Raw genomic sequence first — 230,686 nt, 5'->3', positions numbered from 1 at the left:
ATCACGCCATGCCAGCCTCGGTATCCTTCTTTTGGTGCTGCGAACGTAACGGGAACGTTTTGACCATTGAGAGATGATACCGCAGGTGAAAACATACTTTCGATATTCACGCGACCAGTGCGCATAAAGTCCACTGATTCGGGGACTGAATTCCAAAAGCCACCAAAATGCTGTTGGTGTTTTAAATCTATTAGCAAATCAAACAAACGATCGAGTTCATTGGTTGTTATATTGCCTATATCGGCAAACTTGAGCATGCCGCTAGCGTCTGCTGCGAGGGCTAAATCAAATAATCCAATAGTTGGGTCGTTAATAATACCGACTTTTCCGCGGTATTTTCTGTCTAGTAGCCAGCCCCAGCTCTCTGTTTTGTATGCTATACCTTTGTCAATTTCATTGGTGTTATAACCGAACGAATCCACGTTGTGAACATAGGGAAGAAAGCTAACTTGACCGGTTTGCTCACTGCCAAGCGTGCCGTCTTTTTGAATATTTACAATTTTAAAGGGGGCATCGCCTGCACCATACTTTGCTGATGGCGTGACCTTGCCAGTTTTACACAAGGAATTAATTTCATCCCACTGCGCGATACGTTTTGTTTCAATGGGTTGAATTGAGCCGTTTCGCCAAAGCGGGCGAATGCTATTAGACCATTGCTCATAAATATCAAAGCTTTCAGGTGCCAAAAGCCCGCGCTGAAGCACCCCAGGACTGCCTTTAGGCTCGAATTTAATATCGATACCAAGATCGCTCATGGCGCGTTGGCGCAACGGTTCTTGTAACGTGACGTGGGTGCCTAAAACACGTAAAGTCAGTTTATTGCGAGCAAAAACGTAGGGTGCATGCAGGATAGAGGTGCCTAGCGCTACACCTTTAGCAATGGTTGTTATTGTGTTCCGTTTTGATTTATCGACCGGTAACGTGTCTACTGGTGATTCCATTTTACACTGCTTATGCATGTTAGCCTCCGATTGGAGATTAAACAGTAAGTGAGAACGACAAATGACGCAATGTTATCTAGGCATAACTTTGGTCTAAATTTTTCCTATTCAGCGTAAAATTTATGTTGAAACTTAAGGACTTGCTGGTCTGTTCCGTCATTTATGTTGACGGTAATGCGGAAGGTTTCCTGATCACTAAAAGGCAATACCGCTATGTAATAAATGGCATCTCCTTCACTGACCTCTTTGAACGTTAGACTTTTGCTAACGCCAAGTAAGTTGCGTGCAGTACCTGTTAATACAGCGGATTGGGCTTTTTGATCCGCTTTGTTCAGCACTGAGATGTTAATTACGCCATTATATTTGCTGCGCACTATTGAGTAATGTTTAGCAATATCAGGGGTAATAAAAGTGCTATTAAAGGCGATATAATGCACATCCCACTTACCCAACGTTTCTTTTTGCTCTGCCACAGCCATTGCCGAGAAGAGTAGGTTGGCAAGCAGCATTAAGCTGCCAGCCATTAACGAGCGTTTAGAAATAACCAAAGACATCACCCAATAGCTTTTGTAAAAAGATGATCACTAAAATAACCACCATAACGGATAAATCTAAACCGCCTAGACTAGGCAGACGCCGTCTTATAGGGGCGAGCAGTGGTTCAGTCAATTGTCCTAATACCATATCCATTGGGTTGTAGCCTTGGCTTACCCAGCTCATGATGGCGCGAATAATCAACACCCACATCATCAGCGAAAGCGCTTCTTTGACCACTAAATAAAATGAACCAATTACTAGCCCTAAAGGATTAAAACTTGTGTTACTTATCAGTAGGTTTAATGCGACTATTTTTAAACCGGCCACTAATAGCGCTAACACTAAGGTTGCGGTGTCTATCCTACCGATGGAAGGAAGTACCCTACGCAGTGGCCCAACAATGGGATGAGTGGCCTTGACCACAAACTGGCTAAATGGGTTATAGAAATCCGCTCTGGCTAATTGTAACCAAAAGCGCAGCAGCACTACCATTAAGTACAATTCGAACAGGGTACTGACTAAAAACTGTATCGCGCTCATAGATATAAGTCTTCCTAAAAACTAATTAAAACAATTTGGCCATTTCTTCGGCTCGGGTAACGGCCGCTTGCATAGCGCCAGATACCAATGTATCGATACCTTGATCTTGAAAATGCTCCACGGCTTTCGCAGTGGTACCACCTTTTGAAGTAACTTGGGCACGCAATTCACTTATTTCAAGTTGCGGATTGTGACAAACCATTTCTGCAGCACCTAGCATAGCTTGCTGAACAAGTAAGCGTGCGGTTTGGTGATCAAACCCTTGGCTTTCAGCTTCTTTTTGCATCGCTTCTAAAAAGGTATAAAAATAGGCTGGGCTGCTACCTGCGGCGGCAATAACGCCGTTGATCAGTGATTCTTTATCAACCCAGGCAATTTCGCCTACTTGAGCCATCAAATCACCTGCATAGTCTCTATCTTGCTGGCTAACATGTTCAGTGGCATATAGGCCTGTCATGCCTTTTCCCAGAGAGCTCGGGGTGTTGGGCATAGTACGCACTATGTTTGCTTGGCCGCCTAGCATTTCGCCTAAGCGAGAAGTTTCAATGCCCGCTGCGATGGAAATAAATAACTTGCCATCTAAAGAAACGGTGTCTTTTAAATTGGCACACATCTCTTCCATTAGTTGAGGTTTAACGGCCAGTACAATCACTTCGGCGCTTTCTACAGCGTGTTTATTTTGCTGAGTAATCTGAATAGAAAAATCACTTTCAAGGGCTGTTAACTTAGGCATAGATGGATTACTGGCGATGATTTTATCGGCTGGGTAGCCACTGTTACACATGCCACTGATGATGCTTCTGCTCATGTTTCCTGCGCCGATAAAGGCGATATGTCTATGTTGCATAATTATCCTATGTTGTGGTTTTCAAAGAATGAAAATCGACATTGATTGTATAAAATTAAGCTCGATTTTACTGACGGGAACCGAAAATTGCGCTGCCGATCCTAACCATGGTTGAACCGCATTCGATAGCCAATTGCATATCGTTTGACATTCCCATACTTAGGGTATCAATTTGCGGGTATTTTGTCTGTAGTTGTACAAATAGCGCATTCATAGCGGATAAGCTTTTGCGTTGCATTTCTGCATTTTGTTGCGCTTTTGGTATGGTCATCAGGCCACGTAAGGTCAAATTCGGCATGTTACTTATTTGCTCAGCCAGCAAGTTTACATCTTCTGGGGGCACGCCTGCTTTACTGGCTTCGTTGTCGATATTAACTTGAATACATACGTTTAGCTTTTTGTGCGCACTGCGCTGGTCGTTTAAGCGTTGCGCTATTTTGAGGCGGTCTATACTGTGAACCCAGTCAAAGTTTTCCGCCACAGGTCGGGTCTTGTTTGATTGTAAAGGGCCGATGAAATGCCATTCAATATCGTCTAATTCGCTAAGTTGGTGAATCTTGTCTACACCTTCCTGGACATAATTTTCACCGAATAAACGGTGTCCAGCTTCATACGCTTGCACGATATCTGATACGGGTTTGGTTTTGGTTACTGCTAGTAATTTGACTGAATTTGCTGGACGATTAGCTTCACAAACACTCTGGGTGATTGTTTTCAGTGCGATTTTAAGTCGTTCTGCTATTGTTCCCATATTGCAACTTGTTAACGGAGAATAGGCTTTGGATATTACCGAACTTTTAGCCTTTAGTGTCAAAAATAACGCATCTGATTTACACCTATCAGCTGGGCTACCGCCGATTATTCGGGTTGATGGTGAAATGCGCCGATTGAATGTTCCTGCCTTAGATCACAAGCAAGTGCATGGACTAATATACGAAATCATGAATGATAATCAGCGCAAAGAATACGAGGAAAACCTCGAGACTGACTTTTCATTTGAAGTAAAAGACTTATCTCGTTTCCGGGTAAATGCCTTTGTACAAAATCGCGGTGCTGCAGCAGTGCTAAGAACCATTCCCAGTAAAATACTGAGTTTGGATGATTTAGGTGCACCGCAGATTTTCAAGGATATTATCAATCAGCCTACCGGGATTGTATTGGTCACTGGCGCAACAGGCTCAGGTAAAAGCACCACATTGGCAGCCATGGTCGATCATATTAATCGCCACAAGCGCGAGCATATATTGACTATTGAGGATCCGATCGAATTTGTGCACGAAAACAAACTATGTGTCATGAATCAACGTGAGGTGCATCGTGATACCCACAGTTTTAGCAATGCGCTGCGTTCAGCTTTGCGCGAAGACCCCGACGTTATTTTAGTGGGGGAATTGCGAGATCTGGAAACAATCCGCTTAGCGATCTCAGCGGCAGAAACGGGGCATTTGGTTTTTGGCACTTTGCACACCAACTCGGCTCCTAAAACCATCGACCGATTGATTGATGTCTTCCCCGCAGAAGAGAAATCTATGGTGCGTTCGATGTTATCTGAGTCTTTACGGGCGGTTATTTCACAAACATTGCTTAAAAAAGTTGGCGGCGGGCGTGTGGCGGCACACGAAATCATGCTTGGTATCCCCGCGATTCGAAACCTTATCCGTGAAGACAAAGTGCCTCAAATGTATTCTGTCATGCAAACCAGTCAAGCTCATGGTATGCAAACTATGGATCAGTGTTTGCAGAAAATGGTCGCTCAGGGGTTGATTACCAATGAGGATGCAGCTTCGTTATCAATTGATAAAAAGCCTGGTATGAATTTTTAGCCCCATTTGGATAAACCAATAAGTCGAGAGAATTATGGATCTAACCCCTTACTTGCAAGAAATGACAGATTTAGATGCCTCTGATTTGTTTATCACCGTAGGCATGCCCATTAGTGCGAAAATTAACGGTCAACTTACCCCAGTTGGAGGCAGTAAATTAGACGAAGAGAGCGCTTGGGGGTTAGTGCAAGACGCCATGACAGACGCCCAAAAAGAGCAATTTGTACAAACCAAAGAATGTAATTTTGCTATTGCTCGGGAGGGGATAGGGCGGTTTCGATGCAGTGCCTTTTGGCAACGAGATATGCCGGGTATGGTAGTGAGGCGCATTGTGACTGAAATACCCAAGGCTGATGATTTGGGCCTTCCGCCTGTGCTCAAAGACATCATCATGAGCAAACGCGGTTTAGTATTATTTGTTGGTGCAACGGGTACGGGTAAATCGACTTCGCTGGCAGCGCTTATTGGTCATCGTAATAAACACTCCAAGGGGCATATTCTCACGATAGAAGATCCCATTGAATTTGTGCATGAGCACCAAAGCAGTGTGGTCACGCAGCGAGAAGTGGGTATTGACACCAAATCGTTTGACGATGCATTAAAAAGCTCTCTGCGCCAAGCACCAGATGTGATTTTGATTGGTGAAATTCGTTCTATGGAAACCATGGAGTATGCCATGTCGTTTGCTGATACTGGCCATTTGTGCGTAGCGACACTGCATGCTAATAATGCCAATCAGGCGATTGAGCGTATTATGCACCTCGCCCCGCCAGAACAGCATGAAAAACTGCGTTTTGATTTAAGTTTAAACATGCGCGCTGTAATTGCACAGCAGTTAGTGCCCACCGTTGACGGCAAAGGGCGGGTCGCGGCTATTGAAATCTTGTTAAATTCTCCGTTGGTAACGGATTTGATTCAGCGCAACGAAATCGGCAGCTTGAAAGATGCAATGCGTAAAGGCAAAGAGCTGGGAATGCAGAGTTTTGATATGGCGTTATATACCCTGTATCAAGAACAAAAAATCAGTTTAGAACAAGCGATACATCATGCAGACTCACCAAATGATCTGCGCCTGATGATTAAGCTAGATTCAGATCAAGGCAACGCTCTTGGTTCGTTGTCCAATGTATCCATTGACATGGATTAACATGATTTACTTTACTCACGCAGTTTATGAGACATGATGAAACTTTATACCAATAACGACCGCTTTATGGTGTGGCAAGTTAAGCAGCTTCTTGATGAACATAACATTCCATGTTTTATCAAAAATGAATTTGCCAGCGGTGCCATGGGCGAGTTGTCACCTTTAGATTGCCAACCAGAAGTGTGGTTGAACGATGCCAGTTGGCAGCAAAGAGCCGAACTGCTCATTGACCAAATGGAAACCCAGACGTCGATTGAGTGGCAATGCTCAGGCTGCGGTGAAACCAATGGCGGTAATTTTGAGGTGTGCTGGCAATGTGGGCAGGAAACGCACGTTGACCAGTAAGCCTGATAATCACGCTGTAATAGAGCAATTCTTAGACACGATATGGTTAGAAAAAGGCTTAAGCGAAAACACCCTTGAAGCCTATCGTAGCGATTTGACTAAATTCAGCGATTATCTGAATAAACAGCTACCTCATACTCACTTGCTTGATATTCAAACCGAAGATATTAATCAGTACATGGCTCATCGTTATGACAGCGGGTTAACTGAGCGTAGTAGCGCCCGTTGCTTAAGCAGTTTACGCCGTTTTTCTGGTTATATGCTTGCTCACGGCCTGCGTGAAGATGATCCTGTAAGCCGAATGCAAAACCCGAAACTCAGTAAGCCGTTACCTAAAACGCTTTCTGAGCAACAAGTAGATGACTTACTCAATGCGCCGCAAACGGACGACCCGATTCACTTGCGCGATAAGGCAATGCTGGAAGTCTTGTATGCCACTGGATTAAGGGTCACAGAGTTGGTGACTTTACGCGTTGGGCAACTGAGTGTCTCGCAAGGGGTTGTTCGGGTTACTGGTAAAGGGAATAAGGAACGTTTGGTGCCCCTAGGTGAAGAAGCACTAGACTGGTTAAGTAAGTACCTCAAAGAGGCAAGGGGCGCATTGCTGAGAAATGAAAGTGATGTGCTCTTTCCTAGCAATCGCGGCACGATTATGACTCGGCAAACGTTCTGGCACCGAATTAAATTTCACGCCGCACAAGCTAACATTACCAGTGACTTGTCTCCTCATACTTTGCGCCATGCTTTTGCAACGCATTTGTTGAATCACGGTGCTGATCTGCGTGTCGTGCAAATGTTGTTAGGGCACAGTGATTTGTCGACTACGCAAATATACACCCACGTTGCCACGGCTCGTTTGCAAGAGTTAGTAGCAAACCATCATCCTAGAGGGTGATGAGCAAAGGCTAGATTGCGGGTCAATAGTGTGAGTAATTGTGTCGTGCTCTTGGTATCGCTACCATTAGCAGTTAACATTGAGCCACAAAAATGAAATTATTTTTCCCAGTTAGGGTCTTATCTTTATCCGTTCAAATTGGAATTTATATGAAATATCGTGCGTTATTACTGGCTGCGTTCACCTTCTTATCAGTTAGCTCTGGCATGAGCATGGCAGCTGACAACAAGCAAAATCTTGATAGTGTTAAACAAAAAATTCAAATGTCGTTAGGGATGCAAGTAACGTCAATTGGTGATGCGCCTGTCCCTGGGCTATTGCAAGTACAAACCGACAAGGGGCTTTTTTACACCAGCGATGACGGCAAGTACTTTTTGCAGGCTCGTATCTTCAACTTAGATGAAGGTATGCGCAATGAAACTGAAACAACATTAACCAAAATGCGCATTGATGGCATTGAACATTTCAAAGACTCAGTTATTGAATACAAAGCTGACAAGGAAAAATATGTGGTGAATGTGTTTACCGATATTACCTGTGGGTATTGCCGTAAACTGCATAACCAAATGGAAGAGTACAATGATTTGGGGATTACAGTACGCTACTTAGCGTTCCCTCGCGCGGGGATCAACAGCAAGCCCTATCAAGACATGGTGTCAGTTTGGTGCGCTGCCAACCCGCAAAAAGCCTTAGATGAAGCCAAAGGCGGTGAAAACGTAGCCAAAGCAAGTTGTTCAAATCAAGTCGCAGAGCAATATAATTTTGGTCAGAGTGTGGGCGTAAACGGTACGCCAAATATTGTCTTACCTGATGGTAGCGTTGTGCCTGGCTATCAACCCCCAGAAAAATTACTGCAAGCAATACAACACGCATCATAAGATTATAAGCAGGAGCAATGCTCCTGCTTTTCCGCGTTTTTAGTGTAATCAACCTAGAGTAAGTTAGTGCAAATACGCCGCCGTTCCCCCGTTTCTGTTGAGCATTTACCCGACTCAATCAATCCGATCTTAAAGCAAATTTACGCCACCCGCGGTATCACCTCTGAACAACAGTTAGAGCGAAGTGCTAAAGCGCTTTTGCACTACAAAGACATGTCAGGTGTGGTCGATGCCGTGAGGATATTGGCCGATGCGTTAGCGCAGAGTAAAAGGATTATTATTGTAGGAGACTTCGACGCCGATGGCGCGACAAGTACGGCGTTAAGTATGCTCGCACTAGGGATGATGGGCTGTAAAAACCATGACTACTTGGTACCAAATCGCTTTAACTTTGGTTACGGCCTTAGCCCACAAATTGTTGATGTTGCCCATGAGCAAGGTGCTCAGGTGATAATGACCGTAGATAATGGCATTGCCTGCTTTGCTGGTGTTGAGCGAGCAAAAGAGTTAGGGATAACAGTGCTGATTACAGATCACCATTTGGCCGCAGAAACCTTGCCCATCGCCGATGCAATCGTAAACCCAAATCAACCAAACTGTTCATTCATGTCAAAGAATTTGGCAGGGGTAGGCGTAGCGTTTTATTTAATGCTCGCACTCAGAGCACATTTGCGCGGTGTCGATTGGTTCGCCCAGAATGATATTGATGTTCCAAATTTAGCTGACCTGCTCGATATTGTCGCCTTAGGGACCGTAGCTGACGTGGTGCCCCTGGATGAAAACAACCGTATTTTAGTCCATCAAGGATTACTGCGTATTCGCAGCGATAAATGTCGCCCAGGTATTCAAGCGTTAATTGAAGTCGCTGGGCGCGATAAACGTAAAATGGTCGCTTCTGATTTAGGCTTTGTGATTGGCCCAAGGTTAAACGCCGCTGGGCGGTTAGACGATATGTCTATGGGTATTGAGTGCTTACTAACAGACTCAGATTACAAAGCAAAACAAATTGCGGTTGAATTAGACAGCCTAAATCGTGAACGCCGCGAAATCGAGCAATCCATGCAGCAAGAGGCGGTTACTGCTCTTGATAATTTGCAGCTGTCAGAGCAAGACATGCCCCATGGCTTGGTATTGTATCAAGCTGATTTCCATCAAGGCGTGATAGGTATATTAGCGGGGCGAATTAAAGAAAAGTATTTTAGACCGACGATTGCCTTTGCCCATCAAGACGATGAGATTATCAAAGGATCAGCTCGCTCAATACCCGGTGTACATATTCGTGATTTGTTGGAAGAACTCAGTACGCGATACCCAGGCCTTATCATTAAATTTGGTGGCCATGCGATGGCGGCGGGTTTAAGTATTGAAATGGCCAAGCTAGAAGAATTCAAAAAGCGTTTTACCCAGCTTGCACAAGAGCATTTAGCGGGCAAACCCCTCGCAGGTGAGCTTATTTCAGACGGTGAATTACCCGCACAGGCGTTAACGTTAGAGTTCAGCCAGTTACTCAAAGATGCGGGGCCTTGGGGGCAAGGCTTTCCAGAGCCTCTTTTCGATGGTCAATTCGAATTGGTCGAGCAACGGATTGTAGGCCACAAACACCTAAAAATGATGCTGCGCATGCCGAACGGAAAGCTAGTCGATGCTATCGCATTCAATGTTGATACACAGGTGTGGCCAAATGAGCAGTGCAAGCATGTTGAATTAGCTTACAAACTAGATATAAATGAATTTCGTGGCCGCACATCGTTACAGTTTTTGGTTGAGGGACTAAATCCGCTGTGACGTCACTGTACGAGGCATTGTGAGCCGCAAGAGGCTGGTTATCGTTTTGTCTTCGCTGTGGTGCTATTATATCCGCTCTTAGGCAAACAGGGCGCAATAATGGCAAAAAAATCGGAAATCGATAAGCTGCTGAGTAAACATGATAAGTTGACCCATTCTGAAGACATGACGGTAGAATCTCATGTACAACGAAATGAAGATCAATGGTTTGTAAATACCTTGATGATCAAAGGCTATGAGGTGCCGTTTCGTTTTCGCCGCAAGAAACAATATAAGAATCTTGCAGGTGCTCGGGTTAATTTAACCTATTACCCAATAACTGAAGAAGTGGCCGGATTTCCTTTTGAAGCTATGAAAGTCGTTAGGATCAAGGTTTCTTAACACTCTGTTATTTTCTCTGCAATTAAAGAGCATTTTGTGGCAACTGAACAACTAAACGGTTTTGTATTGCACAGGCGCGCTTATCGCGAAACGAGCTTTCTGATTAATTTTTTCACCATGGAAAATGGTAAGGTATCCGCCATAGTCAAGGGCGCTCGAGGGGCAAAGAGCGACAAGAAAAGTCTGCTTCAACCTTTTCAACCACTACTCGTTGCGGTTTCCGGTCGTTTCGAACTGAAAAATTTACAGCAAGTGGAGTCCACTGGAGCGATGTTAAGGTTGTCGGGACAGGCCTTATATTGCGCTTTGTATTTAAATGAAGTGTTAAATCGTGTGTTAGCAGATGATATTCCCCATCCTGAAATATTCGTTTTGTATCAGCAAAGCTTACACGCCCTAGTTGACACTACTCATTTTGAACCCATCTTGCGTAGTTTTGAATTAGGCTTACTTGATGCGTTAGGTTATGGCATCGATCTTACCCACGAGGCAGATACCGGGCAGCCACTTGCTGAATCGGGATATTACCGAATACAAGCTGAGTTGGGTTGTGTATATCAAGGGGATATTCGTTTATCAGGCTGCCACTTAGGAAGTAGCTTATTAAAAGTGGCTGGTGAACATTGGGATGCAGAGAGTCTACAAGTCGCCAAAGCCGTCACCCGTAAAGCGCTCGGTGAACTGTTAGGCAGCAAACCATTGATGAGCAGAGAGTTATTTAAACAAACCCATTTTAGATCCAAAGGGAGAGAGCTTTGAGAGACATTCTTTTAGGGGTCAATATCGACCATATCGCCACATTAAGAAACGCCCGAGGTACCCAGTATCCTGATCCTGTGCATGCCGCTGATATTGCTGAGCGTGCAGGGGCAGATGGGATCACAGTGCACTTGCGTGAAGACAGGCGTCATATTGTTGATAGAGACGTCGCCTTGTTACGTCAAACGATTAACACTCGGCTAAATTTAGAAATGGCTGTGACCGATGAAATGCTCGACATTGCACTGAAAACTAAACCAGAATTTTGTTGTTTAGTGCCTGAAAAGCGAGAAGAGTTGACCACTGAAGGTGGCTTGGATGTAGTGGGTAACCAGCAGAAAATTGCTCAGGCGTGCAAACAACTTGCTGAGGCCGGTATTTTGGTGTCCTTGTTTATAGATGCCGATTTTGCTCAAATTGATGCGGCTGTAGCCTGTAATGCACCCTACATTGAAATTCACACGGGCCAATATGCTGAAGCAAAAAATGAGCTTGAACAGGAAGCTGAGCTCGCAAAACTAGTCGCTGGCATTGAGTATGCTGATGCCAAGGGATTGAAAGTGAATGCGGGGCACGGTTTGCATTATCATAATGTAAAACCGATTGCGGCAATTGAGCAGATTATCGAGCTTAATATTGGCCATGCCATCATTGCTCGTGCTGCGTTTGACGGTTTAGACAAAGCAGTAGCAGACATGCGCCGTTTAATGCTAGAAGCGCGTTCAGGACGCTGAATGGGAGAGTGACAATGGCAGTAATGGGATTAGGCACAGATGTCATTGAAATATCGCGCATCGAAAAACAATTACAACGGTCAAATCGGTTAGCACAGCGAATATTGACGGCTACAGAATTGGCGATATTTGATGAGCACTCGTTTCCTGCACGTTATCTGGCAAAGCGTTTTGCTGCAAAAGAAGCGGCGGTAAAAGCGTTAGGAATAGGGATCGGAAACGGGATTAGTTTCCAAGACGTAGAGGTACATAACTTACCTTCAGGTCAGCCGTTTTTACGCTTCTACGCAAAGTTTGCGCAAATTTGTGAACAGCGCAATATTACATCTAGTCATATTTCTATTTCTGATGAACAACAATATGCTGTGGCGACGGTTATTTTAGAATCACCGTAATGATTATGCGATTTTTTGGTGCGCCTAGGGAATAAGGCGCACCAAAACAGCAGTATTTAGATTAATGAGTGAATATTTTTGCTAGTATTATTGTTCATTATTGGTAAATTTCGATTGTATATTGATACAACGCTAGCGAATGTAACTAGTTTATTGCAGATCTTTTAGAACTAAGCCTTTCCGACAAAATTGGCGCATTTACTGTATGTAATTATCATTTTTCAGCCTAGGCAAATGCGTGGGTTTTAACGCTATTGAGTACAAGGATACGTTATGGTTGCTATCCGCAAAGTCCATGAATCCAAACGGCCTCCTTTTGACGAGTGGTTAGATTCTCTATCCCTTTCTGATGAGTGCAAGCATAAACTCAGAGAAGTCTCCGACACGCCGGAAATCCTCTTGGTAGGGCAGGAGATGGTGGAAATTCTGCACGAATTACATATGGATGATGAAACGCTTCAGGCCTCACTTGTCTATCCTTACTGTCAAACCCATGAATTAACCGAAACCCAAATAGAAGAGCGTTTTGGCACGGGAATTCAAAAGCTCATCACCGGCGTTAGGCGCATGGATGCAATTAAATCTTTGCACACCAGAGCAAACAGCACCCGTAAAAATGACGAAGAACAAATAGATAATGTACGGCGCATGTTACTTGCCATGGTGGAAGACGTGCGCGCCGTAGTCATCAAACTCGCGGAGAGAATTTGCGCTCTGCAGCAAGTCAAAACCCAAGATGAAGAAACCCGTGTGTTAGTAGCGCGTGAGTGTTCAAACATATATGCCCCCCTTGCGAACCGGTTGGGCATAGGCCAGCTGAAATGGGAACTGGAAGACTTGTCGTTTCGTTATTTGCGCCCAGAAACCTATATGCAAATTGCCAATTTATTGGATGAACGGCGAACTGATCGCCAGCAGTACATTGAAGATTTTGTGCAAGAGCTTCAGGCGGCGCTAGACGCACAAAACATTAAAGCTAAGGTGTATGGTCGACCCAAGCATATTTATAGCATCTGGAAGAAGATGCAGAAAAAGCACCTTAGTTTTGAACAGTTATTTGATATTCGTGCTGTGCGGGTGATCGCTGATCGTTTGCAAGATTGCTACGGTGCATTAGGTGTAGTGCATTCTAATTGGCAGCACATTCCTCGAGAGTTTGATGATTATATTGCAACTCCCAAACCGAACGGTTATCAATCTATCCATACGGTAGCCCTTGGAAAAGAAGAAAAGACCGTAGAGATTCAAATTCGCACCGCCCAAATGCACCAAGATGCTGAACTAGGTGTTGCTGCCCATTGGCGTTACAAAGAAGGCACTAGCAGCAGCCGTTCAGGCTACGAGGAGCGTATTAATTGGTTGCGTAAAATTCTGTTATGGCAAGAAGAAGTGGCTGAGTCAGGGGATTTGGTCGAAGAGCTGCGCAGCCAAGTGTTTGATGATCGCGTGTATGTCTTTACACCAAAAGGGGACGTGGTTGATTTACCTCTTGGGTCTACACCGTTAGATTTTGCCTATTATATTCATAGTAACGTGGGCCACAGATGCATTGGTGCCAAGGTGGGTGGGCGTATCGTTCCATTCACTTACGAGCTACGAACCGGTGATCAGGTTGACATTTTAACCGGAAAAGAGCTTAACCCCAGTCGCGACTGGATGCATCCTGGTCTTGGCTATGTTCACTCGTCACGAGCGCGGGCGAAAATTCATACCTACTTTAAAAAACAAGACAAAGACAAGAATCTTGCGGCTGGTAAGGAAATATTTGAGCGGGAATTACAAAAAGCCGGCATCGATAGCAAAGATATCGCTCAAGCTTGCACGCGGTATAACATGAACACCGCAGATGATTTGTATGCCGCCATAGGCGCAGGTGATATTCGCTTAATGCAAGTGGTGCACTATCTACAACAACTGCATGTGCCTCCCACCGAAATTGACCCAAGGATCAAGCCCAAAAAACCGCAATCGAGCAAATTTAAGAAAGATACGGTTGTGGTTGAAGGGGTCGGTAATTTGATGACCCAAATTGCTGGTTGTTGCCAGCCTTTGCCAGGTGAGTCGATACAAGGATACATAACGCAAGGACGTGGGGTTAGTGTACACAGAGAAGACTGCGACCAGCTAAGCCACTTACTTGAACAGCACCCAGAACGTGAAATAGATGTGGATTGGGCGAGTAACATCAACGCGTCATTTCAAACTTATGTGCAGGTATTTTGCAGCGACAGAGACGGCTTATTACGAGATATCACTACGGTGTTAGCTAATGAAAAAGTAGGGCTGTTAGGGGTGAATAGTGCCAGTGACGTCAAATTTGGTATGGCCCGTATTTCCTTGCGCTTAGAGCTAAAAGATTTAAAAAGCCTGTCACGCGTGATGAGTCGAATCGAAGGCATTAAAGGTGTCTCTATGGTTCAGCGTACGGATAATTAATGACCTCTTTTTCGCCACAAGATACAAATGATAAAGTCGGCAGCTCTAGTGAAAGTGCATTAAGCGAGTTGCTTAGCATTATGCGTACCTTACGTGATCCTAAGCATGGTTGTGACTGGGATAAACAGCAAACGTTTGCCAGCATAGTGCCCTATACGATTGAAGAGGCCTATGAGGTTGCTGACGCCATCGATAAAGGCGATATGACAGACATTCGAGATGAACTAGGAGATTTACTCTTTCAAGTTGTCTTTTATGCACAAATGGCACAAGAGCAAGAAGCCTTTGCGTTTGATGATGTGGTAAAAGGGATTTGTGCTAAGTTACGCCGCCGGCATCCACATATTTTCGCTGATGAAAGTGGTAGTGTCGCGTCGGTTGAAAAGGGGCAATGGGAGAAGATCAAAGCGCAAGAACGCATGGCCGCCGGTAAGTCCACAGACAACAGTATTTTAGCCCACGTGCCTAAAGGCATGTCCCCTCTGCTTCGAGCACAAAAACTCCAGCAAAAGTGCGCAAAATCGGGTTTCGACTGGCCAGAGTTACAGCCAGTATTGGACAAGCTACAAGAAGAAATTGAAGAGGTGATGGCTGAAGTCGATGCCCCTAACCCAGAGCAAGCTGCGATTGAGGATGAAATCGGAGATGTGCTTTTTTCTGTTGTGAATTTAGCTCGTCACGTCAATGTGGATGCACAAACTGCTTTGCGCAGAGCATCGAATAAATTCGAGCAACGCTTTAGGCAGGTTGAACTTATTGCCCAACAAAAAGGGCAAGCGGTTCATGAAACAAGCCTAGATGAGTTAGAAACCTTTTGGCAGCAAGCGAAAGGACTTTCCAAGTGACTTATGGCCTAAAGATCAGCATCGAGGGTGATTCGCTTTGTTGCTCCTTGTTACAAACTTTGATTTCACTTTTTAGCCACTCGGTGTAGATTTAAGTTGAGTGTACAAACTAATTAATATTTAAGCTTGTGAGGTGTTGCGTTTAATTAATCGCGTTAGATTATGAATAAGTTTCTTGTCCTGTTATTACCTTTATTGTTCTCGTTACTCAGCGTTGAGGGACGAGCGGCGAGCAGTGGCAATGTAAATATCGAACGCAGTGCGTTGTTATCAGACGCATTTGAGTCTCAATCATTGCAATTATCCCAAGAAGCTGATGATCGCGATGAGCACTTCTATATTGGCTTTACGCTTCCTGAGTTGCCCAATAAAGCCAAACAAACTGGCTACATTAACTCTGGCCAGCCTTCATTTCGTTCCACTTACGACGCTAGCAGTATTAGAGCGCCTCCTTCCGCTGGTTAATTTATCCATCATTCGGTTCACGCATTGCTCTTCGCAATGGTGTAAATAAATTAATTAAAAAAATCTTAATGTGGGTTAGACCGGCATTAAGGTTTAGGAAGAAGATCATGAAAAATATAGCCCTTTACGAACTAAACCAATTAGATGAATTAGCATGGCCTGAAACGTTTCAAGGCATTAACTTAGAATCGCCAGCGACCTCCGTATTTACTGATTTCAAAAAAACGAAACCGATAGTTATTCAAGCCGATACGCCTATTTCTGAAGTGGAACAGCGTATGATTGAAGAGAAAGTGCGTCTTAAAATTGTTTTAGACACTAGCAATAAATTTATCGGTGTTATCAGCCTGGATGATTTAAACGATCAGGAGAAAATAAAGCGTATTGCCTCAGGTATCGAAAGACCTGATCTCTGCGTGCGTCACTTTATGCGCGGTAAAGAAGATTTAAAAGTCATCTTATATCGAGAATTACAACGTTCGAGTGTTGGTGACGTAGTAGGAATGCTTAAAACCAACGGCTTGCAACACTGCTTGGTGGTTGATAGTGAGGAGCATCAGATACGGGGCATTGTTTCAGCCAGTGATTTGGCCAAAGGCTTAGGAATTGCGATGAATTTGAGCGTCAGCCCAAGCTTTTTCGACATATTCAACGAAGTGTATAGTGAAGCCCCTTTATTTAAAGCGTACGGATAGCATAAATTCGCTATGAACCTTGTGCCTTTACAGAGGATTTGTGCCGAGGCAAATCCCCTGTAATGCCCGCTGCTCATAGCAAGTTGTGATTATTTTTCTTGTTAATTCCTAATAAAAATGCGCAATTTCTGCTCGCGTTTAATGAAAACATCTGTATAATTCGCGCCCTGCCCAGTTACACCCACTTTGGGAAAGTGGAAGAATCATACGACTCGAAGGGGTCATGGTATTGATTTTAGCGGTTTCTGTGGTTGCAAACCTCGGTTTGAAATAACAGAAACAACGTAACATTTAGACATATATTTTTTGGGTAATATTAGATGAAAACTTTTGTTGCAAAACCTGAAACGGTAAAACGTGAATGGTATGTGGTAGACGCCGCAGACAAAACACTAGGTCGCTTAGCGACTGAAATTGCTAGCCGTTTACGCGGAAAGCATAAGCCTGAGTACACACCTCATGTGGACACAGGGGATTACATTGTTGTGATCAACGCAGAGAAAGTAGTTGTTACTGGCAACAAAGCCAAAGGTAAAATGTACTACTCTCACACTGGTTACCCAGGCGGTCTTAAAGAGACTAACTTTGAGAAGTTACAAGCCTTCAAGCCAGAGATGATCATTGAAAAAGCGGTTAAAGGTATGTTGCCAAAAGGTCCTCTTGGACGCGATATGTTCCGCAAAATGAAAGTCTTCGCTGGTCCTGAGCATAAACACGCTGCTCAACAGCCTCAAGTCTTAGACATTTAAGGAGCATAGAAAATGGCAGATACTCAATACTACGGCACTGGTCGCCGCAAAAGCTCTACCGCTCGTGTTTTCCTTCGTGCAGGTAGTGGTAACATCATCGTTAACAAACGTCCTCTAGATGAATTCTTCGGTCGTGAAACAGCACGAATGATTGTTCGTCAACCACTTGAATTGGTTGAGATGACTGAAAAATTCGATCTTTACGTCACAGTAGCTGGCGGCGGAATCAGTGGCCAAGCTGGCGCTATCCGTCACGGTATCACTCGTGCGTTGATGGAATTTGATGAGACACTTCGTCCTTCTCTACGCAAAGCTGGTTTCGTAACCCGTGATGCACGTAAAGTTGAGCGTAAGAAAGTGGGTCTACATAAAGCGCGTAAGCGTCCACAGTTCTCAAAACGTTAATCGTTTTTACGAATTCGAAACCCGGCGATTGCCGGGTTTTTTTTGGCCGTTATTCGGCTAAAACGCCGTCTTGTACAAATTTCCCTCTTAAGTCTCGGTATTTCTTTGTTTTATTGACGAATTCCTTGTATTTATTGTGGGTTTTCTTTTATCATTTTCGGTTAATGACAAAACTATAACTTCTTTTAGTACGTAAGCTATTTAAAGCTTTTGACAAAGAAGTATGAGCAAATTCAACCCTCGGAGATTATTGGATGAGCAATGTATCATTAGATGCGAATGATTCGTCTGTTACCGAAAACCAACCGCAAGACAATAACCGACGTCGCTTTTTGACTGTCGCTACGTCTGTTGTCGGTGGTGTCGGTGTCGCAGGTGCTGCTATACCTTTCATCGGGTCATGGAACCCAAGCGTGAAAGCACGAGCAGCAGGTGCTGATGTAGAAGCAGATATAAGTAAAATCGAGCCTGGGCAGCTTATTCGCGTGATTTGGCGCAGTAAGCCAGTTTGGATCACCAGACGTACACCCGAATTACTTGACTCATTGACCCAAATTGATGATTTGTTGAAAGATCCTAACTCTGAACAAGATCAGCAGCCTGAGTTTGCTCGAAATTCATATCGTTCGATTAAACCAGAATACTCAGTGCTAGTGGGTATCTGTACTCACCTGGGTTGTTCACCTCAGCATCTAAAAGATGGTGCATTTGAAGAATACGTTGAAGGTGTTCCTGAGGGCTTCCATTGTCCATGTCATGGTTCAAAATTTGATATGGCTGGCCGTGTATTTAATAATGTTCCTGCACCTCTTAACTTGGTTGTTCCACCGTATATGTATATAGATGACAACACCATCTTGATTGGTTCCGAAGAAGGGGCGGCATAACATGTTCAAAAATTTAATGGATTGGATTGAATATCGCTTACCCATTATGCGTGTGGCTAACATGCATGCGATTCAATACCCCGCACCGCGCAACATGAACTTTTGGTACGTGTTTGGCTTTTTAGCCACCATCGTACTAGTAAATCAGTTGGTGACCGGTATTTGGTTAACCATGAGTTTTGAGCCTTCAGCTGAGCGCGCATTCGCTTCGGTTGAATACATCATGCGTGATGTTGAATACGGTTGGATATTACGTTACATGCACAGTACAGGCGCTTCAGCGTTCTTTATTGTGGTTTATCTGCACATGTTCCGTGGCATGATTTACGGTTCTTACCAGAAACCACGTGAGCTACTGTGGTTGTTTGGTATGTTCATTTACTTGGCACTAATGGCTGAAGCATTCATGGGGTATGTATTACCTTGGGGTCAAATGTCATATTGGGGCGCACAAGTAATCGTATCTTTGTTCAGTGCTATTCCTGTTATTGGTCCAGACTTAGTTATTTGGATTCAAGGTGACTACGTTATCTCTGGGGCAACATTAAATCGATTCTTCGCTTTGCATGTTATTGCGCTACCTCTCGTTATCGTTATTCTGGTGTTTTTGCATATAGTGGCACTTCATGAAGTGGGCTCAAATAACCCTGACGGCACCGATGTTAAGCGTAAGAAGGGCTCGCTAACAGAAGAAGAAAAAACCAAGTTTAAGATGCATGAGTACTACACAAGTAAGTACGATATTGTCGATGACATTGTGCCTTTCTTCCCGCACATTGTGTTAAAAGATCTGGTTGCGTTTAGCTTGTTCTTGATTGCGTTCTGTTACGTTATGTTCTTTAACCCAGGAATGGGGGGCTACTTCTTAGAGCATCCTAACTTTGAGATTGCTAACCCGCTTAAAACACCTGAGCACATTTTCCCTGTTTGGTACTTCACGCCTTTCTATGCGATTTTGAAAGCGGTGCCTCATAAACTTGGTGGTGTAATTTGTATGTTTGCGGCGATTGTTGCGCTTGCATTGCTTCCTTGGATTGACCGAGGACGTGTTAAGTCTTGGCGCTACCGTTGCGGCTTACACCGTTGGAACCTGATCGTATTTGCCGGCGTGTTTATCTTCCTTGGGTATTTAGGTGGCACACCACAAGAAGCTTGGAAAATTATTGCTTCGCAAATTTTGACCATAATGTACTTCGGTTTCTTCTTCTTACTGTGGATTTACAGCAAGAATGAAAAAACTAAGCCAGTTCCAGCGAGGATTACAGGATGAAGAAGTTAATACTCGTTTTAGCATTTTTATTGCCAAATGCAGTGTTTGCAGCAGGTGGTGGTGTACATTTAGACACCGCTAACTATGATTTAACCGACAAAGCATCGTTGCAAAACGGTGCCAAACTCTTCCAAAATTACTGTTTAGGTTGTCACCAAATGCAGTACCAACGCTATCAGCGTGCGTTTGCCGATTTAGGTATTCCCGTTGAGCTTGGTCAAGAAAACTTGCAATTCACTGGCGAAAAACCAGGCGAGTTTATCAAAAATGGTATGCCTTCTGAGTCGGCTGCTAAGTGGTTTGGTGCTCCACCTCCAGACTTAACCTTAGTTGCACGTGTACGTGGTGCTGATTGGTTGTATACCTACTTACGCACTTTCTACGTTGACGAAAGCCGCCCATTCGGTGTGAACAACTTAGTGTTCCCAGAAGTGGGGATGCCTCATGTGTTGCAAGAGCTACAAGGTCTGCCGCGCAAAACAACTGAGCAGCATATGGTCGACGGCGAAATGGTTGATCGTTATGTGGGTATCAAGTCTGATGGTACTGGGGAGTTAAGCCCAGAAGAATATGACAGCGCTGTTTTAGACTTAGTGAATTACCTGGTTTATACCGGTGAGCCATCACGTTTAGAGTCTGAAAGTATCGGCCGTTGGGTATTGGTCTTCTTATTGGTATTCTTTGTACTTATTTACTTGCTCAAGAAAGATTATTGGAGAGATGTGCATTAATTCAACAAAAGTTAATGTATAATCCGCAAAATTTTAAGGGGCTCAGCGCCCCTTTCTTATCACTGGTAGATTAATTTACCGTTTTGCTATTAATATGACCTTACTTAAGGCGTTAAAATAGTAATAATTGGGTTTTCCAGATGTTTTTTAATGAAATAAAGACAGCAGAAAATCTGAATTTAGGAGGAAGCTTAATGGCTGTAGCCACAAATAAACGTTCTATCATGACGTTGTTCTCAGACACCATTGATATTTATAGTCATCAAGTGCGAATTGTACTTGCTGAGAAAGGTGTGGGAGTTGAAATCAGCTATATTGAGAAGAACAATCTGTCTGAAGATTTAATTGATTTGAATCCATATGGCACAGTTCCCACCTTGGTAGATAGAGAGCTAGTGCTTTATAATTCTCATATCATCATGGAATACTTGGATGAACGTTTTCCTCACCCTCCATTGATGCCTGTATACCCTGTATCTCGTGGCCAAAGCCGTTTGACTATGCATCGTATTCAGAATGACTGGTACGTGCTTGCAGAGCAAATTCTAGCGGGTAAAGGCGATGTAGCAACTGCGCGTAATGAGTTACGCGAAGCCTTGTTAAGCTTAGCGCCATTATTTGCAGAAACACCTTTCTTCATGAGTGAAGAATTCAGTTTGGTTGATTGCTACCTAGCACCGCTATTATGGCGTTTACCTTCGCTTGGTATTGAATTGACTGGAAATGGTGCGAAAGATGTACGTACTTACATGAATCGTATTTTTGAAAGAAGTTCGTTCAAAGCCTCTTTGACCGACCAAGAACGCGAAATTCATAACCCTCTTTAGTGGGAAGTGACAATATGACATCAAATCAACCTTATTTACTCCGTGCATTCTATGAATGGATTGTGGATAACAATTTGACGCCCTACATTGTGGTTGATGCGCATGTATCAGGTACTTTGGTGCCTCAAGAACATGTACGCGATGGTCAGATAGTGCTTAACGTGTCTCCTGCATCTTGTGGCAAGTTATTACTGGGTAATGAGGAAATAACCTTCGATGCTCGCTTTGGCGGTGTACCACGTAATATCGTTGTACCTTGTAAGGCTGTGTTGGCCATATATGCTAAAGAAAATGGTGCAGGCACGGTGTTTACACCGGAAGATGATTTTGAAGGTGATGGTAGTGATTTAATGCCGACGCCGGTTCAATCCTCAGATACACCTGATCCCAAGTCAGCACCGAGTAAAGGCAAGAAGGGCAAACCCAATTTAACGATTGTTAAGTAAGTTAGCCGATACTAAGTCAAAAAAAGGTGCCAAATGGCACCTTTTTTATTTTCGGATTATAAATACTCAAACGCTTTAATGACTTGTTTTACCCCGTCAATATTGCGCGCTATGGTCGCCGCGATTTCTGCTTCCTTAGTACTAACTAAACCCATCAAAAAGACTTCTGAATTTTCTACAGCAACGTGAATATGAAAACCGTCAATACGTTTGTCGGCCACTAAGTTCGCTTTAATTTTTGATGTTAACCACACGTCGTGTGTTGTGGTGCTTGCCGATACCGGAGATCCCAAACGAATTTGGTTATGCAGTTTTTCAATGTTTTTGACCGATGTTGCCGCGACTTGTGCTTGATTGATTAGCGTTTCACTGGGCGCTTGACCGACTAACAGTACAGAGCCATTGAAAACATGAACGTGGATATTAGCTTGCTCGTCAATCGCTTTATTATCAGATAAGGCAATAGATATGCGGCTCGATACTGTCTTATCGTCTAGTTGAGTCCCCAAAGAGCGACGATCGTGGGCGGCCGAAGCAGCTCCCACACCGGCGCCTACCACTAAGGCTGCGCAGCCTTGCAAAAGAGTAAGCGTTAACAAAGCGCCAATGAGTAATTTTGAATGGTAATTTAACACGTCATTATTCCTGTGAGGTTTCTGGAAATAGGCAATCGTCTATTCCTTCGCATAAGTTATGAATAACCAAAAGATGTACTTCATGAATACGCACAGCTCTACTTGACGGAACTCTGATTTCAACATCGTTAGGGCCAAGTAAGCCGGCCATTTCTCCGCCGTCTTGGCCGGTTAATGCAACAATTGTCATATCTCGGCTCAAAGCTGCTTCCATGGCACTAATAACATTTCTTGAGGCACCATTAGGCGATATGGCGAGTAAGATATCTCCAGCTTGTCCTAGGGCGCGTACTTGTTTGGAGAACACCTCATCGTAACTTTCGTCATTTGCAATCGAGGTAATAGTGGATGTATCTGTACTTAGGGCAATAGCGGGTAGGCTCGGCCTTTCTCGCTCATATCGGTTTAGCATTTGGGATGAAAAGCTTTGTGCATGCGCCCCAGAGCCGCCATTACCACAGGTGAGTATTTTATTCCCGTTGATGAGGGCATTGACCATCATTTGTGTTGCAAGGGCAATTGGCTCAGGTAATTCCTCTAATGAGGCAATCATGGTTTGAATGCTCTCAGTAAAATTCGCTTTAACGCTTTCTAACATTCATGCTCCGGTGCATTTTATTGTGGCTATACATACTTTAACCAACTGATTTTATCATGATTGTTACTCAATACATCTATGCCGACTATATCAATTCTATGCGCGATTAACGAAGGGTTAAGCTGATTGTCGAGCATGTAGTGCTGAATCGCTGATTCAAACTTTCTTCTTTTATGTGGATGAAAGAATTCTACTGCACTGCCAAATTGCTGGCCGCTGCGAAATTTTACTTCTACAAAAACCAGTTCTTGACCATCGCGCATAATAATATCAATTTCGCCGCTTCGGCATCGGTAATTTTGTGTAACTAGAGCTAACCCTTGCTGCTGTAAATAGGTTAGTGCGCGAGCTTCACCCTGCGCACCCTTGCTCAATGAGCGTAAAGGGTTAGTCCATGGCAAGTGGAGTGATCCTATCTTGTGCAACCTTAGCCCAGGGTAATACGCGATGAATTTCGCCGTCAGCGCTAATACTTAAATCACCACTTAGCCCTTGAACAGATGCAATGGGTAAAAGTTTTAAGTGGCGTAATTTAGGCACTAAATTGTAGGCGTCATAGCCTAAAGCGAATAAGCGTAATAGGTTATCCTGGCTTTGTGGCCACAGTGCTCGTACGTCTTTCGCGAGCGCAGGCCAAGGGTTATTTGGCATCATCCACGGCATATCAATAAACGTGAGGTTGCGTAAATCTCGTATACTGTTTTTAGTTAGCTCAAGGGTATAGCTTCTTGAAGAGGCGAAAACAGAGATTTCACGGGCAGCAAAAGGGCTCAGACTTGACTCAATAATAGGATTAAGCAGTTCAGTTTGTTCAGGATTTGCGAATAGAATAATGGCGTCCACATCGCGCCGGTTTCGCTCCACGGCATACACTTCGGTGGTGGTAAGTAACTCAATCTGCCTCACTCTTTGGCGACTTTGCGCGACATCCAACAATTCAGATACGAGCTTACGCATATTTTTACTGTCGGTGAAGGTACCAGTCGCAGGCGCCACGTAGTCTTGCTGCTGTGCGTTGTGTTGCCATTGCTTAACAAACGCGTCAGACATACGCTGAGTGGTACTGGTGTCCGCAGCCAACACGATGGGGTGGCGAAAGCCTAACGTATGTATATGTTTTGCCAGTTGAATCGCTTCATCTTCTGGGGCGAGGGAAAAGTAGTACACCTCAGGCGCCTTGTTTTGTGGCATAGCATCGCTGAGGTCTGCGTCTTGCTGTGATTGCACCTGTAGGGGCAATGGCTCGCTCGCTGCCGTGTTTTCAGCTGAATCCGCTAGGCTTAGATTAGAATCCACTAGGTGTGAAGCAGGCATATTGCTGACTATTGAGTCGATGCGGTTTAACGCTAAAACAGACTTATCTTCGGGCAGTAAAGTAATGAGCTTAGCAATTTTTTCCTTTAATAAGGGGCCTATAATCACATCAAAATCAGCTACGAGCGCTTTTAACTCTTCAGGTGTTTTTAAGGCTGAATCGAAAAACTGTAGCTCTACATTGGTAAGAGTGGACTCGTTACTGAATCCGGCGGGTTCATTTAATTGCGCTAAATAAGCAGCGACGACGCCATCCTTAATCGCATTTCCTTGACTTGCTAAGCGTCCAGTAAGTGGAAGTAGTACCGCTAAACGTTTGGGTGAAATCGCTTTTTGCGCCATGGCGCTTAGTAATGTGTCAGGCAATAAATTCGCCAACGGATGAGAAGCATGCTTGGCTTGCCACTGATTTACCTGTGTTTTAAGTTTCTCAGGATGTGTCCCTTGCTGCTGAACAATCGCCTTGAGTTCGATCCATGATTTTAGCCTAGGTTCATTGATAACAGCTTGCTTGTCTTGCTTGCTCGTTAGGTTACCGATTGCGTGCCACAAGCGTAAGCTATGCTCTTGGTCTAGATTACCTGCTGCTATTAAGTTTTCACTGGCTGCCAGCCAAGCGTGCTGATACTCATCAATACGTGCCTGTAAGGCACTGATTTGAGCTGGGTCTTGCTGGCTTTTAGATAACCTAGTTATTAGTTTCTGTGCTTGTGCTACTGCAGGGGTGGGTAGCTGCATATAGCACTGCGCAAGGAGCAACTGGGCTTGAGGCTGATGATCTGGATGGATAAGTTCAGGCGTTAAAATATTCAGTAGCTTGATACTGGCATTACAGTTTTTTTCGTGCTGAAGCGAAGCAGCAGCCTGTAATAATAAGCTGTTACGTTGGGTGATGTCCCCGCTGGCGTCATACTGACGTTGCGCTTGGTTTAGGTAATATTGACTGTTAAGCTCTTGGTCAGGTTGCACTACCTTAGTATCTGGGCGTTTTACCGTGTGTTTTTTGTTTGGCGTATCTGCGCACGAGGCCATAAAAACGACTAGGCTAACAACCACTACCGACCTGATTAATTTCATTAAAAGTGCACTCATCTAACATCTTGATAATTCGCCCGTTAGTTTATACCAACGCTGACAAATATCTACCTGCACAGGGCGTAGGGAAACGGGAAGTTACAAGGTAAAATGGCGACAACATTGTTAAAAGGCATACAAAGTGGCAGATTTCGGAAGTTTGTTTATTGTTCCAACGCCGATTGGAAATTTAGAAGATATTACTTTACGCGCAATTCGAACCTTAAAAGAAGTGGATTTGATTGCCGCTGAAGATACGCGTCATAGCCAAAAACTCTTACAGCATTTTGATATTTCCACACGCTTAATTTCTTTGCATGACCATAATGAAAGCCAGCGGGCAACGCAGCTCATTGAAAAGATGCAGCAAGGGATGAACATCGCGCTAATTTCAGACGCTGGAACCCCGCTGATAAGTGACCCAGGGTACGGTTTAGTGAATCAGTGCCGAGCGAATAACCTAGAGGTTATTCCATTGCCAGGCGCATGTGCTGCGATAACGGCATTAAGCGGGGCGGGATTGGCGACAGATAGATTTCGCTTTGAAGGCTTTTTACCTGCTAAACAACAAGCCAAGGCTCAAGCACTTGAATCTATCGAACGTGAAACGGCAACTAGCGTATTTTATGAATCACCGCGAAGAATTGCAGATACCTTGCAAGCTATCGTTGATGTACTAGGCTGTGAACGCCGCGTTGTGCTAGCTAAAGAGTTGAGTAAAGCGTTTGAAACCTTTTACTCGGGCAGCGCAGGTGAGGCACTTGACTGGCTTCATGCCGATTCGAATCATCAGCGCGGAGAGTTTGTGTTAATGGTTGCTGGGCATAAAATGGATGTTAATGACATTCCAGAAGAGGCATTGAAGTTGCTTAAATTATTGATGGCCGAACTGCCTCCTAAGAAAGCCGCTGCAGTTGTCGCCCAGCAATATGGCCTGAAAAAGAATACGCTTTATCAAGTGGGTTTAGCGTTTGATCAGTAATATCGAGTTCATAGAAATGAATTTAAAGACATAGCGTAACGAAAATCGTTGGAGCAATTGGAGTTTAATTTTAGTGCGTAGTAGCGTGAATTCACCTATTATCCTCGATATCGAGGCCAGTGGGTTTGGAGCAACCAGTTACCCTATTGAGGTAGGTGTGGCGATGGACAATGACACGCGCTTTTGTCGTCTTATTCGCCCGCAGACTGATTGGCAACATTGGAGCGAAGAAGCACAAGGTCTGCATGGGATCAGTCGCAGTATGTTGCTTGAAAAAGGTGCACCAGTGCAACAAGTGTGTATTGAACTCAATCAACTCTTATCTGGAAGAACTGCATATTCCGACGGCTGGGTGGTGGACAGCCCATGGTTATCACGCCTATATGAAAGTGCAGGTATGCGCATGGCTTTTGAGTTGAGCCAGTTAGACATAATTTTGAATGAACGACAGATGGATAACTGGCACGAAACAAAATCGCGTATTTTGTCTCAAACCAAAGCGAAACGTCATCGTGCAAGTCATGATGCTGCGATTATTTTACAAACTTATCTAGCGACACGAAACTTATAAACTTACATGCCAATGATTGGCATCTCTCTCAGTACTTAACCCCATGGCCGCTGCGCCACTTCATTAGGATTCCATACTAGATGCAAACACACGATGCAGGCTGCTTAGATGAGCAGGTGATCGCGCATATTTGTGAACAACTCACGATCACTGGTTATTGTGTCGTTCAAGATTTTTTACCGCAATTAGTGATAAATGCCTTATATCTTGAGGCATGCAGTGACCAGCGTCTCAATTTCAAACAAGCCGCTATAGGGAGAGAGCAACTGCAGCAAGTCAATACCAATGTGCGCAGTGACAGCATCGCATGGATAACGGGTCAAAGTGAATCTCAAGGCTTGTTTTTGAAACTTATGGAAAATTTGCGCATAGAAATTAATCGTCGATTATTTCTCGGCCTATTCGATTACGAAAGTCATTACGCACATTATGGCCCCGGGGATTTTTACAAACGTCACGTGGATGCCTTTAAAGGAAGCAGCAATCGCTTACTCAGTAGTGTTGTCTATTTAAATGCGGATTGGACCGAAGCTGATCAAGGTGAGTTACTCATGTTTCATGATGAAGAAGTATCACCATTTTTGATAGTAGAGCCTGTTTTCAACCAATGTGTTATTTTCTTGAGTGAACAATTTCCCCATGAAGTCCGCGCGGCTAAAAGGGATCGCTACAGTATCGCTGGTTGGTTTCGAACGAATAACAGTATTGGTGGGCAAATCGATCCCCCGCGTTAGTGCCCGCTGTCGACTTATTGATGATTGCATTAAATCATACAAATAATATAACTTCGGGTGATGTGAACCAAATGTTGTTAATTAGGACAAGAGACTCCATGAAAATGAACATCAACAGTAAAACACTCATTGCATTCATCAGCGTCGCAATGAGTATTACTGCAAGTGCTACCGCCGCGCCAACCCCAGAACAGTTATACACCAAACAACTACCCATTACCCCAGAGTTAGCATTGCCAGGGCAGTACACAGTTGGTGTGAAAACCCTTGAAGTTGTGCATGAAAAACAACTTAATACTCAAGATTTCACCTCACAGGTTGACCGCCCTTTAACATTAGAAGTGTGGTATCCGGCACAATCTCAAGTGGCTACAACACAACAGGCTAGCTATGAAAATGTGACTAGGCTACACAAGCCTTTTAGTCTGAAGGGAACGGCGCATAGAGATGCCCAACCGAAAAGTGACGGGGCGTATCCGCTTGTGGTGTTATCTCATGGTTATACGGGCTATCGTACGATTATGTACTATCTTGGTGAACACTTAGCCAGCCATGGTTATGTGGTTGTTGGCATTGATCATACTGACTCAACAACCGAAGATGTTGATTTCATTAAGGCTGGCTTTTCTGGGTTTCCGAGTACGCTAATTAATCGTGCACGGGATCAGCAATTCGTGCTCGACTATTTTAGCCAAGATAATTCCGATATTGCTCACATTACCAATACTAATGATGCCGCCGTGATTGGATATTCTATGGGTGGCTTTGGCGCAATAAACACCATTGGTGCCTGTTATGACTTTCACCAACAGGGCTTGCAGCGTTTAGGTTTTCCTGAAGACGCAGCCAAACAATTGATGCCTGTGTTTAATAGCTGTGCCGCTGGCAGAGAGTCTGTTGATCCTCGTTGGAAAGCCATGATTGCCTATGCTCCTTGGGGCGGCGAAACTTCAGTGCACAATGCGAAATCGATGAATGAAATCACGGTTCCTAGCTTGTATGTAGCAGGGGAGCAAGATGATGTGTCTGGTTATGAAAAAGGCGTTAAAAAGCTGTTTGAACAAACCGGCAGCGAAAATAAATATTTAATGGTCTATGAAAATGCGCGTCATAATATTGCACCGCACCCTGCGCCAAAAGTGGCTTACGAAACCGACGCTGATTTGGGCCATTACATCGAACCGAGCTGGAACAATGAGCAGCTTAATCGGATAAATGAGCACATGAGTTTGGCGTTTTTAGATTGCTTCGTGAAAAAAGATGACGGCAAATGTGCTTATCTACCTCAGCGTGACAATGCCACTCAGGTAAAAGATGCTAACGGTAAGCTAACGAAAGCATGGCCAGGGTTTGCAGACCGGTGGGCTACAGGTATTCGTTTTTATCGTGGCGAGAACGCCAAGTAGTAACCAGAATAGCTTATCTAGTGTACGAGTGTATAAGGTAGCCCGTTTACGTAACGGTAAACGGGCTTTTTTAGTGATTGACTAAACGTTAATGCTTCGCGGCGTAGTCTTCAACGGCTTGCCAAACACGTAAAAAGTTACCACTTAATATTTTTTTAATGTCAGCTTCTGAATAATCACGATCCATCAAACCTTGCACTAAATTAGGGTAGGTTGAGACATCCTTTAAGCCTTCTGGCAAGGAGTCACCCACACCGTCGTAATCGGAACCAATACCCACGTGATCTATACCAATCAGTTCGACTACATGGTCGATATGATCAAGCACGGTATCTACGTTGGCAAACGGAAACGGATTTTTCGCAATGTACTGTTCATCAAACGCGACAACAAGGGGGCTGTCCTTGCCTTCTTTTTCTACCAATGCTTTACTTTTTGCAGTCATTTGATTGCGCCAGTTTTGCGAAATCTTACTGACGAAGGTAGAGCCAAAATTAATTTGTATCACACCGCCGTTTTCACCTAACGCTTTGATCATGTCATCATCCATGTTGCGCTCAAAGCCCGGTGTGAACTTACGTAATGAGGAATGCGAGGCTATAACGGGCACCTTACTCACTTCGATAGCTTGATAGAATGCTTTATCTGATACGTGAGAAATATCTACCATGATGCCTATGTTGTTCATTTCGGTGACAAGCGTTTTACCGAACGGACTTAAACCTTTCCATTTCCGGCGTATATCGTAAGAGGAATCAGCGATATGGTTGCTTTGCGAATGAGCGAGCGTAATGTATCGAATGCCCCGTTCGTAGAATGTTTTTAGATTATCTACGCTACCTTGGACAGGAGAGCCATTTTCCATGCCCATAGGTAGTGAAATCAAACCTTGTTCAAATTGTTCCCTTACATCCGCAACGCTTTTCGCAATCGCAAACTTATCCGGTGCGCGTCCTACAATCGCTTCAACATAATCAATTAATTTGTGGGCCAAGGCCGTGGACTCATCTGAATCATCTAAGCTTGCCGGCACATAAATAGACATAAAAGGTGCATTTAAGCCACCTGCCTTTGCCCGCGGGTAGTCAAAATCACCGTCTTCGGTGGCTTTCGTGACGTCTACCCATTTCTCATTTACGCGATAAGGTACATCAATGTGTGAATCGATGAGTATCGTGTCTTGAGTTAGCTGAGTTGCTTCCTCAGAGGCTTGATAAGCGGCGCTCACCGAGCTTGAAAAAGCCAGTGTGCAGGCAATGAATAATGCAGTTTTGTGTAAGGTTTTCATGTCGTTCCTTTGATTATACTTTTTATAATATGACTGTTTGAGGGCAAATCGTCTTGTACACACGGAGGAAAGTGGTGTGTATATGGATGGTATAGAAGAAGGATACGTAAAGTAAAGAGTAGGCAAAGAACGCCAGAAAAAAGCCGCGCTTGCTAAGCAAGCGCGGCCAAGTGTTTGCAGGCTAGACCTTCGTTAGGTGAAATAGCAAGCTGCTTTGCGGAGTCAATAGCGGCATTTGCATGCCCAATTGCATCAGTAATTCACCGCTAAATACGTGGCCGTCAACAGCCCCTAGATGATTAGCGAAACCAAATAAACCGGATTTAGGCCATTTGTCAGTGTTCTTTATCGGCCAAATAATATCAAGCTTGTACTGGCTGTTTTTCTCTAAGCCTGCAAATTTGTATTGGTCCGGTAAGGTTGCTGAACTACAAGCAATTAGGCTATATGAAAACAACGCCTGAGACTTATCTTTAGCAACAATACCCAGCCCATTCATATAAGCGGGAAGTTCCAAGCGGAATAGATCACCACTGTGTACCAGAGCGCGATGTTGCTTGTATAAGTCGGTCATGGCTTTGAGCTCAACTTTTTCGGCGTCGGTTAGCTCTCGTAAATCCATCTCCATGCCCATGTGACCAAATAACGTCACTGAAGCGCGCATTTCCATGGACACAGTACGATGGGTAATGTGACACTCTCTTGGGCCAACATGTGAGCCCATCAGCTCTGAAGGCAAGAAATACGAGAAACCGTTTTGAATTTTGAGACGCTCAAGTGCATCGTTAGAATCTGAAGTCCATACGCGGTCAGTTCGCGCCAGTACGCCATAGTCAGCACGACCGCCGCCAGATGCACAGCTTTCAACTTCCACTTGGGGATGGGTTTCACGAATTTTATCCAGTAAACGATACACAGCATGTATTTGATTGTGCCCACCGGGCTTACCGCTATGGTTACCTTGATGGTTTAAATCGCGGTTCATGTCCCATTTTACGTAGCTAATATCATACTCTGTAAGTAGCGAGTCTAAGCGTTCAAACAGGTAGTCGAACACCTCTGGACGAGACAAATCGAGGACTAATTGATTACGGCAATCTATCTGTTTGCTGACTTCATTACCTAATACCCACTCAGGGTGCTGACGATAAAGCTCGCTGTCAGGGTTAACCATTTCAGGCTCAAACCACAAACCAAACTCTAGGCCTTGGGCTTTTACGTGATCAATGACTGGGGTTAGGCCCTGTGGATAAAAGGCTTTGTCGACATACCAGTCACCTAAACCTGCGGTGTCATCGTTGCGGCCAATAAACCAACCGTCGTCTAAAACAAAGCGTTCGGCGCCCATTTCAGCAGCTCTTTCGGCTAGGTCTTTCAGCGTGTCAACGTCGTGGTTGAAGTATATGCCTTCCCAGGTGTTGTAGTGCACTGGGCGAGGCTTATCGTGCACGCTTTGACGAATAATGTGGGTTCGTACGTACTGATGAAACTGCTGAGACAGCACAGACAAGCCTTGGTCAGTGTAGCTAGCGAACAAGGTCGGTGTTTGGTAGCTCTGATCTTTTTCTAGCACAATTTCACCAGGGAAAAGCAACTCGCCCATTTGTACATAAGAGCGCCCGTCAGCCATTTTCTCAGCGACGATCTTGTGATTACCGCTCCAGCCTAAATGAAATCCGTAGGCTTCACCCTGAGCTTGATTGGTGGTTTTTGGGTGAAGTAATAGCGCGGGGTAACTGTCATGTGAGGTTTTACCTCGACGATTTTCGCGCACGTATGAACCAAAAAATTGATCCAAGCTATGTTGCTGAAACTCTCCAGCCCAATGGCCTTCGAAGCCAATAATTTGATCGAAGTCGGCAGGGGTTGGAACGGTAGCCGCTGCGCACCAGTCTAGCGTAATTGATTGTTCTGTGATGTTGTTTAACACCGTATCAAAGGTCAGAACATCCGTTTCTGCGTCTAGCTTAATCGTCACTACGACTTCGACACCACGGGCAGCATCAACACTGGTTAGGGTGACGCTGTGCTCATTACTCTGAGTCACTGTCTTTAACTTAGGATTCGCAGCCCACTGATCTGTGTCACCGTGCAAACTAAGCCCAGGTAAGCCTGTGAACCCTTGGCCCGATGTTGGCGTAATGCACAGGTCAAGTTCAACAATAGGTGACACCGGCGCTTCTTGACGCAGGCGCAATGCACGCATCATCTCACCAGTCGATTGTTCTGATAGCTTAGTGCGCCAATAAATGATCTGTGGGGTATTGTACCCGACGTCTAAAATTAGACTGCTTTTTTGCCCATGAAGTGCAATGAATTGTGCGGCATGTTGCGTCATATAGAGACCCTAAATTAAGTAACTTTGTTCAGAATGAAATGAATAGGTTATTTTACTCGTTTTTTAAAGCATATAAATAGTATTATTTAACTTCTAGTAACATATTGTGTCGCCCAGCAGCTGTTTTTGATCTGCTTAATGCATGCTACAGCGTACTGAAATTAAGGATAAAGCAAATTTTACCTTTAATTAACCACTGACAAAAGCACACTCACAATAACCGACTATGCTGTTAAAGGTTGTTTCTTATTTACGTCGTTAATCTCGTCGTTTTTAGCAGGCAACCTAATGAAAAATAACGGGTTTAATGGTTTTTGTTGGCTGTTTCGCTTAGCTAAGATAAATACTATTTTAGACCTTAGTCATGTTGCGCATATGTTGACAAATTGTATTAATACTATTTAACATACATATCAATAGGTGAGCTGAGTGGCATGATCCTATAGTTATGCGAGTAGTTTGAGTGGAACGGTAAGCTTGCAAAACGCCAGAAAAACAAAGAACACATCATATTAACAGGACACAAACGGGGCACATCCCATGAAAAAATCATACCTTTGGTCGGCTGTAAAAACCGCCCTATTAGTACCCACTGTTGCTGGTTTATCTATGCAAGCAACAGCACAAGAAGCAAGCGACGACAGCAACCTAGAAGTCATTCAGGTTCGCGGTATTGTAAGCAGTTTAAAACGCGCCATGTCTGACAAAAAAGAAGCACTTATTGTTTCTGATGGCATCGCCGCAGAAGATTTAGGTAAATTCCCTGACTTGAACGTTGCTGAGTCTTTGCAACGTATCACAGGTGTTTCAATCGACCGTAGTGGTGGTGAAGGGCAAGCGGTTACCGTTCGTGGTTTCGGTCCCCAGTTTAACACTGTACTTGTCAACGGACGTCAGCTAGCGACAGATAGTGGCGGTCGTGAATTCAACTTTGACGTACTTGCTGCCGATCAAATTACAGGTGCTGACGTTTACAAAAGTACCCGTGCTAACCTGCAGGAAGGTGGCATAGGTGCAACCATTAATGTTTCTACTGCACGCCCGTTTGACTATGAAGGTTTCCAGCTCATTGGCTCAGTTAAAGGTATGTACGAGACGCTTTCTGAAGAAACATCTCCGTCTGCTTCATTCCTTGTTAGTAATACATTTAACGACGACAAAATGGGCGTGTTATTAGCCGTTTCTCGTCAAGAGCGTGATATTCAAATTAACCAGGTGGGTACTGCTGGATGGCGTCCTGGTCAAACAATCTCTAACCGTGATGATGGTGTATTGTTCACCAACGCTTATATTCCACGTAACTGGGATCAGGTTATTGATCAGCAAGAGCGTACACGTACTAACGCAAGTTTGGTTTTCCAATTTGCTCCTTCAGATGAAGTGAACATTACCCTTGACGGTTTTGTGTCTAAATTCGAAGTAGATTCGCAAGTGACTGACTTAGCCGCATGGTTCGAGCCAGATCGCGTTGCCAACGCAACAATCGACCAAGAAACCGGCACTTTGCTAACGTTTGATCAGCAAATTGGTATTCACGGTGGTAGTGGTGACCCAGCATCTGATTTCGTATCTCATACGCGTAATTCACGTGACTCTCAAAGCGATGGTTTCGGCTTAAACGTTGAGTGGGATATCACCCCTCAGCTTAAAGGTACTTTCGATGTATCAACTTCATCTGCTGAGAATGACCGTGCCGGTAAAGACCGTTTTAACGTAGTGGGTATTATTAACAACTACGCGTTTGACGGTACAAGCGGTGTGCCTGTTGTATCTCACGAAGGTTTCGGCGGCGATACGTTACCTGACGCTAGTCGCGCTCGTTTGCACTACAACGAAAAGGGGTTGACCTTTACTGACGAAGACGAAATTAATGAATTTAAAGCTGATTTTGTTTACTTAGCGGATTCAGACGTTTTCCAGAAAGCGCAATTCGGTATTTATCGTCAAGAGCGTGAAAAATCAGCATTTCAAATTTACGGTAGTCAGTGTGCATTCTGTGGTTACGGTACAGAAGCGCCAATTGACACTATCGGGTTTGAACCTTTCACCGCGAAGAACTTCTTCTCTGGTTACCCTGAAACCTTCTATAGCTACGACGGTGATGCATACGTAGACTTCCTTGCTGACTCGGGTAACCCAATTGTACCTACGTTGCAAAATAACCGTTATACCATCAACGAAGACATTACTAGCTTATACCTAGACTTCACCTTCTTGTATGACATTGGTGATATGCCGCTAGCAGTTAATGTTGGCGCGCGTTACGCTGAAACTGATATCAGCGTTGCCGCGGTACAAAGCTTTATTAAAGACGTCGTGCCAACTACCGATTTAACTTTGTTCTCGAATGAGTTTGGTCCAGCGACTAACATCGAACAAGGCGACAGCTACGCAAACTTATTACCAAGCGTGAACGTGAAGTTAGATCTTACCGATGAAATGGTTCTACGTTTCTCTGTATATGATTCAATGACGCGCCCAACTATGTCTCAGTTGTCACCAGCGACAACCTTCAATGAGCCTCGTCGTCAGAACTTAACGGCAAGTGGTGGTAACCCGTCGCTTAAGCCGTTTACCTCTGAGAACTGGGATTTATCATTCGAGTGGTATTACGCCGATGCTAGTTACTTCACTTTCGCTGTATTTAGCAAAGAAGTTGAAGACTTTATCGTGACCTTGACAGGTGAAGAGACATTTACTTTCTCTGATCGTACTGCAGCTGACGGATTTAGATGTAACAACGACACAGGCGATAACTTGTGTGCAGTTGGTTTGTCTCTTGATGATACGCGTCCTGATTTTGATGTAGTGGCAAACACTGAAGAGTTGAATGGTGCAAGCGAGGTTTACACTGTAAGCCGTCCGCAGAACACTGAAACGACCAAGGTAACCGGCTACGAAGTCGCATTGACTCACGTATTTGAAAATGGCTTCGGTGTTATGGCGAATGCCACAGTAGTTAACGCTGATACAGACTTCTTGGAAGGCTTAGGCGATTCACAAAACTTAGTGGTTTTCTACGAGCAAGACAACTGGCAAGCACGTATCGCATTTAACAACCGCGAAGCATTCTTACGTAACGTTGACAACGGGTTTAATGGCGAGCCTATTAACACCCAAACATTTGGTCAATGGGACGTCAGTGCAAGTTATGACATCAACGAAAACTTCACAGTCTTCGTTGAAGGCATTAACGTAACGGAAGAAGAGCTAGTGCAAACTGGCCGTTTCGACAATCAAGTTTACTCGATTGAAGACAACGGTGCTCGCTATGCAGTGGGCGTTCGCGCTAAGTTCTAAGCTTGTTACAAATAAGCGCAGTGTGTGTCTACATACTGCGCATATCTGATTGCTACATCATGGCTCGCAAGTATTAAGCGGGCCATTTTTCCTATAAAATAACAGGTTGAATAGAGTACCCCATAAAGGATGTCAGGCTTTATTGGGTAGGTTATTTAACGGTAATTTAAGTGTTTACCTCTCCACTTAAATTAGAAAGATAATAGTGTGCAAGCTATCGTACTCACACTTGTTACTACGCGGACTAAACCATTCATGTCAAAAGCGGTAAATAAAATAGTCATAGTCGGTGGCGGCACTGCAGGCTGGTTAACAGCCGCTATTATTGCAGCCCAGCATAAGACGGACGACAACCAGGGGTTGCAGATCCTATTGGTTGAATCTTCTGACATTCCCACAGTGGGGGTCGGCGAGGGCACATGGCCGACCATGAAGAACACCCTGCAACAAATTGGTTTAAAAGAGAGTGATGTCTTTGCGCGTTGTCACGCTGGATTCAAGCAAGGGGGCAAGTTTGTCGATTGGGTGCATGGCAACGGCGACTTTTACTATCACCCTTTTACTGTTCCTCTTGGGTACGGTCGAATAGATCTTGCACCCTATGTAGATAATATCGAGAATTACGCTGTAGAGTCTAACTTTCAACATCATGTTTGTGAGGCTGGTTTAGCCCCGCGTTCAATGGCTGAGGCCGAATACAAAGGCCAGTGCAATTACGCTTATCATCTTGATGCAGGGGAGTTTGCTGAAGTTCTAAAAGAACACTGTAAAAATACCCTTAATGTCAGTCAGATTATCGGCACGGTAGCGTCTGTCAATTTAACCCCTGAAGGCGCCATTGGTTCTATTTTGCTGAGTAATCAGCAACAAATCGATGGTGATCTATTCGTTGATTGCACTGGGTTTTCTTCTTTATTGCTAGGGCAGGCATTAGAGGTTCCTTTTATTTCTGCTGACAAGGTCTTGTTTAATGATTCAGCCTTGGCCTTACATATGCCCTATGAGAGTGGCACAAGCCCTATTGCCAGCCATACGATAGCAACAGGGCAAAATGCCGGTTGGATATGGGATATCGGTTTAACCCATAGACGTGGCGTAGGTCATGTGTATTCCAGCCAGTATTTGTCGGATGATGAAGCAGAAGCGAACTTGCGCCGCTATTTAGGCCCCACATCAGACGATATTCCAGTGCGTAAGATTAGTTTTAAATCAGGTCATCGAGCACAAGTTTGGAAGCAAAACTGCGTAGCAGTCGGCATGTCTGCTGGTTTTGTTGAGCCTTTAGAAGCCACCGCTATTATGTTGGTTGAAATTTCAGCCCGCTTTATTGCGGATAACATTCCGCCGGATGCGAGCTTAACGCCGATCATCGCTAAACGTTTTAATCAGCAAATGGCTTATCGCTGGTCGCGGATTATCGACTTTCTTAAATTACACTACATGTTGACCAAACGCCCTGAACCTTACTGGCAGGCGCATACCGACCCTGACTCAATTCCTGATTCACTAAAAGAAGATTTAGCATTGTGGAAGTTCCGCGGGCCGATCAGCGCGGATTTTGATGCCGCGATAGAGCTATTCCCTGCGGCGAGTTATCAGTATGTGTTGTATGGAATGGGGTTTAAGCCCGATTTTAGCCGGCAAGCACATTTATACAATCAGCAGCAAAACGCACAGAAAGTAATGCTTCGTAATCAACAGCTTACCCAGCAGTTGCTAGAAACCCTTCCTCCTCACAGAGAATATATAGAGCGGTGGTTAAGCACCCAGAGTATGAGATAACCATGAGCACACTTGTTGAATTAAGTAATACCGTACATAAAGATTTAAAGCTTCGCGAAAGTTGCCTGGCTGAGTTTGCTGCTAGCCAACAACTTATGCGCCTTCGCGTACCAGAGGTAGGAAAAGCAGCAACCAATTTCCCGCTCTTTTTCTCACGTAATCAGCAAGACGGCAGTTGGGTGTTATCCGCACTGGGTAGCTTTGAGCCGATGCAAAATGTGTTTGTGGAACAAGGGCGCTGGAATGCGATTTATCAACCCGTCAGTTTACAAACGTATCCGTTTTATTTGATGCAATCCCCGAAGCTCGAAAATAGTTACACTATAGGCATTTTAGAAACCAGCGAGGCTTTTTCCAAAGATAGCGGCGAAGCTATTTTTGATAGTGCCGGTAGAGCTTCAATGCATTTGAGCAAAGCGAAAAATTTGCTTGAGGCAAGTATCAAACAAGACATAGACACTTATCGTTTTATGAAAGAAACAGAGTCACTAGGTCTGATTAAACCTATCGACTTGCAATTAGTATTCGAAGATGGAAACACCCAGAATATTGCTGGCCTGTGCACCATTGACGAAGACAAATTGCAAAGTTTAACCGCTGAAAAGATGTCAGCGTTAAATGATAGTGGCTATTTGATCGCTATACACGCCATGTTGCTCTCAATTTACCAGCTCAACTTGTTACTTAGAAAGCACAATGAACGCAATACCCATAATAAGATCACTCAACTTAAAATCGAAGTAGCGAAAGACAGAGTGGCGTCTTAACCCTTTACACTTGTTTTGTTTTTGCCACATATCAGGGTGGCAAAAGTCTAGATTATTAAGCACATAAATAGCAATCATGGTACAAATCACATGATTGCCGAGGAAATATCAGATGTCAGAAAATATGGTTCAAGCGGCGGTATTCGCCTTGGTTACGGGCATTATTGGCTTGCTGACTTATTTGAAATGCCGTGGTCATGGACACAACCAGCAAAGCCAAAATAAGGAATACTTCTTAGCCGGTGGTGGCTTAACCTGGATGTTCGTTGCAGGCTCTATTACCTTAACTAACTTGAGCACAGACCAATTAGTCGGAATGAACGGCAATCAAATGGCGCTCCTTGCTTGGTGGGAGTTCGCGGCGGTGATTGGTCTGATTATACTGGCTAAAGTATTTATCCCTATTTACTACAAGTACAACTGTACGACGACCACTGAGTTATTAGAAAAACGTTATAAAAACAAACATATACGTGCAGTTATCGGCATGTTGTTTTTCTTAGGTAATGCGCTGATATACATGCCTGCTGTTATTTACTCAGGCTCATTGTTCATGCAAACCATGTTTAACGTTGACATCCCATTGATGTACATTGCGATTGCGTTTGCTGCACTAGGTGCGGTTTACGCTATTTTTGGTGGGTTGCGCGCGGTAGCGGTATCTGACACCTATTCGGGCGTATTACTCTTAAGCATGGCGGTACTGGTGGTGTTCTTATCACTGGCTGCTATCGACTTCGATTTTAGCGGTATTCCTGCTGACCGTTTAACCTTAGTGGGTGGCCCTGACTCACCGCTACCTTGGCCTACATTGCTAACTGGCATGATCTTTATTCAAATGTATTATTGGGGTACGAACCAAACCATCACCCAACGCGCCATGGCCGCGCCAAATGTGAAAGAAGCGCAAAAAGGGGTATTTGCAGCAGCAGGTATTCGTATTCTTATCGTACCTGCCATCATTGTTTTACCTGGTATTGTGTCGTTTAAGTTGTACGGTGATATTGGAGATGCAGCCTATGGGCGTATTGTCGGAGATGTAATGCCATTGTGGCTAACGGGCGTATTCGCTGCTGCTATGGCTGCAGCGGTATTGTCTACCTATAACAGCTTATTGAATTCAGCGACTGCGTTATATGTGTGTGATATTCATGAGGCTTACGTTAACGACAATCCAAATGTCGCACGCTTGAGTGGTTGGGTAACTGCTATGTTGACAATATTGTCGCTGGTATTGGTACCGATTTATCAGCAAGCCGACAGCATCATTAACTTGTTGCAACAGTTAAATGGTTTATTAAGTATGCCAATATTGTCAATATTCGTTGTGGGGCTGGTGTTCAAGGATGTTGATGCAAGAGCGGGCATTGCAGCTGTTATTTTCGGCGTATTGCTATATGGCTCACTGACTTTCGATTTCTCGCCTGTGTATACGACGTTGCATTACATCCATCTTATGCCAATCACTTTAGTGTCATGCATCAGCTTCGCATTGTTCATCAATCGTTTTGTGTTGGGGCAAAGAGCAAAGTTAGCGTGGGGCAGTAACGACGGCCTTGAAGCAGAAAGCAAAATTTAAAAATTTAATTATCGGAAGAGACATGAACAACCTGAGAAAGAGTAACATCCGTAAATTGCCTAAAGGTACGTTTGATACGCTGATCATTGGTGGTGGTATCAATGGTGCCGTCGCCGCTGCAGCTTTGGCGGCTAAGGGTGTAAAAGTAGCCTTAATTGATAAAGGTGATTTTGCCGGTTTTACCAGTTCTAACTCTTCAAATTTAGCCTGGGGCGGGATCAAATATCTTGAGAGTTACGAATATGGTTTGGTAAACAAGCTGTGTAAAAGTAGGAATCACTTGATGCGTAGCTACCCATCAACGGTGAAAGAGATCCGCTTCTTAACCAGTATTCAAAAGGGCTTTCGCTTTCCTCCTGCGTTCATTTACATGGGAACCTTGCTGTACTGGTTCATGGGACGACTGTTCACCAGGATGCCTAACTACCTCACCGGCGGTAAGATCAAATCACTAGAGAAGGTGATTAATACCCAAAACGTCAGCGGTGGGTTTGAATATTCAGATGCCTATTTGCAAGATAACGATGCGCGTTTTGTATTTAACTTCATTCGCTCGAGTATGAGCTACGGGTGTATTGCCGCCAACTATGTTGAGTCGCTTGGCTCTACTCGTAAAGATGATGTGTGGGTCACAAAAGCCAAAGACGGCTTAACTGGCGAAGAATTTGAGATTTCTTCGAAAGTGTTGATAAACGCTGCTGGTCCTTTCGTAGACCCACTAAATGAATTGAATGAGGAAAAAACAGATCACCATCATGTGTTTTCAAAAGGTATTCATTTAATCGTTGATCGCGTGACAGACAGCAACAAAGTACTGACTTTCTTCGCTGATGATGGGCGCTTATTCTTCGTTATCCCTATGGGGCCAAAGACCTGCATCGGAACAACGGATACTCAAGTGGATAACCCCTACGCACATGTGACTGAGGCAGATCGCCAATTTGTACTCGACAATGTTAATAAGCTTCTTGCCCTTGATAAACCACTGACCAAAGAAGATGTCATTGCTGAACGCTGTGGGGTTCGCCCATTAGCGATAAAAGGTACTGGCGGGAAGGCCGATTGGGTACAACTTTCGCGTAAGCACGCTATTGATCAAAATGCCCAACATAAATATATGTCTATTTTCGGCGGTAAGCTGACAGATTGTATTAATGTTGGCGATGAAGTGGCGGGTATCGTAAAAGAGTTTGGTATTGAGTTACCGTACGCCGATTTCAAATGGTACGGAGAACCTGACGATAGCGTACGGGATGAGTTTTTCCACCGAGCCAAGTTGATGAACTTTGACGCGTTAACGCCGGCGACGTCTTCTGAGCCGTTGACATCACGTTTTTGGCGGCGCTATGGTCGAAACGCGATTAACATGCTCGAAGCCATTCGTGAAAACCCAGAAAAGGCAGAATTGCTCATTGAAAACTCTGAGTATTTACGCGTAGAAATTGAGCACGCAGCACAACGAGAAATGGTCACTAAATTAGAAGACTTCTTGCGTCGACGTTCGAAAATATCGCTAGTGGTACGTCAAGAAGATATTCTAGCTGCACCAGGGTTACGCGAGGCATGTGAAATATTGTTCGGTGATGAAGCTGAAGCTAAGTTACAGGAATATATCACCAGTGTAGGTAAAGATGTTAGTCCCCGTGAAGATGTGGTAGCTTAACCTTGTTCGAGGCGGTGCGACCTTAGTACCGCCTTGGATACAGCAAGAATAAAGAGTGATGTGTTAGATTTTGAACTAGATTTTTCACTTGAATGAACAAGTGGCAACTATTTCATTAACATTCGTGACAATACTCAATAAATAAAAGATACTTGCTGTTGTGGAATTAGCATTTAGGGACCGCATATTTAATGGCCTTGAGGCCATTTTTTTATATCTGTTCATCAGACGGTGACGCATATGACGGTTTGCTAATTAGCGTTAACAAATAACCAGATTTGAACATTAAAGTAAGAGATATCCTCTATGACAATCAGCTATATCCCTCTTGATAAAGAGAAACATAAAGATTTAAAAATCAATTTACAGCACGACTTTGGCTACGCAAAAGAAGCCCACATAGCTGCTGCTTCTATTCGCGAGTACGCGCAGTTAGCCAGTGTTATGCCTGTTGTTTTCGTTAAAGATCCAAATTCTGAAAATTTCCATTCAGTGACCATGTTAGGCACGGAAAAAGGCAGCAATTTATTCGTTCATGAAGGCAAGTGGCAAGTACATTGTTTGCCTATGAATATTCAACGTTATCCTTTTGATGTTCGCCCTGATGGCGAGAAGCTTGGTGTATTCTTTGATGAAAACAGCGCGCTAATTACTGATGACGGCGAACCTGTATTTACTGCAGAAGGCGAGCCTAGTCCATTTTTAGAGAACCGTCAGCAATTGCTTTCTGAACTTGCTAACAGCGAAATGGCCACCCAGCGCTTCATTAAGAAATTAGTTGAGCTAGAGTTGCTTGACCCAATTGAATTGTTAGTGAACTACGCTAATGGCGAAAAGCGCAACATCACAGGCATGTTCAGTGTGAGCGAAAAGCGTCTTCAAGACTTAGGCGAAGAGCAAGTGGTTGAGCTACACAAAAGTGGTTTCCTAGGCGCTGCTTATGCAGTGTTAATGTCACTAGGTCAGCTTAATCGTTTGGTTCACTTGTCGAATAATACCGACAAGCCGATTCAAAACTTACAATTGCGTGTTGGTGATGCTATCAGCAAAGAGCAACCTGCAGCAGAGCAGCCAGCTAACAGCTAATGTAAAAGAACGATGTGAAAGCCCGCTAAAAGCGGGCTTTTTTTATGTCTGCTCATTTAATAGGGATATAACTCGTTACACATTTGTGTCCCTCTTGGTACAAAAATCAATTACGCTATCCCTTGCTTTTACATGGTCAGCCCCAACCTAACATTAACACTTATCAAAATAGCCGAGGAAATGTGAACTATGTCCGACCCGACTTATACCCCACCAAAAATCTGGTCTTTTGATGCTGCAAATGGAGGCAAGTTTGCCAACATTAACCGTCCAACTGCGGGCGCTCGATTTGAAAAAACGCTTCCTCGTGGTGAACATGCTTTGCAGTTGCACTCAATGGCGACGCCAAATGGTGTAAAGGTTACTGTGATGCTTGAAGAGTTACTTGAAGCCGGTTACAGCGGGGCGCAGTACGACGCATATCCAATTAATATTGGCGACGGTGATCAATTTGGCAGCGGTTTTGTGGATATCAATCCAAACTCAAAAATTCCTGCTTTGATAGATACGTCCAACTCCCCAGAAACTAGAATATTTGAGTCTGGCTCTATTTTGCTTTATTTGGCCGAAAAATTTGAAGCTTTTATTCCAAAAGATCTTGCTGGTCGTACTGAGTGTATGAACTGGCTATTTTGGCAAATGGGTAGCGCGCCTTTCTTAGGCGGCGGCTTTGGTCACTTTTATGCCTATGCGCCAGAGAAGTACCAATACCCCATTGATCGCTATGCGATGGAAGTAAAGCGTCAGCTAGATGTACTTGATAAACAACTGGCAAAAAATAAATTTATCGCGGGTGACCAGTACACGATTGCCGACATGGCAATATGGCCTTGGTACGGCTCGCTGGTGCGTAATGTTGTTTATGAAGCCGCTGAGTTTTTACAAACACACGAATATACGCATCTTGTTCGCTGGGCTAATGACATTGCCCAAAGGCCCGCAGTTAAGCGTGGCGTGAAGGTTAATCGCACATGGGGAGAACCCGAAGACCAAGTGCCTGAACGTCATTCAGCAGCGGATTTTGCAGGCAAAGTTTAAGCTTTAGTTCGCTGGCATTTACTCGATGAAAGCCACTTTTTAGTGGCTTTTTCTATGTCGCCTGATAATTCGACCACAATTCAATTCATTCCAGTTTATCTTGACCGCTTTTAGTCTTGATTAACTTATCTTTAGATGTAGCTACTTGAACTACACTTAGTAGACAAAAACCACAGTGTCATAATCTAGCTATAAAGTTTCACGGAAGACCGCAGGACCACGTTATTAATATTCACTATCAAACAGGTAATCATCATGATTGAGTTTTCATTGAACGGGAAAAAAATCACTTCAGATGCTGAGGCTGATACGCCTTTGCTTTGGGTAATACGAGACGAATTTGGTCTTAAAGGCACCAAGTTTGGCTGCGGGATTGCCATGTGCGGTGCTTGTACTGTGCATTTCAATGGTTCCCCCGTGCGTTCCTGTTCACTGCCGATTAGTGCTATTGCTAACGCAGAGATCCGCACAATAGAAGGATTAGACAATCAGCATCCGCTGCAAAAAGCGTGGGTGGAACATCAAGTGCCTCAGTGTGGTTATTGTCAGTCTGGGCAAATTATGCAGGCGGCTGGGCTACTGGCAACCAATGCAGATCCAAGCGAAGAGGAAATTGAAGCCTACATGAGCGGTAACCTATGTCGTTGTATGACATACGCTCGCATCAAAGAAGCCATTCAAGATGTTGCGGGGCAATCCGAGTCGGTTGTGCAGATATATAATCCTAAGCGCGACGCACAGGGAGTAAGTTAATATGACTCGTTTACGTAAAGATAAGATTGAACATAGCCGTCGTCGTTTTTTGATCGGCTCAGTCGGTAGTGGTTTGTTAATGGCTTTTGCGCCAAGTATCAATGCCCTTGAGGTAGTAACTGGCGGCGCGTCTGAGCAATTAGCGGCTAAATCTTTTAGCCCTACTGTGTGGTTCGAGATTGATACCCAAGGGAAAATTTTGGTAAATATCGCCCGGGCAGAAATGGGCCAACACGTAGGAACGGCAATTGCCCGTATCGTCGCTGACGAGTTAGGGGCTGATTGGAACAATGTCGAAATTAAGCACGTGGACACTGACCCTAAATGGGGCTACATGGTAACGGGCGGCTCTTGGTCTGTGTTTCAAACTTATGTTCCTATGTCACAAGCAGGGGCTGCAGGGCGTACGGTGCTTATTGAAGCGGGGGCGAAATTATTGGGAGTAAACCCTAAAGATTGCTCGACACACAACAGTCATGTTGTAGCGGGCGATAAGTCGATAAGCTTTGCCGAAATAGTCAAAAACGGCAAAATCGAACGTACCTTTAGCCCTGAGGAATTGGCAAAGTTCGAACCTAAAAGCCCTGCTAGTCGCCAGTTAATTGCAAAGCCAAGTCAAGCGCTAGATATTCCAGCGAAGACCAATGGTACAGCGCAATATGGTATTGATATTGAACTTGAAGGCATGGTGTTTGCCCGCCCCGTTATTCCCCCAACGCGCCATGGTAGTAAAGTGACGAGCGTCGACGATAGCGCAGCTAAGTCGATAAAAGGCTATCAAGGCTATGAAATACTCACAGATCCCAGTGACACCGTTCAAGGCTGGGTGACGGTACTCGCAGATACTTATTATGCCGCGGTCAAAGCGGGAAATGCGATTGAGGTAAAGTATGATCTTGGCGAGACTGCAAACGTCAGCGAGCAAGACATCATTAGCCAAGGAGAAACCCTAGCTAAAGACAAGACTTCTGGCACATTAGTGGTTGAAAAAGGAGACATCGCTAAAGCGGCGCAAAATGCGAAAACCTCTCTTGAGTCAGTGTATAAAACGTCCTCTGTGCTGCACTTCACTATGGAGCCTGTTAATGCAGCTGTTGAGTTTAAGGACGGGGTTTGTCATGTGCACTGCGGTAATCAATGGCAATCGTTATTCTTACCTGTTGTGGCTAAAGCGGTAGGTATGAGTGACGACAAGGTTATTATTCATCAGTACTACTTAGGTGGTGGCTTCGGACGTCGCCTAGCAGGTGATTATATGATTCCTGCTGCACTAACGGCACAAGCCATAGGTAAGCCAGTTAAACTGGTTTTTACCCGCGAAGATGATACACGCTTCGACTGTGTGCGCTCGCCTTCGGTTCAGCAAATGAATGCCTATTGGGATGGCGACGATAAGTTATTAGGCATCGAGCATGGCGCTGCTGCGGGGTGGCCGACTATGGCCATGGCTCCAGCCTTTATGCCAGAAGGTGTAGACAAAAAAGGTAAATTTGACCCGTTTTCAATTGCCGGCGCTGATCACTGGTATACCTTGAAAAATCATCGCGTAAGGGCGATCAATAATCCTCTTGCGCAAAAAACCTTTGTGCCAGGTTGGTTACGTGCTGTTGGGCCTGGCTGGACAGGTTGGGCAGTTGAATCGTTCATGGACGAGATAGCTCACAAGCAATATATGGATCCTATTGATTTTCGTTTGTCTATGCTCGATGCCAGCGGCAAGAATGCGGGTGAAGCGCCTGTATCAGTCGGCGGCGCTAAACGTCTAGCCAAGGTACTAACGGATATTCGCAGCCAAACGAACTGGGGGCAGACTTTGCCTAAAAACCAAGGAATGGGGATCGCAATTTCCTCTGGGCAAGAGCGGGATATGCCTACTTGGGGGGCATGTGTAGCGCATGTCGAGGTCGATGTTGAATCGGGCAAAGTGAAAGTGCACAAGCTAACGGGAGTATTAGATTGTGGAACCGTGGTTCATCCGGACGGTGCTTTGGCCCAAACCCAAGGCTCAATGTTATGGGGGTTGAGTTTGGCGCTGTTTGAAGGGACTGAGTTTACGAAGGGGCAGGTTAAGGATACTAACCTAGATACGTATACTCCGCTGCGAATGAACAACCTACCTGATTTGGATATCAGTTTTGTACAAAACACAGAGTTTCCTACCGGCTTAGGGGAGCCCGGCTTAATCGCTGTCGCCCCAGCGATTGCAAATGCTATTTTTAATGCTGTTGGTGCTCGCGTAAGGGATTTGCCGATAACCCCTGAAGCGGTATTAGCAGCCATGCCGAGCTAATTGTAAGAAAAACAACAGGAAGTGGGGAGCCGATAGGGTACCCGCTTCCTCTGTGCGTTTTTGTAGTAAAAAATACCACTGTTTGTCTCGTTAAAAGTTTCGGTAAATTAATTACTTAACCTATAAATTAGGGCTATTTACATTCTTGCAATATCTCGCTAGCTTTAGTAGTTTGCTGTCCTCGCAGTAACAATAATAATAATTAGAGAAAGCAATATGTCAGTTGAAACCATTTATAAAGTTATTCTTTACCCCTTTATTAATGAATCACTTGCTAGTTTAAAAGCCATGACCAATTTAACCGGATCAGCGGGTGAAGCGTTCATGGATAACGTACAAGATTTCCGATTTAAAGGTTATGCAGTGTGCTCTGAAGTCACAGGTAATCTTGATGGGGTGATTATGATGCATCATTACCCCGAAACCGCAGTATCAATTGGTAACTCTGTATGCCAAAGCATGTTTGGTGAAGCGTATGAACATACCGAGATGACTGACGATTTGCGCAATGCACTGGCCGAATGGGGTAACACAATTGTTGGCCGTTCAACTGATTTGCACCGCCGTTACAGCTTAGATTACGGTTTTTCTAGCCCGTATTTTGTCGAAGATTTGTCGCAAATGGACCAATATCTTGATGGCGTACAAGAAGTGGTGACAGTGCCTATTACTATTGATGGGGTAGGTCGTTACTATTTCAATTTATTAGTGCGCAGCGTTGATTACCAAGAGGGCGGAATAAAACGCGAAGAAAGCGTCGCTATTGAAAATTCACATACTAAAGTGCTTGCTAAAGACAGTCGCATTTTATTGGTTGATGACAGCGCTATGATCCGCAAAGCCCTCACTCGGTTTTTGCATTCGCTCGGATACAGCAATATCGAGGAAGCCGATGATGGTTCCGGCGCCGTGGAGTTAGTGAAAAGTAATCCGCCCGATTTTATTTTTATGGATGTCGTGATGGATAAACTAAACGGTGATAAAGCACTAGCACAAATCCGCGGTTTAGGATCCAATGTACCTATCGTTATGCTGTCTTCAGTGACAGACCAATTATTGGTAAATTCCTGTAAGGCCCAGGGGATATCGGGCTTTATTTTTAAACCTATTCAAGCCAGTAATGGTACTGAAATTATTGAGCGTTATCTTAAAGTCGCCGATTAAGCGCAAACCCTTGAACCCAATCAATCACGCCATAGGAATGGAGCAATACGTATCGACTTTGCTCCAGTTTTTATTGGCGCTTCGGCTAAGAGCAATTAATTTTCGGACGATTAGTTTTGCCGATAGCTAGATTTAAATCTACCTCTCAGGTTTCCATCAGGTCGAAAATAGTGCTAAAGAGCCTGATATTCTTATTGGTGTGTGCCGTCATCGGCGGCTTAATCAGTTCCTTGCCTGTATTTGATTCATTCGATGAGCATTGGATAGACACTCGTATCCGCCAAAATGGCGTATTAGGGGTGGGATATTTTTTGTTATTTAGCACAGGTGCGATGGCCATAGGTTGCCCGCGTCAAGTTATGGCATTTCTAGGCGGTTATGCCTTCGGCTTTTTACAAGGCGCGCTATTGTCTGTCAGCGGAGCCATATGTGGTTGTATGGTAAGCTTTTTCGTTGCTAGATTTTTGCTTAAACCTGTTGTGAGGCGTCGCTATGCGTCGCGTATTCACAGTATTAACCGTTTTGTTGAAGACAGTCCTGTTACTAAAACCATCATTATTCGCTTGCTTCCTTTAGGAAGTAACTTTCTTACCAATTTAATGGCGGGCGTGACAAACGTAAAAGCGCGACATTTTATATTGGGTTCAGGAATCGGGTACATCCCGCAGATGGCGTTGTTTGCCTTAATGGGCAAAGGCATAGTGGTAATGTCTATCTGGAAAGTCGCTTTAAGTGTGGTAATGCTGGGTATTTGTGTGGGATTAAGCATTCTTTTATATAAAAAGTATAAGCACGCTCTGGAAGAGTCATCCCCCTGCAAGCCATCGAAAACTGCTGATTTGTCTACTCTTTAAGATAGTTCTATTCATAGATCAGTGTTGTGCTGACATTTCGCTGGGAGACTGGTTGAAGTGGCGTTTAAACTCACGACTAAACTGCGACGCGCTGGTATAGCCTACTTTAAACGCAGCCTCATTGGCGCGGCTTCCACTAGTAGCAATTAAATCTCTTGCTTTAACCAGGCGGACTTTTTTTAAATATTGCAATGGTGACTCAAAAGTGACTTGCCTAAATGCCCTGTGAAAAGCGGATACGCTCATATTTACATCTTCGGCTAATGCTTCGACCGTGATGGGGCTAGCATAATTTGCGTGCATGGTGTTTAAGGCTCTAGCCACTCTTGCATAGTGTCCGTCGTGTTGCGCTAAGCCAAATAATATGTGGCCTTGTGGGCCGCTTAGCACGCGATAAATAAGTTCTTTGATTATGTCTTGGCCAAAAATTTCAGCTTCGATTGGATCTGCCAGAGCAGATGTTAGTCGCTGTAACGTTAGCTCAAGCGCAGCACCTAATTTGGCTGATTGTATGCAGCTTTTATCCTGACATACGTCGCTTTGAGTATACTTGTGGTGCAGCTGCATTTGGCTAACTAATTTGTGTAGTAACGCTGGGTTCACATCAATTGATAAGCCCATTATGGGTAGCCCATGATCTGAAAACGCCTCACATTCTAGGGGCATTGGCATTCCTAGTACGAGATAATCCCCAGCGCCGTATTGAATTTGCCGTTCTGGAAAGTGAATGATTTTGTGGCCTTGGGCGACGATAATAATACCAGACTGATAAACGAGAGGTTGGCGCGGACTGCTCTTACTTGTACGAAAAAAGCGTACTCCGGGCACTGATGTCTTAATGTTCCCTTCAAGTTCAAGCAAGTTAGTATTTTCGGCAAATTTTTGTAGCGCAGTCGCTAAGTTAGTCATGGTGTGCTCTCAATCTTAATTTAGAGCAACTTACCTTGATTGATAGTTTTAGGCAAGCTTTTGGCGCATATGATGCTTTTAATGTGGAATTCTAGCCACTATTATACATCTCAATGATGTGATGAATTGTTCCAAACACCGACAAATCTATTTAGTTCAGTGTTTGTGAACCGACTAGGAGAAAAATATGAAATTTAGCTATGTAAACCCAACAAAAATTCAATTCGGACAAGGCCAAATTGCCTCTCTTAGTGCGCTGATCCCAGCGGACCAAACGGTGCTGGTGGTATATGGTGGTGGGTCAATTAAGAAAAATGGTGTGTATGACCAAGTGGTGACAGCACTAGCTGACCACAATTGGATTGAGTTTTCAGGTGTGGGAGCTAACCCGACCATCGAAGTGCTCGATAAAGCAGTGGCGGTAGCAAAAGAACAGTCGGTAGACTTTATTCTAGGTGTGGGCGGAGGTTCAGTGATTGATGGCGTTAAATATATCGCTGCTGCTGCCACATATGAAGGTGAAGGGTGGGATATTCCCCAGGGTAAGCATAAAGTGCAAACGGCTTTACCGCTGGGCGCGGTGTTGACATTGCCCGCGACCGGCTCAGAGTCAAATGCTGGTTCGGTTGTTAGTAAAGCTGCCACGCAGGAAAAGCTGGCCTTTATGGCACCAGCAGTACAACCTAAGTTTGCAATAATGGACCCAGATGTAATGAAAACCTTACCACAGCGTCAATTAGTGAACGGCCTAGTGGATGCTTGGGTACATACATGTGAACAATATTTGACCTTTGATGCTGGGGCGTTGGTTCAAGATGGTTATGCAGAAGCATTGCTTAAGGCATTGAAAACCCTGGGTGATAACTTTGCCAACCAAGATGATGCGTGGCGCGCCAACCTAATGTGGTCTGCAAACCAAGCACTAAACGGATTGATTGGTGCAGGTGTGGCTCAAGATTGGGCGACTCATATGATTGGTCACGAATTGACGGCCTTATATGGCGTAGATCACGCACGTTCATTAGCCATCGTGCAGCCTTCCTTGTTGCGCAATCAACTTGACGTTAAAAAAGCAAAACTAGAGAAAATGGGGAAAAACGTGTTTGGCTTAGCTGAATCGGATGACCTAGCTGAACGCACTATTGCGGCGATCGAAGCCTTTTATCATAGCTTAGATGTGGCAACCCAATTAACTGAGCATGATGGTGATAAAGCCAAGGCTGTGGACACAGTAGTGGCACAGCTCGAAGCACATGGCATGAAAGTTTTGGGTGAGAATCAAGCGATTACGTTAACAAAAAGCCGTGAAATTCTAGAGCAAGCTGTCGCTTAGTCTATACCCACGGAGGTCGTTTCGCCGCTGCACCAGTATCTGGGGCAGCGGCGGTTTCTTACTTAATCAGGAATGATATGCACATCGCGTTGTGGGAACGGAATAGTCAAGCCAGCTTCTTCTACCGCAGATTTAAGCATGGGGCGTATATCAAAAAACAATGACCAATAATCATCTGTTTTAACAAACGCGCGCACTAAAAAGTCCACTGAGCTCGAACCTAAATCAACCACCGCAACAACGTTTCCTTCTTCCTTGAGCACGCGCGAGTCGTTTTGAATCGCCTGCTCCATTGCTGCTTTTCCTTTAGCAATATCGTCTGAATACGCGATGCCGATAGATACTTCCACCGCTCTGATACTGCTTGCGGTGTAGTTGGTTATATTACCATTGGCCAGTGGGCCGTTCGGCACAATGATGATGCGTTTATCAAACGTTTCAAAGGTCGTGACAAAAATACCTATATCTAAAATAACGCCCTCTACATCTTGAGCGCCAACATAATCCGCTACTTTGAAGGGGCGGAATATTAGTATCATGACGCCGCCGGCAAAGTTAGATAAGCTGCCCTGTAATGCAAAACCGACCGCTAGCCCAGCTGCCCCCAAAATCGCCACAAACGAGGTTGTTTCAATTCCCACCATAGAAGCAACGCTAATGACCAGCAGTACTTTGAGTATGATTTCAAATATATTGGTGAGGAATTGTGCCAGTGTTTCATCTGGTAAGCCTTTGACTGCGTGGTGTCTAACCGCATTACTTACTTTCCCTATTACCCACAAGCCAACCACTAAAACAACGATGGCCAGTATTAGTTGTCCGCCGTATTCGGTGCCAAGCGTGATCGCTTTGTCGTAAAAAGTGTGTAACTGTTTTTCGAATGAGTCCATGGAACGTCCTTTTTTAGCGCTAAATTTAGCGAACAACATTATGTATCCGCTGAGGGCATGTGTTGGCATACAAAAACACTAGCCAACTTAACTGACGTGTTTATCTATTCAGTTAACAAAAATATTATGAGAGCAGAGGGCAGAATCGCTATTAGACAATAGTTTATTCAATCAAAAGGAAATATGCGGTGATAGACGTTCACCGCAACAGCCATAATAAAATAGAAGGAGCACTTCAAGCGCTGCATAGGGGGCTACTATTTTAAAGTTTAGGGGATTATTACTTTAGTAGGACTCGGTCATCAACACCAAGTCGTTAATTCAATGTGCCTGCTGTTCAGTGAACTGGGAGAATAACATCTCTATTTGACGCTCCACTGCGTCACTATCTCCTGTGGCTTTTAAATAGGAGCGCCAGCCGATGATATTAACTTGCAACACTTTTGCGGCTTCAAGCCCATCTAATTGTGCTGGCACTGTGTGTTGTAATTTTGCTTGATTAAAGACTTCAGCAAACATGCTCTCAACGTCTTCAAGTAAAGAGCGGGCTAACGTTAATATGTCACTGTGGCTTTCGTCTAACTCTGACAACGTTTTGGCCAACATACAGATTTCACTCGGTCGCCTCTGGTTAGGGCTTAATACCAGATCATGTATTTGCGCTTTGAAGGCGCCGAGCACATCTGCTTTATTAAAAACATGAGTTTGCATTTGCTTAGCCAGCGCATCAGCATAATGCTTCAATACGGTGATGAATAAGTCTGATTTACTACCAAAGGCAGCGTAAATACTACCAGGGCGCATATCAATGGCGCTTTGTAATTCCCGAGTTGATGTGCCTAAATAGCCTTTTTCCCAAAACAAGTTTTTAGCTTTCTCGAGCACTTCTTCCCGATCGAATTTTGAAATATTCGCCATGGTCGCCTCTATATTAATCTTAACGAACTTCTTATTTAGCGATAATACTATATTGCTAGGCCAACAGAAGTGTATAGTTGTTGAACGAACGTTCATAAATTATTTTACAGCGCACTGAAAATGAAGTCAATTCGGTTCCAGTAGCATCAATTGAACATGAGGTAGGCGTAATCAACGGCCAAATAGAGCAGTCGTAGCTGGTGTGAAATGACACGCCCATATGCCATTTAACCTATTTAGAACCGCTAACTTTCTATCAACACCTAGCGAAAAAAACCGTTTATTTTCATTCTGTTGAAACATATCACTGTAATACTAATATATTACTCGTCAGTATTTTCATCACTTAATGTCAATCAAACTTTAGTATATAGTGTGTGGCTTATTGCCTTAAAGCGTGTTGTTCGTTTAGCAACTACAATGAGTGCTGAATTAAAACAAAACAAGATGAACGAGGAGAACCCGTTATATCCCAGGCCATACCCGATTTGGGTCAAGCGCTCACCAACCTCAACAAAGCAAAAATATTAATTGTTGATGATGAAGCGATAAATATTCATATTTTGTCTAATACGTTGACCGAAATATACGACATTTTTGCAGTTACATCGGGTAAAGAAACGATTGAGTTTTGCTTACGTACGCCACCAGATCTTGTCTTGATGGACATGGATATGCCGGGGGTAGATGGTTTGGCTGCGTGTCGCGCTTTAAAAGAATTCAGCGAAACACGAGATATTCCGGTTATGTTTATAACGGCTCACCTAGACTCGGATGCTGAAGATCAATGCTGGGATGCTGGGGGCGTTGATTTTTTAGTTAAACCGGTCAACACAAATACCTTAAAACACCGTATAAAGTCTCATTTAGCCTTAAAGCAAGTGACAGATGAATTGCGCAAGATGGCCTACCAAGACGGTTTAACGCAGGTAAGCAATAGGCGTTATTTTAATGAGTATTTAGCACGTCAAAATAAACTAAAACAGCGCTCAGGTTTGCCATTGGGGTTGATGATGTTTGATATCGACTTTTTTAAATCGTTTAACGACCTTTACGGACATTTAGCAGGCGATGATTGTTTAAGGCTTGTGGCAAAAGCCTTGTCAGCCTCCGTGGTACGCCCTGGTGATTTTGTCGCTCGCTTTGGCGGCGAGGAGTTCGCCATTGTACTACCTGATACTGATATTGAAGGTGTGATTTTAGTGGCACAAAAAGTACAAGCACAGGTCGAAGCTTTAGAAATAAATCACGAAGGCTCACCGTTAGGCAGAGTCTCGGGTAGTATCGGCATTGCAGTGAGTGATGGGAAAGCGCCTGAACAGGGAAAGCTGATCGAAAGAGCAGATAAGCATTTATACCAAGCCAAGGCTACGGGAAGAAATAAGTTTGTTTTTGAGTAGAGTTTAATAGACAAGCGCCGACTTAGAAGGTTTTCGCGTAGGCGATATTTAAGAAGTTCATGCCAGGGTTATTACTGCCTAAGCCACCGTTTGAATAGTGCATATAACGTAAGGCTAATGATGAGTCATTATTCTCACCAAATTCAACTTTTACCCCCAATCTGTCTTCGAATTGATAATGGGAGCCAATGTTTTTCCCAGCAAACTCTCTGTCTTTTACTAGACTAACCCCAATACCAGCCTCCCATTTCACCGGATATTTATCCCACAAGGTCGCAAACTGCTTGGAGATGACCGGTGATACAGAAATGGCATAATTGGTTTGATGGTTGTTCTGAGCTCCGTATTCCCAGAAATTAACGCTCAATTCCCAGTACATATCAACCTTACCCAACACGGGAATTTCTGCTACTTGATTCACATACGGCCTGTAGGCGAGACGAACTCCCTGCGTGCTGCTTTCTCCGTTTAAAAAGTCAATTGCGTAACCTTGTTGTCTTGCATTGGCGGCACCTGAAAAAAGTGACAATGCAATCAACATGCAAAAATAAAAACGATAGCCCATAAGGCCTCCTACTGCTGTGAATTTAAAACTTTAAATTCGAGCAGAAAGAATGCCAAAAGCGAACTCGCAACAATATATAAATAAATAAAAACGATGTAAATCAGTCTGTTATCGTGGATCTGCTGACACTATTGGAGGGTGAAAATGGTCGTGCTTTTTAGAATAAATAGTCGCTGGGATGAAAATTTTATGCACCGAATGGCGATATTTTCACAATAAATATCGCCCTTCGCTACTGGGTTTTTACAGTGCTATTAATTTACCAAACCCGCACTTAATTCATACTCTAGGGCGGGGTCGACCAAAAATTTGCCAGCTAAGGCTTCGCGTCCAAGCAGCATCAAATAGGTCATTTCAGAGCGGTCAGTCAAGGTGAGCTGAATATCCCAATTTAACTCCGCCATTTGAATTTCGGTTTTGATGGTGTAGCGCTTTTCCATCGTCGCGGTTGAGCTTTTAACTCGCTTTATCGCTTCCACTTTTGCTTCACGGCGAACGATCTCAGCGACATTATGAATATTAGGGTGAATGTCAAAACTGACCCAGAGTTTGCCCGCGCGTTCAAACTCTTCAATATTATCTACGTGCAGTGAAGAGGTCGTCGCGCCGGTATCCACTCTGACATTTAATGATCTTATGCTGAGCTGGGGAAGATCACACAGTTCAAGCGTGCCAACAATGGGTTTGTCTAAGTATCGATTCATCGTTATTTCTCTTTTAAAGTCGATATATCAGCTATTTAGCTTGAGCATACCGCTATTGCGTAAGGATTTAACCTTTGCCGCGGGTCTTGGTGTTATTAGGCTTGGCGTTTTTTACAATAAATTCGACTATCATACTAGCCACATCTTTACCGGTAGCAGCTTCAATACCTTCTAACCCAGGGGATGAATTGACTTCCATCACAACCGGACCACGGTTTGAGCGCAGAATATCAACACCACACATATTTAAGCCCATCGTTTTGGCCGCATCAATTGCCGTCTTACGCTCAGCTGGGGATAAGCGCACCAAACTAGCTTGCCCACCACGGTGCAAATTAGAGCGAAATTCGCCTGCGGCAGCCTGACGTTTCATTGCAGCCACTACTTTACCACCGACGACTAAGCAACGAATATCAGCTCCGCCTGCTTCTTTGATGTATTCCTGAACCAGAATGTTGGCGTTTAATCCCATAAACGCTTCGATAATTGATTCGGCAGCTTTTTGAGTATCAGCTAATACAACACCTATGCCTTGGGTGCCTTCTAGTAGTTTAATGACAACAGGAGCGCCACCGACGTTTTTTATCAGATCGTCAATACGATCCGGCTGGCGAGCAAACCCTGTACGCGGCATGCCAATACCTTTGCGTGACAACAACTGCATTGAGCGTAACTTGTCACGAGAACGACTAATAGCAACTGACTCATTTACGCTAAAGGTCCCCATCATTTCAAATTGACGCACTACGGCGGTACCGTAAAAAGTCACCGAGGCACCGATTCGCGGAATGATCGCGTCGTAGTAGGGCAGGGCCTTACCTTTAAAGCGAACGGCCGGGCGACTGCTACTTATATCCATATAGCAGTGCAGTGTATCTATGATGTCTACCTCATGACCTAATTTTTCGCCTGCTTCTTTGAGGCGTCTGGTGGAATATAGGTTTTCGTTACGGGATAAAATAGCTATTTTCATTTGGATCTCTGAAAAATCAATGAGTGAAAACTGGGCCTTAACCTACGATAGGTCGAGTAGAATAAAGATTTATTTACTAAATGTATTTACAGGCGCTAAATGTATTTGAGTGCAGCGAAGTGCTTATTCGTAACACGATACCCAGCAACAGATTACCCATAGTGTACCCTTTTTGTGAGTATTTAAACCCTAGCCATATGAAAAACGAGTATTCATCTGTAAAAAGGTGCTTTATATTCGCCACACTAATTGTTCTGCGGGAGTAACAGTAATGCAGCAGCATCAAGAACTGTCCTTTAATCAACGTGATAGCTTTTTATGGGCATACCATTTTTCTGCCGGAATTGGAAAACCAATTGATCCAAAAGCGTTAAAGAACCAGGATGGCGCGCCTGGTTTTTTCTGGATTCATCTGCAATCTGATTCAAGCGATGCTGAGCAAACCATGGAAGAGTTAGGCTTGTCAAAATCGGTGGCAGATTCGCTGCTCGCTCTAGAAACGCGTCCGAAAACATTGCCACTCGAGGGCGGGTTAGTTGTTTATCTACGTGGTATTAATACCAACCCAGAGGCCGACCCTGAGGATATGGTGTCACTACGATTATGGCTTACAGATTCGGGGATCGTTTCTACTCGGCGCAGAGATAGAAAACTATACTCAGTGCAAGACGTAAAAAACGACATCGATCAGGGGACCAAGGTCGCAAGTATCGGGGACTTACTACTAGAAATCATTGAGCGGGTGGTCGATCGCATCAGTGAAATGGTTGATATTTTGGACGAGGAACTGGTAGATTTTGAAACGTCTGAAGCGATGGATGTTAAGGCGCGTCAACGTTTGTCTGTCGTGCGCAGGCAAGCAGCATCAATTCGCCGCTATCTTGCCCCACAGCGCGATGCATTAGATGCACTTTATCGTAGCAATAAATATTTATCTCAAGATCAGGCATTTACTCTCAGAGAACAAATAGACAGAACGATACGCTACGTAGAAGACCTCGATCTGGCGAGAGAGCGGGCCATTGTGTTACAAGACGAAGTTCGCAACCGTATTGCTGACCGTCAAGGCATGGTGATGTATGTACTTTCCCTAGTGACCGCTATTTTCTTACCACTTTCGTTTCTTACTGGAGTGTTTGGGATGAATGTTGGTGGTCTACCCGGTATAGACAACCCCGAAGCGTTTAATCTATTAACTCTCGCTATGTTAGGGGTAGCCGTATTGTTAGGTGGGTTTATGCTGTGGAAAAGGTGGTTTTAGAGCATGAAATACTTTAAGTCTCCGTATTTAGCGCTTAACAGATAAGTGAACTGAACGTGTCGAAGAGTAAATAAGGCCGATGTCGAGAAAGATAATTATTGCTGGTGGTGGAATTGGTGGACTCAGCGCTGCGCTGGCACTGAATTTACACGGTTTTGAGGTGCATGTACTTGAGCAAAGTGATGCATTGGCGGAAGTGGGAGCGGGTATTCAGTTAAGCCCTAACGCGATGCACGTTTTGCAAATGCTTGGTGTAAGCGGTGATGTTTTATCACATGGTTTTTTACCCACCAACGCTACGATGCGCCATTTTCAAACAGCAAAAGAATATTTACGTATGCCATTGGGCGATGCTATCGAGAAAAAATTTGGCGCCCCTTATGTGCACATTCATCGTGCTGACTTACATCGAGTTTTACACCACGCAGCTTTATCAAGGGGGGTCCACATTAGTGTCAATGCCCGGGTGAAGCGTTACCAAAACCTAGCGATACAAGGCGTTAATCAGGTTCAAGTTTATCTAGATGATGGCCGTGAAATGTTAGCCGATGCTTTGATTGGAGCTGATGGAATTCGTTCTGCAGTGAAAAAGCAGATGTTGCCACTCGCTAGTGTGGAGTTTACAGGGCAAGTAGCATGGCGCGGCACGATAGATGCGCGAAAGGTGCCCCGTAACTTGGTCAAGCCCGAGGCTAATTTATGGATAGGGCCAGGTGCTCACCTGGTCAGTTACTATGTTCGAGGAGGCAAAGAAATTAATGTCATCGCAGTCCAAGAACAAAAACAATGGACAGATACACGCTGGAGCGTTCCGGGAGATGTCAAAACACTGTGTGCCGCGTTTGTTAACTGGCACTCAGATGTGACGCAACTACTGAGCAAGGTTGAAGAGTGTTTTTTATGGGGATTATTCGCAAGCCGGCCATTAGATACTTGGGTTGATGGGCACGTTGCCTTGCTCGGCGATGCTTGCCACCCTATGCTGCCCTTTGTTGCCCAAGGGGCGGCAATGGCCATTGAAGATAGCGCATGCTTAGCACAGGCGTTGTCTGCTCATGAAAAGATTAATAGTGGATTATCAGCTTACCAATCAAGACGTTATGCAAGAGTGACCAAAGTACAAAGAATGGCCGCTAAAAACGCCAGCCTATATCATATGCAAGGCGCTAGCTCCCATGCCAAATTGCTGGCTTTGAAGGCTGCTAACACCCTATCTTCAGACATTTCAGCTTTACCTATGTCATATGTGTATGGTTACAGAGTGTAATTGCCGTTGTTTGAAAAGGTCAGGTGAATTGGTTAAATACATTATGTAAACAAGCTTGGCTTCTTATAAATTTTTATCTTTACCAGCCATCATCAATCGTGAACAATATCATTGTGAAGAAAAGCGCGTTGACACTAATGATAAATGTCATTGTGTTAATGTTTTTTAACAAAATACCGCAAAATATCAATTGGTAAAGCCAAATGTAAATAATTGGTTGACAATGGGTGCGTTGTTTAGTTAATTTAGGCAGGTAGACTTGGATTGGTATTATACTTCGACGGGCTGTGCGGTGCTCCTTGGGGAAACTGATTGAAAGTTTATTTGTATGCTAATTTGAATATCCAGTGGAGAAGATTATGACAATGAAAGGCAAAGTAGCCATAGTGGCAGGCGGTGGACGTGATATTGGTCGCGCTTGTGCATTAGAATTGGCCGGCCGTGGCGCAGATGTAGTGATTACTTATCTTGCCAGTGAAGCTACCGCACAAAGTGCAGTTGAAGAAATCCAAAAACTTGGTGTACGTGCAGTTGCAGTGAAGGCTGACTTAACACAACAACAAGATGTAGATGCATGTGTGCAAAGTACGGTAGAGCAGTTTGGTAAGGTCGATTGTTTAGTACATGTATCTGGCGGTTTAGTTGAGCGTGTGAAAGTAGCAGATATGAGTTTAAGCCATTTCCATAAAGTAATGGATTTAAACCTAACATCGTTATTCATGATGACTCACGCATGTATACCACATATGCCAAAAGGCAGCAGCATTGTGACGCTTGCATCTCAAGCCGGTCGTGATGGCGGTGGCGGTGGAGCGGCGATTTATGCCACTTCAAAAGGTGCAGTTATGACCTTTGCTCGCGGGCTTGCTAAAGAACTTGGTCCTGATATTCGCGTTAACGGTGTATGCCCAGGCATGATCAGCACTGGTTTTCACGATACATTTACCCCTGATGCGGTTCGTGAAAAAGTAGCTGGTTCTACTGCACTTCAACGCGAAGGTAGTTCAGAAGAAGTGGCTAAATTAGTGGCGTTCTTAGCGTCTGATGAAGCGTCGTACATGACAGGTACTAACGTTGATATCAACGGCGGTATGTTATTCTCATAAGCATACGTTTGCTTATGTGAAAAAAAAGCCAACTGATGTTGGCTTTTTTATTGGGTGTAATTTATGTAATACCAATCCCAATCCCAATCCGCATTCTGAGGGGGGGCACTTAATACAGTGCAGTGGTACAAGAAGTAGGTACTTCAGCGCCTAAAGGGTATTAGACCTCACGAATGACATGAGATAACGAATATAAACCTCGAGTTTCGATCGTTTGACGGCGAACCTCCTCTAAGGCTTGTGCTTCTTTTGCTTCGAACAGAGCGTTAATCAAGCGATTAAAGTGTTGATGCATCGCAGCGCGAGCAGCCTGAGTATCACGCTTCTTCAACGCTTGGTATATAACAGTATGCTCATGTAAACGCTTAGAGCTACTTTGACTACAAACGCCTTTATAAGCAGTTTTGACTTCAATATTGGTATCTCGAACTTGCCATAGGTTTTCCACGGCTAGCAATATCGCGTTATTACGTGTTGCGCGAGAAATAATCATATGGAAGTCACGATCAGCGTGTTCGGGATTCTCTTCTTGCTCCATCGCATCAAGGGTACTTTTTAAATCACGTAACTCCTCGTCAGTGATAGTCGTTGCAGCAAGTGCAGCAGCTTCGCCTTCTACTAACGCGCGCGCTTGAGTCAGTTCAAATGCACTAATGCTATGTAATTGCTTAGGTGCATTTTTATTTTCTAATACGTATACGCCTGAGCCTGTTTTTACTTCCACTCTCTCTCTTACTTCCAGAGCAATAATCGCTTCGCGAATAGTGGGGCGGCTCACGTCGAACGTTTCAGCTAGTTCGCGTTCTGGAGGTAAGCGACTACCGGGCTGGTACAGCCCAGATTCAATAAGTTGCTCAATTTTTTCGACTATATTCCAGAATAATCGACGACTCTTCATTTTAACTTCCCACTTTATATTGCATAACGATCTACTACTTGCAGGCATTCTACCACAAATGCAGATTATGCAAGTGCTTTAGAAATAGGTATAGCATATTTTAACAAGTATGTAGCATATAATTAACTGAGATTATTACCAATGATTATTTTATTGGTAATAACATATTTGTTAAATTGGTTAATATTAGTTTGACATTTAATTCGACTATTGGTTACATTGGATAGACGGTTCACGGAAAACCCAGCCAAACAGCGATAAATTATGTTTGGATTAGATAATAAAAAGTCGTGAACAGTTTAAGAACAGGTTACATCGCCAATTTACGCAAACCCTTTGTACCCTACACCTATGTGTATTTTGGCGATTCTTTTTGACCTGTTGTCATTTTCAAAGGGTGCTTTATACCCGCACGTGTAAAGCGCACTTATTATTTAACTGCATTGCAGTAAACGGCTTACAGTCAATTTCTTTTGCGAATGATTGTCCGTCGTTTCAAAAACGAGATTAGGCACTTACTTATGCGCGCGAATTTTCAATTATCTTCTTTGGCTCGTCCGGTCTATTTATCACTTGCGCTTCTTGCTTATGGCAATGCGTATGCAGCTGACTTGCTTGTTAAGACACCAGAAGCCTACGACCAGGCGCTAAAAAAAGCAAAACCGGGCGACGACATCATCTTAGCTAATGGTACGTGGCGCGATTTCGAAGTTTTGTTCGAGGCAAAAGGAAACGAGAACAAACCAATTACCCTGCGCGGTCAAACACCGGGTAAAGTCTTTCTTACGGGACAATCGAATCTGCGCTTAGCGGGTGAACATCTCATCGTTAGCGGTTTGGTGTTTAAAGATGGTTACACCCCCACAGGGGAAGTGATTGCATTTCGTCGGAATAAAGATGTGCTGGCAAGTCACAGTCGAGTGACGCAAGTGGTGATTGATAATTTCAGTAACCCAGAAAAATTTGAGCAAGACAGTTGGGTCATGGTGTATGGACGGCACAATCGTTTTGATCATAATCACTTGGTTGGTAAGCGTAACAAAGGCGTGACGATGGCTGTGCGCTTGACAACAGAATCTAGCCAGCAGAATCATCATCGAATCGATCACAATTATTTTGGACCGAGACCCATTTTAGGCTCCAATGGTGGCGAGACACTGCGTATAGGCACCAGTCATCATTCTCTCACAGACTCTTTTACCTTGGTCGAGAATAACTACTTTGACCGTTGTAACGGCGAAGTAGAGATTATTTCTAATAAATCCGGCAAAAACAGTATCCGCAATAATGTGTTCTTTGAATCACGCGGCACCCTCACCCTAAGACACGGCAACGGCAATATCGTTGAAAATAATGTCTTCTTCGGCAATGGCGTTGATCACACCGGCGGGATTCGAGTGATTAATCGAGATCAAATTATTCGTAATAACTACCTAGAAGGTTTGACCGGTTATCGTTTTGGCAGTGGGCTAACCGTAATGAACGGCGTGCCTAACTCAAAAATTAACCGTTATCATCAAGTAGATAATGCACTAATTGAAAACAATACCTTGGTGAATGTAGAGCATATACAGTTTGCAGCTGGCAGTGATAAAGAGCGCTCTGCTGCGCCGATTAACTCTAACATGAACAACAACTTGATCGTGAATGACCAGGGCACAGATGGAATAACCGCTTTTGATGATATCAGCGGAATAAAATTTAAGGACAACTTACTAAATCAAGACGCTAAGCCGAGCATCAACAAAGGCTTCGAGCAAGCGGATATTACAATGCAGCGTCATGACAATGGTTTGTTATACCCCGAAGCTAAGACACAGCAAAAGTACGGTGTCAGCACACAGCTCGAGCCTATTGGTAAGGATGAAGTCGGCGTTAGCTGGTACCCGAAAGTTGAGCCTGATGTGGCCTTTGGCTCAGGTAAGCATATCGCTGTATCGCCCGGCGACAACACCTTGTTTGACGCTATTGCTTCAGCTGAAACGGGCGATGTTTTGGTATTACAAGCAGGTGAATACTGGGTTTCAAAAATTCTGAGCTTAGATAAAACCTTAACTATCCGCGCGCAAGAAAAAGGCTCGGCTGTGATTTTCCCTCAGCGCTCTACCTTGATTGAAATTAACAACAAAGGCAATTTGACTTTAGATGGGGTCTACGTTGATGCCACCAATGCACCTGATGCTGCAGGCAACACACTCATTCGTACCACGCGTTTGCCGATGCAGCGCAATTATCGATTAGCGATTAAAAACAGCACGTTTGAGAACTTAGATATTAATCACTCTTACCACTTTTTCGATGCAGGCAATCGCAGTTTTGCCGACTATATTGAGGTGCAAGACAGCCAGTTTAAACACATAACGGGTGACTTGTTTCGCTTGAATAAAGAAACTGACGACTTGGGGATTTATAACGTGGAATACCTGACGATTGAAAACTCGAACGTTAGCGATCTTCAAGGTGCGATCGCTAAAGTATACCGAGGCGGTACAGATGAAAGCACTTTTGGGCCTCATGTTGTAATGAACAACAATATCTTCAACGAGGTTGGCAAAGGTAAACGGAATAAAAGCGCTGCGAGTTTAATTTTACATGGCACTCAGGTGAATAAAATGACGACGAATGAATTTAACAATTCAGCGCCTATCATTTTTGAACTCACCGTAGGTGAGCCTAAAACTTGGGTGACCGGTAATGTGTTTGAGGGAACGCCGGAACCTGTTGTTAGAGATTTATTTCCACTTAGTGGGGCAACGACAACAATAAGCGGCAATACAGTCCTTTAATCACTAAATGCGTTTTTTGGTCTAATAATGACGTTAGACAAACAAGAGTATAAAAATATGAAAATGAAAAATTTACGTTGGTGGGTTATTGCTTTAATCGCATTGGCAACAGTGATTAATTACATTGACCGTCAAGCACTTAGTGTTCTATGGCCTTATATGGGTAGTGAAATTTATCCAGAGAAAAACGCCGATGAACTTAAACAGGTTTTAGGGACAGTAAGCGTAGTATTTTTATTCTCTTATGCAATAGGTCAGGCCGTTTTCGGTAAAATATTTGACTGGATTGGTACCCGATTAGGGTTTGTTTTGTCTATTGGGGTCTGGTCTTTGGCCACTGCATTACATGCTTTTGCTCAAGGAGTTTTAACGTTTAGTTTTTTCCGTTCAATTCTCGGTATAGCGGAAGCTGGAAATTGGCCTGGAGCTGCAAAAGCTAATGCCGAATGGTTTCCAAGTAAAGAGCGTGCGCTAGCACAAGGTATTTTCAACTCGGGGGCAGCAATCGGCGGTATTATTTCTGTTCCATTAATTGCTTACTTAGCATTATTCTTCAGTTGGAAGGTTATTTTTGTACTCATAGGTTTAATCGGACTTTTATGGTTAATTCCATGGTTAGTACTAGTCAAAGCACCACCTATAAAGCATCCTTGGATAACTGACGAGGAGCGGGACTATATCTTGTCAGGCCAAAAATCTGTTAGTAACGAGACCGGCGAAGTAGATGAATATGTACCAAGCTATGGTGAAATGTTAGGTCGAAAAGAAAGCTGGGGCGTAATTATTGCGACTGCCGCAATTGACCCAATTTGGTGGTTGTTTATTGTTTGGATACCGACCTACTTAGTAGAAGTTTATAATATGGATGTTAAAGGCTTAGCAATCATAGGGTGGGTTCCTTATGTAGGCGCTATGTTCGGGGCTTGGTTTGGCGGTTTACTATCTCAAAACAGAATTAAAGCCGGTTGGAGTGTGAATAAAACACGTAAAACCGTAATCGTGCTTGGGTGTCTTATAATGCTGCCAGCATTATTGATGCTAGCTAACCCAGGTAGTGCCAACTCTGCGGTTCTTATTATGGCCGCTATATTATTTGGTTTCCAAACTTCAATTGGTAGCATCCAGACATTACCAAGCGATATGTTAGGTAAAGGTAGCGTTGGCTCGTTAGCTGGTTTCTCGGGTATGGCAGCTAAGTTTTCAGCAGCAGGTTTAACAGCGATAGTTCCAATTCTGACTGCTGGTGCAAACTACCATAATGTATTCATTCTTGGCGCTGCTCTGGCCACTATTGTAATGCTAAGTATCTTATTCCTTTGCCCTAAAATAGAGCCGCTAAAAAGTAAAAAATAAGTTATTCAATTTATATTAGTTAAAGCATCGAGTGCTTTATTAATCTCTTATATCCAGGGTGTTTTATGCAAAAAGTAGTGTTGATTGGTGAGTGCATGTTGGAATTGCGCGAAGGAAAAAATGGGGTAATGCATCAATCATTTGCTGGTGATGCCTACAATACTGCTGTTTATCAAAAGCGCGCCTTTCCTGAGCAAGATGTGAGCTTTATGAGCGCTCTTGGTAGTGACGTAGTGAGTGATAAATTGTTCAAGCATTGCGAGCAGGCCTCATTAAATAATCAGTACCTAACGCGTAAAAGTGAGCAAAACCCTGGGGTTTACTTAGTTCAAACCGACGAGCATGGAGAACGCTCCTTCCTTTATTGGCGTGAAAACTCTGCCGCTAGGCAAATCATGCGTTATATCGACAACGACATGATAGAAACCATGCTCGACAGTGACCTAGTGTTCTTCTCAGGCATTTCATTGGCTGTTATTCACTCAGATGACCGCCCCGCGTTTTGGGCTATGCTCAAGCGCTTGAAAGAAAGTGGGGTGAAACTGGCGTTTGATCCTAACTATCGCCCTCGTTTATGGGCGTCACCAGAAGAAGCTCAACAGCAATTTCACTATGCTTACCAGCTCACTGACATCTTACTTCCAGGTATCGATGATTTCGCGCAACTTTATGACCTAACACAGCTCAGCGAGATCCTAGAATTTTGCCAACCTTATGATATTCATGAATTAGTCATAAAAAATGGTGCTAACAGCGTCTATTGCCAGCTAGGCAGTAACCTTATTCACTTGCCCATAGCGTCGGTGAAAAATGTGGTAGATACCACCTCCGCAGGGGACTCATTCAACGGTGTTTACCTAGGAGCAAGGTTGGCCGGAAAAGAGATAGAGCACGCTGTGAGTCTAGCCTCAAAAGCAGCGGCTATTGTGATTCAGTATCCTGGGGCGATCACCCCTGAGTCAGATTTTATTGAGCGACTTAATCAACCATAGTTGACATTCATCACTGCAATTAATGTAAGTCTACGTTTTTATAACGATTTTTACATATTCTATATAACTAAACTGAATTATTAACTTGCACTCTAGCAGTGCATAGTTTGTGCACTGTTGTGAGTCAAATTGTAACAAAACTTTGGAGGGGCCTATGCCTACTATTGCATTTCCGGCTGAAATGAAAGCGGGCGAAAAGCGTTGTTCGCTTTTACCCGTTAACGTAAAGGCATACAAATTATTGGGTGCAGATGTACTGATTGAATCTGGCTTGGGTCAGCACATTCATGTAACGGACGAAGAATACATCGAGGCGGGAGCCAGCGTTTCATCAACGCGTGACGAGCTTCTTGCCCAAGGCGATATCGTTTTAAGTTTGCATAAATTAAGTGAAGACGATGTTGCTCATGTCAAACAAGATGCTTTAGTGGTTAGTTACCTTGACCCATTTAATGAGCCTAATTTTGTCGACACGCTTTGTAGTAAAGGCTTGACCAGCATCAGCATGGAGATGATCCCTAGAATCAGCCGTTGCCAGAAAATGGATGCCCTTAGTTCTCAGGCAAGTTTGGCCGGATATGTCATGGTAATGCAGGCTGTGAATACGCTGGCCAATGTACTCCCTATGATGATGACGCCCGCGGGTACATTGAAGCCAGCGAAAGTATTTATCATTGGTGCTGGGGTGGCTGGTTTACAAGCCATCGCTACTGCTAAGCGCTTAGGCGCGAGTGTTACCGCGTTTGATACACGTACCGTGGTTGCTGAGCAAGTACGTTCTTTAGGTGCGAAGTTTTTAGACATTGATTTGGGCGAAACAGGTGAAACAGGCCAAGGTTATGCTCAAGCACTGACACCAGAACAAATGCAAATACAGCAGCGTGAACAAGCCAAATGTATTGCGGATTCAGATATTGTAATTACAACCGCTCAGCTATTTGGTCGTAAACCGCCCGTGCTTATCAAGCAAGATACAATAGCGTCAATGCGTCCTGGCAGCGTTATTGTCGATATGGCGGCAGAAACAGGTGGTAACGTTGAAGGCAGTGTATCGGGAGAAACAGTTACTATTCATGGCGTGAATGTGATCGGTACAGGTGCATGGGCAAACGGGGTGGCAAAACACGCTACCCAGATGTATGCCAGCAACTTATACAATTTGATTAGCGAATTTTGGTCAAAAGACGATAACCGCTTCGCTTTGGATATCGAAGATGAGGTGCAATCAGGTTGTATTATTACCTATCAAGGAAAGGTCGTTAACAAGATGATTAGCGATTTTTATGCCGCACAAAAACAAACTACAAACGACGGGGTAGCGTGATGGAAGCCATATACTTGCTGTTTATTTTATTGTTGTCGATTTTTGTCGGCTTCGAATTAATTCAAAAAGTGCCTGCTACTTTGCATACACCGTTAATGTCAGGGGCGAACGCAATTTCTGGGATAACAGTGGTCGGTGCATTGGCCTTAGCGGGTGATGAGACGCTGGGTGAATATGCTATGTACTTAGGTGCATTTGCCGTGTTTCTAGCGACGATTAACGTTGTGGGTGGCTATTTGGTAACCGACAGAATGTTAGCCATGTTCAAGAAAAAGAAGTAGGCGGGACGAGATATGACATCAAATATAGATTTAGTGATTAATTTCACCTACGTAATTTCCGCGGCTTTATTTATTTTTGGCTTAAAGTTACTGGGGCATCCCTCTAGCGCACGTAAAGGCAACTTGGTCTCAGCTGTGGCGATGCTACTAGCGATTGTTGTCACCCTGCTAGATAACAACATTGTTAACTTCCAGTGGATTGCCATCGCTATGTTGGCGGGGGCCGTTGTCGGCTTTTTCGCTGCTCGCTTGGTCGCAATGACAGATATGCCTGAAATGGTTTCTCTGCTTAACGGCGTAGGGGGTTTAGCCAGTGTTTTCGTTGCTTGGGCTACTATACAAAGTGGTGCTGGGTTAACAGCGTTTATCTTGGTGGTAACCTTCCTTGCACTATTGATTGGTGGTGTGACTTTCTCGGGAAGTATCGTTGCATGGGCCAAACTAAGTGAGCGCATCACTGGGCGTGCTGTGACCTTTAGTGGGCAAGCCATCGTTAATGTGATTATTGTGTTAGCTATCATCGCCACAGGGTACGCCTTTGTTGCGCAGCCGGAGATTGCGCTTACTTCAGCACAAGTGCTGTATGTTGCTTTAGCGTTATCCTTACTGTTCGGTATTATGTTAGTTCTACCCATTGGTGGTGCTGATATGCCAGTGGTTATTTCGTTGCTTAACAGTTACTCAGGTTTAGCGGCTTGTGCTGCTGGTTTCGCATTACAGAATAATATTCTTATTGTGGCCGGTTCGCTGGTGGGCGCGAGCGGCATCATCCTGACTAACATCATGTGTAAAGCCATGAACCGGTCGTTAAGCAATGTTCTGTTCTCAGGGTTTATGCCAGTGCATAAGTCTGACATGGTCATTGAAGGCGAAGTGAAACCTCTGTCTGCAGATGATGCTTTTTATGTGTTAGAAGCAGCGCAGTCTGTAGTGGTTATCCCTGGTTACGGTATGGCGGTTGCTCAAGCACAGCACGTAATGAAGGAGTTACAACTGCAACTTGAAGATAACGGCTGCGAAGTGGCTTACGCGATTCATCCTGTAGCGGGGCGTATGCCAGGCCACATGAATGTATTGTTGGCTGAGGCAGATGTTTCGTACGAGCATTTATTTGAAATGGATGATATCAATAAGCGTATCGAAAACTTTGATGTGGCTATGGTTATTGGCGCTAACGACGTGGTTAACCCTGCGGCCCGTGAAATGAAAGGCAGCCCAATTTACGGCATGCCAGTAATTAACGCTGATTTAGCTAAAAACGTGTTTGTACTTAAGCGTGGTATGGCGTCAGGCTTTGCGGGTATCGATAACCCACTGTTCTTTAAACCGAACACGCGAATGATCTTTGGTGATGCAAAAGAAACCCTAGGTAATATCGTTAAGCAGTTTAACGACTAAGCACATCGCGGAAGTTTATTCTTTGCTGAAAGCCCCTGTTTAAAGGGGCTTTTTTATTTCACAGAGGGAGCTGTTGAGATAAACACTGCCTGATTCTTACCTTTTCGTTTGGCACAATACAGCCGTTCATCAGCCTGTTTTAAGTGCTGGGAGAGAGGCGTGCCGTCTTGTACTTCTGATACCCCGATACTAATCGTGATATTGATAGTGAGGGTGTCGTTACCAAATTGTGTGTGCTGTATGGTGTGACCCAAGCTTTCAATGATGCTTACAAGACTATCCATGGTGCAGTCTTTGAATAACACGACGAACTCTTCTCCGCCTATACGGTATACCTGATCATCACCAACAGTTTTACGGACGAGTTTGCTTAGTTGCAATAAAACACAGTCGCCGACATCGTGGCCAAATCTGTCGTTAATTTGCTTAAAGTCGTCGATATCAAGCAGCGCTACGCTTATATCGTCTTTATCTAGGTATTGGCTAAAGTGTTCCTGCAAGGCTAGGCGATTATAAGTTTGGGTGAGCGCGTCTCTGAGGGCTAAATTGACAAGCTTCTTTTCATTACTTTTGCGGCTCATTTCGTAACTATGTGAAATAACCCAGATAACGATGTAAGCCAAGACGAAATTAATTAGTATCGATATAACAGCATCTGTGTTTTCAATTTGTGTATTGAAGTACAAAATATTGACTTCGATAAGCAGTAAGGCAGCGCTGCCAACTAAGCCCACGCGCTTTCCAAATAGTAGGTATAGCAGAATAGGAAATGTGAGTAACCAAAATGGTAACCCGGATAATAAGCCTCCAAACATGCTGACGACACTATTTGCGAGAATATACAAAAACATGACAGCGTAACTGTGCCATTGCTGATAATGGCCCTTATGATGGTGCCAAGCAATAACAGTGCAAAATAGACATAACATTAGGTCTAGTGTTGCCAGCAGCCAGTAACCTTTAAGCACATTTGCCAGCGTGACAAGGGCTGCTGCAAAGGCGATGATCAGCGTCAGACCACGTAAGATACGTCTGCGCAATATTTCAGTCGTATCCTTTCCTGTCATACCCATACTTCAAGTATCCAGCCACTATTCACTGCGTTTTTAACCCACTAGAATTTACTTTGACGATGTAAGATTAGCTCACCAGATACAATTTGCGAGGATAATCAGTTTGATTTCAAAGTGCCAAATTCAGGTTCTAAATTTAAGCGCTAAAGTCACGGATGCCTTGCTTAAAGATTGGTGAGTACATCCGTATGTTTTCAGCAGAGGGTTCGTTGCGCCATCATTGGTGAATGGGGCAGGGCGAGCTGTGAAGATCACTGTTTTATATTGGCAGCCAATTTTTCTCTGTAGGGCGTGCAACCTTTGTATGCTTCTTTGTAACGCCAGCGTTTAATTGTTTTGTGGGTGTCTGTGAACACCGTTAACTCACACTCAACATTGACCTGAGTAGGTTGCATCATGGTCTTTGCTATAAGAGGGTCTTGTCCCTCAAGCCCAGTGGCTCGTTCCGTTTCTGTTACTAAATCAGTATGATTTTTAGTAATTTGATAGCGATATGTAATTTCGTTATCAATCAATTCAATATCGTCTGGAAAACCAATAACGCTGAAAAGGTGATTAATAGGTTCACCTTTAAACGGGGTTAAACCGTCTTCTAGTGGCATTAAACTGGCACAACCGGTTAACAGTGCTGGGATGAGTGTTAGGAAAGACGTTATTTTCATTAAGTCGCTTTTTTGGGATGTAAGGTTAAAGCAGAGACAATTCCTGCTGATTCAAGTTCAATTGCTATGTGACTTGTTGCATCAACACTACCTTGTAAGTCTGCCTAAGAAAATTCGAATATGAAAAAATTCAAAGAGTGGCGTTGCAAGCAATCAAAGGTATTTTACTATATGTTAGACATAATTATACATGCAGTATTGAGATAACAGACAGCATCATGAGCCTAAAAAGTGAAAGCACACAAAGTGATAACCAAGCCAATGTTACCCCCTCTTCGGTGAAGAGTCAGCGCGAACATAGCCATGGTCACTCACATCATGGCCACCACCATCATATCGACCCCTCATCATCGCGGATTGGGTGGGCTTTTTTGCTTAATGTAACCTTCACTATCATTGAGTTTATTGGAGGTTGGCTAACAAATAGCACGGCCATTATGGCTGATGCGGTTCATGATTTAGGAGATAGTTTATCCATAGGAACCGCTTGGTTGCTCAATCGCGCCGGCAATAAAAAAGCCACAGAACGATTTACCTACGGCTTTAAACGCTTATCGCTGTTAGCGGCCATGCTCAACGGTATTGTGCTTGTCTGTGGCTCTGTGTGGGTGCTGATAATCAGTGTACCGCGCTTATTTGCGCCAGAAATGCCGCATACCGAGGGTATGTTTTTACTTGCTTTGATGGGCGTGGCGGTTAATGGGGTTGCAGCGTATAAACTCAGTGCGGGTAAGAGCCTTAATGAGCGCGTTTTGAATTGGCATTTAATTGAAGATGTACTGGGGTGGGTAGCGGTATTGATTGTGTCAGTGGTGCTAATGTTCGTTAATATGCCTATTTTAGACCCATTGCTATCCATAGGGTTTACCTTATTTATTTTGTACAACGTAGTGCGCAATATACAAACCACGTTAACCCTTTTCTTACAAGGTGTGCCAGATGAAGCCCTGCATGATGATATCAGGCAAAAGCTCATCAATATTGAGTATGTGGGGGCGATACACCACCTGCATTTTTGGTCGTTAGATGGCGAACAGCATGTATTAACCGCACATTTAGTCCTTAAGAAAGTGTTGCAGCCTGACCACTTGGTGAAGATAAAATGTGAAGTCGCTGAGTGCCTTAGCGAATATGCCTTGGCGCATACAACCATCGAGTTTGAGTTTCCTGATGAAGCATGCCGCGATGATTAACCCGCTTGTTATTACGCAGGAAATTAACAAAAAAGGCTGATTGACGCATACTGTCAAGCAGCCTTTTTTATTCACGTATTAGGTGTTGGCTTTCGTGGCCTTATAACGCATCGGCATACAGGTAGGGGCCGGTCCAGCGGTAAACCTTACCGTTCATTTTCAGCTTATGCTTGGTATTTTGCGCGGCATCTGTATTCGATAAAATAAAGATACTTTTCTGCCCTTTAACGTTATCAATAGAAACAGCTGTATATTTGTCGTCATCGTGAATTACGGTCAATTGGGCGATGCTGCTATCAGAGTTAACCGATAACTCCGACACTGGGCTGTAACTACCATGGGGCTCGATAACAGAAGCAAAAGTGGTACTGGCCGTGTCTTTTCGGCGGATCATTAAAGCTGCGTCTCTACGCAAGTTGAAATCAGGATCATTGGCCCCTAAACGGGTGAGCAGCAGCTCATCTGCCGTTTCAGTCGCTGACGTTAACGTATAGTATTTGCCATTGCCTAGCCAAGAAAACTGCGTATTGCTCTGGGTGGGTTTACCTTTACCTTCTAAATAAAGATGTTGATAACCATTGTCGTCTCCTAATGGTTTAAGGACGGCAGGAGATTCGTACTCGAAGCTATCACTCAGCACTTGGCCCATATAGTAAAATGGTAAATCATACTGATTTTTCCGCTCTGACTTAACCTTCATAATATCCAGTAGAAATGGCTTTTCAAAACCGTCACTTTTTATCACGGCCATTGTTCTGTGCATCTGAGTATCAGGATAAGCGTTGCTCTCAATTGCGCTAACCACCTGCACATTTTTATTAGCGTCATCATAAAAGTACAAATCTGAGTGATGCTCACTGGCAATCTCATATTTCCCAGAGAAGTGCATTTGTTCATTTATCGACAAAGTATTATGTGCAATGGTGGTTTTAGCCCAAGTTTTGTTCTCTTTTAGATAGTTACCACCACCTTTTTGGCCGATATTTACGAAGCGAGCAAGGCCGTAATCCTGCAATACTTCATCGCCTTTTTCGTACAAAGAGAATGAAAGTTTGTCGTAGTGCCCGTGACTTAACCCCTGTGCGGCATATTTGAATACTAAGGTTAAGTCTTCATTGCCATAACGCAGAACGCCCACGCCACCTTGGTCACCTGCTTGACCGTCGCGCAAATTGATAGAGTTTTTAACGAAAGGTTTCGCCTTGCCGTCTCGCAGACCAATGGCAACAGCTAATCCGGATTGATCAAGAAGTACTTGGTTTTGCTTCTCAGCAATACTCAGCAACTGTGGGTTTTGATCACCGTATTGATAGGCAATATCGACCGCAGTGACTAACGCAGGAGTGTAGTATGACATGCCTTTTTGGCCGTCATTTAAAGGGAAAAACTCACCATCAGCATCGGTTAAGTTAAGCAGTGCGTCGACACCTTTAAGCAGTACATTGTCTTTATGTGAAAACACCTCCATTTCGGGTTTAACATGTTTCATCGCCAAACCAAAAATTAGAAATGGATACATGGCATAACGCTGGTAATAAGGGCCTTCGGTATAATAGCCATCTGGCGAGAACGGGTCGTCCAAGTTCGCTAAAAAGCCAGCTTTTTGACCCGCAACTTTGATAAAACCACCGTCGTTATCACGACCACCTAGTTCCAGTCCATCATCTTCAATACCGTATAAGGCTCTATCGAGTAACTCTTTGTCGTCCATGACTAGCGCAATCATTCCTACAGCGGCGTTACCCCAAGTACTGTGATTATGAACTCGGTTGTAAAACTGAGGGTTTTCAATTGAGATAAAATCAGCGAAAGGGCGAAATAGGTTGTTTTCTAACTTGTCACGTTCTTTAACCGTTAAAGTATCGTAAATGGCATCATAGGCCTGCGCCATATACACCAGCCAGTTACTGTCATTTAAGCACTGCCAAAACAGTTTGCCGCGAGCGTAGGAACGCTCTTGTGGATGCACAGGTAAGTCTTTATACATAGCTTCGTATTGAAAAAGCATGTCGCGAATATATTTTGCGTATTTGTCGTCTTGGAGTATTTGATAAAGTGCACCAGCTTTTTGTGCGGTGAGAAAATTAAGTTTGTGTCTTTGATGGGTGTACCCACCGGAAAAGTCTTTTGGGATTGGGGTGTCTATGCCTAACGCTATTTCAGCATCCACTTCATCTTTTATATTTTGCACAGACGCATCGAATAAAGGAACTTGTCCTAGATTATTTCTAATTTTCTCTACACCGGCTTTGGTCATAATCAGGTTCGGATGCTCCTGAGACTGCACAGCCAAGGGCGTATTGAGTGCAGCTGCCACTAACAGCAAGGCAGTGATTTTCATTTTTTTCATCGCTATTGTCTCCGGTTAAGCGCATGTTTTAGGGGAGTCATAGTTTAATTCAGCGGATGCCTGTCCGAGCAGTGTCGTGCTTGGAAGTCGGTAGGTATTTATGTACTTTCTTCACAACAGCATGTTTTATTGTCTAACTACAAGATCTAAAAAAACTCTTCAAATAGTTGAGTAGTAAATAACGGCTAACCCCAGCAGTGCGCTGGGGTTAGCTTTTTATTTGCTTTTCATTGTTCTTGCTTGAACTCTCGTTCTAACAATTTAGAAGCGATAACTGGCGCCAAAGGTAATACGACGGTCTGTTATACCCTGAGCACACAGTAAAGCATCTTCGTTCACACAAGACTGAGTAATGTCAGACTCGGTTAGGTTAACGGCTTCAACCCCCAAGTTTAATTGGTCGTTCACATCATAACTGATGCTGGCATTAAGCTGCCCTCTATCATGTGTTACAACTGGGAAGCCTAACGTTGAGTTTAAGCTTGCGCCCGCTGCGGTATCTTCAGTGCGGAACGCTTCACGCCATGTGTAGCGCACGCGAGCTGATAAACCATACTTTTCATAATATAAAGTAAAGTTGTAGGCATTCTCGGAAAAGTCGAGTAAGCCTCGCTCGGACGTTACTTGTACAAATTGACTGTCATCGTAAATACCGTTTATTGCATTGAATACATCGGTGCCGCGGGTGGCTGAAGTGTAGAAAGCTGAACCGCCGTCAAATTCTTGCACAGTGTAGTTAGCTAAAATACCGAAACCTGACGCCCAACCTAGATCATCCTCAAAGCTTGAAAGGTCATACTGAAATGCCATTTCTACACCTGACTGAGTGGTGGTAGCTGAGTCATTAAAGAATGTTTCAACGTCAACACATAGGCCTGTTGTGTTCGGATCACCTAATACGTTTGGCTGAACAGCTGGATTATAGATACCGCCACCTGAACAAGCAGGGTTACTATCACGTAGCCCGTTAGCATCAAGGGTTGCACTTTCTAAGTTAGTGACAAATAGGTTGGTACGATCTTTCTTGAAATAACCGATACTGACAACAGCAGCTTCAGCAAAATACCATTCAGCTGACAAGTCAAAAGAGGTTACTTCTTCGGGTTCAAGCCCAGCATTACCAATTTCAACAGATTGGTTTTCATTAGTGCCAAAGGATACAGATGTGTTCAAGTCACCGAAGTTAGGGCGCAAAATATCTTTGCCCCAACCCAGACGCAACACGACATCTTCGGCTACATCTGCGACAAGGTTCAAACGAGGAAGTGTATAACTATAATCGCCTTTGTTTGTTACGGCAGATACAACACCGTTTATTTCGGTATTACCTATAGACTCTATATCTGTTTCTATATGGCGAACGCCGATATTACCGCGGAGCATTTCGTACTCGAAGTTAGCTTGTGCATACAAAGCGTGGGTTTTCTCTTCTATGTTAAAAATCTCTGTAGAGTCAGGTACTAAGTTTGCTAAATCTTGATTACCGCCGTGGGCAATAATAGCCGACTCAAGTATCTCTAAGGTTCCATCTCGATCACTGAAAGCACGGTCCGGGTCGACTATCAAGAAATTACGAAAAGCTAATTCTCTGCCATCGGCATCACCAAAATGATCCGGGCCTTCAACTAATAACTCTGAGAACAATGAACCATTAGGGCTATCGACCAACTTACTGAATCCACCAATACGGTCTGAAATGCTGACCGCGCTGTGCTCAGTTTTATTGTAGCGATAACCAAAATCGACAGAGGTAACAATGGAATCATCTATGTAGTAAGTAAAATCAGTGCGAAAGGCATCTTCTGAGTTTTCAGTTGTGCTACGTGTTATATCGACCTGATCAAGCACGACATTGTTAGGGTCTAACAAATCGGCAACTGTGGGGGCGAATGGTGAGGCGAAATCTATACCAAACGCCAATGAATCACCGGTTAGGTCATAAATAAATGGCACACTGTTGTCATTGCTGGTGTCATCGGTTGGATTACCGTTTTCATCGAGATTGTCCAGCGGTGTAAGCGGATTGGGGTTAATGAAGTTCAATTGGGTATTAAGTGAAGGGGTTTCGGTATCAGAGCTTGCGCTTGAAAATTCAAAACTAGCGAACAAGTTTTCACCTTGCCACTCACCGCCTAATCTAAATATTTCAGTATCTGTGATCCGCGCACCAGTATCACTGTTAAAGCGCAGGTTTGGATCATCGTCATCAACACCCAAATTAGGCTGAATCGTGCCTCTTACTGCGGCTTGTATGCTGCCTAAATTCACGCCATCAAGAGAGCCAAAATTAACGGTTTCAAATTCAGTTGGTAAGCTGTGGTTTAGTACACTGCTAACACCAGATGCTTGTACTCGAGTGCTATCTTGACGGCGCTCTTGGTCAGTAATAACCGCATCGAAGAAAAATTTCATGTTGTCGTTTGGCGCAAATTCAAACGTTGTCGCGATGTTGGTCGTTTCATATTCGAAGTTTTCTAATTCTTGGTTCAAGAATTGAATACCAAGAAAATCGAACGATTGGGCTACAGGTCTGTCTGTTGCCTGGTCTTCTAGTTCCCCACTTCGAATAACATCTGCGTTAACATTCTCAACTAAGCTGCCATCACGATCTAAGCGTGGGCGAAACGAGGTGGCTTCTTGTTTGGTATAGCTACCGCTGATAACAAAACCGAATCTACCGGAGTCAAGTTCCCAGTTATCGCCGTATGCACCTGAAACCCTTGGCTGCACACCGTCAGTTGTTAAGCTGCTGTCTTCGCCTTGCAAGCGAATAGAACCCAAAGTCTCTGTTAGTTCAAGGGGGCGTATAGTCCGTAGATTAATCGTGCCGCCTATCGAACCTTCGGTGGTTTTTGCTTCTGGTGCTTTGGTTATTTCAACTCCCGCAATAATAGCTGCAGACAAATCTTCAAAATTCATTCCGCTACGTCCAGCACCTGAACCTACTGTTGAGGCACCGTTAATTTCGACTCGGTTAGCATTGCTGCCTCGAATTTGTACGCCAGTCCCGATACCTGCTGTTCTGGTAATTTGAATACCTGTTACGTTTTCCAGCACCTCAGCCAAGTTTTGGTCTGGTAACTTGCCGATGTCTACAGCTTCAATGACTTCGATCAGGTTATTTGTTTCACGCTTTTCTAGAAGAGCACTCGTAAGTGAACTACGTATTCCTGATACAGCGATGACTTCGACGTCTCCCTCTTCAACTGGCTGAGCTTCTTGAGCAAGAGCGGATGAAGCAAAACTTAACGAAGTAGCTGATAACACCGCTAAGGTAATTTTAGATAGTTTGTGTCCCATTTGTGTCTCCTAGTGCAGCGAATAAAGGGCTGAGTGGACCCCTTTCACACCACATTGTTAATTTTTAGTTATTGCACCTTGCAACATTGAAATTACATAAGGTCTGCAAAACGCTAACAAGGTTGTTACAAAAGTATTCCAAAAAAACAAATTGGTCAACCTTTAATCTGATTTAAAAGCTTCGGGTGTGCTTGTTTTGGTAATGCCAATATTATTGCCTGTATATTACCAGAGAGGGGAGGTGTGGGGTTTGTTCTTATAAACCCTATTTATAACAATGTGTTATGGTATTTTCATTTAATGGTCTATCTATTCATAATGACTCTATTCTAGTGTCAAATAGAGCATGTTAGTTTTTGGTTATAAGCTATTAGTTGTTTAACAAAGTTGAAATGGTCATGATTATTTTATTAACATGCCTAGAGGGGAATATGGTATTGGTAATACATTGGTAGAATTTTAGTCTATAAAAGAATTAATTTCCTATTTCGCTTTATCGCTAAGTTGGTCAGTTAACAATATTAAAAATCTAATCTGTATAGCGGAAGCACCGCGCAAGCTTAAAGGTGAAACTGAATGAAATTAGAACGCTTAAAAGTCACCTCGCTAAGTAAGATTAACTCGGTGGTTCGCACGCCAGGGTATGACGCTTGTGATTTGACGCCGGGTATAGTGCATTTCGGCACGGGCAATTTTCATCGTGCCCATCAGGCGGTCTATTGCGATACGTTATTGAATCAGGGGGATACTCAGTGGGGAATAACCGGAGTTTCGCTTCGCTCGTCAACTATGCGCGATAAACTTGCCCCACAGGATCATTTATACACATTAGCCGTCTTAGGTGAACAAGAAACGGATTATCGCATTATCGGTTCGATGCTAACCCTATTGGTCGGCCCAGAAGATCCTGAAGCTGTGATTGAGATTTTAGCAAAACAGCAAACGCAACTCGTTACAACGACGATCACTGAGAAAGGTTACTACCTTAAAAATGGGGTAATTGACATTGAATGTGCTGATATCGCTCACGATCTTGAGTCAATCATGCTGCCGAAAACCACCTATGGCTATCTTGCTGCAGGGCTAATAAAAAGAAGCTTACTTGGTGGCTTACCCATCACAGTCTTGTGCTGTGACAACATGAACGGCGGGGGAGAGTGTTTAAAAGAAGGGGTGCGATTGCTTTTGGCCAAGCACAGCCCTGAAACGTTGCCATGGTTTGACGCGAATGTGGCATTTAGCGCATCTATGGTTGACAGAGTGACCCCGGCAACTGATAACACGTTGAAAGATAAAGTCGCTCAAGCTTTAGGCGTTGCAGATGTTGCTCCGGTGGCTACCGAGCCATTTAGTCAGTGGATTATTGAAGATAAATTTGCAGGTACACGCCCAGCATTTGATAAGGCCGGAGCGCTATTTGTTGAAGACATTGCACCTTTTGAGCGCGTGAAATTACGTTTTCTAAATGCTGGGCATTCTATGCTCGCAGCCCTTGGTTATTTAGCGGGGGATCGCTTCATTCATGAATCGCTGCAACGTTCTTCATTGGCGCGTTTTACTGAACAGGCACTCAAAAAAGATGTGATGCCGGTCACTTTAGTCCCCGAGGTAATAAACGCCGAAACCTATATCGCTCAAGTCCTTACGCGGTTTCGAAATGCTAACTTGCCCTATGCCGCGCTGCAGGTGGGTACGGATAGCTCACAAAAAATTCAGCAACGTTGGTTCCCAAGTATTGACGATGCGCTTGAACAAGGCAGAGATGCTCGTTATTTGGCCTTCGCACTGGCGGCATGGGGGCATTTTATCCACAAGGCGTTAGTGAATGACGATCTTAACGACCCATTAAAGGCGGATTTTGCTCGCTGTGCCTCATCGGGTCAATCGTCTGATCTGAAGGTGTTTTTGACCTTGGCTGGCGCAAACAAATTCCGCTTTTTTGCGCATCAAGAATTTATGGCGTCAGTACATCGATATCACTGTGTCATTAGTGACATGGGTGTTGAGCTAGCAATTGAGCACAATTTTTAATGATCTATTTTAATCACAAGACTGAGAAATACCATGCGTGAATCCTGGAGATGGTTTGGGCCTAATGATCCTGTAACCATAGATGAAATAAGACAAACGGGTGCCACTGATGTGGTCAGTGCACTGCATACCATTGCTACTGGTGAGGTTTGGGAAATTGACGCTATTCGCCAGCATAAGGCGTTGATTGAAGAATGCGAGCCGGGGTTAGCACCGTTAACCTGGAGTGTGGTTGAAAGTATTCCTGTGCACGAGGACATCAAATTAGCGCGTCCAGGACATGAAAAATATGTGCAGAATTGGATAACTTCAATGGAAAACCTCGCCAAGTGCGGGATCAAAACCATCTGTTATAACTTCATGCCAGTCATTGATTGGACGCGTACAGACTTAAACTTCAAGTTGCCTAGTGGTGCCTATGCGCTGCGGTTTGATCAGAAGAAGTTTGCCGCTTTCGACTTGTTTATTTTACAACGTGAAAACGCTGAAGCTGAATATACGGCTGATGAAATAGACGAAGCGAAAGCTATTTTTGCGGATATGTCAGAAGAAGAAAAAACCAAACTGACGAACAATATTATTGCCGGTTTACCGGGCAAAATGACCGATAGTTACGGGTTAGATGATTTTCGCAATATGTTAGCGAACTATAAAGATGTGAGCAGTGATGTATTACGCAAGAATCTGTTCGCGTTTTTATCTAGCGTTTTACCCCAAGCAGAGGCGCTGGGCGTAAAGCTCGCGATCCACCCGGATGATCCCCCGCGTGACATGTTGGGGCTGCCAAGAATTATCTGTACTGCCGATGATTTAAACATTCTATTCGATGCGCTGCCAAGCCCGTCGAACGGCATTACTTTGTGTGTGGGGACTTATAGTAGCCGACCCGACAATGACTTGCCTGCTATGGCTAAGCAATTTGGGCCGCGTATTCATTTTTCGCATTTGCGTGGTGTTAGCCGAGATCCGAGCGAGCAACGTTCGTTTTTTGAGGCCAGTCATCTCGATAGCGATATTGACATGATCCAAGTGGTTAAAGCTTTACTCGATGAAGAAACACGCCGCAGCGCGTCAAGCCCCAACGAGCAGGGAATTTTTATTCGCCCTGATCATGGCCATCAGATGATGGGCGATATCGGCAAAGCGGTTAATCCGGGCTATTCGGGAATTGGTCGTATGAAGGGCTTAGCAGAAGTGCGCGGTGTTATTCGCGCTTTATCGGCACTTAAATAACGACATTCATTAACTCACAGGTGTTTCGGGGGCGTTGTACTCGCGCCTCTCCCCTGTGTTTTAGACCTATGTATGCGTACGAATGGTATCGGTTAGGGTAAAGATTCAATTCGTCATTCACAGTCATTGTTCTAATAAAAATAATATGTGGTACTTATGAATAATCTAAAGACGTTTTTTGCATCATTACTACCCGGTATCTTTCTGTTTGGGTTTACCGTTGGCACAGGTAGCGTAACCGCCATGGCAAAAGCCGGGGCCGACTATGGCATGTCATTGCTGTGGACCATTTTTATCTCCTGCGCGATCACTTATTTTCTCATTCAATTGTTTGGTAAGTTTACCTTAGTCACCGGCCTTACCGCTCTGCAGTCTTTCCGACAACACATACACCCTGGCGTGAGTATCTTCTTCATTGTTGCTCTAACAACGCAAATTTGCGGCAGTGTCATTGGCGTGATGGGGATATTGGCTGATGTATGTTACGAATGGTCGAAAACGTTTATAGAGGGCGGCATTTCTCAGCTGTATTTTGCGCTGTTTTTTATCATATTTGTGTACGTTATTTTTCTGATCGGAAAAACCGAAGTATTTGAAAAAGTTCTGGCGGCTTTTGTGGCCATCATGGCGCTGTGTTTTTTAATTAATTTCGCCATTTTAATGCCTCCCGCCATAGAGATTCTCAAGGGTATGGTGCCTAATGTGCCAGAAACAGGCCCAGGCAAAAACTCATTTTTGGTCATTGCGTCTATGGTGGGCACAACGGTTTTCTCTGGGTTATTTATTCTACGGACCATATTGGTAAAAGAAGCTGGCTGGACAATGGCCGACTTAAAAACACAAAACAGGGACGCCTTATTCTCGGCGTTTCTGATGTTTATTGTGAGCACATCCATCATGGCTGCAGCTGCAGGCTCGCTTTATGTGCAGGGGATCACTTTGGTCCATGTCACGCAGATGATAAATCTTTTAGAGCCTTTAGCGGGCGCAGCCGCGGTAGCCATTTTCACTATAGGGTTGATTGCAGCGGGTGTGTCATCTCAATTCCCCAACGTGGCTTTATTGCCTTGGCTGTTGGATGACTTTCACCAGCGTCAAACTGATCTGAAACGGCCAAGTTATCGGATCATGGCGCTAGTGATTTCTTGCTTAGGGTTAATTGTACCGATTTTTAATGCCAAGCCTATCGCTGTCATGGTCAGCTCCCAAGCGTTCGGTGCACTGGTTTTACCTGCCACCGTAGGGTGTATTTTCTATATTGGAAATAAAAAGAGCCTGATGGGGGAGCATCAATTTACTAGGGTGACCAATGTACTTTTGATACTGATTTTCGCCTTCGCGTTGATCATGAGTTACATGAGTCTCACTGGTATTCTGTCTACGTTACAGGCGGCGTAATAAGGGGCGCCAATGCGAAAAATTGTCAATGTGATAGGCGATAGGTTTACCGTTTTTATCTGTAGAACCGTCTTTTAACGCTGCGATAACAGCAATGGAAATATACAACAATGAAACACATTATTAAGTTTACCGCTAACCGAGTGTGGCGAACCTATCAGGGAGGAAAACTCCTCGATACGATTGAAAAAAAGAGCAACCCTGAAGATTCAAGCTTTCCAGAAGATTGGATTGGCTCCACGGTCGAGGCGCGTAATGTGGGCCGCGAGCATATCAGTGAAGGCTTAGCTATGGTGCCCACAGAAGATGGCCAGCCTGTCGCATTTCGTGATTTGCTTAAGCAAAACCAAGGCTATTTCTTAGGCCAAGAGGGCGACAAAGCACGCACTTTGGACGACATACCTTTGGTTAAATACCTTGATAGCGCGACCCGTCTGCATTTTCAGGCGCACCCCACGCGGGAGTTTGCCCAACAGCGACTCGGTTTACCTCGGGGGAAAACCGAAGCCTACGTAATTTTAGAAACCCGAGAAGAGGTAAGCGAACCCTATATTTATGCAGGCTTTCAGCGGCCGCCAAGTCGCGAGCAATTAAAAGAGTGGATTGAAACCCAAGATATTTCATCCATTGAGGCTTGTTTCGATCGTATTGCAGTTAAGCCCGGTGATGTGTTTCTTATTCCAGGTGGTCGTCCTCATGCACTGGGCGAGGGTATATTGATGCTAGAAATCATGGAGCCCTCTGATCTTGCTGTTAGGTTTGAGTTCGAGCGTTGTGGGTATGTTATTCCTGAGCAAGCACGATTTATGAACCAAGGAATAGAAACCGCATTAGATGTGTTTGATTTTAGCCCCGTCCCCCCAGAGCAGGTTGATGCTGAGTTTCGCTGTCATCCCCAGGTACTTAACACTGATGCCCAAGGTAATACACTAGAGGAGCTTATTGGAGCACAGGACACCTCTTGCTTTACCATCAGGCGAGCCAGCGTAAGCGGCAAATTTAGTCGCGAAGAGGAAGCGTTTTTCTTTGGGGTGGTCACACAAGGTTCGGGTACGTTACGTATCGGTGATGAGGTGACGGAGCTTAAGCAATGGGAGCGCTTCTTTTGCCCTGCTGGGGTCAGAGAATTTGAGTATGAATCAACATCAGGCATGTCGATATTAGAGTGTTATCCAGGCAATACCTAAAGTCACCTTTTAAAGGAATTGGTATTACTGCTATTTATTCAAGGAACGAAAAGTATTTAAGGCATGAAGCACATTAAAAGCCATCAAATTTGAGCGTATTACACTTTGATTTGATGGCCTTTAATATAGGGTTATTTTTGCGGGGCTTTAGCCGGGCCTGTCACCAAACGTGAAAAGGTCACTTGGGCGTAATCTCCGTTTTCTTTGTCTGTTTTCCAGTCGCCTGTTCCCAAACATGCTGGGTACCACATACCCGGATCATCTTTAATGCTGCACTGATCGTAGGCACCAGCTTTAAAGAAGTTAGCATCACCGGTATAACCATTTGGGTGGTCTAGTTTATCAACTTGACCGTTAGCATCGACGTTGTTCGCTAAATTTATCTCGAAGTGTTTAGTACCTAGGCGTTCACTGGTGAAGGTTAGATACATGGTGTTTTGATACACGTTCACTTCATAGCTAAAGGGTTCATCAAGTGCGATACCTTGCTCGCCAGGCGCGGTGGTTTCATCCCAAGGCGTGCCCCACACCGAGTAGCTGACATCTTGCCTGTTTGGATCTTCTTTAGCTAAATTACGCTCGTAATTCCAAAAGACAGAACCGTATTGATGCTCAGGCCATTTTTTATAGTAGATTTTTAACGGCTCGTTTCCATAACCATAGCCATCTCCTTGCGCCACGCGCGTTTTGTCTTTGGTGGCATGAATTTGCCCAACCACTACCGAGAACGCAGGGGGCTTATTCGGATATTTTGCGCGTTTGGCGACGTGGTTGACAGCAAGGGTTGCTTGCAGATTGCCACCTATTTGTCCGTATTGCTCAGCGTCTTTGTTGGCTTGTAATGCAAAGTTGTTAGCAAAGCCGTCTTTTTTACTGTTCATGCCGCCGACCACGTGATGTAACTCGCTGCGGGTATTGCTCGAATTAGGCGTGGTAAAGGCTTTATTTGGAGTGGCAAACACCATGTTGCCTTCGCCATTTAGGTAAAAGAAATCAGGGTGTGCAAAGGTTTGTATTTCTTTAGCGCTGATACCATCGACTTTGCCATCATTGTTGTTATCCGTAGGGATGGTGATTTTCCAATGGGTTAAATCGAATTTATCAGCAGGGACTAACTGGCTTTTTTCATTGCCGCTATGAGTTGCATTGCAACCAGCAAGTGTTAGGAAGCTGATGGCCATAAAGCCTATTTTTCTGGTTTTCACTTTCGGTACTCCTTTTTAAAAACCCCTAAACTGTTAAGCAGAGGATTCAAGCGATTTCTAAGCGCGCGATGATGGATTTAACAATAACGTTCGGTGGTGACTGAATGTCTACCACATGGGCATCAACAGGTAGCTCCAGTGTATTTAGTTGCGAGTCGAGTAGTTTTGGCTCGAAAAAATGCCCTTTACGCGCGGCCAAACGCTCACTAAGTAAAGCTTTTGAGCCATGAAGAATAATCCACTCAATCTTGTTGTGGCATTGAGTGGCTAAGGTTTCCCGGTACGCTGCCTTTAGGGCTGAGCACGCCAGTACAGCACCGCCTTGTTTTTCCCATGTGCGTAACTCGCTGGCTAAGGTTTCTAGCCAGGGTTGACGGTCTTGGTCATTCAGGGGCTGACCATTTTGCATTTTTTGTACATTGGACTCAGGATGAAAGTCATCTGCGTCATAAAATGGCAAGTCGAGTGTTTCAGCAAGCATTTTGCCTATGGTTGACTTGCCGGTTCCTGAAACCCCACCAACGATTAGAATCATGTTTTACCCTTTACCCTTATTACTCAAGAAGGCCTAGAATACCGTTAAATGAAATCAAAATTGAAAACATAAACGCTAAACCTAATACGATATTCAGTAGATAGCCCGCCGTATGCTCGTGCATCAGCTTCTTTTTATTAATCATTAATATAATGCCGAGTATGACCAAAGGAAGCACGAATACGTTAAATACTTGGCTTAATATCTGCCCTTGAATAGGGTTAAAACCAAAGACTGGGATCGTCAACGCGAATAATGCAGCTATGCCCGTAATGACACGAAATTGCGTTGATTTAGTGTCTAATTTACCCGAACGGTAGTCTTCTATCAGTAAGGGGGCGATTAGCATACAAGGAAATACTGACGATAAGCCCGCGGCTAATGTACCGAAAAAGAACACGGTGAGTGCCCCTTTACCTGCTATGGGCTCAAGTGCATTCACCATATCTAATACGTCAGTAATTTTTTTGCCTTCGTGATACAAAGATCCTGCGGCTACGGCCATAGCGGTGTCAATACGCACTAGCGAACTAGATTGAACAAGAGAATGAAGCTCACTACATACGTAGCGAGCTATGTTGCACTGCGTTTTCTTCAGTGGTGATTAAAATGCTAACTGATATCCCAAAGTAAGCATGTTATCCATATCCATCTGAACCGCGTTTACATGGTAGTTAATTGGTGTTTGGTACTCTAAGCCAATTCGATGTTTGTTCATTAAAACCGTGTTTACACCTATGGCGGCTTGTAGATTGTGTCCACCGTAATTAGCTGGGTTGGCCGTGGTGACAGGCGCTGTTATTTGGCTATCTTGGCCCTTGATATCTTCGCTGTGATTATAAATTAGGCGCAGTGATAGACTGGTTGATTGTGGCAACTGATACGCTAACCAGCTCGTTATCGAGTATTTGTCACCTACTGTATAACCTTCATCATTACGTTCAAGCGGTGTGGTTGTTAATACTTGCCCGCCCCAACTAAATTGTTGGTTTTTCCCTGTGTAGGTCAAGCCGAATTCCGCTTGATCGCTCCCTGAGCCTAGTTGCATAGAGTAGGGTAGACGCATCGTCATACGCATGTTCATAGGCGTGAGTACGTCGTCGGTTTCATTATTTGAACCACTGTCGATTACCCAAGACAAGTTAAAATGCAGATGATGATTTGCTGAATCGTACAAACGATAAAGCAAGCCTATTTTGCTGTCTGCTAGACCAGAGACTTCTGTTGAAAACTGGCCCAATACCGTGTCTCCCATCATGCCTTCAAACGTGGTTAAATCCATGTCACGTTCTAGGTAATTGAGCATTGCCATCAAAGTAATGTCATCGTTAGGTGCATACATAAAGCCCAGCATATGCATGTTGGTCGTCATTTCTTTTGGTACTACGCGCACCGTTGCAGGCGGAGCAAAAGGGTTGGCGATAGTGGTGGCGATATCGTTGGCTGAGATATCGCTACTTCCTTGCAGCATATCGGACATATTCATGCGCATATACCGATAGGAAAACATAAACTCCCCAGCAGCATGCATGTGGTCACCCATCACGCCGATAGGGGCGTGGTCATCAGGTCGTAAATCAGTGTGAGCCGTTCCCGCGTCGGCTAAAGCAAACGGGGCAGTAAAAGGGGCAGCAAGCGCTGCGCAATAAGCACTTAAAATGATCGTTTTGTTCATGTGTTTTCTCCTGTTCGTCATTAACACTTGCCGTGAACGACAAATGCTATTTTTAGTATTAAAAAATCAGATCAGGACAACACAGGGGGGGGCACGGGCAATCGCAAGGGAATATTGATGGGTTTTTACATACGAATCATAGGGTAATAGAGGTGGAAGTTTAGGCAGCGGTGGCGTTATGGAATGAACGATTGCCACTAGCGTTTTGTCACTGTGGCTGTCTGCTAAATACGCAAAAGTGCACTTTATGCCGTGAGCATTTACAGGGGCGTCATCTGGGGGCGAAATAAATTCAAGGGCGCCTGTTTGCTCAAAAGCGCTTAGAGAAATCCATTTGTACTCATGACCTGTACATATCAGTATTGCGTCGTCGTTAGCAAAGGCTTGTGCTTTATTGACGATGTTATTCGCCGCGAGCAAGGCACCAGTGGCATTAAATAATAACGCGCACAGCAGTAATATTTGGGGTAATTGTTTGGACCATCCAGCCCGCTTGTAATATTTGAGTTTGCTAATCAAATGACTATCGCAAATTTGCTTCCTTTACAGTAAGTCTACAGTTTTATAAGCAATAAAAAAGGGCCATAAGGCCCCTTTTTCAACAGCTGGTGTGATTACATTTCGAATTCTTTCTTGAAACGTAGACCAAACTCACGTCTGTCGTTACTGCGGACAATACCTACAAAGCCATTTTGCTGTAAGCGACCTTGGTCGTATATTTCATCCGTTACGTTTTCGCCATACAGGCTTAACGACCAATCGCCATTGACTGAGGTGTAATTCACATCAAAGCCAAGAATACTGCGCGAGTCGATCGTTTCGTTGGGGTTGTATACCGACTGGCCCTGCATCTCATCACGGAATGAATAATCAGCTTTGAATGCCAATGTGGCTCCGCTGTCTAAATCCACGTAGTAAGAAGGCGCTATCATTAACGTCCACTCAGGTGTTAGGGCGGGTGAGTCACCCACGCCAACACCGTTTACGTTTTCGTCAACTTGGGTAATCTCAGCATCCAAGAAGCCCACTGCAGCGCGTAACGAGAAGTTATCTGTCACGTCAACTGTGGCTTCAAGTTCGATACCTTTTGCTTCTGATTTACCTGCATTTTCAGTGATGGTCACAAAACCGCCACCAGCAGTAGGATCAGAAAACGGTAAGGCTAGGTCGTCGTATTTAGTAATAAACACAGCAGCAAGTAATGATACGTTTTCAGCGATTTTACCCTTCAAGCCAGTTTCGTAGTTAATCGACGTGGTCTCGTCAAACTGCACGAACTGAGCAGCGCCACCAAATGGGCGCGGAGGGAAACCACCCGTTTGATAGCCTTTTTGCACCTGAGCATACACGTTCAAACCATTGTCTAACTGATATGCTGCGTTTACATCCCAGGTGACTTCGCTAAATTCAGCACTTCGGTATGCACGCTCAGCAAAGCTAGGGAACAAGGCATCTGCGTCTTTTTTGTCTTTCGAGTAACGCAGACCACCGCCAACTGTGAGTTTTTCAGACAGATCGTATGATGCATTGGCATAAATTGCGAAAGCGTCGGTTTCTTGATGTAAATCGAAGAAGCCATAATCACCGCCGAATCCGGTTGGCGTACCATCATTGTTTAGTGCACCCGGGGTGTTGAATGGGCTAAATACCCAAGGGCCTGACTCGGTGGAACCTTCTTCGTTGAAGAAGTACACACCTGACACAAAGTCGTAGTTATCAAAGGTACCATTGACTTGTAGTTCAACTGAATATTGGTCTGCTTCGCCAGTTTCCGGGAATTCTGATAAATTCAGCGGTGATGCATCATCATCCAAGCCGCCTTCGTAATCAGAGCTGCGGAAGCTGGTGATAAGTTTGGTGGCGTAGTTTTCATTGATGTCCCAGTTGGCGGTAATTGACGCACCCCAACCAGCAGAAGCTGTGGATTCAAGCCCTGGCACTGTAGTCCCTAAATCATCAGGATCAGCGGGGATCAAATCAGGCGTTAATAGTGGGAAATCACCGTTGAATATATCCGTCGGATCTGGACTTGGGTCCGTGAATTCTATGGTGTAAGGCGACTGACCACTTTCGTTATCGTAACCATCTACCGCAAATAAAAGTGAGAAGTTATTGCTGACACGCCAGTTGGCAGATAAACGGCCACTGAACTCTTGCTCTTCACCAATTTCTTTTTCAGGGTTTGCTAGGTTAACGGCTTCACCTACACCGTCACGCTTTTTGAATGAACCACTAGCAGCAATGCTTACATCATCGTTAATGTCACCATTGATGTATAGATCTGCGGCCACACGGCCTAGGGTTCCCACCTTAGCGGCTACACTCGCCATGGACTCATCGCCTGGCTTTTTAGTGATGATATTAACAGCGCCACCTAGCGTATTACGGCCGTACAACGTACCTTGCGGGCCGCGTAATACTTCAACGCTGGCAATATTAGGTAGACTTAGGTTGGCACCCATTTGGCGACCAAGATAAACGCCGTCAACATAAACGCCCACGCCAGGATCGGTCGTGATGATGTGGTCTTGTAAGCCAATTCCGCGAATAAAGATTGATGCGTGTGCTGAGTTACCAGCGCCGTAACGACTAACGTTTAGGTTAGGTACGTATTTGCCCACATCATCTAGATTGCTGATGTTGGCGTCGTCCATAAAGCTATCGCTTAGTGAGGTGATAGCAGTAGGAGATTCAAACAAGCTTTCAGTACGCTTACGCGCAGTGACGGTAATGTTCTCAAAGTCATCACTTGATGCTTGTTCGGTTTCAGCTGTTTGCGCGCTGACGGTACCTGCTAAGGCTAACGACACTGCTGCGCCAAGTAGGGTGAGTTTACGTGAAAATGTATGTGTGTGTGCTGTCGGGCCCAAGGGTGCTCTCCAAGTTGTTTTGACGCGCAATATTGCAATAGCTAATCGTTAACTACTGGTCAATGGTTGCATCATTATCATTATGGTTCTTTTTTACTCAGCATTGTGACAATGACAGTCACAAGTAATACATGAATAAAAAGAGTATCGAGAGGGGTCTCTTAGGCGGGCAGTATAAACTAATGTGCTATTTATGTTTACGTTTTATTACACTTTTTATTCTGCACAATATAGTGATATCGCAGCGCGCTTTTCGTTTTAGACTGTTTTTTGCCCCTACGTTGGTTTTATTTTTTGAAGGGCGCTCGGCGGCATACCTTTGCTCATTCGGTTAACGTACAATGGCGCTTTTGAAAATGCAAAAGAGCAGGGTTATATGTCGATTCATTGGTATCCAGGGCACATGCACAAAGCCCAGAAGGAAATAAAAGAGTTATTGCCACAAGTAGATTTGTTAATCGAGGTGCTTGATGCGCGTATTCCTTATTCCAGTGAAAATCCAGCGATAGCGGCTATTCGTGGAGACACCCCTTGCATTAAGGTGTTAAGCAAATCTGATTTGGCCGATCCTGAAGTAACCGCTATGTGGCAAGCGCACTTGGAACAAGAACGCGGAGTGAAAACGTTCACTAGCACCACAGAGCAACCGCAAAAAATGAAACAAATCATCGATTTGTGCAGAAAAATGTTGCCTGAAAAAGACGCCAGTATCAAAACAATCAATACCATGATCTGCGGAATTCCTAATGTGGGTAAATCCACCCTTATCAATATTTTAGCTGAGCGCATTATTGCCAAAACAGGCAATGAACCTGCTGTTACCAAAGCACAGCAACGTATCAATTTAGGCAGTGGCATTATTTTGTTCGATACGCCTGGTATTTTGTGGCCAAAAGTTGAAAACCCACAAAGTAGCTACCGTTTGGCGACCACAGGGGCCATAAAAGACACTGCTATGGAATACGACGACGTTGGCTTTTTTGCGGCTGATTACTTTATAAAGGCGTATCCAGATTTACTCAAAGAGCGTTATAAATTAGACCATATACCTGACACGGAAATAGCGTTTTTAGAAATGGCAGCAGCTCAGCGTGGTGCGTTGCGAGCGGGTGGTCGAGTGAACTTACATAAAATATGTGAGGTGCTGGTCAACGAATTCCGTTCAGGCAAGTTAGGACGTATCAGTCTTGAAACCCCTGAAATGGTGCTCAAAGAAGAAGCTGAAATGGCCGAGGCTGAATTGAAAAAAGCCGAAGAAAAGGCACTTCGCAAAGAGCGCTTTAAAACGGGCTCTGCTACCCGTGATAAAAAAGCCCAGAAAGAGCACCGCATAGAACGGGTGCAGCGACGCAGTAAAGAAAAGCAAGCGCGCAAAAAGTAATCCCAACTTTCGCCAGTAATTAACCACTGGGCGAAAATTTAAAATCCGCCGAATGCTTCTAAGTAGGCATTCGTTTATTGGCATTGGCTTTAGCGTTAACGCAGGCCAATTTTGCACAAAATATCATGCATTTGCTGTTGCAAGAGTAGGCTAGTCGATAGGGGCATAAGCCTCGCCTCTTTTTCGCCATCGAGTATGCACTGACTGGCCGCGTCTATTTGAAACTCAAAGCCAGAACCCCGTCTTTTTTCTACGAACTCTTCGACTTTTTCATCTAGCTGAAACAGGCTGCAACGATCTGCTCGCCAAAAGTTAGGTATGTCGATGTACCCATTTTCACCGATGATATAAGCCGAGTTCTGAAATTTCGCCCTAAATGAGCATGCCAAAGTGGCGGTTGCATCTGGATACTGAGCGATCAAAGTCAGGTCATCTTCGACACCGGTTTTCGCTAGTTTATGACTGACTAAACTAAGATCGGGCAGCTGATTTATAAAGTATTGGGCGATGGCTAAGGTATAGATCCCCATATCCAATAAACAACCTCCTGCGAGCGCTGGGTTATACATGCGATCTCCCTCAACGAATGTTACCGGGTAACCAAAGTCGGCTTTAACCTGATGTATTTTGCCTATGCGACCACTGTTTACCCATTCTTTTGCTTTGAGGATCGTAGGCAAAAAGTAGCTCCACATACCTTCCATTAGAAAGCGATTGTTTTCACCAGCGAGCTGAATTAATTGTTCACATTGTTCTGGAGATACGGTTATCGGTTTTTCACATAACGCATGCTTGCCGGCCTTTAGCGCAGCAGCTGCTTGCTCAAAATGAAAGTTATGTGGGGTGGCTATGTAGATGGCGTCTACGTTTGGGTGTAGATAAAGCGCTTGGTACCCCTCAAGTATCTCTGGTGTTTTATAGATATCAGCAAATTGCTGTGCAGCTGATTTGGTTCGTGACGCAACCGCGGTCAGCTCGGCAAATTGGCTGTGTTGTATATCTTTACAGAACGTGTGGGCAATACGTCCGGCGCCTAAGACGCCCCAGCGCACTTTTTTTTCGACAGTCATACTTGGCTCATTCTTAAGATTAGTTACTTCGTATACTTCGCAAACACTAAGCATTGTTGAGCGAATATGCATTTGTTTTTTTTGCGAAAACACTCATCGAATCAATCAAAAAGCGAAATTTAACCTATTTAAGGTATTAAGCGACATACCTTAGTATCGCCTTATAGATTTTACCGCTGACGTGATTGGGGTTTAATTGCCTCAACGAAACGGAATACCTAAACAAATTACTCGAGGAATTGACCATGTTGAAAATAGTTAAAACTTCTATCGCTATCGCCGCCACTTCATTATTTATGTCGGGCGCAGCACAAGCTGACGTAGCAGAAGCATTACAGAATATTTGTACCATAGTAAAAGCAGACGACAAGGGCGAACTACGTAAAAAAATGAAGCGTGTTCAGTCTGATTATCGATTGAAATTACAAGACTACTACTCAGGCATTTCATGTGGTGGTAACAGTCTAATCCGCACCGCGATGTTAAGCGATGCAGTTGAAGCCGGTACATTGTTGGTTAAGAAAATGCCTAAAAGCGATTTATCGACACCTGAGCAAGACGGCAAGACTGTTATTGCTTGGGCAACTGAAAACGGTTTGAATGCATCACCTATCATGAATGTGCTTAACGACCGTATATAAATAAACACTGCTAACATTCAACGAATGTAACGCACAAAAGTTTCAACATGGTAAGCAGGTAGCGCTACTTGCTCCTTAGAAAATGGCCCCTTTTGGGGCTATTTTTTTTGCCTGTTTTATAAGCGCACTATATAACAGCCAATTTAGTCTTAATTTTTCATGTGTTTTCTCACATGTGCGGTGAACCGCCATCCATTAAGTCATCTTTTTGCGTGTTTATAAGCATAAGTTTGACGTTGACATAAGTTAGTCACTAATAGCGATTCCGTGCTATTTTGATGTATTCAAACTGAATTATTGGGCAGCAAGGAAACAGCATTGGTGAAATGTGTCTGGGTATGTATTCTGTTACTCGTTGAAGCTATGCCTAGTGCGATTGCCGCAGAGGCTGTTTTATTTGAGTTTTCGAAACAGTACGAAGCTCTAACGCTACAATTGAATTCAGAGCCCCAGCAAGTGTTGGCCGAGTTATTAGCTAATCCCCCTTCGGCAGATACCAGCGATGCGCAAAAAGCAGAATACTACGCAATCTTAAGCGATACGTATTACGCATTAACTTACCCACAAAAAGCCATCGAAAGCGCCCGTCAAGGGTTGGCTTACATAAACAAACAGCGTGAACCTTGGTTGTATCACAACCTTAGGTTGATTGAAGCCAGCGCGCTAGAAATGGCAGGAAAACCTTTCGAAGCGCTGAATAAAGTTGATGCTGCAATCGGCTGGGCGCAAGAAAATGAAGACGAAAAAACCTATTTGCTTGGCTTATATGTACGTGGTTCGTTGTTTTCGTCACTAAATGAATATAACGCGGCTGCTGAGAGTTATTTAGAGGCCTACAACCAAACAACCTATTACACAGGGAAGACTTCAAAGGCAAACATTGCCGGCATGATAGGCGTGATGTACGAAAACCGAGGAGACTACGCCCTAGCCATTCCTTATTTCGCTGAAGCCGTTGCGCACGCGCGTAAAAATGATGAATCATTGAATTTAAGTATTGTCTTGTACGGTTTAGGTTCAGCAAATTTTCGGGTAGGAAATATTGAGATAGGTGAAGCACAGATCCTCGAATCTGCAGATATTGCCAAATCACTAGGAGATACCCAGGGCGTTGGTTATGCACTTAAATTGCTCGCTGAAATTAGTATTGAAAAGCAAGATTATGCGCTTGCAGAGCAGCGCTTGCATGAAGCGGCAGAGATATTTGCCAATAGTGAAAATAAACCAATAGATTTTCAAATTGCGAAAAGTCTGTTTGTTGTGGCGTTAGCTCAACATAATTACCAAAAGGCGCTGAGGTATTCGCGCATTGCTAAAGCTAACTTAGACCCAAATCTGATGCCCACCGAAGCCATACAATTGACGTCTTTGGAAGGCAAACTCGCCGCGGCCCAAGGCGACTATCAAGCAGCCTATGCGCACAGCTCTCGGGCGCTTACCTTGAGTGAAAAATATCACGAAAGCCGCAGCGCTGAGCAAATTCATACAGTGCGTGCTATTTACAAGGTACGCGCCTCTGAACAAGCCAATCAATTATTGGAACACCAGAACCGTCTACAGCGCTTTGCTCTAAATGCGCAAGAGCAACGAAATATGTACTTGTGGTCATTTATAGCGGTTGTGCTGCTGGTTTGCTGCTTACTCGCTGTGATGGTCTACCGGGTAAAGTCACAAAGCCGAGCGCTAGTTAAGTTAGCAACCACAGATGATCTCACAGGGTTATATAATCGCCGGTATATTATCGAGCAGCTTGATAGGCAAGTTATTGCGGCTAACCGTTACGGTTATGATTTGTGTGTCGCCATCATCGATTTAGATTTCTTTAAAAAGATAAACGACAGCTATGGCCATGCAGTGGGAGATCAGGTGTTGCTTGAGTTTAGCAGTGTGTGCAGCGAAAACTTGCGAAGAACAGATTTACTTGGGCGCATTGGAGGGGAAGAATTCTTAGTACTTTTACCGCACACAACGTTGCAAGACGGGTATAATGCCCTCGATAGTTTGCGCTGCAAAGTGTCACAAATGAGTGATGTGGTGGGGATTGAAGGCTTATCGATCAGCGCTTCGGTAGGGTTAACTTTCAATGCACCGAATCTTGATGGGATGCAGCTTATGGCCAACGCCGATATCGCGCTGTACCAGGCAAAAACAGGTGGGCGCGACCAAGTCATCATTCATCCGACGAGTTCTACGTCCGCTTCATAATTAGGTTTGCCTACACACTATGGGAAATTCAAATCGAGGATTCATTCTTACCTCAGATCTGCGTGAAATATCAGGCCAAACGTGCCTAGAATTTTGGTTGTCTAGTGCCGACGGGCCCATCAAGGTAACAACCACGCCACAACAAGGTGTATTTTTTATTAGCCAGCAGGATGCGGCACAGGCAAAAGACATCCTAGCTACCAGCCAAATTTCCTGTCAAATTAACGCACTGGCGTTAAAGCGTTTTGATCAGCAACCGGTGAGTGCGCTGTATTTCTCGCGTGCGAAGCAGGTTTATGCAGCTAAAGAGCGCTTACGGGTCCATGGCATTACCTGTTACGAAGCAGATATACGTTTAGCTGATCGCTATCTTATGGAGCGTTTTATCTACGCCAGTGTCGATTTTCGAGGGACTAGGCAAAGCACTGCTAAATACCCTAATTACACACAAAGTCAGCTCAAACCCGGCCAATATACACCGTCATTTTCGGTACTTTCTATTGATATTGAATGCAGTGAAAAGGGCGAGCTGTACTCTATTGGGTTCGCTAGCAGCACATACCAAGCTGTGTTTATGATTGGCGATAACCAACAGGGCCCCGATTTTATTCAATGGGTGGCCGATGAGAAAGCATTGCTGCAGTGCTTTATCGCTGCAATACAAACCCAAGATCCCGATATTATTATTGGCTGGAACGTGGTTAATTTCGATTTTCGCCTGCTGATTGAGAGCGCTCAACTGTATAACCTAAAGCTTACCTTAGGCCGTGGCGGTGAAGCGGTATATTGGCGAGATGCGCCAAACGAAGTCAATCAAGGTTACATTAGCATGCCCGGGCGTGTAGTAATCGACGGTATCGATGCTCTAAAAACAGCGACTTATCAGTTCGCTAGTTTCAGTTTAGAGTTTGTCGCCCAAGCGCTTTTAGGCAAAGGCAAACTTAGCGATGATGTGGATGACCGCCTAGCGAAAATTAAACACGACTTTGTGCATAACAAGGTGAAACTGGCGCAATACAACCTACAAGATTGCCAGCTTGTGCTGGAGATATTTGAGCACACCAAAATGTTGGACTTTCTAACCTTACGCAGTCAATTGACTGGGCTTGAGTTAAACAGAGTCGGTGGGTCAGTGGCGGCGTTTGTTAACCTTTATTTACCTAAACTGCACAGAGCTGGGTATATTTCCCCTAATCGGCCCGTTGATGGTGGTCTAGCAAGCCCTGGTGGATACGTGATGACCTCAGCTCCCGGGTTATATCGCAACGTTTTGGTACTTGATTTTAAGAGTCTTTACCCCTCAATTATTCGCACATTTAAAATTGACCCACTGGGGTTGGTCGAGGGGCTACGTGCACCAAACGACGGCATTCAAGGCTTCAAAGGTGCTGTGTTTAGCCGTGAGCAGCATTTTTTGCCTGACATAATTACCTCGTTGTGGCAGCAAAGAGACACGGCTAAACGCGATAAAGATGCGGCTCGCTCGCAGGCTATCAAAATACTGATGAATTCATTTTATGGGGTACTTGGTTCCGGTGGTTGTCCTTTTTATGATACGCGCTTGGCCAGTTCAATCACCCTGCGTGGCCATGAAATTATGCAAACTACAGCCACCTGGGTCGAAAGCATGGGTTACAAAGTCATTTACGGCGACACTGATTCTATTTTTGTGTGGTTAGGGGACGAAATGCAAGCCCAGCAGGGTTTTGAGGTGGGGCTGCAATTGCAACAATCGATCAACCAGCGCTGGCATGAACAAATCGCCGAACAGCACCAAGTTGAGAACTTTTTAGAGATTGAATTTGAAACTCAGTTTAATCGTTTTCTAATGCCAACAATCCGAGGTTCAGAACTAGGAAGTAAAAAGCGCTACGCTGGTTTAAAACGACGCCAAGGTGAGGAAGACGAATTAGTGTTTAAAGGGTTAGAGTCGGTACGCTCTGACTGGACACCTATGGCGAAAACGTTTCAGTTAGCCTTATACCAGAAGGTCTTTACTGGGCAAGAAGTCAGCGCCTACATTCAGCAGTTTGTTGCACAAATACGCACTGGTGAGCTGGATGAGCATCTGGTGTATCGTAAACGTATCAGGCGTCCGTTAGCGCAATATGTTAAAAATATTCCGCCTCATGTAAAGGCTGCTCGTTTGGCTGATGAGCAAAATGAACAGCTCGGTAAACCCTTGCGTTATCAGCACAAAGGGCAAATTGCTTATGTTATAACCTTAAATGGTGCACAACCTATTGAATATCAAAGCTGCTCGTTAGATTATGAACATTATATTGAAAAACAAATAAAACCCATCGCAGAAAGTATTCTGCCCTTCATCGGGGTGTCATTCACTGACATAACCAGTGCTCAGTTGGGTTTATTTTAGTAAGATATTGCGCACTGCTATAGATAAGCACTGTGGTTTTAAGGAGAGAATTTTGCACGATGTAAATGTAATGATAGTAGACGATGATGATATTACATTGACGTTGTTGGAGCATATTGTAGAAGAGCTAGTGAGCGGTGAAATATTGGCTTTTTCGAGCAGTATTAAAGCGAACAAATTTTTATTAAGTGAAGATGCCCAGCGTATAAATTTGGTGATTTGTGATTGGCAAATGCCCAGTGTTAGCGGATTGCAAATATTGGAAACGTTGCGTATCAAAGCCAAAGATTGCCCTTTCTTTATGATTACTGCTAATCCGACCAAAGAATTAGTCATTAGTGCTAAGCGCCTTGGCGTGACAGATTTTGTCGCCAAGCCGTTTAGTGCTGACGATTTAACCCAAAAACTTTCCGTGCTTCTTGAGAAAATTAGCCAAACGTAAACCTAGAGACTTTTTTAATGATTCAGTTTGACAAAATTATTGATAGAACCCCTTCGAATGCCTACAAATGGGAACGCTATAAAGGCCGCGAAATCCTGCCAATGTGGATAGCCGATACTGAGTTTCGCTGTGCGCAACCGATACTAGATGCGCTAAAAGACAGAGCTGAACATGGTTTATTGGGCTATACCCTGCCTAGTCACGCCACTGGCGCTATTCAAGCGGTGGTTGATTGGATGGCAAAACAGTATGACTGGCAGATAAAGCCTGAATGGTTGGTATGGACACCTGGCGTGGTACCAGGGTTTAACATGGCCTGCCAAGCCTTTTGCCAACCTGGGGATAAAGTGATTGTACAAACGCCAAATTATCCTCCTATGTTGGCGGCACCAAAATTAAACGGCTTAGCCCGTGCTGATGTACCGACAGTAGAAGTAGATGGCAAGTGGATGCTTGATTTCGATGTGCTAGAACAGCACGCCAAAGATCCAAAATGCACATTGTTTATTTTATGTAACCCGATGAACCCAGTGGGCAGTGTGTTAGATGAGGCGCAGTTAACGCGTATCGCTGACATATGCGCAGCCAATAACGTGATGTTATGTTCTGATGAAATTCACTGTGATCTGATTCTCGATAAAGACGCAAAGCATATTCCAGCGGGTAAGCTTAGCAGTGCGCAGAATAATTCAGTGACCCTGATGGCCGCCAGTAAAACCTTTAATGTGGCTGGTTTGGGTACCTCTTTTGCGATCATTCCTGATGCCAAAGTACGTCAGCGCTTTAATCAAGCAGGCCAAGGTTTGGTGCCTTGGGTAAATGTTATGGGCCTAGCAGCAACCGAGGCGGCTTTTACTCAATGTGATGATTGGTTGGCTGAGCAATTAGACTATTTACGTGCTAATCGCGACTATTTAGTCGAGCAAATTAACCAAATTGACGGGTTAAAAGTGATTGCACCACAAGCGACATTTCTCGCATGGATTGACGCGAGTGGCTTAGGCGTAGAAAACCCGCAAACCTATTTTGAAGAGAAAGGGGTCGGTCCTTCGCCGGGTATCGATTTTGGTGACAAACAGTTTGTGCGAATTAACTTTGGTTGCCCACGCTCACAACTAGAGCAAGCGATTAAGTGTCTTAAGAGTTAGTGAATTGCTGGTTTAATCAAAAAAGGCGCTAAACCGTTTCGGTTTAGCGCCTTTTTAATGCGTAGCAAAACAATTAAAAGTTAACTCTTGCACCTAATACGAATGAGCGTCCTGGCAATGGTGCGACATCTTTTAAGAACGAGGAATGTACGCGGGCAACGCGATCTGTCAGGTTGTTTCCTTTCAAAAACACAGTGACATCTGAATCAGCCACAGTGGTGTAGTAATTCATCGCCGCAGAAACCAAGGTATATCCATCTGTTTGCGTTTCATACGAAGCAAATTTATCTTGCTTAGCATAATGCGTAGCGCCTAGCTCGGCATGCCAGTCATCTGTTTCCCAATGAAATTGCATACCCAAACGCATGGCTGGAATACGTGGCACATTACGGTTACCGTCTTCACTGGCCGCTTCGTCTAATTTTGCACGAGTGTAATCGGCAAAGCTTTCGACGCGTAAATTATCACTTAAATGCCAGTCAAGCTGGGCTTCGAAACCATATAAAACGGCATCTTGCTGACGGAAGATAAACACAGGTGTTACCTCTTCTTCATGATCGTGCTCGTCTTCTAATTCTTCTTCCTCGTGGCCATGCAGTTGTTCACTATCAAGGCCGGTGTCCTGCTCATATAAGTAATTAGCAATGTCGTTATAGAAAATACTGACATCAGCGGTTATGGTGTCGCCTTGGTAGCGATAGCTTAAATCAAGGTTATTTGACACTTCGTTTTCAACGCTGCGACTCGACTGCACTAATTCGTAACCATCGTCGTCCAATTCAATATCAAACCCAGCGCCTACTTCAAAGGTTCCAGTACTGATATGTAACCCATTTGAGAAAATCTCAGAAGCAGATGGAGCGCGTTCAGAACGAGCATAATTGAAGGCTAAGGAGCTTTTCTCATTTAAGGTGTAAACCACGCCTGCAGAGAAACTGCTGGCGTTAAAAGACTCGTCAGCGAAATGAATTTCTTCGTGCTCTTCATCAGCATCGTCATCGTCGTGCTCATCTTCGCTGAAAAAGCTGTTGTCAGGTTGATGTTTTGTATACTCAAAACGCGCCCCTAGTTGCCATAAAAAAACGCCAGTTTGTTTTTCTTCAAGCACAAAAAGTGCGGTTGACCTAGTCTCGGTGCTGGGGGTGAATGCTTCTTCACCAAGCGCAGAGAAATCAGACGACGTGAAGTGCACACCCACCACGCCTTCCCAGCCACTAAGAGGAGCATGCTTGGCCCACAAGCGTGACTCTTTGGCTTCATTGCTAAAGGTGGTACCGATAGCGCCGTCTTCGATTTCACTGTGCTCATAATCTGTGTACGCATTAAGCCAATGGATTTGGGTGAATGGTCCATCGATGTTTTGCCAATCAATGCGAGATTGGTAACGATTTTGTTTTAAACGCGCAAATACGCTTTCTTCTTCGTGTTCAGCGTCGTGATCTTCTTCATCATGCTCTTCTTCGTCATGGTCTTCATCCTCGTGCGCATGTTCATGACCGGGGATACCATATTCGTTATCTAAGCGCGCATAGGAAAAGGCTACATTTACATCATCGCCAATCCAGCCAATGCCGACGGTTCCACCACTGGCATCAATGGCGGAGTTTTCTAATTTACCCACGCTATCTGAATCTGCATCACTCGCTTCATCAGGGATCTCATAGTCGTCGCTATCACGGGTAAAGCCATCTGCATGAAAGGCAAAGTTGCCAGTGCCACCGTTGATATCACCTGACAGCATTTTCTCATTTGAAACACTGTCGTACGAAGTGGCCACTTCGCCGTTTATGTCGTCTTGGCGTTCCCGAGGAAGGCGGTTATCTACCACGTTAACCACGCCACCAATAGCACCGCTGCCGTACAATAGGGTTGCAGGGCCGCGAAGCACTTCAATTTGCGTTGCGGTTGATGCTTCTACGGTGGTGACATGATCAGGGCCAACACGTGAGGCATCTGAGGTGTCTAGGCCATTTTGTAGAATTTTAACCCGAGGTCCGTCTAAGCCGCGGATAATAGGACTACTAGCAACAGGACCAAAATATGTGCTGTTTACACCTGGTACGCCTTTAAGCGTTTCACCTAAGGTGGCCGCTTGGGAGTTATCGAGTGCTTCACCGCCTAAAATGGTCACTGGAGTGGCAGACTCTAAAACAGACCGGCCGATAGGATTGGCAGTAATGACTAAGGTCTCAATACTCTGTTCATCTTTTTGAATTGGTTTTTCTACGGCATAAATGCCGGTGCTAATAAGCGCACTGCATAGCGCGGATAGTTTGAACATTGTCATGTGTGACCTTACTGCTTTTATTAATGTTTATAGGTAATGTTATAATATAACACCAAAAAAAGTATTTTTAGTCAATTAATTATTAAACTTTTATGTAATACAAACTCACTGGCGCAGTTAAGGCCATATGAATACGGTTTTATGGGCCGGTTCTGAACTCGCTCAAACGCGACTCTCCAAGGTATAAGCTTTATGTAAAACACTCTCTTATAAATGTTTCAAATTATTAGTTAGCTTGCTAAGTAAATTAATGCCCTTATAATTGTTAGCATGCTAAGTAAATTCATATCTTTCGATAAAGATATAAGTAATGTGAGGTCGAAATGGCTGGTAAAAATAGTCAACCCAGAAAGCTAAACAACCCCGCTATGGGCTGGTTGTTAGGGCGTGTGTTTCGTTTATGGCGAAGCGCTATTTCGCAGTCTGTTAAACCGATGGGCATGACCGAAGCTCGTTGGTCAGTAATGATGAAATTAAGAACCCTAGGCGAGGGTGTATCACAACATACACTAGCAAGTGAGCTTGGAATTGAATTACCTTCGCTAAATCGCACGGTGAATCAGCTGGTTGAACTTAATTTGGTGGAGCGACGTGAGCATCCCAGTGACAAGCGCTGCAAGTGTTTATGGTTCACCCCAGCAGGCAACCAGCAATTACAAACGCTGGAAACGTTTGTCGGTACTGTGCGTACTGAGTTAACGCAAGGAATCACCGACGAAGAACTTGATGGCATGTTTAACGTATTGAAAAAAATCGAAAGCAACGCTTGTGCCTTGCTGGACAAGCCAACTGAGGGAGGACTTTAATCATGGCACCTGATCAAGTGTTTAAACGCTGGGTACATATTGCCCTTGCTGTGTTTGCTTTATCGTTTGCATACTTTTTGGTCGCAGACTTGTGGATGCCGGTGAGTACTCAGTCTCGAGTGTTGCATCCTGTGGTGAATATTTCGTCTAAGGTCAGCGGACAAGTACAGACAGTGTATGTAAAAAACAATCAGAACGTTGAGGCTGAGCAGGTGCTTTTTAGCCTAGATAAGCGCCCTTACGAAATAGCGGTCGATAAGGCCAAGTTAGCCGTTGAAAGTGCATCTCAAACGAACCTGCAATTAGATGCGTCGATCGCGGCCGCGAAAGCGCAAGTACTGGCGTCAAAAGCAGATGTAGATGAGTTGAAATTAGAAGTTGAGCGAGTAGAAAGCTTGATTAAATCAAACACGGTCTCGCGGCAGTTGTACGACCAAACCAAGGCGAATTATCGAGCTGCGCAAGCACAAGTAGAAGCGGCCCAAGCGGATGTCGTTAAGTATCAAGCCCAACGTGGTAAAGATGGTGCAAATAATTTGCTTCTTCGCCAAGCCCAAAACGCGTTGCAAGACGCGCAACTGCAGCTGGATTACACAGACGTACGCTCGCAAGTAAAAGGCCAGGTTACTAACTTACAGCTTCAGCCGGGTAACTATGCACAAGCGGGTTCAGCTGTGGCGGCTGTGGTGGTTGAAAAGGGCGATATTGTGGCGGATTTTAGAGAAAAGTCGTTAAGTCATGTGCAAGTAAATGACACCGCTTCTATCGTATTTGATGCCCGTCCGGGGGAAGTGTTTAATGGCAAAGTCGTGGCGATTGATGCTGGTGTGAAAGACGGTCAACTCAATGCTGATGGGTCACTGGCGAACCCAGAAAATTCTGACCGCTGGGTGCGTGATGCTCAATATATGCGAACGCATATTGTATTAACTGACAATCAGCAATTACTTGAAACCTTACCCTCAGGAGCAAGAGCAACCGTTCAGCTTCATCCTGTAGGTGGTATAGCCAGTTGGTTGGGCTCTGTGCAGGCCCATGTGATCAGCATTATTCACTACGTCTATTAGGTTGTAGCTGATGTTAAAACCACAATTAAAGTTGCCGTTTATACGCAAAGGCAGTGTGAGTAAGCCTGCCCATAGAGGGTTGACGGCGAATGAAGTGCGTCAATGCTTGCGCGTTGCTTTTGGCGCGGCACTTGGCTTTACCATCAGTAAAGTCATGGGCTGGAACTACGGTACGTTCTTTACGGTATATCCGATGCTTTTGTTGGGCTTAGTGCCGGTTTTAAACAGTCATATTATTCGTCAATTTCTGGCTAACGCTGCGCTGGTTACGGCGTTTGTATTCGTGGTGCAAGGTATGTTTGGCGATCAACCTATTCCTATGACGATCGCGGTTATCATGATCTTCGCCTTTATGTTTTCGTGTATGTCGAAGGGCGCTAATTTTTTGTTCGGTGCTGTGGGCATGGTGGGCTTGTCGATGCAGTTGCACTTTGCAAGTTACAGCAGTGCGTCGGTCAGCGATCTTGTGATGTCAAATGTGGCTGCAAGCTTGCTCACCATCTTGCTTGCGATGTTAATGCATTTCATTTTCCCCGATGTTGAGGCGCGCGCCAAACCTCCGGTGATAACCAAACCCGATAGTAATCGCCGCCATGAAGTGATATTGGCGACCACAGTCGCGACCTTGTCATTTATCGTGTTTCAGGTGTTGGATTTACAAGACTCATTGTCAGCTCAAGTCTCGTCGGTGCTGATATTATTTCCGTTAAATTGGTACGGGGCTGGGCGTTCAGCGCTCAATCGTGCCATTGGCACACTGATCGGGTGTAATATTGGTTTGGCTTGGCAGTTTATATTACTCGATCACAGCGGGATCTTATGGTTTGTGAGTATCGCGTTGTGGATAAGTGTAATGTTGTTTGCTCGTTACCATATGTTAGAAGGGGGCGGTTCAGGTGCTGGTTTTGGTGCAATGACTACAATGGGGATCTTGTTTGGTCAGTATTTAACGCCGCAACAAGACTTGGTATACAACGCTCTCTATCGTTTTACATCGGTTACTGTATCTGTGGTTTTAACGCTTATGGCTGTGTACGGTATGCACAGATTACTGAATAAGTTTGCCAATACGCGCTTTATTATTCCCACTCCAGTAAATAATAAATAATAAATAACTAACCACTTAGCAATTATTTAATGTAATTGGTATTAAAGAATACCAATAAAAAAGAGACCCGAAGGTCTCTTTTCGTTTATTAGCACGGGCTAATTAACTGTTAGCTTGTCTAAAGCGTGCAATCAACGCGTTGGTTGAGCCGTCAAAAGCGAGAGGCGCATCCGTGTTAACGATTTTATCTAACACTTGATTTCCTAGCTCTTTGCCTAACTCTACACCCCATTGATCGAATGAGTTAACGCCCCAAATTGCGCCTTGCACGAATACTTTATGTTCATACATAGCCACAAGAGAACCCAAGGTTTTTGGATCCATTTTCTCAAACAACAAGGTATTGCTTGGCTTGTTACCGGGCATGGTTTTGTGCGTTGCTAACTTAGCGCGTTCGGCTTCATCTAGCCCTTTCCCTTCAAGGTCAGCATAACATTCATCAAAGGTTTTCCCTTGCATCAAGGCTTGGGTTTGACCGAAACAGTTCGACGCGAGCATGGCATGATGAGTGTCATCTTGATTTGGTACATTAAGAGGTAGCATAAAGTCAGCAGGGATTAACAAGGTCCCTTGGTGAATAAGCTGGTGGAATGAATGCTGACCATTTGTGCCTTCACTACCCCAAATAATTGGGCCTGTAGCATAGTCGACTTGGGTGGTGTCTCCGCTGATATTCTTGCCGTTACTTTCCATATCCAGTTGCTGAACATACGCAGGGAAGCCACGTAAATAATGGTAGTAAGGCAGAAGCACATGACTTTGGGCACCAAAGAAATTGATATACCACACACCTAACAGGGCAGTTAGTATGGGTAGGTTCTGCTCGGGTGGTGCGGTTTGGAAATGTTGATCCATTTCAAAGGCGCCTTCGAGTAGCTGGCGGTAATTGTCGTAACCTAGGGTTAACGCAATTGGCAAACCGATAGCTGACCAAAGCGAGTAACGCCCGCCAACCCAATCCCACATAGGGAAAATGTTATCTTCGGCCATACCAAAATCAGTGGCGGCCTTGATATTAGAAGACACAGCGATAAAGTGCTTGGCGATGTCTTGTTGTGTACCGCCGGCTTTTAAAAACCACTCTTTTGCGGTTAGGGTATTTTGCAACGTTTCTTGGGTGCTGAATGATTTAGACGACATCACCACTAAGGTTTCTTCGTGATCTAGGTTGCTAAGCACATCATGGATATGGCAACCATCAACGTTGGCTACAAAATGCACTTTAACACCGTCAAACCAATAGGGCTTAAGGGCTTCAGACATGATCTTAGGGCCTAAGAACGAACCTCCAATACCTATGCTTACGATTTGTTTTAGTGCCTTACCTGTGTAACCTTTGCGTTCACCGCTGTGAATGCTGGCAACAAAATCTTTCATTTTATCTTGGCAAGCGAGTACCTCGGGCATCACGTCTTGACCATTCACATATACAGGCTCACCGGAAAAGTTACGCAAGGCGGTGTGCAATACGGCGCGCTGTTCTGTGTGATTAATGATATCGCCTTTAAACATGGCGGCACGCTTTTGTGTTACTTGGCTTTCATCTGCCAAGGTAAATAACGCTTTTAGCACGTCGTCAGTGATTAGGTTTTTAGAATAATCTAACTCTATCCCGCAGGCCGTTTGCTGGTATTTGCTCGCACGAGAGGTATCGCTAGCGAACCAGTCGCGCATGTGTTGCTGTTTAACATCGTCAGCTAATGAGGCAAGCGTTTGCCAAGTAGGGGTGTCAGTCAGCGCAGTCATGCAAGACTCCTTAGTCATTGTTTTCAATTTTATACAGTAAAAAAAAGCGCCTAAACAGACGCTCTTTTAATTGTGCTTTTATTACAGATAGCTTTTAAGCAAGGTTTCAAGCTTCACTTGGTCTGCGGCAAAGTTACGAATACCTTCTGACAACTTCTCGGTTGCCATCGGATCTTGGTTCAGTTCCCAGCGGAATGCGGCTTCATCTAGCGGCTTGCCTGGTGCCGATGTAGCGCCAGTGTCTTTCAATTTAACGTCAAGCGGGGCGTCGGTATTTGACAATTCTTCTAGCAAGCCAGGGCTGATAGTTAAGCGGTCACAACCTGCAAGCTCGGTGATTTCACCAATATTACGGAAGCTTGCACCCATAACTACCGTTTTGTAGCCGTGCTCTTTGTAATAGTTGTAGATCTTGGTCACTGATAGCACACCTGGATCTTCATTCGCTGCGTACTCAGACTTACCTGTTTTCGCTTTGTACCAGTCAAGAATACGACCAACAAAAGGTGAAATTAGGTAAGCGCCAGCTTCAGCACATGCTTGGGCTTGGGCAAAGCTGAACAATAAGGTTAGGTTACAGTTGATACCTTCTTTCTCAAGGTGTTCAGCAGCTTTAATGCCTTCCCACGTTGAAGCAAGCTTAATCAAGATGCGGCTTTTATCTATACCAGCTTCTTTATATAGGGCAATAAGCTTATGAGCTTTTTCAATGCTGCCTTGGGTATCGAATGACAAACGTGCATCTACTTCAGTAGAGATACGACCCGGAACGATATTCACAATATCGGTTCCTATGGTTACAGCGAGTTTATCGCCAGCGTCAATGATTTGCTGATCAGCGTCATCTGATTGCTCTTTGGCCCAAGCAACAGCATTTTCAAGATGTGAGCGATATTGCTCCATCTCAGCAGCTTTAAGTAACAAAGAAGGATTCGTTGTTGCATCAACAGGTTGATACTTTTTAATCGCTTCGATGTCGCCTGTATCGGCAACAACTGTGGTGATATCGCGTAGTGCTTGTAATTGATTGGACATGCTAACCTCGAATTCATTATGTTGTAAAGTTACAACATTTTAATCAACAAATGTATATGTTCTCAAATTTCCTAGGTTTATAGTGGGGCGTGATCACGCCACTATCAATACTGAAAACGAATTAAATCTTTATGACAGTATGCGAATAATAACCAAGATCAGCTGAAAACAAACAGGTAGCATAGAATATAACCCTTAGCCTGTAGACGCGAGCAAAACACCGACAATGACAGCAAAAATAACCCTATTACAAGAAGACATAAATCAACTCGCTGTGGATGCTTTAGTACGCTGCCAATATTCGTCGGTGAGTAAGCTTACCGAAATTACCTTGGCTAACATTTCTCGCTCGCCAGATGCTGCGTGGCAAGCACAGAATGCGTTGCAATTAGACGTTCCTTTGAATGCTCAATCGCACGTAAGCAAAGACACGCTTATCGCTCAGGCATATCGACAGGCGTTTGAATTCGCTGATGGCGCTGATATCCGCAGTATTGCGTTGAATGTTTTAGGACCAGAGAATTGCAACGAGGTAACGTCTGCCTCGATTGAACATTGTGGGTTGGCAATTCGTTGTGTCAGTGAAGCATCAATTAGGTATAACAATCTGCGTAAAATTATTCTGTGCGCTCGCGATGAACAAGAATATCAATATTTGGTAAGCGCATTGCAGAGTGTGCAATTGCACTAATACCAACTCTCTCGCAATAAATTAGGCGTTAACAGTACTTCAAGGCTGTAAGAGAAACCACGCTAATGATAGAATTTTACAATTAAACTCATCTATTTTAATCGTTTGTTCCCAGCGTAGCTGTTGGTATCATAAGCCCATCTGAATAAGTGTAAGGAATTTTCATGTTACTTGTTGTATCACCAGCTAAAAATCTCGATTTTGAAAAGCAAGACATTGCTCCCGCTTCAACGCAACCTGAGCTATTAGAGCACAGTCAGCAGCTAATTGATCGCAGCCGCAAGTTAAGCCCCGCACAAATTGGTTCATTAATGAAAATAAGCGATAAGTTAGCGGGCTTAAACGCTGATCGTTTCGCAGCGTGGCACACACCTTTTACCGATGAGAATGCTAAGCAGGCTGTGTTAGCTTTTAACGGGGATGTATATGGAGGCTTAGACGCAGGCAGTTTTAGTGAAGAAGACTTTTCATATGCACAAAAACATATGCGAATATTGTCTGGTCTATATGGTTTATTAAAACCGCTAGATTTAATGCAGGCATACCGCTTGGAAATGGGCACCAAGCTTGATACTGAGCGCGGCACCAACTTATATCAGTTCTGGGGCAATATTATTACTGAAAAGCTTAATCAAGCATTGGCCGAACAGGGTGACAACGTATTAGTTAATTTGGCATCTACTGAGTATTTCAGTGCGGTCAAACCTAAAGCCTTAGAAGGCGAGATTATTGAGCCGGTATTTAAAGATTTTAAAAATGGCCAATATAAAATTATTAGCTTTTACGCCAAAAAAGCCCGTGGCTTGATGGCACGCTATATTATTCAGCACAAGGTGAGTGAAGTGGCTCAGCTTAAACAGTTTGACACCGCGGGTTATCGCTTTAGTGAAGAACAAAGCGCAGGTAATAAGCTGGTATTCTTGCGGGACGAGCAGTAACGCGCAACATCAGCAGTAAGAAGTGCTTCTTCTTGCTGCATTCCTTTCTGCTGGCTGGCAACAGCAAACTGCTTCAAAGGTAATACCTGAATTTAAGCGCTGAAGCGGGGATTAGCCGCAGTCTGCCTTGTCGCACTGATAATTGCTCGACGACGCTTGTCTCAATGCACCTCATTGCACCTCATTGCGACGCAGGTTTTCAAATAAAGAAGGCTCCCAGGGGCGCATAGCCATCAATATCCCGAAGTGCTGGCGTTTACTTAACGGTAGATTTGCATCCTCTTGATTTAATACCGCTGCCTCTTTCGTTAACTGATTAAGCTTGCGCTGAATAATATCCACTGAGGTTTGTGAATAGCGCCCTCGCAAGTAAAAGCGAAAGGTCCATGGTTCTTCCTTCTTTGGCGCCATAAACTTAACCATCACTTCTCGTTCCATGAAACGCTCGAGAGGCCCGCCGGGAATCCACCTAAAATCTTGCGCAATCAATGATTTGTAGTGGTTGTTGGGCAGTAAATCGATAATTTTAATTCGATCAAGCTTTGCCAATAACTGAACACATTCATGACTATCAATATCGTAGTGCTCAATGATCTCATCGAACGTCCAGGCGTCGCGTACACAAACAGCCACAAGCAACAACTTAGTGTTGGCGAGCAATTCGTTTTCTTGCTCTTCGGTGAGCTGAGTCAGTTGCTGAGTTTGTTTCTGGGCGATAATGAAAAGGTCGGAAAGGCTCATTTGTAAAATTTCACAAATTTGCTCTAAGCGATCTAATGCGAAGCTATTTGTGGAGAAGATACGCTTCACGTTGGCCTCGCTCATGTCTAATTGGTTAGCGATGTCTTTGTAGGTGATTTGGTGTTGGCGCAGTAACTGTTTCAAGGTGCTGCTGATCTGACTTATTTGACTCATAAATCCCTTTAAGTAGCGTTTTAATATACTTTTAGTTGCAACTGAGTATACATAAATGGTCATTGTTTACACAGGTAATACTCACGCTTAATCTGTGTCTCGTCTCTTGGCAGCGCCATCAGGCGACAAATAATATCTACTGATAACAATGAAAAAGGATTACCGATGAAACTTATCAATACGCTACTTACCGCGACATTTATACTTGGTACCACTGTTATTGGCGCTACGCAGGCCAATGCTGCGGGCTCAGTGCAGCATAGCGCTCAAGCGAGCAAGCATTCTGCGTTAGCGTTAACTGAAGGAGTAGCGTCCACGGCAAAAGTGGCCAGTGTTGCTGTGGCTGCACCGTTAATCGTAACCGGCGGTGTAAGTTTAGTCACCGGCAGCGTTATTGTCGAAGCCGCTGATAGCATCAAAAGTAGTCATAGCAGCCACAGCCATGCTCATAAAAATACGCAGGTTGCGCCATTAGTTATTAGTGACGCAACTGTCACCGTAGACCCTGCGCCAAATCAGGTCATCATTATTCAAAACAATAACACGCAAGGTCAATAATGATGACTATATCTTCTAAACAATGGCTTATAGCGTTAGTCCTTACATTAACTTTTTCTTTCACGGCGTTAGCGGGCAGCCAAGCAAATCAAGCAAGTACACATGAACCAGAGCAAATCGTCAGTTTTGCTAAAAACGTTGAAAAGTATGCCGCAGGGCAGGGCGCACGAGCATTTATTATCGCTAGAGTGGGCCGCCCGCAAAAAGATCTACCCAAAGGGATACGCTTCACCCATACGGCGGTGGCTCTATACTCAGATATCACCCTAGATGACGGTGAAATGGTCAAGGGCTACGCGATTTATAACCTGTATCAAAAAAGCGGAGAGTTAGACAAAAGCCAGTTGGTCACCGATTACCCAGTAGATTTTTTTTGGGGCGCTGATCAGCTAAGCGCGGGAGTGATTATTCCCACGCCTGATATGCAAACGCGTTTAATTGACATCATTACTACAGGCAAAAATGCGCAGCTGCATAATGAAAATTACTCGGTGATTGCAAACCCAATGAACGGGCAGTTGCAGAATTGCACTGAGCACACCCTAGACATGCTCAATGCAGCCATTTATCAAACCACGGATGTGGCTAAATTGAAGGCCAATACACGTGCGTATTTTACCCCCAGCGTGTGTACACCAGCCGCTTTAAGCTGCTGTTTGGTTCAATGTTGCAAGATGACGTCACGACCAAAGATCATGAGGGTAAAGTCGCTACTACAACCTTTACCTCAATCGCTCAATATTTAACGAAATATGACTTAGCCAGTCAGAGCGTTATTTTAGGCAGTGACGGACAAGTAGTAGAAGTCCTGTCTGGTTCGAAATTTGTGACGAGTGCAGCGAATTCATCAATATAAATCACAGCGGGGCGCAGACTGTCCGGCAAATGAAGTTAAGAGCAATGAAACAAAAGCACTAATACCAATCCGCATTAATAAGTGCCCCCTCAGAATGCGTCCAGCGGTTTTTGATTAAGGCGTCGCTATGAAGTAATGGTTGTTCCCTTTCGAATAGTGAGAACGCAGAGCAAAAGCTGCTGGGGCATTCCTTTCAGGCGAGTTTTAAAAGGGCTTACACTGCTTTGCATGACTTCGAAAGAGAACAACTATTCATTCAGTCATGCGCCTTGTTTAAGCCCTTTTAAACTCTCGCTGAGTGATCACTTATTAAAGTGGAATGGTATAAGGTATCGAAATAATAGACTTTTAGTGTATCTATACTCAACAAATAGCAAGAGGGTTTATTTAACCTAATCCAAGGAGCATAGTAGTTTAACCCCAGCAAGACGCGGGTTTAATTAACCATTATCAAAGAGGGACAAACAAATGACAATTCAAGCACCTACAAAATCATATACATTGGCGTCGGTAGCAGCGTTACTTATTGGAGCGGTTGCTTATGGTATCGGCTTGTTCAATGCACAGATGGCACTAAACGAAAAAGGCTACTACTTGATCATTATGCTCTACGGTTTGTTCTCAATGGTCTCGTTACAAAAAACAATTCGCGATAAGGCCGAAGGCATCAAAACCTCAAGCATGTACCAAACCTTATCATGGGCCTCATCTGGCTTTGCTATCGCATTGTTAGCGATAGGCTTATACAACGCTGAGCTAGCGTTAAGTGAAAAAGGTTTTTATGCTATGGCATATGTTTTAAGTTTGTTTGCAGCCGTTACCGTTCAAAAGAACGTACGTGATAAAGACGCTCTTGCCACGCAACAAGATGAAATACCACAGGCAGAATAATATATAACAACGAGCAGCGCATAATAAAAAGCCGCGGGGTCATTTGCAGTTGAAGCGAATCGACCCCGCGGCTTTTTTGGTGTTTATGTGCCTGTAACTCGCTTACTAGCACTGAGTTAGTAACACAGAAATTGCTTTATATTCGGGCGTTATTCTGAGGTTTGTTCGCGGCCTAATAATGCCAAAGCAGCTTCTTTTGCCGGTTTACCCTCATACAACACTTGGTAAATTTGCTCGCAAATAGGCATTTCAACATTGTGCCGTGCCGCGAGCTGGTGTACTTCTTTGGTGTTACGGTAGCCTTCAACCACTTGGCCGATTTCTGCAATGGCATCATCAATGCTTTTGCCAGCACCTAATGCCAAACCAAAGCGGCGGTTGCGCGATTGATTATCAGTGCAAGTCAGCACCAAGTCACCCAAACCAGCCATTCCCATGAAGGTTTCAGGTTGTGCACCTAGTGTGCTTCCTAAGCGACTCAGTTCTGCTAAACCACGAGTAATCAATGCCGTTCTGGCATTTGAACCGAAGCCTAAGCCGTCAGCTAAGCCAGCCCCAATTGCGATAACATTTTTAACTGCGCCGCCAAGTTGCACACCGACAAAATCATTGTTTTTGTACACTCTAAACGAGCGCGAGCAATGCAGCATGTTAGCAAAATCAGTTGCTAACTGGGCGTCAGTAGACGATACCGAAATGGCAGTGGGCAGCCCAGCGACCATTTCTTTGGCGAATGTAGGGCCTGAAACGACCGCCAAAGGTATAGTGTCACCGAGTATCTCACGGGCGACATCTTGCAATAGTCTGCCATTCTCTGGATCAAGACCTTTGGTCGCCCAAATAATTCTATGCGCGGGTGTCAGCATGGGTTTAATTTGGCGTAGCAAAGCCGAAAAGCCGTGACTTGGGGTTACGATAAGTAAATCATTATTCTGGCTGACCGCTTTGTGTAGGTCTGCTTCAATCGCTAGTGGCTCAGGAAATGTTGCGCCGGGTAAGTATTTTTCATTGCATCTGGCAGAAGCCATGTGCTGCATTTGCTTTGGGTCTCGCCCCCATAGGGTGGTGGCAACGCCATTTCTGGCCAGACAAAAAGCAAGGGCGGTGCCATACGACCCCGCCCCTAACACTGAAACTGTTTGTTTCATTGGCTAAGTACTTACGCGTCTAACTGCGTAGGTGCTTGCTCTTGAGCTTGTTGAGCCGCACGTTTTTGCATGTAAGCTGCAAAAATAGCGTCAAAGTTAACAGGCGCAAGGTTAAGTGGAGGGAAAGTACCACGATTTACTAAGTTAGAAATCGTTTCACGAGCATAAGGGAAAAGCGTATTTGGGCAGAAAGACCCCAACATGTGCGCTTTGTTTTGCTCAGGCATTTCGCCTATTGCGAAAATACCCGCTTGCTGTACTTCACACAAAAAGGCTGTTTCTTCACCTAACATTGCCGTTACGGTTACAGCCAAAACGATCTCGTAGACATTTTCTTCAATCAACGCGCTACGTGTGTCCAAATCCAATTGAACTTCAGGTTTCCACTCTTTTTGAAAAATCGCCGGAGAATTTGGCGTTTCAAAAGAAATGTCTTTGGTGTAAATGCGTTGAATTGAGAATTGAGGTCCCTGAGCGGCTTGTGCTGCTTCTGCTGGGGTTGCTTGGTTTTCTTCAGCCATTATGCTTCCTTAAATTTTCTGCTTATGCAGAAAGTAATGTATCTAATTTATTTTGTGATTCTAACGCGAACAAGTCATCACAGCCACCTACGTGTTGCTCACCGATGAATATTTGTGGCACGGTTGAGCCACCGTTAGCGCGGGTGATCATCTCTGGACGAAGTTCAGGTTGAACATCCACTTTAAACTCTGTGTACGTCACGCCTTTTTGCTCCAATAGGTCTTTGGCGCGGTGGCAGTAAGGACAATGTCCTTTGGTGTAAATTTCTACTGTATTCATGATAAATATACCTCTTTGTTTATTTGCTAATAGGAAGACTTGCGCCTTGCCAGGCGTTCATCCCACCTTTAAGAACGGATACCTGCTCAAAACCTTCCTTAAGCATTTGGTTTGCGGTACGTTTACATGTCATTCCCATTGCACACACAACAATAATGGGTTTGTCTTTTTGTTTTTCAAGGCCAGTAAAATCGCCCTTTGTTACCTGTTCGGCTTTAATTTGTTTCGCGCCTAAGATATGGCCTTTTTTAAATTCAGCAACCGGACGAATATCTAACACCACGGCATCTTCTTTATTCATTAAAAGTGTTGCTTCATGGGTGCTAAGCTCTTTTAGTTTTGAAAATGAACCGGCCACTGTGGAGTAAAGTAAAGCTACTAACAAAGCGACGAATAAACCCGCTAAAATGTAGTGATTTGTCGCAAATTCAATCACTTGTTCCATAATTATTGCGCCTCATAGATGCAGTCAAGGTAAAAAAATGAGTGCAAAGTATATAGAAATTATTGTCTAAAACCAGAGGCAGAGCGCAGGCTAGCCATAACTTATAAAATAAGGTTTTGTAATCGCGCGAGTTTTTCCTGTAATTGGCCGTGACGCGCCGCCGCACACAGGATAATATGACGTCTGCGATGGTAAAGTGTTTACTTTCACTTTGTATTCTACCCATCTGCCCCCAAGTTTACTTTTTACAATCTTTTTAGCGGAGACAAACATGAGCCAAGGCAAAAAAACGTTAGCCCTTATTATTATGGATGGATGGGGTCACAGAGAAGACACCACCAATAATGCTATTGCCAGCGCAAATACACCCGTGCTTGACCGCTTGACCAAAGAAACCACTAACACCCTTATTTCAGCGTCCGGTATGGATGTTGGTTTGCCTGGCGGGCAAATGGGTAACTCAGAAGTGGGGCACGTGAACTTAGGTGCTGGGCGTGTGGTATATCAAGATTTCACTCGCGTGACAAAAGCTATTGAAGACGGCGACTTTTTCGAAAACGAAGTGCTGGTTAACAATGTAGACAAAGCCATAAAGCAAGATAAAGCCGTTCACATCATGGGACTGCTTTCACCAGGTGGCGTGCATAGCCATCAAGAACATCTTTTCGCGATGATTAAATTAGCCGCTAAGCGCGGGGCAAAAAAAATCTACTTACACGCTTTCTTAGATGGCCGAGACACGCCACCGCGCAGTGCTAAAGACCCTCTTGAAGCCGCAGACAAACTATTTGCAGAGCTAGGCGTGGGTAAAACCGCCACATTAGTAGGGCGTTATTACGCAATGGACCGTGACTCCCGTTGGGATCGTGTTGAAAAAGCCTATAACGTTATCGCCAAAGGTGAGGGAGCATTCAATGTCGAAAGCGCTGTTGAAGGCTTAGAAAACTCTTACAGCCGCGAAGAAAACGATGAATTTATGCAACCTACTGTTATCGGTGATGCTGCACCGGTTGAAGCGGGTGATGCCTTAGTCTTTATGAATTTCAGAGCTGACCGCGCCCGTGAAATAAGCCGCCCATTTGTTGAGTTAGATTTTAGTGACTTCGACAAAGGTGAGCATATCGATTTAAGTGCCTTTGTGATGCTAACTCAATATGCCGAGAGTATTGATGCACCTGCGGCTTATCCCCCAGTTGCCTTGGTAAATGTAATGGGCGAGTGGTTAGCCGACCATGGTAAAACTCAATTGCGCATCTCTGAAACAGAAAAATTTGCTCACGTAACGTTTTTCTACAGTGGTGGTAAAGAAGACTTATACGAAGGCGAAGAGCGCATTTTGATCCCTTCACCTAAAGTCGCCACTTATGATTTGCAGCCAGAAATGAACTCAACCGAGTTAACAGATAAGTTGGTTGCAGCGATTGAGTCAGGCAAGTTTGATGCGATTATTTGTAATTACCCTAACGGCGATATGGTTGGCCACACAGGTAACTTTGACGCCGCAGTAAAAGCCTGTGAAGCCGTTGATACTTGTATTGGTCGCGTAGTGGCGGCGATTGAAAAAATTGGCGGTGATTGTTTAATTACAGCCGACCATGGTAACGCTGAGAAGATGGCTGATGAAGCGACCGGCCAAGCTCACACCGCACATACCAGTGAGCTTGTACCGTTTTGGCATGTTGGCCAGAAAACCACAGCGCGTGAAGGCGGCACATTGAGCGATGTTGCCCCTACCATGTTGCATTTAATGGGAATGGAGCAACCCGAAGAGATGACGGGCAAGCCTATCGTTACTTTGGTTAAGTAACTCCTTTGCTGCCATTGTTGTTATGGTTGAAAAACAAAAAAGCACCATGCTTATGGTGCTTTTTGTTTGTCTGTTTGTTGCCAAGCCAAACGTTTGCGCAATCTAAAGACGAGCTACAAGCATTACAAGAGCAGATAAAACGAAAGCAACAACAGGTGGCTAAGCAACTCGCCAAAGCGAAAAGCCTGCAAGCAGAGTTAAGGCAAAGTGAATTAAAAATTGCCAAAGCAGCCACTGCACTCAATACAACAGAGAAAGAGCTTAAAGCTAATCAGCAAGAACAACGCGCGTTGAAGAAGCGCCAGAGCGAAATCAAACAAAAACTTGCTCAGCAGCAAGATATACTTGCCAAGCAAATACGCAGTGCATTTATGACAGGCAATCATGACTACGCCAAAATGCTACTCAACCAAGAAAACCCGGCAAAATTCGAACGTACCATCACCTATTATCAATACTTGAACAAAGCTAGACGTGAGCTAATTGACGAATTTCGGCAATTAGGGGACGAGCTTACTCAGGTCAATCTGACCCTGATTGAAAAGCAAGATCGTTTGCAAAACCTACTTGATCGTCAACAAGCACAGCAAGCCACGCTTACCCAAGAACAAGCCAGTCGAAAACAGACATTAAGCAAAGTGCAGTCAGCAATAGAGAGTGACGCGGCTAAAATAGAAGAGTTACAAGCAAACGAACAGAATTTACGCAAAGCAATTGCTGAAGCTGAGCGCCTTGCAGCCCAAAAACCAACAAGCTTTGACGGTTTGGCAAAATTAAAAGGCAAACTTTTAAAACCCGCCGACGGTCGAGTGCGCAAGTTATTTGGCACCAAGCGGCAAGGACAAGTGCGCTGGAAGGGGGTCATTGTTGAAGGTAACGAAGGTAGTAATGTTATCGCTATCCATCATGGTAAAGTCTTGTATGCTAATTGGTTGCGCGGTTTTGGTTTAGTGATTGTGCTTGACCATGGTAATGGTTACATGAGTTTGTATGGTCATAATCAAGCGTTATTGCATCAAGCAGGGGATACGGTTACTGCGGGTGAGCCTATTGCTCTGGTAGGTCAAAGTGGCGGCCAATCTTCACCTAATTTGTATTTTGAAATTCGCTACAAGGGCGATCCCGTCAACCCTACGCAGTGGATAAAGCACTAAAGGATAGTATTTAGCATGCCAATTTTTTCAAGCCGAGCTATGTGTATTGCGGCGTTGTTAACTCTGATACCTGCCATGCCAGCCTTTAGTGCCCAAATTAGCGCCCAAACTAGTGGCCAAATTAGTGCCCAAATCGCGATTATCATTGATGATGTAGGGAATAACCATCATCGAGATGCGGCAGCCTTAACGCTACCGGTAAACGTTGCGATATCGATTTTACCCCACAAGCATTTTAGTCAAAAATATGCCTTGTTAGCTCATGAGCAACGCAGAGAATATTTGCTGCACATGCCAATGGAATCCATGGCGGGGCTCAAGCAAGAAGCCAATGTGCTACTGGCCAGCATGAATGACAAAACAATAGTGCAAACACTACATGCTGCTTTTGCTAGCGTGCCTAATGCGCTGGGTATGAACAACCATATGGGCAGTCGCCTAACCCAATTAGAAACACCCATGCGTACCACCATGGATTATCTGCATCGCCACGGACTCATTTTTGTTGACAGTCGAACAAGCGCGCAAACCCAAGCAGAAGCCATTGCCAAACAACAGAACGTACCAGCACTGCGCAGGCATGTATTTCTGGATAACGTTTTAGCGGAAGACAAAATAGCCCTGCAATTTAATTTGCTGGTCAGAAAAGCGCGCAAATATGGGCGCTCAATAGCGATTGGTCATCCTCATAAGCAAACCATTGCATATTTGCAAAAAAGACTACCAACCCTAGCACAAGAAAATGTACAGCTAGTCCCTCTCAGTGCTATGTTAGCGCCTCAGCTTAACAACGCTAACCCCAACATATTGGCCAGTAGCGTAAATAATTTACGTTAACCCACTTTTGAAATTTTCTCGCTTTAGGAGCTAAGCATGGCAGCTGCAAATTTACTGGCATTAATTGATGACATCGCCACTATTTTGGATGACGTGGCAGTACTGTCCAAAGTAGCAGCCAAGAAAACGGCAGGGGTGTTAGGAGATGACTTGGCACTAAATGCCGAGCAAGTGTCGGGCGTGAAAGCAGAACGGGAACTGCCAGTTGTGTGGGCCGTGGCCAAAGGCTCTTTTCTAAATAAGCTGATTTTGGTGCCCTCAGCATTACTCATTAGTGCGTTTATTCCTTGGCTTATTATTGTACTGCTGGTCATTGGTGGCTTGTATTTGTGTTTTGAAGGATTTGAAAAAGTGGCCCACAAGTGGCTGCACAGCAAAGAAGAGCGTGAAGCCGAACACCAAGCAAAACTCAATGCCATCGCAGATCCGAAAGTGGATTTAGTCGCCCTAGAAAAAAACAAAATTAAAGGTGCTATTCGAACTGACTTTATCTTATCTGCTGAAATCGTCGTGATTGTATTAGGGACGGTTCAGGCTGAACCTCTAAGTACCCAAATTGCCGTGGTATCGGCACTTGCCATTGCCATAACCATTGGGGTTTACGGACTTGTAGCAGGGATTGTGAAACTCGATGACGCCGGTTTATACATGCTGCGTAAATCCGTGTCTGGTTCATTTAACGCAATTCAGCGTTTTATTGGACGAAGCTTATTGATCATTGCGCCGTTACTGATGAAGTCTCTAGCCATTATTGGTACAGCCGCTATGTTTCTTGTGGGTGGTGGCATTGTTGTACACAGTATCCCTGCTATTCATCATGTGGTGGAAGGCATTATTCACCCACTTACGGAACAAGGCGGGGTAGTAGCGGCCGTGTTGCCTGTGGTGGCTGAAGGTATCGTTGGCATTATTGCCGGTGGCTTAGTCTTGTTAGCTGTGTCGGTTGTAGGCAAAATAATCAAGGCTATTCGCGGCAAATAGGCCTGTGTAAACATTGCAGCTTCGTTGTGTTTTTTACCCATAGTTCGGGGCTGAAGTGAAGTAAATCCCCATTTAGCCAAGCAGCTGATTGCCACAGATTATCACTCGACTCAGCTACGGGTGAGCGCTGTGACTGCTTGTCAAATAGCACATCATTTTAGGAATCTTTCTTGCTTCTCTATGGTTTTGAATAGACTTTTCACAGGTCTAAACACCGCAAGGAGGACTATCCTATGCCATATGACAACCATAAAGACTTACCTGAAAGTGTACAAAATGCCTTGCCACCTGAGGCCCAAAGTATTTATCTAGCGGCATTTAACAATGCGTGGGACGAATATAAAGACGCTGATGACAGACGCGGCAATCAAAGCCGAGAAGAGGTTTCCCACAAGGTAGCATGGTCAGCGGTGAAGCAGAAATACCACAAAAACGACAATGATATGTGGGTCAAATCGTCTTAGCGATAACAAGCACTGAGGGCTCTAAATTGGTGTTTAGCGCGTTATATCCAAACGTGATGTTAAGGTATTGTTAAATTTGATGATTTGTCACATTAGTATGATATACCCTGTTTAGCTGAATAAACAAACCATGGGGCAATCATGAATAAAACCAACCAATTGCTGTTAGCCTGCGCCGCGAGTGCCTTACTCGCCCAAAGCGCCCTAGCTGACATACGCACCACTAACCCTAAAAAAGTGGGTATGTCAAAAGCGCGCTTAGAGCGCATTGAGCCTGCTATGCAAGCCTTTGTGGATGAGCAGAAACTGGCGGGTACATTAACGCTAGTCGCTCGCAAAGGTAAAGTGGTGCACGTTGAAGGTGTAGGCTATCGTGATCGCGAAGCCAAAGCGCCGATGTCAGAAGATACCATCTTTCGTATTTATTCAATGACAAAGCCAATTACGGCGGTTGCCGCATTAACCTTGTGGGAACAAGGCAAGTTTCAGATGAACGACCCTGTCAGTAAATATTTACCAGAACTGGCAAACCTAAAGGTTTACGCAGGTATGGACGGTGAAAACATGGTCCTTGAAGACACAAGCAAGGTCATGACCATCAAGCAATTGTTTACCCATACTGCGGGGTTTAGCTATGGCTTTACACAAAGCCCAGTGGACAAACTGTATCAACAGTCTGCGCTTTTTTCAGGTCAAATTAAACGTCAAGATTTGCTCAAAGAGGTAGCGAAACTGCCTCTTAATCATCAGCCCGGCAGCAAATGGAATTACAGCATAGGAACCGACATTATTGGTATCTTGGTTGAGCGTTTATCTGGGCAAACCTTAGGTGCGTATTTTGAACAACACATTTTTGAGCCATTAGAAATGGACGACACCGGCTTTTATGTGCCAGAAGACAAACAAAATCGTTTAGCGCAAATCTATGTGATAAATCAACAGGGCCAGACCGTGCCTATGGAAAATGAACCGCTAGGGGATTACTTGTCTGCACCTGAAATTGAATCGGGTGGCGGCGGCTTAGTGTCGACCATAGAAGACTATTATACCTTTACCCAAATGTTGCTAAATGGTGGTGAGTACCAAGGAAAACGTATTCTGGGACGTAAAACGGTGGAATACATGCGAACCAACCATTTGCCGACTAGCCTAATCCCATTTGAGCCGTCCTCTACGGGAGAAGGCTATGGCTTAGCCATGTCGGTTACGGTTGATGAACAAGGCGCGAATACCATGGGATCTGCGGGAGATTATGGTTGGGCGGGTGCGGCATCTACTTACTTTCGAATTGATCCTAAAGAGCAGATGATCGTGATCTCAATGACCCAAGTCATGCCATCTAGTTATTTCTCGTACAATAAAGATTTCAAAAATATAGCGTATCAAGCTTTGATAGACTAACAAGGCGAAGCCTGCGACAAAATATCAAGCCACTGTTTTTAGCAGTGGCTTTTTTATATGCGTTTATGAGTGATTTTTTCCGTTACCTAGCCCATTTTTACCCTATAGCGACTTAATATCGTCAGGCTGTTCACCATGGATAAATTGGAAATGTGCATATTGATAAAATGCCCATTCGCCCGCATGACCTAATAGATAACCAACTCAAGAGCACAACATTATTCGCTTTTGATGACAATTTTAATCAGGCGTAATAATTGCAGACGTCCTAAGTTAATAAAGCAAATACAAAGCGAACACCAAGAGTAAGCAACGAAAGGCGGCAATATGAAAAATGAAATGGACAGTAAGTTTATCCTATCGATATTTGAAAAAATTCGCGAAAACGGTGAAAAAAAAGGGGAAGGTTACTTTCTGGGGGGCATAACCGCCTTTAGTGATTATGACGGCTACACCATTTTCATGGAAGACCAGTTAGTAAAACTGCGCTTTGGTTTTCATAACCAATATCATTTTGATTATGAAAAAGATGAACACATGGAGCAGTTTGAAAAGAAACTCAACGCGATTAACACTGACTATTAACCTATGTAGGCTTGCAGGTTAGAAGGCTTGCGCTTGTGCGCCTTTATTTAAGCCACTTTTGCAATTCGGTTTTTAGCTCAGCCAAAATAATAGGTTTTGACAGATAGGCGTTCATGCCTGCGCTTAAGCAGGCTTCTCTATCGCCTTTCATGGCATTTGCCGTTAATGCAATGATGGGCAGCGTTGAGGCGTAGTTACTATGTAGATTGTTGCGGATTTTGCGGCTGGCTTCATAGCCATCCATTATCGGCATTTGGCAATCCATTAGGATAAGATCAAACCCTTTGTCTGCATCCTCTAACGTGTGAATGGCTTCTTGGCCATTTTCAGCGACTTGAACACTACAGTGTAGCTTCTTCAACATTTCAATCACGACTTGTTGATTAATAAAGTTATCTTCAACCAATAAAATATTCGGGGTTTGAAAGTACTTATTGAGCAGCTTTACATCAGGCTCTTCTTGAACTGCCTTTGCCGGAGAGCTGCTTGACAGCGCACCTGAAAATGCAGCCCCTAATGAAGCGGGTTTTACGGGCTTAGCAATATAACTGACTGGGCCTGAAAGTTGACTTGCTGTACCGGTTTCTAACCAGTCGTGGGGTGTCATTAAAATAACATGCAGCTTGGCGAATTGATCATTGCTACGAATAGCTTTGGTCAGTTCAATACCGTTGATGCCGGGTAGGCTGGTGTCGATTAATGCGACATCAATTTTAGCGCTACTCAATTGCTGCTCGCGTAAACGTTTTAAGGCGAGTGAGGCATTTTGTGCGTGATAAACTTGAATATTCTGTGTCGTTAACCACTGACCCAAAATGGCACTGAGGGTAGGGTTATCGTCTACCACTAACACCTGCAGCGACCTATCCAGTTCAGGAAACCACGGTGTACTTGTGCCATGCCCGCGGGAAAAGGCTTCTAAAGCAATTGTAAACCAAAACGTAGAGCCTTGTTGCCATCGGCTGCTTACACCAACGGTACCACCAAGTAACTCGCTGAGTTGTTTACTAATGGCGAGCCCTAAGCCTGTGCCGCCGAAATTGCGAGTGGTGGACGAATCAACCTGCATAAATTTTGAAAATAAGGCTGCTTGATTATCTTCATGTATACCTATGCCGGTATCGATAATACAAAACTTCAGCTGTTTTTCGCCATCAAGCGTAATGCGTAAAATAATCTCCCCGTGATGGGTGAATTTAATCGCATTGCCCAGTAGGTTGTTCAGTACCTGCCTGATACGCCCCGGATCGCTTGCTATCCATTGGGGCACATCTGGGTGTAAATCAAAAATCAGCTCAAGACCTTTTTGTTGAGCGCGACTCGCAAAGGTATCGATAATATTGCCAAGCAATAAATGCAAATCAAAATCGATAGACTCAATGCTTAATTTACCCGCCTCAATTTTAGAAAAATCCAATATATCGTTGATCAGCAACAGCAGTGATTCACTGCTACTGTGGACTAGTTCAGCAAAGTGTCGCTGTTTTTTGGTTAACTCGGTGGCTAACAGTAAATCGTTCATGCCCACAATGCCATTGATCGGCGTGCGGATCTCATGGCTCATATTGGCTAAAAATTCGCTTTTGGTGCGACTGGCTTCTTTAGCTTGCTCTTCAGCCTTTTTCATCTCGGTGATATCTTGAAAAGCGCCGCGCAGAATAACAGGCTCATCATTTTGATATTCGGCATAGCCCACCGCTCGCACCCAAATGTGCTTTCCTTTGGCGGTGATAAAGGGGACTTGTAAATCCCATCTATTGCCGTTGGCAATTGAGCTATTAATCGCCTCTTCTACCACAGGGCGAGCTTCTTCAGGGTAATATTCCATGGCTTTTTCTAAATCAACTTCAGAGCCAATAGGTAATTCATGGATGTGATAAACCTGATCTGACCAAGTCACCTTATTGCTGTTCAGGTCTAGCTCCCAGCCTCCTAGTTTCGCCATTTCTCCTGTGGTTTCTAATAGATCTTGTTGGCGCTGACGCTCTTTTTTGAAGCGTTTTATTTGGCTAATATCTCGAGCAACTAACAGGTAGCCTTCTAATGTGTTCTCTGGAGAAAATATTCCAGTAACTGCCACTTCCATAGGGATTTGATAATCGTTTTTAGTGACAAATGTCCATTCGTTCTCATCCACTTCACCCTGTGATGCAAGGTAGAAAAACGCCTCAAGAGGGTGTTGAGCGTGTTGACTGGATTGGCTGGCAAACTTGAGCAGCTCTGAGCGCAGCATAAATTGTTGAATATTCGCGTCTTGTTTTAATTCGTTTTGCCCATAGCCCAACACGGTTAAGGTGGTTTGATTACAGGTTAAAATTCGCCCGTCGGCGTCGCACGACACCATGAGCAAGTGTGCGCTATCAAGAATGGCTTTTTGGATTCGGTTGGCTTTAAGCAAGGCGAGCTCGGCATTTTTTTGCTCGGTAATGTCACTTTGAATGGCAATAAAGCCGCTGAATGCACCATTTTGAAATGTGGGATGACTGTTGATTTTAAGCCACAACGGCGAGCCGTCTTTGCAGTAATTTAAAATTTCTACGTTAAAGCGTTCTCGCTGGGCAACCGCTTGGCGCATTTGAGCAATACTCTCAGGGCTACTTTGTAGCCCCTGTAATATATGGCCTGGATTCTTGCCTTGTACCTCCTCAAGGTAGTAGCCGGTAATGCGAGTAAAGCCTGGATTAGTCCATTTTATATTTACGTTTTCATCTGTGATCACAACGGCGTTATCAGTTTCTCGTAACACCTTAATCAGTAGTTCGTTACTGTGTAAGCCGTTTTCTAACCATTTTTGTTGTTGCTGCTGTGCGCTAATGTCGTAATTAACCCCAATGATTTTCGATACTTCCCCATTGGGGCTGCGAACGGGCCTCGCAAAAGCACGAATATGCCGTGTGTCTCCCAAAGGGGTAACGATACGAAATGCGATATCAAGTTTTTCAATATTGGTTAACGACTGAGTGAGACTTTGTAATGCATCTTCTTTATCTTCTGGGTGTAGCAAGTCGCTCCAATCGTTCAAGCTGCCACTAAATCCGCTTGGGTCGCTGCCGTGCAGGATAAACATTTGCTCATCCCAAATGAGCTTCTGTTGTTCTAAGTTAAACTCCCAAACGCCGATTTCAGCAACGGTGGTGGCAACGTTGATACGATGAATAATGTCGTATACTTCGTTACTTGTAGGCGGGCGAATATTACTTGGGTTTATAGTTAAAACGTATGATGGGTCGGTATCAAGCCATGCAACAGGTTTAACGCTCACCTCAGCAATAAGATGCTCGTTGTTTAAAATCATACACTTGAATATGTCATTCAGCGGTGCGCTGTCTTTGGCTTCTGCGTAAAACAAATGCTCATCGAAAGGCTGATGCTTATCAGAATAAAAATTTTCTAATAGCTGACTGACCAACATGGTTGTGATGGTTTGAGCGTCGTACCCAAATAGCGTACAGGCAGCGCTGTTCGCAAACTGTATATGTTGGTCTTTGCTGATATGTAACGAGGCGCTGTTTACGGCTTCAAGACCACAATAGTAAGCGTCGAGTACGTTAGGTTGCGGCATTTAATTTCCGGTTATTCAAAATGTTTTAGCGTTATCAGCAATACTGAATGTCATCAATTTACGTCACTTTCAGTATATATAGATTAATGTAAATGAAAATATATACTCAGTTAATTAGCAATCAGCCTTTAGTCGATTACAATACCGTCCTTTTTGTCCACCGGAGCCACCTTTGAGCCCATCTGTTGTTGAAGCCCCTAAATTTTCTGTTAGCTTTTTTCATCCAAGATTCTGGTTAACTTGGCTCAGTATTATACTGCTCTACACCATTTCATGGCTGCCTTATGGCGTGCAAAGGTACATCGGAAAAGGCATAGGTAAGTTATTATCTGTGCTGGCAAAAAAACGGGTGCAAATTGCTAAACGTAACTTAGCCCTGTGCTTTCCTGAATATACGCCTGAACAACGCGAGAAAATGCTTAAGGCCAATATAGACAATGCCGGTATGGCGGTTTTAGAAGCGAGCATGGGGTGGTGGTGGCCCACGTGGCGTATCAAGCGAATGAGCGAGTTTGAAGGGTACGAGCATATTGAGGCTATTTTAGCCAAAGGAAAAGGCGTATTGGCTTATGCTATTCACAACATGAACCTAGAGTTTGCAGTACGTGTGGCTGGGCTGCGAAACCCTTCGGTGGCGTTTTATCGCAAGCATAACAACCCCTTAATGGAATACATGCAATATCACGGTCGCAACCGCTCAAATAAATACATGGTGCACAAGCGTGATGTACGCGGGTTGATTCAGGCGCTAAATGAAAAAGAGGTGTGTTTCTATTTACCTGATCAAGATTATGGTCGAGTCAAATGTGAGTTTGCGCCCTTTTTTGCAGTGGACAAAGCCGCGACGACAACCGGCTCTTTGTTGTTCGCCAAAGAAGCAAATTGCGAGACGGTCTTTCTTGCATCCATTAGAACCGCAACCGGTTATAAAATTAAAGTGCTACCAGGACTGGAGAATTTCCCCTCTGGTGACGATAAACTAGATGTAGCACGGATGAATAAAATGGTAGAAACGCTGGTTTTAGAAGCACCAGAGCAATATTTATGGATGCATAAACGCTTTAAAACGCGGCCCAGTAAAGATGAGCCATCACTTTATGATTAGTCACATAAGACGATTAACCCACCGTAAACAAAACGGTTAATTTAGGTAATAAGCAAGTAATGAAACACAATCCCAGTGAATCGACATCGTTTGCTTGGTGGCGACACGCGCTATTAGCGCTGGCGCTGATTGTGATTGCGATCTTCGTTATTGTGTTGCAGCAAATAAACATTAATGCACCTATCCCTGAAGGCGGAGAAGGGCCAAAGTCTGTGTCACAGAATATGACTGATTTTTACGCCGAGTATCGCCTGTCTTCTCGCCATCCACGAGAAGAAAATATTGGTGACTTTGTCAATGTGGTCAATATGTCAGACAAGCCCTTAGGCGAACGGTTGCGCAAAATGGAAAGCCTGCAAAAGCCACTACCGGCTAACTGGGTCGGTGAGTACAAGCACCGCTCCTTTAAGGCTGGTTCCACCTTGAGAGACAGTATTATCACGTACGCCCAATCTGAAGGCATGCAGGTGATCTGGGAGCTTAATCGTGACTTTATTATTAAGCACCCATTTCAAATTGATAATTCCATCGTCGGTAGCTTAGATGAAATAGCCAGAGCGATTGATAGCAACTTTGACGGTACCGTCAAAGCCTATGTATGTCCTAAGCAGCGCTCACTGGTGATCACCGCGGTTAACAGTGAATACTTACAAGATAACTGTAAAGTCGTTCGCTAATCTTAACGTTAGCCGCAACCAAAGCCTTATAAGGTTACTCCGCAAATATCTGCTGCCATATACGCACTACGCCTTCGCGCAAAGCGCTAAACTCACCGCCATCTGGGGCTTGTTCTACTTGCTGAAGCACTAATCTGTGATTGGTGTTGCGATAGGTTAAGTAAGCCTCGGCTAGTAGTTCGGTGTCTTGTGAACTGAGAAGCTCGCTGGCTTTTAATTGGTGTAAAATTCGCACATTATCAGGCCACTTGGTCAGCGCGGGAAACTCCCACGCGTAAGCCAATACATAATATTGAACGATAAATTCGATATCTGCTATTCCACCACTGTCTTGTTTCAAATCGAATCCAGTTTTTGAGGAAGAGCCTAAATGCTTGCGCATTTTTTCTCGCATTTGCGTGACGCTTTCCTGCAGTGGTTTAAGGTCACGTTTTTGCGCAAGTATTTGGTGACGCACCACTGAAAATGCTTGAGCAAGGTTCGGGCTACCTACAATAAAGCGCGCCCGTGTTAGTGCTTGATGCTCCCAAGTCCAGGCGGTTTGGGTTTGATATTCACTAAAGCCATCGATATGACAAACAAGTAACCCAGCGCTACCCGATGGGCGCAAGCGCATATCGACTTCGTACAGATTGCCTGATGCGGTTTTGGTATTAAATAGGTGTAAAATACGTTGTGCGAGTTTGAGATAAAATAAACCAGATTCAATAGACTTAGGGCCGTTTGTTGCTGCTCTACTGGTACAATTGTGCAGAAATACAAGATCAAGATCTGATCCGTAACCCAGTTCATAACCGCCCAGTTTTCCGTAGCCAATGACCGCAAAACCTCGGCTGAGCATATCGTGTTGTTCAGTTGGGTCTTGTGGATAGTCTGGCTCACCGTATTTTTCGGTCATTTGCTGCCACGCCAAGTTCACCACTTGGCGAATAATACTTTGGGCAAGAAAGGTCAGATGATCGCTGACTTTCATCACAGGTAACACACCAGTGGTATCTGCAGCGGCAATTTTAAGTTGTTGGCAAAGCTTAAACTGCCGTAGGGCTTCCATTTGCTGTTCTAAGTCGGTCTCGTCTACGCGCAACATTGCCAATCTGAGTTCAGCGTCATACTCAGTTAATTCTGTGGGGTTAACCAGTTGCGCTGGGTTTAGCAATTCATCAAGCAACAGAGGAAAACGGCTTATTTGGTCAGTCACCCACGGGCTGGAAGAACACAAGCTGACTAATTGCTTCAATGCTCCCTGATTTTCAAACAACAAATCCAAATACGCTGTACGACCATAAATAGCGCGAAACACTTGTAAGCAGCGGTTCAGGCTTTGACTCGCCGTATCAGGAGATTGCTGCAAAATGATCAACAGCAACTGTGGAATGAGCTTATTCAGAATGTTCTCGCCCCGCTGTCCAATTCGACTAGCGCTTAAGCTGTCAGCAAACTCCCCTAAGGCATGGCTAAAGGGTTGAGCCTGTTCTTGGTTAAGCCACTGTCCGAGCAGCTCTTCACGCTCCTCAGTGGACAACGGCAATAACCATAAGTCTTCTAATGGCGAAAGCGCATCGTCGTCTTTATCCAATTCAGGTGCGGCTTCTTCGCCAATAAGCAGTAAAAACTGTTCGTGAATAACACCGGTATGTTCTGCCAGTTGAGCACTAAATTCTTGGTAATCCTTTAAACCTAATATGGTACACAGGCGCCGTTTATCTATGTCGTTATCGGGCAGTACCTGGGTTTGTTTATCATCGAATTGCTGCAAGCAATGCTCTACCTTACGCAGCCACAAGTAGCTTTGCTTTAAGGCTGTGGCGTCTTTGCTTGGTAAGATCTCCATGTCGATCAGTAGCTGTAAATTGTGCAGTAAGCCTTGCTCTTGCAGTGCAGGTTCGCGCCCACCACGGATAAGTTGCAAACTTTGAACGATAAACTCAGCTTCTCGAATGCCCCCTTGGCCAAGTTTGATATTGTTACTTAGTTGGCGTCTACGTACTTCTTTTTTTATCATCGCTTTCATCTTACGTAGCGAGTCAAGCGCGCTGTAATCTAAATAACGGCGGTAAATAAACGGCCTAAGTATGTCAGCAATTTCTGGATAGTAAGTGTCATCAGGGTTGAGCACACGGCCTTTAACCATGGCGTAGCGTTCCCACTCTCGGCCTTGCTCTTGGTAGTAATCTTCCATGGCGGCAAAATGCATGACTAAGGGGCCACTTTCTCCAAAGGGGCGCAGGCGCATATCGACTCGATACACTTGGCCGTCTACAGTAATTTGATGCAGCGCGGTGATGAGCTTTTGCGCCAATTTGGTAAAGAACTGCTGGTGTTCAATAGACTTTCGCCCACCTTGAGTCATGCCTTGCTCTGGATAAGTAAAAATCAAATCAATATCAGAAGAAAAGTTTAGCTCTCGCCCGCCTAGCTTACCCATGCCTATGATGTACATGTGCTGTTCCCCTAGCTCCCCCATTGGCAAGCCAAAGCGCGCAGATAACTGAGTGCGCAGCCACAAACTGGCTTGCACAATAAGCGCTTGCGATAAAGCCGATACACGATACAAAGAATCTTCAATGGTTTGCGTATTGGTCACATCGGCTAGGGTAATACGGGCCATGTGCAGATGACGAAATAAGCGCAGGGTTTTGTGTAACTGATCTTCGTCGGTTACATCGCTTAAGGCAGATTTGAGCAACTCGGTGTAATCGGGCTCACTTGGCTGCTGGCTAAAAGGGGTCAGTAACTCATCGATAAATTGTGGGTGCTGAATACACTGGCGAGCGACAAAATCACTCAATGCAAACACCTGACAAATTTGCGCTTTGTGTACCTGCCATTGAGGGTTAAACGAGTGGTGCTCAGTCAGAGCTTGCCAATGGCGCTCGCCAATAGCCAGTAATTCAGGTGATACATTCTCGGTGACAGGAAACGTGTGCATAAACAGACCTATTAACGGGTTGATTAAGATGTGCCCAGTGCGTTACTCACTTAAGTTGCAACACATGTGCACAGCTTAGAAAATGCCAAACATATTCGAGTCAAAGGGTCACAAGTGACGCCAGCTTAACATCGAAAGGGCAGGCTAACTTACCACTGATTAATTGTATTTTTTTGGCTTTAGTGAGCTTTTTTACCCAGAGCTCCATTTTTAAAGCATCGGAGTGATCGACTAATGAAACCGCGTAGATCATCTTTAACGGGCCTTTGCCGCGCAACGCTTTCGCACATAAGGGACCACTGCTTTGATGTTGAGCAAAACGTTTGCTCAAGTCTTTACAAATCCCAGTGTAATAATGCTGATATTTGTTTTCAATAATGTACAAAAACCAAGGTTGCACGTCGCGTATAACATCCTATATGTGAAAATATTAAAGTTTCACATATAAACTCCAACCATAAAACAAAAACAAACCGTGTGGCACAAAGAATGAAGCACAAGCACATTGCCCAGGGCAAAGTAAATCAATGTAAAGTGTCACACGCTGGCTGAATATATAACCTCGCTCTAACCTATGACTAATAAATGTGATTGCTTTACAACCGAGTGAAAACAAACCACACTGGTTAGCCTTTGTTAGTGCCAGAGTTTGAACATGTTAGATACACTTGGATTTGCCCAGAAACAACGTCTCGCTTACATCGATTTTTGCTTGCTGTTCAAAGGGGCGATATATCGACAAGATTTAATCAATCGTTTTGAAGTGGGTTTATCAGCCAGCTCAAAAGATTTTAGCCTTTATAAAACCCTAGCCCCAAATAACCTTCGTTATCACACTGCTGAAAAGCGCTACTTTCAAACTGAACAGTTTCAACCGGTGTTTGAACATGATGCTACTCGTACCTTAGTTAAACTGGCGAATGATATTTCTGACGGCTTTGATGCCATTGGCGATGTAGATTACCCAGTTGAGTCACCGTCGAACCTAAACGTACCGAACATTTTTATTGTTGCGCGCTTGGTGCAAGCTATTTTGAATAAGAAAGCAGTCAGCGTGATTTATACCTCGCTGTCAAGCGGTTCAGGGGCCAGAGAGCTAGTACCGCACTCTATTGTGGACAACGGCTTGCGTTGGCATGTGCGTGCTTTTGATCGCAAAAGCCAAAGCTTTCGCGATTTCGTTTTAACGCGAATAAGCAAAGTGACGTTAAAAGAGTCAGGGAAAGAGAGCGAGCAAGCACCCGCAGATCAAGAGTGGCAGCGCCGTATCCCTTTACAACTCGTGCCTCATCCCAAAAATGTCAAACATGCCACAGCGATCGAAATGGATTACGGCATGGAAAATAGCCAACTGTTAATCAATGTTAGGGCCGCAATGGCTGGATATCTGCTAAGGCGTTGGAATGTTGATTGCACCGAACGAGGGGTACTTGAAGGGGCTGAATATCAATTATGGCTGCAAAATCGTTTTACGTTAAACAAGGTGGATAATTTGGCAATAGCATGTGAAATTTTAGCAGAATGAACTTTTGATTTCAGATTAATCTAGTAAAAACAATAAGTTATAGAAGTCGTCCAAATAAGAAATGTCAACTTCTCCGAATTTAAGTGAATTTTTGTAAAAAAATCCTACTATCAATGACCTTTTATAATAAGTAAAATCAATGGTTTGCAGTTAAATATTGAGTCCTAAACTATAGGCGAAAAAAAAGCTGCTTGATAGCAGCTTTTTAGCATTGAAGGTAATTTATGCAGATTGTTTTTTGGTATGTTTTCGATACTCGGTGTTAGCAGAGTCATTCCCAAATATCTCATCGAGTGACGATGTGCAAAAATGAAAATCGTCAAACAAGTGATCGTGATGGTCAGGCGCATAAATTGGCAATTTGCCTGACCATACATGTTCTACTAAATCATGTGTTTTGAGTTTGTATTTTGACAATGCTTTGTCATCGCCCCAAGCTATCAAAGCATTGTGACACTCTTCATCATTCGATGCATTCATCGGCAAGGACTGCTGTTTGATATCTCGAAATAACTCAATAACATCATCTACTCGGCTTGGCGAAACTTTGCTTGGTGAATTCACGTGCATTCGCCCCGGTATATTGCCTTCTCTGATAAGCGACTTTATTCGAGGCTCAGTTATTTTGAGTAGACTTGTGAGTTGGGGCCAAGTTAACTCAAGACACGCTTTATCTGGACTAGCGTTCAGGCGACGGTGCGAAGTTAGAACGAGATGGCTAGACTCCTTAGGTTCAACGCATTGAGCAATCTGGCTTTTTGACTGAGGATCAAAACAATCAAATACGTCGTCATTTGCAGCTTCAATTTTATTGAATAGTGCAGTTTGTGGCTCCCCTCCTACTTTTGACTGCCAGTGCGTAAGTCTGTCAATTTTTAGTTTCGCAATAGCCTCCTTTGAGTGCACTAACTGGTATGCATGCTCAATGTGGGATTCCAAATCAGGGACGTAGGTCTCAATATTTTGAAGCTTCTGAAAAGAAGCATCGAATGGTCGTAAGCCAACGTTTAGCTTTAGAATTATCCTCTTTATCAACTCCAATTTTTTTGAACCTTTCAGACTTGCCAAAGCAACTTGTGATTGTGGTAATTCAGCTTTAATTGGTGAAACGTCTTTCCACTTTAAGTCACAAGAAGTACAACCTTGATACAACCTAGCACTCCACGTAAAACTCTTCCCACAATTCGGACAGCTATTCCAAAGCTTACTCTCATGCTCATGGCAATGGGTCGCGTAATATAAATGCCAATCCGCTTTAAGATATCCATATTTCTTGACACATTTGGGGCAGATATTGGGGCGATTTACCAGAATGTGTCGAGAAGAAAGCCAATCAAGCATTTGAATCTCGTTTTCCTGATTAAAGTATTCAGCGAGCACCTCCGAGTCCATTCCCATTGAGGCTGATAAGACATGCAAAAACTTATTGTGCTCAGGTGTACCGACGACATAAATCCTTTTTGCGGATGCTGCAATTTCAAAAGCATTTACAAAATCCTTTAGCTGATCCCGCCCGTTACGAGATGCTAAACGAATGATGTAACCCTTAAATAACTCTCCGTGATAAGGCAAAGGTCGAAAAGGCATGCGTTTATTAAGCTGCTTCATTGATGTCTCCTTGTGTTGCTGACGCATTACCAATATAGGCATTGATCGTCTTACTCTTAACTGTGAATGGATTGAAATCGATATAGTTGTTCATCGATTCTAATCCAGCATATATGCGAGCAAGTGAATCTAAGCTTGGAGAAAAATCTGAGTCGTCTTCCATCTCAATATTTATTTCTAAAAAGAGATCTCTCAACCCCCGTGGTAGACCATTAGTTGCGACATATAGGCGGTCTAACAATTTAGTGTTGTTGAACTTAACACCACATTCGTTAAACATAACGAAGTTGAGACTTCTATTTTGTTGAGGCAAATATTCAGCGAAAGCAGTGGCCATCTCAGCGAAATCTTTCTTACTAAAATCATCGACACCATAGGGTAGCTTTGAGAACGTATATGAATAACGCAGGCGACTGCCTAATTCGTCGCTCATTGTGCTCAACATACTTGCTTTCTCTGTTCCCATGAACAATATAGGAATTAATGCTTCATCCATTAAAAGTTTTAGGAATGATAAAGCTGCCGAGTTTTTAGAATTTCCCTTTTTGGGTAAGTAGTCGTGAATTTCATCCACGATAATCAACTCTACTTTTAGCTCATTTAGCAAACGGAACAGACGATTTAACTTGTCGTTGTGCTTTCCCTGATTAGGTTTGATATCGCCTAATTCGTACAAAAGCTTTTGTATCATATCTGGTACTTTTGATTGTTGAGGAGCCGAAATCATCAAAACAGGCATTGTATCGTGATCGGCAATAGTGACTGATCGTGCCGTAAGCTCTTCTTTGAGCTTTTTGGCGAAGTGGGTTTTCCCCGTCCCTGCATCCCCCTTAATTATCATGCCTGTAGACTTGATCCCGTGATAACGCAGACCGCGTTTAATCATGCGCTCTGCGCCTACCAATTGCTCATTCCAGATTGCGAGAGATGCGAGTTGTTCTGCGCCGTTAAGCTCAGCGGTTGTATTGGCTACTGACATAGTAGACTCCTTATGTTGTGGGTTGTTTTGTGTATTAGAAATAGCTAATGACATATTGATGACCTCTTGTGGTTGATTTACCGTCTTACGGACTGTGTTGATAGATGTATTTGGCTGACTCATAATTGTCCTCTTATCTGCGCGGTGACGCTTGCATGCTGGTGGTTGTGGCTGATGGGGCCGCCGTAGGCATCGTTCCTTTCGTCACTTTTTTGTGGCTATGGCTCTCTGCGTGTTTACCGATGGCATCGTTGAACATCTGAATAGTTTCACTCTGAGCAGCATCGATAGACGTGGCTTGCGCGGTGGGTTTAGTACCCTTTTTCTTGGACGTTTCTCGACCTTTTGTTGCCCCCATAGCATGCGTGTTTTTGTTTTTGCCTCTAGCGGCATTTTTAAAGGCTTTAAACTCTTCAAGCGTTGTGCCTTGGGCAACATACTTTGAAATAGATGGGACACAGATCAGTTCGTCATTATCGAGAGGATTGATGACAGTGACCTCTGATATATCGGATGTGCTATACATCAGGTTGATTTTGCGTGCACCGGGCCTGTTCTTATTTCTGCGAGCCAATGCATGGCCTAAGTTTTGAAGCTCTGGGCAATTGTATTTCACTCCATTGAGTGAGAAGCCGAGTGCTGGCGAAATGGTGCGCTCAGCACGCAACCCGTGAAATTGGTCGAGGTTGCTAAAATCACACAGGATTGGAGGTGGACAGCTATCTTTGATCGCTTCCCACGTCTCAATCGGTGACCAGTCATCCAAACCTTTATGCGGGTTATGGTGATAGATGCTCAGAATGTAGGTTTCTAGCTTGGTTTCAAATTCATCCTTGCTCAGTTGAGCAAGCTCTTCTAGTGTATTATCTAGCTCTACACCGCGAACGCGGGGGGCAACATACCCCGGAAGTGTATGCATACATTGCATCTTTAGCGTGCTAAAAAAGCGCTCAACAAACGGTTTTTTCCATGGAGACGCCTTCTGTGTCACATGATGCTTAATAGTGTGTGTGCCCATCATCATTTGCACTGTCATGGCGTTAAATGCGGCACCAGAATCAGATACAATACTTTCCGGCTTACCGCCTAAAGGGAAGTGTATACCCGTATGCTTCCCCGATTTGAACGGGTCGCAAATCTGCTTGATAAGCTGACAAACAGCATTGGCGGTTTCTCCCGGTTTGCCTTCGGAGTAATCCACGACATACCCAACAACCAGTCTTGTATGGACATCCAACGCTACATACACAATAGGTCGTTCATACGTGATGGTGCCATCATCATGCTTGACCTCAAGACAGATATTCGGGTGCACAGCATCGACTTCAACGCGCTCTAATGGTCGGTTGGTGACAATCTTGCTGTTAACAGAACGATGCTTCTTTCTGGCGGTCTTTACACCAAGGCGTGCCTTGTCAACTTCGTAGGCGTCGTACTTGTCTACATAGGCATAAAATGTTGAGCGACTCATGGGCTTTATCGTCGATATGACATCGCCTGTTTGGGCATTATCTTTCCTATTAGCACGCTCCCAATCAGGTTGATGCACTTTAAATGCATCCAAGAATAGCTGGTAAGTGTGTGCAACCGAGCAGCCATGTAGTTGTAGATAATTTTCTGCAATGACTTCATCTGCTAATGCTTCACATTCCCGCGTGAACTGGCTGCGGCGGCGCTCTTTACTCTTGTTTAATACATAGGAGACGCTATTGCCGTTATCTGCCCATTTTTTGTACCATCGCTTTGCAGCAGACGCACTTGGCTTTACTCCTTCAAGAAGACCATGCTTTGACACTGCGTGCTCAATGGCCTGTGCAGCAATACGTGCAGACATTGGAATACCAGACTCATGCATAAACGTGAGGGTGGTTTGGATAAAATGGTATTTATCGCTCATCACTGTATCCAAGATGTTTTTAACAACATTCACCGACTTGGCTTGCAGAATTTTAAACTCACCTTCCGCATAGGCATCATGCAACTGATGTGGCGCAAACATCTTCAAACCACCCTCATCAAAATCCATCACGACATAGCGTTCATTCACTTCATCAATGACCCCGGTGAGGCCACGAAACTCACATGTAGATTTTTTAGGAATAACTAACATACTCATATTTACTTGCTCCAACTGATGATGGTGTGTGAAGAAATCGCTGGGTTGCCGCCAAACGATATGGATGAATAGTGTTGTGCTAAAAAAGCCCACACGATGGTCTTATCTGCGCCTTTTTGGATAAAGCGAGTTTCTAGTGCGTGGATAGACATATCTGATTTATACAGAGCGCGAATAGCCATTTTCTTTAGCGCATCACTAACCTTGATACTCATGTATTTGTAGAGGATGTGACGAGTTTCATGAGCAGGATCACTATGGATATCGTCGGATGTAACAAGCGTCAAACTTGAGTTTTGATGTGTCTGCAATAAGTGCGACAGATGCGAAATCTTATCGCGCAACGCTGGAGAGCCGGCATATTTTGCATCTTTTACTTCGATATGCTCTATCTTGCCATCCTGACGTATCAAGGCGATATCAGAGGTGTAGCGGCGCTTTTTGCCTTTGTACTCATAGGTGAAACTGATTGGCTGGGTAGCGTATTGTTTAACTGAACTATCAAACTCTAAGTCAATGAGGAGATCACATTCCCAGCGGCTATCGCATTCAAACGTCGCGAGGTTCTTGATTGATGTAAAACGAATTCTTGGATTGAAAAGCGTCGCGCCTTTAATACATCGTTGCTTCATCGTATTCACCTCTATGGTTGTTGTTTTTCTGTGACTAACTCTTCACTTTTTAACTCTTTGGACGATCAAATGTTGTTCAAAATCCAAACTTGTCAAATGTAAGTAAGCCACTTTTTATTTTTTAAATACTTGATATATATACTTATTTATTCAAAGTATTAGTTCACTCATACCTATGTATTTGAATCAAAACCTAAAATGCAGTCGTTTTAATACATAATCTAAATTAAGTGCGTAAAAGTCATAATCTGCATGTTTTTTAGACTATTTTGTCACATGCCTAATTTGGGCTTTTTCTTACTCTATTAACAACGAGTGTTTGGGAGTTAAAAAGCGAACAAGGTAGTGAAAATATTTTTTCTAGCTAAACCGTTCGTAAACATTGCTTCTTTGCTCTTAGTAACGAGTGTTTAGGAGTTAAAAAGCGAACAAGGTAGTGAAAATATTTTTCTAGCTAAACCGTTCGTAAACATTGCTTCTTTGCTCTTAATAACGAGTGTTTGATAGTTAAAAAGCGAACGACAGGTAGAAAATAACTTTGGAGTGAGAGCTAATGATGGATTGTTCAGACCTTTAAATATCTATGCATCAGCGGCGTAAGGGAACATGAAAAATAACATATTAGGAAAGAATAATAATGAAACCAACAACAGTTGAAGATGCGGCAGCGTTGATATCGATAAATGAGGGGTTTATTAAAAAGACTGAAGCGTTAGTAAGAAATAATCTTGGCTCACACATCAAAAACTCAAATGTGTATTTTGAAATTGCGTCTGAGGCGAGAGCTGATGCTGTTGAGAAGTTGTTGAAGATAATTAAACGTAAAGGAAAAAGTTGGCCACTATACGAACAGGCTCTTTCTTCATATGGTGAGGAAGATTGCTTGACGACAAAATATCTCTATACATCGGTTCGTCGATACACAACTACAAGGCAATACTTTTGGGGAAAAGATAAAGAGACAGGTATCCCTCGTTATAAAGCGAGGCTTACTGGGCCAAGCTCGATTGATGAGAGCGAAGGACAAAGCCACGATGATTGGCTTGAAACACTTCTGGAAGCAAATAATTCGAACCAAAAGGCGTTAGACAAACAACTATCGGACGTACTTGAGGTGCTCAATAAAAGTGATATCCCCAGTGAGCTTTTGGAAATTGTAAAAATGCGAGGTGAAGGGAAGACCTATCCTGAAATTGCCGAAAAACTAAATATGTCCAAAGACGCTGTCAGGATGAAGTTCAATAGGGCGAAAAGCACTTTGTTGGAAACGTCGGAGTTATAAGGCGTTGATGTTAGGTGAATGGCCCATGAGCTATAACGACAAGTCGGTGGGGGGCGAGAAAACTGAAGCTTTATCCTGTGAATAACAAATTCAAAGCAGATGTTTTGTGTTTGGATTTTACTTGGTGTCGCGGTGGTTTTATTTTTTACATTGAAAAATTTTTGGTGGGTTTTTTAATAGCTGCTAACAGCGGTATTAAATGCATAGGAGGCTTTATGGAAAATCGATGTGCCATGACAGGACGGGTGGTTGAAGGTTCTTCTGATGCCATCTGGGATGATGGCGAGTGGATCAGTTGGGAGTGGATGAATGAGCAACTCCATGAGCAAGAACTACGAACGAGATATCCAAATGCAGATACACAATTGGTCGAAATATTTGAAGCGCTTGTACACGACGCTGTTTGTTATAAGCAACATACAGGGAGATATCTCCCTATTTTCGGAGAGCTTGGTGAAATATTTGCAGAAATAACATTCGGAATCAAGCGGCATAAGCCACGAACCCAAGGTTCTGATGGTCGTTTAGGAAACGATTACATTGAAATAAAAACGATTACGCCAGAAAAGAAAAAAGAAGTCGTTAGCGTAAAACGCCAAGGTAATTTTAATAAGTTGTTAGCTGTAAAAATTAGTGAAACCTTTGATTTCGAAGCAAGAATTGTCGACCGGAAAAATATGTCAAAAGGTGATGGAAAAGTAGCCAAAGTGTCTTGGTCTTCAATGAAAGTTAAGAATATTTTAAATAATATTCCTGCGGATTCATAAAAGTCTGGTCGGTTTGACTTAGCTGCAAGTTAACATTCAAAATTGAGCCTTTATTGGATTAGTTTTGCACCTAATGTTGCCCGCAGCATTTAACGAAATAACATTTATTTGCCAAATTAGTTCGGTCAATTTATGTGTTAAAATGTGGAAAAAAATAGTATAAATTTACTTTACTACACGAACAATAATCAGCTTTCAAAAATATAAGGAAAAGAATATGGCTAATTCAACTGAGCAATATTTCTGTGATTGCTTTGGATGTGAGCGCCCAATCAACACTGGTGAGAATGTACATAGCATTAGTTACACGTATGAAAAAATCGAATCAAATTTTATTGTGCCCGAATTTGGGGAAGCATTAGGTACTTGGTGTAATGATTGTTTTGTTAAAATGAAGGCGAAGGGAGAATGCAAATTATCACTAGATCATTTCTAGATGGCAAAATCTAATAGCTGCTTTTCCCTCAGTGTTGTAGACACTTAGCTAGCCATGCTGAAGTAGTGGCAGCTAAGCTACGCAAACAGAAAAGTTTAACTAGCAGTATGACACTATTTGCAACCAGCTCACCGCACGACACTGAAGGCTATTTCAGGAAGTCCCACTTTCATCACTTTGCTGTACCTACTAATGACACGATGAATATTCTAAAGGTTGTTGAGCATGCGATGTCACAGTTATATAAGCCTGACGTGCGATATTATAGGTGCGGGGTGGGTTCGATGGGTTACACAATGAAGCGCTGTTTCAATACGATTTGTTTACCCCCCCAAATGACAACAATAAACTCATGTCTTGCATGGACAGAATCAATGCGAAATATGGCCGCTCAACGGTGCACATCGCAGCTAAAGGGTTTGAGCAAAAGTTTGCCATGCGGCGATCTTTCTTATCGCCACAATACACAACAAAGTGGAGCGATATACCAAAGATAATTTGTTAGCAATTGAGCATACATTTTTCTACTGTCGCATAAATGGTGACCGTCCGTTTTGAGCGATAAGCGGTCATTCAGCATAGTTCGTTTGACGGTCTGCTGAAGACAAGGAGCGGACGTTCAGGCCACACGGTTCTTGATTCCGGTATGTGCCAATGTGCAGATCATCATTCGACCTTGATTGAATTGGTGTTAATTTTAGTATTCCGGTGAATAAGCTTCTTATTGGTGAATATACAGTTCAGTAATCATTTTCAATTGTTTTGAATTTCCAGACGAAGAGCACCGTACCTTTTGCAATACGGTGCCTAACCATCATACTTTGATTAGTTTCGAATGCATGATCCGATATAAAACCGGTAATATGATCAACGTTAAAATAGTGGACGAGATGATCCCGCCAATCACCACCGTTGCAAGCGGTCTTTGCACTTCAGCCCCCGTTCCGACATTAAGTGCCATGGGAATAAAGCCTAAACTTGCTACCAGTGCTGTCATCAAAACCGGACGCAATCTTGTGATAGCTCCGTCAACGATTGAGTTAATTAAGTCACCTGTTTCTAGTACTCGCTGTTTAATAAATGACAACATCACTAAGCCGTTTAGTACCGCAATACCAGAGAGCGCAATAAACCCAACTCCGGCAGATATAGACAGTGGCATGTCACGCATCCAGAGCGCGAAAACACCACCCGTTAAGGCTAAAGGCACGCCAGTGAAGATGATCAAGGCATCACGAAATGAGCCAAACACCACCACTAGTAACACAAGTATTAGAAAAAGCGTGGCAGGCACCACGATAGACAGTCGCTGACTGGCACTTTCAAGCTGCTCAAACGTGCCACCATAATCCAGCCAATAGCCTGCGGGCAGTGCAACCTGTTCGGTTATTTTTATTTTTGCTTCGTCAACAAAACTCCCTAAGTCGCGTTCTCTGACATTGGCGGTAACCACGACTCTACGCTTACCGTTTTCTCGACTAATTTGATTGGGAACAGACGAGTAACCCAGTGTAGCGACTTCTGATAACGGTACAAATTCCCCATCGGATGTAATAATAGGAGTGCTGCCAATGGCATCTAAATCTGTGCGCATACCTTCATCAAATCGCACAAGCAACTCGAATCGTCTATCTCCCTCAAAAATTAAGCCAGCGGTATTACCCCCGATAGCTGACGCCAACCACTCCTGCAAATCGGCGACGTCCAATCCATAACGTGCCAACTCGACTGGCTTAGGGTTGATAGTGAAGATAGGAATATCATCGACCTGCTCAAGTCGTGCATCCGCCACGCCGTCTATTGATTGCAAAACCGTTAAGATGTCGTTTGCAGAGGCAACAAGCGTGGTTAAATCATCTCCAAAGACTTTTATACCAAGGTCAGCCCTTACTCCACTTATCAACTCGTTAAAGCGCATTTGGATAGGTTGGGTAAACTCATAGTTATTGCCTGTCACCGCTTGTAAGTCTCGCTCAAGGGTTTCTACGAAATCCGCTTTTGACAAAGTTGGATCTGGCCATTGCGCTCGTGGTTTTAGCATCACAAAGGTATCGGTTACGTTGGGCGGCATCGCATCGGTAGCTACTTCTGCGGTACCGGTTTTCGCAAAAACTGTAAGTACCTGTTCGTATTCCATCAGGGTAGATTCAAGTGTTTTTTGCATTTCGACGGCTTGCTCAATACCTGTGCCCGGTATTCGCATGGCGTGGAGTGCGATGTCTCCTTCGTCAAGCTGGGGAACAAACTCAGAGCCTAGTCGCGCTGCCAGCAATAAGCTGCCTACTACTAGCACGACTGAGCCGACAAGCACTATCCAGCGTAATTTCAGTGCAAGGTGAATGATGGGGCGATAGGCGGATTTGCCTGCAACAATAATAAAGCTTTCTTTTTCACTGACTTTTCCGCCCATAAACATCGCGACTGCCGCTGGTACAATGGTAATAGAGAACAGCATCGCTGCTATCAGCGCCATGATGACCGTTGCCGCCATTGGCTGAAACATCTTGCCCTCAACGCCTGTCAATGAGAACAGCGGGATATACACCACAGTAATAATCAATATACCGAACAAGCTAGGACGAATGACTTCGTTGGTCGCTTGAAAAACCAGTTCTAGCCGCTCTTTTAGTGGCAAGACTCCACCTGTGCGCTTCTGAGACTCGGATAACCGCCTGATACAGTTCTCTACGATGATCACCGCACCATCGACAATTAATCCAAAATCCAAAGCCCCAAGGCTCATCAGATTGGCAGACACACCGGTATTAACCATCCCTGTGATGGTCGCCAACATCGCTAGCGGAATAACTGCCGCAGTGATGAGCGCGGCGCGAATATTGCCAAGCAATATGAACAAGATCACTATGACTAATAACGCCCCTTCTACTAAATTCTTCTGAACCGTCTCGATAGCTTTATCGACCAGTAGGGTGCGGTCGTAGACTGGCTCAATGACAATTCCATCAGGTAAGCTGGATTGAATGTCCTTCACCTTTTTGGCAACGGATTGGGCAACGGCTCGTGAGTTTTCGCCGACTAGCATCATTGCTGTACCTAAAACGGTCTCTTCACCCTCCTGCGTTGCCGCACCCGTTCTCAGCTCCTTACCAATAACTACACTGCCAATGTCTTTCACCGCAACGGGGACAGTATTAATGCGTTTTATTACCACATTTTCTATATCGCTAAGTGTCTGAAGTTGACCTTGTGAGCGCACCAGTATTTGTCGCCCATTTCGCTCAACAAACCCCGCCCCCTGATTCGTGTTGTTTCGCTCCAGCGCACGATGGATATCACTTAGACCAATGTCAAAATTCAGCATTTTCTGTGGTTCAGGATTCACATGATATTGTTTTACGTAACCACCAATGGCGTTGACTTCAGTGATCCCCTTAACCAGTGCGAGCTGCGGTTTTACGATCCAGTCGTGTATCTCGCGAAGCGCCATGGCATTGTACGGTTCACCGTTTTTTTGCATGGCATTTTGCTTGGCTCGCAAGGTGTACATGTAGATTTCGCCTAACCCAGTAGCGATAGGTCCCATTTCAGGCGCTAACCCTTCAGGTAGCTGACTTTTGATTGCACCTAATCGGGTATTGATGAGATTACGCGCAAAATACAGATCAGTGCCTTCATCAAATACCGCTGTTACCTGAGATAGCCCGTAGCGAGATAAAGAGCGGGTGTAGGACAGGTCAGGTAATCCCGCCAGTGCTGTTTCTACTACGAATGTGATCCGCTGCTCGGTTTCCAAAGGCGAATAACCCGGTGCTTGTGTATTGATTTGCACTTGCACGTTGGTGATATCGGGTACCGCATCGATAGGTAATTTTTGATAACTGAATATCCCCATGCCCAGCACAAGGAAGATCAACATTAGCATTATCCCTCGTCGCTCTATGGACAAACGTAAAATGGATTCAATCATGTGTTCGCCCCCCAATAACAGAGACGCCTGACCAAATAGATAGCATTGAGTTATTAATGATCATGACCTGCCTCCGACTTTTCTAAATCGGCTTTAAACAGGTAGCTGTTCTGGCTGACAATCACATCTGCAATGTGCAGACCTGATAACACTTCAATATTGTGGTTATCTTGTTGACCTAAGGTAACGGGCACGGGACGGTATTCGTCACCTTCTTTGACAAACACGACAGAAGCATCCTCAAACTCTTGAATCGACGCTTTAGGCACCATCATTGCGACATCAACGGTGTTGATAGTGACAAGGCCTTTGATAGCTGCGCCAACCGGCCATTGACCTGAGGTATTGGATATTTTGGCATACGCCAAGACATAAGGCTTTTCATCGGGTGAGGGTAAGATATGTTGGATAGTGGTGTCTAACGCTGCCCCTGACAGGCTAAGCTGAACGGGTTGCTGCTCTGCTATATCTGATAGCTGTTGTGGGAAGACTTTAAGCTGTGCCCACACGTCATCATAGTTTGCGATTGAAAATAGCACTTGGCCATTTGATAACTCGCCTTCATTGGCATGTCTGGCAATCACGGTGCCTGAAAACGGCGCGGTAACGGGATAGCTTTTCAGGCTTTCGTTGGATTCAACTACCGCCAGTGTCTCGCCTTTTTTAACGTTGTTACCTAAATTTGCATTGACCTTGGTCACCATACCGTCGAATCGTGCACGCACATGACTCAGTGAAGCAGGGTCGGTCACAATATTTCCGTAGACAGTGGTGGTAATATTGAGATTACCCGTTTGCACACTTTGCGTCATTACGCCCATTTTTTGCGCCAAGCTATCTGACATGAATACGCGTTCATCCTTATGGGCTTCCTCTTTACCATGCTCGCCTTCTGCTGCTTGTATTGTGGTGCTTGAAAAAAATCCCAAGGCACTGCAAACAATGAAAACTAACAGCGTGTTTTGCTTCTTAATTAATATATTTTTGTTCATTTTGCTTTTCTCGAAAAAGAGGTGTTGATCGTATCCACAAGAGGCTGTGCAGTCAGTGATTCGATATCTGCACCACGCTGATGAGCTTGCTTCGCTGATTGAATTAAGGCTTGTTTGGCATTGAGTAGTTCTTGACGTGTACTCACCCATTCAAGGTAGCTGAATCGTCCGTTTATATAGGCTTGCTCTACTAATTCCAGCGCTTGAACTAAGGGTGGGATAATAGAGTTTTGCAGTGTCTGTACATTGAGCAGCGCATTGTTTCTGATCATCAAGGCCATATTTAGCTGATGGTATAGGCTTTGCGTCGCTGACTCTTTTTGTTGTTCTAGCTGTGCCTGAATTGCTCGCTGCTTTTCGTACTCGCCAAGATTTCGGTCACCGGCAAACAGAGGCATACTCACGCCTGCTACAAAGGCTGTTTCATCTATGCCATTCATGCGCCTAATACCAGCCGTCCAGCTTAAATCCGATTGATTAGCTGCTTGAGTAAGACGGACTTGAGAAGCCTGCAATCTCGATTCTTGCGTATAGACCTCAAGATTGGGACTGTCCAATAAGGTGGTGAAAAGCGCGGTTAACGAAGGAGACGATTGCAGCGCAAATAAGTCTCCCTCCACATCAGTAAAAGTGGGATCTTTTTCCCCCCACATAATAGCCAGACTATTTATCATGGCTTGCTTAGTTTGCTGTGCGGTCACCACATCCAATCTGGATCTTGCTAAAGCTGCTTCAGCGCGTTTCTGTTCAAATGCAGGGGAAGCACCTGCATCCACGCGTTTTGTGACAGCTTGATAGGTATATCGAGCAAGTGTTTCTGCATCTTTTTGCGCGTCAATTAACGCTTGTTGCGCCAGTACATCGATGTAGCGACGTGTCACTTCAGCCAGTACATCCAAGGTGTGCACTTGTTTTTGCGCTTCGACTAAGGTGGATTGCGCCTTAGCAAACGCCTTACGCGAGTTGAGTTTATTGCCCAATTCAATGACCGACGACAATGTGAGAGTCAGCTCGGTGTCCTTAATGCCAGAGACCTCGCCTGTTCCTAAGAAGTTTTCCACTTCAATGCCTACGTTGAGGGCTGGTTTAAGAGACGCAGTTTTGATTTCTCCCTCAATTGCTTGTTGCCTATATGTGAACTCATGCAATTCGGGCGAATTCGCTAATGTTCGCTGTATGACGCTTTGCAAGGTCATTTTGCGATTGGTGATACTGTTTGTTTGTGCTACTACCACGGTGTGTGTTGTCAGAAGAACAAGCATCGTGAAAATCACCCAAGCGTGCACACGCACAGGGCGGCTCAATGAAATATGCATCATTGTTTTATTCCTAAATTATCAAAAATATATATCGCCAAGCTGTTGGCGAACGGTGTTTGATTAGTTCAGGGGTTATGCTTTAGGTGGGCGTAGTAATTGCGTGACCGGTGCATCTACTACTTTTGATAAGTAATAGAAACCGTGATGGGTGGCAACCGAAGCAAGTTCAATTGCGGTGTTATTTCCAAGCCATTGGGCATGGGTTCCATGACAGTGACCACAATGGTGGCAATCAGCAGGATTGTGAGAAATATCTACGGGGGCGTTATCAGTATCAAGTTGTTCGTTAGATTGCAGTTGAGCATGCGTCTTCACAGAAGCGGTGTTATCTCCCGCCTGATGTTCATGTAATTCGCTTAGATGTTGCGAATCAATAGCATGAAAATCCAAGGACTTGGCGACAGCAGAAAACGACTGAAACAAAATCAGCGAAATCAACAGGTAGCTTGTCACCCTTACACTAAACATATCTATCTACTCTCATCTTTTTCATATTAACAGGTATTCGAACTAAGACCAATCGACCAACTGATACAAAGTGTTTCTATCATTGGATTACACATCACGGCAATCTTCATCGGCAAATTCGATTTCTATCGTAGTGTGCACAAAATCGAACCCAGCTAGGCCGTGACGAAGTTGTTCCTTGAGTTTCTTAAGTTGAGATACAGAAATATCATCATTCAGCTCCACATGGACAGTCATAACGCTGTGCTCTCCATCCAAAGACCAAATGTGAAAATGATGGATATCCATCACATCATCGCTAGACATAAGCACTTTATGAACCTCTTCCATTTGCTGTGCGTCAGGTGTCGCTTGTAAAAATAGCAGTAAGGTTTCTTTTAGATTTCTAATGACATTAAATAAAATGAATAATGTGAAGCCAATAGATAAAATGGGATCTAAAATCGCCCAAGGCTTGAACATCAGCACAATCGACACGATCAGTACTGCGACCCATCCCAGAACATCTTCGAGCAAATGCCAGTTTAATACTCGTTCATTTAAGGAGTTTCCTTCCCTGAGTTTATACGCTGCAAAGCCATTGACTGCTATCCCGAATATAGACAACCCTAACATGCCTTCCACTTGGGGCATTTCAGGGGCCAGTAATCGTGGAATAGCTTCGAACAAAATCCAAATCGAACCAGCCGTTAGTACAACTCCATTAATTAACGCCCCAAGGAGTGAAAAACGCTTGTAGCCGTAGGAAAAAGTAGCATTTGCTTCTTTATCACTGAGTTTATTTAAGCCCCAAGCAGTACCAATGGATAAACTATCGCCCAAATCATGCACTGCGTCGGCCATTATAGCCGTGCTGTTTGTCAGCCATCCGCCGATAAATTCAATGATAGTGAATACGACATTCAAGAAAAATGCCCAGCCAATACGTTTTGATGCGCTGTTATCACTTTGACTGTGGTTATGATTGTGCATGGTTGATTTTGTCCAATATCGCTTGATTTTCAGCGTTGATTGGCAGTCGCTTAAAAGGGCTGATGTCAGTGCCGCCTGTATTCCCTTTAGGTACAAGGCCGATAGCTGTTTTGGTTGCAGCACCAACTATTCTTATTACTTGTCCAAAAACGGCTCTCCAATCTTTGTTTAGAAGGCCATGTCGCAGCATTTTATAATGAATTAAACAATGGTAATAAGTAGAGTGCTGACCAATTACATGCGCATCCTCCAGCGCTGCAAATGCCTGCCTCTCATTATTGTTAGACATTGCATCTGAGTAATCTGTCAATTTGGAATCGATATGCGGCTTAACGGCTTTATTGTATGTCATAGTGGTTCACCCACTTTACCTTTCTGTACTTCGTTATTAAGTACTTCCTGCTTGGCGTCTTTCAGGATCATCCACGCTCCGCGCAGCACGACAACCGACACGATACAGCCGATAACCAGATCCGGTACTCTGCTATCAAGCCATACCACTAAAACTCCGGCTATGATGACACCCATGTTGGCAATGACATCGTTAGCTGAAAAAATCCAGCTAGCTCGCATATGTACTTCGTCATTTTTATGGTTTCGAATAATCATCAAGCAAGCGACATTTGCAATTAGGGCAATGAAACCCATTCCTATCATTAATGATGAGATAGGCTCACTGCCCAAGAATAATCTTCTGGTAATATCAATGAGAATGATCACGCCCAGCAATAACTGAAAGTAACCACTGATTTGCGCAGCTTTGGCTTTGTGAAGTATAGATTTACCCACAGCATAAATACCTATGCCGTAAACAACCGCATCCGCTAGCATGTCCATAGAGTCTGCTATCAAAGCAGTAGAGTCAGCCAAAATACCCACGGTCATCTCAACGAAAAACATCGTCGCATTGATACCTAGCAGCCAATACAGAACCCGTTTTTGTGAGGCATCTTTGATTTCCACTTCACAGCCGCATCCACTCATTGTTCAACTCCTATTCCCAAAACTATAGCTACAGTGTAAAGTCTATACCTAGTATAGGGTCAACAGCACAAAGGCACGTTTATGAAAATAGGTGAGCTATCAAAAAAAAGTGGGTGTTCTATTCAAACGATCCGTTTTTATGAAAAACAGGGGTTGTTTGAAGCTTGCAATCGCAGTGAAGGTAACTACAGAATTTACGACGCCTCATCGTTGAGGGCACTGCGATTTATTAAACAATGTCGCTCATTAGATTTGACCATAATAGAAATTAAACAGCTGTTGGATACAAAAAATAATCCCAATAAAAGTTGTACTAGTGTGAACAATTTGATCCATCAACATATGGTTGACGTCACGCATCGCATTGCAGAGCTTGAGGAGCTAAAGCTTACCCTATCTGAGATGGCCTCGGCATGCACAGATAATAGAAAAGTTAAAGAATGTGGGGTATTGCAGTTGCTTGAAGAGTGATACTGATATCTATAAGTCTTATCGTTTTACCTTTGCCTACGGTTTCATAAGGTTACAGGTTCGACGAATTGAAATTCGATAAAGTAACCAATATACAATAAATAGCTACGTCCGCAATTTTGGGCTAAGCAGTCGTTCGACTGAGGTAGGTCGAACGACTGGTGATCGCTCTTTGTCGCTGCTCTATTGTCAATGTGCCAATGACCGCTTAACGTACACAACTGCCGTTCAAATTTCAAAACTTGAACGGCAGAAAATAGCACTCAGACGACTTCAAGTCGTCCACCATACGTTCCAAAATGGAACGTATGGTGAACTAATGTTTGTATTGTTGATAGTTTTAGCCTTGTTAATATTCGCTGTCCGGGCCACCCAAAGCCCCGTGTAACTTTCTTTTTTTGCACCAAGCAATCGCTAGGCTATCGAACACTTTTGCATCGATGGCTATCTGGACTTGATGAAATTGTTCACTTTTAAATACTTGATATTCCTCTGGATTATCAATCTGAATCAGAACCGGGTTTTGATTCTCATCATCGAAACTCATCTCCTGATAGCCACCCACGCTAGATTCGGTTGGACAATAAAACCATTCTTTAGTACTCATAATTTTCCTTTGCTATTTATTAACGAGTCTCCATCACTTACAGATACATCAAACACTGCGTTGTCTAGTAAAAATTTAGCGGCTACTTCCAAGAAATATTAAACGTAATAGACTCTTCTCCAGTCTCTCCCTCATCAAACACGTCACAAATATCTGAATGACGCTCCGCGAATTTGATGACTCGATGATTGAATCTCCCGACATCTTTTGCATATCGACAAAATAATCGTATAGATAGATTTTTGGTATCCGTTATCGCCCGCACATTGTTCATAGAATTATCAATATTGAAGTGATTGGGATTATCGAGTGGATAAGCGTCACGAGCGTTAAACTGTTCTTTTGATAGCAACTGAACAGTGCTGAACAGATGTTCAGAGCCATTTGCTTTTAGATATTGGTGGCAGTAAGGCATAGTAGTTAAATTTAGTAATCTATTTGTCAGATTCACGTTCGGGCTTGATTTCTGCCACGATAAATTTGCCATCTTGCCAGTAGCCAAGTTCAATATTTCCTGATGGTAAATGTCGTCTCAATCCCCTTGGGAATTTTGGGTCGGGTTCGTATAGTGTGTGCCCCTGTTGAAGGAGGGTACGAGCTAAATCCCCACTCTGAGAATCGCGTTCAATAACATAAGAAAGTTCTAAAATATCGATGGGTGTATCTACGTTTTTTTTCATAATTTTAGCTCCATAAGCTTGTCCAGCCAAAGACCTTTAGGTCTTCTATGACAACCTGACAACGCTTCGATATTTTGAAAGTCTAAGCTGTATACCTTCTTGTGTTGATACCAAATATCTACCATGTAAGCTTTTTGGCCGGGAAGGATTTCAGCGCCTGAGAATGGCGTTGTGTATACGATACTTAGTTCATCTTTATCGAACGCTTGGGCAAAACCGTTTAGATTTTTGTCCTTCAACGGATAACCTTTATTCGTGGTCAACTCGATGACTTTTTGAACAATTTTTAGGTTTATGTTTTTGCTCTTGGTTGTCGTCGTATTTTCTGCGTTCATAGGTGATTCCGTCATTATCTGAATCGAATAATTTACTCAAAGCAAGGTAATAGGTTTAGCTTGGTACTGTACAGAGAGATGTAAGGTGCTTGATTAAAAAATAGGCGAAGTACACAGGTTTTTCAAGGGTGAAAAATCAATAACTATCTGTTTAATAACAAAAAAAGTATAAGTAATCAATAGGTCGAAGAGGCAAGTGAAAATTACAATAGGTGCTAAGTAGTTATAAAGTAATTGTTTTAATGGTACTTAGTTATGAAGTTATCGTGGGATGAAATTAGCCATAGATCAATAGAGTAAATGTTAGGTTTTTTCTTTGTTTATTGCTGCCCAGACGTCATGAGAAACGATTTTTATTCCGAGTTGCTCGTAAGTGTTGCTTGGTCTCCAGCTACGATGCATTTTATTTAGCTGACTATCTTCTTCTTGAGTGATCCACACAACGCGATAAAAACTAACTAAAAGGTGATAATAAGTGGACTTATCTATTGGCTCATGTGAGTGAAAAACGTCTCTGAAAAAAGATATTGGTGTCCAGTGTTCGTATCGAAGGCTTTTGAACGCTTCCCTCGTATTTTTGTCTTTAACTTCGAAGGGTAATTTGCCTGAAATGTCTTTGTAGTTCTCACTTTGTTCTAGTAATTCAAGCGCTTTCTCTGAGATAAAAGGAAAATCTTTCCATGGCCACTCCCTAACAACTTCATTGCCAACAAATGCGAGAAATTTATCACCATAAAGCTCAGTGTTCTCAAAGTATATTTTATGGAGAAGCGCGAGAACTTCCGCTAGATGAGACATTCTTTTTTGTATATTTTGGGCTAATTCAAAATCAGACTTTAGAACCCCATCAGACAAATCACACGAGGGGCGTTTACTCATTTTAAGTTGCTTGGTGCCATTTTCTTCCCAGTGCTTTCTTATCTCTAATGCTTTTGCTTTTGACACAGTTTAACCTTAATTGATTATGATACTTAGTGTGTGGAGGGTTAGAATTTACGTGGAAGACAGGGTTAAACATTTTTATCAAGCCATATCTGAACATCATCTCCGTTACGTACCTGCAACTTGAAATGTTGGTTCAGCCAATCACAAGTTATTTTGTATATAAGGATTAATCTAATAGGTTGGCTAAGTGATAATGCAAGAATGAAATTCTTGTTTCGTTCTAACATTTGAAGCTTATAAGTTTTATTTTGAACGCCAGCGGAGTAATTAGCATGGTAGAAGTCTAATTGAAATATACGACCTCCTTTTGGCGTCACTGCAATTATTTTAATTGGGGAGTAAGACCTGAGATCATCACCAAACTCTTCTGCAATGAATTCTGCTGCATACCAGTGCATCGGCTCTAGTGATATTCGACTCAAAAATAACTCCTTATTCTCTGTCATTCCCGCTAAATCGGATGACTCATCGGAATAATTCCACATTACTTAAAACTTAACAAACATTATGGATGATCAATTTTCGGTTTTTAAATCCTGCATTTAGACCACCATCTATATACAAATAACGATCATTTATCGACTGAGCTGGTTTTACGCTACATTGTTCGTTTAAAAACGCGGAAAGCACCTCTAAAACTGGTGAAGGAGCATTAATTTTTCGTCACGCTAAATGGTTAGAACGAAGATAACTTAAAATTAAGTTATTATGACTACTTTACAACCGTATTAAAATAAACCACACTGGTGTCATCATACGCTTAAATAATTTAAAAATGCTTGAGAAACTTGGGTTTGCACAAAAACAGCGTCTTGCATATATAGACTTCTCCCTCATGTTTAAGGGCGCAATCTTTAGACAAGATTTAATCAATCGCTTCGAAGTAGGGCTGTCAGCTGCATCTCGTGATTTGACGATATATAAAGATCTAGCGCCCAACAATCTACACTACGACACTAAACAAAAACGCTATTTTCTAACTGAGCAATTTAAACCAGTATTTGAACACGACGCTCAACGTACCTTAGTAAAATTAGCCAATGATATTTCTGATGGTTTTGATGCAATTGGTGACCTTCACTTTCCAGTTGAAGCTCCATCAAGCTTGAATGTGCCTGATATTTTTATCGTAGCTAGATTGGTACAGGCCATCTTAAATAATAAAGCGGTAAGTGTTATTTATACTTCGTTATCGAGTGGCTCTGGCTCACGAGAGTTAGTGCCGCATTCTATCGTTGATAATGGATTACGTTGGCATGTACGAGCGTTTGATCGCAAAAGCCAAAGCTTTCGCGATTTTGTGTTAACGCGCATTAGTAAAGTGACGTTAAAAGAAGCAGGGAAAGAGAGCGAGCAAGCACCAGCAGATGACGCATGGCAGCGCCTAATCCCTCTGCAACTCGTGCCGCATCCCAAAAATGTAAAACATGCTACCGCCATTGAAATGGATTACGGCATGGAAAATAGCCAACTTTTGATCAATGTTAGGGCGGCAATGGCAGGATATCTACTAAGGCGTTGGAATGTTGATTGCACCGAACGAGGCATACTTGAAGGGGCTGAATATCAGTTATGGCTACAGAACCGTTTTACTCTCAATAAAGTCGATAATTTGGCAATAGCGCCGGGTTATAATTAAAGGACTAATATAGACAATGAGTGCAATAGTTAATCTAGCATTACTTGAGTCGTTAAAAGCTCATGATTTTAAAGATGAAATTGATCTCTACATACCATTTCTAGCAAATACGATTCTACAGATTGATGAAATTCCGTTTAACGCTGCTGCACTTGCCAAACAGTTCAAGCAAAAATTTGGTTTTAAACCTCCTGAAGCGGTTATAAAAGTACTTCTTGTTAGAGCAAAAAAGAAAGGGCTAGTCCGGTTAGAAAATCATCTATATGTACCTCTGCCTAAAGCCTTAGCTCCGTACCGAGAAATATATGATAGCAACAGGGAAAAGCTACAAGTAGCGATCGATTCTGTTATTGCAGATCTCGTAGGCTATGCAAAAGAACAATTTGACAAGCAGATTAGCCCAGAACGAGCTGAAGGGTTATTGCTCAATTTCATTGAGAAAAATGTATCTTCATTAATAACTCATAAGTCACCAAAGCAGCGTAAAGAGCACGCAATTAAAAATGAGGCTTATGTAATTGCTAGCTATATAGCATCCGTTTCAAAATCTAACTCACGCAACTGGGAAGGGATACAAACACTGCTAAAGGGAGTAGTGTTAGCAAACTACCTTTTTTTTGCAGACAAAACAGCAGAAAGTTTAGCGAAGCGTAAATACTCTAATTTATCCGTATATTTAGACACACCATTAATCATCGCTTATTTAGGGTTTAGCGGGAATCTTTCACAGACAGTTGTGAAAGAACTGATTAGTTTACTGTCTAAGCTTGAGGTTAAGATATTTATTTTTGATCGAACATTGAGAGAGATTGAGAGTCTGTTTGACGCGTGGATAAGAGACTTTCGTAAAGGTAACACTGATAACTTTAACCCTTCTACTTTACACCTTTTAATCAGCAAAGGGCATGACGCCGCAAGTTTAGAGACAAAGCAGGCACTGATTGAGACAGAGCTGAAAGAAAACGGTATTCAAGTTAAATACGGAGCTAATCTAGATCACAATTATGTCTGTGATGAAAATGGTTTAGAAGAGCACCTGAAAAAAAATAAAGCTGTAAGCCAAGCAAAAAATGGAATAGAGCATGACGTTATTTGTATTTCGAGGGTTCATAATTACAGAAAAGGCAAGGCAGTAAGATCCTTAAGTGATACATTTTCGGTTTTTGTTACACCTAATACGTCATTAATCAAGTACGCAAACAGCTATTTATCTCACGACATTGGAACTGGTATACCCGTGGTAATATCCGAAACTTGGTTGACCACTATATTTTGGTTAAAACATCAGGACGCTTACGGTGACTTACCAACTCAGTCGCTAGTTTCGCATGCATATTCAACTTTAAATAAAGCTGATTCCGTATGGGAAAACTTTTTATTTCGTTTTAAGAAACTTAGTACTGAGGGAATTATTAGTGATGAAACGGTTCAACAAGTCCGTTATCACAAAAACTTACTGAAAGAGGTTAACGATTATTCCGTTGAGATCGGAGATGACTTTTCTGATGAGAATGTATTAGAAATCGTTAATCGCGTTAACGAAAAAAATGCTCAGGTTAAACAAGAAGCAGTGAGCAAAGCAGTAAAAATCGTTGAAGACAAACACAAGCGTTCCGAAGCACAACTAAAACTAGTTGCGTCAAAAGTATCTCGTATTGAAAGTGGTATCGAAAAAGTCGCATCATGGATAGCTGCACTTTTTACGATAGTATTAATTAGTTTCTTTGGGCTAGGCGCTTATTACTCGTTGATTGGAGTATCTTTGATTGGCGGCAATAGTAGTATTGCTTTACTAATAGCCTCTTTGATAACTATTTCAATGCACTTCTTAGGGGCAATTTGGGGTGTTACATTTACCTCAATTTTCAAGAAGTTATCCAAGTTAATTTCTGAAAAACTGACATCAATGATTCTCGAAGAGATACCATCAGATAAAGAACGCCTAGAGCCAGTCATAAAACCGACTGGTAGTGAATAAAATTAAAGTCATTAGACGTGAAGATTAAATCCAGCAAAAAGGACTAAGAATAAGAATGGTAGAGCAACACAAAAAAGCATTGGAAAAACAACTTTGGAATATTGCCAATGCGCTGCGCGGTAACATGAGTGCCGACGAGTTTAGGGATTACATATTAGGTTTTGTGTTTTACAAATACTTGTCTGAGCGTATGGATTTATACGCTGATGAAGTGCTAAAAGAAGATGGTATTAAATTCGATGCGATTGACGAAAACAGCGAGAAAGGTAAAGATTACCTTGATGCCATCAAAGAAGAGGCCATCGACCACTTAGGTTACTTTTTAAAGCCCAGCGAATTATTCCATGTACTGGCCAAAAAAGGTGAGAGTGGCGAATTTGTATTGGAAGCGTTAACCGAGGTGCTAAATCACATTGAACAAAGCACCATGGGTACGGCGGCAGAGGACGACTTCAATGGCCTATTCGACGACTTAGACTTAACCTCAAACAAGCTAGGTAAAACCGAAAAAGCTAAAAACGAACTGATTTCTAAAATATTGATCCATCTCGACGATATTGACTTTTTGCACGACGAAACCGAAATTGATGTACTAGGCGATGCCTATGAATATTTGATTGGGCAGTTTGCTTCAGGCGCAGGTAAAAAAGCAGGCGAGTTTTACACGCCACCAATGGTATCAAAGCTTTTAGCGAAGCTAGTGACCATAGGTAAGGATAAGTTGAAAAGTGTGTACGACCCTACCTGCGGTTCGGGTTCGTTGTTATTGCGCGTAGCAAAAGAAGTAAAAGACGTTGGCGGTTTTTATGGTCAAGAGTCTAACCCCAGCACTTACAACTTAGCGCGTATGAACATGATTTTACACGGTGTGCATTACCGCCGTTTTAACATTCAGCAAGACGACACTCTAGAGCAGCCACATCATTTAGATGAGCGTTTTGAAGCATTAGTAGCCAATCCGCCATTTTCAGCTAAGTGGAGTGCAGCCCATGGTTTTTTAACTGATGAACGTTTTCAGGATTATGGCAAGCTAGCACCAGCCTCAAAGGCCGACTTTGCCTTTGTGCAACACATGCTGCACCAGCTTGACGATAATGGCACTATGGCTGTGGTCTTGCCGCACGGCGTACTATTTAGAGGTGCAGCGGAAGGTCATATTCGTAAACACCTCATTCAAGAGAAGAACTGCTTAGATGCAGTGATAGGGCTGCCTGCTAATATTTTTTATGGAACGTCTATTCCTACTTGTATTTTGGTGTTGAAGAAAAATCGTCAGCAAAAAGACAATGTATTGTTCATCGATGCTAGCCAAAGCTTTGGTAAAGCGACTAACCAAAACTATCTACGTGATGAAGACTTAGCAGCCATTTTAGAGGCTGTGGAAAAGCGCGACCAACTTGAGACTGAAAAAGCCGATAAGTTTGCTTATGTTGCGCCGATTCAAGAAATTGCCGAAGAAAACGAATTTAACCTAAATATTCCAAGATACGTAGATACTTTTGAGGCAGAAAAGCTAGTCGTTCTAGAAGATATCGCGTGTGGGATTAAAAAGGTTAACGAAAGCATTATCGTTGTAGATAATAAAATATCTAAGTTTTGTGAAGAACTAGGTATACAGGCGGTTGTGTAATGAACCTAATTACCTCAAATTTGAGATTTAAAGATTTTTCGGATTCATGGTTGAAAGTAAAATTCCAATCTCTATGTATGAAGATCTCCTCAGGAAGAAGTAAAATTAAAGAAGTGGGCCAATTCCCTGTTTACGGTTCAACAGGAAAGCTTGGTTATACAAACGAATTTACGCATGACGGCAAATTTATTTTAGTCGCTAGAGTTGGCGCAAATGCAGGTCAATTAAACTGTGTGAACTGCAAATTTGGAGTGACAGATAATACGTTAGTAATTGAGTTAAATAACGAGGACGAGTTTCACTTTTATTTCTATCTACTGCAAAGTGTTAATCTGAATAGATTTATCTTCGGATCAGGGCAGCCTTTGATCACAGGTGGGATGTTAAAGAGTTTAAATATAATTCAGCCAAGCGTGATTGCTGAGAGAAAGAAAATCGCAGACTTCCTCTCTTCTGTAGACAAAAAAATCAGCCTACTAAAAGAAAAACATGCCTTGTTACAGCAGTACAAAAAAGGCGTTATGCAAAAGCTTTTCAAGCAAGAAATCCGCTTTAAAAATGACAACGGTAATGCATTTCCTGATTGGCTGGAAAAGTCTATGGGTCAAGTTTTGACACCTGAAATAAGAGAAATCCCAAAGCCAAATGAAAAATATTTAGCTCTAGGTATTCGGAGTCACATGAAAGGTACTTTTCAGAAGCCGGATTCTGATCCAAATAACATTGCAATGGAAAAGCTATATGTTGTTAGGCCTAATGATTTAGTATTGAATATTACATTTGCTTGGGAAGGTGCAATAGCGATTGCTTGTCAAGAAGATGATGGTGGGCTTGTCTCTCACAGATTTCCAACGTATTTATTCAAAAAAGACCAAGCAACTCATAGATATTTTAAACACATTATTCAACTAAAGAGGTTTAAATATCTGCTAGATCTAATTTCGCCCGGAGGCGCAGGTCGCAATAGAGTGCTTAGTAAATCTGAGTTTTTGAAGCTAAAGTGGGAATTACCTTCAATAGAAGAGCAAGAGAAAATAGCAGACTTCTTGGATGCACTGGATACCAAAATTGATGCTGTGAGTAAAAAAATCGAGCTAACCCAAACCTTCAAAAAAGGTCTGCTTCAGCAGATGTTTGTTTAACGCATAGCCAAACAGGGAGTGAATGTGGCCTATCAGTCGGAACAAGAATTAGAAAATAATCTGGTAAAGCAGCTCAGTAATGGCGCTAATGGCATGAGCGGGTTTGAAGTTGTTACTATTACTGACGTAAATGCCCTTAGAGCCAATCTTAAGCAGCAGCTTAGTAAGTTAAATGGATTTGACATCAGTGACAGCGAGCTAAAGCAAATACGCAATGCGCTGAGCAAAGGAAACGTATTTGATAAAGCCAAAATATTACGTGACCGACTGCAAATTAATAAAAATGATGGCACAACAGGTTATATTCGCTTTTTAGACGATGATTTTAATAAAAACCACTTTCAGGTAACCCAACAGGTAACCGTTGAAGGGCGTTATAAAAACCGATACGACGTGACCATTTTGGTAAATGGCCTACCGCTGGTACAAATAGAACTTAAACGCCGTGGTCTTGAGTTAAAAGAAGCCTTTAACCAAGTTAACCGTTATCAGCGCCACTCATACTGGGCTGAAGATGGCTTGTTTCAATACGTGCAAATGTTTGTGATTTCTAATGGTGTAAACACTAAATATTACGCCAACAACCGCAAACAAAGTTTTAAACAAACCTTTTATTGGGCTGATACACATAACGAACGTTTTACCGAATTAACTCAGTTTGCTGCGCAGTTTTTAACGCCGCAGCATTTAACCGAGATGATCACCAAGTATGTGGTGTTAAACGAAACCGACCGCGTGTTGATGGTGATGCGTCCTTATCAAATTTACGCCACCGAGGCGATCATCGCGCGAGTAGCAGAGCGAAACGCGTTAAAAGCAAAAGAGCAGTCGATTGACAAGCTTAATGGTTATATTTGGCATACAACTGGGTCGGGTAAAACCCTTACATCTTTTAAAACTGCGCAGCTATTAACAGGCGATAACCAAATTCACAAAGTGGTGTTTGTGGTTGACCGCAAAGACCTAGATTATCAAACCAGTAAAGAGTTTAACGGCTTTGCCAAAGGTTGTGTTGATAGCACAGACAACACCAAGCTGTTAGTTGATCAGTTTACTGATGCCCCCATCCCAGCTGACAAAATTAATGAAAGACGCAACACTAAGCTAATTGTTACGACCATTCAAAAGCTTAACAATGCGATTAGCCACAAACGATTTGCAAGACGCATGGAGCCAGCCAAAGACAAAAATGTGATATTTATTTTTGATGAGTGCCATCGCAGTCAGTTTGGTGATACCCACCAAAAAATCAGTGCATTTTTTACCAGCCACCAAATGTTTGGTTTTACCGGAACCCCCATATTTGTAGAAAACGCAGTAAGTAAATTTTCGCGTAAGTTCACTACCAGTGACTTATTCCATAAGCCTTTGCACAAATACACCATTGTGGATGCGATAAAAGATGAAAACGTACTCAAGTTCAACGTTGAGTATGTAGGGTGCTACAAAAAGAAAGACTCAGCCAATGAAATAGATATTGATGTAGAGGGTATTGATACCAAAGAGTTGATGGAATCCGAGGGACGGTTAAATAAGATTACCGACTACATTATTGCCCAGCATAATCGCAAAACTCACAGCCGTGAGTTTACTGGGATGTTTTGTGTATCCAGCGTGCCAGCGTTGATTAAATATTATGAGTTGTTTGCCAAGAAAAAAGCAGAAGGTAAACACAATTTACGCATAGCCACTATATTTTCGTACGCTGCCAATGAGGAAGACCCCGATGCCGATGGCTTAGGCGAAGTCGAGCTGGGTAAAGTAGCTGAAGCAAGTGCCGTATATAGCCATAGTCGCGACAAATTAGAGCAATCTATTGGTGACTACAACAAAATGTTTGGTTGCAGTTACACCACAAAAGACAGCGAGTCGTATTATAACTACTACAACGACATATCTAAGAAAGTGCGCGAACGTAAAATTGATATCCTGTTAGTAGTGAATATGTTTTTAACCGGGTTTGACAGTAAAACTCTGAATACCTTGTACGTAGACAAAAATCTTAAATATCATGGTTTGATTCAGGCGTATTCGCGCACAAATCGTATTCTTAACGAACAAAAGTCACAAGGTAATATCTTATGCTTTCGTAACCTTAAAAAGCGCACAGATGAAGCCTTAGCTCTGTTTTCGAATAAGGATGCGAAAGATACGGTGATCATGCCACCCTATGAGGACTTTATTAAATTGTTTAATAAAGCATTCGGCGCTTTGTTGATGATTGCTTCTGATCCTGACGAAGTGGATCAGTTAATCGATGAAGAACAAGAACTTGAGTTTATTAAAGCTTTTAGAGAATTAATGCGGCTCAAAAATATACTCAGTACTTTTGCTGATTTTTCTTTTCAAGATGTACGAATTGATGAGCAAGAGTTCGAAGACTTTAAAAGCAAATATCTCGATTTATATGACAAGGTAAAATCCAACAATGCTAAAGAAAAGGTCACGATTCTCGAAGAGGTCGATTTTGAGCTTGAGCTATTGGCAATGGATGAAGTTAATGTCACCTACATCCTGAAGTTAATTAGCAACCTGAAAAAAGCCGACAACGAAGAAGAGTATCAGTATCAGTACAAAGCGTTAATGCAGACCGTTGGTGGTGATCCAAACCTACGTAGTAAGCAAGAGCTGATAGATAAGTTTATTAAAGAAAACTTGCCCAATGTTAAATCTGCCGAAGAGGTAGACGACGCCTTTGAAGCATATTGGGAAGTTGAAAAAGAAAACGCGACTAAACAAATAGCTGATGAAGAAAACCTTGTACCAGACAGGCTCAAAGAAGTCGTCGAGCGCATGATATACAACAACCAAGATCCGCTGCGTGAAGATATTGTCAGCACTATGGAAAAGCCACCAAGTGTGTTGCAGCGTAAACAAGTTATCCCCAGACTAACTGAAAAGTTCAAGGATTTTGTGAATACCTTTTATGGGGGAATTTAGCCAATAAGTCTTAATAAGAGCATTAACAGGGACTTAATTTTCCAAGGACAGTCATGACAAAATCACTAATCGATACCATAGTAAGGCGTATATTAGACCAAGATGCTTCCGCTTGTTTGTGCTTGTCAGAAAAGCGTGAAGAGTTAGATAAAGAAACTTTGATAACGCGTTTCATGGAGCAAGATGAAGCCGAAAGACTATCGCTCTTAAAAACAAACCTTCGCCCGATTATCACTCAATACCCAGCTAGTTTACTTTACAGTATTTGGTGGAATTCGCCTCTAGGTATTGATGACGTATCATCGCGATTAGACTTAGTGGCAGAATGTGAATTGCCAGTTATGGAAATTGATGACTTTCTTACTGATTGCACCTTCAATATAGAATCAGAGACCGTTAATGTTGTAGCTGACGCTATGATTTCAAAAATTGAAGATGAGTACCTTATATATGAACAACAAAACTCAAGTTTTGTACATATAAAGCATGAAGAACTAAAGGAAACATTTGACTCTTTAATCAACCTCACCGCCACCTATAAAGGCTCCAAGCGATTTTTAAAATTTCTTAATTTTACTACCAAAATCAAAAATTACTCTGCTTTTAACGTTGCTCTAATTCATGCGCAAAACCCAAATGCAGAATATATCGCAACGCATACCGACTGGGCTAAAAAACACAATAGAAAAGTAAAGCCTAATGCTAGACCAATGATAATTCTGGCACCATTTCACCCAATATTAATGGTGTTTGACATAAACGACACGCAAGGTGAGCCTCTACCAAATCGATGCTTTTCAGCTTTCTGGGCTGAAGGATATCAACCTTATGAAGAGCTTGAAAAATTGGCAGTGTATTTGGTTAAATTAGGTGTCGAAGTCAGCTACGAAGACTTAAATAAGAACCTAGCTGGCTCTATTTCAAGACGAAAAGATAAACAGTCAGAGTACCGGATAGTAATAAATAAAAATCATGATATAGCTGTAAAGTTTGCAACGGTTATACATGAACTTGGACATTGGTTATGTGGTCACTTGGGACAGTGCAAGGGCGTACCAGACAGAAACTTTTTAGGCATCGACCAAAGAGAGTTTGAGGCCGAGTCTGTCTCATTTGTAGTTTGTAAGCGATTCGGAATCAGGAGCAATTCAGAAGAATATCTAGCTGAATATGTTGGTAAGTATTCTCTGATACCTTCTGAAGTTTCAATTGATTTAATTTTAAAAGCAGCTTCAAAAATAGAAACGATAATTAAGTCTGGTAATTACAATTCCACACTTGAAAATCTGCATAAAGACACTGGCCAGCAAGCAACACAATTAGGCTTTAAATTATAATCTGAGTAAGACAATGAAAAGAACACTTTCCTATTTGTTTGCAATACCTATACAAATTGGGGATTAAGGGTAGAGCCGTATTTATTGGAGGAGATAAGGCTTCTCGCCGTAAATAATAAAATTTCTCTATCCCCAGAGCCGCTTACTTAGTAAAGCAGCTTTACATATTATCTGAATTTAATTAGATACCTTACTATAAATTAAGGCTCTAGGAGAGCGTTAAGGATCGATTACCTTCACTCATGCAAAAAACGACAAATCTTTCCTGTAGGCCCTAATTTTAAAGAGGTTCACGCATTTGGACGAAAGGTCAGTGAACCTAAATTTCACAAGCACCGGGATATTTGAACTAAAAGAGACTAATAGACTCTTCAGTGTACAACTGTTCGCTGAAATACTACTATCGTCTGGTCATTTAACGCTTAGGTTCTCATATGCAGCAACAAGTACCACCCACAATTCATTTAAAGCCCTACACAATAGTTGAAGAATGGCTCAATGCACTTAGTCATGGGATAGGCTGTGTCGCGTCGATTGTCGGTTTAGTGTTCTTACTTTCCCGCGCAGCAGATACCTTAGCGCAAGTGGCGTCGATTATTTACGGCGCTTCTATGATCGCCATGTTTCTTTCGTCGACGCTTTACCACGCCTTTTCTGCACCAAAAGTGAAGGCTGTTCTTAAGATTATCGATCACAGTGCTATTTACTTATTAATCGCTGGCACCTACACACCTTTTATGTTGCTAGCCGTGGGCGGCTGGGTAGGGGTAATTGGTATTTCACTGATTTGGGGCTTGGCGGTAATTGGGGTCGGCTTTAAATGTTTAGCGTCTGGGCGGTTTCCGAAAATATCCGTGGCAACCTATTTATTGATGGGCTGGCTGGCGGTGTTTTTCATTTATCCTTTGTATATGTCACTGCCCAGTGAAGGGCTCTGGTTACTGATTGCGGGCGGCTTGTGCTACAGCGTAGGTGTAATCTTTTATGTGGCGAAGAAAATTCGTTACACCCATCCGATTTGGCATGTATTTGTGACCGCTGGGTGTATTTGCCACTTTTTCTCGATTTATTATTATGTGGTGTAGCTTATTGCCGCGCTGGGTCGCTTATTAATATTGAGCAGCAGTGCTCGGTCGGCGATTGAATGAGTTTGCTGATAAAGAGCAAAGCCCAGCATGAGGCAATGCTTTAAATGATTTAGGTTAACTTTCTAAGCCTTTATCTGCATAGACGTTGCTAAGACTTACCCTGATAGCTTAAGCTAGAGCCAAATTTGCTTGAGCAATTCGCCCAACGGACCCAACGCTTTTATGTACGAAAATTATTACGGACTTAACTCTAAACCTTTTCAACTGACACCAGATCCGAGCTTTTTCTTTGCCAGTAAATGGCACAAGCGAGCCATGTCTTACTTACAATACGGGCTGTCTCAGGCTGAAGGGTTTATTGTTATCACAGGTGATATTGGCACGGGTAAAACCACCATTGCCAATAGTTTACTGGATGCCATGGAAGCCGGCATCGTTGCGGCGCAAATTGTTACGCCAAAACTTACCCCTGATGAGCTGGTGAAAATGGTCGCCAGTAAGTTTGAAATTCCGGTGAAAGGCAGTACCAAATCAGATATTCTCGGCGATTTAGAGCTATTTCTTACACAGTTGCACCAACAGGGTAAACGCGCCTTATTGCTGGTGGACGAAGCACAGAACTTACCTCTAGAAACCATTGAAGAATTGCGCATGCTGTCGAATTATCAAAAAAACGGCAAGCCATTACTACAAAGCTTTTTACTCGGCCAAGAAGAGCTGCAACCTATATTACGGGCACCGAATATGGAGCAGTTTCGGCAGCGTATCGTGGCCTCTTGTCATTTGTCACCGCTAACTGAGGACGAATGCCAAGCGTATATAGAGTATCGAATGCAACATGCGGGTTACGAAGGTAATACGCTTTTCTCAAGCGATGCGTACGACAAGATATTCGTTTTTACCCGCGGCGTACCGCGCAAAATCAACACCCTAATGGACCGTATTTTACTGTATGGATTTCTCGAAGAGCTTGAAAGTTTTGATGAAACCGCTGTTGAAGCCGTTGTCAAAGAAGTGGCCGACGAGATGTTTTTACCTGATAACAAGGTAGCAGATGACCAAGAAACACAAGCCTCGGGAGATGTACAACCAGCCGCAGCGACGAACGCTACAGGAGAGGCTGCGCCTAACGTTTTAAAAGATGTGACCTATTACAAAGCAATGTTAACTGAGCTCACGGACGCCCTCGACGATGCCATTAGCCACAAAATAAAATTAACCCGCTACATCGATAAATTGCTAAAGAAAAAATACAAAACCTATGTGCGTTTAAAATCCGACGACTAGCTTTCGCTAAACGGTGAGTAAAATAACCGCTGCTTAGAACAACTCTGAACTATTCATGACGTTAAGTTGTTAATATTTCGTAAAAAAAGAGGAAATTGAACTAAAAGGGTATTATATTATCCAATATGTTGACGGGGTTTGCTTTACACCGCGAGTGCGTTGAATTTTTTGACCGCCTTGCCGATAAGGTAATACAGCAGAGGGTAATATGATGAAGCACGGTATGTACAACAGAAAATCAGAGCAAGATGAATCAGGCGTATATCAAGCACTAAAAGATCGCCGCAAAGCCTATTATCACGGTAAATATAACCGAGAAGTTTTTTCAGTAGTATTGCTGGTAGCCTGTGTCGGAATGTTCTTATTGCGTTCAGGAGTTTAGCGTTTTTAGTGTCACTAAACCTACAACTCCTGAGACCGCTTAAGGCAGTAAAAACCGCATTAAATTAAAGCAGCAAAAACCGCAACCATACGGGCATCTTTTGTATTCAATCACAGAGTCTTACTAAGCCTTTAATTTTCCAATTTTCCACTTTCCTATCCTTGCTTGTTACATCTCTCCCAAACGCGACTTAATAAATTCCGCTAATTTTTCACTTGCTTGCCAATAGCGCTGTGCTTGGTTAAATAACGCAATTCGAATTTTGCCTAAATCGGGCAGTATTTCATGGCGAATAATCATCAAATCTTTTGGCACACTGCTTCTGGCCAATGCCGTTATACCCAACCCTTGATTGATGGCAGCGGTAATCCCCGCCAGATCGGCATTGGTATACGTAATGCGCCACTGAGTTGTTTGTTGTTTTAAGGCTTGGATCACGCGACTGCGATACATGCAGCCATCGGGTGCCAATACCAAGCTTAAGGTGTTATTGGCAAAGTTTTGATTTCTGTTGCCGACCCAAACGAGATCATCATCAAGCAATAATTCGCCATCAATGGTTTGGTTATGCGGTAGCAAGGCCATGATCAAATCAAAATCTTGGCGTTGGTTTTCATTCAATAAAGACTTACTCAGGGCCGAGGTCACTTCTAAAGATACATCAGGGTATAGCTTACTAAATTCACCCACTATGCTGGGCAACAGCGTGGTGGCAAACTCGCTGGGTATCCCTAAGCGCAGCCGCCCGCGAATTGACGCAGGCTCAAACTGACGAAAAATATCATCGTTAATCGCCAGCATGGCTTTTGCTTGATGATACACGCTCAGGCCGTCGTGATTCACTTCGTGACGCTGACCCGCTTTACTGAACAGGCGTTTATTGAGCTGTGATTCTAAGCGCTTTATTTGCAAACTAATGGCCGGTTGAGAGCGCCCAAGGTATTCCCCTGCTTTAGCGTAACCGCCCAAATCAATCACAGTCACAAACGTGCGTAAGTTATCCAAAGAAAGTTGCTTCATTTTTCGCCATATAGATTAGCTAACCTGATGAAACTGATTCTATACATAAGTAATGTTAATGTAAGCATTAATATTTTCAATTTGTTGTGACAAGTTTCGCTACCTATACTGGCAATCACGTTAATCAAAACAGATAAGTCACATGCCAAATAAAACGGTTTTGCACAGTAAGCACCTTGAATCAGGCGCTAAGATGGTTGATTTTCACGGCTGGGAAATGCCAATCAATTACGGCTCACAAATAGAAGAGCATCACGCTGTGCGCCGCACTGCTGGTATGTTTGACGTATCTCATATGACCATAGTAGATGTTGTTGGCGAGCAAGCCCAAGACTACCTTCGTCATTTGTTAGCTAACGACGTAGCTAAACTAAAAGAGCGCGGTAAAGCACTTTACAGCGGCATGCTGAACGAAGAAGGCGGCGTGGTTGATGACTTGATTGTGTATCATTTTGAAACCACCAATTATCGCTTAGTGGTTAATTCTGCCACACGCCAAAAAGACATGGATTGGCTAAATGGCCAGGCTGAAGGCTTTGACGTGACCATTACTGAGCGCCCTGAATTCGCTATGATCGCCGTTCAAGGCCCACAAGCCAAAGAAAAGGCCGCGTCCTTATTCTCATCAGCGCAAAATGAAGCCGTCGTCGGTATGAAACCATTTTTTGGTGTACAAGCTGAAGATTTGTTCATTGCGACCACAGGTTACACAGGTGAAGCGGGCTACGAAATCATGGTGCCTAACGAGCAAGCAGCAGACTTTTGGCAGAAGCTATTAGACGCTGGCGTTGTTCCTTGCGGGTTGGGCGCACGCGATACTCTGCGCTTGGAAGCAGGCATGAACTTATACGGCCAAGACATGGACGAAACCATTTCGCCACTTGCTGCCAATATGGGCTGGACCATCACCTGGGAGCCAGCAGAGCGCAATTTCGTTGGTCGCAAAGCACTAGAAGCACAAAAAGCTGCCGGTACAGACAAGCTAGTAGGCTTGGTTCTTACCGAGAAAGGTGTACTTCGTCACGGTCAAGCCGTTAAAGTTGAAGGCGGCGAGGGCGTTATCACCTCTGGTACGTTTTCCCCAACACTTGGTCACAGTATTGCTATGGCGCGAGTACCTGCGTCTGTCGGTGAAACTGCACAGGTGGAAATGCGTAAAAAGTGGGTTACAGTAAATGTGGTTAAACCCAGCTTTGTGCGAAATGGCAAAAGCGTTTTATAAAAAATCAACTGGCGCGGCAGTGCTTTGTTGCTGTCGAGCTTGAGCTAACGACTTCAAAATTTAGGAACAACTATGAGCAATATCCCTTCAGATCTACGTTACGCCACCACTCATGAATGGGTTCGCCCTGAAGGCGACGGTACTTTTACTGTCGGTATCAGCGAGCATGCCCAAGAGCTTTTGGGTGATATGGTTTTTGTTGAATTACCAGACGTTGGCGCCACGGTCAGCGCAGGTGACGACATCGCGGTTGCTGAATCAGTCAAAGCAGCATCAGATGTTTACGCGCCAATTGGCGGTGAAATTGTTAGCGTTAATGAAGAGCTAGAAGATAGCCCTGAACTTGTTAACTCTGACCCATTCGGCGACGGTTGGTTGTTCCGTATCAAAGCAGACGATGCACAAGAAGTTGAAGGCCTGCTTGACGCTGAAGGTTACGAAAACAGCATCGAAGAAGAGTAAATATTCGTTAAAACAAAGAGCAACCTTGGGTTGCTCTTTGTTGTTTTAATAACGGTTGTTCTTCATGTTTCTAAGCAGTGTTGGTGCCTTGCCAACGGCAACATAGGCTAGCACTGCCCCTTGTACCACCAAATATATTATTTAAATCAAGACGTTGTTCTTTGATTTAGGTCACTCACGTTTTAAGGAATCGGTAAGCCAGTTATGCCACATGCTAATTTTTCCCTTTCGCAGTTAGAGCAAACTCAAGATTTTATTCGTCGCCATATTGGCCCAAGTGAAGCTGAAATGGCTGACATGTTGGAATGTGTTGGTGCCGAATCATTGGACGATTTAATGCAGCAAACCGTGCCTGAAGGGATCCGTTTGCCAGAAAGCCTAAACGTGGGTGAAAGCCAAACCGAAGCGCAAGCCTTGGCCTATTTAAAAACGGTTGCCAGCAAGAATCAGGTGAACCGCTCGTACATCGGTATGGGGTACAGCGATACCCTTACACCTAACGTTATTTTGCGTAACGTGCTTGAAAACCCAGGTTGGTACACAGCGTACACGCCATATCAGCCAGAGATTGCCCAAGGTCGCCTACAAGCGCTGCTTAATTTCCAGCAAGTGACCATTGATTTAACCGGTATGGAGCTCGCTTCTGCTTCATTGCTTGATGAAGCCACCGCAGCAGCCGAGGCTATGGGCCTTGCCAAGCGTGTATCGAAAAATAAAAATTCTAATTTGTTTTTTGTGGCTGACGATGTGCACCCACAAACGTTTGATGTTATTCAAACCCGTGCTGATATGTTCGGTTTTGACGTTGTTGTGGGCAAAGCGGCAGATGCTGCCAGCCACGACGTGTTCGGGGCATTACTACAATACCCAGGCACCACAGGTGCAGTAAATGACCTAACCGACATCATCGCCGAAGTACAAGCAAACAAAGGCATAGTGGCGGTGTCGGCTGATATTATGAGCTTGGTATTACTTAAAGCGCCAAGTGAAATGGGCGCAGACGTTGTGCTTGGCTCTGCTCAGCGCTTTGGTGTACCTATGGGCTATGGCGGCCCACACGCGGCCTTTTTCGCGACGCGTGATGCTTATAAACGCTCACTTCCTGGGCGTATTATTGGTGTGTCAAAAGACACCCGTGGTCGCCCAGCCCTGCGCATGGCGCTACAAACTCGCGAGCAACACATTCGCCGTGAAAAGGCCAACTCAAACATTTGTACCGCTCAGGTGTTACTAGCGAATATGGCATCGTTCTACGCTGTGTACCACGGTCCTGACGGCCTAAAAACAATTGCTTCACGCATTCATCGCTTTGCTGACATTCTTGCTGCCGGTATTTCGCAGCATGCCGACAAAGGCCTGAGCCTAGCGAATAACACTTGGTTCGATACCATTACTGTTAACGTGGGCGATAAAAAAGACGCGATTGTGGCAGCGGCTCATAGCGCGAAAATGAATTTACGTACCGACATCGAAGGTGCTGTGGGTGTCAGCCTAGATGAAACCACCACCCGTGATGACATACAAAGCTTGTTTAACGTGTTGCTAGGCGATGACCACGGTATCGACATTAACTTACTTGACCAGCAAATAGTGGCTAAGGGCAGTCAATCTATTCCTGCTGAGCTAGTGCGTACCAGCGATATTTTGACTCACGAGGTGTTCAACAGCTATCAGTCAGAAACTGAAATGCTGCGTTATATAAAATCACTAGAAGACAAAGATTTAGCGCTTAATCACTCGATGATAAGCCTTGGCTCATGCACCATGAAGCTTAATGCCACCGCTGAGATGATCCCGGTTACTTGGCCTGAATTCGGTAAATTACACCCATTTGCGCCAGTTGAACAAGCACAAGGCTACAGCCAAATGCTCAGCGAATTAAGCGAATGGTTGCTAGACATCACAGGCTACGATGCGCTTTCAATGCAGCCTAACTCAGGGGCACAAGGCGAATACGCAGGCCTTATCGCTATTCAGCGTTATCACGAAAGCCGCAACGAAGGGCACCGTAATATTTGCCTTATCCCAAGCTCAGCACACGGTACGAACCCAGCGTCTGCGCAAATGGTCAGCTTAAAAGTAGTGGTCGTGAAGTGTGATAATAACGGTAACGTCGATTTAGCCGATTTACGTAAAAAAGCCGAAGAAGTTGCCGACAACTTGTCTTGCGCCATGATCACCTATCCATCAACCCACGGCGTATACGAAGAAACCATCAAAGAAATGTGCGACATAGTGCACGAATTTGGTGGGCAGGTTTACCTAGATGGCGCGAATATGAATGCACAGGTGGGTATTACGTCACCAGGGCATATCGGCTCTGACGTATCTCATTTGAACTTGCACAAAACGTTTTGTATTCCACACGGTGGCGGCGGCCCAGGTATGGGGCCAATCGGGGTTAAATCACATTTAGCGCCGTTCTTACCGAACCACAAAGTCATCGACACAGGCAACACCAGTGCCGGTAACGGTGCGGTATCTGCCGCGCCATGGGGCAGTGCGTCTATTTTACCTATCAGCTACATGTACATCAAAATGATGGGCAGCGCTGGGCTGAAAAAGGCGACCGAAGTAGCAATTTTAAACGCCAACTACATCGCCAATAAGCTAGACGGCCACTACAACGTATTGTATCGCGGGCGAAATGGCCGCGTAGCACACGAATGTATTATCGATTTGCGCCCCATTAAAGAAGCATCAGGCGTAACAGAAGTCGATATCGCCAAACGCCTAAACGACTATGGCTTTCATGCACCGACTATGAGCTTCCCAGTAGCGGGCACGCTGATGATCGAGCCAACAGAGTCAGAAGCTAAAGTCGAACTAGACCGTTTCATCGAAGCCATGGTGTGCATACGCGCAGAAGCAGCAAAAGTAGAGTCAGGTGAGTGGAGCGCAACAGACAACCCATTACACAACGCACCGCACACCCTAGACGATATCTGCGACGCCAACTGGGATCGCAGCTACGATCGCCACACAGCGGCCTACCCAGTCGCCAGCGTAGCGAAAAACAAATTCTGGCCTTCGGTTAACCGCATCGATGATGTGTTCGGGGACCGTAATTTGATCTGCTCTTGCCCTAGTATTGAGAGTTATATAGAAGAGTAGGGGTGCTACGCTTAAAAGCATGCGCTTCGCTTACCGCCATCCATGGCTTTTTCTCCCAGCATCCATGCTGGGAGACATACTTTTCTTCTACAGCTAAGAAAAGTAGGCAAAAGAAGCCGCGCTCCAGCCAATTCTCGATTCATATTTAAAATAGACTTAAATGCCAGAGCGGCGAAAGGTAACATCCATGTAAAGCGGTTCGCCTTGCCCTGACGTCCATGTCAGGCCATCTGACAAGTCTATTTAAAATCTGGAAATTGGAGTCGCTGTAAATCAAAAGCATGGTTTTGCCATACAAGACGGTGTTTCTTTCTCTTAAGTTGAGATTTTTAGGATTTATTTGAAGAGCTACAGAGGCTTGTGTGACAAGTTTGGGGGCAGTATTTTAAAATGACTCTGACCCCTTTTATTTTCTGACCCCTTTTATTTTTAATCGCTGTCTAATTTCTTTATTCATAGAGCCGTATTATATTGAAACGATCTATATGAATCACACATCGCAATATAACTCAAAACTAACGGACAAATTGCAATGGCGGAGTAAACTACGCACGCCATCTATTTACACCGTTTTGTATGAGATTGCTCTGGTCACTCATATAAACTGACTTTTTAAAAATCATCACGTAAGTACCTCTCGGCAACCCTCTGAGCAGTTTGCTCAGAAAGCTGTGGTGGATTCCGATGCTTAGTTTTACGCACAGAACTGATTTCGATAAGCGTTGTAGGTACTAGCTCCAGCGTTTTGGATTTATTAGCAACACATATTCTTCCAGCGTCAACGGTGTTCCTTTCGGGAGCCCAAAGTTATCTCGCCAATTGTCAAGAGCTACTCGAGTGGCCAAAGACATGGTACCGGTAACCTCTTCACTACCCAGCCCCAAAATCTCCTGCACTTCGGTTAACCTTGTTGCATCTAACAATTCCTCAAATGAAGCACTCGAAACACCTACACTTTGGGCACCCGCAACATTTGGCCTATTAATATTCATGCTCTCACTCGCGGAGCTCCCAGTACTGGTGTCATTGGGCCGAATTGATGAGCGAACTGAAATCATAAGACGAAGAAAATTCAACCAATAACTTGTACCCAAAGACACTGCCACGCCGGTAATTAGACAGCCCATTAGCCACAGCAATGTGCTGTCTTTTTCATCAACACCTTGAGTGGTATCAGTGTCTTTTTCTGCATGCTGGGTGGATACTCTTTCCAGCAACTCGGCCAAATTGTTATTCAAGTCGCGCAAGGCCACGTTGCTACCAAAATTAGCCATATCATTATTGAACGCTCGGATACTTTTAGAAACATCCACCAAATATTCTTTTGTATTATCCGGCGCTTCACTTTTATGAGAAGAGGCCTGATTTATGGCTTCCGCAACTAAAGCATTACGTAAAACTCCATCGCTTTCGAGCCGACTGGTATATTCAATCGTGCTTACATCCATACTCACGGCCAAAACAGTGCCAATGATGAGCAAAGGCAACTGAGTACGACGTTTGAATGAACCAGACGCTCTTTCCATCCCATCGGCATACCAAGCAGCGATGTGCTGCCTGAATTCACCGATAGAATCGCTTTTATCTAACAATACCGCTAACACCGATCTGATGGACTCTTGTTGTGGTATTAGCCTTATCATCTCGGCATAGCCCACTACTGATGCTTGGTGGGGATACCTTTCACCTAAAACCGCAAGTAACGCGTCGGCAAAATCTTGCGGTTTTAAGTATGCCGGCCCCGACGCGGCAATTTTAAACCTTGCAGCACTATCTATCCGAACAGATTTTTTTGCAATTATTGGATGGGCAAATAGTTCTTTAGTTAACTCCCCAATAATTATCCGCCCGTTATTTCTTTGGTCAATTAATTGAGCTACCGCTCTTTTAAGAAACCTTGCGCGCTCGCGTGTGACGCTGTAAAGCGACTCCAACAAATAGCTTGCGATTACACTTAGACTAAAAAAGATAAACGCAAGTCCGATAATGACATCTATGATGCCAACACCAAAAGCAACTTGAGTATCCCCGCTCATCGGTCATCTCCCGATGGCTCCAGTGCAAATAGAGTAGGAGTGAGTTCAATCAGGTCATATAGGCCACTTTTTGTTGTTAGTTTTCCTTTCAGAACGGTATATGAGGTTTTATCGAGCGCTTGGGTATCTGCATCTGTCCAAGGCGTACTCGCGTCAAATGATGCCTCATTAAGCTTTTCTGCGAGATACTTTTTAAAAGTCTTGAAATATAGTCTCTTTAACATGACACGAAAGTCTTGAGGCTTGCTTACAGTAGTAACAGTTCCTTCAACTTCCTTATTGAGAAAATCAACCTCAGATTGACCGAGCGGATCGCGGCTCACTTGATCGATCGGCTTGCTTTCTCTCATAATTCTGGTGTGCAGCAATAACAAACCAGACTCATTGAGAGCCCCCATTGGGATAAAAGGGAAAAGGGAGTTGATATTGTTTAAATGCTCCTTAATCGTCGTTTCGTTACATCCTAACGTTGGCAGAGCGTCACTGGGTTTCAGCAATAAAAGAAGTTTGCGAAGCCCATTTAGAGTATCTTCACCGCACTGCCCATCGAGGTTTTTTGCATCCGGTTCACCAAACAAATTGAAACGTTGCAGCGACAACTGAACATTGCACACCGAATTTTCTTCGTTTTCAGGTTTCTCACAAAATTGTTTCTCATCATCAGGTCCAAGAGGATTAGGGCCTTGAGCCTGCTGAGGTTGCTCAATCACCTTAACCGTAACATACTGTTTTTGATCTGTGTCATCCGATACGGAAATAGAGTAATTACCTAATTTTAGCTCACTGCCCACCGCTTTAACTGTTACGCGGGCACCGAAATGTTCAGACTGTTCTATTGAAACCCCCGGAATAGCTTGGTCAGCTTTCGCAGAATACTTTTTGCTTCCACCACCTATGGTAAATGTCTCAACAAAATCTATCCCTTTGACAAACACAATCTCTGGCCTTGAGACACTGAGAGGTCTTACTACATCGACCCCACATCCCTTTAATTTTTCATCTGAATATGTATTGGTAACGCTACCAATCATAGATTCTAATTCAAAAGCTGCAATATCCAGTGCAGCTAGCGCTACTTTTAAGTGAGTTAGAGCTTCTATAGCTTCCTTTGAGCTTGTTTGGCCCTGATCGCCGTCTCGGTCGAATAGTTCATTTGAGACTTCCCCCCCAATCGCATCAATCGAAGTAAACAAAGATTGCCCTGGAATTTCGATAAAACCGCCGGCTTGAACGACTAAGCCTTTAATCGTCTCACGCAATGTAGCTATATCTCGCTGCCCTTCAATGAGCCCAGCTAAAACTTTATTGTTAATATCATCAACGGTTACTTGTAGGTTGCTGCCCGCTGATTGCACTTTTCTTTGTAAAATATCGCCGTTTTTATAGATATTTTGTGCAGTCGCAATCTGCCCCTTGGCATCTGCTAGGTTTTTCTCAATCACCAAGTTTAGTGGTGAGTTGAGGTTGCTTTGTTGGAATAAAATGACCGTCGAGTATAAAGCCTGTACGTTACGAAGCTCTGCAAACAATGCTGCTTTTTTGTTTGAAACATCACTTATTTGAATTCCTTGAAGTGGCACGACAGCTTCCACGGCACAGGTAAGTGCTCTTGCGCCCAGTGCATAGAGTTTGGTTCGGTCACCATCAGAAAGCCATTGGGCTGCACTCAAGCCTGTCGCACCAGCGATAGTGCCTATGGTGAGTAAATCATCAGACCTATCGATGATGGTGTCGGCACCAATAGCTCCCGCCAAAATCATAGTCGCAATGCCCAGCTCACCTAAATCTTTATTCTCAGCTTGAATTTTTTTAATGTAATCCATTCTGACTGCTCGGGCATAACCTACTGCCTGCGGCAAAGTTATTGAATCAGTCGGTAAGGTTGAGTAGTCATCATAGTACTTGGTTAGCGGCTCGTACGGATCCAGCATGGCGCAACTCCACAGCGCCGAGCAGACTATACAAATGATTACTTTTTGATACGTTCTCATTCTTAAATTCCTTGTCATAATGATAATTCGTAAGCTTTTTCTATGATTGTATTTGGGTACGCATAATTTCCGTTTTCAAAAGCCACAATTGCCTTAACCATTGCAGTTTGAACGGCTATGTCTTGAACATTAAGAATGTCTGACGTTTTAATTCTCAGCCGGACTGCACAAAAGTTTGCGTATCCATATGTATGATTACCATCAGAGGCCGGAGCCCAACGAGAAATGTAATCAAATAGGGTTTTACAGCCTTTAGTTTGGTAGTTTCGTAATAAAATAAAAATTGCTCTTAGCCCCCATTCGGGTGCAATAAACACACAAAATCGACGCTCTTTTTTTTGCTCTTCGTTCATGTGAGCCACTTCTGCTAGCCCTTTCCATCTGTCGCCGGTAACCACTATATTGCCGGGATTGTGGTTTCTAATACCTCTAAATATTGGCTGTATTCGTTGATCATCGTCATAAAGAGACTCAGAGTCACACTGTTCCGTGTCTTCTCCGTGCCCCCAGTACCTCATGATGTTTTTGCCATACGCCTCAATTTCAAAACTTACACCGGCTTCTGGCCGCTTATGCCACCCATCTTTGTGATCGCCCCAATGCACTATCTCATGCAAAATAGTAGACTCCACGAGAAGTTGAGCATCAGAAAGGGCATAATCTGCTTCGAATCGCTGCGCTATTTCACGCTCTAAATATATGTGGTTTGGTTTTGAACGACTAAAACGTCCGTTAATTCCTACTCCGAGCGATTCAACAAGCAAAAGTGGACTGTCTAATTCCCAACCAACAGCCACGAGTGCTTCTAGCGTTGAAAAATCACCAAACTTGCGAAAGGCAGACCATTTTTTGTTATTATTCGAGAGACGATTACGTAGGTGCTGTCGCACAAAAAACGCCAGCCTTGGGAAAGAAAAGATATCTTGAGTTAGCATCCTTGGCATAAACTCGCCCCGCAAAAAACACTGTAAATTACCAATCCATTAGAAAAATGCCATTGCTAACTACGAAGGGCTAGAACCCTAATTAAATTCAAAGAATTTAGATTTGTCAAATTTTTAAAGTTTTAACAGCCTTTCCTTAACAATCGGAGTATAAGAAAAATTAACGCTATGTACTACTACCCACTGTGTCAGCTGTATTTAAAGCTAGTTGCACATGTGTCAAATGGATAGTTTTCAAAAGTCAGTGAAGTAGTTGTCGTCAATATAGGCAATTGAACTGGTCTTTGGTACTGAAATACGTAATGAGAGATGTGAAAGCCCTGACCTTAACATTTTGCATATTCAAGTGGTGGTATGTTTTTGCGCTTCATGCGCCATAATAGAAGTCGCGTTGAATGGTATAGTCGCTGAATGCCTCAATGCCTGTTGGTGTTCGAAGTGAAGGTGAAAATCAAAGGGGGGCAGAGACGATGGTATTCAAGTTTAATCATCTACACTTAGGATATTTTTTATTTTAGGGTACGAAGATGGCGAGATTACCTAGATTGAATCTACCGAATATACCTCAACATGTTGTTTAGCGTGGCAATAATCGTCAGGTTTGTTTTTTTCTGAACAAGATTACACGGTTTATCTCGATAAACTCAAAGACTACGCAAAAAAGTGCCATGTGAATGTACATGCCTTCGTTTTGATGACCAACCATGTGCATCTTCTCATGACACCCGAAACAGAAAAAGGTGTCAGTCAGCTTATGCAGTCTCTGGGACGGTATTATGTTATGTACATTAATAATACCTATCAACGTACAGGGACGTTATGGGAAGGGCGATATAAATCTACCTTAGTCGATAGTGAGAAAATATTTTTTGTTAGTGAGTCGTTATATTGAGCTTAATCCTGTAAGGGCTAATATGGTGGAGCATCCAGCGGAATACCCTTGGTCAAGTTACCACGGAAATACACTGAATAAAGACGTGGCGTTATTGTCACCTCATCACTGTTATCTATCACTTGGCGCGAATCAAGAAGCACGTAAATAGGCTTATAAATATCTGTTTAAACAGCAAATACCTGAACTGGCATTGCAGGAAATACGGGATGCAACATATAAAGCGTTGGTGTTAGGTGAAAATCGATTCAAACAGCAGATTGAGCAGCAAACGGGTAGAAGAGTAGTGCCATTAGCTAGAGGTGGTGATAGGAAATCCAAGAGTTTTAAACGCATAATATAAATCAAGGTCTCTGACCCTATCGATTCGATATAAAGTGATGCAAGTCATCCAGACTGAAAAAATGGTTTTGTTACTGAATATACTTATCACTGGGCGCTCATTGATCACTTAAGGCCCGCATTAAGCGGACTAAAATTGTGGGTTATACTAACAAGCGAAGCGACTGAGCCTGCGTGTTATTGTCCCAGCGAGCTAATTGAATGAAATGGGATCTTATTGAGTAGCCGCCCGATGAGAATCAGCAAATTCAAGAAACGATTCTCTTTTTAACGGCTTACTATAATAGTAGCCTTGGGCGTGATCGCAGCCCAGTGACTTAAGTAGCTGCCCGGTCTGGGCGTCCTCAACCCCTTCAGCAACAGTGCTACAGCTCAATTGTTTCGCTAAATAAATGGTTGATTTAACGATTGCCAAATCATCTTCACTTTTGAGGATGTTACTCACAAAAGAGCGGTCGATTTTTATCTGGTTCACGGGTAAGTCGCGCAATAGCGCTAACGAAGAATAGCCTGTACCAAAGTCGTCAATACTGAAGGCCAACCCTGTGTTTGCAATCTCCGCCATGGTCGTTTTGACCCTCGCTACATCTGTCATCATCGCGCTTTCTGTGACTTCTAACATCAGGGCATGTTTAGTCCAATCGCATTGACTGAATACCCCGTTAATATTATCCACCAAGTAAGAACTTTGCAGGTCTTTAACCGACAAGTTAAGATGCACGCATAAGCTCAAGTTTGTTTGATTGAATAAATGAATATCCTCTTTGACTATATTCATCACCCATTGGGTTATTTGGGTTATTAACAGGCTTTGTTCTGCGATTTTAATGAATTTATCCGGGGCGATATAACTTCCATCTGATTGGGGCCAGCGAATCAACGCCTCAGCCCCTTTCACGCTACCATCGGATAAGTCGATGATAGGTTGATACCAAAGTTCAAACTCTTCCAACGCAATAGCTTGCTTTAAGCGGGTCGCAATATCTAAGTTATCAGCTGCACTTGTTTCAAGTGCTGGCGAATAATGGGTAAAAGGGCTAGTGCTTTTCTTACTTTCATACAAAGCCAAATTCGCTTGGCCAAGCAGTATATCCGCAGAACGACCAAGCTTAGGGAAATCGGTTCCCCCTATACACGCGCTAACGCTAAGCTCGTGGTTTTCAATCTCGAAATTTTTGTCAATCGTGCTGTGAATCAACTGTGCGATATTGTCGATTTGGCTTGTGTTTTCACTTGTCGTCGTAGCCGATACTATGGCAAATTCATCACTGCCTAAACGATACAAGGTACACGTATTTGGCAGGTCTTGACTGATTTTTCGTCCTACCTGACAAAGCAGTACATCACCGAAATAATGGCCTAACCCATCATTAATTTGCTTGAAGTGATTTAAGTCGAGGATCAATAAGCCAAATGGCTCTTCGTTGGCAATATGTGCCTGCATGGTTTGCATCAAATACGCTCGGTTAGCCAAACCCGTTAAAGGATCATGTAACAAATTACTGCGTTCTTGGGCTGCAAGTTGGTTCAGTTTCACCATGCTTTTTAAGCTAAGCCTTGTCACTAAAAAGACAAAAAAGCCACCCGCCATCATGATTGCCGAAACAATCACATCCGCAGTATTAATCGTCATTTTTTGCACGAAATAATAGAAAACTCCACAGTATCCGAATACAAAAAATACGACTAGGCTGCTTAATACTAGCCATCCTAAATTGCTATCCGTTTTGTAGATATGATTAACAGGGCGAACACTGATCAGCAGAAAGACGCAGCCGCAAGTAATCATTAATACGGTGAAAAGATACAACACGACTGGTTCCTAGTAGCAAAATGGTATTGAGACAAGATGACGATAACATTCGCCAAACAACATGCTCAAAAGTGAGGCTTATATCTGAGTAATGTAGCCGATATTTAAGTAAAAAATTATAAATAAATTCAAAAATTAGAATAGTTAATTTGTCTCAAGCACTAAGTTAGGCCATTTTCCGACCATGTCACCCAATCCGTCGCTTAGTCTTCAACACTCACTTTCCACTAAAAACTTTCAATCATTAAGATCAAAAGTATCAATACTCTTCGTGACGTAGATGCGTTTTGCAAAGATTAAACATCCAAGGTGCATTTACTGCTAATATGCTTATAAAATGGTGGTGTGCGCAGTCTGTTACTATCTCACCTGTGGCGAAGAAAATACTTTGGCGCAAGGGTATATAATTCAACGGAGTTGAGGGGATGATAAAGTAGTATGGTTCAAGTATTTTCTATCCCCTTATTTATTACTGCCAGTATCTGCTTACTTCTAAGCTTCTTCTTTTTAATTTTATATTATCGGTTAACCTCTCGTCATGAAGAGTTGGTGCAGTACTACTTGATTTTCGCTCTTTCAGCTTTGACGAGTGGTATTTTTTTCAGTGCTTTTGCGGTACTCGTCAACTCAAGCGATAGCCTTACCTATCTGAGTATATCTAATCGAACGACCGTTATCGCGGCAATGTTCACCATAGTGTTGAGCCTGCATTTCTATGTTGCGTTTTTTCAATACAAAGCGCCCACGTTTTTGAAGTGGTGCTATGTAATCTGTGGTGCATTTTCCCTGTTGGCCGTGGTACCTAATCAATATTTTCTCCGTAATGCTTTTTACTCAACATCTCAATACTACACTGGCTTAAAATATGGGCCGCTATTCCAACTGTGGGGCGCGTGGATACTAGTGCTCGCCGCCTATTGTATTTTTATACTCGTGCGGGTGTTTAATCGCCAGCGCGTTAGAAAAGAAAATAGCAATACGAACACCGTTTTATTGTTGCTGATGGCAAATATAGTGTGGGTGATTACGGGTCTTTGCGATACATTCACAGGTATCCAAGTTATTGATTTACCGCCGCTGAGTTGGATAGGCTCGTTTTTAGTGACCTCCTGTATTGCGTGGGTTTTAGTCTTGCATATTGATAAGCTTTATGAGGACAGGCGCGTATTAAGTAACCGCCTCATGTATGACCATTTAACCCAAGCGTTCTCTCGTAGTTATTTGGAAATTCGTTTAACCGAAGCGGTCAACTTAATGTCACGAAGTGAGTTGAGTAGGTTATCGGTTTGCGTATTTGATATAGATGATTTTAAAAAAATAAACGATCAATACGGTCACGCTAGTGGGGATGCGCTCCTAACGCAAATAACTAAAATTACAAAAGAAAATATCCGTCAGTCTGACTGTATTGCCCGGTTGGGAGGGGATGAATTTGTGATCTTATTTTCCGATAAACAAGATGAAAACTTTGCCCCGGCCATTGTTGAACGTATTCGCAAAAACATTGCAAAAACACGTTTTGGCAAAGGTAACTCTTCATTTAATGCATCCTGTTCGTTTGGGATAGTCAGTGTTACACCAGCTCAATTGCCCTTAGCCGATTTACCAAATCAAATGTTATCCAGTGCTGATGAGGCGCTATACAGTGCTAAGCACAGAGGGAAAAATACCATAGGCATTGCTACTTTTAGTGTTTCGTCCTAATTGTACGTCGCTCTTAGTCATAACAATCAGTCGACACCGTCTGGTAATAACACCAGTCGATAAAGAAATGATAAAGACATATATGGTCACTCCCGTTTGCGCAACAGGTTTTCATTTTTCTTTCACAAACGTTTAAGTGTTACGTTGCCATAATCGGCGTTTTCCAAATAGCTTTTGCATCAATAAACTGACAAAGACAGCCATAACTAAAATTTCGTAATAATGATCTTCCCCTAACTTTGTAGACACTTTTTACTTAGAAACCGAAGTTTCAAACTCTTTCCTAACACCCCGAATATTACCATCCATCACAAGCGTCTTATCCGGCCCGTTTTCATCATCGCTTTCAAAATGAACACTACTACCATTCTTAGCAAAAAATCGTCCTTCACCTTCATGAAAATACCTTTCATTTTCGATATAAGGTAAAGCATTCAGCACAAAGCCATTTTTTGCTTCCCGCAGTACAATTTCGACATTAACGGGGTTAGTTACCACATAGGTTCCAATGTATTTATCTAGTTCCTTTTGGCTAATGGGCACTAATGTTTTAACCTCAGCTTCCGAGTAGCCCACGTCTAACGCTTCTTTTAAACGTATCTCTAGCTCTCTTATCAACTGCGTACCATTGTTACCGTTAGTCATAATGGCGTAGCCATTGCCGGTATCTAGCTCAACATATAGCTGAGACATAAACCCTGCATCTGCGCCACCATGGCCAAAGCCCAGAATTTCACCTTCTTCATCCATATTGATAAAAAAGCCTATGCCTACATTAGGCGCGTTATTGGTTGGCGTATTGTTGGTTAACATTTCTTGCGCAGTGGCTTGCGATATCCAATCTATTTTTTGCCCTAAGTACGCGCTACGCACGCTGCTTGCCATTTTCAGCATGTCTGATGGTGTACTCCACATGCCAGCTGCTGCAAGTGTGGCGTAAGTATGCGCGCCACCCTCTATTGGCACTCCGTCACCGTCATACGGCGTAGCCATATTGTTTGATAAATCAGATGATATGGGCTGTTCGAAGCCAGAGCGCGTCATGCCTAAAGGTTTAAATAAAAGCCGCTGTGACATAGTTGGCAAGGACTCGTTAGCTACATCTTGCAAGGTAAGTTGAGCGAGCGTAGTGCCGCCTCCTGAATAACGCATCTGCGTGCCGGGTTGAATATCAACAACAACGGCGTCGGTATTGGCAGGGGCTTTACCTTCTAACACTTGCTGCAAAGTAGGAGCCGGTTCACCGGCCGCGTAACCAGGAAAGCCATGCACTGTGGTGCCAGCGGTATGACTCAACAGCCTGCGTAATGAAACCACCTCTTGGGCAGTCCATTCATGTTCTGGAAGTTGCCAGCTGGTGAGTAAGTTGTTTACGTCTGTATCTAAATCTAGCGGGTTATCTTGGCGATATTTCATTAATACAGCGGCAAAGGCGGGTTTTGAAATACTCCCGGCTTGAAACACCGTGCCTTCATCAATAACCAACTTCGTCGTTAAGTCTTTAACGCCGCTTTGCATAGTCCAAGCTAATTGCCCATTTTTCATCAATGCGACAGACACCCCTGGCACATTATAATGCGCCTGTCTTTGTTCCAAAGATTGAAAATCAACCTCTTGCCCTTCAATACGAATACGTTCTGCTAGCCCAGTTTTCAAAAGGTTGGCTTCTTGTGATTCTTTAGCAGGAGAGGGGGAGAGCGGTAGGGTTTCAGGCTCTGCGCAGCCTAATAATGAAGCTAAGCAAAGTGAGAGTGTTAAAGAGGCGAGTTTCGTGGTTGATTTCATCTGAGTATTCCATTACGTAAGAGATCTCAGAGTACGTTTCTAACATTATTCCGTCAATTCCAACAATTTTATAAATCAGGTATTAAACAGCTACTCGTCTTCATCTTCTTTAATCTTCTTTCGCAAACTAGCCCGCCGCGTTTTATAAGCAACCTTTCTCAACATTTTCCTCGTAGCACGTTGTCAGTGTTTTCTCTCTCATTTCAAGCGCCATAGGTAAATCGCCAATTGTTTGGTTAAGTAAACATGAAAGCGCGTAATGTCAAAGCGATAAAGTGCACACCCATGCGCGTATATTGCCATGCACTCCCGACAGTTTGAAAATTAAGCTATCGGCACTGAAAGGCCAAACTTTTATAGATAGCAAAAAAACTTACAAAGACAGCCATAATTAAAACTTCGTAATAATTCACTCCTACTTCAAGGTGGAATTTCGGTTTAAGAAGAGTTGACGTCTTTAAGTTAGGCCGATTGAGGATTTTTACTGGAATCTTGAGCGTTGAGAAAGGAAGTGGCGTTTAAGGTCAACTTTTACGTAAGGGAGTAGGCTACAAGATATGCTTGGAGTGTGTTCGTTAAGGTTTTTTCAGGCGCGCTTTACTAACGCTTTCGCTTTGGTCATTCCCCGCAGCCACTGAGCTGAGTCTAACCCTAGTCTTTCTAGGATAGGGCTTTGAGTGTTATCGATACGATCGGCCTTATCGTCAGGAATACAGCGGCCTGTGGTATCGACCAGCTCACAATCGTTTTTTAGCGAACTTGGCTTTTTTGAGGTTGAGACACAATCCTCTTAACTGTCTCAAGTGAAACACAAATTAAGTGAAGTTCAGCCCTGAAAATTGACAGTTTTTATCTTGGGTGTTTTATATCGTCTTTCATCTGATCAAATAAACATGCCGGTCTTGATTAGATGCCTTTTGTAAACGCTTAAACTCTCAAACGCTATCAATTTAAAACGTTATTTCGACTGGCGTTTGTCAATGACATATTGAACGGCCATTCTAGCAATACCGGCACCAATGCCTGACACGACTGCCCAGGTTACAGCCTCTTTAAGGTCAGTGTTTTCACTTCCCTTGTCTTTTGGGGCGGGTTCGTTAGTCACCTTTTCCCACGATTTTTGTAGCGTTTTTCTTGCTAGCATGCCTGCCGATGCGGCGGCAAGTCCTATACCTACATTGGTAATGAGTTGTTTATTGCTCATAATATACCCCTTCAGATTGTGCGTTAATAACTTAGTGCAAACCATAGACCTACTCTGTCTATTTCTTACGTTATTCTTCGAGTTGCAGTTGTAATGCAGCTTGTAGGCTGATTACAACGAAAAAGAGGAGTGTGTTTTTGCGCAGTAACAATCGCAGTAGCAAAATTCGCTAACTATCTTACGGGTAAAATTGTAATTATTTCTCAAATAAGGGGCTTTCTTCTTTTGATGACCGGTTAATCTCTTTGTGTTATTCACTTTCTTATCTTCTGTGAAAGCATTTTGCGCATAACCATAAAGTCAGGTAGCGGTTTCTAACCTTATACTTGACCATTTTTATACAAAGCAGCTTCGAGTGTTTTGTCGTGCCTCACAGACGTTGATGATGGGTATGGCGCTTGAATGGATTTATCATCTGCGCTGTACTCACATCATTTGCTCCCCATCCTCATCATCTGCGCTGCTGCGTAGCAGAAATGTTTTTCGAGCTCCGCGGTTGATGTTAGCCATTGAGCAGAATCTAAGTCTGTCTGCTTTTGCTCAAAGTGGTTTTCGATTGTTTTTTGTTCGACGACAGTTTTGTTCTCAATAGTTGCCCATAGGTCTAAACATGAAGCAACCAATACTGAGGAGCATTTATCCAATGAAAATATTCCAAAGCACGTATTTAAGTCATGCAAGATAATGAATCTTCGCGTCCTTTTAATGAGCCCCATAAGCACCCTAAAGATAGTCTTAAGGTTAGCAATACTGAGAGAGTACTTGTTTGTAACGCGGGGAGTGGCTCCCTAGAACTACAGGTGTGGGAAGGGGAGCGTTGTGTTGATCAGCAGTCGCTAGAGGGGGAGGCAGATCAACTCTTTAATCACTTCGCCTCGTACCTAAGTGACGCGGCGCCTTGCAGCGTAATTTTACATCGGGTAGTTCACATTGGCAGGGTGAAGCGAAATCCGCGAAAGGTGGATGAGGATTGCCTGAACGACATTAAGCACTGGCTACCTTTAGCGCCTCTTCATAACCAAATTGCGCTTAAATTAATTGAACACGGGCTTAATGAGTGGCCTGACGCTAATCACTTTGTTTTTTCTGACTCTGCGCTTTTTAATACCCTTCCAGACTACGCGCGATCCTATCCCCTTCCTGACGGGCTATCTGATCGATGGCCAATTATGAAGTATGGCTTTCACGGGCTTGCGCACCAATCTCAGTGGAACTTACTTCAAAAGCAAAAGCAATATGATCGCGTTATTACCATTCACTTAGGGGGCGGAAGTTCGTTAGCTGCTTGGCAGGATGGAAAAGTAGTAGATACGACAATGGGATTTACCCCGACTGACGGGCTCCCCATGACAACGCGCAGTGGCGGCATCGACCCAAACATCGTTCTGCATTTGCTAGAGCGTGAAAACTACACGTTAGAAAGCCTATCTAAGCTGCTTAATCGTGAATCAGGGCTGGCCGGTTTGAGTGGTATTTCGGGCGATTACCGCACGCTTAAAAAAAGCCAAAATAGCGATGCTTATGTCGCTCGCGACGCATATTCCTATGCGCTTATCAAAGCCATTGGATCGTTTATTGCTGTGTTGGGTGGCGTAGATGCAATTACCTTTGGTGGTGGGCTTGGCGAACATCAACCTGATGTTCGTGAGTCTGCTTTGTCACGTTTTACAGGCATGGGCATTTCTATCTCTAAAGAGAAGAACAAGCATGCGAAGGGAGTTTGTGCCATTCACGGCGCAAATTCCCAAACAGAGATTTGGCTTACCCCTAGTGACGAATGTGAGGTGATGTTTAATCAATATAAAACGTATACGAAGGAGAAGGAATAATGCCGACAAGTTTCAACGCAGTGGTTACCGACGCTTTTGATGAGTGGTCGCAGGGGTACGGAAAAATCCAACACACTACTGAGACGATCAGTATTGTCGAAAAGTATTTATCATCACTTTGTGACGCTGCTGATGATGAACAATCCGCAGTATTAAATGCACTAAAGTTACTAAAAGCAGCCGATAGAATTTGCAGTGCTAGCATGTGGCTTGTGGCCCATATGACTTACGCAAAACGCGTATCTATGGCTGGAAACACGCTTAATATTGATGACTTTAAAGAGAAAGCACAGGGGCATACTGGGGGCGCACTAAATATGACGCCCGCCTATACCGGTTATCTGCTGGCGAATGCTTTAAACGGGAAAACCCGCTCGTGGATAATGGGGCAAGGGCACTGTGTTGCCGCAATAGAAGCGGTGAACGCGATTACCGGTAATCAGTATGAAGAAAAAGCGTCGCTTTATTCGTGTGATGATGAAGGGCTGAGTCACCTGTGCAATGACTATTACCGTTATGATCTTAACGCCGATGGGCAGTTAGAATCTCATGTGGGTAGCCACGTAAATATTCACACAGCAGGCGGAATTTCTGAAGGTGGATATTTAGGCTTCACGTCGCTTCAGTATGTTCATATGCCGCTGCCGGGCCAAGAGTTAGTCACTTTTTTAAGCGATGGCGCGTTTGAAGAACAAAGGGGAAGTGATTGGGCTCCGCGATGGTGGCGTGCCTCAGACACAGGATTAGTCGCGCCTGTAATGATTGATAACGGTCGCAGAATTGACCAACGTACTTTGATGGTACAAGAAGGGGGAACCAGTTACTTTAAACAACATTTGGCGTTACATGATTTTGACCCCGTTACCATAGATGGAAGTGACCCGGCTGCGTACGCGATTGCCATTATCAATGCGATGGAACTTCTATCAAAACGCGGCCAAGAAGCAGAATCTGGTCTTAGTTCGTACCCGGTTAAAATCCCTTATATTATTGCTGAAGTAGCCAAAGGCTATGGTCTGCCAGCAGCCGGAACGAACGCCGCTCATAGTCTTCCGCTAGGCGATAGTTTAGTAGAGGATGAAAAAGCCAGAGCAGACTTTAATGAGGCAACCGCTAAGCTTCACGTCTCGGTACAAGAGCTTGCAGACAGTGTTAAAATGCTGAATAACCACACAAATTCGGGCCGTGTACGTGAAAAAGATCACCCATTAAGGGTACTGAAGCACGTTAACTTAACCCTCCCTGATGATAATTATTCAGAAGTCGGCAAATCCGTTTCTTGCCTTGCACAGATTGATCATTGGTTTAACGATTTGATTCTGTGCAATAAGGCACTGCGCTTTCGATTAGGCAACCCAGATGAAATACAAAGTAATCGGATGAAGGCGACGGTTCGCTCCCTTAAGCACCGTGTCACCTCACCAGAAGACCAAGCGTTAGAATCGTTAAAAGGCGGTGTGATTACCGCGTTAAATGAAGAAGCTGTCGCGTCAGCAGTATTGGCTAATAAGCAAGGTATCGGGTTAGTTGTAAGCTATGAAGCCTTTGCTATGAAAATGCTGGGTGCTATGCGCCAAGAGGCCATTTTCTCGCGTAATTTACAAACAGCAAATCGCTCTGTAGGGTGGATCAGTATCCCCTTTATCGCGACTTCGCATACTTGGGAAAATGGAAAAAATGAACAGTCTCATCAAGATCCTAAGTTTGCTGAAAACTGGATTTGCGAGATGTCTGACGTAGCTCCCGTATATTTTCCTATCGATGCCAATACCGCACAAACTGTGCTTAAAAGCGTATACCGTACGCACGGAAAAATTGCCGCGCTGGTAACGGCAAAAAAAGCACTACCGGTAGTCACCACTGAAGATGAGGCCAAGCAGGCAGCAAATGAAGGGCTATTTATTGCGGTTGAAGAGTCAAACCCAGACATACAGCTTATCGCCATTGGCGGTTATCAGCTGCAAGCTTGCCTCAGTGCAGCCAAAGCGTTGCAAGCAGGATCAATAAAATGCTCGGTTGTTGCTCTGCTTGAGCCGGGCCGATTTAGAGTGCCTCGTGATAAAACAGAAGCTGCATATTGCCACGACTCTGCCACCATAAAACGCATTATTCCTGAGTCACCTCTACGTATTTTTGTTACCCACACCGGAGCAGAAATAATGGCAGGGGTGTTAAGGCTGTTAGATTTAGGCCCACACAAAACAACCTTTTTGGGCTACAACAACCAAGGAGGAACCTTAAGTTTAGAGGGTATGCTCAACGTTAACGGGCAGTCTGCACAAGATATTGAAAACGTAGCCAAAGTAATGATCAAGGCTGAAGATAATAGTTGATGGTAGGGGGGGAATGTTTGAGGCAGAGTAGGTTACCAAAAACTGAACGTACTCTGCCTTTGTGTTATACCTTTTGGACTATGCTGCCATAGAACGACAAGCCTTGGCGCACTCGCTACAGGCTTGAGCGCATGCTTGGCAATGCTGAGAGTCATATTGGCTGCACTCTTTTGCGCAGGCTTCACATATTTCAGCGCATAGCTGACATATTCTATCGGCGAAATCGCTGCCTCTTGCCATTGCAGCGGCTGCAAATCGGCACATGGCCGCGCAATCCATATCTAAGCGTATACAATTTTGCATTTGTGCAACGTTATCTTCCTTTAGGCAGGCGGTAGAGCAGTGATCGCACGCGTTCGCGCAACGATTACAGGCATCAATACATTCACGGTATTTTTCATGAGACATAATATTCTCCTAGTTTATTTCTCTTAAGTTAAATGGCTACTTGTCTAACGTTGCCATAGCGATAAATGTGCTAAAGCTATAAAAGAGCATGGCTAAAAGCCTTACGGCATTAATAACGCTTAATCTTTGATTTGCTGGATCCATGCCAAGGCTTATATTGTTTTTACCGCGCCTTGCTTACAAAGTAGTGTCTTAAGTCTATGTGCAAGTTATAGCGTCATATTGGTAATAAAGGTGAGATTTCATCGGGGAAAATAACCTTGAATGCCGAGTATAATCTTTACTGGTACGGTGTATTTTCTACACGCTTTTTAAACGCGTATTGTCTTTATATTTACACGATTTAACAGCGGGGTAGTCCTTTTTAGTCAGTTTTGGGAAGTGGTAAATCACTTGCATGGTCAAGGGCGCTTGGAATTTTCCAAGCGTTAACCAAAAGGAGAAAGTTGAATGTATATACATGAAGTTATGACTAAAAATACTGAAATTTTACCTTCTAGCGCAACTGTAAAAGAAACCGCAAATAAAATGGCCCAGATGAAAGCTGGCCTTATGCCTGTTTATGACAATGATAAATTGGTAGGCATTGTGACTGATAGAGATTTGGTGATAAATGCGGTAGCCAAAGGGATAAGTTTAGATGACAGCATTTCCCCTATTCTAAGTGAGCCGGTCCTTTATTGTTTCAAGGACGACGACACCGACACGGTGTTAGCCAATATGAGCAAAAATGAAGTTCAACGTCTTGTTGTATTAGATAACGAAGAAAGCAAGCAGTTAGCAGGGGTTGTGTCCGTAGGTGATATCGCCAGCAAGTGTGAGAATAGCGATACTGCAAAATCTATAGTGGATTGTTGTAAACACTACCACTAATCAGACGGATGTCTTTTAAGGGGAGTTGAGGCGACTCTCCTTTCTCTATTGTACTTTCTTATGCCTAGATGCCGCTATGCCTCACTTTCATCTTGACCTTCATCTACCTTCGCCCACAACCGTGCCAGAGGGGCTGCTGTCATTCCATGAATGATAAGAGAAGAGGTAATAACGAGGCTGCCGACGGTCCATGCAATGTTGTTTCCGGTCTTATCCAGAATAACCATGGCGTAAAACAGGGCGGAAATGCCGATAGGACCAAAATGCCCCGCCATTAAGGCCAATTTCCAATTGTTCCAAATGGGCAGAAAAGGGGAAAGCGCCAAGATAACTGGAATACGCCTAATAGCGAGTATGCCTATGGTGAACCAGATTCCCTCCCAGCCAAGCTCAAACCAACTATCAACTGGCAGCATCAAGCCCAAGAATATGAAGATAGGTAAGGTGAAAAATAGATTTACTGTTTCTTGGATCTTATTTTCTTTTGCCCGATCTGAGCCGCCCACCATCTGACTGAAAACCATGCCTGCTACGAACACCGCGAGTACACTATCGGTAGCTAAAAATTTGCCTACCCCCAATGTTAGTAGTGTTAAGGCTAAGGTGGTGGCGAGAAATGCTGAATGGTCGAGCGATTTCTTGTGTTCAGCGACTAGCAAGGCCTTGCCAACAAACCAGCCTAATAATGCGCCTAGCGCCACGGCTCCACCAATTTCCCATAATATGACCCGCAAGCCCCAAGTTAACCAAGGACTGCTTTCGTTAGGCAGTAATAAAAGTACCGGCAAGAGCACTAAGGGATAAGCCAAACCATCATTAATGGCTGATTCAGTAGACAGTCCATAACGAAAACGGTCAGGCAAGTGTTGGCGCGCTAGCCCGCCAGTGACGATGGAACTGGCGACTACCGGGTCAGTTGGGCAAATTGCTCCGCCAATTAACAATGCCATTAGCACAGGTAAACCTAAGATCCAGTGGGCCATTAGGCTGCTCATTAAAAACATCGCAAGCATGCCCACCCCAAGCAAGAGAATAAATGATCGCCTGTGATCAAATAGGTAGTGTTTAGGAATTCGCAGCGCTATCGCCATCAGGCTGATCCCGATGGTCACTCGAGCACATTCTTCCAGCAGTTTATAACTATCGCCCCATGAATCCGGTGTTAGTAAACCTGAGCCGATTGGGCCAAGCACAACACCTACAATAAAGGCGAGCAAAGGCATGGTAAGGTAAGAACGGTCAATAATACGCGAAAGCATACCCAACACTAAAACAACCGCACCGATGGTTATCAAGGCAAGATTTAACTGATTCACGTTCTTCACTCCTTGCTGCTTTTGACATGCAAATTTAGCGACTAGCGCAATATATAATACCCAAGCAAGAATATTAAATAAGCAGAAGAATAGTAACCGGAAGCGGAAATATTTTACCTGAAGGAAAAGCAGAACAAGAAAAGAAAGGCGGGGCAAAGAAAAACAATAACGATTTGATAGTTTGACCAAGCTAAATAAGGTTTAGTCTATAGCGAATGCCAATCTGCATTAATAAGTGCCCCATCACAATTCGTTCAGCGCTTTCCTTAGGTTTGAGTGACATTGGATAGGGCTGATTAAAGCCATGTTCAAGTTGTGTTACTCATACTTACAGACGAGTTAATATAAAGCAGATAAAACAAAAGGTTTGCTATGACACAAGCACTAGCTTTCAATCGCATTTAAGCCAAGGGTTGCCTGAAAGGCGAAAACTGTTCTGTGTTCATCTGAACTTACGGTTAGGCTTCCATCATGGGCTGAGGTGATTTGCGAAGCAATGAACAAGCCTAGCCCTAAGCCGCCGGTTTGCTTGTCGCTTTCATTGCGCCAAAAAGGTTGAAACAGTTTATCAATCACGGCTGGCCTTATTGGCTCGCCACCATTGCTAACGCTAAGTGAGAATAGGCCGTTTTCTATCGTTGCTGTTACCTCAATTGCTTGCTGAGGGTCGCCATGCACAATGGCATTTATCAACAGGTTCGACAGCAATTGGGCAATGCGCTCAGGATCACAAGAAAGTGTCCCTTTGACATCGATATTGGTTTGAATTGCGCGCTGGGGATGCAGCCCTGATAGTTCATCAACCGTATGAGTTAACATATCTTGCAGATTGTTGACTGTCTTAACGTTTAACTCCATGCCATTACCCATTTTACCACGGGTTAAATCCATAACGTCACTGATCAAACGCTTCATTCTCGTTGCGCTGTTGTCCATGCGGGCAAGTATTTTTTGAGAGGTGGCATCTGTTACGTGATCTTTTAAAAAGTCTACGCCCATAGTTAAAGCGGATAATGGCGTTCTTAAATCGTGACCTAGAATGGCAATGTACTGATCGCGTAATTTAGCTGCTACTTTTTCATCGAATAAATCAGATTCGGCACTGATTAACTTTTCGTCAGCTTCAATCTGCCTTGAAATCAACTCAGCGAATGACTTGATTTGCTGTTGAATTTCGATTGTTTCTAACTTCGCCGGCAGCGGATCTAACCCGCATAGCGTACCGAAAAAATGCCCGTCTTTGGTGTAAATGGGAAAGGAAAAGTAGCTTTCAAACCCATACATAATTGGAATTTCGCTTTTGCGATAGTGGTCATCTTTTGAAGCGTGCTGGATAACGATCGGCTGGGTCGAGCGTTTCACCTGAATGCAAAAAGTAGTGGATATATCAAGCTCATCCCCAGGATGAAGGTCGAAGTTAACGCCGTCGAGCACAGCGCAGGTTGTCCATTTTTCATCAGTCACGCGCGCCACACAGATGAACCGCAAACCTGTGGTATCTGACAACATCTTCATAATATGCGGGACAGCTTCAATAGACTGAATAGTCTGGATATCTTTCTCAATTAACGCGTTCATTGATGACTCTTTCCGTTGCGCTCTTGTGGCTTATAATTGTTCAGGGCTTATGTGTTGTGACATTCATTTGTCGCTAGAGCATTTTCAATTTTTTGCAATGAAATCAGAAAAAAATAATCACTATAATAATTTAGCGGAAATACCTAAGGCTATCTACTGACTTTTTACAGAAAAAAGCAATGACTTTGCCTTCAACCCTAATCAATCAATCAGTATTGAGCGAATGTTTGCACTATTTAGTGCATGCCCTGAAGGGAATATGTGAAAGGGAATGCGTGAAATGGAGTAGGTGGGGGCGGCGTTTTTGGGCGCGAATGGCGCGGCGCCCAGCCCGTGACAAACAAACGTTATGCAGGGGATCAGTTACTTTCAGGTGTGCGTTCTGCAGATAAATACTTTACGAAGGCTTTTACCACTTTGCTGGAAGCGAGTTCTGCTCGAACGGCCAATTGCATAGCGACTGTGCGCATATGACCATTATCAAGTTTGAGCTGCATAATATCTGCTTTGTTTTGTTGTTGTATAAACCATAACGGTAGCCACGCGAAGCCAGCCTTGTGTTGAATACCCTGTAAAGCTTGTTCAAAATTGCTCACCGTTAAGCGACTATTGGAGCCTAACCAACCTGAGTTGACATTGCCCCGTAAACCCGCATCACGAATAACAAGTTGACGATATTGTTCAAGCTCACTCAAGGCGTGTTTTTTGTCAGACGCTAATGGATGATTTTTGTGTGCCACAGCACAAAGGTCGACTGTTGTAGCAAGTTGTGTGACATATCCTTTGGGAATAGCACTGGCAATGCCGACATCAACCGTGCCATCATCAAGTAGCTCGCCACATCGTGATAGCACTGTTTCATACAGCTGAATGTTGAGCTCGGGAAATTCGGTGGCAAGCTGCGCCAGTGCATACCAAAGCCGCTCATTAGGAAATAAGATATCGACCGCGAGGGTAAACGTTGTGCGAATTTCGCTTTGTTGCGAGATTGCATCATGCTCAAGAGCGTCTGCGTGGCTTACTAGCGTGCGTGCTGCTGTTAACAAACTTTCTCCATATCCTGTCAGTACGGCTTTTCGCCCGACGACTTCGAAGAGTTGTTTACCTACTGTGCTTTCGAGCTTTTTGATGCTGTGACTAATAGTAGATTGGGTTTTATAAAGGGCATCTCCCGCTTGGGCGAAACCACCATTATCAACGACTGCAACAAACATACGCCATTGTTCTAAGGATATCCGGTGCATTATTTTCTCCAGAGCGTTATGCTGCCGACTTCTTGAAAGCCTAATCGTCTATATAAACTAAGGCCCATCTCGGATGCTTGTAAAGTGATTAATTCTACCTCGTGTTCTTGCGCCCAAAGTATGCAGTGACGCATTACTTCGCTGGCGTAACCTTTACCTCTGTGAATGTTGGGTACCGCTACTTGGTATACACCTAAGGTTGAACCTTGCTGAAAAAGAAGCACAGTAGCTACGCGTTCGCCTGAACTACGTAAAAAACCTAATTTCCCACCTGCTTTTTCGGCACATCGCTGTAAGGGGGCAATATCCATTGGGTAACCAAAGCCCTCGCTACACATTTCCACAAAAGCTTGTATCCCAAGCTCGTCATCTCTTGCAAGCCACTCAAGATCACTGCCCGGTCTTAAAGACTGACAAGACTCTGATACCAACAAATGCATAAGCGTTAAACTGACATCAGCCTTTAGTCCTTCTGGCAGTTGGTCACGTTGCCCATTGCAAGAGTCGAGCATCACTAATTGTTGTTTTGGGTTTAGCTGGCTTTTCTGTAGGCCATGTAAGGTCACTGTTTTTGCCAATGAATCGCGCCAAACACGATGCGGCCAATCTGTTGAAAACCATAAGTCATTTTCTTTTTTGGCGCCATAACAATGCCAAAGCGCCGTTAAGTTCATGCAATTTTTCGTAATAAAAGGGTTCATATTACTACCTATTCAAAAGTACCAAACCAAGAACCATCGCACTTAAGCCCAGCAACTTCATATGGCTTAATTGAGCTTGTGGTAAACCAAACCACGCAAAATGACTCGCTACCACAGCAAGCAATAACTGCCCCGTGAGCGCAAAGGACATCATGGCACCCACGCCCATTTTGGGGATCAGGAAATAAAACAGCCCGACCCCAATCGCACTGACCACGCCGCCGAACCACAAATACCATGGTACTGCGCGCATTTCGCCCAAATTTGGCCACTGCTTTGTAAAGCTGATGAATGCCATTGCGCTGACTAAAGCGCTTAATGCAAATGCAACGACGGTGGCCATAAGGGAGTTTTTCAAAAGTACTCCTAACTGGCTATTCATACCCGCTTGTACTGCAATGAGGGCGCCAGCGAAGAGCGCCATTAGCACGAGCATGAGCTAAATCTCTATACAGAAATCGTTAATTGGTAGTCGAACTTTTCGGTCATCAGCGCTTGTGTCAGTAGGGGCTCGTTCACCTAAAGCGCAAATTACCGTACTTCTGAGTTCGAGCTGTGCTAACCCTAAGACGTTGTCAAAGCCGTGGTTTTCAAACCCCGCCATGGGACACGCATCAACCTTTTTCAATGCTGATGCCGTTAGCACGTTGCCCAGTGCAATATGCACTTGGTTTTCAGCCCAATGCTGTAATTGTAGTGAAGACATTGACAGCATTGCTTCTTTCACATGCTGGGTAAACCCAGTCAGTGCGCCTATTTCTAGTTCACGTTCATGCTCTACTCGCGCAAAGTGTTGCTCAATAAATTGTGCATCGATAGTGGTACTGGTCGCAAAAATGAATAGATGCGAACAGTCTCGGATCTTCGTTTGGCCCATGGCGTATGGAAGCAGTTTCTCTTTCATCTGTGGTGAGCTAATAACTAAAAGTCGATAGGGTTGCAGACCATAGGCAGAAGGACTTAACCGAGCAGCCTCAATTAGCTCTGTCACAACGTCCTCTGATAATTGGGTATCACTAAATTCCCGTACGGCATAACGCCAGTTTAGTGCTTCTAAAATAGCCATAACTTACTCCTCTTGCGGTTTTTTTTTAGCTGTTTTTAATGGAAAGGCGATTGGGCGCAGTGGTGCTGCATCAGCACCACGCAATTTCAACGAACCACCGATAAACGCAAACTCATATACTTGGGCTTCAGCCAGTTCTTCTAAGTTAACCAGTTCCATGATGGGAACGCCCATTTGCGTTAATAAGTAGGTGTGAACAGGTACGTAGTTACCCTCAACTTCCGAAGGGAAGGCTTCGAAGCTTAGGTTATCTGCGCCGACAACCATAGCCTCTGCTTCTTTTGCTAAGTAAGTCGCTGCAGCTATGCCTAGTCCAGGAGAGTTAGCCATATACTTGGCTGACTGTGCGTAATTTTGCATGCGTCCTGTGCGCAATAGAACAATATCTCCCGGCTGCAACGTGACGTGCTGTTGCACTAATGCTTGTTTAATATCCGCCTCGGTCACTCGGTAGTTGTCAGGCAACATGCTGAGACCTTTTGCCTTGGGCAAATCAATGAGTACACCTCGCGCAATTAGTGGCGGAATAGTCTCGGCACCACTTCGATTCCAGCCCTTGTCACCTAAGTTTTCATCTGCGCTAAAATGGTTGTAAATTTCGCCATCAAGACCAAAATGACTCAAGGTGTCAATGTGCGTACCAGTGTGGGTATACATTGAAAACGCACTGCCAGAATAGCTTACATGGCGATTTACCTTTTCTCCCATATCAAGCACGTTGTCGATAACCGCGCCCCTAGGAGTGTGCGTCATCCAAAACTGATAGTGTGGGTCTCCTGCGGCTTGCCAACTTGGCATACCAACAAAGTACTCGACCGATAAGTCAAATATGCGGTGCGCATCAATTTGCGACATCACCTGCGCCTGGCGTTGCGGCGTCATCATATTCAAACGCCCGAGTTCATCATGTTTACCCCATGGGCTTGTGCCCACAAATTGCTCGGCATTGGCTGTTTGCAATGAAACAGCGAGCAGAGCGCTCAGTAGCAGCTTCATATTTCCTCCTCCTCTTTTTGATTGGCAATCTGAGTACAAATGAGCTGTTCGAGTTGTTCCTGTGACAGCGTCTGTGAGATGACATTTTTTCCATTTATCACTAACGAGGGAATGGTCTGAATACCAAAGTTAGCAGCGCGAAATTTGTCATTAATGATCGCTTGTTTAACCTCAGGCGAGTACAAAGTAGCGATAAGATCTAAGTGACTGACCCCTTGTGCTTTTGCGATTTGATTCAACACTTGGGCATCTGAAATATTTTGCGCTTCATACAAATGTGCCCGTTGTACGGCATCAAAAAAGTCCCAGTGCGCTTGTTGCCCACGAAGTTGCTCAAGGGCTTTTGCGTAGAGCGCCGCTAGATAACCCGATGGATATTCAAATTTTGCCTCTTGCATTCGCTCAATATTGATAAGCTCAGGTTGCTCTGCGTAACGTTGACATTGTGCCCAATGCTGAAGAATTTCTTTTTTGGCTTGAGACAATGAACCAAAGCGTTCAATCATTTCACGCCGGTTTCGCTGCAACACAAATGTGCGATGCACAACTTTTACTGGATACTTAGCCGCAATGTTACGTAAGCGGGGAGATAGCAAATAACACCATCCGCAGACTGCATCGTGGAAAAACTCTATCGTTGTCACAATTAACCTCGGTACTGACTTCTGATAGCGATTAGGTTAGCGGCCTATTTAGCATTCAAAAAATGATTAAAAACCATCCTAAAACGTGAAAAAATTCATGATAGAAGACGTACATGTTGCTGTGCGGTATATGAAGCGCGATAGGAGCGTGAGATAGGAAAGCTCGACGAGAAAGCGCAGTGAGGGATAAATGCGTGCCTGTCGTTAAGGGCCTCTCTAGCTAAGTACTTTTAAAACGATGAAGTGGTAAAAGGCGTGACATGCCTATAAAGCCAATAGGGTAGGCCTAATGGGTATTATGTTTCATTTTTTGATTTCACCAGCCATAGAGATGACGCAGTGTAGTGCCTCTACCACTTCTTGGTCGCTCCATTCGTTCAAAGCGTTGCCTACCTGAATCTCTACTCGGCTGGTGCGCTTTGGTCCATCAAGTATCTTATCGAACAGCCAAGTTTTGTGTTTGTCTGCATAACGTAAAACCGCTCTGTCGAGGAAAAATTTTTCAATCGGCAACTGAAGAACAAAGCCATTTGTTTGAACCTCGAAGGGGACTGCTTGCTGGCCGAATACTTCTGTTAAAAGCTGTGACAATTGTTTGGCTCTAAGGCAATAGTCGGGGATGTGCGGTAAGTAGTTCTCAATTCCCCACAAAGCACTTAAAACGTAAGGGAAAACTGTGTTTACGTCTCCTCCAAAGCGACTTTTCCAAGGTGATAGGCTTTCAATAAAGTGTTCATCACCGGCAATTATACCGCCTGCCATAGCACCGAGAGATTTGTAGAGAGAAACGTACACGCTGTCTGCTAAATGAGTAATAGCTTGGTAGGATTTATTCCAATAAGGTGCAGATTCAAATAATCTCGCACCGTCAAAATGCAATGCATAACCGTTTTGTTTGCTATGCCTGTTGAGCGTCTCTAAGTCCTGCCATTGAGGTAATTGAAACCCTGCATGACGAGTAGGGAGCTCAAGGCAAACAGCGGCAAGGTTTGAGGGTAATTGATGAATATCACCCAAGGTAAAAGGCTTGTTCAACGTGCCGAAGAAATGGGCGTTGAGACGTAAAAGTTCATGATAAGCCTGTAACTCATCTACTTGAATATGGGATTGAGGGTGAATGGCAATTGTATTACAACCACTTGTATCTGCGTGATATTTTAAGGCACACAACTGACCAATCATTCCTTTGTGAAGGAACAGAGCACGAGGTTTGCCCAAGAGTTTCGCCATCTTCGATTCGAGCAACTCCAAAGCCGGGCCTGTGCCAAAACTATCAATTTCTAAGTCAACATCAGGCATAATAAGCAATTCTTGCAGCCATTGCCTTTGAGTTTTTGGTTTGTGGCGGATTAAAAATTTGTCGCATGCAAAGCGCAGTGGGTGATTTATGTATACGTTACTGTTCATGGGATCTAAACTTGTGTTCGATACTCTCTACTTTGGAATAATGTGCTTTCAAAGGTGAAGTATAAAAGACGAAATCTCATCAAGAAAACCGTTCACAAAGTGCTTTTCCAATGTGCCGTATTCATTACTCAGCCCTGTTTTTGAGGGTTGAAAAAAGTGATTAGCTTCTTCAAACACTTTAATTCGATAGGGGCTACCACTCTTAAGTAGAGCTGTCTCTAGACGATCTTTGTTTGGTTCAATCGTGACTTGTCTGTCGTTTCCTCCATGAAGACTGAGCACGGGGATTCGTAATTCGGTTAGGTCATTAAGTGGATCGTAATAGGCGAAAGACGTTAGCGCCGGTAGCCCGTAATTGATTTTCATTTCATTTGCGGTGTTATTAATCCGGTTCTCTAAATCACTATCAGTGGAAGTGTTAGACAATTGACTGGGTTTCAGGAGCTGAGCATAGCTTTCTTTCAAACGCAGGAAGGCCACATCTGTATTCTGATGACTGTACGCAGCAAACAGCAATTCGTTATTGGCAGACACGACATTTTCAACATCAGCCACTGGGTGATTATTGAGTGAATATTCCAAACGTATTTGCGCAAGTACCAGCTGTGAAATGGTCACCCCCGGTGATGCCGCTAGTACAACTGCTTTTACATTTTGATTGTTCTTTGCAGCCTTGCTAACAACGATACCGCCCTGACTATGCCCAAGCAGCACGAAGTGCCGATAATGGTGGGCTTTGTTAGTGGCAAAAAAAGTCATTATTCTATCTAAATCAGAGCTTAAATCATCTAATGTGCTGTTGACAAAATCGCCAGTACTCGTGCCAACACCCCTGTCATCGTAACGAAAACTAGCGATACCCGCCTGAGCTAGATGTTGAGCAATAACCTTAAACATAGGGAAGTCAAACAGGGTGCTGTCGCGGTCTTGCCAACTGCTTCCTGAAGTAAAAATGACAAGCAGGTCACGTTTAGCGGTTTGCGGGACAAGTAGTGTTCCACCTATATCTATCTCTGGCGCTTTTATCAGTAAATCTACCTCTTTTTTAGAAGTGGTTCGCTCAAATGCGCTGCAGCATTGTGGCACCGCAAGCAGCAGAAATACCGTTAAAATAACCACACTGAGCTTAATAATGGATAGATGAAACATAGTTAATTACCTAATGGCGTATTTTGTGATGACGAGAAAGGTTGTAAATAATCAATAGCAACGTTCATTTCATGGAGAATGCGCGTTTGTTTCACATCGAGACAGGCCTGCATTGTCTGCCTGTGCTTTTCGTACTCTTCAGACATAAAGATTTTTTTTGCTGCCTGAAAAGTGTATTCGTCAGGCCACTGCGCATAGGCGATAAATGAACCGGCTTTATCGCGATGTAAACGAGAACCTAAACCTCCTTTATGCAGGGCGATGCCTTTCGTCGTATTTAACCATGCTTTAACAAATTGGCTTTCATGTTCGGGCTTGACAGCAAATTGATAAACAACAACGAACATAATCTTTTCCTCCAATACCAGTAGCCACAGACAAGTCATTGCGCAGCCGCTCTTAAGTTGTTTTGCGTTGAGATGCTCAAGTCTATGTTGTCAAAAGACAGCCTACCAATTGAGTTATTTCATGTGTGAACCCAATTTATTTCATTCTTTGTAGCGCAAAATAGGGATTGAAGAGGGCGATTAGCGCTTTTGGCCACTAAGTACTTGTTTGCTCATCTCATGTAGCTATTGAGCCAACGGAAATGCGAGGATAAATTCTACAAGTCAGGGGATTTAAGGAGGGGTTGTACCTTGTATAAAATAAAAACGGTCTAAATCTGGGTGTAATATTACCCATTTTGGCCTGGGTTTCTGGTTTGGTTTTGGTGTAACTTTCTTTAAGTGGCTGATTTATATTGAGTTAGTTTTAGTGGTGCTTATTCTTTTAATACCTACTAACGGATAAAAAATATAAAAACAAGACGTCTAGACGGTTGACATATAGACGTCTATACGGCAAATTGAACTCCATGAACGTAGATTCGAAAATAATAACAAGCACCACCGGCATGATTATGATTATTACCTCTTTGAGGTGATTGCTGGCTTGTGCACATAAAACAGACATAAAGCCCGCAAATATAGCGGGCTTTTTTGTTATTTAGCGCAGCAAAAAGTTAATTAATGGTTGTTTCGACGCGGTGAAAGCCCTGCGTAAACAACCAACAGAGGAGCAAAATAAATGAAGGTGTTGAAGTTTGGCGGTTCGTCTTTAGCTGATGCAGAGCGTTATTTACGGGTAAAAGATATCTGTTTGGATACCCATGCAACCAATGGCGCGGCTGTTGTGTTATCAGCCCCTAAAGGCGTGACCAATGCATTATCTCTGTTATGTGAAGAAGCGGGAAATGGTAAAGATTACGGTGAGTTGTTTGCTAAGCTGAACATGGTGCTTTTCGGTATTTTAGATGATTTGAAAAATACCCTACCTGAATTCGATGACAGCAAGCTTGCCCCTTACATTAAGAATGTATTGAATGAGTTAAATCAACACCTTGAAGGTTTTGCGTTATTGCGCTGCGCACCTGAATCTGTAGTCGCTAAAATTTTAAGTATTGGCGAGTACATGAGCGTGAACATTTTCAGTCAAATATTGACTACGCTTGGTACTAAAAACCAAATTATTGACCCTGCTGAACTGATTCTTGCCGAAGGCGATTACCTTGATAGCATCGCTGATGTAGCCGTGAGTAAAGCGCGTTTCAGTGACGTAGATAGCTCTGGCGACGTGGTATTGATTATGCCAGGTTTCGTAGCGGTTAACGCCGAAGGTGAAAAGGTCACGTTGGGGCGCAATGGCTCTGACTATTCAGCCGCTATTTTAGCCGCATGTATCGATGCCCAGTGCTGTGAAATTTGGACTGATGTAGACGGTGTTTATAATGCCGATCCTAACCAGGTTGATGGCGCAGTGTTGCTTGATAAATTAACCTATCAAGAAGCTATGGAGCTGTCCTATTTCGGGGCCAAAGTACTTCACCCGAAAACCATTGGGCCAATTGCTCAGCATCACATACCTTGCCTTATTCGTAATACCTTAAACCCAGCTGCCCCAGGCACGCTTATCAGCAATGAAAAAAGCACCAAGTGGACCAGTGTTAAAGGCATCTCGCATCTTGATGATATGACCATGTTTAATGTGGCAGGCCCAGGCATGAAGGGGATGGTCGGTATGGCCAGTCGTGTATTTGAAGTTATGTCGAATGCCAACATCTCTATTAGCTTAATTACGCAGTCATCTTCTGAATACAGCATTAGCTTTTGTATTCACAGCAAAGACGCCACGCGTGCGCAAGATTTGCTAGAAGACTCGTTCGCCCTTGAGTTGGCCAATAACCTGCTTGACCCTATCGAAGTACGTCATGACCTAGCAATTGTAACTTTGGTTGGCGACGGTATGCGCCACTCACAAGGCTTGGCAGCTAAGTTCTTTAGTTCATTAGCCCAAGCGCGCGTCAACAATGTAGCGATTGCTCAAGGGTCATCTGAGCGTTCAATTTCAACGGTTATTGAAAGCAGCAAGGCGAGAAAAGCAGTGAAAGTGGTTCATCAAAATTTCTTTTCCAATTTACATGCTATCGATGTGTTCTTGGTAGGGTGTGGCACCGTGGGTAAAGAGCTGCTCGGGCAAATTGCTCGCCAGCAAGCAGTATTACTTGAACGTGGTATCAGTTTGAAAATTTACGGTATCGCCAATAGCCGTAAACTTTTACTTGAAGCCAGCGGTGTTGATTTGAACGCTGACTGGGCAGGCCAGTTGAATAACAGTGAGCAGTCACTATCAGTTGATGCCTTGCAAGACTTTGTAATGCGTAACAGTTTGGTTAACCCTGTAGTGATAGATTGCACCAGCAGTACTGCGATTGCAGAGCTTTATGTTGAGCTAATGAATAGTGGTTTTCACGTTGTTACGCCAAACAAAAAAGCCAATACCGCTTCATACGCTTATTACCAGCAACTGCGTGATACCGCACAAAATACTAACCGTCAGTTCTTGTATGAAACCACAGTGGGCGCAGGCTTGCCGGTTATCGATAACTTGCAAAAACTGATTTACGCAGGGGATGAGCTTCAGCGTTTTGAAGGGATTTTATCTGGTTCGTTGTCATTCGTATTCGGCAAACTAGATGAAGGCTTAACCTTGTCTCAGGCAACCGAAATTGCTAAGAAAAACGGTTTTACTGAGCCAGACCCTCGTGATGATTTAAGCGGTACTGATGTTGCTCGTAAGCTATTAATTATGGCCCGAGAAGCGGACTTACAGCTTGAACTTGATGATATTCAAATTGAGCCCGTATTGCCGTCACACTTTGACGACAGCGGTAGTATTGAAGAGTTTATGGCTAAGTTGCCAGAACTTGACGATTTGTACGCTGAGAAAGTCAACGCGGCGAAAGAAGAAGGCAAAGTACTACGTTATGTCGGCTCTATCAGCAAAGGTAAGTGTGTGGTATCGATTCAAGCGGTTGGTGAAGATCACCCACTGTTTGTGATTAAAGAAGGTGAAAATGCCTTGGCTATCCACAGTAACTATTATCAGCCTATTCCTTACGTTATACGTGGCTATGGTGCTGGCGCGGCAGTTACAGCTGCAGGTGTGTTTGCTGATGTACTTAGAACCATGCCATGGAAGCAAGACGTGTAATGAGTGAATTTAATGACATGGCGGGTAAAATGCTGCGCGCTTTTGCCCCAGCTTCAACAGGTAATGTTAGCTTAGGTTTTGATTTACTCGGTGCCGCGTTAAAGCCGATCGATGGCACAGTGCTTGGTGATGAAGTAGACCTTGCATTAGCGGATGAATTCAGTCTTGAAGTCAAAGGCGCTTTTGCTCATAAATTACCAGCTGATCACGATACCAACATAGTGACGCGCTGTTACCAGCACTTTGTAAAAGTGATGCGTGAAAAGGGCGTAGAACTGCCGGCGGTACGAATGATCCTGCACAAGCATTTGCCAATAGGCAGTGGTTTAGGTTCAAGTGCTGCATCAGTGGTGGCTGCGCTGCATGGTTTGAATGAATTTTACGGCCAGTTATTAGGAAACGTGCCTTTTAACCAACACGAACTGTTGTTGATTATGGGTGAGTTAGAAGGTCAGATCAGTGGCAGCGTACATTATGATAATGTCGCACCTTGTTATTTAGGTGGGTTAACGCTAATGGCGGAACAGGCCGACACTCTGGCTCTACAACTGCCTACATTCAAGCATTGGTATTGGGTGGCATGCTATTCAGGTATCACTGTATCAACCGCTGCCGCAAGAGATATTCTGCCTAAGCAAGTGTCGATGCCAAATACCTTGAAATTTGGTCGTCAATTGGCGGTCTTTATTGATGCCTTGTATCGCCAAGATGAAAAACTAGCGGTGAGCATGATGACAGATGTAATCGCAGAACCTTATCGAAAATCATTGCTACCCTACTTTGATGAATCTCGTGAGTTTGCGATGCAAAATGGCGCGATGGCATTCGGTATTTCAGGCTCGGGCCCAACGGTCTTCGCCGTGTGCGATAACCTTGAACAGGCGCAAACCATCAGCACCTGGTTAGAAGAGAATTACATTCAAAACGACACCGGCTTTAGCCATGTATGTCAGCTTGATGAACAAGGTGCTGTGGCAAAAGATATCAGCGCCTAGCATACTATTAAAAATACGCTTTATTGAAAAAGCACATAAGGTAAGAAACGTGGAACTAGTTAATTTAAAAGACCCCTCAGACAAAGTCAGCTTTGCAGAAGCGGTTAAAAAAGGGTTAGGCAAAAACCAAGGGTTATATTTCCCAACTAGTTTGCCAACATTTGATGACATCGACGCCATTCTTGATATGCCGTTCGTTGAGCGCTCGGTTGAAATTCTGAGTCAATTAATTGGTGACGAGATCCCGCGGGACCGTTTGCAAGGTATTGTTGAGCGTGCCTTCGCCTTTGAAGCGCCTTTGGCGAAAGTGGCTGACAACGTTTACAGCCTTGAGTTGTTCCACGGGCCAACCCTCGCGTTTAAAGACTTTGGCGGCCGTTTTATGGCCCAGTGTTTAACTGAAATTGCCGCGGGCGAGAAAATCACCATTCTAACCGCCACTTCTGGCGATACGGGTGCTGCGGTTGCTCACGCGTTCCACGGGTTAGATAACATCAATGTGGTTATCTTGTTCCCGAAAGGCAAAATTAGCCCGCTACAAGAAAAACTGTTTACTACCTTAGGTGACAACATTCATACGGTATCGATTGAAGATGATTTCGATGCATGTCAACAAATGGTAAAAAGCGCCTTTGATGATGTAGACGTGCGTGAAGGGTTACACCTTAACTCTGCGAACTCTATCAACATCAGCCGTTTGGTTGCTCAGGTGTGTTACTACTTTGAAGCGATTTCACAGCTAAGCAAAGAGCAACGTGAAAACGCAGTTATCTCTGTGCCTAGCGGTAATTTTGGTAATTTAACCGCGGGTATGATTGCTAAAACCATGGGCTTGCCGGTTAAGCACTTCGTTGCGGCAACTAACTTAAACGATACCGTTCCACGTTATTTAAAAACGGGCGAATGGGATCCAAAAGACACAGTTGCGACCATGTCTAACGCAATGGATGTAAGCCAACCAAACAATTGGCCACGTATCGAAGCAATCATTGAGCAGGGTTACTTACCCCGTGAAGTGCTTTCAGGTGATACCGTTGATGAAGATTACACTCAGGTGGCTATGCGCCAACTTGCGCAAATCGGCTACGTTAGTGAGCCCCATGCCGCAGTTGCATACAAAGCATTGGTTCGCCATATGGAAGAAGGCGATACCGGTATATTCCTAGGTACAGCGCACCCAGCTAAGTTCCGTGAAACGGTAGAGAACGTACTCGGTCAGCCGATTAGTTTGCCTCAGCCTTTGGTTGACTGTTCTACCAAAGAAAGCCTAGCGGTAGACTTACCAAGCGATTATGAAACGCTTAAAAAGCACTTGTTTAGCTTATTAGGCTAAGTGTTGCGTTGATTTTACAAGGGCGGGATAAATGACCCAAGCCGCTACATGGCAAGATGTACTCGGTGAAGAAAAGCGGCAAGCTTACTTCACCGATATTTTGCATTTTATCGCCAGCGAGCGCGCTCAAGGTAAAGTGATATACCCGCCTGACAAAGATATATTTAACGCGTTTGCCAATACCGAGCTTAACCAAGTGAAAGTGGTTATTCTTGGTCAAGACCCATACCACGGGCCAGAACAGGCCCATGGTTTGAGTTTTTCAGTACAAAAAGGCATTAAACCGCCTCCTTCGCTAAAAAACATGTACAAAGCTCTGCAACACGATTTCCCTGACTTTATTGTACCTGATCACGGCTGTTTGCAGTCTTGGGCGCTTCAAGGTGTGTTCTTACTCAATACTGTGCTCACTGTTGAGCAAGCTAAGGCGCATTCTCATGCCAAAATTGGCTGGGAAAGGTTTACTGATAACGTGATTACTCAGCTCAATGAGCATGCCAGTGGTGTCGTATTTTTACTGTGGGGCAGCCATGCACAGAAAAAGGCAGCGTTAATTGATGCATCTAAACATCATGTATTAACCGCTGCGCACCCGTCGCCTTTGTCAGCTTATAGAGGGTTCTTTGAGTGTGGGCATTTCGCACAAACCAATCAGATATTAAAAGACAGCGGTCGCAGGCCGATAGACTGGCAAATTTAAACGAGATTTCCCCCAGCTGGTGTCTTGTTTTTGGCACTAAGTTCTTTTGCATCTAGGCTTTGGGCATTAACTATCGTATTGCGCCCTTGTTGCTTTGCCTTATACAGGGCTTTGTCAGCGGCATTAAATAATTCGGTAAAATTCTGATCTTGGCTTAATTGAGCGACGCCAAAACTACAGTGAATCGGTTGTCCTGGGGCGACTTCTGCTTTGTTGACACTGGTTAAAATACGCTGTGCAATTTGCTGGGCTTCCACGTTAGTCGAGTCAGGCAGTAAAGCGACAAATTCATCCCCACCGAAACGCCCAAGTAAATCAGTAGGGCGCAAGGAAAGCTGCGCCACTTGGCAAACACTCTGCAATGCTTTGTCGCCAGCGCTATGACCGAATGTATCATTCACTTTTTTAAAGTTGTCCATGTCGAACATAATAAGAGACAGTGGCATTTCATCGTTCAGGCTACGATTAACTGCACGTTCGGCTTGTTGCATAAAATGTTGTCGTGAGGCTGCTTGAGTGAGGGCATCGGTGGTAATAATTGCTTGTAATTTTTCGTTGTCTGCCACTAACGCAGGCACGGCGATGCCAAATAAAGCGTTTGCCGCAACAATGATAATGGCAAATTGATAGATCAATACATATTCATTAAGGCCAAATAGGTTCACAAATATCGCAATAAGCAGGCAACTGTAGGTCAGGCTAAGCATGTTGAACAGCGCACTTTCGGTGCAAGCAATCCACATATGCGGTAGCACCAGCAAGAAGATTACAAAGGCACTCTCTTGCTGTTGAGTATATTGGTTCAATAGCATGATGAAGCTAACAAGCAGGGTCACAAGCATCATCTTACAAAAATAAAAGGGACTTGCTTTGGTTTGATTAGGACTAAGATACTTTTTCAGCACGAAACGTGTTTTCTCAAAATGCTCGCTCAGTAAAGCACTAAACAAAGGAGCTAAAATAAGCACGCCTGCATAATCTCCAATCCAAAACGCAAGCCACGTTTGGCTGATGTCACTTGCTGGCATCATATTGCTAAATACGAGGCTGTATATCACCAGCACAGTTGTACACAGAGACGCTACCCCAGAGTGAATAATATAAAGAATAATCATACCAGGTGTGCTTAGGCGATCTAATTTAGCTATCCACACAAATAGCTGTGCACTTAGCCAATAGGGAATAATATGCGCCCCGGCGAATAGCAGGCCTGCTTGTATCGCTTGGGGTAAGTTTAATGGCAAAGCGTATTGTATGCATGTGAGCAAAGTGACGATGACAGCACAAAACGTTAATGGTAATACGGCAGATGAGCCAATGATCAGCAAAGCGGCGTAGGTTAATCCTGATGCGGGGAACCACACACTGGCGTGGGCGGTATATTCCATGAGTTGTGCAACAGCCCATACTGTTAGCCATAACACCATAAAGGTAATACCGCGCAGCCATTTGAAGACGCCTGCTGTAGACTGGATATTGTCTTGCATAGTTACCTCACCCCTGAACAATAGAGGCCGAGAACTACGACACCAAAGTCGTGGACAGGGTGAACGTCGTCCTAGGTCGATACTTGGGTTTTATACATTGATATTTACCCAGTATGAGCGTCAAATCTTGCACTCGATGTCTCGGTAAATATTCGCAAGTAGTAACATACTGACACAAAACATGCTCAAGTCACGACATATCAAATCTATTTTTAACCGAGTAAAGCCAGTGGTGACGCGGTTTTGGTAGGTTTTTGTACCGAGCTTAGCCACTTAAATTACCCCACAAAAAAGCCCCATTTGAAATGCTCAAATGGGGCTTTAATAGGTTGCTTAGTGAAACCTCGCTTTAACTAAGTAAGCTGATAAACGTTACTTAGCTACTCAGCCAATTACAACGTGTTACTTTTGCTTAGACAACCACACAATCAAATTCACGATATCGTCGTTGGTCATATCACGAGTAAACTTAGCCTGATACTTACCGTTGACAATAAAGTTAGGCACACCGCGCAAGTGGTTACGGTACTCTTGAACTAACTTGTTGTTCTTTTTCAGCATGCTATTTACGCCAAAGCTGCTGACCAGCTTGTCGAAATCTGCTTCTGCTACACCATTAACCATAAAGATATTCTTCAAATCTTTGATGTTAGTGATTGGTGATTTTTGTACGTGTATGTAACGAAAGATAGCGGTGCTTAGGGCATCTTCTTTCTTCAGCGCACGGGCTACCATAAGGGCACGACTTGCATCGTCTTGGGTTTCAGCACTGGTAAAGCCCATGAAGTTTACATGTACTTTTTCAAACTTTACGTCGTCGCCCATTTTCTCTTGAATTTTTTTAGCGATAGGTTCGAACTGAAAACAGTGCGGGCACCAATAAGAGAAGAACTCATTTATGACAGGTTTGTCGGTGGCGGTTTCGTTAATGATGGTGTAATGCTCACCTTCTTTCCATGTTTCTTGAGCGCATGCTTGAAGCGGAACTAAAACCGCAAAAACAAAAGCAAGTATGATTTTTTTCATTGTTAATTCATCTCTTTAGTAAAAATAACTCGGAGCAGATTAGCATAGCTAAAATAAAATGCCGACTGCACTTTGTAACCAGTTATAAGAAAATATATCTTATGGGGCGTGCATTAACGCAGTCTGAATAAGGTCAAATACGAAGTTCAGTTTCGTGTAACGCTGAAAACTGCTCTTTGAGCGCCAGAATTTGCTGCTCCCAATATTTAGGCTCAGCAAACCAAGCAAAGGCCTGAGGAAACGCAGGATCTTGCCAGCGCCTATGCAACCAAGCCATGTAATGAACCATACGCATAGCGCGAAGTGGCTCAATCAGGCTTAACTGCGTAGGGTTAAATTCACAGAATTCATCATAAGCTTCAACGATCGTACTTAACTGCAATGACTGCGACTGACGATCGCCAGATAACATCATCCATAAATCTTGTACGGCTGGGCCGTTGCGGCAATCATCTAAATCGACAAAAGTAGGGCCATCACGCCACAAGATGTTGCCTGGGTGACAATCACCATGCAATCGGATGATATCCGTGGTGTGATAACGCTCGCTCGTTAATTTGACCACCTGCTCTAAAATGGTGAAAAAAGCCTCGTGCAAGCTCTGTGGTATAAGCTGGCTATTTTGTAATTCAGCCACAGACTTAACCAAGTAATCTTCAATCCCAATGGTGGGCCTGTGGGAAAACAATCGCGTTTTAGCCACCTGATGTATACGCCCGATAAAGCGTCCCATCCATTCCAGCTGATCTAGGTTGTCGACTTCGAATTGGCGGCCCCCTACAGAAGGGAAAAGCGCAAATTGATAGCCTTGATACTGGTGCAAACTTTTGCCATTAATCACCATAGGCGCAACCACAGGAACCTCATGTTCCGCTAGCTCTAATGAAAAGCTATGTTCTTCATTTAACTGGGCTTCGCTCCAGCGTTGGGGGCGATAGAACTTTGCGACATAACGTTTATTATCTTGGCCGATAAATTGATAGACACGATTTTCATAGCTGTTTAAGGCTAACAGGCCGGATTCCACCAAGACGCCCTCTGATTCGATGGCGTCAAGAATAAGGTCCGGTGTGAGTTCACTAAAATTAAAGGTGCTCATTAGCGATACAAGAACTTAGAGGGCTGTTTGATAATGGCATCCTCGTCTTCTTGGGAGCGAATAGTGAAGCTAAATTCAGTCACGGGCTCATCCAATTGGTAAGGGTCGATAGCGATACTGATTGGCAAGTTAAATACCTCACCACCCATCACAGTGACACTCTCATCACCTATGAATCTGTGGCCTTCTAGGCCATTCACACTAATATCAAAATGCTGAGTATGTTGTGATTTATTCAGTATCTTGAGTGTATAAACGTTCTCGATTAGGCCGTCATTAGTTTCACGATATAGGGCGTTACGATCTCGAATGATATCGACCTCTAACGGCACGCGGCTTAATAATTCAAACACCAATAGTGCACTCATCAATACCAAAACAACCGCATAACCGATAAGTTTAGGGCGGAATATTTTAGTCTGGCCCCCAGCTAATTGTGTTTCAGAGGTAAAGCTTATGAGCCCTTTTGGGTAATTCATTTTATCCATTACGCCGTTACAGGCATCAACACAGGCACCGCAATTGATGCACTCGTACTGCAGACCATTTCGAATATCGATACCTGTTGGGCATACCTGTACGCACAAGTTGCAATCAATACAATCGCCCAAGCCTTTGGCGGCATTTTGCTCTCGAGTCGCCTTGCGTGGACGAGGGCCGCGCTGTTCACCACGTGCGGCATCATAGGCTACTGTAAAGGTGTCTTTGTCAAACATGGCACTTTGGAAACGCGCATACGGGCATATGTGGGTGCACATAATTTCGCGCATATAGGCTGCATTACCATATGTACACACGGCAAAAAACAGCACGCATACTGTCGCCCAAAAGCTAGATGAAAAAGTAAAAAAGTCGATGAACAGTGCGTCAATCGGTGTGAAGTAACCCACAAAAGTCAGCGATGTGAGTAGGGCAACACTGACCCAAGCAACATGCTTTAAGGTTTTGCGCACGAATTTGTCGGTGTCCATTTTGCGTTCATCTAACTTGATGCGCTTATTGCGGCTACCTTCAATCTTTTCTTCAAACCAAATATAGATAAAAGTCCATGTGGTTTGGGGGCACATAAAACCGCACCATACTCGTCCTGCAAAGGTGGTAACAAAGAACAAAGCGAATGCAGCAACGATAAAAATCCATGCTAGTAAGGTAAGATCTTGTGGCCATAAGGTTAGGCCAAATATTTGAAAGCGCTGTGCACCTATATCCAGCAAGATGGCTTGGCTGCCTTCAAATTGTAGCCAAGGAAGAATGGCAAAAAGTGATAAAAACACCAAACCAAAGAAGCGTCTGAAGTTCTCTAATGCCCCTTTTACTGCTCGCACATAAATGCGACTGCGAGGGGTATAGTGATCATTGTGTTTGCTTTTGTCAGGGCGATGAACCTGAACCGGAGAGATATCTTTAACGGGAATGCGGTCACTCATTGCTGCTCCTAGACTGAACCGAGATACTTAAGGCACATAAACGCGGCGCATTATAGCAGTTCGTAGTTCAAAATACGTCAACTTGCTTTGTTCATCGCTCTAAAGATTGATAGAGATCAGCCTAAAGAAGCATCCACAGGGCGTGAATAAACCCAATCAGTTAATGCGTTAAGTGTTGCGCCTAGGGTAGCGCAATATGAATTTTGCCCCGCCTAGGCGAGAGTCCTGAACCTGACAATCGCCTTCATGCCATTGCTGAATACGCCGCACAATAGCTAAACCTAAGCCGGCTCCCCCTGATGCACGAGTGCGTGCTTCATCAGGCCGATAAAATGCGTCAAATATTTTCTCTTGCACTGCTTTATCTATGCCGGGGCCGTCATCTTCAACACTCACAACAACGTCCTGTTGTGCATGATAAATCGTGACACAAATACAGGTTTTGGCGTATCGACTGGCGTTAATCAATAGATTTTCTAGCGCCCGTTGCACAAAATGATCGTCGGCCAACAAAATAAGAGCTTCACCTTCAATTGAAATATCAAGTTGTGCCAAATAAGGTTCCCGTAATTGTTGTACCACTTGGGTGGTTAATGCCTTTAGCGGGATTTCAGCTAAATTCAACTCAGGGGAAAGTACATCACTGCCTGAGTAATCAAGCATTTCTTGCACCAAGCGCTCTAATTCTTCTACATCTAGCGTCATGGCGTGCCATTGAGGCGAGCCAGCGCTGGGGCGCGCTTCAAGAGCAAACTTTAATCTAGCTAAGGGCGTACGAAACTCATGGGCAACGGCGCCTGACAATTCTCGTTGAGACTGCAGTAAGCTCTTCACTTTCACACTCATATCGTTTAACGCTTGCGCGATAGGAGCAACAAGGGACGTCTGCGAAATGTGGTTATCAGCCAGGCTGCCATCATCCTGAACGTGGCTAACGCTGCGCTTCAGTTCACTTAAGTCGCGCCACAATGGCCAAATCCAAAGGGCGATAAGGCCGCCAAGTAAGAGAAAGAATATACCGCTGTACAGGGCGAGTGTTCGGCCATTGTTTTGCGCTCTGGTGATATCTAGCTCTAGTAAATCGGTATTGCTCAACGGGATATATAGCTGTTCGCCTATGGCTTCATCAAAAAGTAAGACACTCTTGTTTTCTTTGAGCTGCGCAGCACTTTGCTCACTCCAACCGATACTGGCGTATGGTACGATCCGATAGGGAAGTTGAGTGTTTTTTGCAAGCTGTAGTGGGTCACTATGGGTGTTAATGGCGGTATCGAAAAGCGTCATAATTGTTTTTACATGGCCGGTGGGGCCTTGCGGCTCTGGGCTAAAAGCACGCTCGAGCCCAGCGCTTAAACCAATCATGGCCAACACAATAAACAAGTACAAGCTAATAAATAGACGCGCCATATAGACTGCTTATCCCCACGCGTCAGCTACAAAATAAAATCCCTTTCCCCATATGGTTTTTATTCGATATGGTTGGCGAGGATCGTCTTTAAGTTTTTTGCGTAGCCGCGAAATTCGCACATCGGCTGAGCGATCTAAGCCGTCGTATTCACGGCCAATTAATTCCCGATACAAGGTATTGCGATCGACCAGTTGTGACGCGTTTGATGCGAGTTTCCATAACATATCAAACTCATGGCTGGTTAATGGTACATCCTGGCCGTGTAAAACGACTTTACGCGCTAAGTAATCGAGTTGCAGTTGACCAAAACATAATTGCTTTGCCTGTTCGCTTTGGGATTGTGGCAATGCACTTCTGCGCAGCAAAGCTTGAATACGGGCTAACAACACTCTAGGTTCCACAGGCTTAACAATATAGTCGTCAGCACCTATTTCTAGGCCAAGTACGTGATCAAAATCATTATCTTTGGCGGTCATAAATAGTAGTGGCCCTTGATAGTGAGGGCGAATTTTCTTGCATAAAGTAAAGCCGTTTTCTCCTGGAAGCATCACGTCTAGTACAAGCACATCCGGTTTAATTTGCTTGAGCGTTTCTAATAAAGCGGTACCGTCAGGTAAGGCTGTAACTTTAAAATCGTGCTGGGTTAAGTATTCACAGACGAGCTGGCTCAATCGTTTGTCGTCTTCGACAAGCAGAATGTGTGACATTAAAATAAGCTCCATGGGCTGTTTACCCGAAATCGGGTGCGGCGTTGGGTCGATTTCACGCGTAGCGTTTGTTCGCTTACCGTTACACCCAGTGAATTTTTAAGCAATAAACTGGCTTTGTTATCGATCGTTAACGATAGCTTTCGCTGAAGCTGGCGCTGGGTAGAGCAAAACAAACGCTGTTCGGAAAGTTGCGATAAATAAACACAATATGTTTGCTGTTTATTGTTATGTATTTCAACTGAGAGAGTAAAGGTGCATGGCTCGTTCGCCCGCTCTGCAACGCAGACATTCGGCTGAATTAGCCAACTTAAATGATGTTCTTCAGCTTTAATGACGCTGGGCAATACACAGCCCACTATGCCCAAACAGGTTAACAGCACTCTCAAACTAGCAATGCTCCAACGATATAATGATGACTAGGCTAGTCATTCGAATACATATCCAACACCGATAAATACAGCACGGGTGAATGACTGATCTACTAGTGGGCTGTTCGTCATGCCGCTGTTAAACCAGGTATAACTTGCCCGCGCTAGCCACTGCCAATCTTGGTTGATTGCCTTACTCGCCCCTATCGCCATAGTGGGTTGCCAGCCCGACGCGCCTTGATAGTAAAACGTGCTGTCGAGGTTATCTTGTGGGTATATCCCATAATAGTAATCAATTAATTGACTGCTCTTCCAAGTTATTCCCGGTGCGATACTGACTTGCCAATCTTGCCATTTCCAATGATAGCGATAGCCGACTTCAAATTGATGGCCATTGTGTACGCCTGTGGCATCGGTTTTTGCCGTGAAACGCCATTGTGAGTTGCCGCTTCGGATATGCCAACGTATGCCAGCGTCGATAGCCCACTTTCTACTTTGAACATCATCAATTGATACGCGACGTGTATCATAAGGGGACTCATTTGAAGGCCCAACCGCTTGGTTAAACGCGTTGTTGGCAGGAAGCAATAGATTACTTGGGTGCCAAAAGGTAAAGAAGGCTTTTTCGCTGTTAATACTGACGAATGTATCCACTGCGGATGTGTCACTTTGCAGCCACTGGTATCCCAACTCTGTGTTATCGAGATAGAGGTTGTCACCGTAATAGGCGATGTCAGGTAGCACCAACAATGGGATCGCGTCACCATCGACAAGGGGATTGCTTTTTGCGCCAACCCCCAAGGCTAACCCGAATCGCCACTGACCTGACTCTATACATTGCTGCCCTGTGCAGTCTGCGAGGGCAGTATGAGGTAGGGCAAAAAAACATAGCACGAGCAAGCTTATGCTAAGGCTTTTTGTATTAAATCTGCCCATTAAATTTTCGCATTAAATTCACCTATATCACGAAAAATTGCATTTGAAATGTAGTAAGCCAACGAGTCTGTGCTCAGTTAGTTCCTATCATGGCATGCTATCAAACCCCCAAGCAAAGCTCATCTGAGGGTTACAATTATTCACAAATCCTCGCAATTATGATCGAGACTCACCGCGCCATGTCATTAGGATGATAAGCCTACTCGTCGTGATCGAAACGATGCAATTTAACAACAAGGGAATACACCATGGTACGTTTTATATTCAGGGGCTTATTACTGGCAATGTTAGGCATGCAGATTAGCGCATGTGGCGGTTCGGATGACAATGAAAAGAGCGAAAAATACGATAAGCCCTATTTGCAATTCTACAATGGCTCAGCCGACAGCGGTGCGGTGTACGTTACGGTTGATGAGGCGAACAATATTGGATCTGCCGTGTATGGTGATGCAACAAGTGTTGTCTCTCTTGAACAAAGTGATGTTCAACTGTCGTTTAGTCAACAAGATAGCGATGGTAGCAGCGAAGTTTTGGGGGAGCTCTCTGCGAACATTGCCACAGGGAAAAAGTTACTTGTGGTGCTAAGTGGTGATACCTCTGCTGCGAATTTTAGTGCTTATCCTATTGAACGCACCGAGTTAGTTAGTCGCTTTCGATTATTCGCCACCTCGGTGCTCAGCACAGGCCAAGACTATGATTTATATTTAGCACAAAGTGGTGACACTTTTGCTGATGCACATTTGCTTTCCAGCGTTTCTGAGGGGGCCTTAACCCAGTTTGAATCATGGCAGGCTGAAGACAGTCAGTCGTTTAGTCAAGGTGATTACCATGTTTACTTGACCCTACCCGGTGAAGATACACCCGTGTTTGAAAGTACTGACATTAGCTTTCAGTACGCCACCGAATATACCTTTATTATTCGTTCAAGTGCGGGGGCGATTAAAAACAATTTAGAACTGGATCTGGTGATTAACTCTTCATCGGTGAATACCTACGCTGCAATAGATCAAGCCGCACAATTTCGAATTTATAACAGTCTAGATGATAAAGAGGTGTCGGTAGACATTGTGGGTGCCCAAGATGAACAGCGCGCATTAACCATAGCAGCGAATGGTCTAAGTGAGTTTGATGCTATCGCCCATGGAGATTATCAGCTATCAGGCAAAGCCTCAGATGACGAAAGCTTCGCATTTTCCAATCAACTGCTCAGCTTAACCCAAGGTCGAAGCAAAGCGGTTGTGTTGTATGAAAATGCTGAGCAAACATTAGATGCGCTGACGTTTGAAGAAAGCCACTTACCGCAAAACGTGGAGCATGATGTGCAAGTAGTCAACGTGACCCCTGATTACGCCGCGCTTGACGTATTTTTTGTGCGACAAAATGAAACAATCGCCACCGCTAAGTATCGTGCGCAAAACCTAGCGTTTGAGCATTCAGCACGGTTGACCGTGAAAAGCGGCCAGTATGAAATTGTGATTGTGCATAACCAAGAGGACGATACACAATTGTTGCTCACACGCAGCCCGATGCTCAACATTGACCAAAATGAGAATTACATTGTGAGTGTTGAAACATCAACGAGTTCTCCTAGCGGGTATGAAGTGGTGTTATTACACTAGGCCCGCAGGACTGTTCCGCGATTAAAACGCTTCTATTTAGACCAAAATTCGTTCAGCAAAGATCAACACGCCCTAAATAAAGGTGCGAATTTATTCGTCTTACGTCGGTCTATTAAGTATAAGTACTAAATAGCTAAACGTTGTGGTGGCTATCTTGAATGATTTGCTTGAGTAACATGAAAGTAACCGAGATTCAGGTTGTATTCAGCACGCTCGTGTAAGCTATGTCATCATACGTATAGCATCTTTTACTCAATCATATATGAGAGGTGGAAGGATATGAAAAAATTAGCCGTAGTTTTGTTGTCCGGAGTCTCCTTAATGCTATCAGCACAAGCGTATAGCCAAGGAAAAGTTGAGGTGACGTGGGAGAACACAGACAAATACACTGATGTGCGCCCGTCAAATGAATCGCGTAAGCGTTTTAAAGAGCGCACGTTTAAACAGCTAGATGAGTATTTAGTTGAGTTGGCAGAAGCCTTGCCAGAAGGACAAACGCTGAATATGACGGTCACTAACCTTGATTTAGCAGGCCAGGTTTGGCCGGCTTCGTTTGTCGGGATTGGCAATGGGGCGAACGATGTGCGCTTGATTAAGAGCATTGATATTCCGCGTATTGCCTTTAGTTTTGAGTTGCTAGGGGCTGACGGTACGGTTTTGCAAGAAGGTGAGCAGAACTTGAAAGACATGTCGTTTCAAGATCGTCACAACCCGTTTTTCTCCTCTGAAAACTTACGCTATGAAAAGAACATGTTGCGTATGTGGTTTGAAGAACAGTTTGAGCAAAACCTAGCGAAAAGCTAGATAGAAAAAAACACCGTCATTACGGTGTTTTTTATGCTTGACTAATTATATCAAGATAGTGAATAGCTTGATCTCGACCGTTTTGCTTCGCAGCATACAGAGCGTGATCTGCAAGTCGTTGAAGATAGTCAGCGTCTTTTGCTTCACCTGGTAGGCTGGTCGCTATGCCCACGCTGATTGTGATGTGATCTGTATTTGGGTTGTATTTATGCTCTAAATTGGCATTGCGCACACTGTTTAGTAAGGTACTTGCGACACTTCTCGCGCCGGTTTGATCTGTATTTGGCAGGATAAACACAAATTCTTCACCGCCATACCTAGCGGCGAAATCACCGCTGCGCTTAGCGACACTTTCAAGGATTTGCGCAATTGACACCAGAGCTTCATCCCCAGCCACGTGCCCATAGTTGTCGTTAAAGGGTTTAAAGAAATCAACATCAACCATTAATAGTGACAGTGGCCATTTCTCACGTGTTGCCAGTTTCAATTCATGCGCTAGGCGCTCATCAAGAGCTCGTCTGTTAGGGATACCGGTTAGTCCATCAAGTAAGGATAATTGCTGTAAGGTGATCTTTTGCTGCTCAATCGTAGCGGCAAAATAATCAATGGTGTCAGCAATATCAGATATTTCATCATTACCGGATATATGGGTCGAATTACTGAAGCCATTTGCTCTGTCTTGAACGACTGCGTTTAACCTAACGAGGCGACGAACCACGCGATTTTGAATGAAAAATACGATAATTAGCAGCAGGAGTAGGGCACTGAGTACATACATACCCACATTCTGAATTTGTTCACTGATGCGAACGGACGTTCGGCGAGTTTGCGTGATCAGTGAATCACTCAGTTGATACGATTTAAAGTTAAGCAAGCGAGAGTAATCAGCAATGAGACTATGCACAAAATTGCCGCCACCCGTAACACGACCTGATAATCGTAATAGGTTTATTTGTAGTGGAAAAATGCCATTTTCACTGAGGGCTATTTGATTGAACTCTGCGACTATGGCCTGCATTTTTGGCTTTTGTGCCGCAGGAAATTGCTGAATATTGCTGTAAAGCTCATCAATGATTTCAGTGACTTTAAACGAAGATTGACGAATGGTTTGTAAACGAGACAAGTTGACGGCGTTACTGGCCAATGCAACCGCCTCAAAAATAGCAGCCCGCCAGCGTTGTAGCATTTGAATATCTTGTTTAGATAAGCTGGTATCTGTGGTGAGTTTTACGACTCTGTCGTTCAATGCGTACAAGGCTTGTTCTTGAGTTGAAAGTAAACTCGCCATCTTGATACGGTGCAGAGCAAGGGTTTTCAACTCGAGAATTTCGCTCTCAATCGCAGTTAAGTGAAAGTCTAAATATTGGGTGCCTTCACGACGCTCCGCTAAGCTACGAATTTCGTCAATTTTTTGATGAACATTGCGCTCTGCTATACGCAGTGCGGGTTCAGAAGACGCAAAACTCAAGCCGTCACTAATCGCAGATAAAGTGGCAATGTGGTTATTCACTTGCTCAGAGAAAACCACTTGGGGCAAAGAGTCATTAGCGATGCTATCAAGAATATTTCTGAAATCGACCAATTTTGAATAGGCTAAAAGAGTCACGCTAATGAATATGACGAACACGCTGATAAACGAGAGTGCAAATACCGAGCTTAAAGATATTCGCGCTTTCGATTTGTTCGAGGCAGCGACAGTGGCAGAGGTGCTCGTTTCAGTCATCAGATTGCACCAGTCTTTGGCTTAGGGTCGGGCCAAGTGTTTCCTGTTGACGGATACTGTCAATGAGTACATCAACGACCATTGGTGGATCCATGTAGCCCAACGCAATTTTGGGGCATTCGTTTAACACCTGATAACCATCTCCGCCATTGGCAAGATAATCTGTCGTTGCGAGCTTATAAGAACGCGTAGGGTTGATGTTTTCTCCATCAATTTTAATAGATGTGATCCTTTCGCCCACGTTATTTTTTGGTTGATAAGTGACTTCTATCCCCGAAATTTGCGGGAATCTTCCACGCACTTGCTCAATGGTACTCAAGCCATTTTCAAGTGCTTGTTTGAGTTGTTGGCCTGTGATGGTGAGCACAGCTAACTTACTGCGAAAGGGGAGCTCTTGGGCGATATCTCTTCGGGTGAGTCTTTGGCCTTCAACATAGCTCTGGTTACCACGAATAATACCGCCATTGATAAGGGCCATATCAGCATTAGCAAATTTTCGAACCGTATCAGCCACCAAATTGGCAAAGGCATTCTCTTGTGTTCTAACGCTGGTTCTTAGCGTTTGAAAGTCTCTGATGACGGTGGCTATCGGTTGGTTTAACAATCGATTTAATCGAGAGGTATAACCTTTAACTTGCCCTGCTAAAATTGGGTCGCTGGGAAAGCCAGATAATTCTTTTTCCTGCCAAGTTAGATTGGAGATATCGCCGCTTTCTTTGTCTAATGTCAGTTTGAGTTCAGCTAAATAATTAAGTTTACTCAGTACCACTGCATTAGGGTGCTTAGGCATAATTTCATTGGGCAGATTGGTGAACTCTGGGCTAGTTGTAATAGTGATATCAACCGTGTCCTTCGACAACAACTGGTCAATAAAAGGAAAGTTATAGGAGTACATAAGCACGACAAGTTCTGCGCCTTGTTCTCGTAATTCATAGGCCGAGTCTGAAATCACTTTTTGCGGGTCAAGGATCACGACTTGCTTGAGCAAGTAATCTGAAATTGCACTCTCATCTAAAATTGAAATGATGCCTATCTTAACGCCGCGTTGCTCCACAATAACATTGTCTAATAACCCGTCTACGTTAGCTTGGCTGCGTTTATCAAAGACATTGCTAGCAACAATGGGAAAAGCAGCTTCGTAGGCCCGTAAAGACAGTTCATCTTCATAATAACTGAATTCACGCTTAGTAACAGACATCGCATCAGGCTCAAGGCTATTGAGAATGTCGATGATATGCGTACCGCGATCTAAGGATGCAAGCGGACTTGGCGCTAGGCTGTTGCCACCGAACAAAAAGAAAGTGTTAGTATTTTTTTGATTTCGATAACTTTGTAGGGCGCTTGCAAGTTCAGGGTACCCACCGACCTTTTTTAGCCCAATGACGGGCATGTCAGAGGCATAAATAATGGATATGTTCTGTTTATTAGGCGCAGAAGTGGTAGACGTAGGCGTTTGTGCACAGGTAAAGAAGGTGAAAAATACACCCGTCAGTAACAGTAGTATTTGTGTTCTGTTCATGACATTACCTAAATCACCTTAAAAGCTTAACTATTTGATACGTTTAATATAAATATCACATATATGATGAAATCGGTAATCAGCTTTTAGTCTAAGCTGATAAAGAGCAAAGTCACATTTTGCGGTAAAGGCAACCGAACTAACAAAGGTAAGTTCGGTTGCCTTCATCAATGACTATAGATTTTCGATAGTCTCTTTTTGCTCTTTTAACTTCTTTATTTGCATGGAGAAGTCTTCAAGCTTGGCTTTTTCTTTATCAATAACCGCTGGTGGCGCATTACTAACGAATTTTTCGTTATTCAATTTACCTTGTGTGCGGCCAAAGTCAGCTTCAATTTTTGCAAGAGCTCTGTTGATACGGGCTAGCTCGGCGTCTTTATCAATCAAACCGGCCATTGGAATAAGAATTTCCATTTCGCCCACAAGTGCTGTGGCACTGGCTGGTGCTTCTTCTTCAGGCTGCAACAATTCAACGCTTTCAAGTTTTGCTAACGCCCCTAAAAACTCGCGGCTACTTTGCAGGCGTTGCCAATCTTGGGCACTGGCATTTCTTAGTAATACATTTAGTGGCTTGTTCGGAGAGATATCCATTTCGCCGCGTATATTACGAATGCCTACGATCACGCTTTTGATCCATTCCATTTCAGCTAGGGTGTCTTCGTCACGCAAAGCTTCGTTTTGTACAGGGAATGGCTGAGTCATGATGCTATTGGCTTGAATGCCACATAACGGCGCTACGCGCTGCCAAATTTCTTCTGTGATGAAAGGCATTATCGGATGCGCTAGGCGCAGAATACTTTCAAGTACGTTAACCAATGTATGGCGAGTACCGCGTTTTTGCGCTTCTGTGCTCACTTCTGAATTTAGCACTGGTTTTGATAGCTCTAAGTACCAGTCACAGAATTGATTCCAGGTAAACTCGTATACTAAATTCGCAGCGATATCAAAACGATAACCGCTCAAGGCATCTTCAAAGTCTTTTAGCGTTTGCTGGAAGCGAGCCAATATCCACTTGTCTGCCAGGCTAAGCTCCATGTCGCCGCCATTGGCACCTGTGTCTTGATCTTCGGCGTTCATCAACACAAAGCGTGACGCGTTCCACAGCTTGTTGCAGAAGTTGCGGTAGCCTTCAACACGCTTTACATCAAAGCTGATGTCGCGGCTGGTGGACGCCATTGCGGCAAACGTAAAGCGCAGCGCGTCAGTACCGTAGGCTGCGAAGCCTTCTGGGTAGCTTTTACGCGTGTTCTTCTCAATTTTGGCCGCTAATTTGGGCTGCATCATGCCTGAGGTGCGTTTCGCCACTAAGTCATCAATGCTGATCCCATCAATCAAATCTATTGGGTCAATTACATTGCCTTTCGATTTCGACATTTTATCGCCTTGCTCATCGCGAATAAGGCCGGTGATGTAAATCTCTTTGAAAGGAATTTGCCCAGTGAATTTTTTGGTCATCATGATCATTCTGGCTACCCAGAAAAAGATGATGTCAAAACCTGTGACCAATACCGCGCTTGGTACGAAGGTATCTAGCTCAGGCGTTTTCTTAGGCCAGCCCATAGTGGCAAACGGCCAAAGGGCAGATGAGAACCAGGTGTCTAGTACGTCTTCGTCTTGACGCAAGGAAACGCTCGCATCAAGGGCGTTCTTTTCACGAACTTCGGCTTCAGTGCGACCGACGTAAATTTTGCCGTTCTCGTCGTACCAAGCAGGAATACGGTGTCCCCACCAAAGTTGACGTGAAATACACCAGTCTTGAATGTTGTTCATCCACTGGTAGTAGGTTTTGTCCCAGTTTTCAGGGACGAACTTAATCTCGCCACTTTTCACCGCATCAATCGCAGGTTTGGCGAGTTCTTCAACTGCTACGTACCATTGGTCTGTTAGGTAGGGTTCGATAACCGAGCCAGAACGATCGCCACGGGGCACTTTTAGTTTATGATCTTCAATTTTAACCAAAATGCCAGCAGCTTCTAGATCCGCGACGATTTGCTTACGCGCATCGAAGCGGTCAAGGCCGCGGTATTGCTCTGGAGCGATTTCGTTAATTTTTGCGTCATCGGTGAGAATGTTGATCATCTCAAGGTTGTGACGTTTACCCATGTCGTAATCGTTGAAATCATGGGCTGGGGTAATTTTTACGCAGCCAGTGCCAAAGTCTTGCTCAACATAGTCATCCGCAATGATCGGAATAAGGCGGCCGGTGATCGGCAATTTGATTTGCTTGCCAATAAGCGCTTGGTAACGCTCGTCATCAGGGTGAACAGCCACGGCGGTATCACCAAGCATGGTTTCTGGACGTGTGGTGGCAACAATCAGCTCGCCTGTGCCATCAGCAAGAGGGTAGCGCATGTGCCACATGAAGCCGTTTTCTTCTTCGCTAAGCACTTCTAAATCAGATACGGCTGTATGTAATACAGGATCCCAGTTTACTAGACGCTTACCACGATAAATTAGGCCTTCTTCGTGCAAGCGCACAAAGACTTCATTAACGGCTTCAGAAAGGTCATCGTCCATGGTGAACACTTCACGATCCCAGTCAGGAGAGGTGCCTAAACGACGCATTTGCTGGGTGATATTTCCGCCGGACTCTTTTTTCCAGTCCCAGATTTTATCTACGAAAGCATCTCGGCCTAGGTCATGACGGGTTTTACCTTGCGCGTTCAATTGACGCTCGACCACCATTTGCGTGGCGATACCAGCATGGTCGGTACCACATTGCCACAAGGTGTTATCACCTTTCATTCGGTGGTAGCGAGTCAGGGTATCCATGATGGTTTGTTGAAAACCGTGACCCATGTGCAAGCTACCGGTGACATTGGGGGGCGGTAATAAAATGCAGTAAGGTTGGCCTTCGCCGCTGGCTTTGAAATAGCCATTATTTTCCCACGCTTGGTAGCATTGCTGTTCAATATTTTGTGGGCTAAATGTTTTATCCATTGTATTTGGTCTCGTTATTGCGATGACTAATGACCAGCGAGTGAGTTGAGTAACTCTTTGCCGGGTAACGTATCTAATTGATGGCCTGCGGCGCGGTAATGCTTATAGCGCTCGCGGGCCTGCTGCTTGAGTGTTTCAGCGGCAGGTACAAAATCAAATATGCGACTAAATTTGCCATGAAAATCAGGCATGTTGTCGGCGAGGTTGATCAGTACGGGTTTGTTGAACTGGCTTGGGCGTTGCCAGCAAATTTCAACCGGTGTGCCTGCTTGGGGCCCTTCACCTGTTAAGTTGTGAGGAACGAAACGATCGTTTGGTAGTTGCCACAGCAATTCATCGAATTGCTCAGCTTGTGCCTGACTTTGACACATCACCACGCAGCGCTGCTTATTGCTAAAACACTGGGCCGCCAATTGACAAGCCAGCGCTAGGTGCGCTGGCTGTTGACTTGTTGCTTCTGCTTCTTGTTCGAGCAGGTAAAACGTGACCTTAGACATTAGGTTATCCGTTCGTTGTGATTGGCTAATCTTCTGACTCGATGCCCGCTCGGTTCATTAAAAACTGAGATAGCATAGGGACAGGACGACCAGTAGAACCTTTTTCTTTACCGCCAACCCAAGCTGTACCTGCTATGTCCATATGAGCCCAGTTATATTTACGGGTAAAGCGAGACAAGAAACACGCTGCGGTAATTGAGCCAGCTGGGCGACCACCTAGGTTGGTCATGTCAGCAAATGGGCTTTCCAGTTGGTCTTGGTATTCATCCCACAATGGCATGCGCCATGCCTTGTCACCGCTTTGCTCTGATGCATTTACTAATTCGTGAGCAAGAGGGTTATGGTTACTGAATACGCCCGTTGCGTGATGACCAAGAGCGATAACACAAGCACCAGTTAAGGTTGCCACATCGATGACCAATTCTGGATCAAAACGCTCTACATAGGTTAGTGCGTCACATAACACTAAGCGGCCTTCTGCATCAGTGTTTAACACTTCAACAGTTTGACCTGACATGGTGGTGAGAATATCACCTGGACGGTAGGCGTTAGCATCGGGCATGTTTTCACAACCGGCTAATATACCCACTACGTTAATCGGCAAGTTTAGCGCGCTGATGGTGTGCATTGCACCAAGTACACCTGCTGCGCCGCCCATGTCGTATTTCATTTCATCCATGGCTTCGCCCGGCTTAATCGAAATACCGCCTGAGTCGAACGTTAAGCCTTTACCGACAAGTACGATAGGGGCTTGATCCGCTGGGCCACCTTTGTGTTCCATGATGGTCATAATCGACTCGTTAACAGAGCCACGACCGACTGCCAAGTAAGAATGCATGCCTAGGTCGTCCATTTGCTTTTCGTTGACTGAATCAACATGCAAATTTTCATATTCGGTTTCAAGGGCTTTGGCTTGTTCGAACAGGTACTTAGGGTTACAAATATTAGGCGGCATATTGGCTACGTCACGCGTAGTCTTGCTACCTAGTGAAACCGCAAGACCGTGCTCAACTGCGCGCTCTCCAATCGTTAACTCGCGACGTGTTGGCACATTAAACACCATTTTACGCAGTGGTCTGCGAGGCTCGCCTTTTTTGGTTTTCAATTGCAAGAAGGTATACAAAGAGTCTTGGGTGGCTTCTACCGCTTGGCGCACGCGCCAGTATGTGTCACGGCCTTTTACATGTAACTCAGATAAGAAACAGACTGCTTCCATTGAGCCGGTTTCGTTCAAGGTTTTAATGGTTTTTGAGATGATTTGCTTGTACTGGCGCTCGTCTAGTTCACGCTCTTTACCACAACCAACAAGTAATACGCGCTCGCTTAATACATTTGGTACATGGTGTAGCAATAGCATTTGGCCGGGTTTACCTTCAAGATCGCCGCGGCGTAATAGGTTGCTTAGATAGCCACCACTGATTTCGTCTAATTGTTCGGCCACTGAGGTTAAGCGGCGTGGTTCAAATACACCGACTACGATACAGGCACTGCGTTGTTTTTCTGGGCTTCCACTTTTTACACTAAATTCCACGGGGCATCCTCGTCACGAAACTGTTAATCTGTCATTACATACTGGTTGTAACACTGAGCTTTTTGAATTTGTTGTTGTGATGTTATGCAAAGCGTTACGGCTTATCTTCGTAAACAGCGTTTCATTGCAATTGCAAGAAGAGCTCAAGCCAGACATAATCTGTAAATTACGTGCGGGCAAGCGCTTTAAAATGGCACACATTGCAAATGAAACGTGTGAAAACGTTAAGTTTACTTAAAATTTTGTAGCTTGCCACTAAAATTACCACTTTTGTGTTGGATATTGCGTGCTGATATTTCGTTATTTAGTCAAAGAAACCGTCAAATCCCAAACAGCCGTTTTTCTGGTTTTGATGGCCATTTTTATTACCAATAAATTTGTTAGGGTGCTCTCTGAAGCGTCCAACGGAGACATTCCTGCCAGTTTGGTTCTAGGCTTTTTAGCCTTGAGTATGCCGGTATTGGCGTCTCTTATTTTACCTTTAAGTTTGTTTTTGGGGATCATGCTTGCCCACGGCCGATTGTACGTAGACAGCGAAATGACTGTGATGCGCGCCTGTGGTATCAGTGAATGGTATGTGACGCGCGTAATGCTTGTGCTTGCTGTGATCATGGCATTGATTACAGGCGCCATGACATTGTGGATTGCCCCTATGTCGGTTGAGCGTGAATACCAGTTAGAAGAACAAGCGGGCGCTGATACTGGATTAACCACGTTAATCCCTGGGCGTTTTCAACAAACTGCCAATGAAAAAGCGGTTATTTTCGTGCATGAAATTGGCAATGACAATGAACCGTTAAAACGGGTATTTATGGCCCAGCATGACACCACTACTGACAGTGAAAATGTACACCTAGTTTACGCCAAACAAGGTGGGCTGAGAGAGCTGCCAGATGGCTCAGAAACCTTAGTATTGGGAGATGGTATCCAGTACGAAGGTACGCTGGGTGAAAAGGACTATCGTGTGGTCGAATTTGGTGAATATCAAATTCAAATTGCCGAACAAGAAGCTGAACAAAAACGTCGCAAATTGTCAGCCTACACCACAGCACAGCTATTTAACGATCCATCCATTGATGCTATCGCGGAATTGCAGTGGCGTTTTGCTATTCCATTATCCTTGTTTTTCTTAGTGATTATCGCTGTGCCACTTAGTGCTGCTGACCCTAGGCAAGGCCGGTTTGGTAAAATGTTCCCTGCGCTTATGCTGTATCTAGGGTATTTCTTGCTATTACTTGCGGGGCGTAAAGTGCTTGAAGACGGTAAAATTCCGCCAATGCTCGGGCTGTGGTGGGTACATGCTGTAATAGGCGTAATTGGTTTGGCGCTGATCTTTAAGGGGCGTCCGGTGGGCGTGCGAATACGGGCACGTTTGCGCGGGAGCAAAGCATGATTAAAATTCTTGATTGGTACATTGCTCGCACTTTACTAAGCACCACTGCTATGAGTTTAGGGGTGCTAGTTGGCCTTAGCGCATTAATTAAATTCATTGAACAAATGAAAAGCGTTGGCCGCGGTAGCTACGACATGACGGTAGCGGCTGTGTATGTCTTTTTAAGTTTACCCCGTGAGTTAGAGCAATTCTTCCCTATGGCGACGTTGATAGGCGGCTTAATCGGCATGGGCATTCTTGCCAGTAATAGCGAATTGGTGGTGATGCAATCCGCGGGGCAAAGCCGCTGGAATATTATTATTTCCGCGATGAAATCCGCTATTTTGATGGTGCTTTTTGTGATGGTCATTGGCGAGTGGGTCGCACCGATCAGTGAGACAAAAGCCAAGGAAATTCGCACTCAAGCTATATCTGGGGGGAGTTTGTTCTCGTCAGACAGATTAGTGTGGGCGAAAGACGGTGATAATTTTGTCAGTATTGGTGAAGTTGTGGATAAAAATAACTTACGAGATGTAAGCATTTACGAATTCGATAATGACCTGTATTTACGCAAAATCACCACCGCAGAGGCGGCGAATTATCAAAGTGACTCATGGGAGTTAAGCCATGTGCAATCTACCGAGTTCTCTGATAATCGCATTCAGGTAGAAGACGCCGCAGATGGCGCATGGTCCTCATCGTTAACACCCGATAAATTAGGGGTGGTCACGGTGAAGCCTGAAGCTCTGTCGATCCGCGGATTAATCGATTACGTTAATTATTTAGAGAATAACAGCCAAAACTCAGAGCGTTATCGGTTGGCGCTATGGCGCAAAGTACTGCAACCTATTTCGGTGGGGGTCATGCTATTGATGGCATTGTCGTTTATTTTCGGGCCATTACGCAGTGTGACTATGGGGGCACGAGTGATAATGGGCGTGCTCACAGGTTTTGGCTTTTTTGTCAGTAATGAAGTGTTTGGCTCGTTAAGTACGGTTTATCACATACCGCCTTTTATCGGTGCAATCTTACCGAGCATTGTATTCACTGGAATATCAATACATTTATTGCGCCGCTAAGAGCGCAATAAATCTTGTTAGTCACACTTAATTCAAATTACGCCAACTGCGATGGTGGTTGGCCTCTTTGCTTAAACAAATCACCTCAGTACCCGTTATTCGGTCTTGCAGTGACTGCTTGTGTTTGTAATCAAGCAGCACAAGTAAAGTGCCTAAACCTAAAAACGACGTAAGCATACGAACAAAAGCGCGAGTGTACGTCAGTGGATTTTCATTGGTGCTAACAATACGTAAGCGCCAAGCGCGCATACCAATAGTTTGCCCACCGTTACGCCAAAACCATAAAAAGAAGGCGATAACCCAAGCAGCCACCCAACCTTGCAAAATGTACTGATAGACTGGCGCATGCTGAATTAAGTCACTGAAATGCTCGTAACCATGATTATTCAGCACATTGTTTTCTACTAATAACAACATAGCCACAAGCATCACCATGGCGGCGCACATACCCACAGCAACAGCGACCAAAATATCGTAAATAATCGCGGCTAAGCGACGGAAAAAACCAGCACGGTGGTAATGCTCAGAAGTCAAAAGGTGTTCTCTCAAGATAATCAAAATTCAGCATACGAAAATGCATGCACATAATGACAATAGTTTCGCACAGTTCCTGAGGGATAGGGTAGGGGCGATAGCGAAATTGACAAAGTTGATGATATGTTGAGCAATTAAACCTACAACGCAAAAAATCGCTTGCGCGTGTCATGTAAATCGCTATAATGCGGCGCTCTTAAAGGTTGAACGCAACCTTTAAGCACCTTTGCCAGTGTGATGGAATTGGTAGACATGACGGATTCAAAAGTCAACGTGTCTAGCGGTAACTATACGGCAAGTCATTGAAAGATAAGTACCTTTTGACTTTAACAAGCTAAAAATTGCTTGCAAAGATTTGCAAAGTTTTTTGAACTAAGTAAACTCTTTAATCAATGCCAGTGTGATGGAATTGGTAGACATGACGGATTCAAAATCCGTTGCTGAATAAGCGTGGCGGTTCGAGTCCGCCCACTGGTACCAAACATCTAAACCAACTTTTTAGTTGGTTTTTTTGTATCTGGGATTTGGATTGTTGGATTCGTGGATGTATTGAGTACAGCGTTAACACATCCTTGATGATCGGCACCCAGCCACCGCATCCATGCGGTGTCGTTCAGCTCGGCGGAACTTCGTTCCTAAGAAGACGAGCTTCACCCACTGGTACCAAACATTTAAACCAACTTTTTAGTTGGTTTTTTTGTATCTTAAATTCGTGAAGTCGCCACGCAAGCGCGTCGGCCGAAGGTCGGCCCCATCGGGCCCGCACTGGTACCATCTCTTAGTAGTCTACCAAAGAGATAAACAAGCCGACTTCAAGTCGGTTTTTTTGTGTCTGGGATTTGGATTGTTGGATTCGTGGATGTATTGAGTACAGCGTTAACACATCCTTGATGATCGGCACCCAGCCACCGCATCCATGCGGTGTCGTTCAGCTCGGCGGAACTTCGTCCCTAAAAATACGAGCTTCACTCCAGTTAATTGATTCTTCGTTACTGCACCATGGAGTGTTTTTCCATTTTACGCGAGTGTTTTCATAGAAATGTTCAGTTAATTCTACAGTCTGTTTTGATATCAGTAAAAATAGCGGAAAATCTCATTTTTCTTTTTCGGGTTGTTTTTTCACCATTGTATTCTAACCTGTACTTTAATCATTAACCCAGAATGAAAGTTTAATTAGTAAATGCTTGGTGTGATTTTTTAACCTGTTTTAGATCAGTTTCAACGCTATCGGTCATTGTCTTTTAAAAATATACGTTACGCATGGGAAGTAATAAACCAATTACACATTCGTTTTTCTATATTTAAAAGGACTATGATGAGCATGGCTACATTATTGTTATCCCTCAAGTTATATCTAATCTCAGTCGTATTTATACTGATTTCATTGCCAACTTTTGGACAAGTTGAAATCGAGGATGAGTATACTCCAGCAACCAGGATACATACGAAAGAGACAGCGCAAGCGCAGTCAGTATTTGGCCCTCCTGATGATGGTGGTGGTGATTTCGCAGGTGCATTTGAAGTAAAAGATTATGGCTACAATATTTTCGAGAATATCAACGATAATCCGGAGTTAGCATCACTTACCACTGGATTATTGGGCGATAAAATAAGTATGTTCACAGGTGACATACGATTTGAGCAGGTCGACATCTCTTTACCCGGTAATTCAGCAATCCCAGTTGCTATAACCCGCACCCTTTCAAACCCCGACTCCTGGTTTAAAGAAACACGTGAATTTGAAAATTGGAGCTTAGCAATACCTCATGTACGCTCCACATATATAACGGATAGAAGCGGCAATTATAAAACTGCCTATTGGCCTAACGGAAAAGCATGTACTAGCCCGCTTAATGCTAACCCGTCTTTTTCTACAAGTACTGGGGGAACGTCATATTACATCCATTCTAATGGTTATTGGAACGGTGACTCTATTTCGATACCAGGAAAAGGGACAGTGAAGCTAACAACTAAGTCTGGGGATCCCTTACATAAGCGCTACAATAATTTGAACTGGAAGGTTGATTGTTTAACAAGTACGGGCGCCGGGCATGAGGGGTTCAAAGTAACAACCAAGGATGGGCTATCGTATTATTTTACGCAGAAGAAAATAGTCCGCTCGATTAAAGACTTGAACCTTCAACCTCAAGTCCACCAGTGTGGTACGAATTGCCCCTCACCGTCATTGGCGCCAGCAGGAGATGCGCCAAGGTTGTCTCGCTACCCGCATTACCACTATTTTATGTTGGTCACAAAGATACAAGATCGATTTGGAAATTGGGTTAAATACACTTATGACGCAAATGGTTTAGCCACTCGGATATATGCAAATGATGGCCGAAATATTACGATTAGCAGCAGAAACGGGCGGATCGAGAGTATTACTGCAAATGGAAGACAATGGAGATATCGTTACGACGATTATCGGCTAGGTACTCTAAAAGAGGTCGAGCGTCCAGATGGAAAGCGTTGGAGATTCGCTCACGATAAATCCTCGTCGAATACGTTTTGGTGGCATGTGAATATTGCTAAACATAGTCAAGTGCCCACAAGAGGGATCGATTGTATTGAAGGTGGATCGAAGGATTTCGTTAGTATTACTCACCCCGAAGGGGCTCGAGGGAATTTCGTTGTAGATGAGGTTTGTCACGGACAATCCAATATTCCTAAGTTAAGAAAAGTAGATCCGTCTAGAAGTAGGGTTGACAGTTTCTGGTTTCCGAAAGCATACGCCACATATGCTTTAAAACGTAAAGAATTAACTTTAACTACTGGAGAGCAATATGAGTGGAATTATACGTACTCGGATAATGAAGGTTTGTTCAGGGGGGAAACAATTAGTGCCAGACATCGGCTTAATCTAGATGTGAGTGGAGTGGAAACTGCTCACCTATCTTCTACAACCTTGACGCACCATGATGGTACAAAGGAAATACATTATTTTGATAGGAAACATGGTCCGACTCAGGGCAATGTACGCTACGTGGAAACCTATAGTGGCACGGGAGATTTGCTACAGAGAAAGTCAATGGACTATGCAAACGGAACGTTTCACGGCAATGCTAAAATGTACCTCAATATTAACGGCTCACAAGACCCTTTTTCGGCTCATGATATTAAAAATGGGCATTCAGCTGAGCAGATCCAGAGGTTAACACGAAACACAATTACGCAGTTTTCCAGTTCGAGTGATAAATATATCACTCAATTTTCTGGCTTTGATCGGTATGACTTCCCTAGCTTAAAATACGAATATAACTCCACAGGTAGTAATAAGCGTTATACGAGAACTACTTACCATCACGATACAAAAAACTGGTTGTTGGGTTTGCACGCTAAAACTGCAATATCTGGGAATGGGTCGAACTATAAAACAGCTAGTCAAACGTCATATCACAG

The 230,686-nt window shown here is 43.9% G+C and carries 193 protein-coding genes, 1 tRNA gene and 4 pseudogenes (2 of these 198 cut by a window edge); 108 read left to right on the top strand and 90 right to left on the bottom strand.

Going from position 1 to position 230,686, the window contains the following annotated elements:
* The 5 genes from GCHA_RS03295 to GCHA_RS03275 form a co-directional block, all read right to left on the bottom strand.
* A protein-coding gene (locus tag GCHA_RS03295) for an ABC transporter substrate-binding protein (RefSeq protein WP_007985007.1) crosses the window boundary here: on the bottom strand, positions 1-959 show its 5' portion. It extends 349 nt beyond the left edge of the window; the window shows 959 of its 1,308 coding nt (coding positions 1-959); it begins with the start codon at positions 957-959; its stop codon lies off the left edge, out of view.
* A gap of 86 nt (positions 960-1,045) precedes the next feature.
* Entirely contained in the window at positions 1,046-1,495 is a 450-nt protein-coding gene (locus tag GCHA_RS03290) for a DUF4426 domain-containing protein (protein WP_007985005.1), read from the bottom strand.
* A complete protein-coding gene (locus GCHA_RS03285) occupies positions 1,476-2,018 on the bottom strand; it encodes a YggT family protein (RefSeq protein WP_007985004.1) in 543 nt (180 codons plus the stop codon). Before GCHA_RS03285 ends, GCHA_RS03290 begins: the two co-directional genes overlap by 20 nt.
* Positions 2,019-2,043: 25 nt before the next feature.
* Positions 2,044-2,865, bottom strand: a complete 822-nt coding sequence (gene proC, locus GCHA_RS03280) for a pyrroline-5-carboxylate reductase (RefSeq protein ID WP_007985002.1) — start codon at positions 2,863-2,865, stop codon at positions 2,044-2,046.
* Positions 2,866-2,932: 67 nt separating this feature from the next.
* Positions 2,933-3,616: a YggS family pyridoxal phosphate-dependent enzyme gene (locus GCHA_RS03275; protein ID WP_007984999.1), complete on the bottom strand. Its 684-nt coding sequence runs from the start codon at positions 3,614-3,616 to the stop codon at positions 2,933-2,935.
* 28 nt (positions 3,617-3,644) lie between these two features.
* Here GCHA_RS03275 and GCHA_RS03270 point away from each other — a divergent pair, with 28 nt between their 5' ends.
* From GCHA_RS03270 to GCHA_RS03170, 21 genes are all read left to right on the top strand, one after another.
* Complete coding sequence (locus GCHA_RS03270; protein WP_007984996.1) at positions 3,645-4,688, top strand: type IV pilus twitching motility protein PilT; 1,044 nt, start codon at positions 3,645-3,647, stop codon at positions 4,686-4,688.
* A gap of 34 nt (positions 4,689-4,722) precedes the next feature.
* Entirely contained in the window at positions 4,723-5,835 is a 1,113-nt protein-coding gene (locus GCHA_RS03265) for a PilT/PilU family type 4a pilus ATPase (RefSeq protein WP_007984995.1), read from the top strand.
* Positions 5,836-5,871: 36 nt separating this feature from the next.
* The gene (locus GCHA_RS03260; RefSeq protein WP_007984992.1) at positions 5,872-6,180 is read left to right on the top strand and encodes a putative signal transducing protein; all 309 of its coding nucleotides are present in this window, start codon (positions 5,872-5,874) and stop codon (positions 6,178-6,180) included.
* Positions 6,170-7,075 carry a site-specific tyrosine recombinase XerD gene (xerD, locus tag GCHA_RS03255; RefSeq protein ID WP_007984990.1) on the top strand — a complete coding sequence of 302 codons (906 nt, stop codon included), beginning with the start codon at positions 6,170-6,172 and terminating at the stop codon, positions 7,073-7,075. Before GCHA_RS03260 ends, xerD begins: the two co-directional genes overlap by 11 nt.
* A 149-nt stretch (positions 7,076-7,224) precedes the next feature.
* On the top strand, positions 7,225-7,953 hold the full coding sequence (gene dsbC / locus GCHA_RS03250) for a bifunctional protein-disulfide isomerase/oxidoreductase DsbC (RefSeq protein WP_007984988.1): 729 nt from the start codon (positions 7,225-7,227) through the stop codon (positions 7,951-7,953).
* A gap of 66 nt (positions 7,954-8,019) precedes the next feature.
* On the top strand, positions 8,020-9,738 hold the full coding sequence (gene recJ / locus GCHA_RS03245) for a single-stranded-DNA-specific exonuclease RecJ (RefSeq protein WP_007984987.1): 1,719 nt from the start codon (positions 8,020-8,022) through the stop codon (positions 9,736-9,738).
* A gap of 99 nt (positions 9,739-9,837) precedes the next feature.
* Positions 9,838-10,119, top strand: a complete 282-nt coding sequence (locus GCHA_RS03240) for a hypothetical protein (RefSeq protein ID WP_007984985.1) — start codon at positions 9,838-9,840, stop codon at positions 10,117-10,119.
* Positions 10,120-10,155: 36 nt separating this feature from the next.
* The gene (gene recO, locus GCHA_RS03235; RefSeq protein WP_007984983.1) at positions 10,156-10,878 is read left to right on the top strand and encodes a DNA repair protein RecO; all 723 of its coding nucleotides are present in this window, start codon (positions 10,156-10,158) and stop codon (positions 10,876-10,878) included.
* Complete coding sequence (gene pdxJ, locus GCHA_RS03230; protein ID WP_007984981.1) at positions 10,875-11,612, top strand: pyridoxine 5'-phosphate synthase; 738 nt, start codon at positions 10,875-10,877, stop codon at positions 11,610-11,612. Before recO ends, pdxJ begins: the two co-directional genes overlap by 4 nt.
* Before the next feature lie 14 nt (positions 11,613-11,626).
* Positions 11,627-12,007: a holo-ACP synthase gene (acpS, locus tag GCHA_RS03225; protein ID WP_007984978.1), complete on the top strand. Its 381-nt coding sequence runs from the start codon at positions 11,627-11,629 to the stop codon at positions 12,005-12,007.
* 273 nt (positions 12,008-12,280) lie between these two features.
* On the top strand, positions 12,281-14,443 hold the full coding sequence (gene relA, locus GCHA_RS03220; RefSeq protein WP_039991993.1) for a GTP diphosphokinase: 2,163 nt from the start codon (positions 12,281-12,283) through the stop codon (positions 14,441-14,443).
* Positions 14,443-15,288: a nucleoside triphosphate pyrophosphohydrolase gene (mazG, locus tag GCHA_RS03215; protein WP_007984975.1), complete on the top strand. Its 846-nt coding sequence runs from the start codon at positions 14,443-14,445 to the stop codon at positions 15,286-15,288. Before relA ends, mazG begins: the two co-directional genes overlap by 1 nt.
* 162 nt (positions 15,289-15,450) lie before the next feature.
* The gene (locus GCHA_RS03210) at positions 15,451-15,753 is read left to right on the top strand and encodes a hypothetical protein (protein ID WP_007984973.1); all 303 of its coding nucleotides are present in this window, start codon (positions 15,451-15,453) and stop codon (positions 15,751-15,753) included.
* 107 nt (positions 15,754-15,860) lie between these two features.
* The gene (locus GCHA_RS03205; RefSeq protein ID WP_007984971.1) at positions 15,861-16,448 is read left to right on the top strand and encodes a CBS domain-containing protein; all 588 of its coding nucleotides are present in this window, start codon (positions 15,861-15,863) and stop codon (positions 16,446-16,448) included.
* A 320-nt stretch (positions 16,449-16,768) separates the two neighbouring features.
* Positions 16,769-17,197 carry a 50S ribosomal protein L13 gene (gene rplM, locus GCHA_RS03200; protein WP_006991012.1) on the top strand — a complete coding sequence of 143 codons (429 nt, stop codon included), beginning with the start codon at positions 16,769-16,771 and terminating at the stop codon, positions 17,195-17,197.
* A gap of 12 nt (positions 17,198-17,209) precedes the next feature.
* Positions 17,210-17,602, top strand: a complete 393-nt coding sequence (gene rpsI, locus GCHA_RS03195) for a 30S ribosomal protein S9 (protein WP_007984964.1) — start codon at positions 17,210-17,212, stop codon at positions 17,600-17,602.
* A 254-nt stretch (positions 17,603-17,856) separates the two neighbouring features.
* On the top strand, positions 17,857-18,489 hold the full coding sequence (gene petA / locus GCHA_RS03190; protein WP_007984962.1) for a ubiquinol-cytochrome c reductase iron-sulfur subunit: 633 nt from the start codon (positions 17,857-17,859) through the stop codon (positions 18,487-18,489).
* A gap of 1 nt (position 18,490) precedes the next feature.
* The gene (locus GCHA_RS03185) at positions 18,491-19,759 is read left to right on the top strand and encodes a cytochrome b (RefSeq protein WP_007984960.1); all 1,269 of its coding nucleotides are present in this window, start codon (positions 18,491-18,493) and stop codon (positions 19,757-19,759) included.
* A complete protein-coding gene (locus GCHA_RS03180; protein WP_007984958.1) occupies positions 19,756-20,490 on the top strand; it encodes a cytochrome c1 in 735 nt (244 codons plus the stop codon). The genes GCHA_RS03185 and GCHA_RS03180 overlap by 4 nt, the downstream gene beginning before the upstream one ends.
* Before the next feature lie 194 nt (positions 20,491-20,684).
* On the top strand, positions 20,685-21,317 hold the full coding sequence (gene sspA, locus GCHA_RS03175; RefSeq protein ID WP_008302051.1) for a stringent starvation protein SspA: 633 nt from the start codon (positions 20,685-20,687) through the stop codon (positions 21,315-21,317).
* Positions 21,318-21,331: 14 nt separating this feature from the next.
* Positions 21,332-21,763 carry a ClpXP protease specificity-enhancing factor gene (locus GCHA_RS03170; RefSeq protein ID WP_007984955.1) on the top strand — a complete coding sequence of 144 codons (432 nt, stop codon included), beginning with the start codon at positions 21,332-21,334 and terminating at the stop codon, positions 21,761-21,763.
* A gap of 56 nt (positions 21,764-21,819) precedes the next feature.
* On the opposite strand, the gene dolP is transcribed toward GCHA_RS03170, so the two are convergent.
* The 4 genes from dolP to GCHA_RS03150 are packed head-to-tail and all read right to left on the bottom strand — an operon-like array spanning position 21,820 to position 25,387.
* Positions 21,820-22,398, bottom strand: coding sequence for a division/outer membrane stress-associated lipid-binding lipoprotein (dolP, locus tag GCHA_RS03165; RefSeq protein ID WP_007984953.1), 579 nt, complete (start codon positions 22,396-22,398; stop codon positions 21,820-21,822).
* 4 nt (positions 22,399-22,402) lie between these two features.
* Complete coding sequence (locus tag GCHA_RS03160) at positions 22,403-22,996, bottom strand: phosphoheptose isomerase (protein WP_007984951.1); 594 nt, start codon at positions 22,994-22,996, stop codon at positions 22,403-22,405.
* Positions 22,997-23,022: 26 nt separating this feature from the next.
* Entirely contained in the window at positions 23,023-23,397 is a 375-nt protein-coding gene (locus GCHA_RS03155; RefSeq protein ID WP_007984949.1) for a YraN family protein, read from the bottom strand.
* Positions 23,384-25,387: a penicillin-binding protein activator gene (locus GCHA_RS03150; protein WP_039992014.1), complete on the bottom strand. Its 2,004-nt coding sequence runs from the start codon at positions 25,385-25,387 to the stop codon at positions 23,384-23,386. The genes GCHA_RS03155 and GCHA_RS03150 overlap by 14 nt, the downstream gene beginning before the upstream one ends.
* A 139-nt stretch (positions 25,388-25,526) precedes the next feature.
* Between GCHA_RS03150 and rsmI the strand changes: the two genes are divergently transcribed.
* From rsmI to GCHA_RS03130, 4 genes are all read left to right on the top strand, one after another.
* Positions 25,527-26,366, top strand: coding sequence for a 16S rRNA (cytidine(1402)-2'-O)-methyltransferase (rsmI, locus tag GCHA_RS03145; protein WP_007984944.1), 840 nt, complete (start codon positions 25,527-25,529; stop codon positions 26,364-26,366).
* A 73-nt stretch (positions 26,367-26,439) separates the two neighbouring features.
* Positions 26,440-26,937 carry a 3'-5' exonuclease family protein gene (locus GCHA_RS03140; protein ID WP_007984943.1) on the top strand — a complete coding sequence of 166 codons (498 nt, stop codon included), beginning with the start codon at positions 26,440-26,442 and terminating at the stop codon, positions 26,935-26,937.
* Positions 26,938-27,017: 80 nt separating this feature from the next.
* Positions 27,018-27,671, top strand: a complete 654-nt coding sequence (locus tag GCHA_RS03135; RefSeq protein ID WP_007984941.1) for a 2OG-Fe(II) oxygenase — start codon at positions 27,018-27,020, stop codon at positions 27,669-27,671.
* Between the two features lie 98 nt (positions 27,672-27,769).
* Positions 27,770-29,077, top strand: a complete 1,308-nt coding sequence (locus GCHA_RS03130; RefSeq protein WP_007984939.1) for an alpha/beta hydrolase family protein — start codon at positions 27,770-27,772, stop codon at positions 29,075-29,077.
* A gap of 88 nt (positions 29,078-29,165) precedes the next feature.
* On the opposite strand, the gene GCHA_RS03125 is transcribed toward GCHA_RS03130, so the two are convergent.
* Both GCHA_RS03125 and GCHA_RS03120 read right to left on the bottom strand, forming a co-directional pair.
* A complete protein-coding gene (locus tag GCHA_RS03125) occupies positions 29,166-30,365 on the bottom strand; it encodes a dipeptidase (protein WP_007984937.1) in 1,200 nt (399 codons plus the stop codon).
* A gap of 181 nt (positions 30,366-30,546) precedes the next feature.
* A complete protein-coding gene (locus GCHA_RS03120; protein ID WP_007984936.1) occupies positions 30,547-32,703 on the bottom strand; it encodes an alpha-galactosidase in 2,157 nt (718 codons plus the stop codon).
* 540 nt (positions 32,704-33,243) lie between these two features.
* Here GCHA_RS03120 and GCHA_RS03115 point away from each other — a divergent pair.
* The 11 genes from GCHA_RS03115 (at position 33,244) to GCHA_RS03065 (ending at position 48,979) form a co-directional block, all read left to right on the top strand.
* The gene (locus tag GCHA_RS03115; RefSeq protein ID WP_007984934.1) at positions 33,244-36,003 is read left to right on the top strand and encodes a TonB-dependent receptor; all 2,760 of its coding nucleotides are present in this window, start codon (positions 33,244-33,246) and stop codon (positions 36,001-36,003) included.
* Between the two features lie 255 nt (positions 36,004-36,258).
* Positions 36,259-37,785 carry a tryptophan halogenase family protein gene (locus GCHA_RS03110; RefSeq protein WP_007984933.1) on the top strand — a complete coding sequence of 509 codons (1,527 nt, stop codon included), beginning with the start codon at positions 36,259-36,261 and terminating at the stop codon, positions 37,783-37,785.
* A 2-nt stretch (positions 37,786-37,787) separates the two neighbouring features.
* Complete coding sequence (locus tag GCHA_RS03105) at positions 37,788-38,552, top strand: SapC family protein (protein WP_007984932.1); 765 nt, start codon at positions 37,788-37,790, stop codon at positions 38,550-38,552.
* Between the two features lie 112 nt (positions 38,553-38,664).
* Positions 38,665-40,131: an SLC5 family protein gene (locus GCHA_RS03100; protein WP_007984931.1), complete on the top strand. Its 1,467-nt coding sequence runs from the start codon at positions 38,665-38,667 to the stop codon at positions 40,129-40,131.
* 22 nt (positions 40,132-40,153) lie between these two features.
* Positions 40,154-41,794: a glycerol-3-phosphate dehydrogenase/oxidase gene (locus tag GCHA_RS03095; protein WP_007984930.1), complete on the top strand. Its 1,641-nt coding sequence runs from the start codon at positions 40,154-40,156 to the stop codon at positions 41,792-41,794.
* Positions 41,795-42,100: 306 nt separating this feature from the next.
* Positions 42,101-42,880, top strand: coding sequence for a SapC family protein (locus tag GCHA_RS03090; protein WP_007984929.1), 780 nt, complete (start codon positions 42,101-42,103; stop codon positions 42,878-42,880).
* Positions 42,881-43,069: 189 nt separating this feature from the next.
* On the top strand, positions 43,070-43,918 hold the full coding sequence (gene yghU, locus GCHA_RS03085) for a glutathione-dependent disulfide-bond oxidoreductase (RefSeq protein WP_007984928.1): 849 nt from the start codon (positions 43,070-43,072) through the stop codon (positions 43,916-43,918).
* A gap of 255 nt (positions 43,919-44,173) precedes the next feature.
* The gene (locus tag GCHA_RS03080; RefSeq protein ID WP_007984927.1) at positions 44,174-44,671 is read left to right on the top strand and encodes a (2Fe-2S)-binding protein; all 498 of its coding nucleotides are present in this window, start codon (positions 44,174-44,176) and stop codon (positions 44,669-44,671) included.
* A 1-nt stretch (position 44,672) separates the two neighbouring features.
* Positions 44,673-46,961, top strand: coding sequence for a xanthine dehydrogenase family protein molybdopterin-binding subunit (locus GCHA_RS03075; RefSeq protein WP_007984926.1), 2,289 nt, complete (start codon positions 44,673-44,675; stop codon positions 46,959-46,961).
* Positions 46,962-47,177: 216 nt separating this feature from the next.
* On the top strand, positions 47,178-48,125 hold the full coding sequence (locus GCHA_RS03070; protein WP_007984925.1) for a response regulator: 948 nt from the start codon (positions 47,178-47,180) through the stop codon (positions 48,123-48,125).
* A 170-nt stretch (positions 48,126-48,295) separates the two neighbouring features.
* Complete coding sequence (locus GCHA_RS03065; protein WP_052017977.1) at positions 48,296-48,979, top strand: TVP38/TMEM64 family protein; 684 nt, start codon at positions 48,296-48,298, stop codon at positions 48,977-48,979.
* Between the two features lie 18 nt (positions 48,980-48,997).
* On the opposite strand, the gene GCHA_RS03060 is transcribed toward GCHA_RS03065, so the two are convergent.
* Complete coding sequence (locus GCHA_RS03060) at positions 48,998-49,888, bottom strand: AraC family transcriptional regulator (protein ID WP_007984921.1); 891 nt, start codon at positions 49,886-49,888, stop codon at positions 48,998-49,000.
* A gap of 187 nt (positions 49,889-50,075) precedes the next feature.
* Between GCHA_RS03060 and GCHA_RS03055 the strand changes: the two genes are divergently transcribed.
* Positions 50,076-51,221, top strand: a complete 1,146-nt coding sequence (locus GCHA_RS03055; protein WP_007984919.1) for an iron-containing alcohol dehydrogenase — start codon at positions 50,076-50,078, stop codon at positions 51,219-51,221.
* Positions 51,222-51,283: 62 nt separating this feature from the next.
* Here GCHA_RS03055 and GCHA_RS03050 read toward each other — a convergent pair whose 3' ends face one another.
* Entirely contained in the window at positions 51,284-52,111 is an 828-nt protein-coding gene (locus GCHA_RS03050; protein ID WP_008302030.1) for a mechanosensitive ion channel family protein, read from the bottom strand.
* Between the two features lie 321 nt (positions 52,112-52,432).
* Positions 52,433-53,029, bottom strand: coding sequence for a TetR/AcrR family transcriptional regulator (locus GCHA_RS03045; RefSeq protein WP_007984915.1), 597 nt, complete (start codon positions 53,027-53,029; stop codon positions 52,433-52,435).
* 488 nt (positions 53,030-53,517) lie between these two features.
* On the opposite strand from GCHA_RS03045, the gene GCHA_RS03040 reads away from it, so the two are divergent.
* The gene (locus GCHA_RS03040) at positions 53,518-54,429 is read left to right on the top strand and encodes a diguanylate cyclase (RefSeq protein ID WP_007984913.1); all 912 of its coding nucleotides are present in this window, start codon (positions 53,518-53,520) and stop codon (positions 54,427-54,429) included.
* A 22-nt stretch (positions 54,430-54,451) separates the two neighbouring features.
* On the opposite strand, the gene GCHA_RS03035 is transcribed toward GCHA_RS03040, so the two are convergent.
* The 3 genes from GCHA_RS03035 to rimK form a co-directional block, all read right to left on the bottom strand.
* On the bottom strand, positions 54,452-54,994 hold the full coding sequence (locus GCHA_RS03035; RefSeq protein WP_007984911.1) for an acyloxyacyl hydrolase: 543 nt from the start codon (positions 54,992-54,994) through the stop codon (positions 54,452-54,454).
* A gap of 254 nt (positions 54,995-55,248) precedes the next feature.
* Positions 55,249-55,698 carry an ATP-dependent zinc protease family protein gene (locus GCHA_RS03030; RefSeq protein WP_007984909.1) on the bottom strand — a complete coding sequence of 150 codons (450 nt, stop codon included), beginning with the start codon at positions 55,696-55,698 and terminating at the stop codon, positions 55,249-55,251.
* 67 nt (positions 55,699-55,765) lie between these two features.
* The gene (gene rimK / locus GCHA_RS03025; RefSeq protein ID WP_007984907.1) at positions 55,766-56,671 is read right to left on the bottom strand and encodes a 30S ribosomal protein S6--L-glutamate ligase; all 906 of its coding nucleotides are present in this window, start codon (positions 56,669-56,671) and stop codon (positions 55,766-55,768) included.
* A gap of 271 nt (positions 56,672-56,942) precedes the next feature.
* On the opposite strand from rimK, the gene GCHA_RS03020 reads away from it, so the two are divergent.
* From GCHA_RS03020 to GCHA_RS03010, 3 genes are all read left to right on the top strand, one after another.
* On the top strand, positions 56,943-57,932 hold the full coding sequence (locus tag GCHA_RS03020; RefSeq protein WP_007984905.1) for a zinc transporter ZntB: 990 nt from the start codon (positions 56,943-56,945) through the stop codon (positions 57,930-57,932).
* Between the two features lie 79 nt (positions 57,933-58,011).
* Complete coding sequence (locus GCHA_RS03015; RefSeq protein ID WP_007984903.1) at positions 58,012-59,199, top strand: FAD-dependent monooxygenase; 1,188 nt, start codon at positions 58,012-58,014, stop codon at positions 59,197-59,199.
* Between the two features lie 359 nt (positions 59,200-59,558).
* Complete coding sequence (locus GCHA_RS03010) at positions 59,559-60,305, top strand: SDR family NAD(P)-dependent oxidoreductase (RefSeq protein ID WP_007984901.1); 747 nt, start codon at positions 59,559-59,561, stop codon at positions 60,303-60,305.
* A 160-nt stretch (positions 60,306-60,465) separates the two neighbouring features.
* Here GCHA_RS03010 and GCHA_RS03005 read toward each other — a convergent pair whose 3' ends face one another.
* Complete coding sequence (locus GCHA_RS03005) at positions 60,466-61,203, bottom strand: FadR/GntR family transcriptional regulator (protein WP_007984899.1); 738 nt, start codon at positions 61,201-61,203, stop codon at positions 60,466-60,468.
* 521 nt (positions 61,204-61,724) lie between these two features.
* On the opposite strand from GCHA_RS03005, the gene GCHA_RS03000 reads away from it, so the two are divergent.
* From GCHA_RS03000 to GCHA_RS02975, 6 genes are all read left to right on the top strand, one after another.
* Positions 61,725-63,989 (top strand): polysaccharide lyase 6 family protein, encoded by a 2,265-nt coding sequence (locus tag GCHA_RS03000; RefSeq protein ID WP_007984897.1) that lies wholly within the window; start codon positions 61,725-61,727, stop codon positions 63,987-63,989.
* 57 nt (positions 63,990-64,046) lie between these two features.
* The gene (locus GCHA_RS02995; RefSeq protein ID WP_039992011.1) at positions 64,047-65,342 is read left to right on the top strand and encodes an MFS transporter; all 1,296 of its coding nucleotides are present in this window, start codon (positions 64,047-64,049) and stop codon (positions 65,340-65,342) included.
* Positions 65,343-65,407: 65 nt separating this feature from the next.
* On the top strand, positions 65,408-66,334 hold the full coding sequence (locus tag GCHA_RS02990; protein WP_007984893.1) for a sugar kinase: 927 nt from the start codon (positions 65,408-65,410) through the stop codon (positions 66,332-66,334).
* Between the two features lie 154 nt (positions 66,335-66,488).
* Positions 66,489-67,658, top strand: coding sequence for an NAD(P) transhydrogenase subunit alpha (locus GCHA_RS02985; RefSeq protein WP_007984891.1), 1,170 nt, complete (start codon positions 66,489-66,491; stop codon positions 67,656-67,658).
* Positions 67,658-67,939, top strand: a complete 282-nt coding sequence (locus GCHA_RS02980) for an NAD(P) transhydrogenase subunit alpha part 2 (RefSeq protein WP_007984889.1) — start codon at positions 67,658-67,660, stop codon at positions 67,937-67,939. The genes GCHA_RS02985 and GCHA_RS02980 overlap by 1 nt, the downstream gene beginning before the upstream one ends.
* Positions 67,940-67,951: 12 nt before the next feature.
* A complete protein-coding gene (locus tag GCHA_RS02975) occupies positions 67,952-69,337 on the top strand; it encodes an NAD(P)(+) transhydrogenase (Re/Si-specific) subunit beta (protein ID WP_007984887.1) in 1,386 nt (461 codons plus the stop codon).
* Positions 69,338-69,390: 53 nt separating this feature from the next.
* On the opposite strand, the gene GCHA_RS02970 is transcribed toward GCHA_RS02975, so the two are convergent.
* Both GCHA_RS02970 and GCHA_RS02965 read right to left on the bottom strand, forming a co-directional pair.
* Positions 69,391-70,404: a GGDEF domain-containing protein gene (locus tag GCHA_RS02970; protein WP_318248916.1), complete on the bottom strand. Its 1,014-nt coding sequence runs from the start codon at positions 70,402-70,404 to the stop codon at positions 69,391-69,393.
* A 257-nt stretch (positions 70,405-70,661) separates the two neighbouring features.
* Complete coding sequence (locus GCHA_RS02965; RefSeq protein WP_007984883.1) at positions 70,662-71,072, bottom strand: hypothetical protein; 411 nt, start codon at positions 71,070-71,072, stop codon at positions 70,662-70,664.
* A 218-nt stretch (positions 71,073-71,290) separates the two neighbouring features.
* On the opposite strand from GCHA_RS02965, the gene GCHA_RS02960 reads away from it, so the two are divergent.
* Positions 71,291-72,265: a cation diffusion facilitator family transporter gene (locus tag GCHA_RS02960; RefSeq protein ID WP_007984882.1), complete on the top strand. Its 975-nt coding sequence runs from the start codon at positions 71,291-71,293 to the stop codon at positions 72,263-72,265.
* A 100-nt stretch (positions 72,266-72,365) separates the two neighbouring features.
* Here GCHA_RS02960 and GCHA_RS02955 read toward each other — a convergent pair whose 3' ends face one another.
* Both GCHA_RS02955 and GCHA_RS02950 read right to left on the bottom strand, forming a co-directional pair.
* Complete coding sequence (locus tag GCHA_RS02955; protein ID WP_007984880.1) at positions 72,366-74,615, bottom strand: alginate lyase family protein; 2,250 nt, start codon at positions 74,613-74,615, stop codon at positions 72,366-72,368.
* 261 nt (positions 74,616-74,876) lie between these two features.
* On the bottom strand, positions 74,877-77,915 hold the full coding sequence (locus GCHA_RS02950; RefSeq protein WP_007984878.1) for a TonB-dependent receptor: 3,039 nt from the start codon (positions 77,913-77,915) through the stop codon (positions 74,877-74,879).
* Positions 77,916-78,491: 576 nt separating this feature from the next.
* Between GCHA_RS02950 and GCHA_RS02945 the strand changes: the two genes are divergently transcribed.
* The 4 genes from GCHA_RS02945 to GCHA_RS02930 all read left to right on the top strand — a co-directional run bounded on the left by GCHA_RS02945 (position 78,492) and on the right by GCHA_RS02930 (position 83,764).
* Positions 78,492-79,946 carry a mannitol dehydrogenase family protein gene (locus tag GCHA_RS02945; RefSeq protein ID WP_007984875.1) on the top strand — a complete coding sequence of 485 codons (1,455 nt, stop codon included), beginning with the start codon at positions 78,492-78,494 and terminating at the stop codon, positions 79,944-79,946.
* A gap of 33 nt (positions 79,947-79,979) precedes the next feature.
* Positions 79,980-81,179, top strand: a complete 1,200-nt coding sequence (gene uxuA, locus GCHA_RS02940; protein ID WP_007984874.1) for a mannonate dehydratase — start codon at positions 79,980-79,982, stop codon at positions 81,177-81,179.
* A gap of 156 nt (positions 81,180-81,335) precedes the next feature.
* Positions 81,336-82,577, top strand: coding sequence for an Nramp family divalent metal transporter (locus tag GCHA_RS02935; RefSeq protein WP_007984872.1), 1,242 nt, complete (start codon positions 81,336-81,338; stop codon positions 82,575-82,577).
* Positions 82,578-82,687: 110 nt separating this feature from the next.
* Positions 82,688-83,764 (top strand): class I mannose-6-phosphate isomerase, encoded by a 1,077-nt coding sequence (locus GCHA_RS02930; RefSeq protein ID WP_007984868.1) that lies wholly within the window; start codon positions 82,688-82,690, stop codon positions 83,762-83,764.
* 131 nt (positions 83,765-83,895) lie between these two features.
* On the opposite strand, the gene GCHA_RS02925 is transcribed toward GCHA_RS02930, so the two are convergent.
* The 6 genes from GCHA_RS02925 to GCHA_RS02900 form a co-directional block, all read right to left on the bottom strand.
* On the bottom strand, positions 83,896-84,969 hold the full coding sequence (locus GCHA_RS02925) for a polysaccharide lyase family 7 protein (RefSeq protein ID WP_007984866.1): 1,074 nt from the start codon (positions 84,967-84,969) through the stop codon (positions 83,896-83,898).
* A 46-nt stretch (positions 84,970-85,015) separates the two neighbouring features.
* Positions 85,016-85,504, bottom strand: coding sequence for a gluconokinase (locus GCHA_RS02920; RefSeq protein ID WP_007984864.1), 489 nt, complete (start codon positions 85,502-85,504; stop codon positions 85,016-85,018).
* Positions 85,505-85,523: 19 nt separating this feature from the next.
* Positions 85,524-86,027, bottom strand: coding sequence for a divalent metal cation transporter (locus GCHA_RS02915; RefSeq protein WP_318248915.1), 504 nt, complete (start codon positions 86,025-86,027; stop codon positions 85,524-85,526).
* A gap of 81 nt (positions 86,028-86,108) precedes the next feature.
* Complete coding sequence (locus GCHA_RS02910) at positions 86,109-87,179, bottom strand: transporter family protein (protein ID WP_007984861.1); 1,071 nt, start codon at positions 87,177-87,179, stop codon at positions 86,109-86,111.
* 66 nt (positions 87,180-87,245) lie between these two features.
* On the bottom strand, positions 87,246-87,698 hold the full coding sequence (locus tag GCHA_RS02905) for a hypothetical protein (protein ID WP_007984859.1): 453 nt from the start codon (positions 87,696-87,698) through the stop codon (positions 87,246-87,248).
* Between the two features lie 95 nt (positions 87,699-87,793).
* Positions 87,794-90,049: a TonB-dependent receptor gene (locus tag GCHA_RS02900; RefSeq protein WP_007984857.1), complete on the bottom strand. Its 2,256-nt coding sequence runs from the start codon at positions 90,047-90,049 to the stop codon at positions 87,794-87,796.
* Between the two features lie 376 nt (positions 90,050-90,425).
* Between GCHA_RS02900 and ylqF the strand changes: the two genes are divergently transcribed.
* Positions 90,426-91,430: a ribosome biogenesis GTPase YlqF gene (gene ylqF / locus GCHA_RS02895; RefSeq protein ID WP_013754651.1), complete on the top strand. Its 1,005-nt coding sequence runs from the start codon at positions 90,426-90,428 to the stop codon at positions 91,428-91,430.
* A gap of 95 nt (positions 91,431-91,525) precedes the next feature.
* Here ylqF and GCHA_RS02890 read toward each other — a convergent pair whose 3' ends face one another.
* Positions 91,526-92,500 (bottom strand): Gfo/Idh/MocA family protein, encoded by a 975-nt coding sequence (locus tag GCHA_RS02890; protein ID WP_007984851.1) that lies wholly within the window; start codon positions 92,498-92,500, stop codon positions 91,526-91,528.
* Positions 92,501-92,745: 245 nt separating this feature from the next.
* On the opposite strand from GCHA_RS02890, the gene GCHA_RS02885 reads away from it, so the two are divergent.
* The 5 genes from GCHA_RS02885 to GCHA_RS02865 all read left to right on the top strand — a co-directional run bounded on the left by GCHA_RS02885 (position 92,746) and on the right by GCHA_RS02865 (position 99,313).
* The gene (locus tag GCHA_RS02885; RefSeq protein ID WP_007984849.1) at positions 92,746-93,141 is read left to right on the top strand and encodes a DUF3718 domain-containing protein; all 396 of its coding nucleotides are present in this window, start codon (positions 92,746-92,748) and stop codon (positions 93,139-93,141) included.
* 321 nt (positions 93,142-93,462) lie between these two features.
* Entirely contained in the window at positions 93,463-95,346 is a 1,884-nt protein-coding gene (locus GCHA_RS02880) for a GGDEF domain-containing protein (protein ID WP_007984845.1), read from the top strand.
* A gap of 19 nt (positions 95,347-95,365) precedes the next feature.
* Positions 95,366-97,723: a DNA polymerase II gene (locus GCHA_RS02875; RefSeq protein ID WP_007984844.1), complete on the top strand. Its 2,358-nt coding sequence runs from the start codon at positions 95,366-95,368 to the stop codon at positions 97,721-97,723.
* A 52-nt stretch (positions 97,724-97,775) separates the two neighbouring features.
* Positions 97,776-98,165, top strand: coding sequence for a response regulator (locus tag GCHA_RS02870; protein WP_007984841.1), 390 nt, complete (start codon positions 97,776-97,778; stop codon positions 98,163-98,165).
* A 17-nt stretch (positions 98,166-98,182) separates the two neighbouring features.
* The gene (locus tag GCHA_RS02865; protein WP_007984839.1) at positions 98,183-99,313 is read left to right on the top strand and encodes a MalY/PatB family protein; all 1,131 of its coding nucleotides are present in this window, start codon (positions 98,183-98,185) and stop codon (positions 99,311-99,313) included.
* A 73-nt stretch (positions 99,314-99,386) separates the two neighbouring features.
* Here GCHA_RS02865 and GCHA_RS02860 read toward each other — a convergent pair whose 3' ends face one another.
* Entirely contained in the window at positions 99,387-101,600 is a 2,214-nt protein-coding gene (locus tag GCHA_RS02860) for a TonB-dependent receptor (protein ID WP_039991987.1), read from the bottom strand.
* Positions 101,601-101,923: 323 nt separating this feature from the next.
* Between GCHA_RS02860 and GCHA_RS02855 the strand changes: the two genes are divergently transcribed.
* Genes GCHA_RS02855 through GCHA_RS02845 form a run of 3 tightly spaced genes read left to right on the top strand, consistent with a single transcriptional unit; the run spans position 101,924 to position 104,581 of the window.
* Positions 101,924-102,406 (top strand): MarR family winged helix-turn-helix transcriptional regulator, encoded by a 483-nt coding sequence (locus GCHA_RS02855; RefSeq protein WP_007984834.1) that lies wholly within the window; start codon positions 101,924-101,926, stop codon positions 102,404-102,406.
* Positions 102,407-102,408: 2 nt separating this feature from the next.
* Complete coding sequence (locus GCHA_RS02850; protein ID WP_007984832.1) at positions 102,409-103,473, top strand: HlyD family secretion protein; 1,065 nt, start codon at positions 102,409-102,411, stop codon at positions 103,471-103,473.
* 10 nt (positions 103,474-103,483) lie between these two features.
* On the top strand, positions 103,484-104,581 hold the full coding sequence (locus GCHA_RS02845; RefSeq protein WP_007984830.1) for a DUF2955 domain-containing protein: 1,098 nt from the start codon (positions 103,484-103,486) through the stop codon (positions 104,579-104,581).
* Positions 104,582-104,683: 102 nt separating this feature from the next.
* Here GCHA_RS02845 and pgi read toward each other — a convergent pair whose 3' ends face one another.
* Positions 104,684-106,327: a glucose-6-phosphate isomerase gene (gene pgi / locus GCHA_RS02840; RefSeq protein ID WP_007984828.1), complete on the bottom strand. Its 1,644-nt coding sequence runs from the start codon at positions 106,325-106,327 to the stop codon at positions 104,684-104,686.
* An 81-nt stretch (positions 106,328-106,408) separates the two neighbouring features.
* Positions 106,409-107,362, bottom strand: a complete 954-nt coding sequence (gene tal / locus GCHA_RS02835; RefSeq protein WP_007984826.1) for a transaldolase — start codon at positions 107,360-107,362, stop codon at positions 106,409-106,411.
* 226 nt (positions 107,363-107,588) lie between these two features.
* On the opposite strand from tal, the gene GCHA_RS02830 reads away from it, so the two are divergent.
* Together GCHA_RS02830 and yaaA are read left to right on the top strand one after the other, a co-directional pair.
* Positions 107,589-108,053 (top strand): macro domain-containing protein, encoded by a 465-nt coding sequence (locus tag GCHA_RS02830; RefSeq protein WP_007984823.1) that lies wholly within the window; start codon positions 107,589-107,591, stop codon positions 108,051-108,053.
* Positions 108,054-108,217: 164 nt separating this feature from the next.
* The gene (gene yaaA / locus GCHA_RS02825) at positions 108,218-108,991 is read left to right on the top strand and encodes a peroxide stress protein YaaA (protein ID WP_007984821.1); all 774 of its coding nucleotides are present in this window, start codon (positions 108,218-108,220) and stop codon (positions 108,989-108,991) included.
* A gap of 171 nt (positions 108,992-109,162) precedes the next feature.
* On the opposite strand, the gene GCHA_RS02820 is transcribed toward yaaA, so the two are convergent.
* Complete coding sequence (locus tag GCHA_RS02820) at positions 109,163-109,906, bottom strand: helix-turn-helix domain-containing protein (protein WP_007984818.1); 744 nt, start codon at positions 109,904-109,906, stop codon at positions 109,163-109,165.
* Positions 109,907-110,071: 165 nt separating this feature from the next.
* Here GCHA_RS02820 and GCHA_RS02815 point away from each other — a divergent pair, with 165 nt between their 5' ends.
* The 3 genes and pseudogenes from GCHA_RS02815 (at position 110,072) to yiaA (ending at position 112,211) form a co-directional block, all read left to right on the top strand.
* A complete protein-coding gene (locus GCHA_RS02815; RefSeq protein WP_007984814.1) occupies positions 110,072-110,464 on the top strand; it encodes a hypothetical protein in 393 nt (130 codons plus the stop codon).
* Positions 110,464-111,320, top strand: a pseudogene (locus GCHA_RS02810) (DUF2145 domain-containing protein). Before GCHA_RS02815 ends, GCHA_RS02810 begins: the two are co-directional and overlap by 1 nt.
* A 468-nt stretch (positions 111,321-111,788) precedes the next feature.
* Positions 111,789-112,211 (top strand): inner membrane protein YiaA, encoded by a 423-nt coding sequence (gene yiaA, locus GCHA_RS02805; RefSeq protein ID WP_007984809.1) that lies wholly within the window; start codon positions 111,789-111,791, stop codon positions 112,209-112,211.
* 149 nt (positions 112,212-112,360) lie between these two features.
* Here the strand turns inward: yiaA and gpsA are convergent, their stop codons facing one another.
* From gpsA to GCHA_RS02785, 4 genes are read right to left on the bottom strand one after another with little or no spacing between them, the layout of a single operon-like run.
* Positions 112,361-113,359 carry an NAD(P)H-dependent glycerol-3-phosphate dehydrogenase gene (gene gpsA, locus GCHA_RS02800; RefSeq protein ID WP_007984806.1) on the bottom strand — a complete coding sequence of 333 codons (999 nt, stop codon included), beginning with the start codon at positions 113,357-113,359 and terminating at the stop codon, positions 112,361-112,363.
* Between the two features lie 11 nt (positions 113,360-113,370).
* Positions 113,371-113,880, bottom strand: a complete 510-nt coding sequence (secB, locus tag GCHA_RS02795) for a protein-export chaperone SecB (protein WP_007984804.1) — start codon at positions 113,878-113,880, stop codon at positions 113,371-113,373.
* Positions 113,881-113,902: 22 nt separating this feature from the next.
* Positions 113,903-114,160 carry a glutaredoxin 3 gene (gene grxC, locus GCHA_RS02790; protein ID WP_007984801.1) on the bottom strand — a complete coding sequence of 86 codons (258 nt, stop codon included), beginning with the start codon at positions 114,158-114,160 and terminating at the stop codon, positions 113,903-113,905.
* Between the two features lie 19 nt (positions 114,161-114,179).
* A complete protein-coding gene (locus tag GCHA_RS02785) occupies positions 114,180-114,605 on the bottom strand; it encodes a rhodanese-like domain-containing protein (protein ID WP_007984799.1) in 426 nt (141 codons plus the stop codon).
* Positions 114,606-114,876: 271 nt separating this feature from the next.
* Between GCHA_RS02785 and gpmI the strand changes: the two genes are divergently transcribed.
* From gpmI to GCHA_RS02750, 7 genes are all read left to right on the top strand, one after another.
* Positions 114,877-116,412, top strand: coding sequence for a 2,3-bisphosphoglycerate-independent phosphoglycerate mutase (gene gpmI, locus GCHA_RS02780; RefSeq protein WP_007984797.1), 1,536 nt, complete (start codon positions 114,877-114,879; stop codon positions 116,410-116,412).
* A 62-nt stretch (positions 116,413-116,474) separates the two neighbouring features.
* A complete protein-coding gene (locus GCHA_RS02775) occupies positions 116,475-117,566 on the top strand; it encodes a murein hydrolase activator EnvC family protein (RefSeq protein WP_039992007.1) in 1,092 nt (363 codons plus the stop codon).
* 15 nt (positions 117,567-117,581) lie between these two features.
* Positions 117,582-118,403 (top strand): divergent polysaccharide deacetylase family protein, encoded by an 822-nt coding sequence (locus tag GCHA_RS02770; RefSeq protein ID WP_007984793.1) that lies wholly within the window; start codon positions 117,582-117,584, stop codon positions 118,401-118,403.
* Between the two features lie 36 nt (positions 118,404-118,439).
* Positions 118,440-119,384 carry a DUF808 domain-containing protein gene (locus GCHA_RS02765; protein WP_007984792.1) on the top strand — a complete coding sequence of 315 codons (945 nt, stop codon included), beginning with the start codon at positions 118,440-118,442 and terminating at the stop codon, positions 119,382-119,384.
* 233 nt (positions 119,385-119,617) lie between these two features.
* The gene (locus GCHA_RS02760) at positions 119,618-119,848 is read left to right on the top strand and encodes a ChaB family protein (RefSeq protein ID WP_007984790.1); all 231 of its coding nucleotides are present in this window, start codon (positions 119,618-119,620) and stop codon (positions 119,846-119,848) included.
* Positions 119,849-119,989: 141 nt separating this feature from the next.
* Positions 119,990-121,249, top strand: a complete 1,260-nt coding sequence (locus tag GCHA_RS02755; protein WP_007984788.1) for a serine hydrolase domain-containing protein — start codon at positions 119,990-119,992, stop codon at positions 121,247-121,249.
* 327 nt (positions 121,250-121,576) lie between these two features.
* A complete protein-coding gene (locus GCHA_RS02750) occupies positions 121,577-121,834 on the top strand; it encodes a DUF3081 domain-containing protein (protein ID WP_007984786.1) in 258 nt (85 codons plus the stop codon).
* 43 nt (positions 121,835-121,877) lie between these two features.
* Here GCHA_RS02750 and GCHA_RS02745 read toward each other — a convergent pair whose 3' ends face one another.
* Positions 121,878-125,396 (bottom strand): PAS domain-containing hybrid sensor histidine kinase/response regulator, encoded by a 3,519-nt coding sequence (locus GCHA_RS02745; protein WP_007984784.1) that lies wholly within the window; start codon positions 125,394-125,396, stop codon positions 121,878-121,880.
* 172 nt (positions 125,397-125,568) lie between these two features.
* On the opposite strand from GCHA_RS02745, the gene lpxL reads away from it, so the two are divergent.
* Both lpxL and GCHA_RS02735 read left to right on the top strand, forming a co-directional pair.
* Positions 125,569-126,501, top strand: a complete 933-nt coding sequence (lpxL, locus tag GCHA_RS02740) for an LpxL/LpxP family Kdo(2)-lipid IV(A) lauroyl/palmitoleoyl acyltransferase (protein WP_007984781.1) — start codon at positions 125,569-125,571, stop codon at positions 126,499-126,501.
* A 59-nt stretch (positions 126,502-126,560) separates the two neighbouring features.
* Positions 126,561-127,178, top strand: a complete 618-nt coding sequence (locus GCHA_RS02735; protein WP_007984779.1) for a toxin co-regulated pilus biosynthesis Q family protein — start codon at positions 126,561-126,563, stop codon at positions 127,176-127,178.
* A gap of 34 nt (positions 127,179-127,212) precedes the next feature.
* Here GCHA_RS02735 and glnE read toward each other — a convergent pair whose 3' ends face one another.
* Both glnE and GCHA_RS02725 read right to left on the bottom strand, forming a co-directional pair.
* Positions 127,213-130,107: a bifunctional [glutamate--ammonia ligase]-adenylyl-L-tyrosine phosphorylase/[glutamate--ammonia-ligase] adenylyltransferase gene (gene glnE / locus GCHA_RS02730; protein WP_007984777.1), complete on the bottom strand. Its 2,895-nt coding sequence runs from the start codon at positions 130,105-130,107 to the stop codon at positions 127,213-127,215.
* A gap of 100 nt (positions 130,108-130,207) precedes the next feature.
* Complete coding sequence (locus GCHA_RS02725; RefSeq protein WP_007984775.1) at positions 130,208-130,507, bottom strand: GIY-YIG nuclease family protein; 300 nt, start codon at positions 130,505-130,507, stop codon at positions 130,208-130,210.
* Between the two features lie 255 nt (positions 130,508-130,762).
* Between GCHA_RS02725 and GCHA_RS02720 the strand changes: the two genes are divergently transcribed.
* Positions 130,763-131,632 carry a WYL domain-containing protein gene (locus GCHA_RS02720; RefSeq protein ID WP_007984773.1) on the top strand — a complete coding sequence of 290 codons (870 nt, stop codon included), beginning with the start codon at positions 130,763-130,765 and terminating at the stop codon, positions 131,630-131,632.
* 222 nt (positions 131,633-131,854) lie between these two features.
* Here the strand turns inward: GCHA_RS02720 and GCHA_RS02715 are convergent, their stop codons facing one another.
* From GCHA_RS02715 to GCHA_RS22300, 4 genes are read right to left on the bottom strand one after another with little or no spacing between them, the layout of a single operon-like run.
* Positions 131,855-133,240: a TniQ family protein gene (locus GCHA_RS02715; protein ID WP_007984771.1), complete on the bottom strand. Its 1,386-nt coding sequence runs from the start codon at positions 133,238-133,240 to the stop codon at positions 131,855-131,857.
* Positions 133,227-134,342, bottom strand: a complete 1,116-nt coding sequence (locus GCHA_RS02710; protein WP_007984769.1) for a TniB family NTP-binding protein — start codon at positions 134,340-134,342, stop codon at positions 133,227-133,229. Before GCHA_RS02710 ends, GCHA_RS02715 begins: the two co-directional genes overlap by 14 nt.
* A gap of 10 nt (positions 134,343-134,352) precedes the next feature.
* Complete coding sequence (locus tag GCHA_RS02705; RefSeq protein WP_007984767.1) at positions 134,353-136,335, bottom strand: TnsB C-terminal domain-containing protein; 1,983 nt, start codon at positions 136,333-136,335, stop codon at positions 134,353-134,355.
* 2 nt (positions 136,336-136,337) lie between these two features.
* Positions 136,338-136,967, bottom strand: coding sequence for a hypothetical protein (locus tag GCHA_RS22300; protein WP_007984765.1), 630 nt, complete (start codon positions 136,965-136,967; stop codon positions 136,338-136,340).
* Between the two features lie 637 nt (positions 136,968-137,604).
* Here GCHA_RS22300 and GCHA_RS02695 point away from each other — a divergent pair.
* The 4 genes and pseudogenes from GCHA_RS02695 (at position 137,605) to GCHA_RS23135 (ending at position 139,957) form a co-directional block, all read left to right on the top strand.
* Complete coding sequence (locus GCHA_RS02695; protein ID WP_007984763.1) at positions 137,605-138,249, top strand: RNA polymerase sigma factor; 645 nt, start codon at positions 137,605-137,607, stop codon at positions 138,247-138,249.
* A gap of 77 nt (positions 138,250-138,326) precedes the next feature.
* The gene (locus GCHA_RS02690) at positions 138,327-139,016 is read left to right on the top strand and encodes a hypothetical protein (protein WP_007984760.1); all 690 of its coding nucleotides are present in this window, start codon (positions 138,327-138,329) and stop codon (positions 139,014-139,016) included.
* Between the two features lie 501 nt (positions 139,017-139,517).
* Positions 139,518-139,676: pseudogene (locus GCHA_RS23140) on the top strand (DinB/UmuC family translesion DNA polymerase); the annotation flags it as partial.
* A 128-nt stretch (positions 139,677-139,804) separates the two neighbouring features.
* Entirely contained in the window at positions 139,805-139,957 is a 153-nt protein-coding gene (locus GCHA_RS23135) for a DUF4113 domain-containing protein (RefSeq protein ID WP_318248913.1), read from the top strand.
* Between the two features lie 309 nt (positions 139,958-140,266).
* Here GCHA_RS23135 and GCHA_RS02680 read toward each other — a convergent pair whose 3' ends face one another.
* The 7 genes from GCHA_RS02680 to GCHA_RS02650 form a co-directional block, all read right to left on the bottom strand.
* Positions 140,267-143,380, bottom strand: coding sequence for an efflux RND transporter permease subunit (locus GCHA_RS02680; RefSeq protein WP_039991983.1), 3,114 nt, complete (start codon positions 143,378-143,380; stop codon positions 140,267-140,269).
* Positions 143,381-143,433: 53 nt separating this feature from the next.
* A complete protein-coding gene (locus GCHA_RS02675; protein WP_007984752.1) occupies positions 143,434-144,372 on the bottom strand; it encodes an efflux RND transporter periplasmic adaptor subunit in 939 nt (312 codons plus the stop codon).
* Complete coding sequence (locus tag GCHA_RS02670; protein WP_193362813.1) at positions 144,369-145,691, bottom strand: TolC family protein; 1,323 nt, start codon at positions 145,689-145,691, stop codon at positions 144,369-144,371. Before GCHA_RS02670 ends, GCHA_RS02675 begins: the two co-directional genes overlap by 4 nt.
* A gap of 72 nt (positions 145,692-145,763) precedes the next feature.
* Complete coding sequence (locus GCHA_RS02665; protein WP_007984747.1) at positions 145,764-146,159, bottom strand: hypothetical protein; 396 nt, start codon at positions 146,157-146,159, stop codon at positions 145,764-145,766.
* 87 nt (positions 146,160-146,246) lie between these two features.
* Positions 146,247-147,131, bottom strand: a complete 885-nt coding sequence (locus GCHA_RS02660; protein ID WP_007984745.1) for a cation diffusion facilitator family transporter — start codon at positions 147,129-147,131, stop codon at positions 146,247-146,249.
* Positions 147,118-147,483 (bottom strand): DUF3703 domain-containing protein, encoded by a 366-nt coding sequence (locus GCHA_RS02655; protein WP_039991981.1) that lies wholly within the window; start codon positions 147,481-147,483, stop codon positions 147,118-147,120. The genes GCHA_RS02660 and GCHA_RS02655 overlap by 14 nt, the downstream gene beginning before the upstream one ends.
* A complete protein-coding gene (locus GCHA_RS02650) occupies positions 147,480-148,115 on the bottom strand; it encodes a cation efflux transmembrane domain-containing protein (protein ID WP_007984740.1) in 636 nt (211 codons plus the stop codon). Before GCHA_RS02650 ends, GCHA_RS02655 begins: the two co-directional genes overlap by 4 nt.
* Before the next feature lie 81 nt (positions 148,116-148,196).
* Between GCHA_RS02650 and cadR the strand changes: the two genes are divergently transcribed.
* Complete coding sequence (gene cadR, locus GCHA_RS02645) at positions 148,197-148,586, top strand: Cd(II)/Pb(II)-responsive transcriptional regulator (RefSeq protein WP_007984736.1); 390 nt, start codon at positions 148,197-148,199, stop codon at positions 148,584-148,586.
* Positions 148,587-148,935: 349 nt separating this feature from the next.
* Here cadR and GCHA_RS02640 read toward each other — a convergent pair whose 3' ends face one another.
* The 5 genes from GCHA_RS02640 to GCHA_RS02615 all read right to left on the bottom strand — a co-directional run bounded on the left by GCHA_RS02640 (position 148,936) and on the right by GCHA_RS02615 (position 151,575).
* On the bottom strand, positions 148,936-149,193 hold the full coding sequence (locus GCHA_RS02640) for a hypothetical protein (protein ID WP_007984734.1): 258 nt from the start codon (positions 149,191-149,193) through the stop codon (positions 148,936-148,938).
* Between the two features lie 434 nt (positions 149,194-149,627).
* A complete protein-coding gene (locus GCHA_RS02630; protein WP_007984732.1) occupies positions 149,628-149,873 on the bottom strand; it encodes a hypothetical protein in 246 nt (81 codons plus the stop codon).
* Complete coding sequence (locus tag GCHA_RS02625; RefSeq protein WP_007984731.1) at positions 149,870-150,208, bottom strand: hypothetical protein; 339 nt, start codon at positions 150,206-150,208, stop codon at positions 149,870-149,872. Before GCHA_RS02625 ends, GCHA_RS02630 begins: the two co-directional genes overlap by 4 nt.
* Before the next feature lie 303 nt (positions 150,209-150,511).
* Positions 150,512-151,153: a hypothetical protein gene (locus tag GCHA_RS02620; RefSeq protein WP_007984730.1), complete on the bottom strand. Its 642-nt coding sequence runs from the start codon at positions 151,151-151,153 to the stop codon at positions 150,512-150,514.
* 65 nt (positions 151,154-151,218) lie between these two features.
* Positions 151,219-151,575 (bottom strand): hypothetical protein, encoded by a 357-nt coding sequence (locus GCHA_RS02615; RefSeq protein WP_153810698.1) that lies wholly within the window; start codon positions 151,573-151,575, stop codon positions 151,219-151,221.
* Positions 151,576-151,928: 353 nt separating this feature from the next.
* Here GCHA_RS02615 and GCHA_RS02610 point away from each other — a divergent pair, with 353 nt between their 5' ends.
* From GCHA_RS02610 to GCHA_RS22980, 9 genes are all read left to right on the top strand, one after another.
* Positions 151,929-152,792 (top strand): WYL domain-containing transcriptional regulator, encoded by an 864-nt coding sequence (locus GCHA_RS02610; protein ID WP_007984729.1) that lies wholly within the window; start codon positions 151,929-151,931, stop codon positions 152,790-152,792.
* 16 nt (positions 152,793-152,808) lie between these two features.
* Positions 152,809-154,770: a hypothetical protein gene (locus GCHA_RS02605; protein WP_007984728.1), complete on the top strand. Its 1,962-nt coding sequence runs from the start codon at positions 152,809-152,811 to the stop codon at positions 154,768-154,770.
* 55 nt (positions 154,771-154,825) lie between these two features.
* A complete protein-coding gene (locus GCHA_RS02600) occupies positions 154,826-156,400 on the top strand; it encodes a type I restriction-modification system subunit M (protein ID WP_007984724.1) in 1,575 nt (524 codons plus the stop codon).
* The gene (locus GCHA_RS02595; protein ID WP_039991978.1) at positions 156,400-157,542 is read left to right on the top strand and encodes a restriction endonuclease subunit S; all 1,143 of its coding nucleotides are present in this window, start codon (positions 156,400-156,402) and stop codon (positions 157,540-157,542) included. The genes GCHA_RS02600 and GCHA_RS02595 overlap by 1 nt, the downstream gene beginning before the upstream one ends.
* 24 nt (positions 157,543-157,566) lie before the next feature.
* The gene (locus GCHA_RS02590; protein WP_007984720.1) at positions 157,567-160,482 is read left to right on the top strand and encodes a type I restriction endonuclease subunit R; all 2,916 of its coding nucleotides are present in this window, start codon (positions 157,567-157,569) and stop codon (positions 160,480-160,482) included.
* 53 nt (positions 160,483-160,535) lie between these two features.
* Positions 160,536-161,819 (top strand): ImmA/IrrE family metallo-endopeptidase, encoded by a 1,284-nt coding sequence (locus GCHA_RS02585; RefSeq protein WP_007984718.1) that lies wholly within the window; start codon positions 160,536-160,538, stop codon positions 161,817-161,819.
* Positions 161,820-162,253: 434 nt separating this feature from the next.
* Positions 162,254-162,904, top strand: coding sequence for a PAQR family membrane homeostasis protein TrhA (gene trhA / locus GCHA_RS02580; RefSeq protein ID WP_007984716.1), 651 nt, complete (start codon positions 162,254-162,256; stop codon positions 162,902-162,904).
* Positions 162,905-163,129: 225 nt separating this feature from the next.
* Positions 163,130-164,194, top strand: coding sequence for an XrtA/PEP-CTERM system-associated ATPase (locus GCHA_RS02575; protein ID WP_007984713.1), 1,065 nt, complete (start codon positions 163,130-163,132; stop codon positions 164,192-164,194).
* A 223-nt stretch (positions 164,195-164,417) separates the two neighbouring features.
* Positions 164,418-164,576, top strand: coding sequence for a hypothetical protein (locus GCHA_RS22980; protein WP_162470239.1), 159 nt, complete (start codon positions 164,418-164,420; stop codon positions 164,574-164,576).
* Positions 164,577-164,744: 168 nt separating this feature from the next.
* On the opposite strand, the gene GCHA_RS02570 is transcribed toward GCHA_RS22980, so the two are convergent.
* Complete coding sequence (locus tag GCHA_RS02570; protein ID WP_007984709.1) at positions 164,745-165,596, bottom strand: LysR family transcriptional regulator; 852 nt, start codon at positions 165,594-165,596, stop codon at positions 164,745-164,747.
* Positions 165,597-165,738: 142 nt separating this feature from the next.
* Here GCHA_RS02570 and gcvT point away from each other — a divergent pair, with 142 nt between their 5' ends.
* From gcvT to gcvP, 3 genes are all read left to right on the top strand, one after another.
* Positions 165,739-166,818 carry a glycine cleavage system aminomethyltransferase GcvT gene (gene gcvT, locus GCHA_RS02565; RefSeq protein WP_007984707.1) on the top strand — a complete coding sequence of 360 codons (1,080 nt, stop codon included), beginning with the start codon at positions 165,739-165,741 and terminating at the stop codon, positions 166,816-166,818.
* 72 nt (positions 166,819-166,890) lie between these two features.
* Complete coding sequence (gene gcvH / locus GCHA_RS02560) at positions 166,891-167,280, top strand: glycine cleavage system protein GcvH (protein ID WP_007984705.1); 390 nt, start codon at positions 166,891-166,893, stop codon at positions 167,278-167,280.
* Positions 167,281-167,484: 204 nt separating this feature from the next.
* Positions 167,485-170,394: an aminomethyl-transferring glycine dehydrogenase gene (gene gcvP, locus GCHA_RS02555; RefSeq protein WP_007984701.1), complete on the top strand. Its 2,910-nt coding sequence runs from the start codon at positions 167,485-167,487 to the stop codon at positions 170,392-170,394.
* A 731-nt stretch (positions 170,395-171,125) separates the two neighbouring features.
* Here the strand turns inward: gcvP and GCHA_RS02550 are convergent.
* From GCHA_RS02550 to GCHA_RS22295, 3 genes are all read right to left on the bottom strand, one after another.
* Positions 171,126-172,430 (bottom strand): hypothetical protein, encoded by a 1,305-nt coding sequence (locus GCHA_RS02550; protein WP_007984699.1) that lies wholly within the window; start codon positions 172,428-172,430, stop codon positions 171,126-171,128.
* A complete protein-coding gene (locus GCHA_RS02545; protein WP_153810697.1) occupies positions 172,427-174,253 on the bottom strand; it encodes a hypothetical protein in 1,827 nt (608 codons plus the stop codon). The genes GCHA_RS02550 and GCHA_RS02545 overlap by 4 nt, the downstream gene beginning before the upstream one ends.
* A gap of 182 nt (positions 174,254-174,435) precedes the next feature.
* Positions 174,436-175,365: a hypothetical protein gene (locus GCHA_RS22295; protein ID WP_007984695.1), complete on the bottom strand. Its 930-nt coding sequence runs from the start codon at positions 175,363-175,365 to the stop codon at positions 174,436-174,438.
* Between the two features lie 527 nt (positions 175,366-175,892).
* Here GCHA_RS22295 and GCHA_RS23300 point away from each other — a divergent pair.
* Positions 175,893-176,600: pseudogene (locus GCHA_RS23300) on the top strand (transposase).
* Positions 176,601-176,813: 213 nt separating this feature from the next.
* On the opposite strand, the gene GCHA_RS02535 reads toward GCHA_RS23300, so the two are convergent.
* Entirely contained in the window at positions 176,814-178,412 is a 1,599-nt protein-coding gene (locus GCHA_RS02535; protein WP_153810696.1) for a putative bifunctional diguanylate cyclase/phosphodiesterase, read from the bottom strand.
* A 438-nt stretch (positions 178,413-178,850) separates the two neighbouring features.
* On the opposite strand from GCHA_RS02535, the gene GCHA_RS02530 reads away from it, so the two are divergent.
* A complete protein-coding gene (locus GCHA_RS02530) occupies positions 178,851-180,116 on the top strand; it encodes a histidine kinase N-terminal 7TM domain-containing diguanylate cyclase (RefSeq protein ID WP_007984685.1) in 1,266 nt (421 codons plus the stop codon).
* A 252-nt stretch (positions 180,117-180,368) separates the two neighbouring features.
* On the opposite strand, the gene GCHA_RS02525 is transcribed toward GCHA_RS02530, so the two are convergent.
* From GCHA_RS02525 to GCHA_RS02520, 3 genes and pseudogenes are all read right to left on the bottom strand, one after another.
* Positions 180,369-181,901, bottom strand: a complete 1,533-nt coding sequence (locus GCHA_RS02525) for a serine hydrolase domain-containing protein (protein WP_007984680.1) — start codon at positions 181,899-181,901, stop codon at positions 180,369-180,371.
* 586 nt (positions 181,902-182,487) lie between these two features.
* Positions 182,488-182,658: pseudogene (locus tag GCHA_RS22850) on the bottom strand (transposase); the annotation flags it as partial.
* Positions 182,659-182,859: 201 nt separating this feature from the next.
* Positions 182,860-183,105, bottom strand: coding sequence for a DUF4235 domain-containing protein (locus GCHA_RS02520; RefSeq protein ID WP_007984679.1), 246 nt, complete (start codon positions 183,103-183,105; stop codon positions 182,860-182,862).
* A 674-nt stretch (positions 183,106-183,779) separates the two neighbouring features.
* Here GCHA_RS02520 and GCHA_RS02510 point away from each other — a divergent pair.
* Positions 183,780-184,934 (top strand): acetate/propionate family kinase, encoded by a 1,155-nt coding sequence (locus tag GCHA_RS02510; protein WP_052017973.1) that lies wholly within the window; start codon positions 183,780-183,782, stop codon positions 184,932-184,934.
* Positions 184,934-187,267, top strand: a complete 2,334-nt coding sequence (locus GCHA_RS02505; protein WP_007984676.1) for a phosphoketolase family protein — start codon at positions 184,934-184,936, stop codon at positions 187,265-187,267. The genes GCHA_RS02510 and GCHA_RS02505 overlap by 1 nt, the downstream gene beginning before the upstream one ends.
* 78 nt (positions 187,268-187,345) lie before the next feature.
* Here the strand turns inward: GCHA_RS02505 and GCHA_RS02500 are convergent, their stop codons facing one another.
* Positions 187,346-187,675 (bottom strand): four-helix bundle copper-binding protein, encoded by a 330-nt coding sequence (locus GCHA_RS02500; protein WP_039991975.1) that lies wholly within the window; start codon positions 187,673-187,675, stop codon positions 187,346-187,348.
* 450 nt (positions 187,676-188,125) lie between these two features.
* Between GCHA_RS02500 and GCHA_RS02495 the strand changes: the two genes are divergently transcribed.
* Positions 188,126-188,548, top strand: coding sequence for a CBS domain-containing protein (locus GCHA_RS02495; protein ID WP_007984675.1), 423 nt, complete (start codon positions 188,126-188,128; stop codon positions 188,546-188,548).
* Between the two features lie 74 nt (positions 188,549-188,622).
* Here GCHA_RS02495 and GCHA_RS02490 read toward each other — a convergent pair whose 3' ends face one another.
* The 11 genes from GCHA_RS02490 to GCHA_RS02440 form a co-directional block, all read right to left on the bottom strand.
* Positions 188,623-189,864: a cation:proton antiporter gene (locus GCHA_RS02490; RefSeq protein ID WP_007984674.1), complete on the bottom strand. Its 1,242-nt coding sequence runs from the start codon at positions 189,862-189,864 to the stop codon at positions 188,623-188,625.
* Between the two features lie 384 nt (positions 189,865-190,248).
* Positions 190,249-191,442, bottom strand: a complete 1,194-nt coding sequence (locus GCHA_RS02485; protein WP_007984673.1) for a GAF domain-containing sensor histidine kinase — start codon at positions 191,440-191,442, stop codon at positions 190,249-190,251.
* Positions 191,443-191,801: 359 nt separating this feature from the next.
* Entirely contained in the window at positions 191,802-192,686 is an 885-nt protein-coding gene (locus tag GCHA_RS02480) for a LysR family transcriptional regulator (RefSeq protein WP_007984672.1), read from the bottom strand.
* A complete protein-coding gene (locus GCHA_RS02475; protein ID WP_007984671.1) occupies positions 192,686-193,387 on the bottom strand; it encodes a GNAT family N-acetyltransferase in 702 nt (233 codons plus the stop codon). The genes GCHA_RS02480 and GCHA_RS02475 overlap by 1 nt, the downstream gene beginning before the upstream one ends.
* A gap of 4 nt (positions 193,388-193,391) precedes the next feature.
* Positions 193,392-193,811, bottom strand: coding sequence for a DMT family transporter (locus tag GCHA_RS02470; protein WP_318248919.1), 420 nt, complete (start codon positions 193,809-193,811; stop codon positions 193,392-193,394).
* A gap of 15 nt (positions 193,812-193,826) precedes the next feature.
* The gene (locus tag GCHA_RS02465) at positions 193,827-194,453 is read right to left on the bottom strand and encodes an NAD(P)H-dependent oxidoreductase (protein WP_007984669.1); all 627 of its coding nucleotides are present in this window, start codon (positions 194,451-194,453) and stop codon (positions 193,827-193,829) included.
* 3 nt (positions 194,454-194,456) lie between these two features.
* The gene (locus GCHA_RS02460; RefSeq protein WP_007984668.1) at positions 194,457-195,449 is read right to left on the bottom strand and encodes a cyclase family protein; all 993 of its coding nucleotides are present in this window, start codon (positions 195,447-195,449) and stop codon (positions 194,457-194,459) included.
* Positions 195,446-196,093: a DsbA family oxidoreductase gene (locus GCHA_RS02455; RefSeq protein WP_318248910.1), complete on the bottom strand. Its 648-nt coding sequence runs from the start codon at positions 196,091-196,093 to the stop codon at positions 195,446-195,448. Before GCHA_RS02455 ends, GCHA_RS02460 begins: the two co-directional genes overlap by 4 nt.
* Positions 196,094-196,396: 303 nt before the next feature.
* Positions 196,397-197,500, bottom strand: a complete 1,104-nt coding sequence (locus GCHA_RS22290) for a threonine aldolase family protein (RefSeq protein ID WP_007984665.1) — start codon at positions 197,498-197,500, stop codon at positions 196,397-196,399.
* 48 nt (positions 197,501-197,548) lie between these two features.
* On the bottom strand, positions 197,549-198,649 hold the full coding sequence (locus GCHA_RS22975) for an alpha/beta hydrolase family protein (RefSeq protein WP_007984663.1): 1,101 nt from the start codon (positions 198,647-198,649) through the stop codon (positions 197,549-197,551).
* A 2-nt stretch (positions 198,650-198,651) separates the two neighbouring features.
* The gene (locus tag GCHA_RS02440) at positions 198,652-198,996 is read right to left on the bottom strand and encodes an antibiotic biosynthesis monooxygenase family protein (RefSeq protein WP_007984661.1); all 345 of its coding nucleotides are present in this window, start codon (positions 198,994-198,996) and stop codon (positions 198,652-198,654) included.
* Between the two features lie 721 nt (positions 198,997-199,717).
* On the opposite strand from GCHA_RS02440, the gene thrA reads away from it, so the two are divergent.
* The 4 genes from thrA to ung are packed head-to-tail and all read left to right on the top strand — an operon-like array spanning position 199,718 to position 205,208.
* Positions 199,718-202,180 (top strand): bifunctional aspartate kinase/homoserine dehydrogenase I, encoded by a 2,463-nt coding sequence (gene thrA / locus GCHA_RS02435; RefSeq protein ID WP_007984658.1) that lies wholly within the window; start codon positions 199,718-199,720, stop codon positions 202,178-202,180.
* Positions 202,180-203,175 carry a homoserine kinase gene (thrB, locus tag GCHA_RS02430; RefSeq protein WP_007984656.1) on the top strand — a complete coding sequence of 332 codons (996 nt, stop codon included), beginning with the start codon at positions 202,180-202,182 and terminating at the stop codon, positions 203,173-203,175. Before thrA ends, thrB begins: the two co-directional genes overlap by 1 nt.
* 49 nt (positions 203,176-203,224) lie before the next feature.
* On the top strand, positions 203,225-204,508 hold the full coding sequence (gene thrC / locus GCHA_RS02425) for a threonine synthase (protein ID WP_007984654.1): 1,284 nt from the start codon (positions 203,225-203,227) through the stop codon (positions 204,506-204,508).
* 31 nt (positions 204,509-204,539) lie between these two features.
* Positions 204,540-205,208: a uracil-DNA glycosylase gene (ung, locus tag GCHA_RS02420; RefSeq protein ID WP_007984652.1), complete on the top strand. Its 669-nt coding sequence runs from the start codon at positions 204,540-204,542 to the stop codon at positions 205,206-205,208.
* Here the strand turns inward: ung and GCHA_RS02415 are convergent.
* The 8 genes from GCHA_RS02415 to GCHA_RS02380 form a co-directional block, all read right to left on the bottom strand.
* Positions 205,205-206,695: a sensor domain-containing diguanylate cyclase gene (locus GCHA_RS02415; protein WP_007984650.1), complete on the bottom strand. Its 1,491-nt coding sequence runs from the start codon at positions 206,693-206,695 to the stop codon at positions 205,205-205,207. The genes ung and GCHA_RS02415 overlap by 4 nt on opposite strands.
* A gap of 402 nt (positions 206,696-207,097) precedes the next feature.
* Positions 207,098-207,721 (bottom strand): thiol:disulfide interchange protein DsbA/DsbL, encoded by a 624-nt coding sequence (locus tag GCHA_RS02410; protein WP_007984646.1) that lies wholly within the window; start codon positions 207,719-207,721, stop codon positions 207,098-207,100.
* Between the two features lie 133 nt (positions 207,722-207,854).
* Positions 207,855-208,820, bottom strand: coding sequence for a serine/threonine protein kinase (locus tag GCHA_RS02405; protein WP_007984644.1), 966 nt, complete (start codon positions 208,818-208,820; stop codon positions 207,855-207,857).
* Positions 208,820-210,247 (bottom strand): cytochrome c oxidase accessory protein CcoG, encoded by a 1,428-nt coding sequence (gene ccoG / locus GCHA_RS02400; protein WP_007984642.1) that lies wholly within the window; start codon positions 210,245-210,247, stop codon positions 208,820-208,822. Before ccoG ends, GCHA_RS02405 begins: the two co-directional genes overlap by 1 nt.
* Positions 210,248-210,415: 168 nt before the next feature.
* Positions 210,416-211,654 (bottom strand): ATP-binding protein, encoded by a 1,239-nt coding sequence (locus tag GCHA_RS02395; RefSeq protein ID WP_007984640.1) that lies wholly within the window; start codon positions 211,652-211,654, stop codon positions 210,416-210,418.
* A gap of 9 nt (positions 211,655-211,663) precedes the next feature.
* Positions 211,664-212,362 (bottom strand): response regulator, encoded by a 699-nt coding sequence (locus tag GCHA_RS02390; protein ID WP_007984637.1) that lies wholly within the window; start codon positions 212,360-212,362, stop codon positions 211,664-211,666.
* Positions 212,362-212,745 (bottom strand): DUF3019 domain-containing protein, encoded by a 384-nt coding sequence (locus GCHA_RS02385; RefSeq protein WP_318248918.1) that lies wholly within the window; start codon positions 212,743-212,745, stop codon positions 212,362-212,364. Before GCHA_RS02385 ends, GCHA_RS02390 begins: the two co-directional genes overlap by 1 nt.
* A gap of 45 nt (positions 212,746-212,790) precedes the next feature.
* A complete protein-coding gene (locus GCHA_RS02380; RefSeq protein WP_007984632.1) occupies positions 212,791-213,669 on the bottom strand; it encodes a MipA/OmpV family protein in 879 nt (292 codons plus the stop codon).
* A gap of 248 nt (positions 213,670-213,917) precedes the next feature.
* Here GCHA_RS02380 and GCHA_RS02375 point away from each other — a divergent pair, with 248 nt between their 5' ends.
* Positions 213,918-215,288 (top strand): DUF4397 domain-containing protein, encoded by a 1,371-nt coding sequence (locus GCHA_RS02375; RefSeq protein ID WP_007984630.1) that lies wholly within the window; start codon positions 213,918-213,920, stop codon positions 215,286-215,288.
* Positions 215,289-215,567: 279 nt separating this feature from the next.
* Positions 215,568-216,092 (top strand): DUF3016 domain-containing protein, encoded by a 525-nt coding sequence (locus GCHA_RS02370; RefSeq protein WP_039991967.1) that lies wholly within the window; start codon positions 215,568-215,570, stop codon positions 216,090-216,092.
* 31 nt (positions 216,093-216,123) lie between these two features.
* Here GCHA_RS02370 and GCHA_RS02365 read toward each other — a convergent pair whose 3' ends face one another.
* The 5 genes from GCHA_RS02365 to pepA form a co-directional block, all read right to left on the bottom strand.
* Positions 216,124-217,815 (bottom strand): GGDEF domain-containing protein, encoded by a 1,692-nt coding sequence (locus GCHA_RS02365; protein WP_039991966.1) that lies wholly within the window; start codon positions 217,813-217,815, stop codon positions 216,124-216,126.
* Complete coding sequence (locus tag GCHA_RS02360; protein ID WP_039991964.1) at positions 217,808-219,334, bottom strand: bifunctional metallophosphatase/5'-nucleotidase; 1,527 nt, start codon at positions 219,332-219,334, stop codon at positions 217,808-217,810. The genes GCHA_RS02365 and GCHA_RS02360 overlap by 8 nt, the downstream gene beginning before the upstream one ends.
* A gap of 174 nt (positions 219,335-219,508) precedes the next feature.
* Complete coding sequence (locus GCHA_RS02355; protein ID WP_007984617.1) at positions 219,509-222,274, bottom strand: valine--tRNA ligase; 2,766 nt, start codon at positions 222,272-222,274, stop codon at positions 219,509-219,511.
* A gap of 26 nt (positions 222,275-222,300) precedes the next feature.
* Positions 222,301-222,771, bottom strand: coding sequence for a DNA polymerase III subunit chi (locus GCHA_RS02350; RefSeq protein ID WP_007984615.1), 471 nt, complete (start codon positions 222,769-222,771; stop codon positions 222,301-222,303).
* A 25-nt stretch (positions 222,772-222,796) separates the two neighbouring features.
* Positions 222,797-224,302 carry a leucyl aminopeptidase gene (gene pepA / locus GCHA_RS02345; RefSeq protein WP_007984614.1) on the bottom strand — a complete coding sequence of 502 codons (1,506 nt, stop codon included), beginning with the start codon at positions 224,300-224,302 and terminating at the stop codon, positions 222,797-222,799.
* 286 nt (positions 224,303-224,588) lie between these two features.
* Between pepA and lptF the strand changes: the two genes are divergently transcribed.
* On the top strand, positions 224,589-225,695 hold the full coding sequence (gene lptF / locus GCHA_RS02340) for an LPS export ABC transporter permease LptF (protein ID WP_007984610.1): 1,107 nt from the start codon (positions 224,589-224,591) through the stop codon (positions 225,693-225,695).
* Positions 225,692-226,753 carry an LPS export ABC transporter permease LptG gene (lptG, locus tag GCHA_RS02335; protein WP_007984609.1) on the top strand — a complete coding sequence of 354 codons (1,062 nt, stop codon included), beginning with the start codon at positions 225,692-225,694 and terminating at the stop codon, positions 226,751-226,753. Before lptF ends, lptG begins: the two co-directional genes overlap by 4 nt.
* A gap of 27 nt (positions 226,754-226,780) precedes the next feature.
* Here the strand turns inward: lptG and GCHA_RS02330 are convergent, their stop codons facing one another.
* Positions 226,781-227,287, bottom strand: coding sequence for an RDD family protein (locus GCHA_RS02330; protein ID WP_007984608.1), 507 nt, complete (start codon positions 227,285-227,287; stop codon positions 226,781-226,783).
* 394 nt (positions 227,288-227,681) lie between these two features.
* On the opposite strand from GCHA_RS02330, the gene GCHA_RS02325 reads away from it, so the two are divergent.
* Positions 227,682-227,767: transfer RNA gene (locus GCHA_RS02325), tRNA-Leu, on the top strand.
* 841 nt (positions 227,768-228,608) lie between these two features.
* On the top strand, positions 228,609-230,686 hold the start of the coding sequence (locus tag GCHA_RS02320) for an RHS repeat domain-containing protein (protein WP_318248909.1). It continues 2,803 nt past the right edge of the window; only the first 2,078 of its 4,881 coding nucleotides appear in the window; its start codon is at positions 228,609-228,611; its stop codon lies off the right edge, out of view.

The sequence above is a fragment of the Paraglaciecola chathamensis S18K6 genome, from assembly GCA_000314955.1.
Taxonomy (GTDB): domain Bacteria; phylum Pseudomonadota; class Gammaproteobacteria; order Enterobacterales; family Alteromonadaceae; genus Paraglaciecola; species Paraglaciecola chathamensis.
Note: the sequence above shows the minus strand (reverse complement) of the source record. Positions and strands in the feature narration are given on the sequence as shown.

What these genes read in the sequence shown, in the direction of transcription:
- GCHA_RS03290 (WP_007985005.1), bottom strand. Translation starts at nt 1,495, where the DNA reads ATGTCTTTGGTTATTTCTAAACGCTCGTTAATGGCTGGCAGCTTAATG.
- GCHA_RS03285 (WP_007985004.1), bottom strand. Translation starts at nt 2,018, where the DNA reads ATGAGCGCGATACAGTTTTTAGTCAGTACCCTGTTCGAATTGTACTTA.
- proC (WP_007985002.1), bottom strand. Translation starts at nt 2,865, where the DNA reads ATGCAACATAGACATATCGCCTTTATCGGCGCAGGAAACATGAGCAGA.
- GCHA_RS03275 (WP_007984999.1), bottom strand. Translation starts at nt 3,616, where the DNA reads ATGGGAACAATAGCAGAACGACTTAAAATCGCACTGAAAACAATCACC.
- GCHA_RS03265 (WP_007984995.1), top strand. Translation starts at nt 4,723, where the DNA reads ATGGATCTAACCCCTTACTTGCAAGAAATGACAGATTTAGATGCCTCT.
- GCHA_RS03260 (WP_007984992.1), top strand. Translation starts at nt 5,872, where the DNA reads ATGAAACTTTATACCAATAACGACCGCTTTATGGTGTGGCAAGTTAAG.
- dsbC (WP_007984988.1), top strand. Translation starts at nt 7,225, where the DNA reads ATGAAATATCGTGCGTTATTACTGGCTGCGTTCACCTTCTTATCAGTT.
- GCHA_RS03240 (WP_007984985.1), top strand. Translation starts at nt 9,838, where the DNA reads ATGGCAAAAAAATCGGAAATCGATAAGCTGCTGAGTAAACATGATAAG.
- acpS (WP_007984978.1), top strand. Translation starts at nt 11,627, where the DNA reads ATGGCAGTAATGGGATTAGGCACAGATGTCATTGAAATATCGCGCATC.
- relA (WP_039991993.1), top strand. Translation starts at nt 12,281, where the DNA reads ATGGTTGCTATCCGCAAAGTCCATGAATCCAAACGGCCTCCTTTTGAC.
- mazG (WP_007984975.1), top strand. Translation starts at nt 14,443, where the DNA reads ATGACCTCTTTTTCGCCACAAGATACAAATGATAAAGTCGGCAGCTCT.
- GCHA_RS03210 (WP_007984973.1), top strand. Translation starts at nt 15,451, where the DNA reads ATGAATAAGTTTCTTGTCCTGTTATTACCTTTATTGTTCTCGTTACTC.
- GCHA_RS03205 (WP_007984971.1), top strand. Translation starts at nt 15,861, where the DNA reads ATGAAAAATATAGCCCTTTACGAACTAAACCAATTAGATGAATTAGCA.
- rplM (WP_006991012.1), top strand. Translation starts at nt 16,769, where the DNA reads ATGAAAACTTTTGTTGCAAAACCTGAAACGGTAAAACGTGAATGGTAT.
- rpsI (WP_007984964.1), top strand. Translation starts at nt 17,210, where the DNA reads ATGGCAGATACTCAATACTACGGCACTGGTCGCCGCAAAAGCTCTACC.
- petA (WP_007984962.1), top strand. Translation starts at nt 17,857, where the DNA reads ATGAGCAATGTATCATTAGATGCGAATGATTCGTCTGTTACCGAAAAC.
- GCHA_RS03185 (WP_007984960.1), top strand. Translation starts at nt 18,491, where the DNA reads ATGTTCAAAAATTTAATGGATTGGATTGAATATCGCTTACCCATTATG.
- GCHA_RS03180 (WP_007984958.1), top strand. Translation starts at nt 19,756, where the DNA reads ATGAAGAAGTTAATACTCGTTTTAGCATTTTTATTGCCAAATGCAGTG.
- sspA (WP_008302051.1), top strand. Translation starts at nt 20,685, where the DNA reads ATGGCTGTAGCCACAAATAAACGTTCTATCATGACGTTGTTCTCAGAC.
- GCHA_RS03170 (WP_007984955.1), top strand. Translation starts at nt 21,332, where the DNA reads ATGACATCAAATCAACCTTATTTACTCCGTGCATTCTATGAATGGATT.
- GCHA_RS03160 (WP_007984951.1), bottom strand. Translation starts at nt 22,996, where the DNA reads ATGTTAGAAAGCGTTAAAGCGAATTTTACTGAGAGCATTCAAACCATG.
- GCHA_RS03150 (WP_039992014.1), bottom strand. Translation starts at nt 25,387, where the DNA reads ATGAAATTAATCAGGTCGGTAGTGGTTGTTAGCCTAGTCGTTTTTATG.
- GCHA_RS03135 (WP_007984941.1), top strand. Translation starts at nt 27,018, where the DNA reads ATGCAAACACACGATGCAGGCTGCTTAGATGAGCAGGTGATCGCGCAT.
- GCHA_RS03130 (WP_007984939.1), top strand. Translation starts at nt 27,770, where the DNA reads ATGAAAATGAACATCAACAGTAAAACACTCATTGCATTCATCAGCGTC.
- GCHA_RS03125 (WP_007984937.1), bottom strand. Translation starts at nt 30,365, where the DNA reads ATGAAAACCTTACACAAAACTGCATTATTCATTGCCTGCACACTGGCT.
- GCHA_RS03120 (WP_007984936.1), bottom strand. Translation starts at nt 32,703, where the DNA reads ATGACGCAACATGCCGCACAATTCATTGCACTTCATGGGCAAAAAAGC.
- GCHA_RS03115 (WP_007984934.1), top strand. Translation starts at nt 33,244, where the DNA reads ATGAAAAAATCATACCTTTGGTCGGCTGTAAAAACCGCCCTATTAGTA.
- GCHA_RS03110 (WP_007984933.1), top strand. Translation starts at nt 36,259, where the DNA reads ATGTCAAAAGCGGTAAATAAAATAGTCATAGTCGGTGGCGGCACTGCA.
- GCHA_RS03105 (WP_007984932.1), top strand. Translation starts at nt 37,788, where the DNA reads ATGAGCACACTTGTTGAATTAAGTAATACCGTACATAAAGATTTAAAG.
- GCHA_RS03100 (WP_007984931.1), top strand. Translation starts at nt 38,665, where the DNA reads ATGTCAGAAAATATGGTTCAAGCGGCGGTATTCGCCTTGGTTACGGGC.
- GCHA_RS03095 (WP_007984930.1), top strand. Translation starts at nt 40,154, where the DNA reads ATGAACAACCTGAGAAAGAGTAACATCCGTAAATTGCCTAAAGGTACG.
- GCHA_RS03090 (WP_007984929.1), top strand. Translation starts at nt 42,101, where the DNA reads ATGACAATCAGCTATATCCCTCTTGATAAAGAGAAACATAAAGATTTA.
- yghU (WP_007984928.1), top strand. Translation starts at nt 43,070, where the DNA reads ATGTCCGACCCGACTTATACCCCACCAAAAATCTGGTCTTTTGATGCT.
- GCHA_RS03080 (WP_007984927.1), top strand. Translation starts at nt 44,174, where the DNA reads ATGATTGAGTTTTCATTGAACGGGAAAAAAATCACTTCAGATGCTGAG.
- GCHA_RS03075 (WP_007984926.1), top strand. Translation starts at nt 44,673, where the DNA reads ATGACTCGTTTACGTAAAGATAAGATTGAACATAGCCGTCGTCGTTTT.
- GCHA_RS03070 (WP_007984925.1), top strand. Translation starts at nt 47,178, where the DNA reads ATGTCAGTTGAAACCATTTATAAAGTTATTCTTTACCCCTTTATTAAT.
- GCHA_RS03060 (WP_007984921.1), bottom strand. Translation starts at nt 49,888, where the DNA reads ATGACTAACTTAGCGACTGCGCTACAAAAATTTGCCGAAAATACTAAC.
- GCHA_RS03055 (WP_007984919.1), top strand. Translation starts at nt 50,076, where the DNA reads ATGAAATTTAGCTATGTAAACCCAACAAAAATTCAATTCGGACAAGGC.
- GCHA_RS03050 (WP_008302030.1), bottom strand. Translation starts at nt 52,111, where the DNA reads ATGGACTCATTCGAAAAACAGTTACACACTTTTTACGACAAAGCGATC.
- GCHA_RS03045 (WP_007984915.1), bottom strand. Translation starts at nt 53,029, where the DNA reads ATGGCGAATATTTCAAAATTCGATCGGGAAGAAGTGCTCGAGAAAGCT.
- GCHA_RS03035 (WP_007984911.1), bottom strand. Translation starts at nt 54,994, where the DNA reads ATGGGCTATCGTTTTTATTTTTGCATGTTGATTGCATTGTCACTTTTT.
- GCHA_RS03030 (WP_007984909.1), bottom strand. Translation starts at nt 55,698, where the DNA reads ATGAATCGATACTTAGACAAACCCATTGTTGGCACGCTTGAACTGTGT.
- rimK (WP_007984907.1), bottom strand. Translation starts at nt 56,671, where the DNA reads ATGAAAATAGCTATTTTATCCCGTAACGAAAACCTATATTCCACCAGA.
- GCHA_RS03020 (WP_007984905.1), top strand. Translation starts at nt 56,943, where the DNA reads ATGCAGCAGCATCAAGAACTGTCCTTTAATCAACGTGATAGCTTTTTA.
- GCHA_RS03015 (WP_007984903.1), top strand. Translation starts at nt 58,012, where the DNA reads ATGTCGAGAAAGATAATTATTGCTGGTGGTGGAATTGGTGGACTCAGC.
- GCHA_RS03010 (WP_007984901.1), top strand. Translation starts at nt 59,559, where the DNA reads ATGACAATGAAAGGCAAAGTAGCCATAGTGGCAGGCGGTGGACGTGAT.
- GCHA_RS03005 (WP_007984899.1), bottom strand. Translation starts at nt 61,203, where the DNA reads ATGAAGAGTCGTCGATTATTCTGGAATATAGTCGAAAAAATTGAGCAA.
- GCHA_RS03000 (WP_007984897.1), top strand. Translation starts at nt 61,725, where the DNA reads ATGCGCGCGAATTTTCAATTATCTTCTTTGGCTCGTCCGGTCTATTTA.
- GCHA_RS02995 (WP_039992011.1), top strand. Translation starts at nt 64,047, where the DNA reads ATGAAAATGAAAAATTTACGTTGGTGGGTTATTGCTTTAATCGCATTG.
- GCHA_RS02990 (WP_007984893.1), top strand. Translation starts at nt 65,408, where the DNA reads ATGCAAAAAGTAGTGTTGATTGGTGAGTGCATGTTGGAATTGCGCGAA.
- GCHA_RS02985 (WP_007984891.1), top strand. Translation starts at nt 66,489, where the DNA reads ATGCCTACTATTGCATTTCCGGCTGAAATGAAAGCGGGCGAAAAGCGT.
- GCHA_RS02980 (WP_007984889.1), top strand. Translation starts at nt 67,658, where the DNA reads ATGGAAGCCATATACTTGCTGTTTATTTTATTGTTGTCGATTTTTGTC.
- GCHA_RS02975 (WP_007984887.1), top strand. Translation starts at nt 67,952, where the DNA reads ATGACATCAAATATAGATTTAGTGATTAATTTCACCTACGTAATTTCC.
- GCHA_RS02970 (WP_318248916.1), bottom strand. Translation starts at nt 70,404, where the DNA reads ATGACAGGAAAGGATACGACTGAAATATTGCGCAGACGTATCTTACGT.
- GCHA_RS02965 (WP_007984883.1), bottom strand. Translation starts at nt 71,072, where the DNA reads ATGAAAATAACGTCTTTCCTAACACTCATCCCAGCACTGTTAACCGGT.
- GCHA_RS02960 (WP_007984882.1), top strand. Translation starts at nt 71,291, where the DNA reads ATGAGCCTAAAAAGTGAAAGCACACAAAGTGATAACCAAGCCAATGTT.
- GCHA_RS02955 (WP_007984880.1), bottom strand. Translation starts at nt 74,615, where the DNA reads ATGAAAAAAATGAAAATCACTGCCTTGCTGTTAGTGGCAGCTGCACTC.
- GCHA_RS02950 (WP_007984878.1), bottom strand. Translation starts at nt 77,915, where the DNA reads ATGGGACACAAACTATCTAAAATTACCTTAGCGGTGTTATCAGCTACT.
- GCHA_RS02945 (WP_007984875.1), top strand. Translation starts at nt 78,492, where the DNA reads ATGAAATTAGAACGCTTAAAAGTCACCTCGCTAAGTAAGATTAACTCG.
- uxuA (WP_007984874.1), top strand. Translation starts at nt 79,980, where the DNA reads ATGCGTGAATCCTGGAGATGGTTTGGGCCTAATGATCCTGTAACCATA.
- GCHA_RS02935 (WP_007984872.1), top strand. Translation starts at nt 81,336, where the DNA reads ATGAATAATCTAAAGACGTTTTTTGCATCATTACTACCCGGTATCTTT.
- GCHA_RS02930 (WP_007984868.1), top strand. Translation starts at nt 82,688, where the DNA reads ATGAAACACATTATTAAGTTTACCGCTAACCGAGTGTGGCGAACCTAT.
- GCHA_RS02920 (WP_007984864.1), bottom strand. Translation starts at nt 85,504, where the DNA reads ATGATTCTAATCGTTGGTGGGGTTTCAGGAACCGGCAAGTCAACCATA.
- GCHA_RS02910 (WP_007984861.1), bottom strand. Translation starts at nt 87,179, where the DNA reads ATGAACAAAACGATCATTTTAAGTGCTTATTGCGCAGCGCTTGCTGCC.
- ylqF (WP_013754651.1), top strand. Translation starts at nt 90,426, where the DNA reads ATGTCGATTCATTGGTATCCAGGGCACATGCACAAAGCCCAGAAGGAA.
- GCHA_RS02890 (WP_007984851.1), bottom strand. Translation starts at nt 92,500, where the DNA reads ATGACTGTCGAAAAAAAAGTGCGCTGGGGCGTCTTAGGCGCCGGACGT.
- GCHA_RS02885 (WP_007984849.1), top strand. Translation starts at nt 92,746, where the DNA reads ATGTTGAAAATAGTTAAAACTTCTATCGCTATCGCCGCCACTTCATTA.
- GCHA_RS02875 (WP_007984844.1), top strand. Translation starts at nt 95,366, where the DNA reads ATGGGAAATTCAAATCGAGGATTCATTCTTACCTCAGATCTGCGTGAA.
- GCHA_RS02865 (WP_007984839.1), top strand. Translation starts at nt 98,183, where the DNA reads ATGATTCAGTTTGACAAAATTATTGATAGAACCCCTTCGAATGCCTAC.
- GCHA_RS02860 (WP_039991987.1), bottom strand. Translation starts at nt 101,600, where the DNA reads ATGACAATGTTCAAACTATCCGCGCTATGCAGTGCGCTTATTAGCACC.
- GCHA_RS02855 (WP_007984834.1), top strand. Translation starts at nt 101,924, where the DNA reads ATGGCTGGTAAAAATAGTCAACCCAGAAAGCTAAACAACCCCGCTATG.
- GCHA_RS02850 (WP_007984832.1), top strand. Translation starts at nt 102,409, where the DNA reads ATGGCACCTGATCAAGTGTTTAAACGCTGGGTACATATTGCCCTTGCT.
- GCHA_RS02845 (WP_007984830.1), top strand. Translation starts at nt 103,484, where the DNA reads ATGTTAAAACCACAATTAAAGTTGCCGTTTATACGCAAAGGCAGTGTG.
- pgi (WP_007984828.1), bottom strand. Translation starts at nt 106,327, where the DNA reads ATGACTGCGCTGACTGACACCCCTACTTGGCAAACGCTTGCCTCATTA.
- tal (WP_007984826.1), bottom strand. Translation starts at nt 107,362, where the DNA reads ATGTCCAATCAATTACAAGCACTACGCGATATCACCACAGTTGTTGCC.
- GCHA_RS02830 (WP_007984823.1), top strand. Translation starts at nt 107,589, where the DNA reads ATGACAGCAAAAATAACCCTATTACAAGAAGACATAAATCAACTCGCT.
- yaaA (WP_007984821.1), top strand. Translation starts at nt 108,218, where the DNA reads ATGTTACTTGTTGTATCACCAGCTAAAAATCTCGATTTTGAAAAGCAA.
- GCHA_RS02820 (WP_007984818.1), bottom strand. Translation starts at nt 109,906, where the DNA reads ATGAGTCAAATAAGTCAGATCAGCAGCACCTTGAAACAGTTACTGCGC.
- GCHA_RS02815 (WP_007984814.1), top strand. Translation starts at nt 110,072, where the DNA reads ATGAAACTTATCAATACGCTACTTACCGCGACATTTATACTTGGTACC.
- yiaA (WP_007984809.1), top strand. Translation starts at nt 111,789, where the DNA reads ATGACAATTCAAGCACCTACAAAATCATATACATTGGCGTCGGTAGCA.
- gpsA (WP_007984806.1), bottom strand. Translation starts at nt 113,359, where the DNA reads ATGAAACAAACAGTTTCAGTGTTAGGGGCGGGGTCGTATGGCACCGCC.
- secB (WP_007984804.1), bottom strand. Translation starts at nt 113,880, where the DNA reads ATGGCTGAAGAAAACCAAGCAACCCCAGCAGAAGCAGCACAAGCCGCT.
- grxC (WP_007984801.1), bottom strand. Translation starts at nt 114,160, where the DNA reads ATGAATACAGTAGAAATTTACACCAAAGGACATTGTCCTTACTGCCAC.
- GCHA_RS02785 (WP_007984799.1), bottom strand. Translation starts at nt 114,605, where the DNA reads ATGGAACAAGTGATTGAATTTGCGACAAATCACTACATTTTAGCGGGT.
- gpmI (WP_007984797.1), top strand. Translation starts at nt 114,877, where the DNA reads ATGAGCCAAGGCAAAAAAACGTTAGCCCTTATTATTATGGATGGATGG.
- GCHA_RS02770 (WP_007984793.1), top strand. Translation starts at nt 117,582, where the DNA reads ATGCCAATTTTTTCAAGCCGAGCTATGTGTATTGCGGCGTTGTTAACT.
- GCHA_RS02765 (WP_007984792.1), top strand. Translation starts at nt 118,440, where the DNA reads ATGGCAGCTGCAAATTTACTGGCATTAATTGATGACATCGCCACTATT.
- GCHA_RS02760 (WP_007984790.1), top strand. Translation starts at nt 119,618, where the DNA reads ATGCCATATGACAACCATAAAGACTTACCTGAAAGTGTACAAAATGCC.
- GCHA_RS02755 (WP_007984788.1), top strand. Translation starts at nt 119,990, where the DNA reads ATGAATAAAACCAACCAATTGCTGTTAGCCTGCGCCGCGAGTGCCTTA.
- GCHA_RS02750 (WP_007984786.1), top strand. Translation starts at nt 121,577, where the DNA reads ATGAAAAATGAAATGGACAGTAAGTTTATCCTATCGATATTTGAAAAA.
- GCHA_RS02745 (WP_007984784.1), bottom strand. Translation starts at nt 125,396, where the DNA reads ATGCCGCAACCTAACGTACTCGACGCTTACTATTGTGGTCTTGAAGCC.
- GCHA_RS02735 (WP_007984779.1), top strand. Translation starts at nt 126,561, where the DNA reads ATGAAACACAATCCCAGTGAATCGACATCGTTTGCTTGGTGGCGACAC.
- glnE (WP_007984777.1), bottom strand. Translation starts at nt 130,107, where the DNA reads ATGCACACGTTTCCTGTCACCGAGAATGTATCACCTGAATTACTGGCT.
- GCHA_RS02720 (WP_007984773.1), top strand. Translation starts at nt 130,763, where the DNA reads ATGTTAGATACACTTGGATTTGCCCAGAAACAACGTCTCGCTTACATC.
- GCHA_RS02715 (WP_007984771.1), bottom strand. Translation starts at nt 133,240, where the DNA reads ATGAAGCAGCTTAATAAACGCATGCCTTTTCGACCTTTGCCTTATCAC.
- GCHA_RS02710 (WP_007984769.1), bottom strand. Translation starts at nt 134,342, where the DNA reads ATGAGTCAGCCAAATACATCTATCAACACAGTCCGTAAGACGGTAAAT.
- GCHA_RS02705 (WP_007984767.1), bottom strand. Translation starts at nt 136,335, where the DNA reads ATGAGTATGTTAGTTATTCCTAAAAAATCTACATGTGAGTTTCGTGGC.
- GCHA_RS22300 (WP_007984765.1), bottom strand. Translation starts at nt 136,967, where the DNA reads ATGAAGCAACGATGTATTAAAGGCGCGACGCTTTTCAATCCAAGAATT.
- GCHA_RS02695 (WP_007984763.1), top strand. Translation starts at nt 137,605, where the DNA reads ATGAAACCAACAACAGTTGAAGATGCGGCAGCGTTGATATCGATAAAT.
- GCHA_RS23135 (WP_318248913.1), top strand. Translation starts at nt 139,805, where the DNA reads ATGTCTTGCATGGACAGAATCAATGCGAAATATGGCCGCTCAACGGTG.
- GCHA_RS02680 (WP_039991983.1), bottom strand. Translation starts at nt 143,380, where the DNA reads ATGATTGAATCCATTTTACGTTTGTCCATAGAGCGACGAGGGATAATG.
- GCHA_RS02675 (WP_007984752.1), bottom strand. Translation starts at nt 144,372, where the DNA reads ATGAACAAAAATATATTAATTAAGAAGCAAAACACGCTGTTAGTTTTC.
- GCHA_RS02670 (WP_193362813.1), bottom strand. Translation starts at nt 145,691, where the DNA reads ATGATGCATATTTCATTGAGCCGCCCTGTGCGTGTGCACGCTTGGGTG.
- GCHA_RS02665 (WP_007984747.1), bottom strand. Translation starts at nt 146,159, where the DNA reads ATGTTTAGTGTAAGGGTGACAAGCTACCTGTTGATTTCGCTGATTTTG.
- GCHA_RS02660 (WP_007984745.1), bottom strand. Translation starts at nt 147,131, where the DNA reads ATGCACAATCATAACCACAGTCAAAGTGATAACAGCGCATCAAAACGT.
- GCHA_RS02655 (WP_039991981.1), bottom strand. Translation starts at nt 147,483, where the DNA reads ATGACATACAATAAAGCCGTTAAGCCGCATATCGATTCCAAATTGACA.
- GCHA_RS02650 (WP_007984740.1), bottom strand. Translation starts at nt 148,115, where the DNA reads ATGAGTGGATGCGGCTGTGAAGTGGAAATCAAAGATGCCTCACAAAAA.
- cadR (WP_007984736.1), top strand. Translation starts at nt 148,197, where the DNA reads ATGAAAATAGGTGAGCTATCAAAAAAAAGTGGGTGTTCTATTCAAACG.
- GCHA_RS02640 (WP_007984734.1), bottom strand. Translation starts at nt 149,193, where the DNA reads ATGAGTACTAAAGAATGGTTTTATTGTCCAACCGAATCTAGCGTGGGT.
- GCHA_RS02630 (WP_007984732.1), bottom strand. Translation starts at nt 149,873, where the DNA reads ATGAAAAAAAACGTAGATACACCCATCGATATTTTAGAACTTTCTTAT.
- GCHA_RS02625 (WP_007984731.1), bottom strand. Translation starts at nt 150,208, where the DNA reads ATGAACGCAGAAAATACGACGACAACCAAGAGCAAAAACATAAACCTA.
- GCHA_RS02610 (WP_007984729.1), top strand. Translation starts at nt 151,929, where the DNA reads ATGCTTGAGAAACTTGGGTTTGCACAAAAACAGCGTCTTGCATATATA.
- GCHA_RS02605 (WP_007984728.1), top strand. Translation starts at nt 152,809, where the DNA reads ATGAGTGCAATAGTTAATCTAGCATTACTTGAGTCGTTAAAAGCTCAT.
- GCHA_RS02600 (WP_007984724.1), top strand. Translation starts at nt 154,826, where the DNA reads ATGGTAGAGCAACACAAAAAAGCATTGGAAAAACAACTTTGGAATATT.
- GCHA_RS02595 (WP_039991978.1), top strand. Translation starts at nt 156,400, where the DNA reads ATGAACCTAATTACCTCAAATTTGAGATTTAAAGATTTTTCGGATTCA.
- GCHA_RS02585 (WP_007984718.1), top strand. Translation starts at nt 160,536, where the DNA reads ATGACAAAATCACTAATCGATACCATAGTAAGGCGTATATTAGACCAA.
- trhA (WP_007984716.1), top strand. Translation starts at nt 162,254, where the DNA reads ATGCAGCAACAAGTACCACCCACAATTCATTTAAAGCCCTACACAATA.
- GCHA_RS02575 (WP_007984713.1), top strand. Translation starts at nt 163,130, where the DNA reads ATGTACGAAAATTATTACGGACTTAACTCTAAACCTTTTCAACTGACA.
- GCHA_RS22980 (WP_162470239.1), top strand. Translation starts at nt 164,418, where the DNA reads ATGTACAACAGAAAATCAGAGCAAGATGAATCAGGCGTATATCAAGCA.
- GCHA_RS02570 (WP_007984709.1), bottom strand. Translation starts at nt 165,596, where the DNA reads ATGAAGCAACTTTCTTTGGATAACTTACGCACGTTTGTGACTGTGATT.
- gcvT (WP_007984707.1), top strand. Translation starts at nt 165,739, where the DNA reads ATGCCAAATAAAACGGTTTTGCACAGTAAGCACCTTGAATCAGGCGCT.
- gcvH (WP_007984705.1), top strand. Translation starts at nt 166,891, where the DNA reads ATGAGCAATATCCCTTCAGATCTACGTTACGCCACCACTCATGAATGG.
- gcvP (WP_007984701.1), top strand. Translation starts at nt 167,485, where the DNA reads ATGCCACATGCTAATTTTTCCCTTTCGCAGTTAGAGCAAACTCAAGAT.
- GCHA_RS02550 (WP_007984699.1), bottom strand. Translation starts at nt 172,430, where the DNA reads ATGAGCGGGGATACTCAAGTTGCTTTTGGTGTTGGCATCATAGATGTC.
- GCHA_RS02545 (WP_153810697.1), bottom strand. Translation starts at nt 174,253, where the DNA reads ATGGATTACATTAAAAAAATTCAAGCTGAGAATAAAGATTTAGGTGAG.
- GCHA_RS22295 (WP_007984695.1), bottom strand. Translation starts at nt 175,365, where the DNA reads ATGCCAAGGATGCTAACTCAAGATATCTTTTCTTTCCCAAGGCTGGCG.
- GCHA_RS02530 (WP_007984685.1), top strand. Translation starts at nt 178,851, where the DNA reads ATGGTTCAAGTATTTTCTATCCCCTTATTTATTACTGCCAGTATCTGC.
- GCHA_RS02525 (WP_007984680.1), bottom strand. Translation starts at nt 181,901, where the DNA reads ATGAAATCAACCACGAAACTCGCCTCTTTAACACTCTCACTTTGCTTA.
- GCHA_RS02520 (WP_007984679.1), bottom strand. Translation starts at nt 183,105, where the DNA reads ATGAGCAATAAACAACTCATTACCAATGTAGGTATAGGACTTGCCGCC.
- GCHA_RS02510 (WP_052017973.1), top strand. Translation starts at nt 183,780, where the DNA reads ATGCAAGATAATGAATCTTCGCGTCCTTTTAATGAGCCCCATAAGCAC.
- GCHA_RS02505 (WP_007984676.1), top strand. Translation starts at nt 184,934, where the DNA reads ATGCCGACAAGTTTCAACGCAGTGGTTACCGACGCTTTTGATGAGTGG.
- GCHA_RS02500 (WP_039991975.1), bottom strand. Translation starts at nt 187,675, where the DNA reads ATGTCTCATGAAAAATACCGTGAATGTATTGATGCCTGTAATCGTTGC.
- GCHA_RS02495 (WP_007984675.1), top strand. Translation starts at nt 188,126, where the DNA reads ATGTATATACATGAAGTTATGACTAAAAATACTGAAATTTTACCTTCT.
- GCHA_RS02485 (WP_007984673.1), bottom strand. Translation starts at nt 191,442, where the DNA reads ATGAACGCGTTAATTGAGAAAGATATCCAGACTATTCAGTCTATTGAA.
- GCHA_RS02480 (WP_007984672.1), bottom strand. Translation starts at nt 192,686, where the DNA reads ATGCACCGGATATCCTTAGAACAATGGCGTATGTTTGTTGCAGTCGTT.
- GCHA_RS02475 (WP_007984671.1), bottom strand. Translation starts at nt 193,387, where the DNA reads ATGAACCCTTTTATTACGAAAAATTGCATGAACTTAACGGCGCTTTGG.
- GCHA_RS02470 (WP_318248919.1), bottom strand. Translation starts at nt 193,811, where the DNA reads ATGGCGCTCTTCGCTGGCGCCCTCATTGCAGTACAAGCGGGTATGAAT.
- GCHA_RS02465 (WP_007984669.1), bottom strand. Translation starts at nt 194,453, where the DNA reads ATGGCTATTTTAGAAGCACTAAACTGGCGTTATGCCGTACGGGAATTT.
- GCHA_RS02460 (WP_007984668.1), bottom strand. Translation starts at nt 195,449, where the DNA reads ATGAAGCTGCTACTGAGCGCTCTGCTCGCTGTTTCATTGCAAACAGCC.
- GCHA_RS22290 (WP_007984665.1), bottom strand. Translation starts at nt 197,500, where the DNA reads ATGAACAGTAACGTATACATAAATCACCCACTGCGCTTTGCATGCGAC.
- GCHA_RS22975 (WP_007984663.1), bottom strand. Translation starts at nt 198,649, where the DNA reads ATGTTTCATCTATCCATTATTAAGCTCAGTGTGGTTATTTTAACGGTA.
- GCHA_RS02440 (WP_007984661.1), bottom strand. Translation starts at nt 198,996, where the DNA reads ATGTTCGTTGTTGTTTATCAATTTGCTGTCAAGCCCGAACATGAAAGC.
- thrA (WP_007984658.1), top strand. Translation starts at nt 199,718, where the DNA reads ATGAAGGTGTTGAAGTTTGGCGGTTCGTCTTTAGCTGATGCAGAGCGT.
- thrB (WP_007984656.1), top strand. Translation starts at nt 202,180, where the DNA reads ATGAGTGAATTTAATGACATGGCGGGTAAAATGCTGCGCGCTTTTGCC.
- ung (WP_007984652.1), top strand. Translation starts at nt 204,540, where the DNA reads ATGACCCAAGCCGCTACATGGCAAGATGTACTCGGTGAAGAAAAGCGG.
- GCHA_RS02415 (WP_007984650.1), bottom strand. Translation starts at nt 206,695, where the DNA reads ATGCAAGACAATATCCAGTCTACAGCAGGCGTCTTCAAATGGCTGCGC.
- GCHA_RS02410 (WP_007984646.1), bottom strand. Translation starts at nt 207,721, where the DNA reads ATGAAAAAAATCATACTTGCTTTTGTTTTTGCGGTTTTAGTTCCGCTT.
- GCHA_RS02405 (WP_007984644.1), bottom strand. Translation starts at nt 208,820, where the DNA reads ATGAGCACCTTTAATTTTAGTGAACTCACACCGGACCTTATTCTTGAC.
- ccoG (WP_007984642.1), bottom strand. Translation starts at nt 210,247, where the DNA reads ATGAGTGACCGCATTCCCGTTAAAGATATCTCTCCGGTTCAGGTTCAT.
- GCHA_RS02395 (WP_007984640.1), bottom strand. Translation starts at nt 211,654, where the DNA reads ATGGCGCGTCTATTTATTAGCTTGTACTTGTTTATTGTGTTGGCCATG.
- GCHA_RS02390 (WP_007984637.1), bottom strand. Translation starts at nt 212,362, where the DNA reads ATGTCACACATTCTGCTTGTCGAAGACGACAAACGATTGAGCCAGCTC.
- GCHA_RS02380 (WP_007984632.1), bottom strand. Translation starts at nt 213,669, where the DNA reads ATGGGCAGATTTAATACAAAAAGCCTTAGCATAAGCTTGCTCGTGCTA.
- GCHA_RS02375 (WP_007984630.1), top strand. Translation starts at nt 213,918, where the DNA reads ATGGTACGTTTTATATTCAGGGGCTTATTACTGGCAATGTTAGGCATG.
- GCHA_RS02370 (WP_039991967.1), top strand. Translation starts at nt 215,568, where the DNA reads ATGAAAAAATTAGCCGTAGTTTTGTTGTCCGGAGTCTCCTTAATGCTA.
- GCHA_RS02365 (WP_039991966.1), bottom strand. Translation starts at nt 217,815, where the DNA reads ATGACTGAAACGAGCACCTCTGCCACTGTCGCTGCCTCGAACAAATCG.
- GCHA_RS02360 (WP_039991964.1), bottom strand. Translation starts at nt 219,334, where the DNA reads ATGAACAGAACACAAATACTACTGTTACTGACGGGTGTATTTTTCACC.
- GCHA_RS02355 (WP_007984617.1), bottom strand. Translation starts at nt 222,274, where the DNA reads ATGGATAAAACATTTAGCCCACAAAATATTGAACAGCAATGCTACCAA.
- GCHA_RS02350 (WP_007984615.1), bottom strand. Translation starts at nt 222,771, where the DNA reads ATGTCTAAGGTCACGTTTTACCTGCTCGAACAAGAAGCAGAAGCAACA.
- lptG (WP_007984609.1), top strand. Translation starts at nt 225,692, where the DNA reads ATGATTAAAATTCTTGATTGGTACATTGCTCGCACTTTACTAAGCACC.